Raw genomic sequence first — 164,608 nt, 5'->3', positions numbered from 1 at the left:
AAATAGCGTGAAAACACAAATGGCTTTACACGCTATAGAGACTAGCTCAAAGACTGTCTTGAAAAAACAAAACTAATAAAAATTAAGATTTTAATTTGGAAATCAACACAGAATCTTTGCGGTTAAATTTACACATAGTTTTTTTCCACAGATTAAAAGGATTAAAATGATTTTTCTAATCTGTGAGAATCCTTTAATCTGTGTCCATTCTTTTTTTACTTTGCAAACTTTGTGTAAAACCTTGCGTACTTTGCAGTTAAATTTACACATAGTTTTTTGCCACAGATTAAAAGGATTAAAATGATTTTTTCTAATCTGTGCTAATCCTTTAATCTGTGGCCATTCTCTTTAAACTTTGCGAACCTTGCGAAAACCTTAGCGAACTCTTTGCGGTTAAATTCCCTTTACTATTCAATATCAAATCGTACATTTATAGTATAAAAGTTTGTTATTAACTTTAAATAAAGAAATTCTTTATTATTTTTACCACATAATTTAAGTATCTATGAGTTCTAATTTTGATAAATTTCAAAAACGCAGGTTAATTTCCTCTTATTTTTCGGTTGTATTAAGTGTATTCTTGGTTTTATTCCTTTTGGGAGTACTGGGATTATTCATTATTAATTCTAAAAAACTGGCAGATGATTTTAAAGAAAAAATCGCTATGACGGTTTTCTTTAAAAACGAAGCGAATGACAGCATTATCAAAGCATTTGATTCAGAATTAAAAAGAGCTCCTTTTGCGCTTTCTTATGTTTATGTAACCAAAGAAAAAGCAGCAAAAGAACATACTGATATTATTGGAGAAGACTTCCTGACATTTTTGGGCGAAAACCCATTATTGAATTCATACGATATTCACTTAAAAGCTGATTATGTTGAAAGAGACAGTATCTCAAAAATCGAAAGCGCATTACGCCAAAACACTATGATTGAAGACATTGTTTATGACAAACAATTAGTAAACCTTGTAAACGACAATATTAAAAAAGTAAGTATGTGGATTTTGATTATCAGCGGTTTCCTTACTGTAATTGCTGTTTTATTAATCAATAGTTCCCTTCGTTTATCCATTCACTCCAACCGTTTTATTATTAAAACCATGCAGATGGTGGGTGCTACAAAATCGTTTATTAGAAAGCCTTTTGTAACACGCAGTGTAAAATTAGGAATGCTTGGCGCCCTGTTGGCAATTATATCCTTAATTGGGCTTTTATTCTATGTAGAAACTAATTTTCCTGGTTTAGGAATTTTAGAAGATAAAGCTTTAATTGGATTGGTTTTATTGGCCGTTTTCGGATTAGGGGTTTTAATTACATGGGTTAGCACGCATTTTGCGACACAGCGTTTCCTTAATTTAAGAACTGATGATCTTTATTAATTTTAGATTGCAGACTGTAGATTTTAGATTTAAAAATAAATTCATATAAAACAGAGGATAAGATTGCTTCGTTCCTCGCAATGACAAAATGAAAAACAACAATATTAAAGAAGAACAACAGCAAAAACAGGAATTTCTTTTTGATGGTATCAATTACAAAATTCTATTAGTTGGCATTGCTGTGATTGCATTAGGATTTATTTTAATGTCTGGCGGAGGAAGTGATAATCCAAATATTTTTAATGAAGATGTTTTTAGTTTTAGACGTATTCGTTTAGCTCCAACCACCGTTTTAATTGGTTTTGGGATCACGATTTATTCTATTTTCAAAAAATCTAAACAGTCTTCTTAAACACCAAACATCTTAGATTACCAGACTGTCTTTTATTCTAAGAAGTTTAAAATCTAAAAAACATTAAACTAAAATGGATTATTTACAAGCAATTCTTATTGCCATTGTAGAAGGAGTAACAGAATATCTGCCTGTCTCTTCTACAGCCCACATGATATTTACCAGTTCTTTTTTTGGTATTCAAGAAGATGATTTTGTTAAATTATTTCAAGTTTCAATTCAGTTTGGAGCTATTTTAGCTGTCGTTGTCCTGTATTGGAAAAAGTTTTTTGACTTCAGTAAAATTAACTTTTATATCAAACTCGCCTGCGCAGTTATCCCAGCCTTGATTTTAGGTAAAATCTTTGACGAAAAAATAGATGCAATTTTGGGAGATCCTATTCCTATTGCCATTGTCTTAATCTTAGGCGGTATCGTTTTACTTTTTATAGATGGACGCTTCAATAATCCAACCGTTGTCAATGAAGAAGACATAACCATTAAAAAAGCAGTAACAATTGGTTTTTGGCAATGCTTGGCTATGATGCCCGGCACCAGCCGTTCTGCCGCTTCAATAATTGGCGGAATGCAGCAAGGGTTAACTAGACAAACCGCTGCAGAATTTTCGTTTTTTCTGGCAGTCCCAACAATGTTGGCCGTTACTACCTATTCCTTATTTCTAAAAACATACGAAGCATCTCAGCTAAAAGGATATGAATTACTAACACAATCCAGCGATAACTTAAAAATGTTTTTGCTTGGAAACGCAGTAGCCTTTATAGTAGCTGTTATTGCAATAAAATTCTTCATTGGTATCATCAAAAAGTATGGATTTAAGCCTTGGGGATATTATAGAATCATATCAGGAATTCTTTTATTAGCTTATTTTTTCTTAAATAAATAAATTTGAAAACACCTGAAGAATATTTAAACGGACAGGTTTTATTAATAGACAAACCTTTAAAATGGAGTTCGTTTCAAGCAGTCAATAAATTAAAATATCTTTTAATTAATAAAGTCGGGCTTCCAAAAAAATTCAAAATTGGCCATGCCGGAACTTTAGATCCATTAGCATCCGGGCTTTTATTAATCTGCACCGGAAAATTTACCAAAAAAATTTCTGAACTTCAGGGTCAGGCAAAAGAATATACGGGAACATTTTATATTGGAGCCACTACTCCATCGTATGATTTAGAAACCGAAATCGATCAGACTTATCCAACGGAACATATCAACGAAACTTTAATTCACGAAACAGTGAAACAATTTTTAGGCGAAATCGATCAAAAACCGCCTATTTTTTCGGCTATTAAAAAAGATGGTGTTCGTTTATATGAACATGCACGTGCCGGCGAATCTATAGAAATTGAAAGTAGAAAAACTACTATTCACGAATTTGAAATTACACGAATAGCTTTGCCTGAAATTGATTTTAGAGTAGTTTGCAGTAAAGGAACTTATATTCGTTCTCTTGCTTACGATTTTGGAAAAGCAATGAATTCAGGTTCGCATTTAACTGTTTTACGCCGAACGAAGATTGGCGATTATGATGTAAAAAATGCAATTGATATTACATTGTTTGAAGAAAGTCTTACTTCATAAAACAAGAAGCACATTACATATAAAATATCTGTAATGTGCCTACTCCTAAGATAATGTTACACCATGCTTGATTTTAAATCAATAGTGAGGAACATTTTTTCCTCCAAACAAGAATGTTGAAAAATAATCATAAAACCTTTCGAATAACTTTTTCATAATAGTGCATTTTTTAACCGTTAGTAAAATAGACACCAATAAAAAGAGTAAATCAAAAAATATATAATAGAAGTGGGATTATGACAGCAAGATACAAAATTTTGTATTAAAAAAAATATTTTTCTATATTTTTTAAAAACATTATTCCATTTGCTATCAACACATTACCCTTAAATAAATTCAGACATTTATTACAAAACCAATCTCTTGTTATAATCGGTTATATTTGATATTTTCCATAATTTCAATCAGCTCTTGCTGCACAGAAATTCCTTTATCTGCGAGATACCATAATTGCAAATCTGTTTTAATTTTTTCGTCAATTACGCCAACGTCTCTTTTATAATTGTCCATTAATTCTGTTGCGCCTTTAGGTCTTGGTCCCCAATCTGTACGAACAATTCCGGCCTCTTTACAAATCACAATAACTTTTGGAATTGCTCTTCCGCCATTTGTTAAATATTGATTCATCAATTCGTCGTTTTCATCACGAAAAACAATTCGAAGATCGATCTTTTTATCAGACACATGTGCCATTTTATCTAAAATTGGAAGAATCTGCGCCGCATCACCACACCAGCCTTCAGAAATTACAAGCCAGATATAGTGATTATCCAAATGCTGCAATTTTGAAATAACATCTTCAGAAATTGTCATTGTCTTTTCCAGTCGGTTCATTCTTGCTTCATTTAACTTAGAATAATTAGTTAAACTATCAGACTGCTCACTTCCGGTTGATTTTCCTTCAGATAATAAATCGGTAACTATTTTTCGATATTCAGCATAAGAATGACTGTTGAATAATGCTTTGGCTACAATACTTTTCATAGAGGTTTATTTTGCTTACTATAAAATTACGGATTTTAAAAAGAACCTTGAATGACTTTTATCACATTCGAAAGAAAAAATCAAAAAAGTCGTTATAAAATTAAATCTTAAGTACAATTAATTTTTTATCAACATTATTTTTAAAAATCAGAATATGTCTATATTTGCACAAATTAACGCAACACAAAATATGAAATATAAAAGAATTCTTCTAAAACTTAGCGGCGAGGCCTTAATGGGTGATTTACAATACGGAATTGACCCTAAAAGATTAGCCGAATATGCAGATGAAATTAAGCAGATTCATGCAAAAGGAGTAGAAATTGCTATCGTTATTGGAGGAGGAAATATTTTTAGAGGCGTTGCCGGTGCGAGCGCTGGAATGGACAGAGTACAAGGTGATTATATGGGAATGCTTGCTACTGTTATTAACGGAATGGCTTTGCAGGGCGCACTTGAAGACAAAGGAATGAAAACGCGTTTGCAGACTGCTTTAAAAATGGAATCTATTGCAGAACCTTATATTAAAAGAAGAGCAGATCGTCACTTAGAAAAAGGAAGAATTGTAATTTTTGGTGCCGGAACAGGAAATCCATATTTTACAACAGATACTGCAGCGGTTTTAAGAGGAATCGAAATCAATGCTGATGTGATCTTAAAAGGAACCCGCGTTGATGGTGTTTACGATTCTGATCCTGAGAAAAATGCTTCGGCTGTAAAATTTGATTTTATTTCATTTGATGATGTTCTTAAAAAAGGACTAAATGTAATGGATACAACGGCTTTTACTTTAAGCCAGGAAAACAAACTGCCAATTGTTGTTTTTGATATGAACAAAATTGGAAACCTTTTAAAAATCTGCGAAGGAGAAAACATCGGAACTGTAGTAAATATTTAGACTGCTTAGATTATTAGAAGATTAGATTAATAACATCTTTATAATTCTCAAAAGCAATTTCAAAAAATAAAACAACATCGTTAGCAAATTAGAAGAATACGTTTTTAAGTCTAAAAATCTAACCTTCTAAAAATCTAAAAATCTAAAAAAAATGACTGAAGAAATCGATTTTATATTAGAAAGTACTGAAGAATCTATGAACGGTTCGATTGCACACTTAGAAAAAGAATTTCTAAACATTCGTGCAGGAAAAGCTTCTCCGGCAATGCTTGGAGGTGTTTTTGTTGATTATTACGGATCTGCAACGCCACTTTCTCAAGTGTCAAAAATCAGTGTTCCTGATGCAAGAACAATTACTTTGCAGCCTTTCGAAAAAAACATGTTACAAGCCATTGAAAAAGCAATTTTGATTGCTAATATTGGTTTTAACCCAATGAATAATGGAGATGTTATCATCATCAGTGTTCCGCCTTTAACAGAAGAACGTCGTCGTGATTTGGCTAAACAAGCAAAATCTGAAGCTGAAGATGCAAAAATTGGTATTCGTAACTCTCGTAAAGATGCAAATACTGATATTAAAAAATTAGAAAAAGAAGGAACTTCAGAAGACATCTGTAAATCTGCAGAAGAAGAAGTTCAAAACTTAACAAATACTTTTATTAAAAAAATTGACGAATTATTGGCAGCAAAAGAAGCTGAAATCATGAAGGTTTAAGTATTTGATACTGAAATTCAAAAATCCGTCTGGTAAAATTATCAGACGGATTTTTTTATTCTTATTTTTGCATACCAAAATTGAATTCTTTCCGTTTTTGAATCTATATAATTCTCTATGAGGCTATTTTGTTTTTTGACTTTATTTTTTACGCTTAGTATTCAGGCGCAATTTCAAATAAGCGGAATCGTAACCGATTCAAACAACAAGCCACTTCCCTTTGCCACTATCACCACTTCTGACAACAGTAATACAATAACAGATGTTGACGGAAAGTTTATTTTTAAAACTATTGCAGAATCAGGAACTTTTACGGTTTCTTATATTGGTTTTCAAACTAAAATTATCGCTTTACTAGAGAACAAAAAGTTTTATACTGTTTCCTTATCTCAAAAAACAGATGATTTAAAAGAAGTTATTGTTTCTAATGAAAATCCGGCTTTAACGATTATCAAAAAAGTTATTGCGAATAAAAACAATAACAATCCGCAGAAAAAATTAAGCAGTTTTGAGTACAAAACGTACAATAAACTAATTGTTACTGCCAACCCTGATTCAATTGACGGGAGAATAGATTCATCTGCCGTTTATAAAGATTTCAATAAAAAGAAAATCAACATCGATTCATCTGATTATAAATTCAAAGAAATAATAAGCAAACAGCATTTGTTTCAAACGGAGAAAGTTTCGCAATATCAGTTTGGAAACAACAAACTTAAAGAAATCGTTCTGGGAACCAAAATAGCCGGTTTTAAAAACCCTATTTACGAAGTTATTGCTTTCAATTTACAGTCGATATCTATTTACGATAATAAATACGAGCTTTTTGAAACTAAGTACGAAAACCCTATTTCGAATACTGCTCCTGCAACATACAATTACAAATTGCTGGATACTGTAAACATAAAAGGCCGTGAAACTTTTATGATTTACTTTAAAAATAAACACAAAAGAAAGACATCGGGTTTAGAAGGTGTTTTGTATATCGACTCGCAAAATTTTGCTGTTGCAAAAGCTGTAATGCGCATAAAAGGCGTTTTAGATATCAGCGGCATTCATGAGTTTGATTATGTCCCGAATGAAAAAGTATGGTTTCAAAGCAATACGACTTTTAAAATTGTAAAAGGAAAAAATGATGACGATATTAAAATTTTAGGCGGAACGATTCAGTTTGATGGAGATGTTTCCGAAGATTTTGAACCGAGAAAAAAAGCCGCTTCAGATTTTACCTATTTACTTTCTGAAAGTAATAATTTTGATATTCATTACAATACCGAAACTCCAATAAAAAACCCATCTCTTTATATTGAAATTAAAGACGATGCAAGCAAAAAACCGGAGGAATTCTGGAATCAGTACCGCAAAGAAGCTTTAGATCAAAAAAGCCAGAAAACATATCAATTATTAGACAGCCTCTCTGTAAGCCGAAGAATTGAAAAACGTTTAGGATTGGGTCGAAAAATCATCAATGGATACATTCCGATTGGTCCGGTTGATCTTGATTTAAAAAAAATAATCAGTTATAATAATTACGAAGGTTTTCGTTTAGGTCTTGGAGGCGTAACAAATGATAAATTTTCTAAAGATTTTAGAATTGAAGGGTATACGGCTTATGGCACAAAAGACGGCGTTGTTAAATATAATTTGGGCGCCGGTGTTTTGTTAGACCAAAACACGAACACCTGGTTAAACGGATCTTATACAGATGATGTTCGGGAAATTGCGAGTACCGTTTTTGCTGTTGATAAACGTGTTTTTAAAATTTATGATCCGAGGCCTATCAACATTAGTACTTTTTACAAATACACTAGCTGGAAAGCAAATGTTCAGACAAAAATTATTCCGAAGACAGAAGCTGTTGTTGAACTAGCCAGAACGTATGTTGAACCTAAGTTCGATTATCTTTTTAATTACAACGGTCAGTTATATTCAAGTTTTATTATGACAACTGCAATGGTTTCTATTGTTTGGGCACCTTTCAGTGATTTTATGCAGACTCCAACCGGAAGAACTGAATCGGATAAAAGATTCCCTAGATTTACTTTTCAGTACACCCAATCGCTGCCAAATGTTTTAGATAATGATTTTAATTTTGGAAAAATAGATTTTAAAACGGAGTACGAAAAGAAATACCTAAATGGTCAAAAAACGAGTCTGCTTTTACAAGGCGGTTATGCAATAGGCAATGTTCCGCTTACGCATTTGTATAACACCATGCCTAACAACCTTACCAAAGAAACCATTATCCAGCGTATTACTTTTGCCGGAAGAAACAGTTTTGAAACCATGTTTTTTAATGAGTTTTTCTCAAGTCAATATGTGTTCTTCCAGATCAAACATGGTTTTGAAAGAATTAACATCATGAAAAAAGTACGTCCTTCATTAGTACTGGTTACCAGAATGGCGTGGGGAAATATGGAAAAACCCGAACAGCACGTTGGCCCAACTTATAAAACGCTTGACAAAGGATTCTTTGAATCGGGAATCGAATTAAATAAAATCTACAAAGGTTTTGGTCTCGGCGGATTCTATCGTTATGGCCCAAATCAATTACCTGAATTTGATGATAATATTGCGGTTAAGATTTCTTATGTTCTTGATTTGGGGCTTTAGATTTTGATTGAGGATTTAACCGCAAAGGCCGCTAAGTTTTCTTTAAGGAATAAATTTTGATGAGAGCGCAAAGGGCTTCTCGGCTTTTTTTGTCTTCCTGAGCGAAGTCGAAGAATGGTCTTGTAACTCTACAAAGTAAATCTCAAATTCCAATTATAGACAAAGCTTGTCATTTCGACGTAAGGAGAAATCACACTCGTAACTCTACACAGTAAGTCGCCAATCTTTGTCGATTCTCTAGTGCGATTTCTCCTTACGTCGAAATGACAAAACAGGCTTAAAAAAATCCCAAACCCCAATCATAAATTGGAATTTGGAATTTTAAATATTAAAATTTTAAAACTAACTATGGTTTGAAAATCAAAACTGAAGGTGTATTATTCAGCCATGTACTTTGAGATTCAATCAATTTTTTCCAGCTGTCTAAACTTATAATCATTAAGCTTTGGCTGTCCAGAAAATCTTTTTTAATTGTTCTGTCATGCATAATCATAATATGATTTGGAGCAATCTGTTCGATAGATCGGATAGTTTCCTGAATATCGCGTGTGTTTTTTACTTCTCCGCCGGCATCAAGAACTGTAATCTGCGAACCGTTATTATTGATTAATTTTTTAGCATAATCAATTAAAAAAGCATCTTCTCTGCTAAAAATCGGCATAAAAACCTGATCCACTTCTTCAAGATTTTTATCGATAAAAATACCAACCGGCATTTTGGTTTTTGCTATAATATGACGTGTTCTTTCATCAAAAGGGTTATTTTCAAACAAACCTTCTTTTCCGGTAAACTTGTCAATTAAACGATCGGGATTTACAATTCGGGTTGTAAAACCAAGAATTTTTCCCAGTAAGGTTCCATCAAAAATAGACTGTCCCAAACCAACTAACAATAAATCATATTCGCCTTGGTTTGCCGCATCAATAATATCAGTATCAATATCATTAGAGACTTTAAACAGACTTACCATGTTTTGATTCAGTTTATGAGACTCATCAATAACCGGAACTAACATTTTACGTTCGTGTTCTTTTATATCAAACGAATGTATTTCTGTACTTAAAGACAAATGCATCGCCGTTACGATCGAATTATCCTGCTGCTTTTTAACCAGACTATTGGCAATCTGTAAAAGTTTTTTTCCTCTTTCAGGAGTACCAAATGAAAGCAGTATTTTGTATTTACTTTTATTTCCTATTTCCTGCGGAATAGCTGTGATTTTATCTTTAAAAACAAATCCGATGAAGTCTAAAGCCGGCCCCGTCATAAAAGTAGTCAGCAATGCCATAATTACCATCATGGTAAAAATCTCTGTAGACAATACTCCAAGATCGTAACCAATATTTAAAACAACAAGTTCCATTAAACCTCTTGTATTCATTAAAGCCCCAATAGCTAAACTGTCTTTCCAGCTTTGTCCAACAAATTTTGCTGCTAATGCGCTTCCAAAGAATTTTCCAACTACGGCAACTGCAATAATTAATCCCGTGATTTTCCATAAAGCAGGATCGTTTAACAAACCTATTTGGGTACGCAAACCTGTAAATACAAAGAACAATGGCAACAACACAATTATCGAAACATCTTCTACCTTTTCGATAAATATATTTCTGAATTTATTGTTTTCAGGCATTATTGCTCCTGCTAAGAAAGCTCCAAATAAAGCGTGAATTCCGATTAATTCTGCAGCATACGCCGAAAATAAAAGTGTTAAAAAGAAAATAGCAACTACTGGTTTATTTAAACTTTCACGAGTTGAATTTAAATCTCCGACACGTTTCAGGAACGGGCGAACGATTTTCAACATTATAATTACATATAAAATTGCTAAACCAATTACATATAATGAACTTGAAAGCGAACCTGCTTTTACAATTGCAATTACAACTGCCAAAATACACCAGGCAGTAATATCATCTGCAGCGGCGCAGGTTATGGCAATAGTTCCGAGTTTTGTTTTCTGCATTCCCCGCTCCTGGACAATTCTGGCCAAAACCGGAAAAGCGGTAATACTCATGGCGATTCCCATAAATAATCCGAAAGAAGAGAATTCAACCCCTTTTGGAGCAAAAGTCTGATAAATGAAATAAGCCAAAGCCAGTCCTAATGCAAACGGAATAACGATACTGGCGTGACTAATAACTACGGCATCATGTGCTTTGTTTTTCAACACTTTCAAATCCAGTTCCATACCAATAACAAACATGAAAAGGATTAAACCAATCTGACTTAAAAATTGTAAGTTTCCTAAAGATTCTTTTGGGAATAAAGCTGCCGAGAACTCAGGAAAATACATTCCTACTAAAGACGGCCCAAGAACAATCCCGGCAACCATTTCGCCAATTACAGAAGGCTGCCCAATTTTTCTGAAAAACCATCCAAATAAACGTGCTACTAAAATAATAGTCACAATCTGCGCCAGCAAAATAGCCAGCGGGTGCTGTAAGTTTTCGACCATTGAATGAAGAAAATCATTCCAATGATTACTTACAATTTGTTTTTTAACAATATTCTGTCCAGCTTCTAATGATGCCCCTTTTGAAATTATCCAATATATCAGAGCTGTAAATCCTCCAATAATTGTAACATAGAATAAAGAGTTCTTAATGTTATTCATAACTCGTTCTTTTAATTATTGCCGCAAATATCAGGACTGACAGCAAAGTGATAAAGTAAATTTACAGTTAATTTTCAATCTATGTAACAAGACTGAAAAACTTTGTAATAAGTTAATAACAACATCTAAAAAGCATTGTCATCCTGAGCGAAGTCGAAGGCTTATGAAACTGAAAAGGGCTTCGACTTCGCTCAGGATGACATAATGTTGAGCTATGAAATAATCTTATAATTTTACCTTTTTCAAGAAATCAGAACGGTAGGTTTCACTTAAAAGTAAGGTTGTATTTTTATTGTTTTCTTCAATATGATGCAGCACAATTTCGTTGTGGTTGAAGAATTTTATCGCTTTTACGGCAATGATTTCTTTTTTGTTTATTCGGCAGAAATTGGCTTCGGGCAATTCGTTTAAAAGTGTATCGAATTTTACATTTTTCAAATTCAAAAAACTTCCATCGGCAAGTAAAACCGTTTTGTCGCGGCTGTCACTTACAGCCGTTTTGATGTATTGAATCTGATTAAAATAAAGCAGTGTTTTTCCTCTATCTGTATTTAACTGAATGAATTTTTTAGCTGTATCCGGTTTTTCAAAACGTTCTAAAGCTTTTGAGACTGCTTTTTGCAAACGTTCCAGTTTTACAGGTTTTGTGATATAATCTACTGCATCGATATTAAAAGCATCGGCGGCATATTCTTTATACGCGGTACAAAAAATCACTAATTTATCATTGAGCATTTCGGCAAGATGAAGCCCGTCCATTCCCGGCATTTCGATATCTGATATTAACAAATCAAATTCGAGTTCGGGAATATCAGACAAAAGTTTCTGCGGATTATTAAACGTCTTTACGATTTCCAGTTCAGGAATTTGTTCGCAAAGCATTTTTAAGTACGTTAATCCCGGAAGCTCATCGTCCAGAAGCAAGCATTTCAGTTTTGTATTCAAGTAAATCTATTTTTAGATGAGCAATATAAACATCGTTTTCTACAAATTTATCAAGTTTAAAATTATTCTTGTAAATAATGCGCAGACGATGTTCTAAAGTTGCGTGGCCAAAACCGCTTCGTTCTTTTTTTAATACTTTTTTATCTGAGATTTTATTAGAAACCGTCATAAAGAAAGCATTGTCCTTAAATTCAAAAACTACCGAAATAAAAGCATCGGCACTTTGAAGGTCGGCATGTTTAAAGGCATTTTCGATTAAATCAATCGAAATCAAAGGCGCCAGTAAAGGCTGATCGTACAATTTATCCTCTTCGTTGATATTAGTTTTAATCTTCAACTCAAAAAGCGGGCTGATTTTGATTTTATTGATTTCTATTAAATTCAGCGCAAAGTTTATTTCTTCTTTTGCGGTTACGAATTTCTTTTTGCTTTCGTATAAAATATAATCCAGGACATTGGCCAGTTTATCCAGAGCAAAATAAGTTTGATAAGCGTGCGACTGAATCGAATTTAAAATATTCTTAAATAAATGCGGATTTAACTTTGACTCTAAATTTTCTAACTGCAAGTCGTTTACTTTTGCTTCAAGCGCATAAAAGCTTTTTTCGGCATTATCCTTCTCCTTTTTTGCCTGCATTAATTGATAGATCATAAAACAAATTATGACAACCAACAGTAAAAGAATCGTTAGAAATATAAAAGTTGTGGTATTGTTTTCCTGCATTGTTTAAGGATAATTAAAGTTTTTTTTGCCACAGATTTTCACAGATTAAAAAATCCTTTAAATCTGTGAAATCTGTGGCATATATTTTTTAGTGGCTTGAAACGAATTTCAATCCAATAATTGAAGCGATTAATGTTGTAAGAAAAAATATTCTCCAGAAAGCTGCCGGTTCTTTAAAAATAAAAATTCCAACTAAAACGGTTCCAACTGCCCCAATTCCTGTCCAGACAGCATAAGCAGTTCCAATTGGTAAAGTTTGTGTTGCCTTATACAATAAAATCATACTGATTGAAAGACACACAAAAAATCCAGCCATCCAATAAGTTGATGTAATTCCTGTTGTTTCTTTCGCTTTTCCCAGACATGATGCAAATCCAACTTCAAACAGTCCGGCAATAATCAATAAAATCCAATTCATTTTCTTTTCATTTTTAAATTAATTGCAAATATGAGAAAAGCTAACGACTAAACAGCAAAAAGAAAGAAATTTATTGCAAAATTATACCCTGCAGATTTGTGTTAACATTAAGTAAAATACAATCGTTTGTTTATGATTTTGAGCAGTTTTCACTACATTTGCAACCATTTTTAAAGATTTTATGAAAAACGCTATTAAAGTTGGGTTCTGGGAAAAATTAGCCCGAATCATACTTAAAAACAGAATCACAATTCTGGTCATCCTTTCTGCTTTAACTATTTTCCTTGGTTACCAATGGAAAAACCTTGCTATGACTTATACCGAAGCAAACCTGCTTCCAAAAGATCATATCGCAAACAAAGAATATCAAAAGTTCTTAGACAAGTTTGGTGAGGAAGGAAACCTGGTCGTAATTGGTTTTCAGGATAAAAACTTTTTTACTCCAAAGAATTATGCTGCCTGGAATGAGTTAATGACAAGTTTAAAAAAATCTAAAGAAGTTGATTTAGTTGTTTCATTAAACGATTTAAAAAAACTGGAGAAAGATACCGTTAACGAAAAATTTGTTTTAACGCCATTTATCGATCAAAGTAAAGTTTTAGATCCTGTTTATTTAAAAAGCGTTCAGCACGATTTATTCCATAATTTACCTTTTTACGAAGGATTATTATTCAATAAAGAAAGCGGAAGTGTTCGCTCTGCAATTTACATCAATAAAAAACTGGTAAATACTGCTGAAAGAAAAACTTTTATACTTGAAAATCTGGTTCCAAAAATCGATAAATTCGAAAAAACAACCGGAATTGATCTTAAAGTTTCAGGTATGCCATACATCAGAACGATCAATGCGGCTGATATGAAAGGCGAAATTGGTCTTTTTATCGGTGCGGCTTTATTGACTGTTTCGTTGATTTTCTTTTTCTTTTTCCGTTCTTTCAGAGCAACCTTTATTTCAATTTGTATTTTAATTGTTGGTGTAATCTGGTCTTTTGGAACACTTGGGTTATTTGGTTATAAAATTACGATTTTAACAGCAATTATTCCACCGCTGATTATCGTTATCGGAATTACGAACTGTATTTTTCTAATCAATAAATATCAGCAGGAAATTAAATTACATAATAATCAGGCTAAGGCGCTGCAGCGTGTAATTTCAAAAATTGGGGTTTCGACTTTAATGACGAATTTAACGACTGCGATTGGTTTTGCTACGTTTATGATTACCGGAAATGATCTGCTTTTTGAATTTGGTTTAGTAACTTCAATCAACGTAATTTCTGTTTATTTATTGACACTTTTTATTGTGCCAATTGTATACAGTTTTATGGCATTGCCAAAAGAAAAGCATTTGTACCATTTAACCAAAACTTATATTTCGACTTTATTAAATGTGGTTGAAGATGTAGTTAAAACAAAACGTAGATACGTTTATATTGTTTACGGTTTATTTTTGGTTTTCAGCGTAATTGGAGTTTCACAAATGAAAGTTTCAGGAAGTTTGATTGGTGAAATGCCAAAAAGTGCTTCTTTCTTTAAAGATATTTTATTTTACGAAAAAGAATTTAACGGAGTTATGCCGCTTGAAATCATGATTGACACCAAAAAGAAAAAAGGTGTTATGAAGGCTTCGACAATCCGTAAAATGGATGAACTGCAAAATACAATTGCTGAAATTCCAGAATTGGCAAAACCAGTTTCAATAGTGAATTTGGTTAAATATTCTAAACAGGCCTTCTATAACGGAAATCCGGAATATTACCAATTGCCAACTTCGCAGGAGCAGACTTTTATTTTGAGTTATGCTAAAAATGCGACCAAAAACAGCAAAGAAAATTTAATGAAAGCTTACGTTGATTCGACTGGACAATATGCCCGAATCACGACTTTCATGAAAGATATTGGAACGGATGAAATGGCAAAAGTGGAGAAAAAACTTCACAGCAAAATCGATGAAATTTTTCCAAAAGATCGTTATGAAGTTACCGTTACCGGAAAAGCATTGGTTTTCCAAAAAGGAACTTCATATTTGGTTGAAAACTTAATTGAGTCATTAATCTTTGCAATTTTCACAATCGCGGTTCTGATTTTGTATTTATTCCGATCTTTTAAAATGGTAATGGCTTCGGTAATTACGAATATTTTACCGCTTTGCATTACATCGGGATTGATGGGTTATTTCGGGATTCCGTTAAAACCTTCAACGATTTTAGTATTCAGTATCGCCTTCGGAATCTCGGTAGATAATGCAATTCAGTTTATGGCGAAGTACAGACATGACTTGCTTCAAAGCGGCGGAAAAGTTAAAAAATCGGTTTTTAGTGCTTTAAGAGAAACTGGAATCAGTACTTTCTATACATCGGTTGTTTTGATTTTAGGTTTTGCGACTTTCACATTATCAAGCTTTAGCGGAACAATTGCACTTGGAGGATTAATTTCTTGTACTTTGGCTTTTGCAATGTTTGCGAATTTAGTTGTATTGCCTTCGCTGGTTTTGACTTTTGAGAAGAAGAAAACTAAGAAAGAGGAATTGGAGAATTTGGAGAAGTAGTTTTTTTTCGCCACGAATTCACGAATTAAAACAAATTTAAAAAACATAAATCTTTGTCAAAGTTTTGAACTTGACAAAGATTAACCCATAGTTTGTCATTCCGAGGAACGAGGAATCGCACTCGGAAATCGACAAAGATTGGCGACTTACTTTGCGGAAATACTCGTGTGATTTCTCCTTCGTCGAAATGACAAAAATAAGAGAAATTACTTCTTTAAAAACCGAATGCCCTAGCCCTGATAGAAGCGGCATCCTTTTTCTTGCTCCTTTAGCAAGAAAAAGATATAGCGGATAGCAGGAAACAGCTTCAAAAATTAATTATTATCGTTTATATTTGCAATTCGATATAAAAAACACTGATTTTATTTTAAACTAAAATCAGCAATCTAAAATCTAAAATTAAAATGAAACACACAAAGGTTAAAGACTTATTAAACAGTACGACGACGCTACAGGAAGTGAATGCAAAAGGATGGGTGAGAACTTTTAGAAATAATCAGTTCATCGCGCTTAATGACGGTTCTACCATTAATAATATACAATGTGTTGTTGATTTTGAAAATACACCGGAAGAGACTTTAAAAAGAATCACGACTGGAGCTGCAGTTTCTGTATTTGGAACTTTGGTTGAAAGTAAAGGTGCGGGTCAGAAATACGAAATTCAGGTTACAAAATTGGAAATTCTTGGAGATTCTGATCCTGAAAAATTCCCAATGCAACCAAAAAAACATACTTTAGAATTTTTACGTACAAATGCACATTTACGTGTACGTACTAATGCTTTTGGAGCAATTATGCGTGTGCGTTCGGTATTGTCTTATGCAGTTCACAAATATTTTCAAGACAAAGGTTTTGTTTACGTAAATACGCCAATTATTACCGGAGCTGATGCTGAAGGTGCTGGAGAAATGTTTCAGGTAACATCTTTACCACTTGACAATCTTCCAAAAAATGAAGAAGGAAATATTGATTTCAAAAAAGATTTCTTTGGAAAACATACCAACTTAACGGTTTCTGGACAGTTAGAAGGTGAAACTTTTGCTATGGCTTTGGGTCAGATTTATACTTTTGGACCAACTTTTAGAGCTGAAAACTCAAACACTTCTCGTCACTTGGCAGAATTCTGGATGATCGAGCCGGAAGTTGCTTTCAACGACCTTGATGACAACATGGATTTGGCTGAAGATTTTATTCAGTATGTAATTAAATATGCTTTAGACAATTGTAAAGACGATTTAGCTTTCTTAGAAGGAAGACTTTTAGAAGAAGAAAAATCAAAACCACAGGCTGAAAGAAGCGAAATGGCTTTGTTAGAGAAACTGAACTTTGTTTTAGAAAACAATTTCAAACGCGTTTCTTATACGGAAGCAATTGACATTTTAAGAGATTCAACTCCAAATAAAAAGAAGAAATTCCAATATATCATCAACGAATGGGGAGCTGATTTACAGTCAGAACACGAGCGTTATTTAGTTGAAAAACACTTTAAATGTCCGGTAATTTTATACGATTACCCAGCAAACATTAAAGCGTTTTACATGCGTTTGAACGACAATACTGAACCAGGAAGAGAAACAGTGCGTGCAATGGATATTCTTTTCCCTGGAATTGGAGAAATCGTTGGTGGTTCTGAAAGAGAAGAGCGTTACGATGTTTTAGTTGAAAAAATGAAAGCTCTGGAAATCGACGAAGAAGAATTATACTGGTATTTAGACACCAGAAGATTTGGTTCTGCCACTCACGCAGGTTTCGGTTTAGGTTTTGAACGTTTGGTATTGTTTGTAACAGGAATGACAAACATTAGAGACGTAATTCCTTTCCCAAGAACTCCTGGAAGTGCGGAATTCTAAGACGTACGGTTATTTTGCCACAAAGGCACAAAGACGCTAAGTTTATTTTTAAATAACTGATTAAAGACACAAATAAATTAAAATAATACCACGAAGACACAAAATCTCAAAGTATTATTTTATTGTTTGATGAAGATTCAAAAACTTTCAAAACAAAAACTTTGTGCCTTTGCGCCTTCGTAGCAAAACCCAAAAAAAATATGCTCTCTGAAAGAACGGAAGAAATTGGAAAAATAATTGTAAACTCGGCATTTAAGGTTCATAAACAACTTGGACCCGGATTATTAGAAAGAGTTTACGAAGTTTGTTTAGCTCACGAAATTGTTAAAGCTGGTCTTGATGTAAAACGTCAAGTTGATGTTCCAATCTTTTATGATGGAATTGAATTTAGCGAAGGATTACGATTAGATTTACTAATTGAAGATTCTATAATTATAGAAATAAAAGCGGTTGAACAAATAAATCCAGTTTGGGAAGCACAAATTATAAGTCAGTTAAAATTGCTGAATAAAGATTTAGGCTTTTTAATTAATTTCAATGTTCCGTTGATAAAGAGCGGTATCAGAAGATTTATAAATACAAAAAGAGTATTTTAAGTCTTCATAGAAATATAAGAAAGCAAAAAAACTTTGTGTATTAATGCCTTTGTGGCAAGAAACAAAAAACAAATAAAAAACTTTGCGCCTTCGCGTCTTAGTGGCTAAAAAAAGTAGTGCCTTATCATGCTAAAGCAATTTTTAAATTTAAAATTATCCCAAAAATTATCTCCACAGCAAATTCAGCTGATGAAGTTAATTCAATTGCCTACGCAAGCTTTTGAACAGCGTTTATTAGAAGAAATGAACGAAAATCCGGCTCTTGAAGCGGGTAAAGAAGAAGAATACGAAGCGGATGAATTCGCAAATGAAGACTACGACGATTATGATGATGCAGAATCTGACAGAATCGAAGCAGATGACATCAATATTGACGAATACTTAAGCGACGACGATACTCCAGATTATAAAACTCAGGTTAACAATTATAGTGATGATGAAGAACGCGAAACACCTTTTGCTTCGCCAATTAGTTTTCATCAGGATTTAATCAATCAGCTCAATACTTTTATTTTGAATGATGAAGAACGCGAAATCGCTGAATTCCTTGTTGGAAGTATTGATGATATGGGGTACATTCGCAGGAGCGTTCCGGATATTGTAGACGATATGGCTTTTACTCAGGGAATTTATACTGATGAAGCAATGGTCGAAAAAATGATGACTGTAATTCACGAACTAGAACCTTCGGGAGTTGGAGCACGCGATTTACAAGAATGTTTGTTATTACAATTGAAGCATAAAACGCCAACCGAATATGTTGATTTAGCAATCGATATTATCGAAAATCAGTTTGATGCTTTTACAAAGAAACATTACGATAAATTATTACAGAAATACAGCGTTTCGAACGAACAGCTTAAAAAAGCGATTCATGAAATTGAGAGACTAAACCCAAAACCGGGCGGTTCTTTTACCGGAAATAATAAAGTTACAGAAAATGTAGTTCCTGATTTCGCGATCAGAATTGTGGATGGCGAACTGGAATTGACTTTAAACGGACGAAATGCTCCTTCCCTGCACGTTTCTAAAGATTATCAGGAAATGATGCAGACGTATAAAGATTCTCGTGATAAATCGACGGCACAGAAAGATGCGGTTCAGTTTATCAAACAAAAACTGGATTCGGCAAAATGGTTTATTGACGCAATCAGACAACGCCAGGAAACACTTTTTGTAACGATGAATGCGATTATGCATTATCAGGAAGAATTTTTCTTAGACGGCGACGAAACTAAACTAAAACCAATGATCTTAAAAGATATTGCGGATATGGTTGGTTTGGATATTTCGACAATTTCGCGTGTTGCTAACAGTAAATATGTGGAAACGCCATACGGTACAAAATTAATTAAGGAATTTTTCTCTGAAGCTATGAAAAACGATCAGGGTGAAGATGTTTCGACTTTAGAAATCAAAAAGATCCTTAAGAATACAATCGAAGAAGAAGACAAAAAGAAACCACTTCCAGACGATCAATTGGCCGAAATCTTAAAAGAAAAAGGGTATCCAATTGCGAGAAGAACCATTGCAAAATACCGCGAGCAGCTTGATATTCCGGTTGCGAGAATGAGAAAGAAAATTTAATTTTCTATATATCATATCAAACCCGACAGGTTTTAAAAACCTGTCGGGTTTCGTTTTTATTAATTATTCTATTTTTTATTCCGTAGGAATATCTCGTTGGTAGAAAAAAAATGGTGTTATTTAGGTTGTGTCCTGTAGGGACACTTGTAATCATCAATAAATATCTCGAACCACAATCAAACGTTCCTACGGAACGTGTATCTAAATCCAATTAAAAATTCTACCGACCAAACATTCCTACGGAATGATTTTTTCTAAACGAAAAACCCGACAGGTTTTAAAAACCTGTCGGGTTTAACAACATTTTACAAACGTTAAATTATTTATATTCGTCTGGTAAAATCTTCACATCAAACAAAAACACTTTCTTTTTATCACTGTAACTATAATTCAAAGTATAATCATTATCTCTAAAAACCTGAAGTCCCGGATTTGCTTTTGCTGTACTTAAAAGGCTTTTCTCAATTTCGCCCTGTATAACATTAATTTCAGCCGTTTCTTTTTCTACATTCAGCAATGTTAAATTATACTGAACGACTCTTTCTTCATGTAAGCTAACGCTGTCTAAACGAATACCTTCCTGAATTTTTAACGGACAGCTTTTATTATATTTTTCAATTAATTCTGTAATTTCTGTATTTACCTCATCCGCTTTTTCAGAAAGAAAAAATTGAAAAAAAACAGCCAAAGCAACCGCAATTCCAATCACAACTAATAGTAAGATATTTTGTTTTCTCATATTTTGCTTTTCTTGTATTGGTTATTAAAGTTAAATAGATTTTAGATTATTTTTCCTGATTTTTTTTCATTGCTTTAAAATAAGCTGCACGGCTAAGCGGCTCATATTCTTCGGTTTCACCAAGCATTACCAGTTTATCATTATCCGTTTTACGGAAACTATAATTGGCAAGGTTTCCGGTTCTGGTACAAACGGCGTGGACTTTCGTTACATATTCGGCAGTTGCCATAAGTGCCGGCATTGGCCCAAACGGATTCCCTTTAAAATCCATATCAAGTCCTGCAACTATCACGCGAATTCCCTGATTGGCAAGATCATTACAAACTGTAACAATTTCATCATCAAAAAACTGAGCTTCGTCAATACCAATAACGTCACAGCCTTGAGCTAAAATAGCAATATTGGCTGCAGCCGGAACCGGCGTAGAACGAATTTCGTTGGCATCGTGCGATACCACCATTTCGTCATGATAACGGGTATCAATAGCGGGTTTGAAGATTTCGACTCTTTGTTTGGCAAACTGGGCGCGTTTTAATCTGCGGATTAATTCCTCGGTTTTACCCGAAAACATTGATCCACAAATAACTTCAATCCAACCAAATTGTTCTTTGTGATTTACTGTATTTTCGAGAAACATTTTGTATTTTTCTGCCTTTAAAAATGAATAGTTTTTATTACTTTGTACTGGTAATAAATCGACGTAAAAATGTACTGTTTTACATTTTTTCAAAAGTAGAAAATTTTTATCAAATCGGAGATTGGCAGACACTTATTAACAGAAATAAAAAAATATCTATCAGATTTCCTTAAGAATTAAAGACATTCAGACACCAAATACACTAAAATATCTTATTCACTATAATTTCAACAGTTATGAAAAAAAAATTGGAAGCCGATTTAATCAGCATTGCACATCGAATTTTAAAACTTAAAAACAAATCCGATATCAATCAATTATATCTTGAAACTCAGAAATTATATGAGAAATTAGCGATTTTAAAATTTGTAGATGAAAATTTCGATGAAGCAAAACCAACAATCAGCCACAGCGAAATAAGCTCTGAAATTGAAACTATTTTTGAAAAAGAAGCCGTTTCTGAAAAAATAATTCCAGCGGAAACTGTAATCGAAACTCCAGCTCTTTTTAAAGAAATTAAAGCAGAAGAAACCCCAGAACCAGTAATTGCTGAAGAAATAACTGCAGAAATTCCTGAAGAAAAAACTCCTGAACCTGTTGAAGAAACTACCGAAGAACCAATAACAGAACCAGAAGTTGTTAAAGAAATTGAAAAAACAGAACCTGAAAATAATATCGAAGAACTTTCGTTTACGACTGTAAACAATTTAAAACCAATTCCGGATTTCAAACCTATTTTTGAATTAGACACAGAAGAAATAAAAGAGGAGGCTAAAGAAGAACCAAAAACAGAATCAAAAGCAGCGCCCATTCCAATTGCATTTGAAGATTTCGGAATCAATTATGCCGATGCACAATTTGTAAAAGTGGACAGTTTCGAACCTGTTTCTTCTTTAAACAATGATTTAAAAGAGAAAAAGAATTTTGAAATTCCAGTTTTAGAAACTCCAAAAGAACCAAAATCAGTTTCTTTAAACGAAAAATTAGCAAAAGGTTTCCATATTGATTTGAACGATAGAATCGCTTTTACAAAAAATCTTTTTGGAAACAGCACAGAAGATTACAGCCGTGTTTTAAACCAATTACTAACTTTTGATTCTTATGCAGAAGCAAAGGATTTCATCGAAAACATGGTAAAACCGGATTATAATAATTGGGAAGGAAAAGACGATTACGCAGAACGTTTTCTTGGAATTATTGAGAAAAAATTCGCTTAAAAATAAAACACAGATTACACGAATTAACACTAATTTTTTCTTTGTGAAATTTTTTAAAAGCACTTGTAATCTGTGTCAATTAGTGACTCGAGCGAAAGCGAACAGACGAAGTAAATTCGTGTTATAATATAAAAATATGTCAAAATTATATATCGTTCCAACGCCAATTGGCAATCTTGAAGACATGACTTTTAGAGCCATTCGGGTTTTGAAAGAAGTCGATTTGATTTTGGCTGAGGATACCCGAACAAGCGGAAAACTCCTGAAGCATTTTGAAATTGGCACGCACATGCACAGCCATCATATGCACAACGAGCACAAAACAACCGAAAATTTAATTGCGCGTTTGAAAGCAGGCGAAACTATCGCCTTGATTTCAGATGCAGGAACTCCGGCAATTTCAGATCCGGGATTTTTGTTAACTCGTGCTTGTGTCGAAAATAAAATTGAAGTAGAATGTCTTCCGGGCGCAACGGCTTTTGTTCCAGCACTTGTAAACAGCGGACTTCCAAATGATAAATTTATTTTTGAGGGTTTTCTACCTGATAAAAAAGGACGTCAGACTCGATTTTTGGCTTTAGCCGAAGAAACCCGAACGATGATTTTATATGTTTCTCCGCATAAACTTGTTAAAACATTAGCCGAATTTATTCAATATTTTGGAGAAGACAGACAAGTCTGCGTTTCGAGAGAATTATCAAAATTACACGAAGAAAATGTACGTGGAACGGCGAAAGAAGTTTTAGCACATTTTGAAAAAACCGCGCCGCGAGGCGAAATTGTAGTAGTCGTTGCCGGAAAAACAATAACAAAAGAACCTAAGAAAAGTAAGTTTTCGAAGGACGAAGAAGAATAAATAATTATTTCAGCCACAGATTAAAAGGATTAACACAGATTAAGAATAAGGCTGTCACGAATTACACTAATTTCCACTAATTCAATTCGTGCTAATTCGCGAAATTCGTGGCAAAAAAATCCTTTTTAATCCTTTTAATCTGTGGCAAAAAACAATAAATAACAATCATGAGCATTCAAGCCTTTTTAGAAAAAGTAAAACAAACTCCAACTCAAATAACATTTCCAGAAACTATTGCAGTAATCGAAGAAAATTACAACTTTACACCAACCTCTTTTCAAAACGGGACACAGCATAATGCTGCCGGAGAAAATTCAGGTTCTTGTAAATTATTTTCATTCGCAAAACTGCAAAATTTAAACAAAGAAGAAACCTTGGCGTGTTTTGGAGCTTTTTATTTTGAAGAAGTTTTAGGAGATCCAAACGGAACGAATCACCAAAACATTAGAAATTTCATCAACTTAGGCTGGGACGGAATTAAGTTTGAAGGAAATGCTTTAGAAGCAAAATAATTCTATTTAAGATTTTTGATTAACGATTTTTGATTTCAGATCTTAAAATCAAGTACTTTAAGATCATCTATAGCAAATCAAAAATCTAAAATCAACACTCTAAAATCTAAAATCAATTATGCGCTGGACCATAAAACAAAAACCTTCTGAAGATAAAATCAAACATTTAGCGCAAGCCCTAAATGTAGAAGATTTTGTAGCAGCACTTTTAATTCAGCGTGGTATTGAAACATTTGAAGATGCCAAGAATTTCTTTCGCCCGACTTTAGAACATCTTCACGATCCATACTTAATGAAAGATATGGACAAAGCCGTTGCCCGAATAGAAAAGGCAATTGAAAATCAGGAAAATATATTAGTTTTTGGCGATTATGATGTTGACGGAACAACAGCCGTTTCTCTGGTTTCTTCCTATTTAAAATCGCATTATTCCCATATTACAACTTACATACCAGATCGCTATGACGAAGGTTATGGTATTTCGTATAAAGGAATTGACTATGCAGACGATAATGGAATTTCATTGATTATTGCGCTCGACTGCGGAATAAAATCAATCGATCATATTGCTTACGCGAAAGCAAAAAACATAGATTTTATTATTTGCGATCACCACAGACCTGGAGAATTTCTTCCCGATGCGGTTGCAATTTTAGATCCAAAAAGAGAAGACTGTTCGTATCCTTATGACGAATTATGCGGCTGCGGTGTTGGTTTTAAATTGATTCAGGCTTTGGGCCAAAACCGAAATGAAACTATTCAAGATTTGGTTCCCTATCTCGATTTAGTTGCTACGGCAATTGCTGCAGACATTGTTCCGATTACGGGAGAAAATCGTGTTCTGGCTTATTTTGGTTTGAAGGTAATTAATGGCGAACCAAGACCCGGAATTAAAGCTTTGGTGCATCAGGTAAAAAAGAAAGTTTTAGATATTACCGACGTTGTTTTTATTATTTCTCCCCGAATTAATGCTGCCGGGAGAATCAAGCATGGAAATCATGCAGTTGAATTATTAACTGAATTTGATTTTGAACAAGCGCAGCAATTCGCTTCAGAAATTGAACAATACAACGCAGACCGAAAAGATTTAGATAAAAAAATCACCAAAGAAGCGTTTCAGCAAATTCTGGAAAACAAAGAAGAAGAACGTTTTTCTACTGTTGTTTTTCAGGAAGACTGGCACAAAGGTGTTATCGGGATTGTGGCCTCGAGATTAATTGAAACCTATTATCGTCCCACTTTGGTTTTTACTAAAAGCGGAGATAAATATGCGGCTTCTGCCCGATCTGTAAAAGGATTTGATGTTTATAATGCATTAGACGCCTGTGCAGAACATTTGGAACAATTTGGAGGTCATATGTACGCAGCAGGAATGACTTTAAAAGCTGAGAACTATCCGGCTTTTAAAGAAGCTTTTGAAAAACAGGTTTCTGCAACAATTTTACCAGAAATGCGAACTCCGGAAATTGAAATTGATGCCAAAATAAATTTCTCAGATATAACTCCAAAACTCATCCGGATTTTAAAACAATTTGAGCCTTTTGGTCCGCAGAATATGACGCCGGTTTTTATGACTTCAGATATAAAAGATACGGGTTATGCCAAAACGCTGGGCGCTGAAGAAGAACATTTAAGACTTTTCGTTAAACAATCTAACTCCGACGGAATTGCTGCCATTGGCTTCGGACTCGGAAAAAAACTTAATATAGCGCAAAATCAAAATCTGTTTCAATTGGCTTATACAATTGCAGAAAACGAATGGAACGGAACTATTTCAACACAGCTTATGCTGAAAGACATTAGAACAAATGACAACTAAATCAAACAAACCTGATCCCTATCAGGCACTTCGTTACAGAGAATTCAACGTATTTTTATTATTGCGTTTTGCTATGGTTTTTGCCTGGGCAATGCAGTTTATCATAATAGAATGGGAGGTTTACAGTTTAACTAAAAACCCGCTTTCGTTAGGAATTATTGGTTTAATGGAAGTTATTCCTGCCGTTGGTATGGCTTTATTTGCCGGACATATTGTTGACCAAAAAGAAAAGAAGGGATTACTGGTAAAATGTATTTTGGGATTTTCGATAATTAGTTTTGGATTGTTTTTACTGACCTGGCCAAAAGTTGTTGGTGATTGGTCCCCAACTGTTATTTTATATTCCATTTATGCTTTAGTTTTTTTGGGCGGATTAGTTAGAGCTTTTCTTGGGCCAACTATTTTCTCTCTATTATCCTTAATTATTCCTAAAAAGGCATACCCAAATGCTGCCACCTGGAGTAGTTCGGTTTGGCAGATCGGAGCTGTGATGGGCCCGGCACTGGCTGGATTTTCCATTAACTGGATTGGCGTTCACTGGTCAATGTGTCTGGTTTTCGGATTTTCTCTTCTTTCATTAGCAGCTTTATCACAAATCAGTACAAAACCAATCATAAATCCAAAGATTGGAGAATCGATAAAAGACAGTCTTACAGAAGGTTTGACTTTTGTTTTTAAAAATCAAATTGTTTTAGGTGCCTTATCGCTTGACATGATTGCTGTGCTTTTTGGAGGCGCTGTAGCGCTATTGCCCATTTTTGCGCAGGATATTTTAAAAGTTGGTTCTGAAGGATTTGGAATATTAAGAGCCGCGCCTGCAGTTGGATCTTTTATTACAATGCTCGTTTCTGCTTATGTGCCCTTATATAAAAATGCAGGAAAGAAACTTTTAGTCGCCATATTTGTTTTCGGATTATCGATCATCTTATTTGGTCTTTCTACGTCGTTCTGGCTTTCTGTTTTCGCTTTATTTTTAAGCGGACTTGCTGATGGAATTTCTGTAGTAATTCGCCAGACGATTTTACAGCTTAAAACTCCCGACCATATGCGTGGGCGTGTTGGTGCTGTAAATTCGATTTTTGTTGGATCTTCTAATGAATTAGGTGCCTTTGAAAGTGGTGCAACTGCTAAATTGATGGGAACTGTTACCTCAGTAGTTTTTGGAGGAAGCATTACACTTTTGACCGTTTTAGGCTTTGGTTTTATATCTCCTACCTTTAGAAACTTAGATCTGCATAAAGATATGGAGGACCATCATAATCAGGAGTAATGAAACAATTACTATTGATTATCTTTTTGATTAAATCCATTTTAATGAATGGACAAAATCTTTATATCAAAACATACGGAAACGAAAAGAATAAGCCTTTAATCTTCATTCATGGAGGTCCAAGCGGCAACGCAGCTTTATTTGAAGGAACAACAGCTCAAAATCTGGCTAATCAAGGTTTTTACGTAATTGCATACGATCGAAGAGGTGAAGGAAGATCTGCAGATCCTAATGCGAAATTTACTTATGAAGAAGCTTTTCAGGATTTAAATTCAATCTATAAAAAATACCATTTAAAGAAAGCAGTTTTACTTAGCCACAGTTTTGGCGGTTTAGTTGCTACACTTTATACCAATAAATATCCGCAGAATGTAAGCGCTTTGGTTTTAGCCGGGGCTTTATTTTCTCAGCAGGAAACTTACGATCATATTTTAAATTCTGTAAAGAAAATCCACTACGGCGATTCTAAAACGCTGAATAAAATAGCTTACGTAGAAAAACTCGACAAAAATTCCGCTGGATATAGGAAACATTGTTTTGACTTGGCAAGTGATGAAAATTATTTTAAAATGCCAAAACCAACAAAAGCTTCAAAAAAATTATATGCCGATTATGAAGCCGGAGAATTTTTCAAAACCAACATTCGGAACAAAAATGCGCCTTTGCTTTTTTATCAAAACGAAAAGCAAAATAACATCGACAGCAGACCTTTTTTAAAGAAAATTAAAGCCACAGGAGTTCCAATTTTCGCTATTTATGGAAAAGAAGACGGTATTTTCTCTTCGGCGCAAATTACTTCAATTAAAAACCTGGCGGGCAAAGATCACTTCGCATTGTTAGACAATTGCTCACATTATCTTTTTGTTGATCAACAAATTGAATTCATTTCCAATATTAAAAAATGGCTTAGATAGTTTTTTAAACCATATAAGTGATATAAGTTCATTTAATAAAAAATTGAAGGCGAACTTAAATTACCTTATATCACTTATATGGTTCAATATTTTTTCATTTTTACGATATTTTTATTTAGAATTAATATAAATAATATTTATATTTGTTGAAATAAAAGGATTTACGATGAGAGAAATAGAACAGATATATCATAACAATTTTGGAATAGCCTTTTACTGGAAACAAAATAATCAAACCATTTTAGACAAAGTACAGCTGGTTTTTAAAGAAACAGGCTTTTATTTCAGCGTATCAGAATTGAATCAGTTTTGCGATTTAATTGAAGACAGCTTAATCGAAAATACATGTTGTGAAACTTGCGAAATGAAATATTCCTGCCATAAATTTTTATTGAAAACACCTTGTTCATCTATAGATTTGGCCGTTTCTATGACCGAATTAAAATCAATTAAAGATTTGGTAGAAGGTTCATTATTCAAAATTGAATTAGACGAATATGTATACGGAGCAGGTCTAAACTAGAAACATTACAAATATTTTAACAACATTTCTTCATTATTGAAATATATTTTGATTGTATTCAAAATAAAGTATATTTACAACAATGAAAAAAATTGGCATTCTTTTTATTCTTGTTGTTTTATCAGTTTTCTTTACTAACTGTGCCAAATCTGATGAATATATTGATCCACGCGGAACTGACTATGCAGGCTCTGAAAGCTGTATTCAATGTCACCAGGTTCAATACAATATGGCATTCCAGAGTTCCCACTTTAAAGCTACCGCTCCCGCAAATTCAGAAAATGTTTTAGGCAATTTTGACGAAGGCAGTCATACTTTTATTTATGACAAAAACACCCGGTTAGTTATGGAAAAACGTAACGACAGTCTTTATCAGGTTTTATATAAAAATGGTAAAGAAGTAGAAGCGCATCGATTTGAAATTATTTTTGGAACTAAACATGCACAGACATCTGTTTACTGGCGTAATCACAATACTTACGAATTACCTGTTTCTTATTACAATTCTATACATAATTGGGCAACAAGTCCTGGGTTCCCTGCTGACAAACCTTATTTTGACCGAATGGTTGTTAAGGATTGTTATTCATGCCATGCATCAAATGCCAGCAGCAGAAGTGTAAACCAAAGTTCTGAGGAGAAAAATTTTTTATCGATGGATGTTGAGGATATTATCGATAAAAAAACCATTGTTTACGGAATTGATTGTGAGCGCTGCCACGGCCCTGCAAAGAAGCATGTTAACTTTCATTTAAAAAATCCAACTGTAAAAACAGCAAACAGTATTACGAGTTTTAAAACACTAAACAGACAGCAAAAACTGGATGCCTGTGCACTTTGCCACGCCGGAAATGATGGCATGAAAATGAAATCGCGTTTTGAATTTAAACCGGGAGATAATTTATCTGAGTTTTTTCGTGAAACCAGAAGTATTAACGATACTGCCAATTTTGATGTTCACGGAAATCAGTTTCGTTTAATGGCGCAAAGCAAGTGTTTTATAAACAGCGAGAAAATGGATTGTATTACGTGTCATAATCCACACGAAAATGCTTCGAAGAATATGGCATCATATTCTAAAATATGCATGAGTTGTCATCAAGGTTTAAAACACAATGAAAAAACGCTGAAAATAATGCCTGAAAAATTATTGGCAGATAATTGTGTAGAATGTCATATGCCGAAAAAAGCATCAGGAGCAATTAAATTTCAGCTTTCAAACAGTAAACAACTTTCAGAATATATTCTGCGAACACATAAAATTGGTATTTATCCAATGGAAAAAAAGTAGTTACGATTCGAATTTTTGAAGCTCGAAAGTTTCTCCGTCAAAAACACCGTAAGTAAAATATCCAATCCAGTCGCCCAGATTTACGTAGTTAGAATCCTCTCCTACCGGAATTATCATAGGCAAATGACGATGCCCAAAAATGAAATAATTGTAATGTTTAGTTTCTAATTTACGTTTGGCGTACAAAACCAGCCATTCGTTTTCTTCACCCAAAAACTTTACATCTTCGTCTCCAGAAATTAGTTTGTTTTTTACTGATAAATATTGCGCTAAACTTACGCCAACATCTGGATGCAGCCAGCGAAAAAGCCATTTTGAAAACGGATTTGTAAATACCTTTTTCATTCGTTTATACCCTTTATCACCTGGGCCTTTTCCGTCGCCGTGCCCAATCAAGAAAGTTTTTCCGTTAAAAGTAAACTCTTTATTGTCGTGGTAAACCGGGATATTCAATTCGGTTTGAAAATAATCATTCATCCATAAATCATGGTTTCCAACGAAAAAATAAATCGGAATACCGCTGTCACGAATTTCTGCCATTTTTCCTAAAACACGTACAAAGCCTTTTGGCACAACTGTTTTGTATTCGAACCAAAAATCAAATAAATCACCTAATAAAAAAATAGCTTCGGCATCTTCTTTAACTTTATCAAGCCAAGCTACAAACTTTTGCTCACGCGGCAGGCTCAACTCAGGAGTTGGCGCACCAAAATGTTGATCTGAAGCAAAATATACTTTTTTCATTTAGATTATTAGATAGTTAGAATCTTAGACTTCTTAGATTATAATTTAGAAACTTTTGACTTTTGACTTTTGACTTTTTTACAAATTATCACTTGCGTACCATTCTGCAAATGATGATTCTGTTTCCTGAAGTTTAAGTGAGAAAAGAGAAATTCCAGACGGAAGTCTTGCAATGATTCTTTCTGCAAAATCTACCACCATGTTTTCACTTGTTGGCTGATAATCAACCAAAATTACATGATGTCCGCGGTTTTTTAATTCGTTTGCTAATTCGACATGCGGCGTTGTTTGATTAAAAACTGTTGCATGATCGAACTGATCGACAATTTCTTCTTTTACAATTTTCTTTAGGTCAGAAAAATCAATTACCATTCCGAATTTCACATTAGACCTGTCAGTGATTGGCGAGCCAATAACGGTTACCGACAATTTATAACTGTGCCCGTGAACGTTCTTGCATTTTCCGTCGTAACCGTACAATGCATGTCCGGTTTCGAAACTAAATTGTTTTGTAATTCTGATATTACTCATCGATTATTAATTTAAGCTTGCAAATTTACAAATTAATAACCGTTTTTGTCTCTTTTTTTGGCTCTGATATACATCCAGTAAGCAATTCCTACTAAAAACAGGAACGGAATAAAAGATCCAATTAAAACTCCAATTTGATAACTGCTGTCCGGAGCGTTTTTAATTTTCTCCGCAACATCGACTTTTTGAAATAATGAAATGAGTTTCATTTAAACTTATATTTATTGTTATTTTTTATTTGGCCACAGATTAAAAGGATTAATTGGATTATTTTAAAAATCATTTTAATTCTTTTAATCCCGATAGCTATCGAGAGTGGCAAAAATTTACTTTTTAAATTGTCTCAAGGCATTTCTGCTAAAATCAGACAAAACCAGTTTTCCTGTAATTGAAGCTCGTTCAATTAACAGAGATTCCCATTGTTCTGTTCCTTCCCAAATAATTTTTTTCATTTCCTGAAGTGCTTCCGGATTATATAAACTTAATTTCTGGGCAAAATTCTGAACATCATTATCCAGATTTTCTGAATTGGATAAAACAGAATAAAGTCCTTTTTGAAAAGCCCAGTCTGCCGATTTCCATTCGTGCGCCGTCAAAGTCATTTCGGCCATTGCGGTTTTTCCTATTTTACGAGAAACAGCCGGTTCGATTACAAAAGGCCCTATTCCGATTGCTAATTCAGACAATTTTACATCACTTTCAGGAGCTGCAAAAACATAATCGCAGGCAGCAATAATTCCCACACCTCCGCCAACTGCTTTTCCCTGAACGCGGCCAATAATCAGCTTATTGCAATTGCGCATCGCATTTAGTAAATGTGCAAAACCAGAGAAAAATTTCGTTCCCTGTTCTTCATTTTCGACTTGCAAAAGTTCATCAAACGAAGCGCCTGAACAAAAAGCTTTTACGCCCTGGCTTTTTAAAATAATAACCGAAACACGCTCGTTTCGGCTCAACTCATTAATTTTGGTTGTTAATTTATCTAACAATTCGCGTGGAAAAGAATTACTTGCAGGATGCCCAAACTGCACTATGGCAATTGTATTTTGAAAAGAAGTCTCTAAAGATCCTTTTATATTTTCTAAACTCATAAAAATATTTTTAAACGTAAAGTTACGCTTTTGAAAAATATTTTGTCAGATAGGTCCTGAAATTTGTTTTTTGAAAATTATTTGACTTTATTTGTTAACGCTTTGGGGGATTAGCTCATTTGGCTAGAGTGTCCCGATGGAAAATCGGGATGGTGATAGTTCGAATCGGATATTTTCCACAAAACAAGGGGGATTAGCTCATTTGGCTAGAGCGTCCCGATGGAAAATCGGGATGGTGATAGTTCGAATTGGATATTTTCCACAAAACAAGGGGGATTAGCTCATTTGGCTAGAGCGTCCCGATGGAAAATCGGGATGGTGATGGTTCGAATCGGATATTTTCCACAAAACAAGGGGGATTAGCTCATTTGGCTAGAGCGCTTGCCTGGCAGGCAAGAGGTGATCGGTTCGAATCCGATATTCTCCACAATTTTTTTACAATTTTATCACAACAAAAATACCCGAACAAAAACGTTCGGGTATTTTTATTTATAGCCATTATGTTTTATACTTATATTCTTTATTCAGCTACTCTTAACAAATATTATATTGGTTCTTGTCAAGATATTCAGAAACGTTTGCAAGACCATTTAAATAGTCGAAGTAAATTTACTAAGGTTGTAAAAGATTGGGAATTAAAGTATCACGAAACTTTTGAAACTCGAAGCGATGCGATGAAAAGGGAGTTGCAAATAAAAAAAATGAAGAGCCGTAAATACATTGAAAGCTTAATAGAAACAAAAGGCTAGAGTATCCCGATGCATCGGAAGGGTGACCGGTTCTAATCCGGTATTCTCCACAAAAAACCGTATTACAAATAAGTAATACGGTTTTTTTATTGATTTCATTATCTACTTTTCATTTGCCGAATCCTCAGCATCAACTCTGTCTTTTTTTGCTTTTTTGAAATCATTATTCAGCAAATCAGTCAGTTTCTTTTTCTCTTTTTGATTTTTTTTAATTGTCAGCACAACCAAAATAATAATCAAAACGGCTACAACTCCTATTACAATCCAATTAATTTCCATAATCTTAAATTTTAATTAAAAGTAAAAATTTAAACTACACTCCATATTATCAAAATGTTAAGCATTATTTTTTGAACTTCATTTTAAACCCGTAAGCTAGAAAAAGGTATCTTTTCTATTGAGGTCAGAAAAGAATGCTCTTTGTTTTGTGAAAACTTTTTTTACATTTATAATCGGTAATCACAATCAACTATAAATTTTAAAAGTACATTTAAATACCACTTTTATGAATATTAAATTACAAACATTACTCGCCGCGACAATTTTATTATTTTTTTCTTGTAACGATAAAAAAACCATAGAAACCCAGGAAACCCCAGCAGTAGACAAAACTGCAGCAGTAGAAAATGATACAATCGAAGATGAGTCGGCTCCCAGAAAAGAAAGCATTAATTTATTTATGGTTATGCAAAAAGACAGCAGTGATATTGCTTTTGTTTCTCTTTCAGATATTTATCATCTTAATGATACCGATTCAGATACACTTGCTCTGCCTAACATAGAAAAAATAGGTATTGAGAATGCCGAATACTTTACGTTAGAAAAAAAATACAGAAACAGATTTTTATCTAAAACAAACATTTCCGAAACCGACTCTGTATTTGTATACGATTATGGTAAGAAAAAATTGGCTTCGTTTTCTGTAAAAAATCTAAAAGCCGCTGCATTACTTAATGGTTATTCATCTCAAGAAGACTGGCCTTATAAAAGATATGATTATATGATTGGCTTCGAAATCAATAAAAAATATTTAAACGGATTTAGTGAATATTACAGAGATGCATTTGTATATGTTGGTAAAGAAAATCCGTTTTCAAAAGAACCTTTGCAGGCAATTATATGGAAGAAAATTTCCAGCAAAGAATATCCATCAAAAGCATTAAAAAATGGAGATCGTACTATTTTAAAAAATACCGTTGCCGGAAATACGTACTTGTATAAAAATGACAGTTATAATTATTTTTTACAAGACTATCTTGATGATCGTAAAATGATTTATGCCAGACGTCTTTTAGTAACAGATTCTAAAACTGCAGCTATCATAATTGAAAAACTTTACAGTCAAAGCGAAGGCAGCTCTCCTTCTCCGCTTAATTATGAAGATGGACTCGATGCTAACCAATGGACAGGAAAACTTTTTAAAAATAAACCGCAAGTTGTTTTCGGCTTTTTGTATGAATCATTTGGATGTCCTGGAATTTCAATTATTGATAAATCAAACGAAGAAATTTATCTGCAGTGCGATAATCGCCATTAAGAAACCGAGCAAATATTGTACAACCCAAAATCTAAATCATGTCTGAATTAAGCTCATTATATTGTAAAGTAAAAATCACAAAACCACAGCTGGAAAAGTTTTTAAACAGTTCGCTTGAAGAACCGGAATTGAACAAAAACTGGACCGAATGGTGGAACAGCCGCAAAATGTATTCAAAAATGGAATTAACTCCAGAATTACTGCGCGCCTATAACGACGATATTAATAAAGAAGTTATTGACGGATGGATTGATTATCCCGAAGCAATGGCTTTTTCAGATTATGATGAAGCTGCCGAAGTATGGCATTGGGGAATGATGTTTTTCAGTCAGAATTTTACAGAAATGATACCAATGTTTGCTTTTATCATTAGCTTAGAAAAATACGTGATTGAAAGTACAGAAAACCAGGTGATTGTTTTTCCTTTCTTTTGGGGAGGTAATGCCGTTCATGCATATATTTATTTTGAAGATGGAAAAGCGATATTGAGTCCGAAAGCACAAACTTTAAAAGATGTAGATCCGAATTTTATAGAACAGACGAAAGATTTTCTCAACAAAAAATGGGGTCAGATGGCGAAAGAAATGGATTATAATTTGGATTAATTTAATCCCTACGGACAATGTCATTAAGTTAAGAGGAAATCTATAAAATTACTTAACAGTTTAATTAAGAAAGTAATTAGAAAAATCAGTTTTTATCAGCGTTTTCGCTTTAGCGAATCAGTAAAATAAGCGTCTAATTGTGACGCAGATAAAACAGATTTACTTCGTAAAAACGCGGATAAACACGGATTTGATTTGCAATAATTTTATTTTCTAAAAGCTTAACTTAATGACATTGCCCTACGGGATATTTTGGGGATGGGTTTACATATGTCTACCGATATATAACTCCTAGCGGAGTATTTCGTAGCAATTAAATATAGATAGAAAAATATTTGCTGAATTTTGCATATGATATCTGTTTATTAGAAATCTAATTTAAAAACTCCGTTAGGAGTTACATATCTGTAGAAAAAAACATTACACACACGAACATTTGTCCCGTAGGGACTTTATAAAATATCGACAGCACAGATTTGCAATCCATTCCCGAAAAAGTAAAATCCAATCAAATTGCATTATACAGCTTAAAACAAAGAAATTTTTGCGTCTTAATGCCTTCGTGGCAAAACCTTACCTCAACAAAAACCCCATTCGAATCGACCCAAAAAAGTACCCAGTATTCGTATCATTAACATCGCCTTCTAATTCTCTTCCACGATAAATAAAAGAATACGACATACTGAAGTTGTTGTGTCTGTATTTCAAACCAAACTCAGCATTGAAACGAAGCGGAACCAAATCGAAAGTTACGGGACTTGTATCGTTAAACATACTTCCTTCGATTGTCGCATCATAAAACTGATAATTGACGCTTGGCATTGCGTAGAAATAAAATTCTCTAATATTTGGCTGCACATTCGCACTTACCGAAGCATCATGAAGATTAGAATCGTAAATTGGAGTCAGTCTCTTAAAACCAATTCGGGTTAAAAATCCTGTCGAAATTCCTGTAAAAATAGTTCCCAAATTGGCTTCAGACTGAAAATGAAGATCTATAAAATCGTTATGTTTTGCTGGAAATAATTTCTTCGAATACATAACATGCGCCTGAACCGCAAAAGCATTATGAAGCTGATTTTCCCAGCCGTATACTGTTTTATATCCAATTAGTTTATGAAAACCTTCCTGTGTTTCTTCGCCCAAAGCATTCGGCCCCATATAACCCAATTGAAAATCAGTTTTTAAAACCGATTCGCTTTCATAAAAAAAACTTCTTCCGGCTTCGGCAAAAAGGTAAGCTGTAAAAGGGCGATCGTTTTCAAGAACTGCTTCTTTATTAATAAATCTCGGATTATAAATATACTGCCCAATTCTAAATTCGGTTATTTTTTTATTGATTTTCTCGTTTTCATTCTTAGATAAAAATCGATAAAAAATCTCCAAACCGTTGGTGTAATACATATCATTTTTTGATGATGTGTATAAATCATTATCGGATATAAAACCTATTTCTGTAGTTTTTCCTTGTCCAAAAGTTAACGCTGCTGTCAAAATTAGAAAAGCAAAAAATGTTTTTTTACTTTCCATCGTAATTTATTTTTCCCACGTAACGCATCTCGCGAACAATTCGTTCTTTTCTCCTGTTAATATAACTTGACGAGCCGGTAGCTTTAAATTTTCTAGGATTTGGTAAAATTGCAGCAATTCCTGCAGCCTGCATTGGTGTTAAACTCGACGCATCACGACGATACCAATGTTCTGTTGCTGCATAAGCACCATAAACACCGTCTCCCATTTCGATACTGTTCAGATAAACTTCCATAATACGTTCTTTGCCCCATATAATTTCAATTAAAACAGTAAAATAAGCTTCAAGACCTTTACGGAAATAACTTTTTCCCTGCCATAAAAAGACATTTTTTGCCGTTTGCTGCGAAATTGTGCTTCCGCCTCGAATTCGACGTCCGCGTTCATTGCTTTTATAAGCTTTTTGCAGCGCTTTAAAATCAAAACCATTATGCGTTAAAAAAGTTCCGTCTTCACTCGCAATTACGGCTTTTTGTAAATTCATGGAGATTTTATCAATTGGTTCCCAATCGTGGTCAAAATAAACTTCCTTCCCCCCTAACTTGTTTTCGATGGCGCGAATAAGCATTAAAGGAGTAAATGGTACTGGAACGTATTTAAAAAATATAACCGATCCTATCGAAAGTCCAAAAAACCACAACATTGTTTTAATCAAAAACCATTTTACTTTTTCGCCAAAAGAACGATTTGATTTCTTTGCAGACGTTTTAGATTTTGGTTTACTCGTGGTTGTTGTTTTTTTTGGTGCTGGTTTTTTGGGTGCTGCCATTATATTAAATCTGCTAATTCTGTTCCTACTAAACTGCCTATTGCTACTCCCATTCCGCCTAAACGTACTCCACAAAACACGTTTTCAGACAATTGAGAAACAACAGGATTCTTACTATTTCCAATTCCCATAATGCCGCTCCAACGGTGCGCAATCTGGAAATCCTGATTTGGTAAAATTACATTTTTCAGTAAATCTTCCAATTTATTTTGAACAATTTTCGTCTGGCCAAATTCAGTTGTAGTTTCTGTTTCAAAATCGAGATTTCGGCCTCCGCCTAAAAGGATTCGGTCGCCAATATTTCTGAAATAATAATAACCTCGGTCTAAATGAAAAGTACCTTTTATATCCAGATTTTTAATGGTTTCTGTAATTAAAACCTGCGCTCTTGCAGGTTTTACTGCTCCGTTTGTCAAAGCATTTGCAAAACCATTTGTGGCAAAAAGTAATTTATTCGTTTTAAAGCTAAAATCATTCAGCACCACTTCAACATGATTTCCGGCATCAGAATGAGAAGTTACGGTTTGCTGATTAAGAATTAAAATATCTGCAGATACGGCTTGCTTCAACAATTCCTCCACCATATTTCCGGTATCAATTTGTGCTTCAAACGGATTAAAAATTAGATAATCCTGAATATTTCCAAACCCAAATCGGTCGGTTTCTTTAGAAAAAACATCGGCCTTAAAAAGCGGTTTTAAAATTTCATTTATAAAAGGCAGTTTCGAAATACATTCACTAAACCCAAGTTCATCTTCTTTCAAAAACAACTCATATCCGCCGTGAGGTTTAAAATCAATTGCCTGATCTCCTAATCTTTTTCGAAGCAGCTGCAAACCTTTCCAGCGTTTTTCGATAAGTGCGGCAACATCTTCTTCTGAATGCGTTTTTAAATCATCTAAAATTTCTGAGAGACTTCCGAAACAGGCAAAACCTGCATTTTTTGTACTCGCGCCTTGTGGAAGCATTCCTCTTTCGAGAACCAAAATTTTTGCGGCAGGAAATCTTTCGCGTAAGCGTAAAGCGGTATGCAGGCCAACAATGCCACTGCCCACAATTGTATAATCAATATCTGTGAACCAGTTTTTTAGTTCCCAATAACTTAGTTCCATATCTATATTAAATTCCAATATTTAAATTTCAAATTCCAATCTTGGGTTAAATTACAAATTTTTAAATTCCAAATTCCAAACTTTGCTGTTGATTTTTTTAATAACCACGAATTCACGAATTATTTTTTGATAATCTTTGAGAATAAAATTCGTGAATTCGTGGCGAATAAAATTTTTAAAGACAACGTTTTGGAATTTGGAATTTTAACAATAATTTGGAATTTGGAATTTAACTATTTGGAGTTTAAATGTTGTATTTTTAGCGCACAAAAAAATAGAATTTTTATTATGAAAAAAGTATTATTAACAACCTTAATAATGATGAGTTTAAACGCTATCGGGCAGAATGTTATGTCTCCGGAATTATTATGGAAATTAGGCAGGGTTACTCCGCTTGGAATTTCTAAAGATGCAAAAAATGTAGTTTTTAAGGTTTCAACACCTTCTGTAGAAGAAAACAAATCTCATTCTAAATTTTACACCATTCCGATAAACGGAGGAAATGCAGTTGAAATTAAAGACACAAAAGACGTTTTAGCAGATAAAAATGTTTCGCCTGACGGAAAATATTTAGTTTATAATGAAGAAGTAAAAATCGACAAAGTTTTAGGTAAAGATTTTTATCCAAAATTAGATAAATCTGATGCCCAGATTTATGATGGTTTAGATTATCGTCATTGGGACACTTGGAACGAAGGAAAATTTAATCACGTTTTTTATAAAGAAAACAAAGACGGTGCAAAAGGAACCGACATCTTGAAAGGTGAAACTTTTGATTCTCCGCAAAAACCTTTTGGAGGCGATGAGGATTATATCTGGTCGCCAGACAGCAAAAGCATTTTTTATGTGTGCAAGAAAAAAGCAGGAACGGCTTATGCTGTTTCTACAAACACCAATATTTATGAGTACAATTTAGAAACTCAAAAAACAACCAATAAAACTGAAGATAATTTAGGTTATGACACAGCGCCGCAATTTTCTCCAACAGGAAATTTATCTTGGTTACAAATGAAACGTGACGGTTACGAGTCAGACAAAAACGATATTATTGTTGAGTTTAAAGGAATCAAAACTAATCTAACAGCAAACTGGGACGGAACTGTAGATAATTTTATCTGGAGTAAAGACGGAAAAACGGTATTTTTTGTTGCGCCAATTGACGGGACAAAACAACTTTTCTCTGTAAATTTTCCTGGTTTAACTAAAATTGCAATTCAAGTTCGCCAATTAACAAACGGTGATTTTGACGTAAATGATTTAGTTGGTTTTTCTGGAGATGATATCATCGTTACGAGAACGGATATGAATCGTGCTGGTGAGATTTTTTCTTTTAATTTGAAGAAAAATACCTGGAAACAATTATCAAACATCAATACTGAAACGTACAAAACTTTAGCATTAAGCAAAACGGAGAAACGTTATGTTACTACAACCGATGGTAAAAAAATGCTGGTTTGGGTTATTTTACCTCCAAACTTTGATGCTTCTAAAAAATACCCAACTTTATTATTCTGCCAAGGCGGACCTCAAAGTGCGTTGACACAATCGTATTCTTTCCGTTGGAATTTCTCTTTAATGGCGGCAAAAGGTTATGTGGTTGTGGCACCAAACCGCCGTGGTATGCCGGGACATGGTGTTGAATGGAACGAACAAATTAGTAAAGACTGGGGCGGACAAGTTATGGACGATTACCTTTCGGCAATTGATGATGTGGCTAAAGAAAGCTACGTTGACAAAAGCCGCTTAGGATGTGTTGGTGCAAGCTACGGAGGATATTCTGTATTTTATTTAGCAGGAATTCACAAAAACCGTTTTAAAACTTTTATCGCTCACGATGGTGTTTTCAATACTGTTTCAATGTTAGGAACTACTGAAGAAGTTTTCTTTAACAACTGGGATTTTGGCGGACCTTACTGGGAAAAAGATAATGCTGTGGCTCAAAAAGCGTACACTACTTTTAATCCTGCAACTTTGGTTCAAAACTGGAACAAACCTATTTTAATTTTCCAGGGAGGAAAAGATTTCCGTGTGCCAATTGGGCAAGGACAAGAAGCTTTTCAGGCTGCCCAATTAAGAGGTATCAAAAGCCGCTTTGTGTATTTTCCAGATGAAAATCACTGGGTTTTAAAACCGCAAAATGCACAGGTTTGGCAGGGAGAATTCTTTAAATGGTTAAACGAAACTCTTTAATGAATTATAAAAAACAGAATTGGCCGCAGTATTATTTATATAATCTGCGGCTATTTTGTTTTTAAAACCTTTGAATTATGTAAATATTTGATTTGCTTTTACTTTTCTTAGATGGAAATTTTAAATAAATTGCAGTAAATTGTAATAAGAGAACTTCGTAAACGCCAAATAAACACTTATGGAAAGCAAAAAAAGTTATACAGCACTTAAGGTTTTATTCAGCTATGTTGCATTACTTGCTTTGGTGGTTACTGTGGGGTGGTTTCTATATTCAGAAAATGTAGTTTACAATAAACTCGAAGACAAAATTGCCCAGGAAAAAACCAAAATCCTCCGCGTAAGTAAATTGTTTTCGAATGTCTATAAAACAGAGAGTTTAGCAAGGAAAACTATTCAAACCAATTCTGAAAACGATTTTAAAAGTTATGTTATTGAAACCGATTCTTTAAAAGCAAGAATTGACACTTTAAAACAAATCGTTACTACAGAATATCAAAAAACACTTTTAGACAGTGTTACTTATTTGTTGTCTGAAAAAACAGAAAACATCAGACAGTTAAAAACCATAAAAAACAAAGCCGAAGACGAAGTTTCTGTAAATAACGCCATTGACGAAATTACCAAAATGGAGTTTAATCTTCGAAAACTGGAACTTCAGGATTTTACCAAAAACCCAAATGAATTAGGCAGTTATCAGCGTAATGTACTGCAAAAATATGTGGATTATTTAAACCAGAATATTCCAGATGACAGTACAAACACGCTTAGTAAAAAAGCATCAGATTCTATTTTAGCCAATTCAAAAAAACTGCTCAGTAATGTAAAACTGAAAGCAGAAAAGAAAAAAGAAACGCTGAATTTTGAGGAAAATAAATTACTGAAAAATGAAATTGCAATCTCAGAACAACTTCGAAAAGTATTGCGAATTATCGAAAGGGAAATTATCATCAATTCGATAAAAAATAACTCTTTAAAAGAAAAATCACTTAAAAAAGTCAATGAGATTGTAACGGCTTCGGCGATTATTGGTTTAATATTGACGATCTTTTTTTCTATTTTAATTGTGAGCGATTATTCGAAATCACAGCTGTATAAAAAACAGCTTGAAATAGCAAATTTTAAAACCAAGAATTTATTAAAAAGCCGTGAGCAGTTAATCTCAACAGTAAGCCACGATTTAAAAACGCCTTTGAGTACAATTGTAGGTTATTCTGAACTTTTAGGCAATTCTGATATTAATACAAAACAGTCTTATTTCGTAAAAAACATCAAAAATTCATCTGAATATATTACGCAGCTTGTTCAGGATTTATTAGATTTTTCGAGAATTGAAGCCGGAAAGATTACAATTGAAAAAGTTCCGTTTTTTCTTCCTGAAATTATAGAAGATACTGCGAAAAATATTCAGACTGTTTACAAACAAAAAAACATTGATTTGATTATTAATGTTGATGAAAAGCTAAATACCAAAATTGTTGGCGATCCGTTTCGACTGAAACAAATTTTGACCAATATTATTGGAAACGCTTATAAATTTACAGAAGAAGGTCATATCAAAATCAGTTCTTATGCAACTGAAAACGAAAACTTTTATGTTATTACAATAACAGATACCGGAATTGGAATTGAAAAAGGCAATCAAAAATTAGTTTTTGAAGAGTTTGCCCAGGCGAATGAAAATATCGAAAAGAAATACGGCGGAACTGGTTTAGGACTTGCAATCTGTCAAAAAATAGTTTCGCTTTTAGGAGGGAAAATAAGTCTCGAAAGTACTTTTGGAAAAGGAAGTACATTTGAAATTAAAATTCCTCTGGTTTTTGATCATAGCGAAATTACAGTTGAAGAAATAAAAAGAAATATTGCAGAAAACACGAATAAACAAACTTTTATTGTAATTGACGACGACATTAATCTGCTTAATTTAACCAGCGGTGTTTTACGACAGGAAGAACATCAGGTTTTATCTTTTAATAGTGCTGTAAAAGCATTAGAAGCCATTCAGGACACTAATTTTGATTTTGTGATTACTGATATTCAAATGCCGGAAATGGACGGATTTATGTTTCTAAAAAATCTTCGAAATTCTGAAAAAGGTACTTATAAAAACCAGCCCGTAATTGCCTTAACGGGAAGAACAGATTTAGATGCTGCCGTTTATACTGAAGCCGGTTTTACAACAGTTGTAAACAAACCGTATTCGCCTAAAATATTGCTGGAAACGATTCAGCATATTCTGGATAATGATACACTGCCAAAAGTAAAAATAAATACAGTTGAAGAAACTGCTTCTTCTCAACTTTATACTTTAGATACTTTAAAAGAATTTTTACACAATGATAGAAATGCCTTAAATGATGTATTAAAAGCTTTTATAATAAGCAGTAACGAAAATTTAGAACTGCTCGAAAATGCTGTTAATGAAAAAAACATTCCTGAAATAAATTCTATAGCACATCGTATTGCACCAATGTTCAGGCAGATAGAAGCACGCGATATTGGCACAATATTAAAAACACTGGAACAAAATAATCTTGAAATTTCAGACTTGAAAGATATTTATGCAGCTCTTAAAGCAAAAACAAACAAACTTTTTGCTGCTTTAGAACAAGAAATCTAATCGATATTGTAGTGCTTTAATTTATTGTAAAGTGTTTTTCTGGTAATTTTAAGCAGTTTGGCCGCTTCAGATTTATTATTCTGCGTTCTGTTTAACGCTTGAATAATAGCTTCCTTTTCATTATCTGACAAAGAAAAACTTCCGCTGAAACCTGATTGTTTCTGAGCCTGAAAAAATTCAATTGGCAAAACATCACTTTCAATAAAATCACCTTGTGTTAAAAGTGTAGCACGCTTTACACAGTTTTGCAATTCACGTAAATTTCCCGGCCAGCTGTAATTTTGAAAAATTGAAACAACTTCCGGCGAAAATCCTATTACCTCTTTATTCAACTGCTGATTGGCTTTTTCAAGGAAATAATCGGCAAAAACCATTAAGTCTTCATCGCGGTCTTTTAAAGATGGAGACTGAATAGAAAATTCGTTGATTCTATGGTACAAATCTTCTCTGAAATCGCCGTTTTTTACTGCCTCTCGTAAATCTTCGTTTGTAGCGGTGATAATGCGGATATCGACGTTTATTTCTTTATTGCTACCAACAGGCTTAATTTTTCTTTCCTGAAGCGCGCGCAATAACTGAATTTGGTTTTCATAGGAAAGATTTCCTATTTCATCCAGAAAAAGAGTTCCGCCGTTTGCTGCTTCAAAATACCCCATTTTGTCGCTGATTGCTCCGGTGAAAGATCCTTTTAAATGCCCGAAAAATTCGCTTGCCGCCAGCTCTTTTGGAATTGCTCCGCAGTCTACTGCAATAAAGTTATTATTTTTTCTTTGGCTTTGCTGATGAATGCTTTTGGCAATAATTTCTTTTCCTGTTCCGCTTTCACCAATGATTAAAACTGACATATCTGTTGGACTTACCAATTGAATATGATCTAAGAGTTTTTTTGAAGCAACAGAAATTCCGCGTACAAATTCATTTTCCGCAGCAACAGGTTTCTTTATCGATTTTTTTTGTTTAACCGGAACTTCATTTTCTTCTTCGATTCCTGGAGTCTGCAGTGCATTTGTAATTACAAGCAAAACTTCATCCGGATTGAAAGGTTTCGAAATATAATCGGCCGCGCCATTTTTAATTGCTTTTACGGCAGTATTGACGTCAGAATATCCGGTCATTAAGATTACCGGAATTTCAGGATGTGAGTTTTTAATTTCAGACATAAGTACAATTCCGTCAGAATCAGGCAGACGAAGGTCTGTCAAAATCAAATCGAATGATTCATTTTTGATTGCCGATCTGGCTTCTAAAGCAGAAAAAGCGATGCTTACTTCATATTGGTTTTTTACTAGAAATTTCTCTAATAATTTGCAAAACGAAATATCATCTTCTATTACTAATATCTTTGACATGTGATTGGAGGGACTTTTTTGCTAAAATAACACTATTAAAGTTATAATTTCTTAAAATTATGCGAAAAAAAAAGAGATTGCGTTGCGCAATCTCTTTTTCACCAAAAACATAAATCTAATTTCACCTAATTATATCTTCAACCAGTTGCCATTGACATCTGAATACACAGTAGCCTTTTGGTCCCCAACTGATATTTCAAGTTTATATTCTTTTTTATCATTAACATACGCTTTCTCCAGTTTTGCATTTGGATAAGCAGTTTGCAGAGCAGTCTTTACAGCTGCCGGGACAACATCTGTGCTAATTTCAGTATATTCTGTCTGAACGGAAACTGTAGTTTGTGCATTATTTGGAATTATCGCCGCTATTGCAGAAATTGACAAGCTCCCTAAAAGAATAGCTGCTGAGATGGCTAACTTTTTCATATTGCTCTGTGTTTAATTATTTTTTAATGATATTTCCTGAAGCATCAGTAAAAAAAGTATATTTCTTACCTTCTTTTGAAATTTCAAGTTTGTACTCGTCCTTAGCATTTTTCCATGCTTTTTCCAGTTTAGAACCTACAAACGATTTTTCAATTGTAGATTTTACAGCTGCCGGTACGGCATCTGGTGCAACTTCAGTATATTCATCCTGAATGTTTACTGATTTAATTACTGTATTTGATTCTGATGGAACTGCTGCCTGAATTGACAAACCACCCAAAACAATCGCTGCTGATAAGATTAACTTTTTCATAATACTTAAGATTTATAGTTATTTTTTTAAAATGTTTCCTGCTGCATCAGTGTAGACGATTGATTTTTCGCCTCTCACTGAAATTTCAATTTTATACTCTTTTTTTGAATTCACATAAGCTTTTTCAAGTTTTACACCAGGATAAGCTTCATCCAGAGATTTTTTAATCGCAGCCGGAACAGCATCGACTTCTTTATAATCATCTTGATATTTAACTGAATTCACTGCCGGGCTGGTCAGGCTCGCATTTTCTGCTTGTATTGACAAACTTCCTAAAAGAATAGCTGTCGATAGGATTAGCTTTTTCATAGTAATAGTTTTTAGGGTTAGTTTTTACTTATTTTTTACCCAGGATCCATCTGCGTTAGCATAAAGAAAGCCTGCTTTTTCTCCAACTGTTATTTCTAATTTGTATTGAGAAGAACTGTTTTTGTATGCTTTACTAAGAACTGCATCCGGATATGCTTTTTTAAGTGCATCTGTTACCGCTGCCGGTACTTCTGTTACATTAATTTCTACATAATCATCTTGTAATGATACTGCTTTTACGATTGTATTTGTAATTGGCGAAGTTGAAGCAAATGATGTTAAACCTCCCAAAACGATTGCGGCTGATATAAATAAATTTTTCATGACAATTATTTTTTAATATTCGTAACTTAATCTTAGTATTCTTAATTTGGATTTTCACAGCACATAAGATTATTTTTTAATCCAGGTTCCATCGGCATTAGCAAAAAGATTTCCTACTTTATCGCCTACTGTTACATCCAATTTATATTCTGACTTTTCATTTTTGTAAGCTTTAGTAATTACTGCATTAGGGTAAGCTTTTTTCAAAGCTTCAGTAATTGGAGCTGGTAATTCTTCTAATTTAATTTCAACGTAATCATCTGCAATAGAAACAACTTTTACAATAGAATTTGTTATTGGAGAAGTTGAAGCAAATGATGTTAAACCTCCTAAAACAATTGCGGCTGATAAAAATAAATTTTTCATAATGTGTATATTTTAATAGTTAATAGTTTGTTTACACTTTAGATAAAGAAACTATTGTGCCGAAAATAATGTATCAACCTTAAAACCTCTTTAAAGCCTGAAATTAAAGGGATTACTTAAAATGCACCAAAAATAGAAATAGGATAAAAGTGTGTATTTTATAGAATAAGTGTGTAAAAAGTATACACTTATTGTGTATACTTAGCTATTTTAAATAAGAAGCTATTTATTCCATAGGAATATCTCATTGGTAGAATTTAATTTGGTTCATCAGTAGACGTTCCGTAGGAACGTTTGATTATCGAATAATAAATTCCGTTGGAATAACAAATATCCTTTTGTTTAAACTGGACTGAAGTCCAGCTCTACAATATAATTCGTTCCTTTGGAACTTTGAAAAGAGCCTTTGGCTCTATATTGCCGGCCGGATTTTAATCTGGTGTATGTATAGATACATAAAACAAACCCGACAGGTTTTTACAACCTGTCGGGCTTGACTTAGAGAAATCCCTAAAATAAAAAAGACCGTCGATGACGGCCTTTAAATTATTCTGGACTATTCATTTTGAAAGTATCCATAAATGCAGTTGTATAATCTCCTGCAATATATTTTGGATCATCCATTAATTGTCTGTGGAAAGGGATTGTAGTTTTCACACCTTCGATTACGAATTCGTCAAGAGCCCTGCGCATTTTGCTGATGGCTTCTTCGCGAGACTGCGCTGTTGTAATTAACTTAGCAATCATTGAATCGTAATTTGGCGGAATGCTGTATCCTGAGTAAACGTGAGTATCTAAACGAACTCCGTGTCCTCCCGGCATATGAAGCGTAGTAATTTTCCCTGGTGAAGGACGAAAATCGTTATAAGGATCTTCTGCATTAATACGGCATTCGATAGCGTGTAATTCTGGTAAGTAATTTTTTCCTGAAATTGGAATTCCGGCAGCAACCATAATCTGCTCACGAATTAAATCGTAATCAATTACTTGTTCCGTAATTGGGTGCTCAACCTGAATACGGGTATTCATTTCCATGAAATAGAAATTTCTGTGTTTGTCTACAAGAAATTCTACAGTTCCAGCTCCTTCGTATTTAATAAATTCTGCAGCTTTTACAGCAGCTTCTCCCATTCTTGTACGTAAGTCATCTGTCATGAAAGGCGAAGGCGTTTCTTCAGTAAGTTTTTGGTGACGACGCTGCACAGAGCAGTCTCTTTCAGAAAGGTGACACGCTTTTCCGTAAGAATCTCCAACAACCTGAATTTCGATATGACGTGGTTCTTCAATAAGTTTCTCCATGTACATTCCGTCATTTCCAAAAGCAGCAGCGGCTTCCTGACGCGCACTTTCCCAAGCTTTTAAAAGCTCTTCTTCTTTCCAGATTGCACGCATTCCTTTTCCACCACCACCTGCAGTAGCTTTCATCATTACTGGGTAACCAATTTCTTTAGCTACTTTTTGTGCATGTTCGTAAGATTCTAATAATCCGTCTGAACCTGGCACACAAGGAACTCCTGCAGCTTTCATTGTAGCTTTTGCAGAAGCTTTATCTCCCATTCTGTCGATCATTTCAGGAGCCGCACCAATAAATTTGATTCCGTGCTCCTGGCAAATTTTTGAGAATTTAGCATTCTCCGAAAGGAAACCGTATCCTGGGTGTATTGCATCTGCATTTGTAATCTCTGCAGCAGCAATAATATTTGACATTTTTAAATACGATAAGTTACTTGGAGGAGGACCAATACAAACCGCTTCGTCGGCAAATTTAACATGCAGACTTTCTGCATCGGCTGTAGAATAAACTGCAACAGTTTTAATCCCCATTTCCTTGCACGTACGAATTACACGAAGTGCAATTTCTCCTCTATTCGCAATTAATATTTTTTTAAACATCTTATTTTAATTAGATAATTAGACAATTTGATAATTAGATAATTTTAGATGCCTGATGTATTAATTCTGTCAGATCAATCTAAAATCTAAAATCTAAAATCTAAATTTATTTATGATGGATCTACTAAGAATAAAGGTTGGTCAAATTCAACTGGAGACATATCGTCAACAAGAATTTTTACAATTTTACCTGAAACTTCTGATTCGATTTCGTTGAATAATTTCATTGCTTCAATTACACAAAGAACATCCCCTTTTGCGATAGTGCTTCCTACTTCTGTAAAAACTGGTTTATCTGGAGATGGTTTTCTATAGAATGTTCCAATAATTGGAGATTTTATAGTAACATATTTAGAGTCAGCAGCAGCAGGAGCCTGAGTTTCAGCAGCTGTATTTACAACTATTGGAGCTGTAACTTGCGGCGCAGCTTGCGGCAATGCAGCCTGAGCTGGTAATTGCTGTACATAAGTAGTCTCTGTAACATTTCCTTCTAAAGTTGTTCTGATCGTGATTTTTACATCATCCATTTCTAACTTCACTTCCGCAACTCCCGAATTTGCTACAAATTTGATTAGGTTTTGAATTTCTTTTAAATCCATAATGATTCGTTTTTAGTTTTAATTTATTTTTTATCGTAAGCCCATTTCAGGTAAATAGATCCCCAAGTGAATCCTCCTCCAAATGCAGCTAAAATAATATTATCTCCTTTTTTGAATTGATGTTCAAAATCGCTAAGTACCAAAGGTAATGTTCCTGAAGTTGTATTACCGTATTTTTCGATATTAACTAGTACTTTAGACTCTTCAAGTTCAAGTCTTCCTGCAGTAGCATCGATGATGCGTTTGTTTGCCTGGTGCGGCACTAACCAATCAACGTCCTGATTCGTTAAATTATTTCTTTGCAAAATTAATTCGCTGGCATCAGCCATATTAGTTACAGCATATTTAAATACTGTTTTACCATCTTGCATTATATTGTGCTGTCTGTTTTTTACAGTCTCTTCTGAAGCTGGGATTAAAGATCCTCCCGCAGGTATTTTAAGAAAATCACGTCCTACACCATCACTTCTTAAATATTCATCCTGTAAACCTAAACCTTCATAATTTGGCTCAAACAAAACAGCTCCTGCCCCATCACCAAAAATAATACAAGTTGCTCTGTCTGTATAATCTACAATTGACGACATTTTATCTGCACCTATTAATAGTACTTTTTTATATCTTCCAGATTGTACATAAGCCGCAGCAGTTGACATTCCGTATAAGAAACTTGAACAAGCCGCCTGCAAATCGTATGCAAATGCATTTGTTGCTCCAATTTCTGTTGCAACATAAACTCCTGTAGAAGCCACCAGCATATCTGGTGTTGCTGTCGCCATGATAATCATATCTATCTCCAGCGGATCTATATTTGCTTTTGCTATTAAATTTTTTGCTGCTTGTATGGCAAGGTAAGATGTTCCTTTGTCAGCATCTTTAAGAATTCTTCTTTCTTTAATTCCGGTACGAGTGGTAATCCATTCGTCATTGGTATCTACCATTGTTTCCAATACTTTGTTAGAAAGTACAAAGTCTGGTACATAAGCTCCAACAGCGGTAATTGCGGCTGTGATTGTATTCATTATATTCTATTATTTCCTTTCAAATATTATTATTTGAAAAATTTTTAAAAGACTCGAAAATTACAAAAAAAAATGTAACGAATTTGCGTGTATTTTCTTAAAAAGCAAAAATTATAACCAACAAAAAAAACTCTCACTATGTGAGAGTTCTAGTATAACTTACAAAAACGTATTAAGCAACCGCTTCAGATTTATCGATAACAACTTGCCCTCTGTAGTACATTTTACCTTCGTGCCAATAAGCTCTGTGGTATAAATGTGCTTCACCAGTGATAGGACATGTAGCGATTTGAGCTACAGTAGCTTTATAATGTGTTCTTCTCTTATCTCTTCTTGTTTTCGAGGTTTTTCTCTTAGGATGTGCCATTTTACTATATTATTTATCCGTTAATAGTTTCTTTAATTTTTCCCAACGCGGGTCAATATCTTCTTCTTTATTACTCTCTTCCTTTTGTTCTTTTACACTTAATTCATTCAACTTTGTTAAAGCTTCGGTTTGTAATGTACCGTCTTTAACGCCAGGATGAATTCTTTTTTGAGGCACCGAAAGCGCAATCATTTCATAAATGTATTGTGACACATCTAATTCATGTTCTCCATGCGGCAAAATCAACAATTCTTCATTATCATTATTGAATTCATCTCCAAAACGAACAATTAACTTCATTTTTCCCTTTATAGGTAAATCAAAATCTTCGCCGGTCAAATCACAAGGCACATTTACGGTTCCTTTGTGTTTAAATTCTAACTCTAACATATTGCTTTTCTTATCGAAAACCAAATTCACTTTAATATCTGAACTTTGAAACTCATCATAGTCAAAGTCCTTAAAGAACGTGTTATTTATTTGATACTCAAAATGGTGTTTTCCCAGCTTTAACCCTATAAAAGGAATTAAAAATTCTTTTGATTTGCTCATTTCAACATCAATTTGTTTAATTCAAATACAAAACTACATATCTGAATTGGGGTGCAAAGATATAAAATTATTGTAAATCTAATAATCTTATTCACCTTTTTTTGTTTATAACTGTTTTTCTTTTATTTTAAGAGGTTTTTCGCTAATCTCCTCATACTGATTACGAGAGCGAAAAATATCTAGTGCAAGGTAAACTGCTTCTTTAAACGAATTAAAATCGGCCATGTCTTTTCCGGCAATATCGTATGCTGTTCCATGATCTGGCGATGTCCTAACCTTATTTAACCCTGCCGTATAATTAACTCCTTTTCCAAATGAAAGCGTTTTAAACGGGATCAATCCCTGATCGTGATACGTTGCTACAATAGCATCATATTTCTCATATTGACCGCTTCCAAAAAATCCATCGGCAGAAAATGGACCAAAAACCATCGTACCACTGTCAAATATTTTCTTCAAAACCGGTTTTAGGATCAAATCTTCCTCTTTTCCAATAACTCCACCGTCTCCGCTATGAGGATTTACCCCTAAAACTGCAATTTTTGGTTTTACTATACTAAAATCCTGAATAAGGGATTTTCTGATTGTTTCGATTTTTCTGGTAATTAATTCTTCTGTCAAATGAGATGAAACTTCATTTAACGGCACATGATCTGTTAACAAACCAACTCTTAAATTATCCTGAACCATCATCATCAGCGCATTTCCTTCTAATTCCTGATCCAGATAATCTGTGTGTCCCGGAAATTTAAACTCTTCTGACTGGATATTATATTTATTGATTGGTGCTGTAACCAAAACATCAATCCCCCCATCTTTTAAAGCCTTAGTAGCTGCAACAAATGATTTGATCGCATACTCGCCAATTTTCTCATCATTTGTTCCTAATTTAATATCGACTCCTTCTCTCCAAAGATTAAAGACATTTACTTTCCCCGGAATAATCTGATCCAGCTTATCTACACCGTGAAACTGCACAGTCGAAGTAAAGCTTTTTTTTACGAAAGAAAGAATTTTAGCATTTGCAAAAATAACTGGTGTACACAATTCTAACATTCTGGAATCTTCGAATGTTTTTAGTATAACTTCGCTTCCAATACCGTTTAAATCTCCAACTGAAATTCCAACAATTATATTTTCTGCTTTTTTATTCATGAGCTCAGCTTATTTATTACTAATTTTGATGTGCAAATTTAGTAAAATAAAACTACAATGTTTACAGGAATTATTGAAACCCTTGGAAGAATCCACGAAATACAAAAAGACAAAAACAATCTGCATGTTACTGTTGAGTCATCGATCACTAACGAATTAAAAATCGACCAAAGCGTTTCTCATAACGGAATATGCCTTACAGTCGTTGCTATAAAGGATTCATTTTATACCGTTACAGCTATTGAAGAAACGATTTTAAAAACCAATATTGGGGATTGGAAAGCCAATGATATTGTAAACTTAGAAAGAGGAATGAAACTTGGTGACCGTCTTGACGGACATATTGTTCAGGGCCACATAGACCAAACCGGAATATGTACAAAAATTGAAGAAGCAAACGGAAGCTGGAATTATACTTTTGAATACGACCAAAACCTAAACAATATTACAATTGAAAAAGGGTCTATTACCGTAAACGGCGTTAGTCTAACTGTCGTAAATTCTAAAACAAACGAATTTAGTGTTTCGATAATCCCGTATACTTTTGAAAACACCAATTTTAAAGATTTCAAAGTTGGCACTAAAATAAATTTAGAATTTGATGTTGTTGGAAAATACATTTCAAGACTTTATTCTATAAATAAATAATCCGAAAAAGTTAACGCATAAAAAAAGCTTCAGTTTAAACTGAAGCTTTTTTTATTTTATTTCGGTATATAATTGTCATTCCTAAAATAAATCCTCCTGCCAGCAAATACGGTATATGCTCATTAATAGGCAGTCCCGGAGGCGGTATATCATCTTCATCAGCAGTCGTAGCTGCAGATTTAGCCGTTGACGGCGGCGGCGGCGTACTAGCTAAAATAACCGACGCATTCGATACAATTAAAAAAAATGCTAAAAAAATAATTCTTATTATCTTCATAAATTCAACGTGCTGAAATTCAACATACTATACTACTGGCAAATATTTGTTAGAAACACATCACTAAAATGATTTCTAAAAGGAAATTCTTTGGCAAAAATATACGATTTTTACAAAAAAGCAACTTTATAAGCAATAAAGTGATGTAAAATTAATATATGTATTATAATACAATTCAAATCTAAAGGTAAATAAATTTAGATTTAAAACATAGATTAACTACTTAAATCATCGATTAACTGCAAGAAAAAATCTAACTATTAAACGCTGAATTTCAAATGTTTATTATGCAAATCGCTTCTTTTACATATCATTTATGGCTTTTTATAAATTTTTAAAAATACAAGAATATTCTTATGTAATATTTTTTTTAGAAAAAATGCCCTAAATTTCAATAAGTCAGAAAGAACTGTAATTTTAGGGAGTTAAAAAAAACAATAGACCTCATTTTTTCGATTTTGAAGAACAATCAAATATTTCTGAATTAATATATTTGCATTCAACAAATTTACAGTAAAAGATCTTAAGACTTTTTTTGAGTCAAAAACAGCAATTAATAAATGAAAAATAAATATACAGTTGGAAGTTTGTATGCAGGCGTAGGCGGTATATGTTTAGGTTTTGAAAAAGCTGGTTTTAATTTGAAATGGGCTAATGAGTTTGACAAAAAAGCCTGCGTTACCTATAGAAACAATTTCAAACATAATCTTATTGAAGGTGATGTAATGGAACTTGACGCGGCAACTCTTGAACAAGTGGATATTTTAACTGCTGGTTTTCCCTGCCAGCCATTTTCGCTGGCCGGCCACAGAAAAGGTTTTGACGACCGAAGGGGAAATCATTTTTTTAAAATTCTGGATTTCATTGACGAAATCAGGCCTAAAGTGGTTTTTCTTGAAAATGTAAAAAATCTAAAAAGTCACGATAAAGGGAACACATTAAAAGTTATAAAAAGTGAAATAAAAAAACGCAACTATACTTTTGACAGTTCTATTTTAAATACCAAAGATTTTGGAAATACTCCTCATAACAGAGAGCGGCTTTTCATGATTGCTTTTGATAAAAACTTCTTAAATAATAAAAGTTTCAAGTTTAAATTCCCCGAAAAGGAACAATTAACGAAGTCTATTAAAGATTTAATTATTACAGAAAAAGTTTCTGATAAATTTTATTATGGCGAGGAGAAGTACATGTACAACAAATTGAAGGAAGCGGTTGTAGACAAGAATCACATCTATCAATTTAGAAGACAATATGTTAGAGAAAACAAATCAGGCTTATGCCCTACGCTGACAGCCAATATGGGAACGGGCGGACACAACGTTCCGATCATTACAACCGATTTTGGCTTTAGAAAACTAACTCCAAGAGAATGTTTCAGACTTCAGGGCTTTCCTGATGATTATAAACTGCCTGCAATTTCAAATTCAAGCTTATATAAACAAGCTGGAAATTCGGTTAGCATGCCGGTTATTCAAAGATTAGCAGAAGAAATTTTTAAGGTTATAGAAAAGAATGAAGCAAAAGAAAAGAAGAAAGAAAAAGTATAAAATCAACTCTTTTTTTCTTCTGTTTTTATTTTTGAAGATTCTATTTCTTCCCGAATTTTTGCTACACAAGTATCCAATTCTTTTTGAACTTCTTTACTCCAAAACCGAATCACTTTCCATTTTTCAGCAATTAAAAAAGCATTGACTTCAATATCACGCTTCCTATTTCGTTCGATTTTCGGAATCCAATAGTCCCGATTTGATTTAATTCGCAATTGCTGCGTTTCCCAATCTTTGCCGTGAAAAAATTCGCTGTCTATAAAAATGGCGATTTTATACTTTGCAAAAGTCAAATCCGGTTTACCGAATATTTTTTTATTATTCTTTCGATAGCGATAACCCAATTCCCACAAAGCTTTAGCAAGCCTGACTTCTTGCGTAGTTGCCCTGCTTTTTATGGCCTGCATATTTTTTCTCCGTTGTTCGGGAGTTAAATTATCCATTTCGTTAAGATTAAAATTGTCTTTGAAACATAAAGTTACTTTATTTTTCTTTTGAAGGCTATTCGATCTTACTAAAAATGAGACGACTAAAAAAAAAGCCTCTACAGAAATGTAAAGACTTTTTTTTTGCTTTATAATTTCTTAAACGAAACTTCATTCTAGACGTGCTTTAGATCAAAACTATAATAATATTCAATTAGCTTTTTACCATCTTGATAATTTTTAATCCAAGCTTCTTCTTCATGACTTAATTTCACTATTTCATTTCTAGACATTCCATTAAATCTTTTTACTATTTCTTCCAAAGTATTCACTTCTGCCTCAGTAAAACATTCAGGATTAAATAGTCTGTTCTCAATTGTTTTAAACTCTTCTCCATAATAACCATTGCCATAATCTAACATATTAATTTTAAAATTATTCTCTCTCTGCAATTTCTCAAAAATAGTTTGAAAATTATTTGGAACAGGTCCATAATCAATCGCCACATATCTTATTCCGCTTATGGAAAAAGAGGTTTTTTTAAAACTTAAAAAATCTGCATAAAAAAGTAATTTATTCATCACTGTTTTTAAAGGACTCAAATGCTGAGTAAAGAAAACTATCATTTCCGTCAATTTCTCAAGACTTGGTGATTTATAACCTGTATATATATCAGGACTACTATCACCTAAAATATAATTTTGAAAATCAACACTAAAATGATTTTTTCTTTCTTTTTGAATCAAATCATCAACATATTCTAACAACTCTACTTTCTCCATATCATCAAAAACACCTTGACTTTCCTCTACAAGTAATCGAAACGATTTAGGGTTATTTGCAAGTTGTATAAGCTTAGCATTTGCTAAACTCGGGACTTCTCCACTTTCATAATTCCTGTAGGTATTCACACCAAAACCTAAAGAAAGCCCCATTTTGTTTGCTGGTAAACCATACTTTTTTCTAATCTTCACAATTTCCTCTGGAAATGGCAAATTATACTTATCTAAATACTGATTATATACTTGTGTTAAATTTAATGTATCTAATTCTGTATCTGTAAAACTTTCTTTACTATCTTCACAATAATAAGAATGATGAGTATATATAAATTCTTCTTTTCTAAATATTAATTTTTTCTTCTCTTTTACTAAGGTCATTTCACTACCTGTAAATGGACTTCTCATATTTAAATGGTTTTAAAAGGATATTTTAAGGGATGTTCAGAGATATGAAATGAAATACAAAATGATTTTGTTGGCAGTATTGTAATTTTAATATAAACTTCCTGATTTTTTACATTTACTCCGAAAACCCACATTGGGCTAACACCAAATTGATCATTTGTTAAAGGTCCTTGACAATAATCGTCAACTATTAATTCTGATAAAACTTTATCTCTAAATTTTGGAGTTATCTCTAAATCTGCTAATGTTTGTATGTTTTTATCTCTATTTGCATAAATAATTCCAAAAGCACTCATATTTGCCTTAAAATCTGCTAAGAAACTCTTAACATCGCTTTGATTCATGTAGTTAAAAAATTATCAATTAAGATTTGACAAAACTAAGCAATAAAAAACAAAAAAACAACTATATAGTTTGTTAAATTGAATTAAAAACAAAATAAAAACACTATAAAGTTGTTTTTAATTCCTATTAAGATCAATAGTATTAAATCACATCCTTTTAAAATAAATAAAAATCTGCAATTAGCTAAAAACAAAAAAGCCCTTACATTTCTGTAAAGGCTTTCTATTTCTAAAGAAGTGGTCCCACCTGGGCTCGAACCAGGGACCACCTGATTATGAGTCAGGTGCTCTAACCAGCTGAGCTATAGGACCGGTTTAGAGGATGCAATATTACTACTATTTTTCGTTCACTCCAAATATTTTAAGACATGATTTACATTTAATTTCAATTCAATGCCTCGGTTTTAAAAACAAGATTGATTTTCAAGACCTTATTTAAATTCAAAAAGTGATGTTTTTTATTTAATTTCCTGACAAAGCTCAACCAAAACGCCATTTGTATTCTTTGGATGCAGGAAAACTACCAATTTATTGTCGGCGCCTTTCTTCGGAACTTCGTTTATCAGCACAAAACCTTCATTTTTTAAACGAGAAATTTCGGCATGAATATCTTCAACATCAAAAGCGATATGATGAATTCCTTCTCCTTTCTTTTCCAGAAACTTTGCAATAGGACTTTCCGGGTTTGTCGCCACTAAAAGCTCAATTTTGTTATTTCCGGTTTGAAAAAACGAAGTCAAAACACCTTCGCTTTCTACCGCTTCCATTTTATAAGATGGAACGCCAAGCATTTTTTCGAACAATACATTGGCATCATCCATGTTTTTTACCGCGATCCCGATATGTTCAATTTTATTAACCATGATTTTTTATTATTGATTAATGTAAGTATTAAAATAACCGCATTCAGCAATTACGTCTTTATAGTATTGAGTGTCTGAATAATCTTTTTTCAACGTTTTAAAACCGTTCCAGGCTATGAAATTAATTTTATCACCCTCAACACTCCACCAATTTGTAACATTATTGTATTTGTTATTGTAATATTCATTTCGCTCGCATTTCGAAATCAAATACACACATTTTGCTTTTTGCTCTTTTGTCGCTGCTGCCTGAAGTGCTTTTTGATAATAAGCTTTAGAAACGTCACAATTGGTAATCATTTTTTTCATGGAATCTCTAAACGAATACGGACTTGAACCATAGCCTACAATACTGATTTCATAAAAAGTTCTTCCGTTTCCAAAATGCGAAATATTATAAAATGCATTTCCCAGCAATAAACTATTTGTGTAAACATCTTCTTTTTGAGCCAGTTTATCCTGCATTTCTTTTACTGTATTTAAAAAATCAATAAAAGTATATTTCCTTTTTTGATACGCCGCATGATCGCAATCGTGACAATCTTTAATGCTTCCGTTAAACGGATTTCCTAAAAATTTATAATATTGAACAGAATCTGTTTCCTTCATAAAAGCAATCGCTTCTGGAATTTTATTTTTAAAAGTCGCCTGAACTGCCTGAAAATTACTGATATCTTTCAATTTCAAACTATAAATTCCGGCTCCAATTTTCTCGATCTCGGTTTTATTTGGCTTTGCCAAAAATGTTTTTATATCCAGCAGATTCTTTTCATTATCATAAAACGCATTTCCGTCATTCCAATAACTGTAACGCGATTCTCCAAAAATCTCCGCCATTACCGGATCTGATTTTCCTTTATAAAGCGCAGACAAATAATTTCTGCTCCATGAAGAAGCGTTTTGATAACGAAACTCTCCTCCTTTATACGTTTTTGGAAGTTCGTAATACAGCCAGTTTAAATCGGCCAGAATTGTTTTTTCGTTTTTATCCGTCAGCTTATCAATTTTATTCAAATTATTTACAAAGCGCAATAAGCGAAGCTGCATTCCCGCCAATTCTGTTTTAGGGAGTGTTTTTACCGCTTTATCAAAACTTTTATCAGCATTTGCATAATCACCTTTTAAAGTCTGCAGATATCCCAAAGACAAATCCCATAAATAAGGTCTTGCCGTATTATCAGCAGCCGAAATTTTGGCAACTAAATCAAATGCACTTTTATCTATTTTAGATTGGTTTTCGGTTTTATTCTCGGCAATCGTTTGGTTTTTCACCGGCTGATTTTCTTCTGCCTTTTGCTGAAATGAATTATTAAGTGCCTCTTCTTGCTTGTTTACCAATCTCGTTGCCAGATAATTTAAATGTTCGCTTTTTGGATCTAATTCATAAATCTTTTCAATGGCTTGTTTTTCATCTTTATAAAATCCGTGAATCGCCCAAAGCGCTGCTTTCTCTTTATTATTTTTTGCCATTGCCAGCGATTTTGTCCAGTCGGCTTCATTTTTTGGATGAAAACTATACGCCGTTACAATTCTCAATTCCGGGCATTTGTCAAAAACCTGTGCATACAAATAATTAGAAACTGCATATTTTTTCTGCTGATAATTAATTCCGGCAACGTACGAAAGTGCACGATAATACAATACATTTTTAGGAACAGAACTCTCGGTTTTATTAAAAAAGTCAATTGCTTTTTGTTTACTGTTGCTGTAAAAACGAGCTTTCATCGTTAGAAACCAATATCTGTTTTTCAAGAATGGATCTGCAGTTGTGTTGTAAACATTTTCGATCGACTGGATCATCTGCGAATCATTAAAAGTTTTGGCCACAACAGGATCATAACTCCAATAATCTTCGCCAATTGAAACGGTTTCAATTTTTTGTGCCAAATACAAAAACTCAACAAAGCTTTTCACTTTTGCGTCTTTCAAAGGCATTTTTTTACCCCATTTTATAGAGGAAGGATTTTGCTTTTTGTTTTTATAAAAAACATGTAAATCTGTAATTTCTTCTTTGTTTTTTATCGTGTTTTTTTCATCAGAATAGTATCTTGGCTTATCATCTCCAATTAAAAAATAATTTACCGTCGTAGTATCAACAACACCTTTTAGATAAGTTCCCCAATCTGATTTTATGTTTTCATTGAAACGCGAATTATGTTTGGTATCAAAACCAACTCCGTAAAAAATATCTCCGGCTAAAAACAAGGGTGAATACGATTTATCTGCAAAAGTTTCGGGCGTGAAATTAGAATTGTAGCCGAAAAAATCCCAATCGTCTCCGCCGCCGCAGGCGTATATTATTCCGTAAACAGAAAGTATCGTGGCACTAGAAACAAGAAATAACTTGCTCAAAAATATTCTTTTCATAACTTTTTAAATTGAATTCGTCTAAATCGTAAAATATAATTTCTTTTGGGGCTTTCGCCGAGTTTTCGCTTAAATCTTCTCCCATTTCTTTTAAATCTTCGGCAGAAATTGATTCTATTTTAAGGAGATCGTTTTCTTCATAATAAACCCCATTTTTATAATTTGATTGTCTGGCTTTAAAAAAAACAGCATTTATCTGAACGAAGTTTTTATCCTTTTTGAGTTCGCTGAAATTCAGTTTCGAGCGAAGTCCAATAACTTTTTGATTCCTAATGTGAACTGCCCACGAATATATCGGCAATGCATAATCGAGATCAAGTGGATATTTCTTTAAACTCTTTAAATAATTGGCCGAGATTTTTTTGCTGTAAATAGAATTTAGAGAATCCGGCGCAATAGTTCCCATATTATAAAACATCAAAACACCGTGATCTACATTTGGGATTTTCGTTTTTCTGAAATATTTTACCTGATGAAGCCGGATTGTTGCTGAGAGTTTTTTCTGCGAAAGCTTTTTAATCTGTTCAATAAACTTCAAATAATTGTCTTTACTGTTTAAGGTCCAGTCGCAGTCAATTTGAATTTCAGCATAATTAATTTTATTCTTTTTATTTATTTCATCAATTAAACGAATGGTCTTTTTAGCCAGATCCTCAATATCAAGATTGGTTTGCAGCATTACTTTATTCTGAATAAAAACCACGGGAACAATTTCAAAATTCTGGGTATTTTCCTGAAAATGAATTGGACTTATGGGAATTGGAGATTGCGTTTCAGGATGAAGTCCGATGTCAAAATAACGAACATACAATTTGTGAACGTCATTGTCTTTTAAAACTTCCTTTTCTGTTTGAGAAAACTTCAAATTGGTTTTCCAATAATAAAAAGCAATTAGAGGTTTGTCATTTTTACTGCAGGCAGAAAACAAAACAACCATTACAATCAAAAAAAATCTTTTTATCAAAACCGGAAGAAATTATATTTGAACTCAAAAGTAAGAAATTATAGCCTATCGTTTCTTTCAAATTTAAAAAAAAGAAGTAAATCTAAAAGCTGTAAATCCTAATAAATGGCCAAAAAATTTCAATTAAAGCAAATATAATTGTTATTTTGTGCAATCAAATTTAAAAATCGCTATGTTTAAAAGCAAACTCAAATACATTTCATTTTTATTGGTATTATTAATGATGAGCTGCGCCAAAAGAGGCAGTATAACTGGCGGATTAAAAGATACTTTGGCTCCTGTTTTGGTTTCGAGTGTTCCTAAAAATTTCAACACTGAGTTTAAAGGAAACGAAATTACGCTCGTTTTTGATGAATATGTGAAACTGAAAAACCTCAACAAACAGCTTATTATTTCACCGCCAATGAAATACGAACCGTTGATTTCACCAACGGGAGTGAGTAAATTTTTGAAGATTCAAATCAAAGACACTTTACAGCCAAACACAACCTATAGTTTTAATTTTGGACAAAGTATTACTGATAATAACGAAGGAAATGCAATAAACCAATTTAAATATGTTTTTTCAACAGGATCTTATATTGATTCGTTGAAACTTAAAGGAAGTATTAAGGATGCATATGAAAAAAAGGTAGATAATTTTGTTTCGGTAATGTTGTATGAAGCAAATGATAAATACAAAGATTCTGTTATTTACAAAGATTTTCCGCGTTACGTTACCAATACTTTAGACAGTTTAAGAACTTTTCAGTTTGAAAACTTAAAGGCCGGAAAATATCTTTTGGTTGCTTTAAAAGATAAATCAAGTAATAATAAATACAACCCAAAAGATGATAAAATTGGGTTTATCAAACATTTTATTACGGTGCCAAATGATACGGTTTTTGATTTGGAATTATTCAAGGAAACACTTCCGTTAAAAGCATTTAAACCAATTCAGGCATCAGGCAACAGATTGCTTTTACCATATGAAGGAAAACAAAATTTCAAGATCAAAAAACCAACTATTGTACTTAAAAACAACGATCAGATTCTTGAAACCATTGTAACGCAGTTTCCTAAAAAAGATTCGCTTCAGGTTTGGTATAAACCTTTAAAAGCCGATTCTTTATCTTTAGAAGTAAGTCGTGATACGTATAAAAAGAGATTTACTTTTAAAGTAAAAGACCAAAAAAAGGACACTTTAAACATTAAAGCGGTTCAAAACGGGATAATTAATTTTAGAGAAAGATTTACTTTAGAAACCGAAACGCCTTTGGTGAAGTTCGATAAATCAAAAATTAAATTAGTTAATAAAGATTCAACAGCTGTTGATTTTACTACAGAATATGATGAATTTAATCAGAAACTGTATGTCGATTTCAAAAAAGAACCTTTAGAAAAATACAATTTTACATTTTTCCCAGGCGCGCTGACTGATTTCTATGATAAAACAAACGATACTTTATCGTATAAATTAGCGACAAAAGAAGCTGCCGATTACGGAAATTTAGTTTTGAATTTGAAAAATGTAAAGCGCTTCCCTATCATTCTTGAAATAACCAACAAAAAAGGCGACGAAGTTTTAGCCAGCGAATATTCTGAAGGAAGTAGTAAAATTGAATTCAACTTATTAGTACCAACTCAATTTACGGTTAGGATTATTTACGACGATAATAAAAACAAAATGTACGATGCCGGAAGTTTTCTCGACAAACGATATGCCGAGGAAGTTTTCTATTATCAACAGGAAGTCGATGTCCGCAGCAATTGGGATGTTGATCAGAGTGTAGATTTAAATATTCCGTATAGTCCCGAAATTGAGAAAAAAGAAGACGCGAAAAAGAAGAAAAAAGAGGAAAAGCAGCGAAAAGCTTTCTAGGTTTTAATCTCAAAAACATCTTTATCGCTTAAAAAATCGAGCTTTTTACGAGTTTCCAGCATTTCATTTTTATCTAAATCAACCACAAAAACATCTTCTGTTTCTTGTGGTTCTAAAATGTAATTTCCTAAAAAATCAACAACCTGCGAATGTCCTGTATGCTCGTAATTATTGGCGTCAAGCCCAATTCTGTTTACACCAACCACATAACTTAAGTTTTCAATGGCGCGCGCTTTAAGCAAAGCGTCCCAGGCATTGGTGCGTACTTTTGGCCAGTTGGCCACATATAAAAGTAAATCGTAGTTTTCTACATTTCGCACAAAAACAGGGAAACGTAAATCATAACAAACCTGCAGGCAGATTTTCCAATCCAGATAATCAACAATTGCTTTGTGAATTCCTGCTGTATAAAATTTATCTTCTCCTGCTAACGTAAATAAATGACGCTTGTCATAATACTGGATTTCTCCCGACGGAAAAACAAATAACATTCTATTATAATAGTTGCCGTTTTTGGTAATGACCACGCTTCCGGTAACGGCACTATTTTTTTCTTTCGCCATACTTTTCATCCACAAAACAGTTTTCCCATCCATCGTTTCGGCAACTGCCGAAGGATTCATAGTAAATCCTGTCGAAAACATTTCAGGCAAAACAATCAAATTGACCTGCTGATCGATCTGTTTTATTTTCGATTCAAAGTTTTTTCTGTTTGCAGAAGCCTCTTCCCAAACCAGTTCTGATTGAATAAGTGCGATTTTCATTTTTCAAAAATACGAATTTTCAGCCAAAATTATTTTTTTAATGAAAAAGCTCATTCTGCAAAATTTTCTCAAAACACCTCTATAATTCAGGTAATTTTTAGATTTAAAAAATACATGAATAAATCTTATTGCAAAAAAAATGCATTTATTGCAAAAAAAATGCAGGTGTTTGGAATTAATCTATATATTTGATTTGCCAATAAAAAACCAAAAGAAAAACATGAAAACCAAACTATTATGAAAACAAAGCTTATTTCATTAGTGTTTATTGGAGGAATCATCTTCTCCACAAACGCCAAAGAGACTGCAATAAAAAAGCATCTTTTTGAACAACAAAGCAATCAAGTTGAGATTTCGGGCCAAATATTAGGTCAGGATGATGGAATGCCAATTGCCGGAGCTACAATTTATGCCGAGAGCAATAATAAAATAGCAGCAATATCTGATGAAAACGGAAAATTCAAACTAAAGGTTCCTGAAAACGAAGTTCATATTATTATAAGTTACATGGGTTATGAGACTTTATCATTTGCCTTACTCAAAACTTCAGATTTAACTATTCGATTAAAACCTGCCGAAAATGTTTTAGAGCAAGTTTTAGTTACTGCACTTGGAGTTAAAAAAAGCACTAAAGCTGTTGCTTATGCGGTTACTGAATTGAAAGGAACTGAATTTACAAAAGCAAAAGAAACTAATATTTCGAATGCATTGGTTGGAAAAATTGCCGGAGTAAACGTGAGCAGTACCTCAACCGGAGCAAATGGATCAACGAGAGTTGTAATTCGTGGAAACGGATCTTTAAACGGAAATAACCAGCCAATGTACGTAGTTAACGATTTACCTATTGATAATACACAGCTTAATTTACCTGGAATTGGAAATGGTGCGGGTTCAACAAGAATAAATGTGGATCGTGGTGACGGAACTTCTGTTATCAATGCTGATGATATTAAAACGATTACGGTTTTAAAAGGCGGAACGGCTGCCGCACTTTATGGTGCAAATGCAGCAAACGGTGTAATTTTGATTCAAACGAAAAGAGGTTCTGCTCAAAAAGGAATTGGAGTGGAGTATAATTCTTCATTTACATTCGAAACGCCTTCGATTATACCAGACTGGCAGTATGAATACGGTTCTGGAGCAAACGGAAAAAAACCAACCACGCAGGCAGAAGCTGTTGCAGCCGGACGCTGGTCGTGGGGTGCTAAAATTGACGGAAGCAGCGTAGTTCAGTTTGACGGCGTTTCAAGACCTTATGTTGCACAAAAAAATAACATTAAAAATTTCTACGAAACAGGAACAACATTCATTAACTCTCTTGCTTTATCTGGAGGAAATGAAAAAGCTACAGGCCGTCTTTCGTTCTCAAATATGGACAACCAAAGTGTGGTTCCAAATTCTGATTTTAACCGAAAAAGCATCAATATTGCGAGTAATGTGAACTTAACAAACTGGTTGAAATTTGATGTCGTAGCACAATATAATTTAGAAAAATCAAACAATAGAGTAACGGTTTCTGATGCAGAGGCAAATCCAAATTGGGGGACTTATATGATTGCCAATACTGTTGATATTCGAAATCTTGCCCCGGGTTATGATGAAAACGGAGTTGAAGAAGCATGGAATCCTGTTGCAGTAGCAACAAACCCTTATTTTGTTGTCAATAAAATTAAAAACAAAGACACAAAAAATCGTTTCATTGGGATGCTGAACGTAAAAGTAAATTTCACTCCTGAATTATTCCTTCAAGGTAGAATTGGACAAGATTATACCGATTATGATTTCTTCGGATACATTCCAAAAACAACTTTAAACAATCCGGTTGGATATGCGCAGGGTTCAAAAATGAAATTATCCAATCTAAATTCTGAAGCAATTCTTAATTATACCAAAAAGAATATTTTTAATGATTTCTCTTTAAATGCTTTAGTTGGAGTTAATTCTCGAACTACATTGAGAGACGAAACCAGAGTTGAAGGTTCAAATTTTGTATTAGACAATTTTTACGCTTTAAGCAATTTATCAACCTTGGCTTATAGTTATCCTTACGGAAAAACTAAAACCAACTCGGTTTACGGTGCTGCCGATTTTGATTATAAAAACATTGTATTTTTAAATGTAACAGGCCGTCAGGATTGGTTTTCTACCCTTTCAAAAGAAAACAATACGGTATTTTATCCTTCTGTTGGAACAAGTATAATTGTTTCAGACATTTTTACAATGCCTGAATTTGTTTCGTTTGCTAAACTTAGAAGTTCATGGGCACAAGTGGGAGGTGCAACGCCAGATCCTTATGCTTTGAACCAATCATATTCTATGATTCAGGGCGGACATAACGGTCAGCAGGTTCAGGGGCCAACAAGTTCAAGAGTTCCAAATGCGACTTTAAGTCCGTTGACTTCTACAACATTTGAGATTGGAACAGATTTAGGATTCTTTAATAATCGTTTAAATCTTGATTTTGCGTGGTACAACCGTGCGACTACAAACGATATTGTTGAAACTACAATTTCTACAGCTTCTGGAGCTAATACTGCTTTATTGAATTTAGGAAAAATGAGAAACAGAGGGGTTGAGTTTTTAGTAAGCGGTAAAATTATCAATTCTGATAAGTTCTCCTGGGACGCAAGTTTCAACGGATCGTACAACGAAAACAAAGTCGAAGCACTTACAGATCAACTAAACTCAATTACAATGGCAACTTCTGTAAACGGATATGTAACGATTACAAGTGATGTTGGACGTCCGTACAGTATTATAAAAGGGTACAGACCTCGTAAAGATGCTAACGGAAATACGGTTTATAATGTAAGCGGCGGATCTGCAACTATTGCGCAGGGACCACTTGAAGAATTAGGTCAGGGTGTTCATCCTTGGGCTGCGGGACTTACCAACGAATTCAAATACAAAAACATTTCATTGAGCTTTTTAATCGACGGGAAATTTGGCGGAAGCTTATATTCTGGAACTAACTTATACGGAACTCGTATGGGATTGACAAAATTAACGCTTGAAGGTCGTGAAAGCGGGTTGCCAATTAAAGGTGTTGACGTTAACGGAAATCCGGTTGATATGGTAATTGCTCCTGAAAACCTAAGAACGTATTATGATGGTTTAAGAAACATTTCTTCTGAATTTGTTTATGATGCAAGTTTCATCAAATTAAGACAAGTAATTCTGGGTTACGATTTACCTATTGAGAAAATAAAAGGATTATCAAAACTTCAGGGCGCTTCGATTTCATTTGTGGCAAGAAACTTATTCATTCTTTACAAGAAAACACCAAACGTAGATCCTGAATCTGTATTTAGTGCCGGAAATGCTCAAGGTGTAGAACAATTTGGAGTACCAAAAACAAGAAGTTTCGGTTTAAACTTAAATGTCAAATTTTAAGCTTGCTTTATTTCTAATAATTAAATTAAAAGACATGAAAAAGATAACCCTATTATATATCGCAGGCTTGCTTTTAGGAAGCATGACAGCTTGTAACGATGATTTTGATGAAATCAATACCAACCCAAATTCAGTTGATAAACCAAATCCGAATTTTGTTTTCAGTAAAGCACAGCTTGATGGATTGAACAATAATTATTTCTTTACTAATATTCTGGAATGCGGCGGATTGCTGCAGCATTATGCAACATACAAAGAAGCTTCTGGTGTGGGAGACAAATATTTAAGCAACGAAGTTTATTTTTCTGCTTATTTCAATCAGGCCTATCCATTGGCTTTAAATGAAACTGAAATTGTAATAAATGAGGTAAAAAATAATCCAAACGACAGCAACAAATTAAATATTGCGAGAATCTGGAAAGTGTATTTATATCATAAACTGACCGATTTATATGGAGATATTCCGTACTCTGAGGCTGCAAAAGCAAACACGACACAAACTTTCCTTCCAAAATATGATACTCAGGAATTTATTTATAAAGATTTACTGAAAGAATTAGACGAAGCTGCAGCAGCATTAGATCCTGCAAAAACAAGTTTCGGTAAATCTGATTTTATTTATGACGGAGATGTTGCGAAATGGAAAAAGTTCTCTTATTCGCTAATGCTTCGTTTAGGATTACGATTAACAAAAGTTGATGCTACACTGGCACAAACCTGGGTAACAAAAGCTATTGCCGGAGGAGTAATTTTGAATACCGCTGATAATGCAATCATGAAATATACGGATGGACCAAATGATTTTAATAGAAATCCGGTTGGTTTCGATTCAAGAAAACAAGATTTTACAGCGGGTTCTTACGGTACAAAAAATGTAGAAGGCGGAAAACTAGCTAAAACATTTATCGATTTATTGCAATCAACTGCCGATCCAAGAATTAGTGTTTATGCGGGAGTCTGGCAGGGAACAACTCAAAATACAGCGCCTGCCATTCAAAAAGGTTTCCCTAACGGAACTAAAACTGCCCCAACTCCTGCTGAACAAGCCACTTATTCTGAACCAAACCAAAGTACGGTTTTTAAATACGATGCTCCGCTTGTATTAATCAGCAACGCCGAAACTAATTTATATTTAGCCGAAGCCGCTGCAAGAGGCTGGTACGCAGCATCTGATAAAGATTTATATGAAAAAGGTGTGCAGGCTTCTTTCCTAAATATGGGGATTTATGGAGTAGCATACACTATTCCAGATGCAACGCCATATTTAACAGCAAATCCGTACAATGCAGCAGGATCTTTTGCACAGAAAATGAATCAAATTCATACGCAGATTTATGTGGCTTTATTTGTTGACGAGCAGGAAATTTATGCCAACTGGAGAAGAACCGGATATCCTGTTTTAACTCCTGTAAACTTTCCGGGTAACGTTACAAACGGCACAATACCAAGACGTTTCAAATATCCAACCAGCGAATATTCAGTGAATTCAGCTAACTTAGCAGAAGCGGTTAAACGTCAGGGTGAAGACGCTTTTACAACAAGAATTTGGTGGGATAAATAATAGAATCAAGAGTGGAAATGTGCCATAGGCACTTAATATTGGTGGAAAATTAGTTTCAAATTCGTTGGCGTGCCGTAGGTACGCAACATACAATGACTATTGCGTACCTACGGCACGCTGGATATTCTAATTCATGTTTTCTACCGATATTAAGTGCCTGACGGCACGAATTGAAAACTTTTAATCCCTTAAAAAGATAAATAAAAATAATAACCGTTGGCGTAATTAAACACATAGAGACATAGTTTTTGAAAGTGTTGGAAAGGCGTTTCACTTGCATTAATAAACATAGTTACTATGTGTTAAAAGCTGGCTTTTTTTAAAACTCTTAATCTAACTAAAAAAATCTATGTTTCTATGTATTTAATAAAAAATTACTCTCAACGGAGTTAATAATACAAAAGATAAATGAGCATTTTAATTCTTACGGCATGCATTGCATTTTTAATCATACAAATAGCTTGGCTTAAAATCAATCCGTTTATTGCCTTTATCATAACAGCTTTATTAGCAGGTCTGTTTTTAGGCCTGCCAATAAGTACTTTGTCACAAACCGTTCAAAAAGGTTTGGGCGAAATGTTAGGATCTATTACGCTGATTATTGTTTTCGGAACCTGTATTGGGAAACTTACCGTTTCATCAGGCGCCGCCAATGTCATTGCCAAAACAGTCATGGGATGGACGGGCAGAAAATACGTACGTCTTGGCTTAATGATTACCGGATTTATTGTTGGGATACCTCTATTTTATAGTGTTGGATTTGTTTTGTTAGTACCTCTAATCTTTTCAGTAGCCCATCAATTTAAACTGTCAAAAGTATATCTGGGAATTCCAATGCTGGCGTCGCTTTCAACAGCACACGGTTTTTTGCCCCCGCATCCGTCACCAATGGCTTTGAGCAGTATTTTAAAAGCTGATATTGGACTCGTTTTAGTCTACGGAATTATAATTGCGATTCCGACTATTTTTATTGCCGGACTATTATTTTCTAATTTACTTAAAAACATCAAAACCGAATCGGATCATGAAATTTTAAATGTCGAAGAAGTGGTGAACCACGGTAAACTTCCGAGTTTTTCACTTAGTTTATTTTCGGCTTTATTTCCGGTTTTTGGTTTGACTATAACTTCAATATTGCCTTTAATTTCAACCAATGAAACGCTGATTGAAATTTGCAAAACAGTAGGAGAACCAAGTATGATTATGCTTATTTCTTTATTGCTCTGCACCTACACTTTAGGAATCAGAATGAACCGAAGCATCACATCTGTAATGGACGATTATGCAGTTGCTATAAAAGATGTTGCCTTAATTGTTTTAATTGTAGGCGGTGCCGGAGGTTTAAAAGAAGTTATGATTGTAAGCGGTGTAAACGAAACTATTGTTGCGGCCTTAACACAAATAAACATTCATCCGTATTTATTGGCCTGGATGATAGCAGCGATTATTCGCGTTTGTGTAGGTTCTGCAACCGCAGCCGGATTAATGACTGCGAGTGTTTTATTACCTTTGTTACAAACTACTGGTCTCGACCCCAATCTATTAGTTTTATCTGTTGGAGCCGGAAGCTTAATGTGCTCGCATGTAAACGATCCAAGTTTTTGGATGTTCAAAGAATATTTTAATATCAGCCTGAAAGACACGTTCAAATCATGGACAGTTATGGAATCCCTAGTCTCTGTTTTAGGAATTGTTTTCGTTTTTATTTTAAACTCAATTATACATTAATATCATGAATTTATTACCACAAGAAAAATTTGAAACCCTTGGCCTTTCATTACCGCCAGCACCTCAACCTCTTGGTATATATAAACCTTATTTAGTCGACGGAAAATACCTGTATCTTTCTGGTCACGGTCCTGTTCGCGACGATAAATCTTTAATCATTGGCCGAATTGGTGATAACATGGATATCGAAGAAGGAAAACTAGCCGCAAGACAAGTTGGCTTGACTATGCTTTCGACAATTGTAACCAATTTTGGAAGCCTGAACAAAGTAAAACGAGTGATAAAAGTATTGGGAATGGTGAATTGCAACGGCGACTTCCTAAGACATCCGTATGTAATAAACGGCTGCAGTGAATTGTTTGCTGAAGTTTGGGGACAGGAAAACGGAATTGGAGTAAGAAGCGCCGTAGGAATGGGTTCTTTACCAGACAATATTCCTGTTGAAGTTGAAGCTGTTTTCGAATTATTCTAAAAAATAGGCCACAGACGATAAAGATTAAAGAGCAATCTGAATTGGTTAAGGAAATACTTTGATTCTAAGTCTGTGGTTATGTAAAAATATATAGGCCACAGATTATACAGATTAAAAGGATTATTTTTTTTCGCCACGAATTACACGAATTTTCACGAATTACTTTTTTTACTTCAAGCACATAAAAATTAGTGCAAATTCGTGTAATTCGTGGCAAAAGATTTAACCACCATCCAAAGAAATCCTTTTAATCTGTATAATCTGTGGCAAAAAACAAAAAACATGAATACAAATATCCCACAAACAAGAATAGCAACATTTGGAGAATTATTACTTCGGATGAATGTTGCCAATGGAAACCGGTTTACACAGGCAGATGAAATAAAAATTCATGTGGGCGGTGCCGAAGCCAATGTTTGTGTTTTACTTTCCCAACTCGGAATCCAAACCGATTATATTACACGATTACCCGAAAATGATTTGGCACAACTGGCTTTAAACGAACTTCAGAAATACAAAATAAACACTTCAAAATGTGTTTACGGCGGAGAACGTTTGGGCTTGTATTTTGTCGAATCCGGAAATCAAATAAGACAATCGCAGGTTATTTATGACCGAAGCAATTCTTCTTTTGCAACCATTCAAAAAGATCAAATTAACTGGAACGAAGTTTTAGAAGATGTTACGCATTTTCACTGGTCAGGAATAAGTCCGGGAGTTTCTCACGAAGCAGGTTTAGCTTGTAAAGAAGCAATTTTAACAGCACATAAAAAAGGCCTTCCGATTTCTTCTGATTTTAATTACCGATCCAAATTATGGCAGTACGGAAAACATCCGTCGGAAATTATGCCAGATTTGCTTCAATACAGCACAATTACGGTTGCTGATCTAGATGCGATTGAAATTTATTTCGGAATTAAAACCGATAAAAATGAATCTGACGAAAATCGTTTTCAAAAAACATTCGAATTATTAAAAGTAAAAATGCCTTTTCTAAAAACATTCGCCATGAGTTTTAGAAAATCAGACGGGCCGGCGCATTTGTACAAAGGTTTATTGATTCATGAAGGTAATTTTTACCAAACACCAGAACACAAAATACATGTTGTAACCGACCAAATTGGTTCTGGAGATGCGTTCAACGCAGGATTATTATACGGATTATCCAATAAATTATCCGGGCAGGAATGTATTGAATGGGCAGCAGCCTGCGGCGTAATCAAACAAAGTATTCACGGAGATTTCGCCATAAGCAGTTTCAACGAAATAAGTCATTTTATTAAAAACGGCTCAAGTAATAGAATTAATAGATAAATAAAGAATATGTACAGCATTTTAAAAACGCAGGGTGTACTTCCGTTAGTAACCCAAATCAACATTGAAACAGCCCAAATAGTATTGCGATCAGCGGCTGATGCTGGCATAAAAATTATCGAGTTTGCTGCTCGCGCCAATGATGCAAAAGAAGTTTTTACTCAAATGACAGCCTTTAAAAAAGCAAATAATCTGGATGTTAAAATAGCCGTTGGCTCTATTTTGTCTGTTGAAGAAGCAGCAATATACCATCAATTAGGGGTAGACTGCATTGTTTGTCCGCACACCGACCCGGAAATTGGAGCGTATTGCTTTAAGAATAATATTTACTGGATTCCCGGGGCTGCTACATTAAACGAAATATTACATGCCAATAAATTAGGTGCCGAGGTTGTAAAACTTTTTCCGGCTGATAAAATCGGTGGTCCCGGATATGTAAAAGCGATACGAGCGCCTTTCCCAAGTTTAAAAATAATGCCAACCGGAGGCGTAACGCTCGAAGAAAGCAATTTAAAATCATGGTTTAAATCTGGAGTTGTCTGCGTGGGAATTGGTTCTAATTTATTTTCGAAAGAAATGCTTTTGAATTTAAATTATGAGCAGGCATTGCAGGCTTTTCAAAATTTAATTGAAGTTGTAGAAAAAACAAGAAACTAAATTATGCAGGAAAATTGGTGGAAAATTAAATCTGATATCAACATTGATACGCCATTTTTAGCCGCTTACGAAGATCGTATCCGGTTTAATCTTGAACGCCTTATTGGTTCAGTAAATGGTAACACACAAAAATTAAGGCCTCATATTAAAACGCATAAAATTGGCGAAATTCTGGAGTTGTTTAAAATTTACAACATCAAAAAAATAAAATGCGCCACAATTGCCGAAGCCGAACTAGGAGCAATACACGAAATTCCGGATGTTCTTCTCGCCTATCAACCTGTTGGGATTAAAAAAGAAAGATGGATTTCGTTAATTCAAAAATATCCTGATACTTCTTTTTCTACCATTACAGACAATCTGGATTCGGCGAAAGCCTTAAATGAAATTGCTAAAAAAAATGATTTAAAACTGAATGTTTATCTGGATTTAAATACCGGAATGAACAGAACCGGATTCTCTATTTCAGAAGATTGGACGGCTTTAGTTGATAAAATTATTAAATTAAAAAACCTTCATTTTGAAGGAATTCATATTTACGACGGCCATTTAAAAGGCAGTGCCGAAGAACGAACGAATGCGGCTTCAAGTTCATTTTCTGAAATAAAAGAAAAAACAGAAGCAATCGAACAAAAACTGGGTTATGAATTAAAAATTGTTGCCGGCGGTTCTAATACATTTCCGTTTTATGCTACGCAGGAAAATGTAGAATGCAGTCCGGGAACATTTGTTTTTTGGGATTCTAATTATCATATTCATTTGCCCGAACAAAAATTCAAACCTGCTTTAGTTATCGTTGGAACCATAATTTCAAAACCAACAAGATCAACGCTTTGTATAGATATTGGCTACAAAGCTGTTGCTTCAGAAAACCCAATTGATAAACGATTGGTGATTTTAAATGATGAAAATCTAATCCCAACAGCACATTCTGAAGAACATTTGATTTTAGAAAACAAAGGAAAAAACGAGTATAAAATTGGCAGCACTATTTATGCTCTTCCTTATCATGTATGCCCTACCTGTGCGCTTTATGATGCTGTTCAGGTTGTAAATAAAGGACATCAAATTTATGATCAATGGAAGGTTGCCGCCCGAAGCAGAGAAATTAATGTATAAAATTTAAGTCAAAATATATGTTTATAATAGACGCCCATTTAGACCTGAGCATGAATGCGATGGAGTGGAACCGTGATTTAAGAAATGATGTTCCTACTCTGCGTAGTTTAGAAAAAGGTATGACAGATAAACCGGATCGCAAACGTGCTACGGTTTCATTTCCTGATTTGCGACGCGGCAATATCGGAATTGTTGTGGCAACGCAGATTGCAAGATTTGTAAAACCCGGCAGTATTATTCCGGGTTGGAATTCTCCTGAGCAAGCCTGGGCACAAACGCAAGGGCAATTGACTTGGTACAAAGCCATGGAAGAAGCGGGAGAGATAACACCAATTACAGATAAAAAATCACTCCAAAAACAACTTGATTTGTGGAACGACGGAACTCCAAACGATAAAAAACCAATTGGCTATATTTTAAGTTTAGAAGGCGCAGATTCTATAATTGATATTTCTTATTTAGAAAAAGCATACAATTACGGTTTACGAGCGATTGGCCCAGCACATTACGGCCCCGGACGTTACGCAAACGGAACGGACGCAACGGGAAAAATGAATCAAAATGGTCTTGATTTATTAAAAGAAATGGAGCGTTTGAATATTATTCTGGATGCAACGCATTTATGCGACGATGCTTTTTGGCAGGCTTTAGATCATTATAACGGGCCAATTTGGGCAAGTCATAACAATTGCAGAAGTCTGGTGGATCATAATCGTCAATACAGCGATGAAATGATAAAAGCTTTGATTTCGAGAGGAGCTGTCATTGGCGGCGCTTTAGATGCCTGGATGCTGGTTCCGAATTGGCAGAGAGGTATTTCAATGCCTTTGGAAATGAATTGTGATTTAGAAACGGTTTTCAAACACATGGATCATATTTGTCAATTGGCCGGAAACGCGAATCACATTGGTGTAGGTTCAGATTTGGATGGTGCTTTTGGTACAGAACAATCTCCGTATGATTTAAATACGATTGCTGATTTGCAAAAGTTGGTTTTGATTTTTAAAAACAACGGCTATTCTGATGAAGATTTAAATAAAATCTTTCACCAAAACTGGATCAACTTTTTAATGAAGAATTGGGATTAAATAAAAACTAAACTTGGAACTGCCTTCTTATACGATTGTAATTTTTCGTCGTCTGGATCAACTTCCGTCACAACGTAATCTACCTCAGATAAGTTGGCAATTTTCATTTTTAGAACCGTATCCAGTTTTTCAGAAATCGTAAGAATCGCTGTTTTTTCTGAAGCCTGAATCATTGCTTTTTTTACCTGAACTGTTTCCCAGTCAGAATCTGAGAAACCGCCTTCAATATCTAAAGCATTGGTTCCTAATATTAATAAATCGACTTTAATATTAGCAAGCTGATTATAAACATCGCCGCTCACGCACATTTGGCTGTACGACGAAATGCTGCCGCCAATCATGATAATTTTAACATTGGGTTTATCCAGAAGTTCAACCGCAGATAAAACGGTAACCGTAAAAATAGTTAAACTTAAATCATTAGGAATTAAACGAATGAATTCTCTAATTGTCGTTCCGCCGCCAATAAGTAAAACCATTCCGTCACGCAGAAGTCCTAAAGTTTTTTGTGCAATAACTTTTTTAGATTCGCCAGCATAAGTTTGATTAGATGAAGTATGGTGATACGCTTTTGTCATCGCCCCGCCTTTCACTTTAATCAATAAAGATTCTGACTCAAGTTCATTTATATCACGTCTTACAGTATCTTCTGAAACAAATAATTTAGTCGAAAGGGTTTCAAAACTTACACGAGTATGCAAGTTAATCTCTTTTAAAATAAGATTTTTACGTTCTTCTTTAGTGTAATTAACCATTTCATTATCATTATTCATGCAAATTCGTTTTTGTAAGGACAAATGTAAACAATAAATGCAATATTCTTGCGAAACAAATTATAACACAACGTAATTAAAAAGTTAATTATACTATTTTAAAGACATTTAAACAGTAATACCTTCTGCAAAAAAAATGCAGACTAATTTTACAAACCTTAAATTTGTTTCACAAAACAAAAAAGTAACCATGCAAAAAAGTATATTTCTCTTTTTGATTTTCTGTTTTTCTTTCGGAAATGCGCAAAGTACTTCAGATAATATTTCGATTATTCCCGCTCCTAATTTTTATAAAACAACCGGAGACAGCATTCGCATCAACGGAAAAATTAAAATTGTATTTGATAAAAATAAATACAGCGCAAGAGAATTGAAAACGGCACAGATTTTTGAGTCGGCTATAAACTCGAATACGTCAAATAAAAAAAGCAATATTGAGGTTTTGTTTATTGCCGAAAAACCATCTGCAGCTTCAAAAAAAGAAGGGTATAAAATCAATATTTCGTCGAAAAAAATAACCGTAACCGGAAGTGAAGAAGGATTATTTTATGCTGTTCAGAGTTTATTGCAGCTTTTGCCGAATCAATCCAAAAATCAGGAAGCAAAATTACCTTGCATTTCTGTTGAAGACCAGCCCAGATACAACTACCGCGGGCTTCACCTCGATGTCTGCCGTCATTTTTTCTCGGTTGATGTTATAAAAGATTTTATTGCACAAATGTCCTATTATAAATTAAATAATTTACATTGGCATTTAACCGACGATCAGGGCTGGAGAATTGAGATAAAAAAGTATCCAAAATTGACCGAAGTGGGTTCGAAAAGAGCACAGACTTTAGTGGGTAATAAATTTGAAAGATTCCCCTATTTTTTTGACGGAAATCCGTACGGCGGATTTTATACTCAGGAAGAAATTGCGGCTATTGTAAAATTTGCCGAAGATCATTATGTAAATATTATTCCCGAAATCGAAATGCCGGGTCACGCAACGGCGGCGGTAACAGCTTACCCAAATTTATCTTGTTTTCCGGATCGGAATTACAAAGTTGTAGAATCATGGGGCGTTTTTGAAGATATTTTTTGCGCGGGAAAAGAAGAAACTTTTACTTTTCTAGAAGATGTTCTAACCGAAGTTATGGCTTTATTTCCTAGTAAATATATTCATATTGGCGGAGACGAATGCCCAAAAGCAAGATGGAAAGAATGTCCGAACTGCCAAAAAAGAATTGTGGCTTTAGGTTTGAAAAACGAACATGAATTACAAAGTTACTTAACAACCCGAATTGAAAAATTCCTAAATGCAAACGGAAGACAAATTCTGGGCTGGGACGAAATGCTCGAAGGCGGACTTGCTCCAAATGCAGCGGTGATGTCATGGCGTGGCGAATCTGGCGGAATCAGCGCGGCGAAACAAAAGCATTTTGTAATTATGAATCCTGAACAGGTTTTATATTTAGATTATAATCAAGGTTATTCTCCGCAGGAACCTTTGACTATTGGAAGGTTAACAACGGTTGAAAAAATCTACAATTACAATCCAACTCCTGTAGACAGTTTAACGGTTGAGGAGCAGAAATATATTATGGGAGTTCAGTCTAATCTTTGGTCTGAATATTTGACAAGTCCTGCGAAATTAAATTATATGATTTATCCGCGTGTATTTGCTTTAGCAGAAATTGCCTGGACAGAACCTCAGAATAAAAATTACAATAGTTTTATTCTAAACAGAATTCCGCATCATTTAGAAAAACTGGAAGCACAGAAAAGAATGTATAAAGTCCCAATTCCTTTTGGATCTGAAGAAACGGCTTTAATCGCATCAAAATATATTCTGGACTTAAAGCCAACGATTAAAAACGGGCAGATTTTTTATACTATTGATGGTTATAATCCAGATGAAACTGCAGAACTTTATACTAAACCTGTACCGATAAATATTCCAAAAGGCGAATTCCGAATTATAAAAACGGTTCAAATCAGCCCGAGCGGCAGAAAAAGTTCAATTAGTAAAATATTGGTTAAAAATCCTGAATTGAAACCGGCTTTAGCGGTAAAGCCAACAAAAAAGGGTTTAAAATTCGATTATTTTACTGGAACGTTATTTCAGCAAGTTCAGGATTTAGAATTGGCAAAACCTGTTAATTCAGGCATTTTTGAAGGTAAAATCAGCAGTGAAAAGTGGAAAACGAAAATCGAGCGTTATATCGGCTTAAAATTTGACGGATATATCTTTATTCCGGAAACGGCAAATTATACAATTTCGACCCTTTCAGACGACGGATCGAAGCTTTTTATAGATAATGAATTAGTTGTAAACAATGATGGCATTCATTGGCTCAATGAAGCTTACGGAGTTGTTAAACTTGAAAAGGGATTTCATAAAATCAATATTAGTTATTTTGACCAGATTGGAGGAACTACTTTAACTTGTTTTATTCAGCAGGAAGGAAAAGAAAAACAGGAAATAAGTGAATCGCAGTTGTATTATGAGTAAAAACAAAAAAAGATATGTTATCCTTTTAATCTTGCTACTAAATACTCACGGTTCATACGTGCGATATTTTCAAGAGAAATTCCTTTAGGGCATTTTTTTATGCTTTTAAATTTGTTAAACTTTATAATTCAACAATAGTCTATCAGTTACTAACTCTTCTTCTAGTGTTTGTCCTTCCATCTGAAATCTCTTTAGCATTGAGCGACCTACACTTATAGATATTTCTTCTTCAAAGACATTTTCCGGTATTGGCAAGTCACACAAAAAATTTCCTGATTTTTTGGTTCCATCAATACTCAAAGCAACTTTTATACCTTTTCTCTTTGCATCAGATATTTCATTAAATAACTCTTCTAACTTAAACGATTGAGCTCCATAAAGAATACCTTGACTATGACTATATGGTGGATCACAATAAATCAAGTCTCCTTCTGATGCCTGGGCAAAAATTTCTTTATAATCAGCGTGAATAAAATTAACATTAGTCATTCTCCTACTCCATTCTAACACTCTCTTTTTGAAACTTTCTACAGAAATAGGAGTATGAGGGCCGCAAGGCGTACTCATATAGCCATCTCCTTGTCTAAAACGAACAATTCCTCCATAACATGAACGAGTAAGAAATAAGAAATCTAAACCATTTTGTTTATTGTTGAAAGAAGCTTTAACACTTTCATAGACAGCTATTTTATCTTCTTTTTCTAGACGATTTCGATTTATTGCATACCATTCAACTAGACCACGAGGGTCTTCTTTCAGTTTTTGCCAAATTTCAATTAAGGGTTTGAAAGCATCTGAACCAACTCCATGATTTGGACATACAGTAGCTAAAACTGCCCCACTACCTACAAATGGTTCATAGAAAGTATTGAAATCTACAGGGAAAAATCTTGCAATTTCAGAAGCAAATTTTTGTTTGTTTCCTACCCATTTTAATAGTTGACCTTTAGGAGGGGTGTATAAAGCAAACTTCGTATCGAGAGTTAATTGCATAATTGATCTATTTTTTTTTCAAAATTAAGAAAAAATATGTCCTTATCCTAAATTGGGATATCCGATTTTAGAATATAAATTTGATATGTGGATAAAAGTATAAATAGTATAGAGCACAAAGCACTACTAAAGACTTTGTATAGTCTAAGAGTTGGTTCAGGTCTTAAACAAATAGATTTGGCTAAAATCCTCAATGTCCCTCAATCTTTTATAAGTAAAATCGAGAGCGGTGAAAGACGATTAGATTTAGTAGAACTAAAATTTATAGTAGAATCCATGGGGGTAAGTTTATCGGAATTTATCTTTCAATTTGAAAAAAACATTAATGAAAGCAAATAATAAATTTGAAAATTTAAGTTTAGAGTTTTGGGCAAATATAAAACTTCTTAATCAACGACTAGGATATACTATTGCAAAATCAAAAAAAAATCCTGATGGTGGCTTTGTCGTTCCGACCATACAACAAATTAAATCTGTTTTTGCTGATGAAGGGTTATCAGATGTAAGGCTAATTAATGACAATGTCCTTACGGATTTTGGAAAATTAGTTGTCGACTATATAAAATATAGAGGGGAGCTACTTACTAAAGAAGTCGAACCAAATCTTATGAATAAGGACCAAGCAAAAGCGTTATTTTATGAAATGAAAGATAAGATTGCACCAACTTGCCCTCTTCCTTTCAACAAGCAAAAAAACGAAAAAAAAGACCATTCATATCTAACCGGACTAGTTAACATGATTATAGAATGCAACAAAGGAAATTTAAATTGTGATTATAATCCCAAAGAATTAACTGCATTAACTCATGATGGTTTTCCAATTAGAACTCTATCCAGAAGAGTAGACGGCGCATTCCCGTCTGTAATTGACCCCAAAGCAATTTGGGAAATCAAAGAATACTACTACACCACAACATTCGGAAGCAGAGTTGCCGATGGAGTCTACGAAACACAATTAGATGGTTGGGAACTATGGGAAGCTAAAAACAGTACCGGCAGAGAGATAAATCATTACCTTTTTGTCGATGATCATTTTACATGGTGGATCAAAGGACGCTCTTACTTATGTAGATTAATAGACTCAATTCATATGGGGCTTGTCACGGAAGTAATTTTTGGAAAAGAAGTAGTGACAAGATTACCTGAATTAGTAAAAGAATGGAGTATTGATTAGAAACACAAAATATATTCAAATTTGAAACATCCAATATAGCATATTATTATTTGAAAAAATTACTAAATAGTTTTTAAGAAACTTCTAGGTGTACACCAATAAAAAATCTAAAATCTTATTTATTATAAATAGTATTCTACTTAAATAAAAAAACGCATTCAAATTAATGAATGCGTTTTTTAAATATACTAAATTGTTGTATTCTCTTATCCTTTCAAGCTTGCTGCTAAATACTCACGGTTCATACGTGCGATATTTTCAAGCGAAATTCCTTTAGGACATTCGATTTCACAAGCTCCTGTATTTGTACAGTTACCGAAACCTTCTAAATCCATTTGGTGAACCATGTTTAAAACACGATCAACAGCTTCTATTTTACCTTGTGGCAATAATGCATATTGAGAAACTTTTGCAGAAACAAACAACATTGCCGATGAGTTTTTACAAGTTGCAACACAAGCCCCGCAGCCAATACAAGCTGCAGCATCAAATGATTTATCTGCATCGTGTTTGTTAATCGGAATTGTATTTGCATCAATTGTATTTCCTGAAGTATTTACAGAAATAAATCCTCCTGCGTGCTGAATTCTGTCAAAAGAACTTCTGTCAACAACTAAATCTTTAATTACAGGGAAAGCTTTTGCTCTAAATGGTTCGATAAAAATCGTATCGCCATCTTTAAACATACGCATGTGTAACTGACAAGTTGTAACACCTCTGTCTGGTCCGTGTGCTTCACCGTTGATGAATAAAGAACACATTCCGCAGATTCCTTCACGACAATCGTGGTCAAATGCTACAGGCTCTTCTCCTTTGTTGATTAGACCTTCGTTAAGAACATCTAACATTTCAAGGAAAGACATATCTGGTTCGATTCCATCAATAGGATATTCTACAATCCCTCCTTTATCTTGAGCGTTTTTTTGACGCCATATTTTTAATGTAAGTTTCATACCTTTTTCGTTTGAAAATCATAAAGTCGAAAGTCGAAAGTCGCTTGGCACATTTTGCCTTTTGACTTTAAGACTTTGGGCTTTCGACCAAATTCTTATTTATAACTTCTTTGAACTAATTTAATGTTTTCGTAATTAAGAGGTTCTTTGTGTAATACTGCATCACTTGGTTTTCCTTTGTATTCCCAAGCTGCAACGTATGCAAAGTTATCATCATCACGAAGTGCTTCTCCTTCTTCTGTTTGATATTCCTCACGGAAGTGACCTCCACAAGATTCGTTACGGTGTAAAGCATCTTTCGCGAACAATTCTCCTAATTCTAAGAAATCGGCAACACGAGTTGCTTTTTCTAATTCCTGATTAAATTCGTAAGCGCTTCCGGGAACTTTTACATCTTTATAAAACTCTTCACGTAAAGCAGCAATTTCTTCGATAGCCTCAGTTAAACCTTTAGCATTACGAGCCATACCTACTTTATTCCACATGATTTTTCCTAATTTTTTGTGGAAATAATCTACAGAATGAGTTCCGTTGTTATTGATAAATTTATTAATTTGATCAACAACAGCTTTTTCAGCTTCAACGAATTCTGGTAAGTCTGTAGAAATTTCACCCATTTTAATATCCGGAGCTAAATAATCTCCAATAGTGTATGGCAATACGAAATATCCATCAGCTAAACCTTGCATCAAAGCAGAAGCTCCAAGTCTGTTTGCTCCGTGATCAGAGAAGTTAGATTCTCCAATTGAAAAACATCCAGGAATTGTAGTCATTAAGTTATAATCAACCCAAGTTCCACCCATTGTGTAGTGAACCGCTGGGTAAATCATCATTGGTGTTGTATAAGGATCTTCGTCAACGATTTTGTAATACATCTGGAATAAGTTTCCGTATTTACTTTTCACGATTGCAGCTCCTAATTTTGTTACCAAAGCAGCATCTTTATCATCTAAACCTTTTACGTAAGCATCTTCCGTTCCGTAACGTTTAATTGCTGCTGCAAAATCTAAGTAAACAGCTTCTCCAGTTTTGTTAACTCCAAAACCAGCATCACATCTTTCTTTAGCAGCACGAGACGCAACGTCACGAGGTACTAAGTTACCAAACGCCGGGTATCTTCTTTCTAAGAAATAATCTCTTTCGTCTTCAGATAAATCAGTTGCTTTTTTCTTTCCTTCACGGATTGCCTGAGCATCTTCTAATTTTTTAGGTACCCAAATACGACCGTCATTACGTAAAGACTCAGACATCAAAGTCAGTTTTGACTGGTGATCTCCTGAAACCGGAATACATGTTGGGTGAATTTGTGTATAACAAGGATTTGCGAAAAACGCTCCTTTTTTATGAATTTTCCAAGCTGCTGTTGCGTTACTTCCCATAGCATTTGTTGAAAGGAAAAATACGTTTCCGTATCCTCCAGAACCAATTACTACCGCATGAGCAGAATGTCTTTCTATTTCTCCAGTGATTAAGTTACGAGCGATAATACCTCTCGCTTTTCCGTTCACGATTACAATGTCAAGCATTTCGTGACGGTTGTACATTTTAATTTTTCCACGACCAATCTGACGGTTCATTGCAGAATAAGCTCCTAACAATAACTGCTGTCCTGTTTGTCCTTGTGCGTAGAATGTACGAGAAACCAAAGTTCCTCCAAAAGAACGGTTATCAAGAAGTCCACCATATTCACGAGCCAATGGCACCCCTTGAGCCACACATTGGTCAATAATATTACCTGAAACTTCAGCCAAACGATAAACGTTTGCCTCACGAGCACGGTAATCACCACCTTTTACAGTATCGTAAAACAATCTGTAAATAGAGTCACCGTCACCTTTATAGTTTTTTGCCGCGTTGATACCTCCTTGTGCAGCAATAGAGTGCGCACGACGTGGAGAATCCTGGAAGCAGAATGCTTTTACGTTATATCCTAACTCAGCCAAAGTAGCCGCAGCCGAACCTCCAGCTAAACCTGTACCAACAACGATAATATCTAAATTACGTTTGTTAGCAGGGTTTACTAAATTAATATGATCTTTATAATTTGTCCATTTGTCCGCTATAGGACCACTTGGAATTTTTGAATCTAATGCCATTATAATTGATATTAATTATTGAAATGATGAAATAATGCGATAATTACGAAAGCGGCTGGCACTACAACTGCAAACCATAAACCAACTTTACTCAAAAATCGAGAATATTTGTTGTGCATCCCTACTGATTGAAGAGAAGATGCGAATCCGTGCCATAAATGAAATCCTAAAAGGATAAAAGATACACAGTACAATCCTGTACGTACCGGACTATGAAATTTATGAACTAACTCTCCATAATACCTTGTAGCATCTGGAGCTGTTCCTGCAATATATTTGTAGGTAACTTCAGGAAACCAAAAATCATAAAAATGCAATCCTAAGAATGCCAAAATAACTAATCCAGAAATAATCATATTTCTAGAGCTCCAAGAAGCATTTGCCGCTCCGTTGTATTTTGCATACGCAATTGGTCTTGCTGCGCTGTTTTGAGCTGTTAGAACAAATCCCATTACAAAATGGAAAATTACTCCAAATGCCAAAACTGGCTGCATTACATATTGTATCAGCGGATTGTATCCCATAAAGTGAGAAGCTTCGTTAAAAACATCTTCACTAATAATAGAAATGAAATTTAAGGAAACATGCAGCGCTAAAAACGTGATTAAGAATATTCCCGAAAGAGCCATAGCTACTTTCTTTAAGATGGAAGCATTCAATAGTGCAGATTGTGCCATAAGTGTTTAAGTAGTTTGTTTTAAAAAATTAGACAAAAATAACTCAATTACAAAAGAACTACAACCATTTCGTTGTTATTTATAATGATTTTAAAATAGCATGCATCTACGTATTTTTACGTACAAAAATAAAGCTGATTAAAAATAATTCATTATAGAAAACCTCAAATCTCTGCTTTTTAAGCCTTAAAAGTAAAACCCGGCTCTAAGTAGATTATCGAAAATTTATCATATTGTTATTTTATTCAAAGTTTTGATTTGTTTTCTTCAAAAGTGCCATTGCAAATAAATTTTGTCTAAGTAAAAAATTGTCATTCCACAACATAGTTTTACCTTTAGCAGCTCAAAAAATTAAGAATGAAAACAGGAATTGATGCCATCTCTTTTGATGTCGCAAACATACACTTACCCATAAAAACTTTGGCAGCCGCCAGAAATATTGAACCAGAAAAATTAGAAAAAGGTCTTGGATTACTAAAAATGACTTTCCCGGATATTTATCAGGATGCGGTTGTTTTTGGGGCAAATGCTTTAACCAAACTTATTATTGATAACAAAATAAGCCTAAACGAAATAAGCCGAATTTATGTTGGTACTGAAAGCAGTATTGATAGTTCGAAACCAATTGCTTCGTATTTAATTAATTTAATGGAGCAAAAATTTGGCGAAGATTCTTTAGCGGAATGCGATGTTGTCGATTTTACTTTTGCCTGTATTGGCGGAGTTGACGCTCTGCAAAACTGTCTTGATTTTGTAAAATTAAACCCGGCTAAAAAAGCAATTGTAGTTACAACCGATTTTGCAAAATACGATTTAAATTCAGGCGGAGAATATACACAGGGTGCCGGAGCTGTAGCCATGTTGGTTACTACAGATCCAAAAATTATTGCTTTTGATGATAATTGGGCAACAAGCACAAAAGGTGTTTTTGATTTCTTTAAACCGTACAGAACTGTTTCTAAAGAAGAAATTACAAAAAACGCAAACAACGATTCCTGGTTTGACAATCTAGAAGCCGAAATCGAAATCCATAAAGATCAGCCGGTTTTTGACGGGCAATATTCAAATCAATGTTATATGGACCGTACGCGAAATGCTTACTTTTCATTCAAAAAATTAAAAAATACTACCGAAACATTATACAATTCTTGGCATAATATTGTAATGCATTTACCATATTCTTTTCAAGGACGCAGAATGTTGTCTGAAATCTACGCTTTAGACAGTACCGAAAAAATTATTACTGATGATATTGCACCTGCAGATTATCAGACAAAAATTAAAGAAGTAGCAAAATCGGAAGATTACAGAAGTTTTGTAACCGAGAAATTACAGCCTGCTGAATTAGCATCTTCTTTAATTGGAAACCTTTATACTGGCTCTATTTTCATGGGATTGCTATCGACTTTGGCTCATTTTTATGATACAAATAAAGAAGTTGCAGGAACTAAATTTGGTTTCTTAGCTTACGGAAGCGGATCGAAATCGAAAGTTTTTGAAGGAACGATTCAACCAGAATGGAAATCTGCTTTAGAAAATGTGAAGCTTTTTGAAAACTTAGCTAAAAGTATAGAAATTGATTTCAACACTTATGAAAGTCTTCATAAAAAAGAACAAAAACAAAGTATAAGAACTCCAAAAAACGAATGGATTTTAGATAGAATTGAAAAAGAGATTCCAGTTTTGATTGGGGCGAGATATTATAAATGGATTGATTAAAATTCCAATAAAGAAATTCCAAATTCCAATAGATAAAAACCGAAGCAATATACTTCGGTTTTTTATTTTTATAGCCAAACTTTGTCATCCTGAGTGAAGCCAAAGGACACACAAGTAACTCCTCAATAATCATCTAATCTTTGTCGAGCTTCTACCGTATCCTTCGACTTCGCTCAGGATGACAAACTTTGCACCAAAAAAACTTTGTCAAAGTTTTAAATTTTGACAAAGGCCGTCACACATAAATTAAATTGCCTCCAGCTTTAGCTGGAGGTTTAAGAAATCTGTTACACAAAGGCTTTAGCCAAATTGCATATTTTTGGCTAAAGCCTTGTCTTTTGTCTCAATGATTACCCCCAGTTAAAACTGGGGGCTATTGAAATATTTAATTACTTATAAATCGTAAACTTATTATGACTTAAGGCAAAACCCAGATTTTCATAAATCGCCACGTTTTCTATTCGTTTTTTACTTGTAGTAACTTCAATACTTTTCAAATCGTTCTGATCTGCAAAATTCTTGATTTCATTTATTAGCAAAAGTCCAACACCTTGACCACGATATTTTTGATGGATAAAAAATTCTTGGATTTCACCAACCAATCCACAATGATGGAGAAGATTTTGGGTGTGAAAACTAATAAATCCTAAACCTTCATTTTCGTTTTCGGCAATTAGATAAAGATTTTTTGGGTTTGAAATGTTTTCATTGAAAATTTCTTCGAAAATTTTAAAATCTAAAACCTCATTTTCTAGTTCGCAGATTGCTTTGTAGACGAAGTTTAGGTCTTGGTTTTCTATTTTTCTGATTTTGATTTTTGGTATCATAGTTTTGAACTCAGAATGGCAATCGAAGTTTTAGATCAAAGAAAAAATTCCTGGCTAGTTTAAGTGAATTAAGGCATTAAAATGGGTTGAACAATAAAAATATTATTCTAATTTAAAGGGTTTCCATTTCTCCTTTTTTGTTTTTCTTTCTGCTCCTATTCCTTTTGGCATTTCGAACAAATCATTTATAGACTGATCAAGATCTGTCGCGTTTTTTAATGAAATTATTTTTGCATTTTCTTCAGTATGATCGTCTTTTCCACATAGAAATTGCCAATCCCCTTCAATATCATGGCTTGCAAATAAAATATCCCGTTCATGATTTAGAACATGGCTGCAAACAAAACAAGGTGTGTTTTCAGGTTCTTTAAAATCAAATTTATTCTTTTCCGTTTTATTCTGTCCGAAAATATTAAAAAAAGCCATAAGCATTAAGATTGAGAAGTAATGTTTTAAATTCATAGCAATTACAATTAATTAAATTTTATAAAAGTCGCATCATCACAAATTTATAAATCATTTTTGATAATTGAATTTTCACATTATTATCTATCAGTAAAATTTTATTCTAAATCATTTATCGCTATAATTATCTAAGTAATCTTGTCAAATGACAAGATTGTGGTTAGAAACAATTTTTAAAAGAAAAAACCCTTTTAATCAGTATAATCTGTGGCTAAAAAACAGACTCAAAACAAATAAGAAAACTTTAATAAATCAATTATACGCCACTTATTCAAAAATCACTAATTTTGAAATTCGAAGTTCAAAAACTAAGTTATTATGAAATATCATCAAATAAACAGCGCTCTTTTTGTAAAAAACCGCAAAAAATTCACGGCAGAAATGAAACCTAATTCGGTTGCCGTTTTCAACTCAAATGACATTTATCCAATTAGCGCCGACAGTACTTTGCCGTTTGCACAACACAGAGATATTTTTTATCTGAGCGGTGTAGATCAGGAAGAAAGTGTTTTGCTTTTGTTTCCGGATGCGCCTTATGAGCACCAAAAAGAAATTCTTTTTTTGAGAGAAACCAACGATCATATTGCAGTTTGGGAAGGTGAAAAACTAACTAAAGAACATGCTTTTCAGGTTTCGGGAATTAGAACGGTTTATTGGCTACAGGATTTTCATAAAGTTTTGAACGAAATGATGACGTATGCCGATACGATGTACATCAATACAAACGAACATTACCGTGCAACTGTTGAAGTAGAAACTCGCGAGGCTCGTTTTGTAAAATGGTGGAAAGAACGTTACCCAGCTCATAATGTTGCAAAAAGTAATCCAATTTTGCAGCGTATTCGTTCTGTAAAAGAAAGTGAAGAAATCGATTTGATTCAGCAAGCTTGTGATATTACAGAAAAAGGTTTCCGCAGATTACTTTCGTTTGTAAAACCAAATGTTACCGAATATGAAATCGAAGCAGAACTGGCCCACGAATTTATCCGTAACCGTTCTAAAGGTTTTGCTTACACTCCAATTATTGCTTCTGGAAACAATGCCAATGTTTTACATTATATCGAAAACAATCAGCAATGTAAAGCCGGAGATTTAATTTTATTAGACGTTGCGGCAGAATATGCCAACTATTCTAGCGATATGACCAGAACGATTCCGGTTTCGGGACGTTTTTCTGATCGTCAAAAAGCGGTTTATAATGCTGTTTTAAGAGTTAAAAACGAAGCTGCAAAAATGTTGACTCCGGGAACGCTTTGGAAACAATATCATGTTGAAGTAGGTAAAATTATGACTTCGGAATTAATTGGTTTAGGTTTAATTTCTAAAGCCGATGTTCAAAACGAAAACCCGGAATGGCCTGCATATAAAAAATATTTCATGCACGGAACTTCTCACCATTTAGGACTTGACACGCATGATTATGGTTTGCTTCACGAACCAATAAAAGCGAATATGGTTTTTACAGTTGAGCCTGGAATTTATATTCCGGATGAAAAATTCGGAATTCGTTTGGAAGACAATGTTGTGGTTCAGGAAAAAGGAGGACCTTTTAACTTAATGCGTAATATTCCTGTTGAAGTGGACGAAATCGAAAGCTTGATGAACTCGTAGTTTCAAGATGAAAAAGATTTTTCTACTTGGATTTTTATTGTTTTTGGGAAATATTTTTGCCCAGACAGAAGGCTATGCAATTAACACTGACGGAAGTAAAACGTTTTATAAAACTTTCGGAAAGGGTGAACCGGTTTTAATTATAAACGGCGGTCCGGGAATGAACAGCAATGGCTTTGAAGATATGGCGAAAACGCTGGGCGAAAGTCAGCAAACGATTATTTATGATCAAAGAGGAACCGGAAAATCGAAACTTTCAAAATTAAACACTAAGACTATTTCGATGAAAATAATGGCCGATGATATCGAATCGTTACGAAAACATCTTAAAATCAAAAAATGGAATATTCTGGGGCATTCTTTTGGAGGAATGTTGAGTTCGTATTATGCGACGGTTTATCCAAACAGTATCGATAAATTAATTTTATCATCTTCTGGCGGCGTAGATTTGACTTTATTAAAAAGCCCGAATTTGATTGAAGCTGGTTTAAGCAAAGCTGAAAAAGATTCTCTGGATTACTGGAATGATAAAATCGAAAAAGGTGATACATCTCACAAAGCAAGACTCGGACGCGGAAGAGCAATGGCTCCGGCTTATGTTTACGATCAAAAATTTGTTCCAATAATTGCCGAAAGGTTAACACAGGGAAATTCGACAATAAATGGTTTGTTATGGTCTGATATGCAAAAAATGAGTTTTGACTGCAAAGACAAATTAAAAACCTTCAAAAATCCTGTTTTAATTATTCAGGGAAAAGAAGATATTATTAGCAATGAAATTGGCGAAATTGATCATAAGGCGTATCCAAATTCAAAACTCATTTTATTAGAACATTCTAAACATTACGGATGGCTCGATGCGAGAGATAAATATTTTAATGAGATCATTTCTTTTTTAAAATCATAAAACAAAAACGGCTTTCAGAAATGAAGGTCTTTTTTTAAACTATATAAGAAATATAAATTCATTTAAAATTGAATCTAATAGCTATTATTTTTAACTCAAATGAACTTGCATTTCTTATATGGTTTTACCTTTCTTATCTTTGCACTTCAAATTTTAAAATGTCATTTTGAAAAATATCCTATATAAAAACACGAAAATATCTTTTACTGATTCTGGCGAAGGAAATGCAATTGTACTGCTTCACGGCTTTTTGGAAAACAAAAAAATGTGGGCAGAATATGTTAATTTGTTTTCAGAAAAATATCGTGTTATTACCATCGATTTATTAGGTCACGGAGAATCAGACTGTCTAGGTTATGTGCATGAAATGGAAGATAATGCAGATGTTGTTTATGAAGTTTTGCAATCTTTAAAAATAGAAAAAGCTACTATTTTAGGTCATTCTATGGGCGGTTATGTGGCTTTGGCTTTCGCCGAATTATTCCCTGAAAATATCAAAAAACTGGTTTTATTAAATTCGACTTCTAAAGAAGACAGTCCTGAGAAAAAATTAAACAGAACTCGGGCAATAAAAGCAGTAAAACAAAATTATGTAAACTTTGTGAGTTTAGCGATTGCGAATTTATTCAGCGAAAACAACAGAACTCGTTTAGCTGATGAAATTGAAAAAGTACGAGAACAGGCTTTAAAAACACCTTTGCAGGGAATTGTGGCTTCGCTGGAAGGAATGAAAATGCGAAAAGACCGCGAATGGCTTTTACACGAAAACAGATTTCCTGTTTTATTGATTTTAGGAAAAAAAGATCCTGTTTTAAACTACGAAGAAAGTCTTGCTCAAATTGAAGATACAACAGCAGAATTAATTTCGTTTGAAGATGGTCATATGAGTCATATTGAAAATAAAGAAGAGCTAAAACCGATTTTGTTAGATTTCTTCAACTAAAATAAAAAGGGATTAAAAGCAAAAAAGGCCTTTCGAAATTCGAAAGGCCTTTTCTTTATTTTGACAGCAAAACTTATAGTAGATAATTCAGCTGTTTTTTTAATTCAATAAATTAATCTAAAATCTATATTCTTTCTTCAAAAGGGATAGTGATATCCAGTATTTCATTTAGCAATAAAACAATTTCTTCTACATAACTATTTAAAATTGACTTACTTACTGTTATATCCAGATCTTTTTCTTCTTTAAATCCAAAAGGCAAAAACCCTGATTTTAAATTTTTAAAAGAAATAATTCCGACTTCTATTGGAATATCTCCCGCATGTTCTTCAAACATAAACGCATAAGCCAAAACCTGAATAATTTTGTCATTTTTAAGCTCTTGTGTTAATCCGTTCCAAGATTTAAGTATAACATTTGTTTTTTCGACTTTTCCGGTCTTATAATCAATGATTCTTATTTTTCCATTGCGAAATTCAATCCTGTCAACATTTCCTTTAATTAGCACCGGAAATGGTAAACCGGGATGAGTGAGATAACGCTCAAAAGTTTGCTCCAAAGCTATAATCTGAACTGCATCTCCGTTTTTAACCGATTCTAATTCCATTTTCAAAAAATTAGAAACATTTCGCTTTGCAACTTCAAAGGCCAGAAGATTACGTCCTTTTTTAATTTCACCTTCCTTATATACCAATTTAAATTGTTTCAACACTTCATCATCTAACAATTTAAAACAGTTTAATAAATCAGTTTCTGAAATAAACTTCCCGATAAAAGGCTCATACAATGTTTTTAATGTTTCATGAATGATTGTTCCGAGTGTATTTAAAGCAATGTTTTCTTCGACTTCTTCGACTTCACGAATACGCAGGATTTTTTGAAAATAAAACTCAATTGGGTTTCGAATATAACTCGTTAATGCAGAAGGAGAAAACCCATTAGCAGCAATTTCTTTTAAACGTTCCATAACCGCTTCTGATTTCGGAATTACCATGGGCTGATATGCCGTAGCCGGTAATACCGGATTATAGATATCAAAAGACAAATTATGTTTTGATTTTTTTTCTACTTCGAGCTGGGTTATAAAACGGCTGCGTTCACCGGCGTCTAATCCGTCATTTTCTGTATTATAAATTAAATAAATATTTTTTGCCCGCTGAAGTAAATGATAAAAGTGATAGGTATAAATGGCATCTTTTTCTTTAAAAGTCGGCAGACCCAATTCTTTCTTCACGTCATAAGGAATGAATGAATTCTGAGATTTTCCGGCTGGAAACTTACCTTCATTCATCGAAGTAACAATTACAGTTTCAAAATCAAGAACACGGCTTTCAAGAACTCCCATAATCTGCAGTCCACGTAAAGGCTCACCTTCAAAAGAAACTTCAGCCACATCAATAATCTGCTTATAAATAGCATGAAGAGTATCAATATTATCGATGTGTTTATGCTGCGAATAATAATTTATAAGTTTATTAATCACTTTAAAAACAGCATACACAAAAGTTTTAGCAATTTTTTCTTCTTCATTATCATTGTTGAAATTCTGCTTTATCAAAAGTAACATTGCCGAGATATTTTCAAGAACGGCTATCGATCCGTTTTCCCATTTCTGAAACAATAAAGAAAACAATTCGGACGGATTTTGATTAAGCTCTAAAATTTTATTGAGAGTAATAAAAGTGTAGTTATTCTCTTTGATTATTCTAACAATATGATTGGTCTTCGCATATGGCTCGACTAATGGATGTGTCAGAATATCCAGAACATCTTTATAATAAAAAACATAACTGCCGCCAGCACGAGAAAGTGCATTTGTATGCATTTTGAAAAACTTAGCTACCAGTATCTGCGATGGGTTATTCTTTCCTGAATATCCCATTGTAATATTCAATGCCCCAACCGAAGAAGGCAGCGAATATAAAACCGGAATTAAAAGATTTTCTTCTCCCAACACTACTGCAACCTTATCCAGAGAAGCGGCTGGGTTTTCATTAATCAAATTCTCAATAATGCTTCCTGCCAATTTAGCTTGTCCAATTGTTTTTGGAGTACCAATAACCTGAATGTTTTTTGTTTGAGAAAAATCGTCTACAATCCACTCAAAAGGGTGGAATTTATAATGCTTCCAGCTCTCTTTAAAACGACGGACAAAAAGTCCGGCATCATGAAAAGGATCATTTAAAAATGTCTGATCTACATCCCAATAAATTTTGGCCTGATCAAGCGCTAAAAGATGCTGCACAATTTTTTCTTCTGCAGCATTTAAGGCATTGAATCCGGCAAAAATAAAATTTCGATTTGAAATTGTATTCGAAAAATGATTTAAGTTATTTACTGCTTCTCTATAAATCAAACCTTGGTAACCAATTGATTTATTTAATAGATGATTGTATAGTGAATCGTAATAAAGAGGCAGAAGTTTCCAAAAATCGATATAATTTTCTAAAAGTTTAGTTTTATTTTCAACCTCTATTCCCCATTTCTTAATGTCTTCGATATCTTTTAGATAAGACAAAACATGATTTGGCTCCAAAAGATAACGATCAATTTCGTTAAAATCCTGCAAGAGTGTTTTTGCCCAATTAGCAAACAACTCAAAAGACTGTTGGTGCTGCTTTTCAGTAACAGATAAATAAACTTCATAAAACTCAAACAACAGTTCAATTGAATCCACAGATCTAATTGAAGCAACATCCTGTACAAAATCTTCAATACTTATAATTTCAGGAGAAAGGATTGTTTTTGATGTTTCCTTTTTAAGCGCTTCGATTAAAAAAACTTTAGCTCTTTTGTTTGGTAAAACAATAGTAGTTTCTGCTAATTTATCTGAATAATCCTGAATTACAACAGTTGCAATTTTCTCTAAGAAAGAAGTATTTATCATTTTATAAAAATAAAAAAAGCCATTCAATTAAGAATGGCTTTTAGTATTTATTTACAAAAGTAAATTATAGTTTACCTTGGTATTTAGAACCTATGTGTTTAATTTCAGTTCTTCTGTTTTGTGCTTTACCTGCAGCAGTTTTGTTACTTGCAACTGGTTGAGAAGATCCAAATCCTTTAGCTTGTAAGTTTTCTGGATTAACACCTCTTTCAACTAAAGCGTTTAATACAGCATTAGCTCTGTCTTCAGAAAGTTTTTGGTTTACTTTAGCAGAACCTGTACTATCTGTGTGTCCTTCAATACTGAATTTTGCGTTTGGATAGTTTTTAAGGATTTCTTTAATAGCATCTAATCTAGCTGGAGTTTCTTTGTCACCAGTTTTGAAAGTAGCTTTTCCTGAGTTAAAGTAGATAGCTCTTGCTTGAACTTTAAGATCTTCTAAAGCTTGAGAAGATACTTCAGGACATCCTCTGTTACTAGCTGGACCAGCAACTGTAGGACAATCATCATCTTTATCTAAAACACCATCTTTATCAGCGTCTAAGAAAGGACAACCACCATTTTCTTTAGGACCAGCAACTGTAGGACATTTATCGTCTTTATCAGCGATTCCGTCTCCGTCAGTATCAGGACAACCTTTTAAAGCAGCTAAACCAGCAACATCTGGACAAGCGTCATCTTTGTCAGCAACACCGTCTCCGTCTTTATCAGGACATCCGTTTAATGCAGCTAAACCAAATTCGTTAGGACAAGCATCGCTAGCGTCAACGATTCCGTCTCCGTCAGTATCAGGACATCCGTTGAATTGTTTTAAACCAGCAACATCTGGACAAGCATCATCTTTATCGTAGATACCGTCACCGTCAGTGTCTTTACCACCAAATTTGAATACAAGACCGGCAGTGTGTTGGAAGTGAGATGGAGCATCTGGAGTTCCAGAAGCATCTTCTCTATCACCACTTACAGACCATTTGTATTTTGTACCTAATTCAAGACCAATAGCATCTGTAAACCAGAATGTAATACCAGCACCTGGGTTTACAGTTCCGTAGCTGCTATCTCCGAAGAAAGTATAACCTCCACCAACAGATAACGAAGGATCAATCACTTTAGATTTGATTAATTCCTGGAAGCTGTATTTAATAGTAGCATCAATTCCGTAGTACATTAAATCACCAGGATTAACTACAATCATACCTCTTCCATCATGACCTGCTGCGTCTGGTCTGAAAAGAACGTATTTATCAATTTTGTTTACAGAACCTTGTAAACCAACTGAGAAACCGCTGCCAACGTATCTAGACACACCAATATAAGATAAAGAAGGAAGAATATTCCAGTTGTCTTTTACTGCGAATGGCTGAGAAAAGTGTGCAGGGAAAAAGTCAACATGATCTGGACTTGCACTAGTCCTAGTATCCACAGCATTAACCCCAAAAGAGATCGCCCATGGATTGTTACTGTCTTGCGCGTGAGAACTTAAACCCATCGCCATCATTACAGCAACTAAAAGTTTGTTAAGATGTTTCATACTTAATTTTTTTAATTACAATTTAGTTAATTACAAGCAAAAGTAACACCAAATTTTTTAAATACAAAATCAAATGTTAAAAAAAACCTACAAAAATTACACGAATGTGGTAATTATATAACTTTTAACATTTTACCTGTTAATTTAAAAGCTTCTATTGCCTTGTCCAGGTGCTCTTTAGTATGAGCTGCAGAAAGCTGGACTCTTATTCTGGCTTTGTCTTTTGGAACTACCGGAAAGAAAAAACCTATTACATAAATTCCTTGTTTTAAAAGTTCATTTGCCATAGTCTGAGATAATTTCGCATCATATAACATTACGGGTACAATTGCAGAATCTCCATCAATTATATCAAATCCTGCATTTTTCATTCCTTCCTTAAAGTAATTAGTGTTCCATTCTAATTTATCTCTAAGTGCTGTATCTTTTTCTAATAATTCAAAAACCTTTATTGATGCACCTACAATTGAAGGCGCTAATGAATTAGAAAACAAATAAGGTCTGGAACGCTGACGCAGAATTTCTATTATTTCTTTTTTAGCTGTCGTATATCCGCCCATTGCTCCGCCTAATGCTTTTCCTAATGTACCTGTAATAATATCAACACGTCCCATTACTCCTTTTGCTTCAAGTGTACCTTTTCCTGTTGCTCCAATAAATCCGGCAGCGTGGCATTCATCCACCATAACTAATGCATCGTATTTATCAGCCAGGTCGCAAATCTTATCCAGAGGAGCAACTAATCCATCCATAGAGAAAACCCCATCGGTTACAATCAATTTAAAACGAGTCCCTGCTTCGTTTGCTTTTATTAATTGCTGTTCCAGATCTTCCATGTTGCTGTTTTCATAGCGATAACGGGCTGCTTTGCATAAACGAACTCCATCTATAATAGAAGCATGATTTAAACTATCTGAAATAATAGCATCATTTTCTCCTAATAAAGGTTCAAAAACACCGCCGTTTGCATCAAAAGCTGCTGCATATAATATAGTATCTTCTGTACCATAAAAATCTGCAATCTTTTTTTCTAAGGTTTTATGAATATCCTGAGTTCCACAAATGAAACGAACAGATGACATTCCGAAACCATGTGTATCCATTGCGTCTTTTGCGGCCTGAACCACTTCCGGATGCGACGAAAGACCTAAATAATTATTGGCACAAAAATTTAAAACTGTTTCTCCTGTCGAAATTGTAATCTCTGCACCTTGAGCAGAAGTTATAATTCGCTCTTTTTTGAAAATTCCATTTTCTTCGATTGTCTGCAGCTCACTTTGCAGATACTCTTTAATTTTACCGTACATTTTTATCTATTTAAAACGTTAAATATTAACAACTTAACCCGTAAAAAGTGAAGTTTTTTCTTTAACATCTGATTAATATTTTCACAAATTTACCACTTCAATTTCCGATCCTATATACACTAAAACCTTTTTTAACACTTTGTATCCTAAATCTTCAATAGCATCTTGATATTCTTGAATTTGCTGTTGATATTTTGAATTAATTGCACCCGTTTTATAATCCAGCAAATAAGCTTCCTTATTATTAGTTAATACAACACGGTCTGGTTTTAAAATTTTTCCTTCTTTTTGAACTATGGTCTGCTCATTTAAAACCTTATAATTACCATCAAAACAAATACTTAACTCATCATGATTTACAATTTCATTGAGTGTTCTTAAAACCATTTCAGATTGATCAATCGTAATTAGGCCATTCTCAATTGCTTTTACAACTGCAAGATCAACATCTGACTTATCTTTTATAAAGGCTAAAATTTCGTGCACAATATTTCCATATGAAATTGCTTCCTGCTGGTGCGTTCCCCACATCAAGGCTTCACGCTGTGCTATTTTAATATTTTTAGGATTTAAAACTTCTTTTACTATTGGAATCATCTTTAATGTATCAACAGATTCTTCAGATTTAGAAAGTTTTGTTTTACTCCCAAATTCGTATTCTAATATTTCCGAATTATAAATTCCTTTATGCATTAGATATTTAATAAAATAAGAAGCCATGTTATTTGGAAATTCTCCGTCTTTCCTTTCTTTTAAAGATTGGGAAATAACATATAATTGTTCTTCGGCACGTGTTAATGCAACATATAGAACATTAATATTATCTAATAATTCTTCCTGCTTTTTTAAATTAAAAACTACTGACGCATTTTCTCCAAAACCTTCAACTGCGCTGCTGTTATCAATTAAAGCTTTTGGAACGCCTAAATCAGATTCTTCGGTATCCAGCCATAATTTATCTTTTGGCTTTCTGTTATAATCCTCTTCCGCAAAAGGCATAATTACAACCGGAAACTCCAATCCTTTTGATTTATGAATGGTCATAATTCGAACCGCATTGTTTCCCTCTGGAGAAGGAATACTGAATTTCTCAGAATTTTTATCCCAGTAATTAAGGAAATCAGCTATTCCGGCTTGGTTTCGAATATCTCTTTCTAAAACAATATCCAGAAAAAACTGCACATAAGCATTTCCTTCTGATGGAAGTATAAATTTTGAAATGATTATTTCTACAGCTTCATAAAGCGATTTTTTTCGAACATTTTCAAAAGACAGCGAAACATCAAATGTCAAAAGCCATTTTTCAAAATCTTCTTCAAATTTCTGCGACATTCCCTGAGCAATAAAATCATGAATCGGCATTTCGATTTCTTTATTTTCAGCTAAAAAATGAAGAAAGTAAGCTTTTGATTCTAAATCAGCATTGTTATTTAAATATCTAAGGAGATTAATTATCAAACGAACTTCTGTCGCATTTTGAATCATCAATGTTTCTGATGATAAAAGCGGAATATTTTGTTCTGTCAGGTAATTTGCAATTGCAATTCCCTGATCTCTTTTTCTAGTTAAAACAACAATATCTTTATATTTAAAACCTTCCCGAAGTACTTTTTGAATTGTATTTAAAGTCGCTAAAACATATAAATCTGATTTCTCAACAACTTCTTCCTCATCAGCAAAATCATTTTTTTCGACTATCGGAAGAAAAGAAATATTTACATAACCGCCTTTTTTTGAATTTGTATTTTGAAAACTATGATTTTCATATAAATCTTTATAATCTTCATTTATAAATTCAGTTGAAATCAATTTAAAAAAGGCATTATTAAAATTAATAACCTCGCTATAACTTCTGTAGTTTGTATCTAAATGTTTCAGCACTTTTTCATGGCTAAAAAAAGAAACTTCTTTTTTTCCTAATTCAATAAACTGCTCTGCTTTTCCTCCTCTCCATCTGTAAATAGACTGCTTAGGATCGCCCACAATCATCAAAGTTCCTTTATTACCAAAATCATCTTCACCAGAAAGTGAGTTATGTATTAATGGAATTAAATTCTGCCATTGCATTTCTGAAGTATCCTGAAATTCATCAATAAAAAAATGGCGATATCGTTCACCTAAACGCTCATAGATAAATGGCGCTGGCTGGTTCTGAATTTCACGATGAATGATGGCGTTAAATTCTGAAATGGATAAAACATTTTGTTCTGACTGAATTTTTGCCAATTCATTGCTTACCGTATTTAGCAGAGAAAGCGGTGTAATATTTTTTAGAAAGGCTTTATAGAAATCTCGTTTTTCAAAATTCTTGTAAACCTTAACCAAAATTTGAAGCAATTCTGGAATTATATTTTCAATTAAGGATTTGTCTTTTGCTGTTTTATTAATAGCAATATCATCAAATTCATGAAAAGTTTTATTTCGCGGATTAAATTTTCCGTCCCGGATGCTTTCTAAGTGATTAGGAAATGTTCCTCTCGAAAATGATTTTAAATCAATTCCGTTTTTATCGATTAACGAAAGTGCTTCTGTTGCAAACTGTTCGTTTTCTGATTCCAGATCTTTGCACAAAGCAAGCATTTTCTTTTTGATCTCAACAAATTCTTCGATTGTTTTATCGTTAAAATGAAGAATTTCATTTCGATTATTTTCATTCAAAACCAAGCGTCCGGTTTCAAGGATTTCTCTGGAAATATCCCAGCTTTTATCATCGTCGGTTTTTTCCATTGTAAAATCGATCAGCAATTTAGTCAGCGTTTCATCCTGACCTGCCTGTGCGATAATAGCATCAACTGCTTCGATCAATAAATTTTCAGTATCCAGCGTGACTTCAAAAGTCATAGGAAGATTCAGGTCATGCGCAAAAGCCCGAATAACTTTATGGGTAAATTTATCAATGGTAGAAATATCAAAAGCTGCATAATTATGAATTAAATGCTTAATAATACTGCGCGCTTTTACTTTAATCTGAATAATGGAAAGTCCTGTATCACGAGACAAATCTTCCATCAAATCAACCGCTTTTGCAGAAGGTTCATCTTTGGCAAATTCAGACAAACTTCCAACAATACGGCTTTTCATTTCATGAACTGCCTTGTTTGTAAAAGTTATGGCTAAAATATTACGGTAAGCGTCCGGAGCTTTAGATGAAAGAATAATTTTTAAATATTCCTTAACCAAAGTATACGTCTTTCCTGATCCTGCAGAAGCATCATAAATAGAAAAAGACGGACTTTGCATAAACTTGGTTTTTTGTATTGTAAAAATAGTACAATAATATTAAATCCCAATAATGTAAAATTTGCAAATTCCAAAAAATAAAAATTCCAAATTCCAATGTTTGATGCTTTTTATCGCACAGAATTTTGGAATTTGGAATTTATCCCGTCCCGAAGTTTCGGATCAGGATTGTAATTTTTCAAAATAATTATATGTGTTTTGGAAATGCTCTTTTATTGAAAACCAATAATATTCCAACGCCTGTAGAAATCGCCATATCAGCAACATTAAAAATAGCGTTAAAGAACATCAAATGTTTCCCTCCAAAAATTGGAAGCCAACCCGGAAGATCACCTTCCCAAATAGGAAAGTAAAACATGTCTACAACTAAACCATGAAACCAGGTTCCGTATGGATGCGATGAAAAAAGTGTTGCAAGATTATGTGTACTGTCATCAAAAATTACTCCGTAGAAAACAGAATCAATGATATTACCAGCGGCACCGGCAAAAATTAAAGCTATTGAAACAATCAAATAAGCTGAATGACGTTTCTTAACGGCATCGGCAAGCCAATATCCAATACCAAATACTGCAAAAATTCTAAAAACTGTTAAAATTAACTTTCCGTACTCTCCCGGTATTTTTGTTCCCCATGCCATTCCTTCATTTTCAATAAAATGAATTCTGAACCAGTCAAAAAGTACAACTTCTTCACCTAAAACGAAGTTTGTTTTTACATAGATCTTAGAAATCTGATCGACAATTAGAACTAAAAATATAAGGAAATACGCTTTTCTTAATGACATTTTATGATTTTTTGATGCGCAAAAATAACAATTAAATCAAAAAAAACGCTCCCTTGTGAACGTTAATTGTTTTGTAATAAAACTAAAACGAAGCGATTTGCCTCAATTTTAGATTTTGATCTATTTTTTTGCAGTAGTATTTGCCGGACTGTCTGTAAAGAACTCCGAGATAGATTTAAAAATTCCTTTGCTCGGTTTTCCGGCTTTAATCTTCTTTGCTTCTGCTTTTTTTACATCTGCTTTAAATTTGATACGTAATTTTTCAAATTCTTTTATTCTGTGCTCAACATCGGAATTTACATCTTTAAATTTCAATACTTTAGCCATATTGTAAGTTTTTTAAGTAAAAAAATAAAACATTTAACGATTTGGTTTTACAATGATACATAATTTAATTTATATTTGTTAATAAAAATTAACATTTGTTTAATACAAACCACAAAAACGGCAAATAATAAATACCAAAAACAAATTAATTTAACTTTTCCCCAAACCTTACAAAATATGAATGAGATAACTACTATTCTAAACAAATTTCTGGTCGATACTAAAGCTAGCGCAGCATTAATTTTAAATGGAAAAGGAAAACTAATCACTTCTCTTAATCTCGATTACAGCGACAGTATTGCCGCAATGAGTGCCGCAATTTTATCAATGAGTGAAAAATTCCTAATTGACTTAGAAAAAGGTTCCTTAAAACAACTTTACTTAAAAAGTTCCGATGGGGTTGTCGTCGGAAATAAAATAAGCGGTTCAAACTTCGTCATTGCATTTTCAAAAGAAGGAAGCAACCTTGGCTTATTAATGCATTCTACAGATGAATTATCTGTAGAACTCAGCAAAAATTCTCTATTAAAATAACATAAACTATTAACCACAAACCCCAAGAACTATGAGTAACGATTTTTTAAACGTGTTTTTAAACGAAATGAAAACTAACGTAAACGGCTTTATAGCCGTATCTGTAACAGAAATTGAAACAGGACTAAGCTTTGGCAACATTACAGTAGATTCAGCTTTTGATCCTGAATTGGCCGCCGCTTATAATCTGGAAGTTGTAAAAGCAAAATTAAACGCCGTAAAGGCTTTAAATTTAAATCAGGATATCGAGGATATTTTGATTACACTTTCAAATCAAATTCACATTATCGACATTTCGCCAAACAAAAAATTCATGATTTATCTTGCCGCTGATGCCACCAAAGCAAATCTTGGAATGACAAGAGCGGTTTTGAGAAAACACAAGGCAGATTTAGAAAAAAATCTGGCTTAATTTTATTGTAATTAGAGCTGTCTGCATTAAGGCAGTTCTAATTAAAATTTTTTCTTTTCTTTCAATTTTTAAACTTTTATTTCTTACAAAAAACAAATCTTTGATTTTGGTATTTTTTTAGTTTATAATTGAATTCTCTCAAAAAAGCAAAAAAAAGCCCCGGCTTTAAACCCCAAAAGATTAAACAAAAAAACGCCCCTGAAAGGAGCGCTTATTTTATTATGTATTTTAATTATCTCTGCAAATTTTTAGCTTCGATACTCATTGTTGCATGAGGAACGATTTTAAGCCTTTCTTTGCTGATTAATTTACCTGTTACTTTGCAGATACCGTATGTTTTGTTTTCAACACGGAATAACGCGTTTTTTAAATCGCGAATAAACTTTTCCTGTCTAATTGCTAACTGAGAGTTAGCTTCTTTAGACATTGTTTCGCTTCCTTCTTCAAAAGCTTTAAAAGTTGGAGAAGTATCATCGGTTCCGTTATTCAAATCATTCATGTATGCACTCTTAATCAAATCAAGATCTGCTTGTGCTTTTTGTATTTTATTTTGGATTATTTCTTTGAACTCCGCCAAATCGGCGTCAGAGTATCTTGTAATTTCATCTATCATGGTATTATATTATTTTGAAATTAATATCAATGTTTTAATATCATCAAACTCAATTTCTGTGCCGTTTTCTAAAGCATCCACAAAAACCAAATTATCTGTCAGCGTCTCAGACTTAATATAGTCTTCGTTTTTAGAAACCGCTTCTGCTAAAGAACCGTTTCTTTTTATTTGTACTTTGATCTTATCAGTAACTTCAAATCCTGAATCTTTACGGATATTCTGAATCCTGTTTACTAATTCTCTCGCGATACCTTCGTTTTTCAATTCTTCAGATATTGTAATATCAAGCGCAACTGTAATTCCGTTTGAATTTGCAACCAGCCATCCTTCAATATCCTGCGATGTTATTTCGACGTCTTCTAGTGATAAAGTTACATTATTTCCAGCAATAACAATATCTAACGTTCCCTGCTTGTCTAATTGATTAATCTGATCTGCAGAAAAAGCTTGTATTTCCTTAGAAATCAATCCCATATCCTTTCCAAAACGTGGTCCAAGAGCCTTAAAATTAGGCTTAATCTGCTTTACTAAAATACCAGAATCATCGTCTAAAAGTGCAATCTCTTTCACGTTTACTTCGGCTTTTACCAAGTCAGAAATCGCTTCGATTTCAGCTCTCTGATTCTCGTCAAGCACCGGAATCATTACCTTTTGCAAAGGCTGACGTACTTTTATCATCTCTTTTTTACGTAATGATAAAACTAAAGATGAGATCGTTTGCGCCTTTTGCATTTTGCTTTCTAACGTTTTATTAACAAAGTTTTCGACAAATTTTGGAAACTCAGCCAAGTGAACACTGCTAAATTGCTCGGTTTGCGTTGAACTCGTTAAATCTCTGTACAATTTATCCATGAAAAAAGGAGCTACGGGAGCGCTTAATTTACTGATTGTTAACAAGCAGGTATAAAGCGTTTGATAGGCAGCAATTTTATCATGGGCATATTCACCCTTCCAGAAACGACGACGGCATAAACGAACGTACCAGTTACTTAAGTTTTCCTGAACAAAATCAGAAATTGCTCTTGTAGCCTTCGTTGGCTCATAATCTTCATAACATTCGTCAACAAATTTGACTAAGGTATGAAGTTCTGAAATGATCCATTGATCGATTTCCGGTCTTTCGTTTAACGGAATTTCTGCTTCAGCGTATTTAAATCCGTCAATATTAGCATATAACGAAAAGAATGAATACGTGTTGTACAGCGTTCCAAAGAACTTACGGCGAACCTCAGCAATTCCTTCAATGTCAAATTTTAAGTTATCCCAAGGATTTGCGTTTGAAATCATGTACCAGCGTGTGGCATCTGGGCCGTATTCTGCAATTGTTTCAAAAGGATCTGTTGCATTCCCCAGACGTTTAGACATTTTTTGTCCGTTTTTGTCCAGAACCAAACCATTTGAAACTACGTTTTTATAGGCTACTTTATCAAAAACCAAAGTTCCGATTGCGTGTAAGGTATAAAACCATCCGCGAGTCTGATCGACTCCCTCTGCAATGAAATTTGCAGGAAAATCTTTGTTCTCGTCAATTTTATCTTTGTTTTCAAAAGGATAATGCCATTGTGCATAAGGCATTGCTCCAGAATCAAACCAAACGTCAATTAAATCGCTCTCGCGTTTCATTGGCTTACCTGAAGCCGAAACTAAAGTAATCTGATCCACTACATTTTTGTGTAAATCAATTAAATCATAATTAGATTCAGACATGTTTCCGATTTCGAAACCTTTGAATGGGTTTTCTTTTTGAAAACCTGCTTCGATAGATTTCTCGATCGCATTGTATAATTCTTCAACAGAACCAATCAGAACTTCTTCTTTTTTATCTTCTGTTCTCCAGATTGGCAATGGAATCCCCCAATATCTAGAACGAGATAAGTTCCAGTCGTTGGCGTTTTTCAACCAATTTCCAAAACGTCCTTCACCAGTAGATTTAGGTTTCCAATTGATAGTTTCGTTCAGGTCGAACATTCTATCTTTTACATCGGTTACTTTTATGAACCAGGAATCTAGCGGATAATATAACAACGGCTCATCAGTTCTCCAACTGTGTGGATAACTATGTACGTATTTTTCAACCTTAAAGGCTTTATTTTCTTCTTTTAATCGAATAGCAATTTCAACATCAACAGAACGCTCTGGCGCTTGTCCTGCATCATAATATTCGTTTTTCACATATTTACCGGCAAGATCACCCATATGCGAAGTGAATTTTCCTTGTAAATCTACTAAAGGAACTGCTGTTCCGTTTTCGTCTAAAACCAACATTGGCGGCACTTCCGGTTTTGCTTCTTTTGCTACTTTAGCATCATCTGCACCAAAAGTAGGTGCTGTATGCACTACTCCTGTTCCGTCTTCGGTAGTTACGAAATCTCCGGTAATTACTCTAAATGCATTTTCGGCATTTTCGTATGGTAATACATAAGGCAATAATTGTTCGTAACGAATTTCTACTAAATCAGCTCCTTTTGCTTCAGCTACTATTTTATATGGAAGTTGTTTGTCTCCATTTTTTACTTTGTCGAAATCAGCATCGTCTTCACTTGCGAAAAATCCTTTCCCAAATTGTTTTCCAACTAAATTTTTAGCCAAAACAACATTGATTGGCTCAAAAGTATATTGATTGAATGTTTTTACTAAAACGTAATCGATTTTTGGACCAACTGTTAAAGCTGTATTCGATGGCAATGTCCAAGGCGTTGTCGTCCAGGCCAAAATGTGAACATCCCCAAAACCTTGTAAAAAGCTTGGCAATGTCTCCGGCAATGTTTTAAACTGCGCTACAATCGTAGTATCAGTAACATCTCTATAAGCTCCGGGCTGATTTACTTCGTGAGAAGACAATCCTGTTCCTGCTTTTGGAGAATACGGCTGAATCGTGTATCCTTTGTACAACAAACCTTTATCGTAGATTTGTTTTAAAAGCCACCAAACAGATTCCATGTATTTTGGTTTATAAGTTACATATGGATCTTCCATATCTACCCAATACCCCATTTTTTCGGTCAAATCATTCCATACGTCGGTATAACGCATTACGGTTTTTTTACACGCTTCGTTATATTCTTCGATAGAAATTGTTTTACCAATATCTTCTTTTGTAATTCCTAATTCTTTTTCGGTTCCTAATTCTACAGGTAAACCGTGAGTATCCCAGCCTGCTTTTCTTTTAACCTGAAAGCCTTTTTGAGTTTTATATCTGCAAAAAATATCTTTAATCGCACGTGCCATCACGTGGTGAATTCCCGGTAATCCGTTTGCTGAAGGCGGACCTTCAAAAAATACGTAAGGCTCTGCACCTTCGCGAGTAGTTACACTCTTTTCAAATATATTTTCTTTCTTCCAAAAATCAAGAACTTCCGACGCTACAGTTGGCAAGTCAAGTCCTTTGTACTCAGTAAATTTTGTACTCATTTTATCCTTTTCTTAAACGAGGTGCGAAAGTAAGGAATTTTGAATTATTGTCCATCAATTTCTTTAAATTTCACAAACTTTTGTTGGGATAATGGGTACAAAAACAAAAGAATTGGTCAATTTTTGGCAGTAATCTCAAATTTTTGAGCGAACAAACCAAAAACTAACCAATTCTAATTATTTTCCCGGAAGAATTAAAAAGGACTACTTAAATCCTCCGAAATAGACTTCTTTCATAAAAATTCGATTTCCAAAAACAGGATTTATTTCTACTTTTTCACGTACTTCCTGATAAATGGTTTCTCCGTTAAAATCTTCAATTTCGTAATTAATTTTATACGGTATTTTTCCTGAATTTAATGTTGGGACCGGACGGTAATCGCCATAAAGTCTTCTTTCAAAAAAGCTTTTATTTCCGTTGTCAAATTCTGTTTTTTCTGTCGAAACGATATTGTAATTTTCTTTATCAATAAAAACATGATAATCTGTTTTAGGAATCGTTCTGTTTCCTGAACTTAAGGTTTTTTCAAAATAGTTCAAATGATAACACAATCTTCCTTCGTACATTTCATCTTGCAAAACTTCAAAATTATTCCATAAATCAAGTCTTAAATCTGTAAGAAAATTAATTAAATCAACATTTTTAGATAAATTGTTGTAATCGTAAGTTGTCGATTTTGCCCATTTGGCATTTAAACCGCTTTCGCGATCGTCATGACTCCAGGCTTCTGCTCCATTTACAATTTCATAATAGGTTTCGGGCATTTTTTTCTTCAAAAGATAATTTGTGCTTGTCGCCCATTTTTCTTCTGTTTGGGGCACGTTATTTCCTTCTATAGAAAGTTTAGAAAAGTAATGTGCTTTTTCTACTTTTTTCAAAGCCTGGCTTCCCCCTAAATTATCTACTACTTTTGCCAGTAAATTTGCATTTGACTGGTATGGAATAGAATCCAGAAGATTAAATCTTTTAATTTTGCCTTTTTCTAAATAAGCTTCACGGCGTGCTTTTTCACTTTCCCATTCAGCATCCTGCTGCTCTATTTTTTCAAAAAAGGCTAACCTTTTTTCTTCTTTTTCTTCTGCTATTTTAAGACCTAGTTTTTTAAGATCTGCAAAACGTGTGGTATGGCTTCTTATTTTTTTATCGACAAAATAGCCGTTATTTACTTTTTTTACAATCGAAGATCCTCTGGAATCCTGTTTATCATTCTCGATAAGTAAATTAGCATACATTAATGCTTTTTCTTTGTTTTCAAGTAAAAAATAAGTTTCTGCTAAGTTGTTTGTTACTATAAACCGGATGTTTTCGTTTGCTGGTGAAGGCGGATATTTTACCAATAAACTTTCCAGATACTGCAAATGCGGCGTTAACGATTTTTCGTCTAAACCTTTTTCAAGTGTTACTTTTTCCATCTGAGCCGTAATTTCGTTCTCAAATGCCAGCATCTGATTGTATTCTGAATGTCCTTTTGAAGTTACAAATTCAAACTTTATTTTAGATTCGTCTATAGTATACTTTAATTTGTAGTTAAGATAGTTTTGTATTGCCTGAACAGAACTGTAAATTACTGTATCTAATCCTAACTCTGCAACGGTATAATTACCATCTTTCTCTGCTTCTGCAATTTTTTTATTATTCATATCTACTGCAGCTTTCAAATTATCTTTTTGATAGCCTCCTGCAATTAAATACGATTCGACAGTATTAAAATCTTTGGTTAACAGAAGCTTATCAGCACATTTTGCTTCCATTTTTATTTTTACACTATAATTAGAAAATGCCTGAAATTTCCAGCTATTTTCCTTTTTATCAAATACACTATCGATTTTTGTCGCTTTATATTGCGGCAGTTCGATGGTTAAATAAATTCTCAGTTTTCCGTTTGCAGGATCTTTTATAAAACCTTCTATGTTAAAATAATTTTTCTTCAATATAGGTTCTTCTTGTATTAACTGTTTATCCATTTGATAAAAAGTGGTCTGCGTTAATACATTATCAAGAACAGGATATTCCGGATATTTAATTACGGGTATATAAAATTTCTTTTTTCTGGAACTTATCTTTTCTTGTGCCTGAACTGAACCAATTACAAACAAGGCAATTAAGAGTACTATTTTTTTCATAGGCAAAAAAAAAGCCATCAGAAAAAAATCCTGATGGCTTTGAGTTTTTAGTTATCTTATTTTTTATTAAAAATCTGAATAGATTTATCAGACACATAAAAAATGTTTTGTGTCGCCGGATCTATTTCATAAACCGGCTGATTGTTAGTAAAAATGATTTTATCAACTTCAACTCCGTCTTTTTTACTCACTTTTACCAAAACTTTTTCTCCAGAATCTGCTTTTGCAAAAATATAAGAGAAGTCTCTGTTTTGTTTCATTGCATTAAAACGAGAATTGAACTTAGCCGCTACAATACCAAGAGCTGCTGCTCCGGCTGCATAATTTTTTGCCTGGTTCATGTTATTTTTATCTTCGTTTCTCACAACTGAAGTTCTCATGTTTCCGCTAGAATCACGGTATGTCATCGTTATTTCAGATCCTTTTACTTCACTTACTCCTGCACCAATACCTAAACCAATACTTCCTGCAATTGCAGCACTTTTTAAAAGACGTCTTGATGTTTCTCCCGGCTGTGAATACGTAAGGTGGTATTTAATTGTTCCATCCATATTAACTCCCATTACCTCAACCGGTCCGGAAAGTACAACTCCCCAAGGAAACAATTCGATACTGTTTAATTCTTTTTCTTTTTTGATGTTCACTTTAGCAAATGGCTCTGGTTTATCGCTGATGCTTGGATCAAATTTGTATAATTTCTCGTCGTTATATACTAAGTAAGAATTTGTAGCTTCGTCATAAGTAGGCAAAACCGGACGGTCTTTGTCAAACTGAATATTACGTTTCCAAAGTTTAACACCTGTTTTATAATCTACCATGTTTCCGTAAGTTCCTGTAAGGTACATTACTTTTTCTCCTACTTTTCCTAAGTAATAAATTGGGTCTTCTTTGTCATCAGAGATTTCAATGAATTTTTTCCAAAGTTTTTCTCCATCTTTGTTGATTAACATCATTTCGTTTTCTGCAACGTATAAGAAATCCTGATCGATAGGAATTACTCTTTTCAAACCATCTCCACGAGCATCTTTTTTCCAGATTTTTTCACCTGTTTTTAAGTCAAAAAAGTTGAAACCGCTGTAATGAGCAACTAATAATTTTGTTCCCCAATCTTCAAGATAAACTACTCTTTTTGTTTTAATAGATTCTTTCCAGATACTTTTTCCTGTTTCTGTATTTAAAACATTTAAATATTGTTTTGTAGAGAAAGTCCCGGCGTTATTTACTACAACAATGTTTTTATCATTTTGAGTTAAAAAGAATTTAGAATAATCTTCATCACCTTTCCAGTTCAATTTTCCTGAATTTCTGTCAAAAGAATATAATTTACCGTACAACAAATAGTAAATTACTGATCCGTGAACTGTAGCAATATTTGTATTTGCAGATTCTTTGAAAGAAAAGCTAAATAATGATTTTGCTTTATCTACAGTTGTATTCCATTTCAACTCACCTGTTTTCATATCTAATAAAGCAATTGCCATATCGCCGTCTTTTTTCAGCGTAAGCAAATACTCATCAGTTTCAGGAATAAAGTCTGATTGTGTTACCCAAAAAGATTCTTTTGATGAATTGTAAACAATTTTACCAGTATCTGTATTAATGATAATGTATTTATTGTTGATGTAAGCTTCAACATATGGGCTGCCCGGAACAGTTGTTAAAGCACTTTTGTCTTTAAAAACTTTTCCAAAATCAGGATCTGTTAAGATATCTCCTGCAGATGTAGCTCCAAAATCGTCTTTTGTTAAAGTCCATACCACTTTTTTAGTTTCAGGATCTAAACCTTTTACAGTTCCTCCTTCTTTAAAAACAACGATACCTGTAATTCCGTTTTGTACCAAATCCTGTACAGTGTTTTCTGTCTTAACAATTTCGTCGTATTTCCTTTGAGAAATGGCCGAAACGCTGACTAATAAAAGCAAAATAATCGAAAAAGTAATTTTTTTCATAGTAATTGATTTTTCATTAAAAATTTAATATTTGTCTGAGGCTAATATTTCTGAATCAACTTATTAAAAAAATGTTTAGTATTATTTTAATAAAAATTCGCTGCACAAATATATAAAAATAGGATTCAGTTTAAGAAAATATTTCTTTCAAAACTTCTAGTGATTTTGGCCTCTTGAATCCCTCTAAATGAAAGCTGTAGTAATCAATTAAAATCTTCAGTAAAACTTGTCTTTCAAGTACATGAAACACTTTTTGATTGTTATCAAACTTTAAATCGATTAGCTTTTTAAGCAAATTTGTTTCGTGTTCTGAAAGCACATTTCCGCCATGGGAAAATGTAAAAATACCGTCATTCATTTCAAAATGAGGCAGGTTAATTTCTGAAACATCTGGATAAAACCCTAAATATTTTGTAATTTCTAAAAGTAAAATCAAATGAAAATTAGAAATTTCATCATGATTATCCAGCCAAGTCAATGCGGTTTCTAAAAACAAGAAAAGGGATTCGTTTTTTTCTTCTTCCTGAATAGAATAATGAAGTATCTCTGACAGAAACATAACCATCGTACTTTTTACAATATCAGTATGGATGGTTTGAAAAGGGATTCCGTTTTTTATTTCTTTAAAATTTTCAAGAGTGCCTTTATTTTTATGAACAGCTTCGATTTCTAAAATCGATAATGGCTGGAAATACGCAATTTTATGACTTGCTTTTCTGCTCGAAAAAGCATCGCGCACAAAATAAGATTTCAGTCCGTTTGAAAGTGTAAAACATTTTACAATCAAGCTTTTTTCCTGAAATTTTAAAGATGAAATTACTATTGCTTTGGTTTTGACGAGCACAGGATTTTAGATTTTAGATTGCTGATTTTAGATTTTAGAAATCTAAATTTTAAACTGCCACTGAGACTGAAAACTATCGAATAATCATAACTTTCTTGACTTTAGTTTCCCCGCCGTCTTGTGCAGAAATAAAAATCATATAAACGCCTGATGCTACTTTATATTTTCCGAAAGCGGTGGTGTCCCATTCTATGGTTCCTCCTTCTGAAGTTGTTTCGTAAACCAGATTTCCTTCGATATCAGTAATTTTTATATTGGCTTTATCAATTAGACCGGCAACTTTTACTGTTCCGGAATAAGTTGGCCTAACCGGATTTGGATATACATAAACATTATTCAAATCTTCATTTGCTCCCGTTGCAATTCCTTTAAACGAAATCATTCCTTTGTTCGTTGCTATAAAAACTTCTCCGGTTGCACTATTAATTTTAATATCGTTTACAGTATTACTTGGCAAAGGCGAATTATTAATTGTAAAATGATATTTGGTTTCCTGACCATTTGGCGAAACCATAAAAACGCCAGAATCCGCAGTACCAATCCATTTATTATTGGCGCCGTCAACTACAATCGAAGTAATAAACTGCTCATACATTAATTCCTGAGCCAGATTATCTTCCATTATAATTATCGGATTTGCTTTTAACTGGCTTTCGGCCTGGAAATTTCCAACGTTCGACAAAACCCTTAATCCTTTTGTTGTTCCTATCCAAAGCTGATTTTTAGTATCGATTGCAACCGACCTTACATCTGCTGTCGGCAAATTTCCTGCATCGGTGCCAAAGGTCATTTTTTTGAAAGTGTTGGTGCTTTCGTTAAAGGCGATTACACCTTCATTGTTTGTAGAAATCCATTTTACGTTATTTTTATCAATAACGACATTAGCATAGCTTGTATTTTCGGCATTACTTAAAATTGTGCTTGTAGCATAACTCTGCCATTGGCCATCTGTTTTTAAAACTTTTAATCCGTTTTTAATTCGGCTGTTTGTTACCCATAGATTTCCTGTTCTGTCAAATGCAGTTCCGTTAATACGAACATCAATATAATTTGGACCTTCATATGTCAAAGTTTCTAAACCGCTGTTTTTTTCATTGTATAAAAAATTCGGAATATCATCTTCAATTCGCAATAATCCAGAGAAAAAAGAACTCGCATAGACTTGTTTTTCATTACTTGGATTTACAATAACACGAGTAATCGACTTTGCATCATAAACTTCTGAATATGGGATATTTAACCATTTTGAGTTGTTAAGTTTACTTATACCATAGCTATCTAAGTCATAAGGATTGTAATAAATATCGTAATCTCCATATACAGCCCAAAGAACATTTGGTGTAACATCAAGTGAAAAGATATTATTTCGTGAAGGACCGGTTGGTGTATTGTTTTCAAAAGTTCCAATTCCGGAAAATGTGGAAGAAAACACCCCTTTTTCTTTAGTTCCGATGTAAATTAAATCGCCAACTGCTGATGCACAGGAAAAGGTCAGATTAATGTCTGGAAGCTGCGTATTAACTATCTCACGATTTAAAATCATTTGACTGTTATATATGTAAACTGAACCTGAGGTTGTAATAAATAAATTGTGATTTACCGCACGCATATCAACAGAAGGCTGCGGAAGCTGTAAAAAACCAACAAAATTATTCGAATTATATCTGTGAATATTTCCTGTTGAATTAATTGCAATAAGTTCTGCATCTAATGTTGTAATACTTGACCAATTCCCCGTATTTACAACAGTCCACTGGCTATAATCGTTTAAATTTGGATTTGTAATATCTGCTCTTCTAATTCCGCTTGAAGTTGCCGCAAAAATAAATCCATTAAAAAAAGCGGTTTGTTTTATACTGATTTCTGCTCCGTTATCTCCTATAAAATAAGTATCTCCAAATTGTAATGTTGTCAAATTGAACTGCACAATTCCAAAATCGCAGGAAACATACAATAACCCGTTATGCTCCATTAAATGGTTAATCTTTTTAATACTAGCAGCTAACTGCTTATTAATGATGTCTACTTTTTTTATTATGCTGCCATCTGTTTCATTAATTATGATCATTAAACCGTTTTCATAACCAACAATTGTCTTTTTGAAACTTTCGCTATGATATACAGCAGAAATTGTCTGTCCGGAAAGTCCCTCGACAGTTGTTATTGTTTTTACCGCATTTGAAGCCGCATTTTTAGAAAACAAAGCATTTTCTGAAGCAGTAAAAACCGTTGTCGAAGATTCTGAAATATCTTTTATTTCATTAAATGAAAAATAGCCCTGCCAGGACAATTGACCTTGTGCAAAGCCAGATTGAAACAGTACTAAAAATAAAACGTAAAGAAACTTTCTTGTCATTTTTTACAGATAATCGGATAGACAAATATACTACAAACGAAAGTATTTGATTTTTCTTCTTCTACTAAATAAAAAAATGCTCTCGATTTATCCTTACGACAAATGAGAGCATTTTTCAATTGTAATTAATCTTAAACTACACCCTGAGCAAGCATAGCATCGGCAACTTTAACAAATCCGGCAATGTTAGCTCCTTTTACGTAGTTTACATAACCATCATCTCCTGCACCGTATTTTTTACATTGGTTGTGAATTCCAACCATGATATCTTTTAATCTTAAATCTACTTCTTCGCTTGTCCAGTTTAAACGAATAGAGTTTTGCGTCATTTCTAATCCAGATGCAGCAACTCCGCCGGCATTTGCCGCTTTACCAGGAGCAAAAAGTACTTTATTATCTAAGAACAGTTTAATAGCATCTAAAGTTGATGGCATATTAGCCGCTTCAGTTACACATAAAACACCATTATCAATAAGCTTTTTAGCATCCTCTCCATTCAATTCGTTTTGAGTTGCACATGGAATTGCAATATCAACTTTTACTTCCCAAGGGCTTTTTCCTTTGTGGAAAACTGCGTTTGGATATTTCTTTAAATAAAGTTCTGCTCTGTTGTCTCCAGTAGCTCTCATTTCAACCATGTGATCGATTTTTTCTCCAGAGATACCTTCTTCATCATAAATGTAACCGTCAGGCCCGGAAATAGTAACTACTTTTCCACCTAGTTCATTTATTTTTAATGCTACACCCCAGGCTACATTTCCAAATCCTGAAATAGCAACTCTTTTACCTTTAATTTCGTGACCAATAGTACGAAGCATTTGATCTGTAAAATAAACTACTCCATAACCTGTAGCTTCTGGTCTGATTAATGAACCACCGTAAGCAAGTCCTTTTCCGGTTAAAACTCCGGTAAACTCATTTCTAATTCTTTTATATTGACCAAATAAATAACCAATTTCTCTGGCACCAACACCAATATCCCCAGCAGGAACATCTAAGTCAGGACCAATATGACGGCATAATTCTGTCATGAATGACTGGCAGAAACGCATGATTTCTCCATCAGATTTACCTTCAGGATCAAAATCAGAACCTCCTTTACCTCCACCCATTGGAAGCGTTGTTAAACTATTTTTGAAAACCTGTTCGAAAGCCAAAAATTTTAAAACTGATAGGTTTACAGTGTGGTGAAATCTGATTCCGCCTTTATATGGACCAATCGCTGAGTTCATTTGAATTCTAAAACCTCTGTTTACGATTATTTCTCCTTTGTCATCAACCCAAGGAACTCTAAAAATTATAGATCTTTCTGGTTCTGCAATTCTAAGAAGTAAATTTTTCCCATCATATTTCTTTCTTTCTGCGATAAATGGAATTACCGTTTCTGCAAATTCCCTAACGGCTTGAAGAAATTCTGGCTCGTTTGGATTTTTTGACTCAACAAGAGCCATAAATTCATTTATTTTTTGTTCCATTTTACAATAAATTATTCAAATAATAGTTTTAAACTTAATCAATTACATAAGAAAATACATTTTAAGAAAACGTTTTCGTTATAACATACAAAGATATATCAAAATGATCATGGTTTGTTATTTTTTTTTGCTTTTGGAGCAGAATTGTGTATTTTTTAAACAATCTTAAAAATACAATTTTACACCTCCGAATTTACAGCAATTCACCACCTTTAAAGTCAGAAAATTAAGTATTTTGTTATTAAATTTTTAATAGAAGTGTATATTATTTTGATTCGTGTATGTTTTTTTTATATTTGCCAATATTTTGAAAGCCCCAAGAGATGTTTAAACACCTATATTTCACGATTTTCGCCTTATTTGGCATATCTACAATTGCTACCGCTCAGTCGGATTTTGCACAAGAAGTAGGAATTATATTCGGCCCTGTAACTTTTCAGTCGGATTTTGGACAAAGACATAATTTTGATACCAACGTGGGAAATACCGGTTTTGGTGTAGGAATTGTTCACTTTATTAATTTCTCTGCAAATAATAGCAGAGAAAGTTTCTTTACAGAACATTTTAAAGTTAGGTCAGAATTGTCATTCAATACCACAACTCTTAATCATTTTGGAGGTTACCTAGAAACCGCTAAAAACCAATTGGCCGTTTCACAGCTAAAAGCAATGAGCGGTAAATCTACTTTATTAAATCTTGGAGCCCAGTTAGAATTTTCTCCATTTATGAAAATTCACGATTTCGAAAATACTCCGGGCGGTTTTAGTCCGTATGTAAGTGTTGGATTTTTAGCATCTTATTACTCTACAAAAGTAAGCTCAACAATGGGTGAATTAGGAACTCCCGCAACAACTTTTCCAAAATACTTAACTCCTTCAGACGGGCATCAATATGGCTTTGCCAGTGAAAACGGAGTAGCTTTAGCAGCAACAGCTGGTGTTGGATTCCATCTTAAATTAACTCAAATGAGCGATTTAATGGTTGAGGGGCGTTTTCAAGCCTTTAGTTCAGACTGGATTGACGGTTTAAACCCAAACAAAGATCTTTACCCGGAAAATAAGTCAAATGACTGGCAGGTTTGGTTTAATGTTGGATATATCTATTACTTAGAATTCTAATTTTAAAGAAAAATTCCAAAATAAAAAAAATCCAAATTCCAAAATAGTTACAATTGGAATTTGGATTTTTTTATTGCTTTTTTTTAAGATAAAGCCTGCTCTAAATCTGCGATTAAATCATCCGCATCTTCGATACCAACGCTTAATCTTACTAAATCATCCGTTATACCAACTTCTGCCCTTTTATCTGCAGGAATCGATGCGTGTGTCATTAAAGCCGGATGATTTGCCAGCGATTCAACTCCCCCTAAAGATTCTGCCAAAGTAAATACTTTCAATTTTTCTAAAAATGCAATAGAATCTTCTTTTTTAGCTGATTTGAATGTAAAAGAAACCATTCCGCCAAAAGCTTTCATTTGTTTTTTTGCAATTTCATGAAATGGGTGGTTTGGCAATCCTGGATAATAAACCGTATTTATTTTAGGGTGTTTGCTTAAATATTCCACTACTTTTTCTCCATTTTCGCAGTGTCTCTGCACCCTTAATGCTAAAGTTTTGATCCCTCTTAAAACTAAAAAACTGTCCATTGGCCCTAAAGTTGCGCCAGTTGCAAATTGTTGAAAATGTAATTGCTCTCCCAAAGCTTCGTCTTTTACAATTAAAGCACCTGCAATAACATCAGAATGTCCGCCTAAATATTTTGTAGCCGAATGCATAACGATATCTGCGCCTAAATCAAGAGGTTTTTGTAAATATGGCGTCGCAAAAGTATTATCTACTGCAAACCAAATTTTATGTTCTTTAGTGATTTTTGCAACTTCTGCAATATCTGCTAATTTCATTAACGGATTTGTCGGCGTTTCAACCCAAACTAATTTTGTATTTTCATTGATTAATGATTTCAATTTTGCAATATCTGTCATATCAACAAAATGGAATTTTATTCCTGAATCTTTATAAATTCTTGAAAACATACGGTAAGTTCCTCCATATAAATCATCCATTGCGATAACTTCGTCACCTGCTTTAAACGATCTTAAAATACAATCTGTAGCGGCTAAACCAGAAGAAAAAGCCAGTCCGCGTACACCGTTTTCTATACTTGCTAAAGCTTCTTCCAGAGCCGTACGGGTTGGGTTCGACGCCCGGCTGTATTCATAATCTGCCAAAGGTTTTCCCGGACTTGTCTGGATAAAAGTTGACGTTTGATACACCGGCGGCATAACCGCTCCGGTACTTGGATCATGATGCTGACCACCATGTATTACTTTTGTATTGAATTTCATATAGTTATAAATTTTAAATCCATAATTGTCGCACAAATTTACCGCTTAATTTATTTTATCCTGATACAACTTCTTACCTTTGTAGATAATTAACACTTTTTGATATGAAAAATTACATATTTATAATCTTTTTGTGTTTGATTTTTACAAGTTGCAAAAAAGAGCTTTCATTTGAAAATGAAACGTTTGAAGAAAAATCTACTATTCCGTGCAAAAACGATTGCCCGAAAATTACAATAGAAGTCCCGATTGCTAAAAATAAGAAAATCATCGCTGACAGCATTAATAAAAAAGTTTTCAATGTAATTAAAGAAATCATTTATTTCGGCGAAGACTCGGCAAAGGTCAATGATTATAAATCATTGTCAAAATCTTTTATTGCTTCTTACGAAGAAATGCATAAAAAATTTCCGCATGATACTTTTGGCTGGGAAGGAAAAATAACGGGAAATGTCGAGTTTGAATCAGAACAGATTTTAAACATCAAAATAGATCATTATACTTTTACCGGCGGCGCACATGGCTATCAGGGTTTCAGGTCTTTATTATTTAATTCAAAAACCGGAAAAGTTATTTTTAACGATCAATTATTTAAAAATGAGAAAGAATTTAAGGCTTTCGCCGAAAAAGAATTCAGGCTCAAATACCAAATTCCCGAAAAAGCAAACATAAACGCTACAGGTTTAATGTTCGAAAACGATAAATTTCAATTACCGCAGAATATTTTCTATACTTCTCAAGGTTTACTGCTTTATTACAATTCATACGAAGCTGCATCTTACGCTGACGGCCCAAAAGAAATAGTTTTTCCGTATGATAAAGTGAGTAAATATTTAAAGTTTCAATAATTTAATTTCGAAAGAAAATTTGGCTAAAGCCCTAATACCTTCAATTTTTACCTCCAGCTAAAGGTGGAGGCAATTCAAAAAACCTTTCGGTTAGACGCACTGCTGTGCGTCTCTACGTATACATACCTACAAAAAACTTAGAACCTTAGCATCTCAGCAACTTAGAACCTTTCCTTACTGTATATCATACTTCATCTTTCTCAAAACTCGTAAAGCTTCTTTAAAAGACAAATAAGCCTGTCCAAAAGGCTTTAAAAGTAACTTGGCATCAATCAATTTTTGTTTGGCATCATCAAAACCATTTAAATAGCAAATCATAAAAGTTGAAGGAAGATTTTCAAGATCTTTTAATTCGCGGCCAGAAAGAGAGATTCCTTTTTGTAATTTTTGGAGCAATGCAATATTCCCGTTATAAATATGAAACAACATTCGTTTATTGAATTCAGGCGGCTGAAAAAGCATTTGGCGGTCAATTTTATAATAACCGTTATCAAAAAAATGAATCGTTTGTTCTTCCAGCGGATAATAACTTGTTTTATCATTTAGTCCAAGCGGAACATATTCTGTAATTGTAAAAGTATCATCATTAAAGAAAATCGTAACCACATCCTGCGCCGAATAAAAAAGTTTAACTTGTTCATTAATCAGTTCAATATCAACGCGGGATAAAAAGGTTTTATCTCTGGATTTTTTTGGAACTCCGGCCCAGCAGATCACAAACAATTCTTTAAAAACATTATATTTTGGCGACATATCTTTATGTCTGAAATTCATAAAATCAATTACACCGTCAAGAGTATACTGAATGCTGTTTCGGGAACTATTTTCGATACCAATTACCGTTTCTGTATTTTGATAATTTTTTTCAACTTCTTCGCTAATTTCTAAAGGAACCGAATTACTACCGCGTCGCACAAAAATACTATTGGCAGCAATAGTATGAATTCCTTTTTTGAAATAGGAAATTTTGCTTTTGGGTTTAATAGTCACCAATCCGATTACTTTATCTTTTGGAAGATTCGGAAATGGTACATTTTCATATTGAATTTTAGGCGGATTTTCCAGAAAAGCATTAACAAGATTCTGGATTCGGCTATCGTCAAAAAAATCATCACCAACAATTTCGTTATCCTGATCTTCTACTCCAACCACGATATAAGAATTATTGGTTGGATTTGAATTTGACAACGCACAAATATGTTTTAGAAACTTTCCTTTTCCTTCTCTGGAATGAAGATTCAGCTGCCTTTTTTTATCATAAAAACTGCTCTCATCATTATGCGCGAGTAAGTTTTTTATTAAAAGGCGTTTATTGATCATGGTTTAAGTTTTTTCTGCCGCTAATTGCACTAATTTACACTAATTAAAAACTCGTAATTATTTTTTTTGCACTTCTATAACTTTAAAACGTAAAAAAGACGCACTTCTGTGCGTCTTTACAATAAAATCTCTTATCAAATATTTTTCTTGACAATCGTTGATGATGCCTGCGCAGTACTCATTACAACTAAATCGGCGATGTTTACGTGATATGGTCTTGAAACTACAAAATGTATAATATCTGCAATATCTTCTGCCTGCAGCGGATCAAAGCCTTTATAAACATTTGAAGCCCTTTCGATATCACCTTTAAAACGCACTTCACTAAATTCTGTTGCGACCATTCCCGGATGAATTGCTCCAACTCTAATTCCGAATGGATTTAAATCAATTCGCATTCCTGCTGTAATAGCATCAACTGCATGTTTTGAAGCGCAATATACATTTCCGTTTGGATATACTTCTTTGGCAGCTGTTGATCCAATATTAATAATATGCCCTGATTTTCTTTCGATCATTTTTGGCATTACCGCTTTCGAAACATACAAAAGGCCTTTTACATTAATATCAATCATAGCATCCCAATCGTCAACATCTCCGTTCTGGATCGGATCTAAACCGTGTGCATTTCCGGCATTATTAATTAAAATATCAATTGCCGAAAACTCCTCAGGTAAATTATTAATGCTGTCAAAAGCCGCATTTTTATCCCGAACATCAAAAGACAAAGAATGTACTTCTGTAAAAGCCGAAAGTTCTTTTTCCAATTCCTTTAAACGATCAATACGTCTTCCGCAAAGGACAATTTTATAGTTATTTTTACCTAATATTTGCGCAGTTGCTTTTCCAATTCCGCTTGTGGCGCCAGTTATTAAAACAGTTTTTTTCATGATTTAAGTTTCCTACTTTTATTTAAGAGATAACCAAACTTTTTCCTTAAAATTCGATTAAAATTTCTACAAAATTACAGTATAAAGACACTAAATTAATTTTATTCTGCGTTATTAATTTACTAATTTAAAAAAAAGAAAGTCATGAAAAAAGTAAAACTTAATTTAGAAATACTTCTCCTGACATTGCTGCTTTGTTTATTTTTTACAAGTTGTAACAGTAATGATGACAACAACTCTCAAACTTCAAAAATCAGCGTAAGGATGAGTGATGCTCCAGGCGATTACGACGAAGTAAACGTTGAGGTATTAGACGTTAAAATCAAAAGCAATTCAGAAACCGGCGAAGACGGATGGGTAAGTATTGGAAATATAACTCCAGGTATATACAATTTACTTGATTTAACAGGTGGTGTAAATGTTCTTTTGGCAGATAACGAGGTTCCTTCAGGATATTTAGGACAAATCAGATTGGTACTTGGTGAACATAATACAGTTATTAAAGATGGCACAACTTATCCTTTAAAAACGCCAAGTGCCCAACAATCAGGTCTAAAACTAAAAGTTAATCAAACATTAGTACCGGGTGTAACTTATGATTTTTTATTAGATTTTGATGTAGAACATTCTGTTGTAGTTCAGGCTGGTAGTTCTGGAAATTATAACTTACATCCTGTAATCAGAGTTTCTACAAATGCGGTATCCGGAGCAATCAAAGGAATTGTAACCCCAATTGCTGTTCAGTCATTAGTATCTGTTCAGGTTGGAGATGTAACAGTATCAGCTTATACAAATGAGTTAGGTGCTTTTCAGCTAAACGGTATTCCCGCTGGAACTTATACGGTAACCATCACACCAGATCCGAGTTCGGCATTACCGCCTTTAGTTATTCCTAATATTGTGGTTGTTAATGGCCAAATTACAAACATGAACACTCTGGCTTTACAATAAATAATTAATTCAAGCTGCTAGTTAATAAAGTGTAGTCCTACGGGCAATGTCATTAAGTTAAGAGGAAATCTATAAAATTACTTAACAGTTTAATTAAGAAAGTAATTAGAAAAATCAGTTTTTATCAGCGTTTTCGCTTTAGCGAATCAGTAAAATCAGCGTCTAATTGTGACGCGGATAAAACAGATTTACTTCGTAAAAACGCGGATAAACACGGATTTGATTTGCAATAATTTTATTTTCTAAAAGCTTAACTTAATGACATTGCCCGGAGGGACAAAAATTGACATGAATAAATTGATTTCTACCAATATGTAATCTCTCCAAGATATTTTTTTGTTACCCCGTTAGGAGTTAAATATTGGCAGCAGAATAATAAAATCTGCCAGAAAAAATATCCCGCAGGGATTAAACTTTTTTAGAGCCGATTTATTTATTGAATTATTAAACTAACAACTTGAATTAATTAATCAACCATAAAAAACAGCTATGTCTAAATATTTAAACATAGCTGTTTTTTTATCAATGATAATTTCACCAATTAAGGCACATCGTCACCCATACTTTCTGTCCAAATGGCAAACCAGTCTTCTTTGTCCATTTCTAATTCAGCAGCTTTTACTAAAGACTGAATTCTGGCAACATTAACCGTTCCTGCAATTGGAACAACTGCTGCCGGATGTTTTAAAATCCACGCAAGCAAAAGTGTATCTGCTCCTAAATGATATTTTTCAAGTAACGTTGAAAATAATTTTTTCAAACGGCGTGTTTTCTTAGTATCTTCTCTAAAAACAGTTCCAAGCGGATTCCATGACAATGGACGAATTCCGTGTGTCTGCATATAATCCAGGCTTCCGTCAACCATTGGTTCAAAATGTGTTGCAGAAAATTGTACCTGATTATAGCTAATTTCTGTTTTCTGACGAATTAATTCAGTTTGAGAACTTGTAAAGTTTGAAAGTCCGAAATCTAAAATTTTCCCTTCTGATTTTAATTTTTCAACCGCCTCAGCAATTTCATCAGCCTGCATTAAAGGGCTTGGTCTGTGCAGTAAAAAAACATCAACATAATCAGTTTTAAGTTTCTTTAAGGATTCTTCAACAGACCAAATGATATACTCTTTAGAATAATCGTAATGTTTGATTTTATTATTACGGCTTTCTGTTACAAGCTGGATTCCGCATTTCGTAATTAATTGTAATTTTTCGCGTGAAATTTTACTGGCTTTAAATGCTTTACCAAAATCGGCCTCGGTGGTATAATCCCCGTAAATATCGGCGTGATCAAAAGTTGTGATTTTGTTTTCGATACAAATTTGTATCATATTTTCCATTTCTTTTGGTGAAAGGTTTTTATCCCAAACACCCCAATTCATAGTGCCTGAAATTATAGGCGATAATGCTGTTTTGCTCATGGTTATATTGAGTTATTTTTGCTAATAAATATGCTTTTGTAAAACATAATCACCAAAGTTCTTAAAAATATAAAAATAGATTCACAATTCGTCCTTAAAATTAGGTAATTGGTCGAAGTTTTAACCATTCTTTAACATCTTACTTCTTAAAAAATATTCAATTTGCACTCTCAAAAATTAGGCGTAAAAATCAAGGTTTTAAAAATATTTATATGGAAGAAAATACAACGACTTTAGACATTAGAGCGATAAATGAAAAAATTGAGAGAGAAAGTGCTTTTATAGACCTTCTTACAATGGAAATGAACAAAGTTATTGTGGGCCAGAAACATATGGTCGAGCGTTTATTAATTGGTCTTTTGGGTCAGGGACATATTTTACTTGAAGGAGTTCCCGGTTTAGCAAAAACTTTAGCCATTAATACTTTGTCACAAGCGGTTCAGGGTTCTTTCAGCCGTATCCAGTTTACGCCGGATTTACTTCCTGCCGATGTCATCGGAACCATGATTTACAACATTAAAGCAAACGAGTTCTCTATTAAAAAAGGGCCTATTTTTGCCAACTTCGTACTTGCCGATGAGATTAACCGTGCTCCGGCAAAGGTTCAGTCTGCACTTTTAGAGGCAATGCAGGAAAAACAAGTTACAATTGGTGATACAACTTTTAAACTAGATCGTCCGTTTTTAGTTTTGGCAACTCAAAACCCTGTTGAGCAAGAAGGAACATACCAATTACCTGAAGCTCAGGTTGACCGTTTTATGCTAAAAACGGTAATTGATTACCCAAAAATTGATGAAGAACGTTTTGTAATTCGTCAAAACTTAAAAGGAAGTTACGAAAAAGTAAATGCCGTAGTTTCTGTAGAACAAATTTTACGTGCGCAAGAAGCAGTTCGTGAAGTTTATATGGATGAAAAAATCGAAAAATATATTCTGGATATCATCTTTGCTACTCGTTACCCAGAGAAATACAAATTAGCCGACTTAAAACCACTTATCAGTTTTGGAGCATCTCCCCGTGGAAGTATCAACTTGGCAAATGCTGCTAAATGTTACGCTTTTATCAAACGTCGTGGTTATGTAATTCCAGAAGATGTTCGTGCTGTTGTACATGATGTATTACGTCACAGAGTTGGAATCACATACGAGGCTGAAGCCGAAAACATTACTTCTGTAGACATTATCAACAAAATCGTAAACGAGATTGAAGTACCTTAAAAAATTTTAGATTTTAGAGTGTAGATTTTAGATTTAAAACCTACGCTCTAATTTGGAATCTAAAATCTAAAATCTAAAATCTGCAATCCGAAAAAATGGATACAAAAGAGCTTTTAAAAAAAGTACGAAAGATTGAAATCAAAACCAAAAGACTGAGCAATCACATCTTTTCGGGAGAATACCATTCTTCATTTAAAGGACGCGGGATGACTTTTAGCGAGGTACGCCAATACCAATATGGCGATGATATTCGTAACATCGATTGGAATGTAACCGCACGCTACAACGAAGCCCACGTAAAAGTTTTTGAAGAAGAAAGAGAATTAACCATGGTTTTAATGGTTGATATTTCGGGTTCTGAAGGTTTTGGTTCAAAAAGTCAGTTTAAAAAAGACATCGTAACAGAAATTGCTGCAACGATGGCTTTTTCGGCTACACAAAATAATGATAAGATTGGATTGATCTTATTTTCTGACAATGTCGAATTATATATTCCGCCAAAAAAAGGCCGTTCACACGTTTTGAGAATTATTCGTGAATTAATCGAATTTGAACCAAAAAGCCACAAAACAGATATCTCTCAAGCCTTGAAGTTTTTATCAGGAACACAAAAAAAGAAAGCAATTGTTTTTATGATTTCTGATTTCATGTCTGAAAATTACGAGCAGACTTTAAAAATTGCTTCTAAAAAACACGATATTACAGGTGTTCGCGTATATGATATCCGTGAAGAAAAAATCCCAAATTTAGGAATGGTAACGATGCTTGATGCTGAAACGGGAAAAATTCAATTGGTAAATACAGGCTCAAAAACAGTGAGAATGAATTACGAAAAGCATTATCAGGAACGCGTAAATTATTTCAAAGATATTTTCAGTAAATCTGGCGCTGGTGTTGTAAACACAAGAGTCGACGAAAATTATGTTACTAAATTATTAGGCTATTTCAAATCAAGGTAAAGATTTAAGATTTTTAATTAACGATTTTTGATTTATGATGTTTATGATTTATGGTTAAAGGGAAGAATTAAGGAATGACTAAACAAGAAGTAGAAAATAGATTGATTGATTTTGCTGCAAGCATAATATTACTAACAATTACATTTGAAAAAAATTACGCTGGAAATCATTTATTAGGTCAAATAACTCGTTCCAGCACATCACCTGCTTTAAATTATGGTGAAGCACAAAGTACAGAAAGTAAAAAAGATTTTATCCATAAAATGGGAATTTGTCTGAAAGAATTAAGAGAAACATTTGTTTGCTTAAAAATAATAGAAAAAGCAAATCTTTCAACAGATCATGAAAGTTTAATACGAGCAAAAACAGAGGCCAATCAATTAATCTCAATTTTTGTATCAAGTATTAAAACATCAAAAAATAATTCATAAAAAAGAACAAAGATTAATATTTAAGTTTCACAAATCTGAAATCAAAAATCGTTAATCTTCAATCGTTAATCATAATGAAATTAAAGTTTTACATATTTTTATTTTTGCTTTCTTCGGCTGTTTTTGCTCAAAAACAAGTCGAAACCAGCATTGATACCACCAAAAATAAAGTTGGAGCCGAGTTTAAGCTAACGCTGAAAACGGTTGTAAATGCTAATTCGAAAGTCGTTTTCCCTAAACTAAAAAGATTTGGCCCTTTAGAGGTTATTCAATCCTATCCGGTTGATACTGTAAAGAAAAACGACACTTACGAATTAATCAAAAAATATGGATTAACACAATTTGATTCGGGAAGATATGTAATTCCGAGTGTTCAGATTTTAATTGATAAAAAACCTTATTTCTCAGATTCTATTCGTGTAGAAGTTGCTAATGTAAAAGTTGATACTTTACAGCAAAAAATGTACGACATTAAAGATATTACTGCGGCTGACAGCGGCATTGGCGATTGGTGGAAATACGTTGTGGCTTTGGTTATTATTTTAGCAATTGGCGCAGGAATTTATTGGTATGTTAAAAAACACCAGAAAAAGAAAATCGAAGAAGAAGTTTATAAAACGCCAATTGAAAAAGCGACAAGTTTATTAAACAATCTGGAGTCAAAAGAACTTGTTCAAAAAGGCGAAATTAAAGAATATTATAGTGAACTAACTGACATTGCCCGTAATTATATTGAAGAAGCGATTCATATTCCGGCAATGGAAAGTACAACTTCTGAATTAATTCAGGCAATCAGAACAGCTTCGACTAAAAAGAAAATGACTTTAACGCCTGAAACGGTGGAGAATTTAGAACGCGTTCTACGCCAGGCCGATTTAGTAAAATTTGCCAAATCGAAACCGCTTGATTTTGAAATTACAGAAGACCGAAATAAAATCCAGAAAGTAATTTTAACGCTAGACAATGCAATCCCAACCGAAGTTCCGGCTGAAGAAGAAGATCAATTGCTGAACGAAGCGCAAAAGCAAAAACAAATTCAGCTTCAATTAAAAAAACAAAGAAACAAACGAATTGCCATTACTGCTGGCTCTGTTGTATTCCTGATATTGGCAACAGCAGCTTTTTTCATTGCCACAAAAGGTTTTACATACGTAAAAGACAATATTATTGGTCATCCGTCTAAAGAACTTTTAGAAGGCGAATGGGTTAAAAGTGAATACGGAAATCCGGGCGTTATCATTGAAACCCCAAAAGTTTTAAAACGAATGGATGCATTAAAAGTCCTTCCAAAAGAAACAATGGCGTTGATTAAGGAAATGCAGCTTTTTGCATACGGAAGTATGATTGACAATTTTTATGTAGCAGTTTCAACCACTAAATTTAAAACTCCTACCGATATTGATTTATCAAAAGCTTTAGAAGGTGCTTTAAAAGTAATCGAACTTCAAGGTGGTCAAAACATTATTGTTAAACAAGAAGATTTCCAGACCAATCAAGGTATTCAGGGTATAAAAGGTTACGGAACAATGACTGTTTTAAATCCAGCAAATAAAACGAGTATAAAAGGTTATTATGAAATCCTGCTTTTTAAACAAGACCAGGGATTACAGCAAATAATCATCTTTCATGAAGAAGGTGATACGTATGCAAACGACATTACAACCCGAATTTTAAATTCTGTTGAACTTAAAAAAGCAAGTAACTAATGAATAATCAGATCACTTTTTTAAATCCGGAATTCTTTTGGTTGTTTCTATTAATTCCAATTGCTATTGGCTGGTTTTTTTGGAAAAGAAATCAGCAGTCGGCTACATTAAAAATGAGTTCGACAGCAGGTTTTAAAAACAGCGAATCGTTATTGACCAAATTAAAGCCTTGTTTATATATTTTCAGGATTATTGCCCTAAGTTCACTGATTATTGCTTTAGCAAGACCAAGAACAGTAGACATCAGCAATCAGACTAAAACAACTAAAGGAATTGATATTGTAATAGCAATCGACGTTTCTGGAAGTATGCTCGCAAAAGATTTAAAGCCAAACCGTATGGAAGCTTTAAAAAGAGTTGCTGCCGATTTCGTTGAAGAAAGACCAAATGACAGGGTTGGTTTAGTTTTATACGCTTCTGAAGCTTATACGAAAACACCTGTTACAAGCGACAAACCAATTATTCTTGAAGCAATAAAAGGAATTAAATACGATACCGTTTTACAAGATGGTACCGGAATTGGAATGGGTTTAGCAACGGCAGTAAACCGTCTTAAAGACAGTAAAGCAAAAAGCAGGGTCGTTATTTTAATGACTGACGGTGTTAATAATGCCGGTTTTATTGAACCGGAAACTGCTGCAGATATTGCAAAACAATACGGAATAAAAGTATATACAATTGGTATTGGAACAAACGGAATGGCCGAATCTCCATACGCCTATGCACCAAATGGAGGTTTTTTATTCAAAATGCAGAAAGTTGAAATCGACGAAAGATTAATGAAAAGTATCGCCCGCAAAACAGACGGAACTTATTTTAGAGCAACGAGCAACGATAGATTAGCCGAAATATACAATTCGATTAACAAATTAGAAACAACCGAAATCCAGGAATTAAAATTCTACGATTACGATGAAAAATACAGAGTTTTTGTTTTGGTCGCAGCATTTCTATTACTGCTTGAAGTTGGTTTAAGAAATACAGTTTACAGAAGCTTCATTTAATTTTGGATTTAAAAAAATCTAAAATCTAAATTCAGAAATCTAAAATTTAAAATGGAATTAGACGAAAAAAAATATTTATATCTCTTACTATTACTCCCAATTGTGGTGTGTATTTTCCTTTTCAACATGTATTGGAAAAGAAAAAAACAGCGGGAATTTGGTGATTTAGACATGGTACGAAAACTGAGTCCGGACCGATCTGTTTTTAAACCTGTTTTAAAATTATCGATTTTGCTTTTGGCGTTGGCGTGTTTAATTATCGGTTTGGTAAATCCGAAAATTGGAACAAAAATGGAAACCGTAAAACGTGAAGGTATTGATATCGTTTTTGCTGTTGACGTTTCTAAAAGTATGCTTGCCGAAGATGTGGCACCAAGTCGTTTAGATAAAAGTAAACAATTAGTTTCGCAGATTATAAACTCATTAGGAAGCGACCGAATTGGTATTGTGGCTTATGCGGGAAGTGCATTTCCGGTATTGCCAATTACATCTGATTACAGTGTTGCAAAAATGTTCCTGCAGAGCATGAGTCCTGACATGGTTTCGTCACAAGGAACTTCTCTTGATGAAGCGATTAGATTATCTGCTAAATATTTTGATGAAAAAAGCAAAACAAGCAAACTTATAATCTTAATTTCTGATGGAGAAGACCACTCTGAAGGAGCTGCAGCAGCAGCGGAAGAAGCCAATAAACTTGGAATGAAAATTATCACAATTGGTGTTGGAACAGAAAGAGGCGCAACAATTCCGTTAAGAGAAAATGGTATAGTAAAAAATTACCAAAAAGATCAAAACGGACAAACTGTTATTACAAAACTGAATCAGGAAGGATTAAAAGCTATTGCAAAAGCAACAAAAGGCGGTTATGTATATGGCGGAAATACCAAAGAGGTTTTAGAATACATTAAAAATGCTTTAAACAATATTCAGAAAACTGAATTTGAATCGACACAAATGGCCGATTTTCAATCGCAGTTTCAATGGTTTATTGGTTTTGGGTTCCTGCTTTTATTTGCAGATATTTTCCTTTTAGAAAGAAAAACAAACTGGATTAAAGAGTTGAATTTATTCAACGAAAAGAAATAAAGATTCCGCTCGAAATTCGGAACAAAAAATAAAAAAATTAGAATGAAAAATTTACTTCTTTATATTTTACTAACGCTTCCTTTTGCAGTTTCTGCTCAGGAAAAAGACAAGACATTGCCTGATGCCAATGAAGAATATAAGCAGAATAAATTTACTGATGCTGAAGCTAATTACAGAATTTCGGCATCAAAATTTTCAAAACGTGCAGCCGGCTCTTACAATTTAGGAAACTCGATTTACAGACAAAATCAGGCTTCTGAAGCAAAATACGCTTACGCGAATGCCATAAAAATTGCCAAAACAAGACCTGAAAAACATAAAGCTTACCATAATCTTGGTAACGTTTTTATGAAAGAGAAAGATTATACGCAGGCAGTTGAAGCTTATAAAGAAGCTTTACGTAACGATCCTACTGACGAAGAAACGCGTTACAACTACGCTTACGCGAAACAAAAACTAAAAGAAAATCCTCCTAAAAACAACGATAAGAACAAAGACAAGAATAAGGATAAGGATAAAAATAAAGATAAAGACAAGAATAAGGACAAAAATCAAGATAAGGATAAGGATAAAAAAGACGACAAAGGCGATAAGGACAAAGATAAAAATGACGGTAAAAATGATCCGAAGAAAGACGACAAGTCTGACAACAAAGGAGAACCTAAACCGCAGCCTGGAGGAATTTCAAAAGAACGTGTTCAGAACTTGTTAGATGCTGTAAACAACGAGGAAAAGAAAATCCAAGATAAAGTAAACGCTCAAAAAATAAAATCAAATCCTAAAAAACCAGAGAAAGACTGGTAAAATAAGTTTAATCGTTTAACCGTTTATTTGTTTAATTGATTCCTTTTAAAACAAATAATAGTTAAACGATTAAACGGTTAAACAAATAAACGACTAAACGGTTAAATGAAAAGATATTTAATTCTATTACTGCTCACTTTTCAAGGGCTTATGGCTCAAGTTCAATTTGAAGCCAGAGTAAGCAAAAACACGCTTGGACTTAACGAAAGACTTCGCATTGACTTCATCATGAATGTCGATGGCGATAATTTTGACCAGCCTGCATTTGAAGGATTTAAACTTGTAGCCGGACCAAGCCAGCAGATAAGCCAGTCCTGGGTAAACGGCCGAAGCTCTTTTCAAAAAATATATTCTTATATTCTTCAGCCTGAGAAAAAAGGAACTGTAATTATTAAACAGGCTGCCATAGAATATAATGGACAGGTTTATAAAACGTCTCCAATAAAAGTTACGGTTACTAATGCCGTTGCACAGGAAAGAGATCCTAATGATCCCAGACAACAAGGCGGAGGTGGTTCCGGAAACGAATTATTACAATTAGTTGCAGAGGTTTCTAAAACAACTCCTTATGTAAATGAACCAATAACAGTTGTTTACAAACTGTATTTTAATGAGATTGGTGTTACCGGATTTAGAGAAATTGCTAAACCAAAATACAATGATTTCTGGAATCAGAATATTGACATCACGCGATTGGTAATGGAAGAAGGAAGTTATCAGGGTCAGAGATGTCATTATGTAATATTAAAGAAAGCCATTTTATACCCGCAAAAATCAGGTAGATTAACAATTGAACCATTTTCATTAGATATTGGAGTGCAATTGCCTACAAATCGCCGCGATATGTTTGGCCAGATGATTATTGCTGAAGACAATAAAGTTGTAACCACAGGAGCCAGAACAATAAGTGTAAGACCACTTCCTGAATCAGGTAAGCCAGAAGGCTTTACCGGAGCTGTTGGTAACTTTAGTTTTAAAGTTACACCATCCAGAACAACGTTAAAAAGCGGCGAAGGCCTGGATTTACTTGTAAGTGCTTCCGGAACAGGAAACATGAAATTGTTTACGCTGCCTAAACCTGTTGTACCAAATGCGTTAGAAATGTACGATCCCGTTCACGATGAAAAAGTAACCACTTCATTGTCTGGAATGTCTGGAAAAATTTCAGATAAATACACTATTATTCCGCAGTACAAAGGAAAATATGCGATTAAACCAATGACGTTTTCGTATTTTGATTTGAGTACAGGTTCCTATAAAACAATAACTTCTCCCGAAATTATGGTTGATGTTTTAGATGGGCCAACTTTAGCGGAAGCGAATCCTTCTACTGCTGCTAAAAACGTAATTACTAAAACTGAACAATTCAAATATATTAAGCCAAAAACAACTTTAGCGACAATTGCTAAAGATGATTTTTACGGTTCAGATTTGTATTATGCCTTATTGTTTTTCCCTTTTGCCATTATTCCAATTATAATTTTGGTTAAGAAGAAAAAAGAAGCAATTGACAGCGATGTAACCGGAAACAGAATTAGAATGAACAATAAGCTGGCGAAGAAATATTTATCGCAGGCTAAAAAACAGCTTAATAACAAAGAAGCATTTTATATTGCGCTTGAAAAAGCAATGCATAATTTCCTGAAAGCAAAACTGCATATTGAAACTTCAGAAATGAGTAAAGACAATATTCAGGAACTGCTTTTATCAAGAAATTCAAATCCTGAAACGGTTCAGAATTTTATTAATTTGACCGAAAACTGTGAAATTGCCCGCTATGCTCCTGCATCAAGTGCTTCAATCCAGCAGGATTATGACAAAGCTGTTTTGATTATTTCAGAATTAGAAAAACAGATCGTTTAATTTTAACACAATCCCGACAGCTATCGGGAGCTAAGAAAAATTGATTTAGATTATGCTGTGTTAAGTTCGCAAAGTTGAAAATCGTATTATATAAGAAAATGAAAAATATATTATATCTCTTTTTACTAATCTCGCAGGTTTTCTTTGCTCAAAGCAGCTTCGAAAAAGGAAATGCTTTATACCAAAAGGGAGAATATCAGGAAGCTGTTCAGGTTTATGAAGATATTATTAAAGAAAACAAACAGCAGTCTGCAGAGTTGTATTTTAACCTGGCAAACAGTTATTATAAACTGAATAAAGTTGCGCCTTCTATTTACAATTATGAAAAAGCGTTGGTATTAAAACCAAACGATCCTGAGACTTTAAACAACTTAAAATTTGCAAAAAAACTAACGATTGACGAGATTAAAGAAGTTCCAAAAGTGGGTTTTGCAAAACTGATCCAGAACTTTACCGGTATTTTTGATTATAATCAATGGGCTAAGATTTCTGTTGCGATTGCTTTTGTGTTTTTGTTAAGCTTTATTGGCTACTATTTTTCACAGCTCAGTATTACAAAAAGAATTTATTTCATTGGAATGTTTATTCTTTTAGTCGCTTTGATTTTAAGCATTTTTGCCGGAATGTCTGAAAAAGATCATTTTGACAACGATCGCCCGGCAATTGTTTTTTCTGAATTAAGCGAAGTTAGAAGCGAACCACAAAAAGCTGGTGCAGCCATTATTCTGCTTCATGAGGGCGCAAAAGTTTACGTTATGGAAACGGTTGGAAAATGGAAAAAAATCGAATTAACAGACGGAACTGAAGGCTGGATTGACGCTGCGACAATTAAAGAAGTAAAATAAGGTTTTAAAAATCTCAAATAAAAAATCCCAAATTCCAATTGTTATCTGGAATTTGGGATTTTCGTTTTTTGGAATTTCATTTATCAAAATTCTTTGTCGATCAACGTTGTGTAGACGCACTGCTGTGCGCCTCTACGATTTTGATTGTCGAAATATCCATGTGTGACCCCAGCATATTGTAGAGACGCACAGCAGTGCGTCTACGTCCAGCATATCGACAAACATTGTGATACACTGTTACTTTTTGAAATTTGACTTAATATTAATATAAAGATCTTTGTCGACAAACGTTGCGGAGACGCACTACTGTGCTTCTCTACGATTTGCCGGGTCGATTTTGATTGTGAAAATATATATTGGAAAATTTATTGAAAATTATAAACCTTCTCAGGCGTAACACAATAATCCAATTTTATATCAGATTCAAAAACGTCATCGATTTGATTTACGGATTCGAAGAATGAAAGACCGATCTTGATGGTTTCGGATTTGCAATCTGCTAAAAATTTATCATAAAAACCTTTTCCGTAACCAATTCTATTTCCAAAAACATCAAAAGCCAAAAGCGGTACAAAAACAACCTCAATATTTTGAGTTGGAACAGGAAGTCCGTTTACGGGTTCAGGAATATTATATTCGTTTTTTTTGATTTTGGTATTATCCGTCAATAAAAAATGCGTCATTTCTCTGGTTTCAAAATCGCTTTTAGAAATCACGATTTCTTTATCTTTTCCGGAAAGCAAATGCAGAATAAACTCGGTATCAACTTCCTTTTGCTCTGTAATGGGCAAAAAAACATGATAATAGGTTTTATCCCAAATGGGCAATTGAATTAAATTATTGGCAATAGCCAGACTTTTTCCTTCGATATCACTTTCAGAAAGTTTTTTTCGAAGATTTTTATACTCAAGTCTTAATTCTTTTTTACTCGTCGACATTTACAGGAGAATTTTTAGATATATGATAAATCGCATCGCCTTCGTAAACAATTGGCGAATGATTGGCATTAATAACATACCCGTCGTGCGGCGCTTTAACTTTTTGTTCAAACTTTCCAAACGGATCTGTAATAATGGCTAAGATAGTTCCTTTGGTAACAAATCTTCCCACCATATTATAATCATGAAGCAAACCAGAACATTTCGCACGCAGCCAAACCGAATATTTAATATAAATTGAAAGTTCTTCGGCTTCTTCAACAATATGTTTTGGGTCGAGCATATTCAAATAATGCAATAAACGCTTTACGCCCATAATTCCTTCATTGGCAATGGCATCATTTATATCGAGTGATTTTCCACCTTCAAAAAGCAGCATTTTTACATTGGCTTTTTCACATGTATTTCTAAAAGAACCGCCAATATTTTTAGAATATAAAGTAAACGGCGCATTAAAAACATCGGCAAGAATTTTTAATTCCGGATTATTTTCTGTGATTCTAATTTGCGGAGCATTAAAACGACTGGCACCGCCGGCGTGAAAATCAACAGCGTAATCAATAATTGGTAAAATCTGCTCTACGATATGATACGCAAATCGGCTTGCCAAAGAACCTTTTTTACTTCCCGGAAAAACCCGGTTTAAATCACGTCCGTCAGGAAACTCACGAGATTTATTCACAAAACCGTACATATTGATAATGGGAATACAAATAATGGTTCCTCTATCAGGACGGTTTATTTTTTTGCTGATGATTTGTCGAACCACTTCTACTCCGTTAATTTCATCACCGTGAATTCCTGCCGAAAATAAAACAACCGGACCTTCATGCTTGGAACGACGGACAATTACAGGAATATTAAGTTTTGTTGTAGTATGTAATCGCGCTATTTCGACGTTTATGGTTTTATGTTCTCCCGGCAAAATCGATTCGCCAAAAATAACAAGGGGCTTACTATTTTTCATGTAGAATTATAAAATCTAAATATAGAAATTATTCTTTTGATTTCGTAAATTTGAAACTAAATCACTGTTAAGCTTTTTTCAGGAACTAGAATGGTTTTTGAAATCGCTTTCAACTATCTTCAGAAATAAAACAGAATGTCAAAACCGTCCTTAGATCTACAAATTCTCACCTTGCCGGATAATCCCGGTGTGTATCAATATTACGATAAAGATGGGAAAATTTTATATGTAGGTAAAGCCAAAAATTTAAAAAAAAGGGTTTCTTCCTATTTCAATAAAATTCACGATACGGCCAAAACAAATGTTTTAGTTCGAAAAATTGTAACGATAAAACACATTGTAGTTCCCACAGAAACCGATGCGCTTTTATTAGAAAACAATTTAATCAAAACATTACAGCCAAGATATAATGTTTTGCTGCGCGATGATAAAAGTTATCCCTGGATCTGTATTAAAAAAGAACCATTTTCGAGAATATTCCTAACCCGAAGAATGGTAAAAGACGGATCTGAATATTTTGGCCCGTATACCAATTTTAAAATGGTTTATACGATTCTGGATTTAATAAAAGAATTGTACCCGTTAAGAACCTGCAATTACGATTTAAGCAAATCAAATATCGATTCGGGCAAATTCAAGGTTTGTCTGGAATATCATATTGGCAATTGCAAAGGTCCCTGCGAAGGTTTAGAATCTCTGGAAGATTACCAAAGACAGATTGATGCGATCCGCGAAATCCTAAAAGGAAACTTTAAGGAAAGCATGAAAGATTTTAAGCGATTAATGGTTCAATATGCACAAGATCTTCATTTTGAAGAAGCGCAGAAAATCAAAGAAAAAATAGAAATACTGGAGAATTATCAGTCAAGGTCAACGATTGTAAATCCGAAGATTACGAATATTGATGTTTTTTCAATTGTTTCAGATGAAAGCGCAGCTTATGTCAACTTTTTACAAATTTCTCACGGTTCGATTATTCGTTCGCACACTTTAGAAATCAAGAAAAAACTGGACGAAAGCGACGAAGAATTATTAGAACTGGCGATTATCGAACTTAGGGAGCGTTTTCAATTATTATCAAAGGAAATCATTGTTCCGTTTGAAATTGATTTGGGCGAAAAAATAAAAGTAACCGTTCCGCAGCTTGGAGATAAAAAACAGATTCTGGATTTATCGATTCGAAATGCAAAATTCTACCGAATCGAGCAGTTGAAACAATTGCAAATTGTAGATCCTGATCGTCACGTTAATAGAATTATGGCGCAGATGCAGAAAGATTTACGTCTTCCGGTTGAGCCTCGACATATTGAATGTTTTGACAACTCGAATATTCAGGGTACAAATCCTGTTGCAGCCTGTGTAGTTTTTAAAGACGGAAAAGCCAGCAAAAAAGATTACCGCCATTTTAATGTAAAAACGGTTGAAGGGCCTGACGATTTTGCTTCAATGACCGAAATTGTGTATCGCCGTTACAAAAGATTATTAGATGAAAATGAGCCTTTACCACAATTAATAATCATTGACGGTGGAAAAGGACAATTATCCGCAGCTTTAAAAAGTATTGACGAATTAGGTTTACGTGGTAAAATTGCGATTATAGGGATTGCGAAACGTCTCGAAGAACTTTTTTATCCGGGCGATTCGATTCCGTTATATCTCGACAAAAAATCAGAAACATTAAAAGTAATTCAACAATTACGAAATGAAGCGCATCGATTCGGGATCACATTTCATCGTGACAAACGAAGCAAAGCTGCACTTAATTCTTCGGTAGAAAGTATTCCGGGAATTGGCGAAAAAACAATGCTTACGTTAATACAACATTTCAAAAGTGTTAAAAGATTGAAATTAGCATCTGAAAAAGAAATATCAGAGGTTGTCGGCGTATCAAAAGCCAAAAAAATTGTCGAATTTTATCATCCAAAAGAAAATTAATTGATTTTGAAAAAACTCTTTTTACATATTGGTATACTATTCGTTTTTTCTATTTCATACAGCCAAAATGAAATTTCTATATTACAAAAAGACAAAAGTGAATTTAAAGTACGTTTTGAAGATGATTTTGAGACATTGAGAATAAAAAATGCTGAAACCGGGCAAATTCAACTCATAAACAATCTTGAAGCTTCGATAACAGGAAAGCGGTCAAGTTTAGACATTAGCGATTATAATTTTGACGGATTTACAGATTTTGCTTCTTTTCATACTGATGACGGAATGGGGGGTTATACGATTTATGAGATTTTTATTTTCAACCAAAAGACAAAACAATTTGATCGCTTAAATTTTCCATCAGGTTTTAACCCTAAATGCGATATGTTTTGTGATGTAAAAATTGATAAAATTAAAAAGACACTTACATCAAGCTGCAGGGGCGGTGCAAGAAATCATTCGGATGTTTGGAAATACGATAAAAACAAAAAATTAATACTTATAAAAACACAATCATATTAAGATAAATTTAGTATAAAGCCGAAAAAATTGCCGACTTTTACAAAACCAATTACTTATTTTTTATGCGCCTCAACAAGCTGTTAATTTCAAAAAATCAGTCAATAGGATTTTCTCCTGTTCCGAGAACTATCGGAACCATTTTGGGTACGGCATTGTTATTTTTTTTCTTTTTATTTTTTCCTGAAAATTCATTTTCGCAAGAAGTAAAACAAGACAGTGTAAAAAGGCCTAAAATTGGTTTGGTTTTAAGCGGAGGCGGCGCCAAAGGTTTTGCGCATATTGGTGTTTTAAAAGTTTTAGAAGAAGCCGGAATCAAAATCGATTATATTGGCGGAACCAGTATGGGATCTGTAATTGGCGGATTGTATGCTTCTGGCTACAATGCTTCGCAAATTGATTCGATTTTTAAAAGAACCAATTTCGACGAATTAATAAACGATTATATTCCACGTTCCTCAAAAAACTTTTATGGTAAAAAAAATGACGAATTATATGCGATCGTTTTACCGTTTAGTAATTTCAGAGTGGGCATTCCCGAAGCGCTTTCAAAAGGAATGTACAATTATAATTTGTTGAGCAGTTTAACGAGAAACGTTCGCCATGTTCGTGATTTCAATAAATTGCCTACTCCGTTTTTATGTATTGGAACCAATATTGAAACTGGTGAAGAAGTACTTTTAAATAAAGGAAATCTGGTTCAGGCCATGATGGCGAGTGCTGCTTTTCCTTCCCTATTTACTCCGGTTGAAATCGACGGAAATTTATTGGTCGACGGCGGTGTTGTAAACAATTACCCCATTAAAGAAGTTCGCAATCTTGGTGCAGATATTATTATTGGTGTTGACGTTCAGGACGATTTAATGAAGCGGAAAAACCTGAAAAATGCTACTCGAATTTTGGTTCAGATTACCAATCTGCAATCTATAGAGAAAATGAAAAGCAAAATAAAGGATACTGATGTTTATATAAAACCGGATATTCGGGATTATGGTGTAATTTCATTTGATAAAGGCGAGGAAATTATTAGAAAAGGTGAAGAAGCTGCTTTTGCCGTTTACGAAAAAATTAAATCATTGGTAGATGAAGAAAACTTTTATAAAAAACCGAAATTAAAAATCGCTTCTGATACTCTTGAAATCAAGAAAATAAATAGTGATCAATTAGACAATTATACCAAAGAATACATTCGTGGTAAGCTTCGTTTTAAACCGGGAAGTACTATTACATATGATGATTTGAAAACCGGAATAAACAATTTAAATGCGACTCAAAACTTTAGTACGATTTCGTATTGTTTACAACCAGACGGCGATCAGGATGATTTAGATTTGGTATTAAAAGAGAATCCAACGCAGACTTTTTTAAAGCTCGGACTTCATTACGATGGACTTTACAAAAGTGCTGTTTTATTAAATCTTACTCATAAAAAAACATTTTTAAAAAATGATGTTACTTCGATGGACATTATTTTGGGAGATAACTTTAGATATGATTTAAACTATTATGTCGAAAATGGTTTTAATATCAGCTTTGGTTTTCGTTCAAGATTGAATCAGTTCAACCGAAATGTAACAACAAGTTTGAGCGGACTGGTTTCAGAAAATCCAAATATAAATTTGATCAATGTTGATTTCTTAGATCTGAGCAACCAGGCCTATTTTCAAACCATTTTTGTACAAAAGTTTTTAATGGGCGGAGGTTTAGAATATAAATACCTGAAAATAAATTCACCAACACTTTCTAATACAGAAAACATAATTGATAAAAGCAGTTACATTAGTGCGTTTGCATATTTAAAATACGATTCGTTTGACAGTAAAAGTTTCCCGCGCTCCGGTTTGTTTTTTTCTACAGATCTTCAAACGTATCTGGCCTCTTCAGATTATACTAATAAATTTACCCCATTCTCAATTGCAAAGGCAGAAATTGCTTTTGCCAAAACGGTATTCAGGAAAGCTACCGTTAAAATTGGGACCGATGCCGGATTTAATATTGGCAGCGACAGTGTTCCTTTTTTCGACTTTATACTAGGAGGTTTTGGGTATAACAAGATCAATAATTTCAATTATTTTTATGGTTATGATTTTTTAAGTATTGCCGGAAATAGTTTTATAAAAACAGATATTACTTTAGATTATGAAATCATAAAAAAGAACCACGTGAATTTTTCGGCAAATTTTGCCAATCTTGGCAACGATATTTTTACTACTGTCGATTGGATTTCAATGCCTAAATATTCTGGTTATGCCGTAGGTTATGGATTAGAAACTATTATTGGCCCAATCGAGGTTAAACAATCATGGTCTCCACAAATGGCAAAAAGCTTTACTTGGTTCAGTATCGGATTTATGTTTTAATCCTGATTTTTTAGAAATATTTTATGTTATAAATAATATAATATGTAATTTTGATCAATAAAAATTACGACATTTGTCATAATGAAAACAAATTGGACAGGTTTATTAGAGTATCTTCAATTTCTTATCAAGAGAAATCCTGAGTAACGCCTCTATCGAATTGAGATAATTAGTCAATTGAAAAAATTGAACTGATTATTTACTATGCAATTCAAATTTTCGAATTATCTAATTTACAAATTATCTAATTGAAAAAGCCATGCCACTATACCATAAACTTGGGGATTTCCCTCAAAAAAGACACACCCAATTCGAAAAACCAAACGGCGGATTTTATTACGAACAGTTATTTGGAACAGAAGGTTTTCACGGACATTCGTCTCTATCTTATCATGTTCACAGACCAACGCAGGTTAAAGAAATTTTAAACTCTTATTCGGTTGAACCAAAAATTGCAATCGGAAAAAACATAAAGTCACTTCTTTTTAAAGGTTTTGAATTAAAACCGGAAAATGATTTTCTTGACAGCCGCAAAGCCATGTTAGTCAACAAAGACTGTATTATTGGTTTGGCCGCTCCAAAAGAATCGCTGCGAAATTATTTCTACAAAAATGCCGATGCCGATGAAATGCTTTTCATCCATAAAGGAAAAGGAAAATTAAGAACCATGTTAGGAAATATTCCCTTTGAATATGGCGATTATTTAATTATTCCGCGCGGCATTATTTACCAAATCGAATTCGAAACAGAAGAAAACAGACTATTTTATGTAGAATCGTATTCTCCGTTTTACACTCCAAAACGATATAAAAACCAATCAGGTCAGCATTTAGAACATTCTCCATTTTGTGAGCGTGATTTTATTTTGCCAGACGAATTGGAAACACACGACGAAAAAGGTGATTTTTTAATTAAAATTAAAAAAGAAGGCATGATTCACGAAGTGGTTTATGCAACTCATCCTTTTGATGTTGTGGGCTGGGATGGATATAATTTCCCATACGGATTTTCGATTCACAATTTTGAACCTATAACGGGACGTGTTCACCAGCCGCCTCCGGTACACCAAACTTTTGAAACGGCAGCCTTTGTCGTTTGTTCATTCTGCCCAAGACTTTACGATTATCATCCGAAAGCAATTCCGGCTCCATACAATCACAGCAATATAGATTCTGACGAAGTTCTCTATTATGTAGATGGCGATTTTATGAGCCGTAATAATATTGAGCAGGGTCATATCACTTTACATCCAAAAGGAATTCCGCACGGTCCCGCACCAGGCGCAATGGAACGCAGTATTGGTCATAAAGAAACTCAGGAATTAGCCGTTATGGTTGATACTTTCAGACCACTTATGGTTACGGAAGAAGCTATGGGACTTGATGATGGGCAATATTACAAATCCTGGACTGAATAATTAGTCAATGTGCCAATTTGATAATTAGAAAATATATTAATGCGTCAATTCGATAATTAAATATTGTGATTTTAAACTTACAAATAAATTATCTAATTAACACATTCTCTAATTATCAAATTAAACAAAATGACTTTCAACGAGAAGTATAAAGACAATGCTCTTTTAATAAAAACATTCAATTTTGCATTAAATATAATTGACTACACAACCGAACTTCAAGATCAAAAGAAATTCGTAATTGCAAATCAGTTACTAAAAAGCGGAACATCAATTGGAGCTAATTCAAAAGAGTCACAAAACGCAGAAAGCAAAGCAGATTTTATTCATAAATTAAAAATTGCAATTAAAGAGGCAGACGAAACGGAATATTGGTCGTTTATATGTGAGGCTCACAAAGCTTATCCAGATTGTAAAGACTTATTAAATGAATTATCAGAAATTTTAAAAATTTTAAATAAAATAATATCAACATCTAAGAGGAATTAGAAAATTAGAAAATGTATCAATTAGAAAATTATTTTTAATTATCTGCATTTCAAAAATTATCTCATTTTCTCATTATCAAATTATCTAATTATGAAACAAGTAAAATCAGTAGAATACGGATTAGAGAAAATCTTTGAAGGAGCACAAGATTTCCTTCCGTTATTAGGGACAGATTATGTAGAGTTTTATGTAGGGAATGCAAAACAATCTGCACATTATTATAAAACTGCTTTCGGATATCAGTCATTAGCTTACGCCGGATTAGAAACCGGAGTAAAAGACAGAGCATCGTATGTTTTGAAACAAGACAAAATCAGAATTGTTTTAACTACGCCTTTAACGGCTGATTCTCCAATTAATGAACACCTGAAAAAACATGGCGACGGTGTAAAAGTTGCGGCTCTTTGGGTTGAAGATGCGAGAAGCGCTTACGAAGAAACTATGAAACGCGGCGCACGTTCTTTTATGGAACCAACTGTTGAGGAAGATGAATTTGGTCAAGTTATCCGTTCGGGAATTTACACTTACGGAGAAACAGTTCACATTTTTGTAGAAAGAAAAAACTACAATGGTGTTTTTTTGCCAGGTTATAAAGAATGGAAATCAGATTATAACCCAGAACCAACAGGATTAAAATATATTGATCACATGGTTGGAAATGTGGGCTGGAATGAAATGAATCTCTGGGTAAAATTTTACGAAGACGTAATGGGATTTGTAAATTTCCTCTCTTTTGATGACAAACAAATTACTACAGAGTATTCAGCATTGATGAGTAAAGTAATGTCTAACGGAAACGGAAGAATTAAATTCCCTATCAATGAACCGGCAGAAGGAAAGAAAAAATCACAGATTGAAGAATATTTAGATTTCTACGGCGGACCTGGAATTCAGCATATCGCGATTGCTACAGATGATATTATTAAAACAGTATCGCAGCTAAGAGCACGCGGTGTTGAATTTTTATCAGCTCCTCCTCATACTTATTACGAAGCAATTCCAGAAAGATTAGGAGTTCATATGGACATGATGAAAGAAGATATTAATGAAATTGAAAAGCTTGCCATTATGGTCGATGCTGATGAAGATGGTTACCTTTTACAAATTTTTACTAAGCCGGTTCAGGACCGACCTACCCTTTTCTTCGAAATTATTCAAAGAATGGGTGCAAAAGGGTTTGGTGCAGGTAACTTTAAAGCCCTTTTTGAGTCAATTGAAAGAGAGCAGGAATTGAGAGGAACACTATAAAAACACATTATTTTTGCATTATGCAGAAAAATTCTCTGTAAAACGTTGATTTTTATGCAAATGTTATGTTAAACTTGACTTTTGCTATTTATTTTTTGGACTTTCTATCTATCTTTGCACTCGCAAATCAAGAAGGGGTGGTTTCCTTCTGAATTGATATAAATTTCATAATTTATAGTTTTTTGGTTAGTTAATAGCATAAAAACTCAGTCATCCTTGACTGAGTTTTTTTGTTTTAGTACATTTGGAATGGAATTTGCATTTATTTATCTTTATCTGAAATGTAAAAATTATACTATGAAAAAGTTCATCCTCGCTATATTAATCCTCTCTGCTTTAGCTTTCGATTCCCAAAAAGAAAATGCTTTTGATACCGGAGAGTATTTCAAATTTAGAATTCATTACGGAATTGTAAATGCCGGTTATGCAACTCTTGAAGTTAAGGATGCCACAATAAATAATAAAAAAGTTCATCATGCTGTAGGCAGAGGATATACGACCGGAATGTCAAAATTTTTCTTCAAGGTTGAAGACTTATATGAAAGTTATTTTGACAAAGAAAATGGAAATCCTTATCGCTTTGTGAGAAAAATTGATGAAGGCGGTTATACTAAAAATCAGGAAGGTTTTTTCAACCAAAGCGAGAATAGAATTTTAGTAAAAGATTATAAACGAAAGACTGAAAAAACGATTGTAATTACTGACAATGTGCAGGATATCGTATCGTCTTTTTACTTCCTAAGAAACCATCCGAATATTGACAAATTAAAATCTGGCGAATCGATTACAATTGACATGTTTTTTGATGATGAAATCACAAAATTTAAGTTAAAATATGTAGGTCGTCAAGATATTACAACTAAATTTGGAACGGTTTCTACGATGGTTTTTAAACCACTTGTACAAACAGGAAGAGTTTTTAAAGAAAAAGAAAGTTTAACGCTCTGGATTACAGATGATGACAACAAAGTTCCGATTAGAATTAAAGCGGATTTGGCTGTCGGGTCTCTAAAAGCAGATCTTGATGAATATAGAGGATTGAAAAATCCGTTTAAAGTTAAAAAATAATGAACCCTACTGATCATTCAGAATCAATTTTAAAAGAAATTGACCTTAAATTTCAAGCAATAAACCAAAAAACTGATGTTCAGTTAGAAGGATTACTTTGGTCAAAACCAATTACGTATTGGGACTACATTCAAACAGATGCTCTTTTAAATTTACAAATACAACGCACGACGCTTCCTGACGAAATGGTATTTATCATGTACCATCAAGTTAATGAACTTATATTTAAAATGATTTTGTGGGAAATCGATCAAATCGCAGACGCACAAAATATTCAGGTTGATTTTTTCAGCGAAAGACTTTCCAGAATTACACGCTATTTTGATATGCTGACAAATTCGTTCAGCATTATGGAAAACGGAATGGAAGTAGATCAATACATGAAATTCAGGAATACTTTAACTCCTGCCAGCGGATTTCAAAGCGCCCAATACAGATTAATTGAATTTGCTTCGACAGATGTTATCAATTTAACAGACCGCAGATACAAAGCTGACTTTGATGAAAATACTGATTTAGAAACTACTTTTGAACATCTTTACTGGCAGGCTGCCGGAAAAGATTATCATACTGGCGAAAAATCATATCTACTTCAGGAATTCGAAAACAAATATAAAGGTCAGTTTTTGAGACAAATGTCTGCATTTAAGACTAAAAACATTTGGCAGAAATTCACACAATTACCTATCGAAGACCAGCAAAATCAAGAATTAATTCACGCGATGCGTCATTACGACAAAACAGTGAACATTACCTGGGTTATGCAGCACCTTAATACCGCAAGAAAATACATTTTAGAAAGCGGAAAAGGTAACGGCGAAGCAACCGGTGGAAGTGACTGGCAAAAATATATGCATCCAAAATACCAAAGACGCATCTTTTTTCCTAAATTGTGGACCGAAGAAGAATTGTCCAATTGGGGAAATGAAGATCTACTTTAATTTCCTGCAAAAAAAATTAAGAGTTTGAAAAAAGCATTCGTAATTATAATAGTATTATTTTCAACATTTTCGTGTACTAAAACAGAAGAAAAAGTTGAAATTAAAATTACAAAACCAAAAACCAAAAAAGTAGAGTTTGGTTTTAATTACGCTGATTTTAATGTTGTTAATGATACTATTTCTAAGGGAGATTCTTTTGGATCTATCATTCAGAGTCAAAACATTGGTGACAAAAAAGTATTTGATATTGTCGATCAGGTCAAAGATACTTTTGACGTAAGAACTATTCGATACAACAAACCTTTTACATTACTTCGTTCAAAAAATAAAACAAACAATCTTCAGGTTTTTATTTATCAGCCAGATGCTTTAACTTATTACGTAATCGATTTACGGGACAGTATCGCAAAAGCCTATAAAAAAATAAAACCAGTTACTTTAAAAAGAAAAATTATTGGCGGTGTTTTAAAAACTTCATTATCTGAAACTTTAGGAGATGAAGATGTAGAAACTGCACTTGCCAGCAGAATTACAAAAGTGTTTTCTTGGTCTATTGACTTCTTCAAACTTAAAAAAGGCGATCGTTACGGTTTAATTTTTACAGAACGTTTCATTAACGGAAAAACCTACGATGGTGTTGAAGATCTTGAAGCTGCGTTTTTTGAATATAAAGGAAAAATCGTTTATGCTTTTCCTTTTGAAAAAGACACACTTTCGGGAAAAATTGAATATTATGATGATGAAGGAAAAACGTTGAAAAACTTCTTCTTAAAAACTCCAATTAAATTCAGCCGAATCACTTCACGATTTACTATGAACAGGTTTCATCCTGTGCAGCATACCTGGAAAGCACACAAAGGAACTGATTATGCAGCTCCAACCGGAACACCAATTTCAACAACGGCATCCGGAGTTGTTGAAGCGACGGGATATACTGCAGGAAACGGAAACTTTGTAAAAGTAAAACACAACGGAACTTATTCTACTCAATATTTGCATATGTCCAGAATTTTAGTACGCCGCGGACAACGCGTTACGCAAGGACAAACAATTGGTTTAGTTGGAAGCACTGGCTTAGCTTCTGGCCCTCACGTTTGTTATCGTTTCTGGAAAAATGGCGTTCAGGTAGATGCGCTTCGATTGAACTTACCAACCGGAGAATCTTTAACCGGAAATGATAAAACCCGTTTCTTTAAACAAATCGAACCTTTGAAAAGAGAGTTAGATAGTATTGGGAATTTGTAAATATCTGAAATCAAAAGCCGAATGAAAAATTCACGCCTTAAAGCAATTTACAATGATACTTTTTCAGGCTTGAAATTATATTATAGAGATACTGATTTGCCCGACAATTTAGTTTCAAATTATAAAATTGGGCAAATAATTCAGGAAAAAGGATTTACAGATATGACTTCTATTGGCGGCGGACTTTCTGGCAATTTCAGATATTTAATTGCTAGTGCTCACGCCAAAGATTTATCGAAATTCAATCCAGACTCAGCAAAAATTGGTCATTTTCTATTAGACACAATTGCTTATTTTAAAGTATTGGATATTCAGAAAATCGGTAACAAAACACAAGTTTTTCTTTTAAACATTCCAGACAATTCCATTTTGCTTTTAAAAAATTCATCATCAAATCTGGAAGATGAGATTATAGAAAAAGCAAGAAAAAAATTTGAATCTAAAATTCATTTAGCTGTAATTCCGGAATTACAAACGGAAAGCTGGAAAGAAAGAACAAAATCTCCTCTGGGGATGAATGAAAACGGAGAATTGTTTTTTGACGATTCGAAGATTAAAGTTGAATCACCAAAAAGAATCGAAATCAATATCGAGAAAAAAACTATTGAAATTAATAAAAAACCTTGGTGGAAGATTTGGTAAATAAAACCAATCGAATCTCATTAAATATAAAAAAACCTCAAATATTCTAAATGGTTTCAATAAAAGATATACTAATCGAATTATGTATTGTATTCCTTTGGTTTTTTGGCAGTATTACAATTGGTGCTTTATTTGAACTTCCTTTTTTACTTCTTCCCTTTTTTATAGCTTTCGTAAGTTTAAAATTGTACTTAAAAAGAAGAAAAAAAATACTTGATTTTGTAAAAGATGATTTTCAAAAATTAGGCTATCAATTAAGCTCAGAAAGACCAACCTCTTTTAATGAATATTTTAAAAAGACTGAATTAGAAGTTCTACCTGTCATTTTAGTAAATGATGTTCCTCTAAAAAGATATAGATACATGAGAGGTTTTAGAAGAATTTTTACTGCCAGATCTAAAAATGGAAAATTACATGAATTAAATACTTTCGTAATGCACAAATGGAATGGCGAAAATAAAGTTGAAATTATCAATATCAAAAATCTTCCAAATTAATTTTTACAAAAAATCATTTACAAAACTTCTTTCTAAACTCAGACGGATTCATTCCCTTATGTTTTCTAAAAACTTTATTTAAGTGACTTTCGTCGGAAAAATTTAATTCATCTGCAATTTCATTAATGCGCATATCGCTGTTTAAAAGTCTGGCTTCAATCAACCTTAATTTATAGTTTACAATATATTCCTGTAACGTTTCGCCAGTTTGTTTCTTAAAATACTTCCCTAAATAATTAAGCGAAATATTAAAATGTTCACTTACTCTTTCTGCTTTTAATTGTTTTGGATTGTAGATGTTTTCCTGAATATAATGCAGAATTTCCAAAACCATTTCTCCCGTAGTTTCTTTAATATTCTTCGGAAGTTTTAAAGCAATATTTCTCGCTACAATTGTAATTATGGTATTTACAATCTGCTCAATAATTTTTTGATGATAAATCTGCTGATTGACTTGTTCCTGAATTATACTTTCTATCAGCGACGCAATTAAAGGTTTATCAATTTTATTTTTTAGAATACAGCCCGGACGGTGACTTGCATTTTGCAGAATATATTCCATTCGCAGAACCGTTTCTGATTGTCCGTTTTGAGAATTTGCTTTGATATAATATTCATTAAACCGAAGAAAAAAGAATTTTGTTGGCGTTGTAATTTCAAATGAATGAACATCTTGCGGCGTTACAAGAAATAGGTTTCCTTTTCGGTATTGAAATGTATTATCATTAATAACCTGAATTCCCATTCCATCAACGACATAAATCAATTCAAAAAAATTGTTTTTCCGAATTGTTTTCGGAAACTGTTCCAATTCTTTAAAATCAACTTCAAACGGAAGATATAAATTCGTATTTGTCATTAGGCTAAAATACAATTTTAGTACCAATTAGTACAATTTTCGGCGAAAGCTAACCTCTTAATTTTGTTTCAGATAACAAACTAAAATTTACAAAAATGAGAATACTTTTAATTGGAGCAAATGGAGAAATTGGCAAAATACTAAATCCGGCTCTGGCAAAAAAACATGAAATTATTTCGGCAGGAAGAAACAGCGGTGATTTTAAAATCGATTTATCAGATTCAAAATCGATAGAAAAATTATTTGCCGAAGTCAAAAATATCGATTCGTGCATTTGTACTGCGGGCGATTGTTACACGGGAGATTTGCTTTCGCTTGACGAAAAAAAATTAAACATTGGTATTAAAAACAAATTATTGGGTCAGGTAAATCTGGTTTTAATTGGTCAAAAATATTTAAACGATAACGGATCATTTATATTGACTTCGGGAAAAATGGGCGATAAACCTGTGAAGAATAATATTAGCAAAGCAATTGTAAATGGCGGCATTAACAGTTTTGTGCTATCGGCTTCGCTGGAATTAGAAAGAGGAATTAGAATAAATGCCATTAGTCCGGCAAAGGTTTCAGACATTCCGGCGGAAGATTTAATAAATGCTTATACAAAAAGTATTGAAGAATCTATAAATGGAGAAATTATTAAAGTAAACTATTAAAATTTTAAAGATGAAAAACACAACTTTCCTATTATTACTATTCGTTTTAAATTCTGCAATTGCACAAAAAACGAAATCTGATTTTTTAGGCTCATGGACTTTAGTTTCAGTAGAAAACAAAAATTCTGACGGAACAAAAAATCTTCCATATGATGTAAACCCAAAAGGCACTTTATTTTTTGATGAAAAGGGAAATTACGCCATTCAGATATTTAAAAACGAAAGACCAAAAATAGTTTCGGGCGATAAAAATAAATGTACTCCCGAAGAAAATGCTGCAATTGTGCAAGGAAGTAATTCGCATTTTGGAGAATTTGAAATTGACGAAGCAAATAAGATTATTACTTTTAAAATAAAAACCGCTTCGTTTCCTAACTGGGAAGGAACTGTTCAAAAGCGATCTTATGCTTTGATAAATAACGAACTTAAATATGTTGTAACCAATACAACGCAGGGAGGAAAATCGGTCACTGCCGAAGTTGTCTGGAAAAAACTGTAGTGCAGATTCATAAAACGTTTTCGCAACTAATTGTTATATAATCATGAAGCGTGAGCCTTTTAAAAGTTATTTCAGTATTTTTGTGTTTCTAAAAAAACAATCTCAATAATAAAATAAAAATGGCTTTAAACACAACAAACCCAACTGGGACTGAAGCGTGGAAAAATCTGCAAAACCACTATAACGCAATTCACAGAACTACGATACAGGAATTATTTCAGCAGGATAATGCTCGTGCTGAAAAATTCAACTTACAATGGAATGATTTTTTAGTTGATTATTCTAAAAACAATATTACTCCTGAAACGCTTTCTCTTTTATTAGAATTAGCAAATTCTATTGGATTAAAAGATGCAATTGCACAATATTTTGGAGGAGAATTAATCAATCAAACTGAAAACAGAGCCGTTTTACATACCGCTTTGCGTGCACCGGAATCGGCAGTAATTAATGTTGATGGCGAAAACGTAATACCAGAAGTTTATGAAGTAAAAAACAAAATCAAAAACTTTACAAGCGAAGTTATTTCGGGAGAGAGAAAAGGTTTTACAGGAAAAGCTTTTACTGATATTGTAAATATTGGAATTGGAGGTTCTGACCTTGGTCCGGTTATGGCAGTTGAAGCTTTGCAATTTTACAAAAATCATCTTAAAACACATTTCGTTTCGAATGTTGATGGCGACCATGTAAATGAGATTATTAAAAAGCTAAATCCTGAAACAACATTATTTTTAATTGTTTCTAAAACTTTTACAACTCAGGAAACTTTATCAAACTCTGAAACTATTAGAGAATGGTTTTTGAAATCAGCAAAACAGGAAGATGTTGCAAAACATTTTGTGGCGGTTTCTACTAATATTCAAAAAGTAACTGAATTTGGGATTAATCCAGACAACGTTTTTCCAATGTGGGACTGGGTTGGAGGAAGATTCTCTTTATGGAGCGCTGTTGGTTTAAGTATAGCTTTGGCTATTGGTTTTGATAATTACAACCAATTATTAGTTGGAGCAAATGAAACTGACGAACATTTTAAATCGGCAGAATTTGATCAAAACATTCCGGTAATTTTAGCTTTATTAAGTGTTTGGTATAACAATTTCTTTGGTGCCGAAAGTGAAGCTTTGATTCCATACACACAATATTTATCAAAATTAGCTCCGTATTTGCAGCAGGCAACTATGGAAAGTAACGGAAAAAGTGTAGGCCGCGACGGAAAACCGGTTAATTACCAAACTGGAACAATTATTTGGGGAGAGCCGGGAACAAATTCACAGCATGCATTTTTCCAATTAATTCATCAGGGAACAAAAATAATCCCAACAGATTTTATTGGATTTGTAAAACCACTTTACGGAAACGAAGATCACCATGATAAATTAATGTCAAACTTTTTTGCTCAGACTGAAGCTTTAATGAATGGAAAAACCGCTGCACAAGTTCAGGCAGAATTTGACAAACAAGGGCTTTCTGCAGAAAAAGCTTCTTACTTATTGCCCTTTAAAGTTTTCACAGGAAACAAACCAACAAACACAATTTTAATTCAAAAATTAACGCCTAAATCATTGGGTTCATTGATTGCATTATACGAACACAAGATTTTTGTTCAGGGAGTTATCTGGAATATTTTCAGTTTTGACCAATGGGGAGTTGAATTGGGTAAACAATTGGCAAATTCAATTTTAGATGAAATCAATTCTAAAACTGTTAAAAATCACGATAGTTCTACTTCATTTTTACTGAATCACTTTTTAAAGAATAAATAAAAACTTAACTGAAAATTTTCTTTTATAAAATATTGAAGCGCCTCAATTTAATAAAAATTAAGGCGTTTTTTCGTATATATAAGGCAATATGACGCTCTTTTTTAACAAAAAAAGCAAGTATATAGCCACGACATCGTTCATAAAATTATTATTTTAACAAAATTCCATTCCTCAAATTCAACAAATCGCGATTTTACTTAAAGAAAAAAGAAAAAATCATTTTAATACGCAGCACAATGTTCAAAACTGATTTTTCTTAACATTTTGATAACATTATCCGATTTAATTGTTATAATTTTGCCAAAAACAATAAACTCAAGAACAAATGAAGAAAATGAAAAATTGGTTACTTACCGGACTATTTTTTATGATAGTTTCAACCGTATTTTCTCAAGGAAAAGTTACTGGTACTGTTACAGATGGTACTGGTTCATTACCAGGCGCTAACGTTTTGATCAAAGGAACTAGCGCAGCGACTTCAACAGATTTTGATGGTAAATTTACTATTGAGTCTGCAACAAGTACAGGAGAAATCGTTATCTCTTACTTAGGTTATCAAAGCCAAACTGTAAAATTTTCAGTTTCAAATGGTTCAACAACAAATTTAGGAACTATCGTTTTAGAATCTAACTCAAACGAATTAAGTGAAATTGTTGTAAAAAGTACAGTTGTAGATATTGCTAAAGACAGAAAAACTCCGGTTGCTGTTTCTACAATTAAAGCTGCTGAAATTCAAGAAAAACTTGGTACTCAAGAATTTCCTGAAATCCTAAGAAATACTCCATCAGTTTACGTTACTAAATCAGGTGGTGGATTTGGAGATTCAAGAATTAACATTCGTGGTTTTAACCAAAACAATATTGCTGTTATGATTAACGGTATGCCGGTTAACGACATGGAAAATGGTTCTGTTTACTGGAGTAACTGGGCAGGTTTATCAGATGTTACATCTGCTATGCAGGTTCAAAGAGGTTTAGGTTCTTCTAAATTGGCTACACCATCTGTAGGGGGAACAATTAACATTGTAACCAGATCTTCAGATAAAAAAGAAGGCGGGTCCTTCTCTTCTGGATTTGGTAACGCAAGAAACTTCAAAATTCAAGGTTCATACAATACTGGAAAATTAGAAAATGGTCTTTCTGCTTCTGTATTATTATCTCAAACAATGGGAGATGGATATGTTAATGGAACTCCATTTGAAGGTTCTAACTATTTCGTTGCTTTAGGATATTCTACTAAAAATAACAAACACGATTTTCAATTAACAGTAACTGGTGCACCACAATGGCACAATCAAAGATCAACTGTTTCTACAATCGCCACTTATCAAAAATATGGTTCTCTTGATGAGCCAAATATTAGATATAATGCTGATGCGGGATATTTAAACGGACAAGAATATAACATCAGAAAAAATTACTATCACAAGCCAATTGCTTCTTTTAACTGGGATTACAAAATTAACGAAACTACAAAACTTTCTTCAGTTTTTTATGCTTCTATGGGTCGTGGAGCAGGAGCTAGTGCTACAGGTGGTGTAGGTGGAAATTTCTACAACAGTTCTGTTTTCTTATTACCAAACGGAATGGTTAATTATGACAAAATCCAAGCATGGAATAATGGTACAGGGTCTGTTTTCTTTAACGGACAAAACAGAACTAGAACAATGATTGGTGGTGTTTACCAAAACAGTTCTTCAACTGGTAGAACTGGAGCTGGAACTGCAGCATCTCCATATGTTTACAATACAACATCTGGTATCTCACAAACATCTTCTATCAACTCTCATGACTGGTATGGTGCGGTAATTAATTTAAACAAAAAATTAACTAACACTTTAACTCTAGATTTTGGTCTTGATGCTAGAACTTATACAGGATATCACTTTACAGTAGTAAATGATTTATTCGGGGCTGGTGAATATTATGACAATACAGTTGCTAGTTTAAAACCAGCTGGAAGACATATTACAGCTACTTACCCAACAGACGTTCAATGGAATGTTTTCGATAAAAAAAGCTACGAAAAAATCTCATTTAACAGTACTGGAAAAGTTAGATGGTATGGAGCATTTACTCAATTAGAGTATTCTAAAGACAATTTAACTGCTTTTGTTCAGGGAGCAATCTCTCAACAAGGATTTAAAAGAGAAGATGACTTCGTATACTTACCAACTGACCCATTATCTTCTACAGATTACGAAAACATCTTAGGAGGAAACGTAAAAGGTGGTGCTAACTACAACCTTAACGAGAAAAATAATGTTTATGTTAATGCAGGTTATTATTCAAGACAACCATTCTTTAACTCAGTTTATCCAAACAACAGATCTACAGTAAACCCTAACCTTACTAATGAGAAAATTATTGGATTTGAAGCTGGATATGGATTCCGTTCTAGATTCTTTAATGCTACATTAAACGTTTACAACACAAATTGGAATGACAGATACCTAAAAGGTAATGCATTACCAACTGACGCAACTACATATACAGAATATGTTGGTCTTAACGAGGTTCACTCTGGAGTTGAGTTAGAAGCAAATTCTAACATTACAGATAAGTTAAAACTTAACGCAATGTTCTCTTATGGTATTTGGGAATATAAAGGAAATGCAACTGTTAACGCTTACTACCAAGCAGACAATACTCCAGTTGTAGGATATACTGCAACTCCGGTATACATGGACAAAGTTAAAGTTGGTGACGCTGCTCAAATGACAGCTTCTTTAGGGGCCTCTTACGAAGTTTTAACAAGAGTAACAGTTGATGCTAACTACAATTTTAATGATAAACTATACGCTGGATTAAGCCCAATTAACTTTGCTGATCCAAACAACAAAGGAGCTTTAGAATTACCTTCTTACGGTTTATTTGATGCAGGTTTCTCATACAAAATGTTAGTTGGTAAAAACAAAGACAACTCGGTTAATTTCAGATTAAATGTAAATAACTTATTTGATAAAATTTACATTGCTGAGTCAAGAACTAATACGTTTGCAGATGATAACTTACCAGTAGCTTTAGGACAAACTCCTGGATCTAAAGGAACATATGCTTCAAATGGTATGCTTTACAATGGTGTAGCAAATGTTAACCAAGTATTCTTTGGTTTCGGTAGAACTTGGAACTTTAGCTTACGTTACGATTTCTAATATTTAGAATCTAAATAAATATCTAAAGCGGCATTGACTTTTAAAGTTTAATGCCGCTTTTTTTTGACCAATTTTGCTATATTTGTTTTTAACAAAAAACACAGTTTATGTATCATTTCATTCAAAAGCTTCATTCTGGCTGGGCATATCTAGCGTTACTTCTTTTATTGTTTGCAGTAATCAATGCCATTATTGGCTTGACTTCTAAAAAAGAATTTACAGCAAAAGACCGTAAAATTTCTTTATTTGCATTAATCGGGACACATACACAATTACTAATAGGATTAATCCTTTATTTCGTTTCTCCATTAGGAAAAGATGCTTTTGGTCAAATGTCTAATGCAGCATTAAGATTAACATCACTAGAGCATCCGCTTACTAATCTAATTGCTATAGTTTTAATAACTATTGGATGGTCAAAGCATAAAAAATTAATTAATAGTGAAGCAAAACATAAAACCTTTGTTATTTATTACGGATTAGGATTAATACTTATTTTAAGTAGAATCCCATGGAACCTTTGGTTCTAAAAAATACCAATTAAAGCCCTCAAAAAAGGGCTTTTTTTATCTCGGCATATTATTTGTACAAACTCCCCAAGTCTGAAAAAAAATAAACCATGAGTAAAAAAAACTTTATACTTACCGCATTTGCAATAACTTTTTTGAGTTGTTTTACCTACGTAATAAGTCAAACAAAGCCTGTAATTGAGCCCAAAACACCTCAGGATACTGTAAAAAATGCCAGACCAAACATTATTGCAATCCCAACTGATTCTGTATTTACAGACAACGGTTTAAAACTAAAACTATACAAAAAAACGGCACATGCTTCCTACTATGCAGACCGTTTTAATGGTAGAAAAACTGCTGACGGCAGTAGATTTAACAACAACAAATATACCGCTGCACATAAAAAACTTCCCTTTGGAACAAGAGTTAAAGTAACAAATGAAGCAAACGGAAAATTCGTAATTGTAAAAATAACTGATCGCGGCCCATTTGTAAAAACTCGTGAAATAGACCTTTCAAAACGAGCTTTTATGGAAATCACAAAGTACAAAGGTGCCGGTGCTATGAAAGTAACTATCGAAAGGATAATAGAATAAAAAAATCCCGTTCTGAAATTTCAGAACGGGATTTTCATTTTTAAATAAATTTCTTAATACTCATAATGATTCCGGCATGAATTCCCTCATGATAACTAACAAAATCTAATGCATCCTGAATGTTTTTTAAATCAAAACCCATACTGGTCATATATTGATTATAATTTTTAAAAACATTGGCTGTATAATCCTTTTCTGTTTGAAGCAAAGTTTGGGTAAGCAAATCTCTAATCTCATTCACTTCTTCCTGCAAAACATCAACTTCTGGTTTTGTTCCTTTCGAATATTTACCGATAAATTCATCCGAAACGTGCAAAGGCAAGCCGGATAATTTATAAACTAAAACCTGCTGTGAAGCGATACAATGTCCAATATTCCAAATCAAATTATTTTTAAATCCGTCCGGGATTTTATTTAATTGTTCTAACGAATGATTATCTAAAATTTTTACAAGGATTTCCCTAATAGTCTTTTGTGTTTCAAAAACTGAACTCATAATTTTATTTTTTTTTCTAAAATTAGGCAATTTTAAGTTTCAAATGAATTTTCTTTGTACTCTAACAAAATAAAATAATGAACAAAATATACTACTTAGCATCTTGCGACACTTGCCGCAAAATTATTAAAAGTCTTCCTGAAAATAATTTGGTTTTTCACGACATTAAGCAAGACCCAATCACCGAAGCAGAATTGGAAGAAATGTATAAACTATCAGGAAGTTACGAAGCTTTATTCAGCAAAAAAGCGCAATTATACAAATCAATGGATTTAAAAAACAAATCGCTGACTGAGGCTGATTTTAAAAAATACATCTTAGAACATTATACTTTTTTAAGTCGTCCGGTTTTTATTATTGATGGCAAAATTTACATTGGCAACAGCCAGAAAAATGTAGCAGAAGCTATTGAGGCTTTGAGCTAAATTTATCCTGCCACAAATTTCACGAATTTCCACGAATTTTATTTAAGCTTAATAACTTCACAAACTGTGAAATTAATTAGTGTAAATTCGTGAAATTCGCGGCAAAAAAACTTTAAATACCTCTATACCTTACTGAATAGTATTTTACATCATAACACTGCAAACTTTTATTTATCTTTGCGCCTTTATACTCAATTATATGATACAATCTATGACAGGGTTTGGCAAAGCTTCTTTGCAATTGCCTACAAAAAAAATCACAGTCGAAGTAAAATCCTTAAACAGTAAAGGTTTAGATTTAAACGTAAGAATGCCGTCGGTTTACCGTGAAATGGAATTAGGTTTAAGAACCCAAATCTCAACTAAACTCGAAAGAGGAAAAATTGATTTTGCGATTTATGTCGAAAGTACAGCAGAACAAACTTCGACAAAAGTAAATGTTCCTGTTGTGAAAAATTATATAGCACAATTGAGAGAGGTTTATGTTGATGCTGATGAAACTGAATTAATGAAAATGGCCGTTCGTATGCCCGATACATTAAAAACAGAACGTGAGGAGATCGATGAAAACGACTGGGAGCAAATTCAGGTTATTATTGACGAAGCTTTGCAAAATATTTTAAATTTTAGAAAAGACGAAGGAGAATCTCTTGAAAAAGAATTTAATTTTCGAATTGGAAACATCCGTCAATATATGAATGATGCTTTGGCACTTGATCCGGAACGTGTTCAGGCAATTAAAGATCGTTTGCAGACAGCAATTGCGGAATTACAGGTTAACGTTGATGAAAACCGTTTTGAGCAGGAATTGATCTATTATCTTGAAAAATTAGATATTACAGAAGAAAAAGTCCGTTTAACAAATCACTTAGATTATTTCATCGAAACCTTAGGCGGAAGCGAAGCAAATGGCCGAAAATTAGGTTTTATAACACAGGAAATGGGTCGTGAAATTAATACAATGGGTTCAAAATCAAATCATGCACAAATGCAGAAGCTGGTTGTGATGATGAAAGATGAATTGGAGAAGATTAAAGAACAGGTTTTGAATGTTTTATAAAAACGCCATAAGCTTTAAGCTATAGGCAATAAGCTAAAAACGAAATCAAATTATAGCCTAAGGCCTACTGCCTAAAGCTTAGAGCATAAATAAAAGCTTAGAGCATGTTGCTTAAAGCCTAAAGCATACACAATGAACAAAGGAAAATTAATTGTTTTTTCGGCACCTTCGGGATCAGGAAAAACAACTATCGTAAAACACTTATTAGGACAAGAAGATTTAAATCTTGAATTTTCGATCTCAGCAGCATCACGTGATCCGCGCGGTGAGGAAGTCCACGGAAAAGATTATTATTTTATTTCGCTGGAAGAATTCAAAAAACATATTAAAGCTGAAGATTTTCTGGAATGGGAAGAAGTTTACCGCGATAACTTTTACGGTACGTTAAAATCTGAAATTGAAAGAATCTGGGCTTTAGGGAAAAATGTAATTTTTGACATTGATGTTGCAGGTGGTTTACGTATTAAGCATAAATTTCCGGAACAAACTTTAGCTGTTTTTGTAAAACCTCCAAGTGTGGACGAACTTAAACGCCGCTTAAAAGAGCGTTCTACAGAAAGCGACGATAAAATCAATATGCGTATTGCAAAAGCGTCTGTAGAATTAGCTACTGCGCCACAATTTGACGTGATTATCAAAAACTATGATTTACCAGTTGCTTTAGAAGAAGCGCATCAATTGGTTAAGGATTTTGTAAATAAGTAATTTTATTCCGCAGAGATTCACAAAGAAAAAATCACAGAGATTCGCTGAGTTCTAATTAAACTTTGCGAATCTTTGTGCTATCTTAGCGAATCTTTGTGAAACTCTAAAAAATGAAAATAGGTCTTTACTTCGGAACATATAATCCCATTCATGTTGGTCATTTAATAATTGCCAATCACATGGCCGAATTTGCAGATTTAGATCAGGTTTGGATGGTTGTTACGCCGCATAATCCGTTAAAAAAGAAAGCTACCTTGCTTGATGATCATCATCGTTTGCAAATGGTTTATCTGGCAACTGAGGATTATCCGAAAATCAAACCTTCGGATATTGAGTTTAAATTACCTCAGCCCAATTATACTGTAATTACTTTAGCTCATTTAGAAGAGAAATATCCCAATCATCAATTCTCTTTAATTATGGGAGAAGATAACTTGAAAACGTTTCATAAATGGAGAAACTACGAGGTGATTCTTGAAAATCATGATATTTATGTTTATCCGAGACTCGAAGACAAAGGACGAACTGGCGAAGCAATTTCTGATGAACCTGAAAATATAGAATTAAAATCGCATCCAAAAATTCATGTAATTGATGCGCCAATTGTAGAGATTTCTTCGACTTTTATTCGAAACAGCATTAAAGAAGGCAAAAATATTCAGCCTTTGTTACCGCCGAAAGTTTGGGAATATATCGATCATAATAATTTTTATAAAAAATAAAGATTTGACTTTAAAAAATAATTAATAGCCTCCAGCTTTAGCTGGAGGTTTTTAGTTTAACCACCAAGGGCTTTAGCCAAACACTTCATTTTGGCTAAAGCCCAATTACACTACTATTTTCTAACCTCCAGTTAAAACTGGAGGCAATTGATTTCTCTGGAAAAGAAAAAAACATAATCTTGTCATTTCGACAAAGGATAAATCCTACACAGGAATCGACAAAGATTGGCAGCAGAATAATAAAATCTGCCAGAAAAAATATCCCGTAGGCATTAAACTTTTTTAGAGCCAATTTATTTATTGAATTATTAAACTAGCAACTTGAATTAATATACTTACCGCAGGAAAAGCCCATAAAAGCTATAATAACCACTGTAAAAAATCTTTTAACACTTTAATAAGTTATTGATTTTAAATTATTTACACGAAAAAGTTAAAAGAAAAAATTTACATCTTAAAATAAAGATTAAATATTCAATAACTAAAAAAGCCTCTACAACCTATTACCATAAAACAATTTTAACTCTTTAGAAATAATTTCAAAAAACGAATTCAGATTATTGTTTTTGGGAGTTAACAAATACACAAATTCCTCCGGAACATGAAAACTGTTCCAAACTAACTGCAGTTTATTTTGCTTAATATAATTTCTTGCATTACAATTCCAGGTTACGGCAATTCCTTCGTTTTTGGCTAAAAGCTTAAGCATTTCAGATTCTGAAGGGATAATATAATTAGGAACCATCGATGGTCTTTTTTTATTAAAAGCATGAAGCCAGAACAATTTTATATGCGGAATTCGCGCATCATGGCTGTACCATTTTTGGGCATTGAGCCATTGTTCAATTTCCGTAAAATTGTCGGCTTTTAATCTTTGGCGAAATTCCGTAATGTCTAAACTTGTTGGCGCAACCATTATTAGTTTAATTTTTCCAACAATTTCATAAGTAGTATCAAACGTATCAAACCTTTTTGTGGTAATGGCAAAATCGAGTTTTTTCGAATTAACTAATTCAAAAAGCTCATCATTTTCTGCAAAAGTAAAATCGATTAAATCAAACTTAGAAATTAAAAGATTTCCAATACAGTCAAAAAGATTTTTCGAAACTCCGATAGAAATTAATCGGTTAGCGTCTTCTGCTTTAGCTCTGAAACCAGCTTCGACACTTTCGAGTCTATCGAGTGCATCTATAATCAAATTATTCAGTAACTTAGCATATTCAGTCGGCTCAACCCCTTTTGATTTCCGATTAAACAATTTATTCCCAACATGAGCCTCAAGCATAGAAATCTGCTGACTTACTGCAGGCTGGCTCATAAATAATTCTTTTGCAGCAACTGAAAAATTGCCGTTCTTGTAAACTGCTTTAAAAGTTCTGTACCATTCTAGATTAACCATGATATAAATTTGTTTATGACAAACATAGTTTATTTTATTTTTACTGATATCACTTTCGGCGTAAATTTGTCAAAAATTTTAATCTTATGAAAAAAATAGCATTACTCGCAATAATTGCATTTACCACTGCAGGTGTTTCAGCTGTAGCTCAAAAATTAAATAAAAAAGGTATGAAAAAAGTATTATTTATTGTTACCAGTAATGATAAGCTGGGCAATACTGGAGAAAAAACAGGGTTCTGGTCTGAAGAATTTGCTGCGCCTTATTATGAATTATTAGATCAGGGAGTAGAAATTACAATTGCTTCTCCACTTGGAGGACAGCCGCCAATTGATCCAAAAAGTGCCGATCCGGCATCTGCTACAGAAGACACAAAACGTTTTGACGCTGATAAAGTTTTACAAGAGAAATTAAAAAACACGCTGAAGCTATCAACCGTCAATCAAAAAGATTACGATGCAGTTTTTTATCCTGGAGGACACGGACCACTTTGGGATTTAGTTGAGGACAAGAATTCTATTGCCTTAATTGAAGCTTTTTATACCCATAAGAAACCTGTAGCTTTTGTATGTCATGCTCCGGCAGTTTTGAAAAATGTAAAAGTAAAAGGCGATTATTTAGTAAAAGGCAAAAAAGTAACCGGATTTACAAATGCTGAAGAAGAAGCTGTAGGATTAACTAAAGTTGTTCCATTTTTATTAGAAGATGCTTTGGCATCAAACGGAGCAATTTTTTCTAAAGGTGCAAACTGGCAGCCGTATGCCGTTGAAGACGGACTTTTAATTACAGGTCAAAACCCGGCGTCATCTAAATTGGTAGCAGGAAAATTATTAGATCAATTAAACTAAGATGCTAAGGCTCTAAGTTACTAAGGTTCTAAGATTTTAGCAACTTATCGTTTAAATCTTAATCAATAAATTGAAATAATAAATAACACAAAGATGCTAAAGATCTAAAATATTAAGTTTGAAAAAAAACTTAGCCCCTTAGAAACTTAGCATCTTAGAAACTTTAAAAAAAATCATGCTAAACTTTGAATTATATAATCCGACAAATTTAATTTTCGGAAAAGGACAAATTGAAAAACTTTCGACTTTAGTTCCAAAAGACGCAAAAATTCTTTTGGCTTATGGAGGTGGAAGTATTTTTAAAAATGGTGTTTACGATCAGGTAATCGCAAACATAAAAGGCTTTGAAATTGTAGAATTTGGAGGAATTGAGCCAAATCCGCATTTTGAAACTTTGATGAAAGCTGTTGAAGTTATCAAAGCAAAGAAAATTAATTTCATTCTTGCCGTGGGCGGCGGATCTGTAATTGATGGTGTGAAATTTATTTCGGCAGCCGTTAATTTTGAAGGAAATCCGATTGATATTTTACAAAAACGAATTCTGATTAAAGAAAACGCTGTACCATTCGGAACTGTTTTAACGCTTCCGGCGACAGGAAGCGAAATGAATTCAGGATCTGTTGTTACAATTGCATCTACACAGGAAAAACTGGCTTTTGGCGGAAGCGCATTATTCCCAAAATTTTCTATCTGCGACCCAACTGTAATTGAATCTTTACCAAAAAGACAAATTCAAAACGGTGTTGTAGATGCTTTCACGCACGTAATGGAACAATATTTAACGTATCCGCACGAAGGTTATCTGCAAGACAGAATTGCCGAAGGAATTTTGCAGACTTTAATTGAAGTTGGCCCAAAAGTGGTTGAAAACCCTAATGATTATGCTTTGGCTTCAAACTTTATGTGGAGCTGTACAATGGCATTAAACGGATTAATCCAGAAAGGTGTTCCAAGTGATTGGGCAACACATATGATTGGCCACGAATTAACGGCTCTTTACGGAATTGATCATGCGAGAACTTTGGCAATTATAGGCCCTAGTTTATATAATGTAATGTTTGAAACTAAAAAAGGGAAATTAGCACAATACGGAAGACGTATTTTCAACCTTTCTGGTTCTGATGACGAAGTGGCAAAAGAAGCGATTAATAAAACGGTTGAGTTTTTCCATACAATGGGAATGGACACAAAACTTTCTCAATATACAGATGATTATACCAAAACTGCAGATTTTATCGTAAATCGTTTCGACGAAAGGGGCTGGAAAGGTTTAGGCGAAAATCAACTGGTAACTTTAGATAAAGTGAAATCTATTGTGGAGCTTAGTTATTAAGTAATCAGTGATCAGTTTTTTAGTGGTCAGCCAAAGTGTAAAAAGTGAGCACTAAAAAACGGATCACTGCCAACTAATAAAAAAGGCGTTCTTAACAAGTTTAGGAACGCCTTTTCAAAATACTAAAACAAAACTAACTAACTCAATTCTTGATAAATTCATTAAATTCTAATTTACAATTAGTTACAACGTACCTTTTTATTCTTTATTGCATACTTGTTAAAAATATTTTTTATTTTACCCAAACATGCTGAAAACCATTGAAATTAAAGACTTTCGTCAAATTTCTTAAATCAGATTTTGTATTATTACTACATTATTAAGTACTTTTGTTTTAAATTATTAAAATAATGAGCGGAAAATTAAAATTTGCAGTAATTGGAGGAGGAAGCTGGGCAACGGCAATTACAAAAATGCTATGTGTGAATCTTTCAGAAATTGCCTGGTATATGCGTAATGAATCTGCAATCGAACATATCCAAAAATACAAACACAATCCAAATTATTTAAGTTCTGTTGAGTTTGACACAAACAAACTTAAATTAACAAGCAATATAAACGAAGCAATTGAATTTGCTGATTATATTATTTTTGCGATTCCATCTGCTTTTTTAGATGCCGAATTAAGAAACATGACGGTTTCATTAGCTGATAAAATCATTTTTTCTGCCATTAAAGGAATTGTTCCTGAAACAAGTTTAATCGTTGGTGAACACTTTCACATTCAATACGATATTCCTTATTATAATATTGGTGTTATTACAGGTCCTTGCCATGCGGAGGAAGTTGCTCTTGAAAGACTTTCGTACTTAACAATTGCGTGCGGAGATCCCGAAAAAGCCCGTACAGTTGCAAAATCATTGTCAGGAAATTATATTAAAGCTAAAATCTCTGATGATATTATTGGTACCGAATATGCAGCAATGCTTAAAAACATTTATGCAATCGCTGCCGGAATTGCTCACGGTTTAGGTTATGGAGATAATTTCCAATCGGTTATGATGAGTAACGGAATTCGCGAAATGAAAAAATTCATCCGTAAAGTTCATAAGATGAAACGCAACATCAATGATTCTGCTTATTTAGGAGATTTATTAGTTACAGGATATTCCGTTTTCTCAAGAAACAGAATGTTCGGAAACATGATTGGAAAAGGATATACAGTAAAAAGTGCCATGATGGAAATGAGCATGGTTGCCGAAGGTTATTACGCAACAAAAAGTGCTTATAAACTAAATCAGGGTTACGGAGCAAAAACGCCTATTATAGACGCTGTTTATGCGGTTTTATATGATGGAAAAGATGCGAAGTCTGTATTTAAGAAATTGACGGAGTCTTTGGATTAAGTTTTTTTTTAGTGAAAAGAGACAAGAAGCAAGAGTAAAGACTTCTCTGCTAAGATAAAAAAAGAGCCAAACTGAATTTTCAGTCTTGGCTCTTTCTTCTTTATTCTATTTAAGTCTAATCTTTTCTCTTGCTTCTTTCCTCTTTGAAACTCTACTTCACCATAACCCCTTCAACAAACAAAATCGGCACTTCTTCTGTATTGTTTTCGTCAAGCGAATTGGCTTTAAAAATAAACTTCTTATCGTACAAAGTATTTCCGATAAAGAAAGTTACCATAAACTCGTTATTAAGCGCTAAAAGACTCTTTTCTACCAATTCTATCTTCACAACAGAAACCGAAGGAACCTCAACAAATGCATGACGTAAGATTGAAGTTTTTTTCATTTCGCCATCAATAGTTCCAAAAGCTTTTGAAACTACCATTACGCTATCTAAGTTAAAATCACTGTCATTAACCAAATAAGCGTACCACACTTTTTCCATAAAATCATCACTCCATTCTTGCACCGCAGCTAGAAACACGTTTTCAACTTCCGGAATTATTATATCTTTTTTCATATGAGTCAAAAGTTATAAAGTCAAAAATCGAAAGTCAAAAGCCATTACTTTGAGACTTTTGACTTTCGACTTTATGACTTTTTAGACTTAAATTAAATATTTGCTTTAAACTGCTCTAAGAAACGAACATCATTTTCATAGAACATACGGATATCGCCAATTTGGTATAAAAGCATGGCAATACGCTCTACTCCCATTCCAAAAGCAAAACCATTGTATTCGTCTGGATTAATATCACAGTTTTTCAAAACGTTTGGATCAACCATTCCGCATCCTCCAATTTCTAACCAGCCAGTTCCTTTAGTTATACGGTAATCGGTTTCAGTTTTTAGTCCCCAATAAATATCAATTTCAGCACTTGGCTCTGTAAATGGGAAATAAGACGGACGAAGACGGATTTTAGATTTACCAAACATTTCTTTAGTAAAATAAAGTAACGTCTGTTTTAAATCTGCAAAAGAAACATCTTTGTCAATATACAATCCTTCTACCTGATGGAAAATACAGTGCGAACGTGATGAAATGGCTTCGTTACGGAAAACACGTCCCGGTGAAATAGTACGAATTGGCGGTTTATGATTTTCCATATAACGCACCTGAACAGATGATGTATGCGTACGCAATAACACATCAGGATTTGTCTGGATGAAAAATGTATCCTGCATATCACGCGCCGGATGATATTCTGGCAAATTTAATGCAGTAAAGTTATGCCAGTCGTCTTCGATTTCCGGACCTTCAGAAACGTTGAATCCAATATTGGCAAAAATATCTATAATCTGATTTTTTACGATAGAAATAGGATGACGGGAACCAACAATTACCGGTTCTGCAGCACGCGTTAAATCACCAAAAATCCCTTTTGTTTCTTCTTTGCTTTCAAGTTCTTCCTGAATAACCTTTACTTTTTCTTCAGCAACAGCTTTTAAGGTATTAATTACTTGTCCAAAGTCTTTTTTCTGATCGTTTGGAATATTTTTAAATTCAGTAAAAAGTTCTTTCAATAAACCCTTACTTCCTAAATATTTAATACGGAATTGTTCTAACGATTCTTTATTTTTCTCATTAAAGGCTTTAGCTTCCTCTATATGTTGTTTGATCTTATCTATCATTTTCCTTCGATAATTGAGAGTACAAATTTAAGTAATTTGTTTCAAGTTTAATGTTTAAAGTTGAAAGTTTCCTTTGTGACTAAGAGTTCCTTCAAATTAGTATTTATAAACAACGTAAAAAAGGATTTTTATTTATAAATCAACTCAAAAAATCATTAAATTTTTCACATTGAATTGTATCTTATAAACTATGTATTTAAAATTATTTTATCAGATTCAATTTAGTTTCAACTTCAGTAATTTTTTTATGCCAATAATTTATACCATCCTGATTTTTAACAATTTCTTTTCCATATCTTGATGCTACACTTGCTAACTCAATTGCATTTTTAGTCCAATCACGATCTCTTTCCCGATTATTAGATGGTTCGATTCTTGTACGCCAAAAATCCATATTTTTAAGATAGGTTTCTTTTAGTTCCTCAAAATATTGGATTAATTTTTCTTTTGAATTCGGAATATAACCAGGGCCGCTGCATCCACAAGAATGGAATGTAATCCCTACAGTATATAAATTTTTAATATGTTCCCATTTTTTTACATCATCCTTTTTTGGAGATTCAAAATCAAGTCCCATATTTGCCGTTAACTCGCCACATTCAGGGCATTTGGCTTCATAATTTAATTCTGTACCATCTTTTACATCACTTTTAAGTCTTCTTTTAAATGTTTTTCGACAATTAAAACAGGCATAATGAGGTTTATAGGAAGTCATTGCATATCTACACATCTTTGTGAAATTTTTAGTTGAAAGTGTAAGTTGAAGTTTTTAGTTCTGAAAACTGAGACTGCGACTGTAAACTAAAAACTACTCAATAAGTTTTCTTTCTAAAAAATAATTTACAATTGCTTCTTTCATTAAAACAGATTG

At 33.6% G+C, this 164,608-nt stretch carries 148 protein-coding genes, 2 tRNA genes and 1 pseudogene (1 of these 151 running past the window's edge); 81 read left to right on the top strand and 70 right to left on the bottom strand.

Features of this window, described 5'->3' with window-relative positions; translation table 11 throughout:
- The first annotated feature begins 505 nt into the window (after nucleotides 1-505).
- From LUU93_RS14545 to truB, 4 genes are all read left to right on the top strand, one after another.
- A complete protein-coding gene (locus tag LUU93_RS14545) occupies nucleotides 506-1,381 on the top strand; it encodes a cell division protein FtsX (protein WP_232681867.1) in 876 nt (291 codons plus the stop codon).
- An 88-nt stretch (nucleotides 1,382-1,469) separates the two neighbouring features.
- Nucleotides 1,470-1,733, top strand: coding sequence for a DUF3098 domain-containing protein (locus LUU93_RS14540; RefSeq protein ID WP_232681866.1), 264 nt, complete (start codon nucleotides 1,470-1,472; stop codon nucleotides 1,731-1,733).
- A gap of 73 nt (nucleotides 1,734-1,806) precedes the next feature.
- The gene (locus tag LUU93_RS14535; protein ID WP_232681865.1) at nucleotides 1,807-2,616 is read left to right on the top strand and encodes an undecaprenyl-diphosphate phosphatase; all 810 of its coding nucleotides are present in this window, start codon (nucleotides 1,807-1,809) and stop codon (nucleotides 2,614-2,616) included.
- Nucleotides 2,617-2,618: 2 nt separating this feature from the next.
- Nucleotides 2,619-3,314, top strand: coding sequence for a tRNA pseudouridine(55) synthase TruB (truB, locus tag LUU93_RS14530; RefSeq protein ID WP_232681864.1), 696 nt, complete (start codon nucleotides 2,619-2,621; stop codon nucleotides 3,312-3,314).
- Nucleotides 3,315-3,680: 366 nt separating this feature from the next.
- On the opposite strand, the gene LUU93_RS14525 is transcribed toward truB, so the two are convergent.
- Complete coding sequence (locus tag LUU93_RS14525) at nucleotides 3,681-4,298, bottom strand: thioredoxin family protein (RefSeq protein WP_232681863.1); 618 nt, start codon at nucleotides 4,296-4,298, stop codon at nucleotides 3,681-3,683.
- Between the two features lie 190 nt (nucleotides 4,299-4,488).
- Between LUU93_RS14525 and pyrH the strand changes: the two genes are divergently transcribed.
- From pyrH to LUU93_RS14510, 3 genes are all read left to right on the top strand, one after another.
- Nucleotides 4,489-5,196 (top strand): UMP kinase, encoded by a 708-nt coding sequence (gene pyrH, locus LUU93_RS14520; protein WP_053472459.1) that lies wholly within the window; start codon nucleotides 4,489-4,491, stop codon nucleotides 5,194-5,196.
- Nucleotides 5,197-5,347: 151 nt separating this feature from the next.
- Nucleotides 5,348-5,911: a ribosome recycling factor gene (gene frr / locus LUU93_RS14515; RefSeq protein ID WP_232681862.1), complete on the top strand. Its 564-nt coding sequence runs from the start codon at nucleotides 5,348-5,350 to the stop codon at nucleotides 5,909-5,911.
- Nucleotides 5,912-6,028: 117 nt separating this feature from the next.
- A complete protein-coding gene (locus LUU93_RS14510) occupies nucleotides 6,029-8,524 on the top strand; it encodes a DUF5686 family protein (protein ID WP_232681861.1) in 2,496 nt (831 codons plus the stop codon).
- 346 nt (nucleotides 8,525-8,870) lie between these two features.
- Here LUU93_RS14510 and LUU93_RS14505 read toward each other — a convergent pair whose 3' ends face one another.
- From LUU93_RS14505 to LUU93_RS14490, 4 genes are all read right to left on the bottom strand, one after another.
- Entirely contained in the window at nucleotides 8,871-11,141 is a 2,271-nt protein-coding gene (locus LUU93_RS14505; protein WP_232681859.1) for a cation:proton antiporter, read from the bottom strand.
- 225 nt (nucleotides 11,142-11,366) lie between these two features.
- Nucleotides 11,367-12,086: a LytR/AlgR family response regulator transcription factor gene (locus tag LUU93_RS14500; RefSeq protein WP_232681858.1), complete on the bottom strand. Its 720-nt coding sequence runs from the start codon at nucleotides 12,084-12,086 to the stop codon at nucleotides 11,367-11,369.
- Nucleotides 12,049-12,810, bottom strand: coding sequence for a sensor histidine kinase (locus tag LUU93_RS14495; RefSeq protein ID WP_232681857.1), 762 nt, complete (start codon nucleotides 12,808-12,810; stop codon nucleotides 12,049-12,051). Before LUU93_RS14495 ends, LUU93_RS14500 begins: the two co-directional genes overlap by 38 nt.
- Before the next feature lie 88 nt (nucleotides 12,811-12,898).
- Nucleotides 12,899-13,228 carry a DMT family transporter gene (locus tag LUU93_RS14490; protein WP_180856891.1) on the bottom strand — a complete coding sequence of 110 codons (330 nt, stop codon included), beginning with the start codon at nucleotides 13,226-13,228 and terminating at the stop codon, nucleotides 12,899-12,901.
- Between the two features lie 181 nt (nucleotides 13,229-13,409).
- Here LUU93_RS14490 and LUU93_RS14485 point away from each other — a divergent pair, with 181 nt between their 5' ends.
- The 4 genes from LUU93_RS14485 (at nucleotide 13,410) to rpoN (ending at nucleotide 19,809) form a co-directional block, all read left to right on the top strand.
- Nucleotides 13,410-15,776, top strand: coding sequence for an efflux RND transporter permease subunit (locus tag LUU93_RS14485; RefSeq protein ID WP_232681856.1), 2,367 nt, complete (start codon nucleotides 13,410-13,412; stop codon nucleotides 15,774-15,776).
- Nucleotides 15,777-16,180: 404 nt separating this feature from the next.
- Complete coding sequence (gene asnS / locus LUU93_RS14480) at nucleotides 16,181-17,626, top strand: asparagine--tRNA ligase (RefSeq protein ID WP_232681855.1); 1,446 nt, start codon at nucleotides 16,181-16,183, stop codon at nucleotides 17,624-17,626.
- A 200-nt stretch (nucleotides 17,627-17,826) separates the two neighbouring features.
- Nucleotides 17,827-18,222 (top strand): GxxExxY protein, encoded by a 396-nt coding sequence (locus LUU93_RS14475; RefSeq protein WP_232681854.1) that lies wholly within the window; start codon nucleotides 17,827-17,829, stop codon nucleotides 18,220-18,222.
- 126 nt (nucleotides 18,223-18,348) lie between these two features.
- The gene (rpoN, locus tag LUU93_RS14470) at nucleotides 18,349-19,809 is read left to right on the top strand and encodes an RNA polymerase factor sigma-54 (RefSeq protein WP_232681853.1); all 1,461 of its coding nucleotides are present in this window, start codon (nucleotides 18,349-18,351) and stop codon (nucleotides 19,807-19,809) included.
- A gap of 319 nt (nucleotides 19,810-20,128) precedes the next feature.
- Here rpoN and LUU93_RS14465 read toward each other — a convergent pair whose 3' ends face one another.
- Together LUU93_RS14465 and LUU93_RS14460 are read right to left on the bottom strand one after the other, a co-directional pair.
- Nucleotides 20,129-20,548: a DUF8479 domain-containing protein gene (locus LUU93_RS14465; protein WP_232681852.1), complete on the bottom strand. Its 420-nt coding sequence runs from the start codon at nucleotides 20,546-20,548 to the stop codon at nucleotides 20,129-20,131.
- A 46-nt stretch (nucleotides 20,549-20,594) separates the two neighbouring features.
- Nucleotides 20,595-21,185, bottom strand: coding sequence for a thymidine kinase (locus LUU93_RS14460; RefSeq protein WP_232681872.1), 591 nt, complete (start codon nucleotides 21,183-21,185; stop codon nucleotides 20,595-20,597).
- Between the two features lie 236 nt (nucleotides 21,186-21,421).
- Here LUU93_RS14460 and LUU93_RS14455 point away from each other — a divergent pair, with 236 nt between their 5' ends.
- From LUU93_RS14455 to LUU93_RS14420, 8 genes are all read left to right on the top strand, one after another.
- Nucleotides 21,422-22,402 carry a DUF8457 domain-containing protein gene (locus LUU93_RS14455; protein ID WP_232681851.1) on the top strand — a complete coding sequence of 327 codons (981 nt, stop codon included), beginning with the start codon at nucleotides 21,422-21,424 and terminating at the stop codon, nucleotides 22,400-22,402.
- Nucleotides 22,403-22,538: 136 nt separating this feature from the next.
- Nucleotides 22,539-23,258 carry a 16S rRNA (cytidine(1402)-2'-O)-methyltransferase gene (gene rsmI, locus LUU93_RS14450; protein WP_232681849.1) on the top strand — a complete coding sequence of 240 codons (720 nt, stop codon included), beginning with the start codon at nucleotides 22,539-22,541 and terminating at the stop codon, nucleotides 23,256-23,258.
- A 167-nt stretch (nucleotides 23,259-23,425) separates the two neighbouring features.
- On the top strand, nucleotides 23,426-23,770 hold the full coding sequence (locus LUU93_RS14445) for a HopJ type III effector protein (protein WP_232681848.1): 345 nt from the start codon (nucleotides 23,426-23,428) through the stop codon (nucleotides 23,768-23,770).
- A gap of 118 nt (nucleotides 23,771-23,888) precedes the next feature.
- Nucleotides 23,889-25,589 (top strand): single-stranded-DNA-specific exonuclease RecJ, encoded by a 1,701-nt coding sequence (gene recJ, locus LUU93_RS14440; RefSeq protein ID WP_232681847.1) that lies wholly within the window; start codon nucleotides 23,889-23,891, stop codon nucleotides 25,587-25,589.
- Complete coding sequence (locus LUU93_RS14435) at nucleotides 25,579-26,859, top strand: MFS transporter (RefSeq protein ID WP_232681846.1); 1,281 nt, start codon at nucleotides 25,579-25,581, stop codon at nucleotides 26,857-26,859. Before recJ ends, LUU93_RS14435 begins: the two co-directional genes overlap by 11 nt.
- Nucleotides 26,859-27,773, top strand: a complete 915-nt coding sequence (locus LUU93_RS14430) for an alpha/beta fold hydrolase (RefSeq protein WP_232681845.1) — start codon at nucleotides 26,859-26,861, stop codon at nucleotides 27,771-27,773. Before LUU93_RS14435 ends, LUU93_RS14430 begins: the two co-directional genes overlap by 1 nt.
- 166 nt (nucleotides 27,774-27,939) lie before the next feature.
- The gene (locus LUU93_RS14425; protein ID WP_232681844.1) at nucleotides 27,940-28,296 is read left to right on the top strand and encodes a hypothetical protein; all 357 of its coding nucleotides are present in this window, start codon (nucleotides 27,940-27,942) and stop codon (nucleotides 28,294-28,296) included.
- An 82-nt stretch (nucleotides 28,297-28,378) separates the two neighbouring features.
- Entirely contained in the window at nucleotides 28,379-29,587 is a 1,209-nt protein-coding gene (locus LUU93_RS14420; RefSeq protein WP_232681843.1) for a cytochrome c3 family protein, read from the top strand.
- Here the strand turns inward: LUU93_RS14420 and LUU93_RS14415 are convergent, their stop codons facing one another.
- The 4 genes from LUU93_RS14415 to LUU93_RS14400 all read right to left on the bottom strand — a co-directional run bounded on the left by LUU93_RS14415 (nucleotide 29,588) and on the right by LUU93_RS14400 (nucleotide 31,953).
- The gene (locus tag LUU93_RS14415) at nucleotides 29,588-30,331 is read right to left on the bottom strand and encodes a UDP-2,3-diacylglucosamine diphosphatase (protein ID WP_232681842.1); all 744 of its coding nucleotides are present in this window, start codon (nucleotides 30,329-30,331) and stop codon (nucleotides 29,588-29,590) included.
- Nucleotides 30,332-30,409: 78 nt separating this feature from the next.
- Nucleotides 30,410-30,862 (bottom strand): 6-pyruvoyl trahydropterin synthase family protein, encoded by a 453-nt coding sequence (locus tag LUU93_RS14410; RefSeq protein WP_053473283.1) that lies wholly within the window; start codon nucleotides 30,860-30,862, stop codon nucleotides 30,410-30,412.
- Nucleotides 30,863-30,894: 32 nt separating this feature from the next.
- Nucleotides 30,895-31,071 carry a hypothetical protein gene (locus LUU93_RS14405; protein WP_232681841.1) on the bottom strand — a complete coding sequence of 59 codons (177 nt, stop codon included), beginning with the start codon at nucleotides 31,069-31,071 and terminating at the stop codon, nucleotides 30,895-30,897.
- A 117-nt stretch (nucleotides 31,072-31,188) separates the two neighbouring features.
- On the bottom strand, nucleotides 31,189-31,953 hold the full coding sequence (locus tag LUU93_RS14400; protein ID WP_232681840.1) for an enoyl-CoA hydratase/isomerase family protein: 765 nt from the start codon (nucleotides 31,951-31,953) through the stop codon (nucleotides 31,189-31,191).
- A 353-nt stretch (nucleotides 31,954-32,306) separates the two neighbouring features.
- On the opposite strand from LUU93_RS14400, the gene LUU93_RS14395 reads away from it, so the two are divergent.
- Together LUU93_RS14395 and LUU93_RS14390 are read left to right on the top strand one after the other, a co-directional pair.
- Nucleotides 32,307-32,380, top strand: a tRNA-Ala gene (locus LUU93_RS14395).
- Nucleotides 32,381-32,453: 73 nt separating this feature from the next.
- Nucleotides 32,454-32,702 (top strand): GIY-YIG nuclease family protein, encoded by a 249-nt coding sequence (locus LUU93_RS14390; RefSeq protein ID WP_232681839.1) that lies wholly within the window; start codon nucleotides 32,454-32,456, stop codon nucleotides 32,700-32,702.
- Between the two features lie 102 nt (nucleotides 32,703-32,804).
- Here the strand turns inward: LUU93_RS14390 and LUU93_RS14385 are convergent, their stop codons facing one another.
- Nucleotides 32,805-32,981, bottom strand: a complete 177-nt coding sequence (locus LUU93_RS14385) for a hypothetical protein (RefSeq protein WP_232681838.1) — start codon at nucleotides 32,979-32,981, stop codon at nucleotides 32,805-32,807.
- A gap of 226 nt (nucleotides 32,982-33,207) precedes the next feature.
- On the opposite strand from LUU93_RS14385, the gene LUU93_RS14380 reads away from it, so the two are divergent.
- The gene (locus LUU93_RS14380) at nucleotides 33,208-34,239 is read left to right on the top strand and encodes an oxidoreductase (protein ID WP_232681837.1); all 1,032 of its coding nucleotides are present in this window, start codon (nucleotides 33,208-33,210) and stop codon (nucleotides 34,237-34,239) included.
- Nucleotides 34,240-34,277: 38 nt separating this feature from the next.
- The gene (locus tag LUU93_RS14375; RefSeq protein WP_232681836.1) at nucleotides 34,278-34,844 is read left to right on the top strand and encodes a hypothetical protein; all 567 of its coding nucleotides are present in this window, start codon (nucleotides 34,278-34,280) and stop codon (nucleotides 34,842-34,844) included.
- A 573-nt stretch (nucleotides 34,845-35,417) separates the two neighbouring features.
- On the opposite strand, the gene LUU93_RS14370 is transcribed toward LUU93_RS14375, so the two are convergent.
- The 3 genes from LUU93_RS14370 to LUU93_RS14360 are packed head-to-tail and all read right to left on the bottom strand — an operon-like array spanning nucleotide 35,418 to nucleotide 38,255.
- The gene (locus LUU93_RS14370; RefSeq protein ID WP_232681835.1) at nucleotides 35,418-36,374 is read right to left on the bottom strand and encodes a lipid A deacylase LpxR family protein; all 957 of its coding nucleotides are present in this window, start codon (nucleotides 36,372-36,374) and stop codon (nucleotides 35,418-35,420) included.
- The gene (mtgA, locus tag LUU93_RS14365; protein WP_232681834.1) at nucleotides 36,364-37,143 is read right to left on the bottom strand and encodes a monofunctional biosynthetic peptidoglycan transglycosylase; all 780 of its coding nucleotides are present in this window, start codon (nucleotides 37,141-37,143) and stop codon (nucleotides 36,364-36,366) included. The genes LUU93_RS14370 and mtgA overlap by 11 nt, the downstream gene beginning before the upstream one ends.
- Nucleotides 37,143-38,255 carry an NAD(P)/FAD-dependent oxidoreductase gene (locus tag LUU93_RS14360; RefSeq protein ID WP_232681871.1) on the bottom strand — a complete coding sequence of 371 codons (1,113 nt, stop codon included), beginning with the start codon at nucleotides 38,253-38,255 and terminating at the stop codon, nucleotides 37,143-37,145. The genes mtgA and LUU93_RS14360 overlap by 1 nt, the downstream gene beginning before the upstream one ends.
- A gap of 288 nt (nucleotides 38,256-38,543) precedes the next feature.
- Between LUU93_RS14360 and LUU93_RS14355 the strand changes: the two genes are divergently transcribed.
- Together LUU93_RS14355 and LUU93_RS14350 are read left to right on the top strand one after the other, a co-directional pair.
- Nucleotides 38,544-40,445, top strand: a complete 1,902-nt coding sequence (locus LUU93_RS14355; RefSeq protein WP_232681833.1) for a S9 family peptidase — start codon at nucleotides 38,544-38,546, stop codon at nucleotides 40,443-40,445.
- A 178-nt stretch (nucleotides 40,446-40,623) separates the two neighbouring features.
- Entirely contained in the window at nucleotides 40,624-43,062 is a 2,439-nt protein-coding gene (locus LUU93_RS14350; protein ID WP_232681832.1) for an ATP-binding response regulator, read from the top strand.
- On the opposite strand, the gene LUU93_RS14345 is transcribed toward LUU93_RS14350, so the two are convergent.
- From LUU93_RS14345 to pdxA, 12 genes are all read right to left on the bottom strand, one after another.
- A complete protein-coding gene (locus LUU93_RS14345; RefSeq protein WP_232681831.1) occupies nucleotides 43,059-44,411 on the bottom strand; it encodes a sigma-54-dependent transcriptional regulator in 1,353 nt (450 codons plus the stop codon). The genes LUU93_RS14350 and LUU93_RS14345 overlap by 4 nt on opposite strands.
- Before the next feature lie 129 nt (nucleotides 44,412-44,540).
- On the bottom strand, nucleotides 44,541-44,837 hold the full coding sequence (locus LUU93_RS14340; RefSeq protein WP_232681830.1) for a PepSY-like domain-containing protein: 297 nt from the start codon (nucleotides 44,835-44,837) through the stop codon (nucleotides 44,541-44,543).
- A 16-nt stretch (nucleotides 44,838-44,853) separates the two neighbouring features.
- Nucleotides 44,854-45,150: a hypothetical protein gene (locus LUU93_RS14335; protein WP_232681829.1), complete on the bottom strand. Its 297-nt coding sequence runs from the start codon at nucleotides 45,148-45,150 to the stop codon at nucleotides 44,854-44,856.
- 18 nt (nucleotides 45,151-45,168) lie between these two features.
- Nucleotides 45,169-45,459, bottom strand: coding sequence for a hypothetical protein (locus LUU93_RS14330; RefSeq protein ID WP_232681828.1), 291 nt, complete (start codon nucleotides 45,457-45,459; stop codon nucleotides 45,169-45,171).
- A 24-nt stretch (nucleotides 45,460-45,483) separates the two neighbouring features.
- Nucleotides 45,484-45,783 carry a hypothetical protein gene (locus LUU93_RS14325; protein WP_232681826.1) on the bottom strand — a complete coding sequence of 100 codons (300 nt, stop codon included), beginning with the start codon at nucleotides 45,781-45,783 and terminating at the stop codon, nucleotides 45,484-45,486.
- A 69-nt stretch (nucleotides 45,784-45,852) separates the two neighbouring features.
- Nucleotides 45,853-46,149 carry a hypothetical protein gene (locus tag LUU93_RS14320; RefSeq protein WP_232681825.1) on the bottom strand — a complete coding sequence of 99 codons (297 nt, stop codon included), beginning with the start codon at nucleotides 46,147-46,149 and terminating at the stop codon, nucleotides 45,853-45,855.
- Nucleotides 46,150-46,695: 546 nt separating this feature from the next.
- Complete coding sequence (gene accC, locus LUU93_RS14315) at nucleotides 46,696-48,042, bottom strand: acetyl-CoA carboxylase biotin carboxylase subunit (RefSeq protein ID WP_232681824.1); 1,347 nt, start codon at nucleotides 48,040-48,042, stop codon at nucleotides 46,696-46,698.
- Between the two features lie 110 nt (nucleotides 48,043-48,152).
- Entirely contained in the window at nucleotides 48,153-48,641 is a 489-nt protein-coding gene (gene accB, locus LUU93_RS14310; RefSeq protein WP_232681823.1) for an acetyl-CoA carboxylase biotin carboxyl carrier protein, read from the bottom strand.
- A 23-nt stretch (nucleotides 48,642-48,664) separates the two neighbouring features.
- The gene (locus tag LUU93_RS14305) at nucleotides 48,665-49,663 is read right to left on the bottom strand and encodes a beta-ketoacyl-ACP synthase III (protein ID WP_232681822.1); all 999 of its coding nucleotides are present in this window, start codon (nucleotides 49,661-49,663) and stop codon (nucleotides 48,665-48,667) included.
- A 172-nt stretch (nucleotides 49,664-49,835) separates the two neighbouring features.
- Nucleotides 49,836-50,030 carry a 50S ribosomal protein L32 gene (rpmF, locus tag LUU93_RS14300; protein WP_008465217.1) on the bottom strand — a complete coding sequence of 65 codons (195 nt, stop codon included), beginning with the start codon at nucleotides 50,028-50,030 and terminating at the stop codon, nucleotides 49,836-49,838.
- A 9-nt stretch (nucleotides 50,031-50,039) separates the two neighbouring features.
- Nucleotides 50,040-50,582: a YceD family protein gene (locus LUU93_RS14295; RefSeq protein ID WP_232681821.1), complete on the bottom strand. Its 543-nt coding sequence runs from the start codon at nucleotides 50,580-50,582 to the stop codon at nucleotides 50,040-50,042.
- A gap of 105 nt (nucleotides 50,583-50,687) precedes the next feature.
- Nucleotides 50,688-51,737, bottom strand: a complete 1,050-nt coding sequence (gene pdxA / locus LUU93_RS14290) for a 4-hydroxythreonine-4-phosphate dehydrogenase PdxA (RefSeq protein WP_232681819.1) — start codon at nucleotides 51,735-51,737, stop codon at nucleotides 50,688-50,690.
- Between the two features lie 57 nt (nucleotides 51,738-51,794).
- On the opposite strand from pdxA, the gene LUU93_RS14285 reads away from it, so the two are divergent.
- Nucleotides 51,795-52,385 carry a riboflavin synthase gene (locus LUU93_RS14285; RefSeq protein WP_232681818.1) on the top strand — a complete coding sequence of 197 codons (591 nt, stop codon included), beginning with the start codon at nucleotides 51,795-51,797 and terminating at the stop codon, nucleotides 52,383-52,385.
- Between the two features lie 34 nt (nucleotides 52,386-52,419).
- Here LUU93_RS14285 and LUU93_RS14280 read toward each other — a convergent pair whose 3' ends face one another.
- On the bottom strand, nucleotides 52,420-52,662 hold the full coding sequence (locus LUU93_RS14280) for a hypothetical protein (protein ID WP_232681817.1): 243 nt from the start codon (nucleotides 52,660-52,662) through the stop codon (nucleotides 52,420-52,422).
- Nucleotides 52,663-53,222: 560 nt separating this feature from the next.
- Here LUU93_RS14280 and dcm point away from each other — a divergent pair.
- Complete coding sequence (gene dcm, locus LUU93_RS14275; protein ID WP_232681816.1) at nucleotides 53,223-54,212, top strand: DNA (cytosine-5-)-methyltransferase; 990 nt, start codon at nucleotides 53,223-53,225, stop codon at nucleotides 54,210-54,212.
- A 2-nt stretch (nucleotides 54,213-54,214) separates the two neighbouring features.
- Here dcm and LUU93_RS14270 read toward each other — a convergent pair whose 3' ends face one another.
- The 7 genes from LUU93_RS14270 to LUU93_RS14240 all read right to left on the bottom strand — a co-directional run bounded on the left by LUU93_RS14270 (nucleotide 54,215) and on the right by LUU93_RS14240 (nucleotide 60,335).
- Entirely contained in the window at nucleotides 54,215-54,655 is a 441-nt protein-coding gene (locus LUU93_RS14270; RefSeq protein ID WP_232681815.1) for a very short patch repair endonuclease, read from the bottom strand.
- Nucleotides 54,656-54,813: 158 nt separating this feature from the next.
- Nucleotides 54,814-55,824 carry a type II toxin-antitoxin system antitoxin SocA domain-containing protein gene (locus LUU93_RS14265; RefSeq protein WP_232681814.1) on the bottom strand — a complete coding sequence of 337 codons (1,011 nt, stop codon included), beginning with the start codon at nucleotides 55,822-55,824 and terminating at the stop codon, nucleotides 54,814-54,816.
- A gap of 2 nt (nucleotides 55,825-55,826) precedes the next feature.
- Complete coding sequence (locus tag LUU93_RS14260) at nucleotides 55,827-56,168, bottom strand: hypothetical protein (protein WP_232681813.1); 342 nt, start codon at nucleotides 56,166-56,168, stop codon at nucleotides 55,827-55,829.
- A gap of 238 nt (nucleotides 56,169-56,406) precedes the next feature.
- Nucleotides 56,407-56,480, bottom strand: a tRNA-Ile gene (locus LUU93_RS14255).
- Between the two features lie 146 nt (nucleotides 56,481-56,626).
- Entirely contained in the window at nucleotides 56,627-57,031 is a 405-nt protein-coding gene (gene mce / locus LUU93_RS14250) for a methylmalonyl-CoA epimerase (protein ID WP_053473314.1), read from the bottom strand.
- A 9-nt stretch (nucleotides 57,032-57,040) separates the two neighbouring features.
- Nucleotides 57,041-59,398 (bottom strand): hypothetical protein, encoded by a 2,358-nt coding sequence (locus LUU93_RS14245; protein WP_232681812.1) that lies wholly within the window; start codon nucleotides 59,396-59,398, stop codon nucleotides 57,041-57,043.
- Nucleotides 59,358-60,335 carry a hypothetical protein gene (locus tag LUU93_RS14240; protein WP_232681870.1) on the bottom strand — a complete coding sequence of 326 codons (978 nt, stop codon included), beginning with the start codon at nucleotides 60,333-60,335 and terminating at the stop codon, nucleotides 59,358-59,360. Before LUU93_RS14240 ends, LUU93_RS14245 begins: the two co-directional genes overlap by 41 nt.
- A 199-nt stretch (nucleotides 60,336-60,534) precedes the next feature.
- Here LUU93_RS14240 and LUU93_RS14235 point away from each other — a divergent pair, with 199 nt between their 5' ends.
- Entirely contained in the window at nucleotides 60,535-62,223 is a 1,689-nt protein-coding gene (locus LUU93_RS14235; RefSeq protein WP_232681811.1) for an Ig-like domain-containing domain, read from the top strand.
- Here LUU93_RS14235 and LUU93_RS14230 read toward each other — a convergent pair.
- Nucleotides 62,220-62,987: a nitrilase family protein gene (locus LUU93_RS14230; protein WP_232681810.1), complete on the bottom strand. Its 768-nt coding sequence runs from the start codon at nucleotides 62,985-62,987 to the stop codon at nucleotides 62,220-62,222. The two genes, LUU93_RS14235 and LUU93_RS14230, sit on opposite strands and share 4 nt — an antisense overlap.
- A gap of 237 nt (nucleotides 62,988-63,224) precedes the next feature.
- On the opposite strand from LUU93_RS14230, the gene LUU93_RS14225 reads away from it, so the two are divergent.
- The 8 genes from LUU93_RS14225 (at nucleotide 63,225) to LUU93_RS14190 (ending at nucleotide 74,319) form a co-directional block, all read left to right on the top strand.
- Entirely contained in the window at nucleotides 63,225-66,380 is a 3,156-nt protein-coding gene (locus tag LUU93_RS14225; protein ID WP_232681809.1) for a SusC/RagA family TonB-linked outer membrane protein, read from the top strand.
- Between the two features lie 34 nt (nucleotides 66,381-66,414).
- Entirely contained in the window at nucleotides 66,415-67,941 is a 1,527-nt protein-coding gene (locus tag LUU93_RS14220; RefSeq protein ID WP_232681807.1) for a SusD/RagB family nutrient-binding outer membrane lipoprotein, read from the top strand.
- Nucleotides 67,942-68,349: 408 nt separating this feature from the next.
- The gene (locus LUU93_RS14215) at nucleotides 68,350-69,669 is read left to right on the top strand and encodes a GntP family permease (RefSeq protein WP_232681806.1); all 1,320 of its coding nucleotides are present in this window, start codon (nucleotides 68,350-68,352) and stop codon (nucleotides 69,667-69,669) included.
- A gap of 4 nt (nucleotides 69,670-69,673) precedes the next feature.
- Nucleotides 69,674-70,141 (top strand): RidA family protein, encoded by a 468-nt coding sequence (locus LUU93_RS14210; RefSeq protein WP_232681805.1) that lies wholly within the window; start codon nucleotides 69,674-69,676, stop codon nucleotides 70,139-70,141.
- Between the two features lie 282 nt (nucleotides 70,142-70,423).
- Nucleotides 70,424-71,455: a sugar kinase gene (locus LUU93_RS14205; protein ID WP_232681804.1), complete on the top strand. Its 1,032-nt coding sequence runs from the start codon at nucleotides 70,424-70,426 to the stop codon at nucleotides 71,453-71,455.
- Nucleotides 71,456-71,464: 9 nt separating this feature from the next.
- A complete protein-coding gene (locus LUU93_RS14200; RefSeq protein WP_232681803.1) occupies nucleotides 71,465-72,112 on the top strand; it encodes a beta/alpha barrel domain-containing protein in 648 nt (215 codons plus the stop codon).
- A gap of 3 nt (nucleotides 72,113-72,115) precedes the next feature.
- Nucleotides 72,116-73,231, top strand: coding sequence for a D-TA family PLP-dependent enzyme (locus LUU93_RS14195; RefSeq protein WP_232681802.1), 1,116 nt, complete (start codon nucleotides 72,116-72,118; stop codon nucleotides 73,229-73,231).
- Between the two features lie 17 nt (nucleotides 73,232-73,248).
- Nucleotides 73,249-74,319 (top strand): dipeptidase, encoded by a 1,071-nt coding sequence (locus tag LUU93_RS14190; RefSeq protein ID WP_232681801.1) that lies wholly within the window; start codon nucleotides 73,249-73,251, stop codon nucleotides 74,317-74,319.
- Here the strand turns inward: LUU93_RS14190 and LUU93_RS14185 are convergent.
- Entirely contained in the window at nucleotides 74,316-75,092 is a 777-nt protein-coding gene (locus LUU93_RS14185) for a DeoR/GlpR family DNA-binding transcription regulator (RefSeq protein WP_232681800.1), read from the bottom strand. The two genes, LUU93_RS14190 and LUU93_RS14185, sit on opposite strands and share 4 nt — an antisense overlap.
- Nucleotides 75,093-75,282: 190 nt before the next feature.
- On the opposite strand from LUU93_RS14185, the gene LUU93_RS14180 reads away from it, so the two are divergent.
- A complete protein-coding gene (locus LUU93_RS14180) occupies nucleotides 75,283-77,586 on the top strand; it encodes a family 20 glycosylhydrolase (RefSeq protein WP_232681799.1) in 2,304 nt (767 codons plus the stop codon).
- 17 nt (nucleotides 77,587-77,603) lie between these two features.
- Here the strand turns inward: LUU93_RS14180 and LUU93_RS14175 are convergent.
- Together LUU93_RS14175 and LUU93_RS14170 are read right to left on the bottom strand one after the other, a co-directional pair.
- Nucleotides 77,604-77,681 (bottom strand): annotated as a pseudogene (locus tag LUU93_RS14175) (succinate dehydrogenase/fumarate reductase iron-sulfur subunit); the annotation flags it as partial.
- A 19-nt stretch (nucleotides 77,682-77,700) separates the two neighbouring features.
- Nucleotides 77,701-78,579, bottom strand: coding sequence for a Dam family site-specific DNA-(adenine-N6)-methyltransferase (locus tag LUU93_RS14170; RefSeq protein WP_232681798.1), 879 nt, complete (start codon nucleotides 78,577-78,579; stop codon nucleotides 77,701-77,703).
- Between the two features lie 87 nt (nucleotides 78,580-78,666).
- On the opposite strand from LUU93_RS14170, the gene LUU93_RS14165 reads away from it, so the two are divergent.
- Both LUU93_RS14165 and LUU93_RS14160 read left to right on the top strand, forming a co-directional pair.
- Entirely contained in the window at nucleotides 78,667-78,918 is a 252-nt protein-coding gene (locus tag LUU93_RS14165; protein WP_232681797.1) for a helix-turn-helix domain-containing protein, read from the top strand.
- Entirely contained in the window at nucleotides 78,905-79,753 is an 849-nt protein-coding gene (locus tag LUU93_RS14160; RefSeq protein ID WP_232681796.1) for a DUF7687 domain-containing protein, read from the top strand. Before LUU93_RS14165 ends, LUU93_RS14160 begins: the two co-directional genes overlap by 14 nt.
- Nucleotides 79,754-79,959: 206 nt before the next feature.
- Here the strand turns inward: LUU93_RS14160 and LUU93_RS14155 are convergent, their stop codons facing one another.
- The 3 genes from LUU93_RS14155 to LUU93_RS14145 form a co-directional block, all read right to left on the bottom strand.
- A complete protein-coding gene (locus LUU93_RS14155) occupies nucleotides 79,960-80,706 on the bottom strand; it encodes a succinate dehydrogenase/fumarate reductase iron-sulfur subunit (protein ID WP_232681795.1) in 747 nt (248 codons plus the stop codon).
- Nucleotides 80,707-80,801: 95 nt separating this feature from the next.
- A complete protein-coding gene (locus LUU93_RS14150) occupies nucleotides 80,802-82,802 on the bottom strand; it encodes a fumarate reductase/succinate dehydrogenase flavoprotein subunit (RefSeq protein WP_232681794.1) in 2,001 nt (666 codons plus the stop codon).
- 11 nt (nucleotides 82,803-82,813) lie between these two features.
- Nucleotides 82,814-83,479, bottom strand: coding sequence for a succinate dehydrogenase cytochrome b subunit (locus LUU93_RS14145; protein ID WP_232681793.1), 666 nt, complete (start codon nucleotides 83,477-83,479; stop codon nucleotides 82,814-82,816).
- Nucleotides 83,480-83,836: 357 nt separating this feature from the next.
- Between LUU93_RS14145 and LUU93_RS14140 the strand changes: the two genes are divergently transcribed.
- Nucleotides 83,837-85,198, top strand: coding sequence for a hydroxymethylglutaryl-CoA synthase family protein (locus tag LUU93_RS14140; protein ID WP_232681792.1), 1,362 nt, complete (start codon nucleotides 83,837-83,839; stop codon nucleotides 85,196-85,198).
- 389 nt (nucleotides 85,199-85,587) lie between these two features.
- On the opposite strand, the gene LUU93_RS14135 is transcribed toward LUU93_RS14140, so the two are convergent.
- The gene (locus LUU93_RS14135) at nucleotides 85,588-86,025 is read right to left on the bottom strand and encodes a GNAT family N-acetyltransferase (protein WP_232681790.1); all 438 of its coding nucleotides are present in this window, start codon (nucleotides 86,023-86,025) and stop codon (nucleotides 85,588-85,590) included.
- A gap of 102 nt (nucleotides 86,026-86,127) precedes the next feature.
- Complete coding sequence (locus tag LUU93_RS14130; protein WP_232681789.1) at nucleotides 86,128-86,487, bottom strand: hypothetical protein; 360 nt, start codon at nucleotides 86,485-86,487, stop codon at nucleotides 86,128-86,130.
- A gap of 321 nt (nucleotides 86,488-86,808) precedes the next feature.
- On the opposite strand from LUU93_RS14130, the gene LUU93_RS14125 reads away from it, so the two are divergent.
- The 3 genes from LUU93_RS14125 (at nucleotide 86,809) to LUU93_RS14115 (ending at nucleotide 89,951) form a co-directional block, all read left to right on the top strand.
- A complete protein-coding gene (locus LUU93_RS14125; protein WP_232681788.1) occupies nucleotides 86,809-88,101 on the top strand; it encodes an aminopeptidase P family protein in 1,293 nt (430 codons plus the stop codon).
- 7 nt (nucleotides 88,102-88,108) lie between these two features.
- Nucleotides 88,109-89,008 (top strand): alpha/beta fold hydrolase, encoded by a 900-nt coding sequence (locus LUU93_RS14120; RefSeq protein WP_232681787.1) that lies wholly within the window; start codon nucleotides 88,109-88,111, stop codon nucleotides 89,006-89,008.
- Between the two features lie 166 nt (nucleotides 89,009-89,174).
- Nucleotides 89,175-89,951: an alpha/beta fold hydrolase gene (locus LUU93_RS14115; RefSeq protein WP_232681786.1), complete on the top strand. Its 777-nt coding sequence runs from the start codon at nucleotides 89,175-89,177 to the stop codon at nucleotides 89,949-89,951.
- A 124-nt stretch (nucleotides 89,952-90,075) separates the two neighbouring features.
- On the opposite strand, the gene LUU93_RS14110 is transcribed toward LUU93_RS14115, so the two are convergent.
- The 6 genes from LUU93_RS14110 to LUU93_RS14085 all read right to left on the bottom strand — a co-directional run bounded on the left by LUU93_RS14110 (nucleotide 90,076) and on the right by LUU93_RS14085 (nucleotide 100,030).
- The gene (locus tag LUU93_RS14110) at nucleotides 90,076-92,838 is read right to left on the bottom strand and encodes a PD-(D/E)XK nuclease family protein (RefSeq protein WP_232681785.1); all 2,763 of its coding nucleotides are present in this window, start codon (nucleotides 92,836-92,838) and stop codon (nucleotides 90,076-90,078) included.
- 64 nt (nucleotides 92,839-92,902) lie between these two features.
- Nucleotides 92,903-94,369 carry an OmpA family protein gene (locus LUU93_RS14105; protein WP_232681784.1) on the bottom strand — a complete coding sequence of 489 codons (1,467 nt, stop codon included), beginning with the start codon at nucleotides 94,367-94,369 and terminating at the stop codon, nucleotides 92,903-92,905.
- Between the two features lie 113 nt (nucleotides 94,370-94,482).
- Nucleotides 94,483-95,676 carry a glycine C-acetyltransferase gene (gene kbl, locus LUU93_RS14100; RefSeq protein WP_232681782.1) on the bottom strand — a complete coding sequence of 398 codons (1,194 nt, stop codon included), beginning with the start codon at nucleotides 95,674-95,676 and terminating at the stop codon, nucleotides 94,483-94,485.
- 81 nt (nucleotides 95,677-95,757) lie between these two features.
- Nucleotides 95,758-98,916, bottom strand: coding sequence for a UvrD-helicase domain-containing protein (locus LUU93_RS14095; protein WP_232681781.1), 3,159 nt, complete (start codon nucleotides 98,914-98,916; stop codon nucleotides 95,758-95,760).
- Nucleotides 98,917-99,103: 187 nt separating this feature from the next.
- Nucleotides 99,104-99,703 carry a lipoprotein signal peptidase gene (locus LUU93_RS14090; protein WP_232681780.1) on the bottom strand — a complete coding sequence of 200 codons (600 nt, stop codon included), beginning with the start codon at nucleotides 99,701-99,703 and terminating at the stop codon, nucleotides 99,104-99,106.
- A gap of 120 nt (nucleotides 99,704-99,823) precedes the next feature.
- Nucleotides 99,824-100,030 carry a hypothetical protein gene (locus LUU93_RS14085; RefSeq protein WP_232681779.1) on the bottom strand — a complete coding sequence of 69 codons (207 nt, stop codon included), beginning with the start codon at nucleotides 100,028-100,030 and terminating at the stop codon, nucleotides 99,824-99,826.
- A 177-nt stretch (nucleotides 100,031-100,207) separates the two neighbouring features.
- Between LUU93_RS14085 and LUU93_RS14080 the strand changes: the two genes are divergently transcribed.
- Nucleotides 100,208-100,564: a roadblock/LC7 domain-containing protein gene (locus tag LUU93_RS14080; protein WP_232681778.1), complete on the top strand. Its 357-nt coding sequence runs from the start codon at nucleotides 100,208-100,210 to the stop codon at nucleotides 100,562-100,564.
- Between the two features lie 31 nt (nucleotides 100,565-100,595).
- A complete protein-coding gene (locus LUU93_RS14075; RefSeq protein WP_232681777.1) occupies nucleotides 100,596-100,976 on the top strand; it encodes a hypothetical protein in 381 nt (126 codons plus the stop codon).
- Nucleotides 100,977-101,208: 232 nt separating this feature from the next.
- Here the strand turns inward: LUU93_RS14075 and LUU93_RS14070 are convergent, their stop codons facing one another.
- The 7 genes from LUU93_RS14070 to gdhA all read right to left on the bottom strand — a co-directional run bounded on the left by LUU93_RS14070 (nucleotide 101,209) and on the right by gdhA (nucleotide 113,748).
- Nucleotides 101,209-101,589, bottom strand: coding sequence for a TraR/DksA family transcriptional regulator (locus tag LUU93_RS14070; RefSeq protein ID WP_026983623.1), 381 nt, complete (start codon nucleotides 101,587-101,589; stop codon nucleotides 101,209-101,211).
- A gap of 9 nt (nucleotides 101,590-101,598) precedes the next feature.
- Nucleotides 101,599-105,000, bottom strand: coding sequence for an isoleucine--tRNA ligase (ileS, locus tag LUU93_RS14065; protein WP_232681776.1), 3,402 nt, complete (start codon nucleotides 104,998-105,000; stop codon nucleotides 101,599-101,601).
- 204 nt (nucleotides 105,001-105,204) lie between these two features.
- Nucleotides 105,205-107,124: a hypothetical protein gene (locus LUU93_RS14060; protein WP_232681775.1), complete on the bottom strand. Its 1,920-nt coding sequence runs from the start codon at nucleotides 107,122-107,124 to the stop codon at nucleotides 105,205-105,207.
- 56 nt (nucleotides 107,125-107,180) lie between these two features.
- The gene (locus LUU93_RS14055; RefSeq protein WP_232681774.1) at nucleotides 107,181-109,073 is read right to left on the bottom strand and encodes an outer membrane protein assembly factor BamB family protein; all 1,893 of its coding nucleotides are present in this window, start codon (nucleotides 109,071-109,073) and stop codon (nucleotides 107,181-107,183) included.
- A gap of 130 nt (nucleotides 109,074-109,203) precedes the next feature.
- Nucleotides 109,204-109,917, bottom strand: coding sequence for a DNA repair protein RecO (gene recO / locus LUU93_RS14050; protein WP_232681773.1), 714 nt, complete (start codon nucleotides 109,915-109,917; stop codon nucleotides 109,204-109,206).
- A 73-nt stretch (nucleotides 109,918-109,990) separates the two neighbouring features.
- On the bottom strand, nucleotides 109,991-112,273 hold the full coding sequence (gene porZ / locus LUU93_RS14045) for a type IX secretion system anionic LPS delivery protein PorZ (RefSeq protein WP_232681772.1): 2,283 nt from the start codon (nucleotides 112,271-112,273) through the stop codon (nucleotides 109,991-109,993).
- 131 nt (nucleotides 112,274-112,404) lie between these two features.
- On the bottom strand, nucleotides 112,405-113,748 hold the full coding sequence (gdhA, locus tag LUU93_RS14040; protein ID WP_232681771.1) for an NADP-specific glutamate dehydrogenase: 1,344 nt from the start codon (nucleotides 113,746-113,748) through the stop codon (nucleotides 112,405-112,407).
- A gap of 323 nt (nucleotides 113,749-114,071) precedes the next feature.
- On the opposite strand from gdhA, the gene LUU93_RS14035 reads away from it, so the two are divergent.
- A complete protein-coding gene (locus tag LUU93_RS14035) occupies nucleotides 114,072-114,866 on the top strand; it encodes a THC0290_0291 family protein (protein WP_232681770.1) in 795 nt (264 codons plus the stop codon).
- 83 nt (nucleotides 114,867-114,949) lie between these two features.
- On the opposite strand, the gene LUU93_RS14030 is transcribed toward LUU93_RS14035, so the two are convergent.
- Nucleotides 114,950-116,092, bottom strand: coding sequence for a cystathionine gamma-synthase (locus LUU93_RS14030; protein ID WP_232681769.1), 1,143 nt, complete (start codon nucleotides 116,090-116,092; stop codon nucleotides 114,950-114,952).
- A gap of 104 nt (nucleotides 116,093-116,196) precedes the next feature.
- On the opposite strand from LUU93_RS14030, the gene LUU93_RS14025 reads away from it, so the two are divergent.
- Nucleotides 116,197-116,940 (top strand): DUF3298 and DUF4163 domain-containing protein, encoded by a 744-nt coding sequence (locus tag LUU93_RS14025; protein WP_232681768.1) that lies wholly within the window; start codon nucleotides 116,197-116,199, stop codon nucleotides 116,938-116,940.
- 174 nt (nucleotides 116,941-117,114) lie between these two features.
- On the opposite strand, the gene LUU93_RS14020 is transcribed toward LUU93_RS14025, so the two are convergent.
- On the bottom strand, nucleotides 117,115-118,260 hold the full coding sequence (locus LUU93_RS14020; RefSeq protein ID WP_232681767.1) for an ATP-binding protein: 1,146 nt from the start codon (nucleotides 118,258-118,260) through the stop codon (nucleotides 117,115-117,117).
- Nucleotides 118,261-118,394: 134 nt separating this feature from the next.
- A complete protein-coding gene (locus LUU93_RS14015; RefSeq protein WP_232681766.1) occupies nucleotides 118,395-119,150 on the bottom strand; it encodes an SDR family NAD(P)-dependent oxidoreductase in 756 nt (251 codons plus the stop codon).
- A gap of 144 nt (nucleotides 119,151-119,294) precedes the next feature.
- Here LUU93_RS14015 and LUU93_RS14010 point away from each other — a divergent pair, with 144 nt between their 5' ends.
- Nucleotides 119,295-120,101, top strand: a complete 807-nt coding sequence (locus tag LUU93_RS14010; protein ID WP_232681765.1) for a DUF4382 domain-containing protein — start codon at nucleotides 119,295-119,297, stop codon at nucleotides 120,099-120,101.
- Nucleotides 120,102-120,642: 541 nt separating this feature from the next.
- Here the strand turns inward: LUU93_RS14010 and LUU93_RS14005 are convergent.
- Nucleotides 120,643-121,515: an aldo/keto reductase gene (locus LUU93_RS14005; protein ID WP_232681764.1), complete on the bottom strand. Its 873-nt coding sequence runs from the start codon at nucleotides 121,513-121,515 to the stop codon at nucleotides 120,643-120,645.
- Nucleotides 121,516-121,727: 212 nt separating this feature from the next.
- Here LUU93_RS14005 and LUU93_RS14000 point away from each other — a divergent pair, with 212 nt between their 5' ends.
- The 9 genes from LUU93_RS14000 to LUU93_RS13960 all read left to right on the top strand — a co-directional run bounded on the left by LUU93_RS14000 (nucleotide 121,728) and on the right by LUU93_RS13960 (nucleotide 131,430).
- Nucleotides 121,728-122,732 (top strand): AAA family ATPase, encoded by a 1,005-nt coding sequence (locus tag LUU93_RS14000; protein ID WP_053473368.1) that lies wholly within the window; start codon nucleotides 121,728-121,730, stop codon nucleotides 122,730-122,732.
- Between the two features lie 95 nt (nucleotides 122,733-122,827).
- A complete protein-coding gene (locus LUU93_RS13995) occupies nucleotides 122,828-123,691 on the top strand; it encodes a DUF58 domain-containing protein (protein WP_232681763.1) in 864 nt (287 codons plus the stop codon).
- Nucleotides 123,692-123,765: 74 nt separating this feature from the next.
- Nucleotides 123,766-124,122 carry a four helix bundle protein gene (locus LUU93_RS13990; protein WP_232681762.1) on the top strand — a complete coding sequence of 119 codons (357 nt, stop codon included), beginning with the start codon at nucleotides 123,766-123,768 and terminating at the stop codon, nucleotides 124,120-124,122.
- 74 nt (nucleotides 124,123-124,196) lie between these two features.
- On the top strand, nucleotides 124,197-125,828 hold the full coding sequence (locus tag LUU93_RS13985) for a BatD family protein (protein WP_232681761.1): 1,632 nt from the start codon (nucleotides 124,197-124,199) through the stop codon (nucleotides 125,826-125,828).
- Nucleotides 125,828-126,832, top strand: a complete 1,005-nt coding sequence (locus LUU93_RS13980) for a vWA domain-containing protein (RefSeq protein WP_232681759.1) — start codon at nucleotides 125,828-125,830, stop codon at nucleotides 126,830-126,832. Before LUU93_RS13985 ends, LUU93_RS13980 begins: the two co-directional genes overlap by 1 nt.
- A 51-nt stretch (nucleotides 126,833-126,883) precedes the next feature.
- Nucleotides 126,884-127,918, top strand: coding sequence for a VWA domain-containing protein (locus LUU93_RS13975; protein ID WP_232681758.1), 1,035 nt, complete (start codon nucleotides 126,884-126,886; stop codon nucleotides 127,916-127,918).
- A 42-nt stretch (nucleotides 127,919-127,960) separates the two neighbouring features.
- Nucleotides 127,961-128,722, top strand: coding sequence for a tetratricopeptide repeat protein (locus tag LUU93_RS13970; protein WP_232681757.1), 762 nt, complete (start codon nucleotides 127,961-127,963; stop codon nucleotides 128,720-128,722).
- A 105-nt stretch (nucleotides 128,723-128,827) separates the two neighbouring features.
- Nucleotides 128,828-130,585 carry a BatD family protein gene (locus tag LUU93_RS13965; protein WP_232681756.1) on the top strand — a complete coding sequence of 586 codons (1,758 nt, stop codon included), beginning with the start codon at nucleotides 128,828-128,830 and terminating at the stop codon, nucleotides 130,583-130,585.
- 98 nt (nucleotides 130,586-130,683) lie between these two features.
- On the top strand, nucleotides 130,684-131,430 hold the full coding sequence (locus LUU93_RS13960) for a tetratricopeptide repeat protein (protein ID WP_232681755.1): 747 nt from the start codon (nucleotides 130,684-130,686) through the stop codon (nucleotides 131,428-131,430).
- 365 nt (nucleotides 131,431-131,795) lie between these two features.
- On the opposite strand, the gene LUU93_RS13955 is transcribed toward LUU93_RS13960, so the two are convergent.
- Together LUU93_RS13955 and LUU93_RS13950 are read right to left on the bottom strand one after the other, a co-directional pair.
- Nucleotides 131,796-132,368, bottom strand: coding sequence for a 5-formyltetrahydrofolate cyclo-ligase (locus LUU93_RS13955; RefSeq protein ID WP_232681754.1), 573 nt, complete (start codon nucleotides 132,366-132,368; stop codon nucleotides 131,796-131,798).
- Nucleotides 132,355-133,335: a succinylglutamate desuccinylase/aspartoacylase family protein gene (locus LUU93_RS13950; RefSeq protein ID WP_232681753.1), complete on the bottom strand. Its 981-nt coding sequence runs from the start codon at nucleotides 133,333-133,335 to the stop codon at nucleotides 132,355-132,357. Before LUU93_RS13950 ends, LUU93_RS13955 begins: the two co-directional genes overlap by 14 nt.
- A 135-nt stretch (nucleotides 133,336-133,470) precedes the next feature.
- Between LUU93_RS13950 and uvrC the strand changes: the two genes are divergently transcribed.
- The 11 genes from uvrC to LUU93_RS13895 all read left to right on the top strand — a co-directional run bounded on the left by uvrC (nucleotide 133,471) and on the right by LUU93_RS13895 (nucleotide 145,693).
- On the top strand, nucleotides 133,471-135,270 hold the full coding sequence (uvrC, locus tag LUU93_RS13945) for an excinuclease ABC subunit UvrC (protein ID WP_232681752.1): 1,800 nt from the start codon (nucleotides 133,471-133,473) through the stop codon (nucleotides 135,268-135,270).
- A 6-nt stretch (nucleotides 135,271-135,276) separates the two neighbouring features.
- Complete coding sequence (locus LUU93_RS13940; RefSeq protein WP_232681751.1) at nucleotides 135,277-135,789, top strand: XAC2610-related protein; 513 nt, start codon at nucleotides 135,277-135,279, stop codon at nucleotides 135,787-135,789.
- Nucleotides 135,790-135,851: 62 nt separating this feature from the next.
- A complete protein-coding gene (locus LUU93_RS13935) occupies nucleotides 135,852-138,146 on the top strand; it encodes a patatin-like phospholipase family protein (RefSeq protein WP_232681750.1) in 2,295 nt (764 codons plus the stop codon).
- Nucleotides 138,147-138,405: 259 nt separating this feature from the next.
- A complete protein-coding gene (locus LUU93_RS13930) occupies nucleotides 138,406-139,563 on the top strand; it encodes a homogentisate 1,2-dioxygenase (RefSeq protein ID WP_232681749.1) in 1,158 nt (385 codons plus the stop codon).
- A 129-nt stretch (nucleotides 139,564-139,692) separates the two neighbouring features.
- Nucleotides 139,693-140,052 (top strand): four helix bundle protein, encoded by a 360-nt coding sequence (locus LUU93_RS13925; protein ID WP_232681748.1) that lies wholly within the window; start codon nucleotides 139,693-139,695, stop codon nucleotides 140,050-140,052.
- An 87-nt stretch (nucleotides 140,053-140,139) separates the two neighbouring features.
- Entirely contained in the window at nucleotides 140,140-141,300 is a 1,161-nt protein-coding gene (gene hppD / locus LUU93_RS13920) for a 4-hydroxyphenylpyruvate dioxygenase (protein WP_232681869.1), read from the top strand.
- A 297-nt stretch (nucleotides 141,301-141,597) separates the two neighbouring features.
- Nucleotides 141,598-142,368, top strand: a complete 771-nt coding sequence (locus LUU93_RS13915; RefSeq protein WP_232681747.1) for a DUF3108 domain-containing protein — start codon at nucleotides 141,598-141,600, stop codon at nucleotides 142,366-142,368.
- Entirely contained in the window at nucleotides 142,368-143,309 is a 942-nt protein-coding gene (locus LUU93_RS13910; RefSeq protein WP_232681746.1) for a tryptophan 2,3-dioxygenase family protein, read from the top strand. The genes LUU93_RS13915 and LUU93_RS13910 overlap by 1 nt, the downstream gene beginning before the upstream one ends.
- A gap of 24 nt (nucleotides 143,310-143,333) precedes the next feature.
- The gene (locus LUU93_RS13905) at nucleotides 143,334-144,554 is read left to right on the top strand and encodes a M23 family metallopeptidase (RefSeq protein ID WP_232681745.1); all 1,221 of its coding nucleotides are present in this window, start codon (nucleotides 143,334-143,336) and stop codon (nucleotides 144,552-144,554) included.
- 21 nt (nucleotides 144,555-144,575) lie between these two features.
- On the top strand, nucleotides 144,576-145,196 hold the full coding sequence (locus tag LUU93_RS13900; protein ID WP_232681744.1) for a hypothetical protein: 621 nt from the start codon (nucleotides 144,576-144,578) through the stop codon (nucleotides 145,194-145,196).
- A gap of 50 nt (nucleotides 145,197-145,246) precedes the next feature.
- The gene (locus tag LUU93_RS13895; protein ID WP_232681742.1) at nucleotides 145,247-145,693 is read left to right on the top strand and encodes a DUF1552 domain-containing protein; all 447 of its coding nucleotides are present in this window, start codon (nucleotides 145,247-145,249) and stop codon (nucleotides 145,691-145,693) included.
- 13 nt (nucleotides 145,694-145,706) lie between these two features.
- Here LUU93_RS13895 and LUU93_RS13890 read toward each other — a convergent pair whose 3' ends face one another.
- Complete coding sequence (locus LUU93_RS13890) at nucleotides 145,707-146,552, bottom strand: AraC family transcriptional regulator (protein ID WP_232681740.1); 846 nt, start codon at nucleotides 146,550-146,552, stop codon at nucleotides 145,707-145,709.
- Nucleotides 146,553-146,647: 95 nt separating this feature from the next.
- Between LUU93_RS13890 and LUU93_RS13885 the strand changes: the two genes are divergently transcribed.
- The 6 genes from LUU93_RS13885 to LUU93_RS13860 all read left to right on the top strand — a co-directional run bounded on the left by LUU93_RS13885 (nucleotide 146,648) and on the right by LUU93_RS13860 (nucleotide 153,732).
- Nucleotides 146,648-147,208 (top strand): short chain dehydrogenase, encoded by a 561-nt coding sequence (locus LUU93_RS13885; protein ID WP_232681739.1) that lies wholly within the window; start codon nucleotides 146,648-146,650, stop codon nucleotides 147,206-147,208.
- Between the two features lie 10 nt (nucleotides 147,209-147,218).
- On the top strand, nucleotides 147,219-147,707 hold the full coding sequence (locus LUU93_RS13880; RefSeq protein WP_232681738.1) for a lipocalin-like domain-containing protein: 489 nt from the start codon (nucleotides 147,219-147,221) through the stop codon (nucleotides 147,705-147,707).
- 119 nt (nucleotides 147,708-147,826) lie between these two features.
- Complete coding sequence (gene pgi, locus LUU93_RS13875) at nucleotides 147,827-149,470, top strand: glucose-6-phosphate isomerase (protein ID WP_232681737.1); 1,644 nt, start codon at nucleotides 147,827-147,829, stop codon at nucleotides 149,468-149,470.
- A gap of 325 nt (nucleotides 149,471-149,795) precedes the next feature.
- On the top strand, nucleotides 149,796-152,624 hold the full coding sequence (locus LUU93_RS13870) for a TonB-dependent receptor (protein WP_232681736.1): 2,829 nt from the start codon (nucleotides 149,796-149,798) through the stop codon (nucleotides 152,622-152,624).
- A gap of 107 nt (nucleotides 152,625-152,731) precedes the next feature.
- Nucleotides 152,732-153,154, top strand: coding sequence for a hypothetical protein (locus tag LUU93_RS13865; RefSeq protein ID WP_232681735.1), 423 nt, complete (start codon nucleotides 152,732-152,734; stop codon nucleotides 153,152-153,154).
- Nucleotides 153,155-153,243: 89 nt separating this feature from the next.
- Nucleotides 153,244-153,732: a septal ring lytic transglycosylase RlpA family protein gene (locus LUU93_RS13860; RefSeq protein WP_232681734.1), complete on the top strand. Its 489-nt coding sequence runs from the start codon at nucleotides 153,244-153,246 to the stop codon at nucleotides 153,730-153,732.
- A gap of 40 nt (nucleotides 153,733-153,772) precedes the next feature.
- Here LUU93_RS13860 and LUU93_RS13855 read toward each other — a convergent pair whose 3' ends face one another.
- Nucleotides 153,773-154,228 carry a DinB family protein gene (locus LUU93_RS13855; RefSeq protein ID WP_232681733.1) on the bottom strand — a complete coding sequence of 152 codons (456 nt, stop codon included), beginning with the start codon at nucleotides 154,226-154,228 and terminating at the stop codon, nucleotides 153,773-153,775.
- Nucleotides 154,229-154,305: 77 nt separating this feature from the next.
- Between LUU93_RS13855 and LUU93_RS13850 the strand changes: the two genes are divergently transcribed.
- From LUU93_RS13850 to nadD, 4 genes are all read left to right on the top strand, one after another.
- Nucleotides 154,306-154,653: an arsenate reductase family protein gene (locus LUU93_RS13850; protein WP_232681732.1), complete on the top strand. Its 348-nt coding sequence runs from the start codon at nucleotides 154,306-154,308 to the stop codon at nucleotides 154,651-154,653.
- A 199-nt stretch (nucleotides 154,654-154,852) separates the two neighbouring features.
- Complete coding sequence (locus LUU93_RS13845) at nucleotides 154,853-155,713, top strand: YicC/YloC family endoribonuclease (RefSeq protein ID WP_232681731.1); 861 nt, start codon at nucleotides 154,853-154,855, stop codon at nucleotides 155,711-155,713.
- Between the two features lie 132 nt (nucleotides 155,714-155,845).
- Nucleotides 155,846-156,418, top strand: a complete 573-nt coding sequence (gmk, locus tag LUU93_RS13840; protein WP_053473399.1) for a guanylate kinase — start codon at nucleotides 155,846-155,848, stop codon at nucleotides 156,416-156,418.
- Nucleotides 156,419-156,528: 110 nt separating this feature from the next.
- The gene (nadD, locus tag LUU93_RS13835) at nucleotides 156,529-157,140 is read left to right on the top strand and encodes a nicotinate (nicotinamide) nucleotide adenylyltransferase (protein ID WP_232681730.1); all 612 of its coding nucleotides are present in this window, start codon (nucleotides 156,529-156,531) and stop codon (nucleotides 157,138-157,140) included.
- Between the two features lie 493 nt (nucleotides 157,141-157,633).
- Here the strand turns inward: nadD and LUU93_RS13830 are convergent, their stop codons facing one another.
- A complete protein-coding gene (locus LUU93_RS13830) occupies nucleotides 157,634-158,539 on the bottom strand; it encodes a LysR family transcriptional regulator (protein ID WP_232681729.1) in 906 nt (301 codons plus the stop codon).
- A gap of 86 nt (nucleotides 158,540-158,625) precedes the next feature.
- Between LUU93_RS13830 and LUU93_RS13825 the strand changes: the two genes are divergently transcribed.
- From LUU93_RS13825 to LUU93_RS13815, 3 genes are all read left to right on the top strand, one after another.
- The gene (locus LUU93_RS13825; protein ID WP_232681728.1) at nucleotides 158,626-159,387 is read left to right on the top strand and encodes a type 1 glutamine amidotransferase domain-containing protein; all 762 of its coding nucleotides are present in this window, start codon (nucleotides 158,626-158,628) and stop codon (nucleotides 159,385-159,387) included.
- 175 nt (nucleotides 159,388-159,562) lie between these two features.
- Complete coding sequence (locus LUU93_RS13820; RefSeq protein WP_232681727.1) at nucleotides 159,563-160,720, top strand: iron-containing alcohol dehydrogenase; 1,158 nt, start codon at nucleotides 159,563-159,565, stop codon at nucleotides 160,718-160,720.
- A 350-nt stretch (nucleotides 160,721-161,070) separates the two neighbouring features.
- Nucleotides 161,071-162,066: an NAD(P)H-dependent glycerol-3-phosphate dehydrogenase gene (locus LUU93_RS13815; protein WP_232681726.1), complete on the top strand. Its 996-nt coding sequence runs from the start codon at nucleotides 161,071-161,073 to the stop codon at nucleotides 162,064-162,066.
- A gap of 151 nt (nucleotides 162,067-162,217) precedes the next feature.
- Here LUU93_RS13815 and LUU93_RS13810 read toward each other — a convergent pair whose 3' ends face one another.
- The 4 genes from LUU93_RS13810 to LUU93_RS13795 form a co-directional block, all read right to left on the bottom strand.
- Entirely contained in the window at nucleotides 162,218-162,625 is a 408-nt protein-coding gene (locus tag LUU93_RS13810; RefSeq protein ID WP_008465394.1) for a hypothetical protein, read from the bottom strand.
- Nucleotides 162,626-162,717: 92 nt separating this feature from the next.
- Nucleotides 162,718-163,737, bottom strand: coding sequence for a phenylalanine--tRNA ligase subunit alpha (gene pheS / locus LUU93_RS13805; RefSeq protein WP_232681725.1), 1,020 nt, complete (start codon nucleotides 163,735-163,737; stop codon nucleotides 162,718-162,720).
- Between the two features lie 202 nt (nucleotides 163,738-163,939).
- A complete protein-coding gene (locus tag LUU93_RS13800) occupies nucleotides 163,940-164,467 on the bottom strand; it encodes a hypothetical protein (protein WP_232681724.1) in 528 nt (175 codons plus the stop codon).
- 78 nt (nucleotides 164,468-164,545) lie between these two features.
- Nucleotides 164,546-164,608: the 3' portion of a hypothetical protein gene (locus LUU93_RS13795; protein WP_232681723.1), read on the bottom strand. The gene runs 294 nt beyond the window's last position; only the last 63 of its 357 coding nucleotides appear in the window; its start codon lies off the right edge, out of view — the gene reads right to left on this strand; the stop codon is at nucleotides 164,546-164,548.

Origin of the sequence: Flavobacterium soyae, assembly GCF_021245985.1 — a bacterium.
GTDB classification, from domain to species: domain Bacteria; phylum Bacteroidota; class Bacteroidia; order Flavobacteriales; family Flavobacteriaceae; genus Flavobacterium; species Flavobacterium soyae.
The sequence above is the reverse complement of the archived record's forward strand: the minus strand, read 5'-3'. Positions and strand labels throughout refer to the sequence as shown.

Excerpts from the sequence above, each read along its gene's own strand:
- LUU93_RS14345 (WP_232681831.1), bottom strand. The coding sequence starts at position 44,411 with ATGTCAAAGATATTAGTAATAGAAGATGATATTTCGTTTTGCAAATTA.
- LUU93_RS14545 (WP_232681867.1), top strand. The coding sequence starts at position 506 with ATGAGTTCTAATTTTGATAAATTTCAAAAACGCAGGTTAATTTCCTCT.
- pgi (WP_232681737.1), top strand. The coding sequence starts at position 147,827 with ATGGCTTTAAACACAACAAACCCAACTGGGACTGAAGCGTGGAAAAAT.
- LUU93_RS14260 (WP_232681813.1), bottom strand. The coding sequence starts at position 56,168 with ATGAATCAAAGCGATGTTAAGAGTTTCTTAGCAGATTTTAAGGCAAAT.
- LUU93_RS13935 (WP_232681750.1), top strand. The coding sequence starts at position 135,852 with ATGCGCCTCAACAAGCTGTTAATTTCAAAAAATCAGTCAATAGGATTT.
- mce (WP_053473314.1), bottom strand. The coding sequence starts at position 57,031 with ATGGTTAATAAAATTGAACATATCGGGATCGCGGTAAAAAACATGGAT.
- LUU93_RS13915 (WP_232681747.1), top strand. The coding sequence starts at position 141,598 with ATGAAAAAGTTCATCCTCGCTATATTAATCCTCTCTGCTTTAGCTTTC.
- LUU93_RS14120 (WP_232681787.1), top strand. The coding sequence starts at position 88,109 with ATGAAAAAGATTTTTCTACTTGGATTTTTATTGTTTTTGGGAAATATT.
- LUU93_RS14265 (WP_232681814.1), bottom strand. The coding sequence starts at position 55,824 with ATGAGAAGTCCATTTACAGGTAGTGAAATGACCTTAGTAAAAGAGAAG.
- LUU93_RS14475 (WP_232681854.1), top strand. The coding sequence starts at position 17,827 with ATGCTCTCTGAAAGAACGGAAGAAATTGGAAAAATAATTGTAAACTCG.
- LUU93_RS14485 (WP_232681856.1), top strand. The coding sequence starts at position 13,410 with ATGAAAAACGCTATTAAAGTTGGGTTCTGGGAAAAATTAGCCCGAATC.
- LUU93_RS14505 (WP_232681859.1), bottom strand. The coding sequence starts at position 11,141 with ATGAATAACATTAAGAACTCTTTATTCTATGTTACAATTATTGGAGGA.
- LUU93_RS14025 (WP_232681768.1), top strand. The coding sequence starts at position 116,197 with ATGAAAAATTACATATTTATAATCTTTTTGTGTTTGATTTTTACAAGT.
- LUU93_RS13880 (WP_232681738.1), top strand. The coding sequence starts at position 147,219 with ATGAAAAACACAACTTTCCTATTATTACTATTCGTTTTAAATTCTGCA.
- LUU93_RS14150 (WP_232681794.1), bottom strand. The coding sequence starts at position 82,802 with ATGGCATTAGATTCAAAAATTCCAAGTGGTCCTATAGCGGACAAATGG.
- LUU93_RS14360 (WP_232681871.1), bottom strand. The coding sequence starts at position 38,255 with ATGGAACTAAGTTATTGGGAACTAAAAAACTGGTTCACAGATATTGAT.
- LUU93_RS14060 (WP_232681775.1), bottom strand. The coding sequence starts at position 107,124 with ATGAAAAAAATAGTACTCTTAATTGCCTTGTTTGTAATTGGTTCAGTT.
- LUU93_RS14075 (WP_232681777.1), top strand. The coding sequence starts at position 100,596 with ATGAGTAACGATTTTTTAAACGTGTTTTTAAACGAAATGAAAACTAAC.
- pdxA (WP_232681819.1), bottom strand. The coding sequence starts at position 51,737 with ATGAATAAAAAAGCAGAAAATATAATTGTTGGAATTTCAGTTGGAGAT.
- LUU93_RS14090 (WP_232681780.1), bottom strand. The coding sequence starts at position 99,703 with ATGTCATTAAGAAAAGCGTATTTCCTTATATTTTTAGTTCTAATTGTC.
- LUU93_RS14160 (WP_232681796.1), top strand. The coding sequence starts at position 78,905 with ATGAAAGCAAATAATAAATTTGAAAATTTAAGTTTAGAGTTTTGGGCA.
- kbl (WP_232681782.1), bottom strand. The coding sequence starts at position 95,676 with ATGTACGGTAAAATTAAAGAGTATCTGCAAAGTGAGCTGCAGACAATC.
- LUU93_RS13825 (WP_232681728.1), top strand. The coding sequence starts at position 158,626 with ATGAAAAAAATAGCATTACTCGCAATAATTGCATTTACCACTGCAGGT.
- frr (WP_232681862.1), top strand. The coding sequence starts at position 5,348 with ATGACTGAAGAAATCGATTTTATATTAGAAAGTACTGAAGAATCTATG.
- LUU93_RS14415 (WP_232681842.1), bottom strand. The coding sequence starts at position 30,331 with ATGAAAAAAGTATATTTTGCTTCAGATCAACATTTTGGTGCGCCAACT.
- rpmF (WP_008465217.1), bottom strand. The coding sequence starts at position 50,030 with ATGGCACATCCTAAGAGAAAAACCTCGAAAACAAGAAGAGATAAGAGA.
- LUU93_RS14140 (WP_232681792.1), top strand. The coding sequence starts at position 83,837 with ATGAAAACAGGAATTGATGCCATCTCTTTTGATGTCGCAAACATACAC.
- LUU93_RS14455 (WP_232681851.1), top strand. The coding sequence starts at position 21,422 with ATGAAAAAAAAATTGGAAGCCGATTTAATCAGCATTGCACATCGAATT.
- LUU93_RS13950 (WP_232681753.1), bottom strand. The coding sequence starts at position 133,335 with ATGAAAAATAGTAAGCCCCTTGTTATTTTTGGCGAATCGATTTTGCCG.
- LUU93_RS14030 (WP_232681769.1), bottom strand. The coding sequence starts at position 116,092 with ATGAAATTCAATACAAAAGTAATACATGGTGGTCAGCATCATGATCCA.
- LUU93_RS14540 (WP_232681866.1), top strand. The coding sequence starts at position 1,470 with ATGAAAAACAACAATATTAAAGAAGAACAACAGCAAAAACAGGAATTT.
- LUU93_RS14380 (WP_232681837.1), top strand. The coding sequence starts at position 33,208 with ATGAATATTAAATTACAAACATTACTCGCCGCGACAATTTTATTATTT.
- LUU93_RS14490 (WP_180856891.1), bottom strand. The coding sequence starts at position 13,228 with ATGAATTGGATTTTATTGATTATTGCCGGACTGTTTGAAGTTGGATTT.
- LUU93_RS14510 (WP_232681861.1), top strand. The coding sequence starts at position 6,029 with ATGAGGCTATTTTGTTTTTTGACTTTATTTTTTACGCTTAGTATTCAG.
- accB (WP_232681823.1), bottom strand. The coding sequence starts at position 48,641 with ATGGATTTAAAAGAAATTCAAAACCTAATCAAATTTGTAGCAAATTCG.
- LUU93_RS14385 (WP_232681838.1), bottom strand. The coding sequence starts at position 32,981 with ATGGAAATTAATTGGATTGTAATAGGAGTTGTAGCCGTTTTGATTATT.
- LUU93_RS14445 (WP_232681848.1), top strand. The coding sequence starts at position 23,426 with ATGAGCATTCAAGCCTTTTTAGAAAAAGTAAAACAAACTCCAACTCAA.
- porZ (WP_232681772.1), bottom strand. The coding sequence starts at position 112,273 with ATGACAAGAAAGTTTCTTTACGTTTTATTTTTAGTACTGTTTCAATCT.
- LUU93_RS14055 (WP_232681774.1), bottom strand. The coding sequence starts at position 109,073 with ATGAAAAAAATTACTTTTTCGATTATTTTGCTTTTATTAGTCAGCGTT.
- LUU93_RS14375 (WP_232681836.1), top strand. The coding sequence starts at position 34,278 with ATGTCTGAATTAAGCTCATTATATTGTAAAGTAAAAATCACAAAACCA.
- LUU93_RS14400 (WP_232681840.1), bottom strand. The coding sequence starts at position 31,953 with ATGAGTTTAGAAAATATAAAAGGATCTTTAGAGACTTCTTTTCAAAAT.
- LUU93_RS13970 (WP_232681757.1), top strand. The coding sequence starts at position 127,961 with ATGAAAAATTTACTTCTTTATATTTTACTAACGCTTCCTTTTGCAGTT.
- LUU93_RS13850 (WP_232681732.1), top strand. The coding sequence starts at position 154,306 with ATGAACAAAATATACTACTTAGCATCTTGCGACACTTGCCGCAAAATT.
- LUU93_RS14270 (WP_232681815.1), bottom strand. The coding sequence starts at position 54,655 with ATGGATAATTTAACTCCCGAACAACGGAGAAAAAATATGCAGGCCATA.
- LUU93_RS14185 (WP_232681800.1), bottom strand. The coding sequence starts at position 75,092 with ATGAATAATGATAATGAAATGGTTAATTACACTAAAGAAGAACGTAAA.
- LUU93_RS13980 (WP_232681759.1), top strand. The coding sequence starts at position 125,828 with ATGAATAATCAGATCACTTTTTTAAATCCGGAATTCTTTTGGTTGTTT.
- LUU93_RS14465 (WP_232681852.1), bottom strand. The coding sequence starts at position 20,548 with ATGAGAAAACAAAATATCTTACTATTAGTTGTGATTGGAATTGCGGTT.
- LUU93_RS14005 (WP_232681764.1), bottom strand. The coding sequence starts at position 121,515 with ATGAGCAAAACAGCATTATCGCCTATAATTTCAGGCACTATGAATTGG.
- dcm (WP_232681816.1), top strand. The coding sequence starts at position 53,223 with ATGAAAAATAAATATACAGTTGGAAGTTTGTATGCAGGCGTAGGCGGT.
- LUU93_RS14145 (WP_232681793.1), bottom strand. The coding sequence starts at position 83,479 with ATGGCACAATCTGCACTATTGAATGCTTCCATCTTAAAGAAAGTAGCT.
- LUU93_RS13870 (WP_232681736.1), top strand. The coding sequence starts at position 149,796 with ATGAAGAAAATGAAAAATTGGTTACTTACCGGACTATTTTTTATGATA.
- LUU93_RS13895 (WP_232681742.1), top strand. The coding sequence starts at position 145,247 with ATGGTTTCAATAAAAGATATACTAATCGAATTATGTATTGTATTCCTT.
- LUU93_RS13910 (WP_232681746.1), top strand. The coding sequence starts at position 142,368 with ATGAACCCTACTGATCATTCAGAATCAATTTTAAAAGAAATTGACCTT.
- LUU93_RS13820 (WP_232681727.1), top strand. The coding sequence starts at position 159,563 with ATGCTAAACTTTGAATTATATAATCCGACAAATTTAATTTTCGGAAAA.
- LUU93_RS14180 (WP_232681799.1), top strand. The coding sequence starts at position 75,283 with ATGCAAAAAAGTATATTTCTCTTTTTGATTTTCTGTTTTTCTTTCGGA.
- LUU93_RS13815 (WP_232681726.1), top strand. The coding sequence starts at position 161,071 with ATGAGCGGAAAATTAAAATTTGCAGTAATTGGAGGAGGAAGCTGGGCA.
- LUU93_RS14220 (WP_232681807.1), top strand. The coding sequence starts at position 66,415 with ATGAAAAAGATAACCCTATTATATATCGCAGGCTTGCTTTTAGGAAGC.
- rpoN (WP_232681853.1), top strand. The coding sequence starts at position 18,349 with ATGCTAAAGCAATTTTTAAATTTAAAATTATCCCAAAAATTATCTCCA.
- LUU93_RS14070 (WP_026983623.1), bottom strand. The coding sequence starts at position 101,589 with ATGATAGATGAAATTACAAGATACTCTGACGCCGATTTGGCGGAGTTC.
- LUU93_RS14355 (WP_232681833.1), top strand. The coding sequence starts at position 38,544 with ATGAAAAAAGTATTATTAACAACCTTAATAATGATGAGTTTAAACGCT.
- LUU93_RS14225 (WP_232681809.1), top strand. The coding sequence starts at position 63,225 with ATGAAAACAAAGCTTATTTCATTAGTGTTTATTGGAGGAATCATCTTC.
- LUU93_RS14230 (WP_232681810.1), bottom strand. The coding sequence starts at position 62,987 with ATGAAAATCGCACTTATTCAATCAGAACTGGTTTGGGAAGAGGCTTCT.
- LUU93_RS13865 (WP_232681735.1), top strand. The coding sequence starts at position 152,732 with ATGTATCATTTCATTCAAAAGCTTCATTCTGGCTGGGCATATCTAGCG.
- LUU93_RS14495 (WP_232681857.1), bottom strand. The coding sequence starts at position 12,810 with ATGCAGGAAAACAATACCACAACTTTTATATTTCTAACGATTCTTTTA.
- ileS (WP_232681776.1), bottom strand. The coding sequence starts at position 105,000 with ATGAGTACAAAATTTACTGAGTACAAAGGACTTGACTTGCCAACTGTA.
- gdhA (WP_232681771.1), bottom strand. The coding sequence starts at position 113,748 with ATGGAACAAAAAATAAATGAATTTATGGCTCTTGTTGAGTCAAAAAAT.
- gmk (WP_053473399.1), top strand. The coding sequence starts at position 155,846 with ATGAACAAAGGAAAATTAATTGTTTTTTCGGCACCTTCGGGATCAGGA.
- LUU93_RS14390 (WP_232681839.1), top strand. The coding sequence starts at position 32,454 with ATGTTTTATACTTATATTCTTTATTCAGCTACTCTTAACAAATATTAT.
- LUU93_RS14425 (WP_232681844.1), top strand. The coding sequence starts at position 27,940 with ATGAGAGAAATAGAACAGATATATCATAACAATTTTGGAATAGCCTTT.
- accC (WP_232681824.1), bottom strand. The coding sequence starts at position 48,042 with ATGTTTAAAAAAATATTAATTGCGAATAGAGGAGAAATTGCACTTCGT.
- LUU93_RS13965 (WP_232681756.1), top strand. The coding sequence starts at position 128,828 with ATGAAAAGATATTTAATTCTATTACTGCTCACTTTTCAAGGGCTTATG.
- LUU93_RS13830 (WP_232681729.1), bottom strand. The coding sequence starts at position 158,539 with ATGGTTAATCTAGAATGGTACAGAACTTTTAAAGCAGTTTACAAGAAC.
- LUU93_RS14135 (WP_232681790.1), bottom strand. The coding sequence starts at position 86,025 with ATGATACCAAAAATCAAAATCAGAAAAATAGAAAACCAAGACCTAAAC.
- LUU93_RS13900 (WP_232681744.1), top strand. The coding sequence starts at position 144,576 with ATGAAAAATTCACGCCTTAAAGCAATTTACAATGATACTTTTTCAGGC.
- LUU93_RS14285 (WP_232681818.1), top strand. The coding sequence starts at position 51,795 with ATGTTTACAGGAATTATTGAAACCCTTGGAAGAATCCACGAAATACAA.
- LUU93_RS14460 (WP_232681872.1), bottom strand. The coding sequence starts at position 21,185 with ATGTTTCTCGAAAATACAGTAAATCACAAAGAACAATTTGGTTGGATT.
- LUU93_RS14350 (WP_232681832.1), top strand. The coding sequence starts at position 40,624 with ATGGAAAGCAAAAAAAGTTATACAGCACTTAAGGTTTTATTCAGCTAT.
- LUU93_RS14535 (WP_232681865.1), top strand. The coding sequence starts at position 1,807 with ATGGATTATTTACAAGCAATTCTTATTGCCATTGTAGAAGGAGTAACA.
- LUU93_RS14295 (WP_232681821.1), bottom strand. The coding sequence starts at position 50,582 with ATGAGCAAATCAAAAGAATTTTTAATTCCTTTTATAGGGTTAAAGCTG.
- LUU93_RS14370 (WP_232681835.1), bottom strand. The coding sequence starts at position 36,374 with ATGGAAAGTAAAAAAACATTTTTTGCTTTTCTAATTTTGACAGCAGCG.
- LUU93_RS14130 (WP_232681789.1), bottom strand. The coding sequence starts at position 86,487 with ATGAATTTAAAACATTACTTCTCAATCTTAATGCTTATGGCTTTTTTT.
- LUU93_RS14010 (WP_232681765.1), top strand. The coding sequence starts at position 119,295 with ATGAAAAAAGTAAAACTTAATTTAGAAATACTTCTCCTGACATTGCTG.
- LUU93_RS13975 (WP_232681758.1), top strand. The coding sequence starts at position 126,884 with ATGGAATTAGACGAAAAAAAATATTTATATCTCTTACTATTACTCCCA.
- LUU93_RS14405 (WP_232681841.1), bottom strand. The coding sequence starts at position 31,071 with ATGAAACTCATTTCATTATTTCAAAAAGTCGATGTTGCGGAGAAAATT.
- LUU93_RS14085 (WP_232681779.1), bottom strand. The coding sequence starts at position 100,030 with ATGGCTAAAGTATTGAAATTTAAAGATGTAAATTCCGATGTTGAGCAC.
- LUU93_RS13995 (WP_232681763.1), top strand. The coding sequence starts at position 122,828 with ATGGATACAAAAGAGCTTTTAAAAAAAGTACGAAAGATTGAAATCAAA.
- LUU93_RS14155 (WP_232681795.1), bottom strand. The coding sequence starts at position 80,706 with ATGAAACTTACATTAAAAATATGGCGTCAAAAAAACGCTCAAGATAAA.
- mtgA (WP_232681834.1), bottom strand. The coding sequence starts at position 37,143 with ATGGCAGCACCCAAAAAACCAGCACCAAAAAAAACAACAACCACGAGT.
- LUU93_RS14200 (WP_232681803.1), top strand. The coding sequence starts at position 71,465 with ATGTACAGCATTTTAAAAACGCAGGGTGTACTTCCGTTAGTAACCCAA.
- LUU93_RS14195 (WP_232681802.1), top strand. The coding sequence starts at position 72,116 with ATGCAGGAAAATTGGTGGAAAATTAAATCTGATATCAACATTGATACG.
- LUU93_RS14235 (WP_232681811.1), top strand. The coding sequence starts at position 60,535 with ATGTTTAAAAGCAAACTCAAATACATTTCATTTTTATTGGTATTATTA.
- LUU93_RS14320 (WP_232681825.1), bottom strand. The coding sequence starts at position 46,149 with ATGAAAAATTTATTTTTATCAGCCGCAATTGTTTTAGGAGGTTTAACA.
- LUU93_RS14110 (WP_232681785.1), bottom strand. The coding sequence starts at position 92,838 with ATGATAAATACTTCTTTCTTAGAGAAAATTGCAACTGTTGTAATTCAG.
- LUU93_RS14015 (WP_232681766.1), bottom strand. The coding sequence starts at position 119,150 with ATGAAAAAAACTGTTTTAATAACTGGCGCCACAAGCGGAATTGGAAAA.
- pheS (WP_232681725.1), bottom strand. The coding sequence starts at position 163,737 with ATGATAGATAAGATCAAACAACATATAGAGGAAGCTAAAGCCTTTAAT.
- LUU93_RS13955 (WP_232681754.1), bottom strand. The coding sequence starts at position 132,368 with ATGTCGACGAGTAAAAAAGAATTAAGACTTGAGTATAAAAATCTTCGA.
- LUU93_RS14435 (WP_232681846.1), top strand. The coding sequence starts at position 25,579 with ATGACAACTAAATCAAACAAACCTGATCCCTATCAGGCACTTCGTTAC.
- LUU93_RS14430 (WP_232681845.1), top strand. The coding sequence starts at position 26,859 with ATGAAACAATTACTATTGATTATCTTTTTGATTAAATCCATTTTAATG.
- LUU93_RS14305 (WP_232681822.1), bottom strand. The coding sequence starts at position 49,663 with ATGAATACAATCACAGCCGCAATTACCGCTGTTGGAGCTTATGTACCA.
- LUU93_RS14020 (WP_232681767.1), bottom strand. The coding sequence starts at position 118,260 with ATGATCAATAAACGCCTTTTAATAAAAAACTTACTCGCGCATAATGAT.
- pyrH (WP_053472459.1), top strand. The coding sequence starts at position 4,489 with ATGAAATATAAAAGAATTCTTCTAAAACTTAGCGGCGAGGCCTTAATG.
- LUU93_RS14170 (WP_232681798.1), bottom strand. The coding sequence starts at position 78,579 with ATGCAATTAACTCTCGATACGAAGTTTGCTTTATACACCCCTCCTAAA.
- LUU93_RS13845 (WP_232681731.1), top strand. The coding sequence starts at position 154,853 with ATGATACAATCTATGACAGGGTTTGGCAAAGCTTCTTTGCAATTGCCT.
- LUU93_RS13930 (WP_232681749.1), top strand. The coding sequence starts at position 138,406 with ATGCCACTATACCATAAACTTGGGGATTTCCCTCAAAAAAGACACACC.
- LUU93_RS14525 (WP_232681863.1), bottom strand. The coding sequence starts at position 4,298 with ATGAAAAGTATTGTAGCCAAAGCATTATTCAACAGTCATTCTTATGCT.
- LUU93_RS13960 (WP_232681755.1), top strand. The coding sequence starts at position 130,684 with ATGAAAAATATATTATATCTCTTTTTACTAATCTCGCAGGTTTTCTTT.
- LUU93_RS14280 (WP_232681817.1), bottom strand. The coding sequence starts at position 52,662 with ATGAAGATAATAAGAATTATTTTTTTAGCATTTTTTTTAATTGTATCG.
- LUU93_RS13810 (WP_008465394.1), bottom strand. The coding sequence starts at position 162,625 with ATGAAAAAAGATATAATAATTCCGGAAGTTGAAAACGTGTTTCTAGCT.
- LUU93_RS14190 (WP_232681801.1), top strand. The coding sequence starts at position 73,249 with ATGTTTATAATAGACGCCCATTTAGACCTGAGCATGAATGCGATGGAG.
- LUU93_RS14080 (WP_232681778.1), top strand. The coding sequence starts at position 100,208 with ATGAATGAGATAACTACTATTCTAAACAAATTTCTGGTCGATACTAAA.
- LUU93_RS14420 (WP_232681843.1), top strand. The coding sequence starts at position 28,379 with ATGAAAAAAATTGGCATTCTTTTTATTCTTGTTGTTTTATCAGTTTTC.
- LUU93_RS13890 (WP_232681740.1), bottom strand. The coding sequence starts at position 146,552 with ATGACAAATACGAATTTATATCTTCCGTTTGAAGTTGATTTTAAAGAA.
- uvrC (WP_232681752.1), top strand. The coding sequence starts at position 133,471 with ATGTCAAAACCGTCCTTAGATCTACAAATTCTCACCTTGCCGGATAAT.
- nadD (WP_232681730.1), top strand. The coding sequence starts at position 156,529 with ATGAAAATAGGTCTTTACTTCGGAACATATAATCCCATTCATGTTGGT.
- LUU93_RS13885 (WP_232681739.1), top strand. The coding sequence starts at position 146,648 with ATGAGAATACTTTTAATTGGAGCAAATGGAGAAATTGGCAAAATACTA.
- rsmI (WP_232681849.1), top strand. The coding sequence starts at position 22,539 with ATGTCAAAATTATATATCGTTCCAACGCCAATTGGCAATCTTGAAGAC.
- LUU93_RS13990 (WP_232681762.1), top strand. The coding sequence starts at position 123,766 with ATGACTAAACAAGAAGTAGAAAATAGATTGATTGATTTTGCTGCAAGC.
- LUU93_RS14205 (WP_232681804.1), top strand. The coding sequence starts at position 70,424 with ATGAATACAAATATCCCACAAACAAGAATAGCAACATTTGGAGAATTA.
- LUU93_RS14410 (WP_053473283.1), bottom strand. The coding sequence starts at position 30,862 with ATGAGTAATATCAGAATTACAAAACAATTTAGTTTCGAAACCGGACAT.
- LUU93_RS14095 (WP_232681781.1), bottom strand. The coding sequence starts at position 98,916 with ATGCAAAGTCCGTCTTTTTCTATTTATGATGCTTCTGCAGGATCAGGA.
- LUU93_RS13860 (WP_232681734.1), top strand. The coding sequence starts at position 153,244 with ATGAGTAAAAAAAACTTTATACTTACCGCATTTGCAATAACTTTTTTG.
- LUU93_RS14210 (WP_232681805.1), top strand. The coding sequence starts at position 69,674 with ATGAATTTATTACCACAAGAAAAATTTGAAACCCTTGGCCTTTCATTA.
- LUU93_RS14035 (WP_232681770.1), top strand. The coding sequence starts at position 114,072 with ATGTTTAAACACCTATATTTCACGATTTTCGCCTTATTTGGCATATCT.
- recJ (WP_232681847.1), top strand. The coding sequence starts at position 23,889 with ATGCGCTGGACCATAAAACAAAAACCTTCTGAAGATAAAATCAAACAT.
- LUU93_RS13985 (WP_232681761.1), top strand. The coding sequence starts at position 124,197 with ATGAAATTAAAGTTTTACATATTTTTATTTTTGCTTTCTTCGGCTGTT.
- LUU93_RS14245 (WP_232681812.1), bottom strand. The coding sequence starts at position 59,398 with ATGAAAAGAATATTTTTGAGCAAGTTATTTCTTGTTTCTAGTGCCACG.
- LUU93_RS14215 (WP_232681806.1), top strand. The coding sequence starts at position 68,350 with ATGAGCATTTTAATTCTTACGGCATGCATTGCATTTTTAATCATACAA.
- LUU93_RS13800 (WP_232681724.1), bottom strand. The coding sequence starts at position 164,467 with ATGTGTAGATATGCAATGACTTCCTATAAACCTCATTATGCCTGTTTT.
- LUU93_RS13855 (WP_232681733.1), bottom strand. The coding sequence starts at position 154,228 with ATGAGTTCAGTTTTTGAAACACAAAAGACTATTAGGGAAATCCTTGTA.
- LUU93_RS14240 (WP_232681870.1), bottom strand. The coding sequence starts at position 60,335 with ATGGTTGTTTTGTTTTCTGCCTGCAGTAAAAATGACAAACCTCTAATT.
- LUU93_RS14325 (WP_232681826.1), bottom strand. The coding sequence starts at position 45,783 with ATGAAAAATTTATTTATATCAGCCGCAATCGTTTTGGGAGGTTTAACA.
- LUU93_RS14125 (WP_232681788.1), top strand. The coding sequence starts at position 86,809 with ATGAAATATCATCAAATAAACAGCGCTCTTTTTGTAAAAAACCGCAAA.
- LUU93_RS14335 (WP_232681829.1), bottom strand. The coding sequence starts at position 45,150 with ATGAAAAAGTTAATCTTATCAGCAGCGATTGTTTTGGGTGGTTTGTCA.
- LUU93_RS14000 (WP_053473368.1), top strand. The coding sequence starts at position 121,728 with ATGGAAGAAAATACAACGACTTTAGACATTAGAGCGATAAATGAAAAA.
- LUU93_RS14340 (WP_232681830.1), bottom strand. The coding sequence starts at position 44,837 with ATGAAAAAGTTAGCCATCTCAGCAGCTATTCTTTTAGGGAGCTTGTCA.
- LUU93_RS13925 (WP_232681748.1), top strand. The coding sequence starts at position 139,693 with ATGACTTTCAACGAGAAGTATAAAGACAATGCTCTTTTAATAAAAACA.
- asnS (WP_232681855.1), top strand. The coding sequence starts at position 16,181 with ATGAAACACACAAAGGTTAAAGACTTATTAAACAGTACGACGACGCTA.
- LUU93_RS14105 (WP_232681784.1), bottom strand. The coding sequence starts at position 94,369 with ATGAAACATCTTAACAAACTTTTAGTTGCTGTAATGATGGCGATGGGT.
- LUU93_RS14330 (WP_232681828.1), bottom strand. The coding sequence starts at position 45,459 with ATGAAAAAGCTAATCCTATCGACAGCTATTCTTTTAGGAAGTTTGTCA.